We start from the raw sequence: 227890 nt of genomic DNA, 5'->3' as shown, positions 1-227890 counted from the left end.
CGACGGCGGCCGCATCCTTGGACGTGGGATGCGGCCGCCGCCGTATTCCGGGTCATCCGGCGGTCAGCGCCGCCCGGTGGACCGCGGCCGCCAGCCGGTCGTTCTCCGCGGCCGAGCCCCCCGGGAAGGCGAACCGGCGCCTGGTGTAGCCGTAGGCGAGGCCGCTGCGGGGGTCGGCGAAGGCCTGGGAGCCGGCGGCGCCGCTGTGACCGATCGCGCCGGCGCCGAGGAAGGGGTGCCAGGTGTCATCCGTCGCCTGGAAGCCCAGGCCGTAGGACTTGTGGGACCGGGCCACCAGGTCGTACCCGACCGAGTGCGGCTGCCCGAACTCCGCGACCGTGTCCTGCTTCAGCAGCGGGGCCTTGCCCTCGGTCCCGCTGATCGCCGCCGCGTACATCCCGGCCAGGCCGCGCGCCGAGGCCACGCCGCCCACCGACGCCGGGCCCCGGGCGCGGACCGCGCGCTGGTTCGGCAGCGACTCCAGATCGGTCGGCTCGGCCGCGTGCCGGTTGAAGGCGATCGAGGCGAGGGTGTGCGGGCCGCTGGGCAGCGCGTCGAGCAGCGCCCGCTGCTCGGGGGTGGGCAGCATCGGCTGGGTGGCGCGGAAGCGGCCCTCGCGGGAGGCCGGCAGGCCCAGGTGGAAGTCCAGGCCGTGGGGGGCGCGGACGCGGTCCTCGTACACCTCCTGGAGCGTGCGGCCCGTGGCGCGGCGGACGACCTCGCCGGTGAGCGCGCCGATCACCAGCGCGTGGTAGCCGAAGGCCGTGCCCGGCCGCCAGAACGGCCGCTGGTCGGCGAGGCGTTCGGCGAGCGCACGGTCGTCGGCCACCTCGGCCGGGCTGAACCCGGTGTCGCTGCCGATCAGCCCGGCGCGGTGGGCGAGCAGCTCGCGCAGGGTCAGCGCCCCCTTGCCCTCGGCCGCGAATTCCGGCCAGTAGTAGGTGACCCTGCGGTCAAGCTCCAGCGTGCCGTCCTGCACCAGGAGGGCCACGACGAGATGCGCGGCGCCCTTGGTGGACGAGAACACGCCGTACAGCGAGTCGCCGTCGGCGCCCTCGCCCGCCCACAGGTCGACGACCCGCCGGCCGTGCACATGGGCGCACAACTGGCCCTCGTAGTCGTCCCGTTCCTCCGCCACGAAGGCGGCGAACTCCTCGCGCACCGTCTCGTAGCCCTCGGCGACCGTGCCGTGCACGGTGGTTCCCTGCGTCATCCGCTCTCCTCGGCCGAGCCGCTCGCGCGTCGCTCCCTCTTGTGCACATCACCCGCTCCGGCGGCGGGCGTTCCCGTGACCGGTACGGCGAGGTGCACCCGTTCGACTCAACCGTGCCGAGGGCGGGTCAGGTGCACCACCACAGGAACCGGTCGCACTTCTTCGTCGGGGTGGGGGTCGGCTCGGGGTCCGCGGTCGTCGGGTCGGCCGTGGGGGTGGCGGCGGGCGGGGACGACTGCCCGCCCGGCGGGGCCGCGGTCGCCGTGTCCGCGCCCGGGCCGGCGGACTGGTCCGCCGTGTCGCCGGCGGCGGGGGATCCGGAGGGCTCGTCCTTCGGGGACTCGGACGCGGACGCGGAGGCGGACGCCGAGGCCGACGGGTCCGTGGACGGGGAGGCGCTGGACGACGCCGTGCGGGCCGAGGCGCCGTCCGCGGGAGCCGACGTCGGGTCCGGGGACGCGGAGGCGCCGCCGTCGTCGGGGGCGGTGTCCCCGGCCGACGTCGAGGAGTCGCCGGCGAAGGGTGTGAAGGGGGCGTCCGTGCCGAGTTCGGCGAGGCTCAGCCCGCCGGCGGCCAGCACGAACCCCGCGGCGATCAGCACCGTACGCCGCCTGCGGCGCCGGTGCGCGGCGGCCTTGCGGTCCCGGCGGCCGGTGTCGGCGGCGGGTCCGGCGTCCTCGCCGTCCACGGCCGCCCCGCGGCCCCGCCCCCGCGACCGGCGCCGGGCGGCCCGGCCCACGGGCTCGCCGGGCCCGTCGTGGTCCGCACGGCCGTCGTGCTCACGGCCGTCGTGGTCTTCGCGGGGGTCGCGCGCGTCCGTGTCACGCGGCTCGTCGCCGCCGCCGTCGGCAGGGCCTTCGTGGCCGGCCCGGCTCCCGTGGACGGCGCCCTGACCGCCGGTGCCCGGTTGCCCGTCGAGGCCCGGATTGTGCTCGGCCCCGCCCTCGTACGTGTACGCGTCCGGGACCGCCGTCGCACCCGGCTGCTGCGGTACGCGCGCGGCCCGCGGCCCGCCCGGGCCGGCGGGGCCACCGGGGTGCCGGTGCGCATGGGGCGCGGTGTACCCGCCGTGCGCGTGACCCGCCGGGGTTCCGCCGTGGGCCTCCTGGCCGTGCGGACCCGCCACCGTGTGGGCGTACCCGGGCGCGGCGGACCCGTCCGCGTGCGGAGCGTGGGGCCGGGCCGGTGCGCCACACCCGGGGCAGACCAGGGCGCCGTTGAGGTGCCGTTGGCACGGGTGGCAGAAGTCCATGACGCCGGAAGACTAGATTCCCCGCCGGTCACGTAACCAGGCACCTTCGTGAAGGTTTCGTGCGGGACCGAAAAAAGCGCCGGAAGTCATGTCGAAACTGTTACCTGTTCGACCCATTGACACCCCCGCCGCACCCTCCTTACTGTCACGCCAGCATTTCGAACGAGTGACGAAATCTCGAACATCTGAGGGGCAACTGCCGTGCGCATCACCGGAATCAGCACGCACGTGGTCGGGACGCCGTGGCGCAACCTGACCTACGTACAGGTGCACACCGACGAAGGGATCACGGGAGTCGGCGAGACCCGGATGCTCGGCCACACCGACGCGCTGATCGGCTATCTGCGCGAGGCGGAGGCCAATCACATTCTCGGATCGGACCCGTTCGCCGTCGAGGACCTCGTGCGCCGGATGAAGTACGGCGACTACGGGCGGGCCGGCGAGATCGTCATGTCCGGTATCGCGGTCGTCGAGATGGCCTGCTGGGACATCAAGGGCAAGGCGCTCGGCGTGCCGGTGTGGCAGCTCCTGGGCGGCAAGGTCACCGACCGGGTCAAGGCGTACGCCAACGGCTGGTACACGACCGAGCGGACGCCGGAGGCGTACCACAAGGCCGCGCAGGGGGTCGTGGAGCGCGGCTACCGGGCGCTGAAGATCGACCCGTTCGGCACCGGGCACTTCGAGCTGGACCACGAGCAGACCCTGTACGCGGTCTCCCTCATCGAGGCGGTGCGGGACGCCATCGGGCCGGACGCCGAGCTGATGCTGGAGATGCACGGCCGCTTCTCCCCCGCCACCGCCGTCCGGCTGGCGAAGGAGATGGCGCCCTTCAAGCCGGCCTGGCTGGAGGAGCCGTGCCCGCCGGAGAACCTCAAGGCGCTGGAGAAGGTGGCCGCGAAGGTGGACATCCCGGTCGCCACCGGTGAGCGCATCCACGACCGGATCGAGTTCCGCGAGCTCTTCGACAGCCAGTCCGTCGACATCATCCAGCCGGACGTCGGCCACATCGGCGGCATCTGGGAGACCCGGAAGCTGGCCGCCACCGCCGAGACCCACTACATGCTCGTCGCCCCGCACAACGTGGGCGGGTCCGTACTGACCGCCGCCTCGCTCCAGGTCGGCTTCACCTCCCCGAACTTCAAGATCCTGGAGCACTTCAACGACTTCGCCGACGCCGAGATCAAGAAGGTGGTCAGGGGCGCCCCGGAGGTCGTGGACGGCTACTTCCACCTCTCCGACCGGCCCGGCCTCGGCGTCGAGCTGGACACCGACGCGGCCGCCGAGTTCCCGCAGCAGCAGGCCCGGTTCGACCTGTGGGCCGAGGGCTGGGAGCAGCGCAAGCCCAAGGGCACCAAGTGACCTCGCCGGGCTCGCAGGTCGTCGTCGAGGCGCCGGGAGCGCACCGGGTCGAGGAGCACACGCCCCGGCCGCCCGGTCCCGGCGAGGCACTGGTCGCGGTGCACGCGGTGGGCATCTGCGGCAGCGACCGCGAGGTGTACCAGGGCAACCGGCCCTCGGGGTACGTCCGTTACCCGCTCACGCCCGGCCACGAGTGGTCCGGCACGGTGCGGGCGGTGGGCGCCGGGGTGCCGGCGGGTCTGGCCGGCCGCAAGGTCGTCGGCGAGGGCTTCCGCAACTGCCAGGTGTGCGACCGCTGTCACGCGGGCGAGACCACGCTGTGCACGGCCGGGTACGAGGAGACCGGCTTCACCCGGCCGGGCGCGATGGCGTCGACCCTGACCCTGCCGGCCCGGCTGCTGCACCCGCTGCCGGACGACGCCGACCTCACCGCCGCCGCCCTGCTGGAGCCGGCCGCCTGCGTCGCGGCCGCCGCGCTGAAGGCCCGCGCCCTGCCGGGCGAGCGGGTGGCGGTGGTCGGCACGGGCACGCTCGGGATGTTCGCGGTGCAGTTCCTGAAGGCGGTCTCGCCCGCGGAGCTGCTGGTCGTGGGCACCGGATACGCCCGGGAGGCGCTGTCCCGGCGGTTCGGGGCGAGCGACTTCCGGCTCCGGGACGAGGACCTGCCCGGCGACTTCGACGTCGTGATCGAGACCGCCGGGTCCGCGTCCGCCGCGCGCACCGCGGCCGCGCTGCTCAGGCGCGGCGGACGGCTGGTCCTGACGGGCATCCCGGCGCCGGGCGCTGACGGGCTCGACCCGACCGATCTGGTCGTGCGGCAGCTCGAGGTGCACACCGTCTTCGGGGCGCCGCCGGACGCCTGGGCGCACGCCGTACGGGTCTTCGGCGCCGGGCTGCTCGACCCGCTGCCGCTGGTCACCCACGAGCTGCCGCTGACCGACTTCCCGCACGCCATCGAGCTGGTGGGAGCCGGTGATCCCAAGGTGGGCAAGGTGCTGCTCCGGCCCTGACCGTGCGCCGGCCGGGACATGACCCGACCACGCCCCGGCCGGCGTGCCGCGGGGCCTTCTCCGTACCCAGAGCCGCGAACCTCGTCCGAAATACCGAACAAGAAGGACAGCAAGTGACCGACGCTTCCGCTCCGGCAGTCCGCAGGCCCGGCGAGCAGGTGCTCGCCGCACTCGGCCTGGACGCGCCCGCCCTCGACCCCGCCGACGCCTCCGCCCACGGCTTCCCGGGCGGCGGCCGCTGGCGCACCGAGATTCCCTCGTGCGAGGGTCCCGAAGCGCTGGCGGTCGTGCTGAAGGAGGCCTCGCGCCTCGACGTGCCGATCCACCGGATCAGCCAGGGCAGCGGCGTGTGGATGCTCACCGACGCCGAGATCACCGAGATGGTCGAGGCGACCGCCGAACGGGACATCGAACTCTGCCTGTTCACCGGCCCGCGCGGCACCTGGGACATCGGCGGCTCGGTGCGCTCCGACTCACGGGGGGCCGGACTGCGCGCCCGGGGCCACGACGCGGTGGCCGGCTGCGTGGAGGACGCCGTCCGCGCCACCGGACTGGGCGTCAAGTGCCTGCTGGTCGCCGACGAGGGCGTGCTGTGGACGCTGCACCGGGCGCGTACGGCCGGGATCATCCCGGCCGACACCACCCTGAAGGTCTCCGCGCTGATCGGCCCGGTCAACCCGGCCTCGTACGCGGTGTACGAGCGGCTCGGGGCCGACTCGGTCAACGTGCCCAGCGATCTGACGCTGGACCACCTCACCGAGATCCGCCGGGTGTCCGGCGCCCCCATGGACATGTACATCGAGGCCCCCGACGACCTCGGCGGCTACGTGCGGATGTACGAGGTCGCCGAGCTGATCCGGCGCGGCGCACCGCTCTACCTGAAGTTCGGCCTGTCCAAGGCTCCCGGCATCTACCCGTGGGGCGCCCATCTGCGGGACGTGACCCTGGACACCGCCCGGGAGCGGGTGCGGCGCGGCCGGCTCGCCCTGGACCTGCTCGCCCGGCACGGCGCGGACGGCGACATGGCGCCGCTCGGCTCCCGGCTGCCCGGAACGCTGCACCGCTTCCCGACCACCGTGTGACCCCTCTCAACGCCGAGAAGAAAAAGGACGGATCACCATGCTCAACCGCAGAGCCGCATTCGCCGCGATGGCCACGGCCGCCTCGCTCGCCCTCACCCTGACCGCCTGCGGCCAGAACAGCGAGGGCGGCAGCGACGCCAAGGGCGGCGACGCCAAGGGCGGCACGATCGGCATCGCGATGCCGACCAAGTCCTCCGAGCGCTGGATCGCCGACGGCAAGAACGTCGAGAAGAACCTCCAGGCCAAGGGCTACAAGACCAAGCTGGTCTACGGCGAGGACGACCCGGACACCCAGGTCTCGCAGATCGAGAACCTGATCACGCAGGGCGTGAAGGGCCTGATCGTCGCGGCGATCGACAACAAGTCGCTGAACAACGTGCTCCAGGAGGCCGCGGACGCCGACATCCCGGTCATCGCCTACGACCGCCTGATCCTCGGCACCAAGAACGTCGACTACTACGCCTCGTTCGACAACGAGAAGGTCGGCAAGCTGCAGGGGCAGTACATCGTGGACCAGCTCGGGCTGGGCAAGGGCAAGAAGGGCCCGTTCAACATCGAGCTGTTCGCCGGCTCCAACGACGACAACAACACCAAGTACTTCTTCGGCGGCGCGATGAGCGTGCTCCAGCCGTACATCGACAAGAAGCAGCTCGTCGTCAGGTCCGGGCAGACCGCGCTCAACAAGGTCACCACCCTGCGCTGGGACGGCACGACCGCGCAGAAGCGCATGGAGGACATCCTCACCTCGTCCTACAAGAGCGGACGGGTCGACGCGGTCCTCTCGCCCTACGACGGCATCTCCATCGGCATCCTGTCCGCGCTGAAGTCGGACGGCTACGGCTCCGGCAGCAAGGCGCTGCCCGTCATCACCGGCCAGGACGCCGAGCTGGCCTCGGTGAAGTCGATCATCTCCGGCCAGCAGACGCAGACCGTCTACAAGGACACCCGGCAGCTCGCCAAGGTCGCGGCAACCATGGTCGACGACGTGCTGAAGGGCAAGAAGCCGCAGGTCAACGACACCAAGACCTACGACAACGGCAGCAAGGTCGTGCCCGCCTACCTGCTCCAGCCGGTCAGCGTCGACAAGTCCAACTACAAGCAGGTCCTGGTCGACGGCGGCTACTACACCGAGTCCGAGCTGAAGTAACCCGCCCCTACCCACGGATTGGAAGGCACGACCATGGCGGGACCCGTCCTGGAAATGCGCTCGATCGTCAAGACCTTTCCCGGTGTCAAGGCGCTGTCGGACGTCACCCTGACCGTCCGGCAGGGCGAGGTCCACGCCATCTGCGGGGAGAACGGCGCCGGCAAGTCGACCCTGATGAAGGTCCTCTCCGGCGTGCACCCGTACGGCAGTTACGAGGGAGACGTCCTCTTCGAGTCGGAGATCTGCCAGTTCAAGGACATCCGGGCCAGCGAGCAGCACGGCATCGTCATCATCCACCAGGAGCTGGCGCTGGTGCCGTACCTCTCCATCGCGGAGAACCTCTTCCTCGGCAACGAGCACGCCCGGCGCGGGCTCATCGACTGGAACGAGACCCTGCGGCACGCCACCGAGCTGCTGCGCCGGGTGGGTCTGGACGAGCACCCGGAGACCCGCGTCGCCGACATCGGCGTCGGCAAGCAGCAGCTCGTGGAGATCGCCAAGGCGCTGTCGAAGCAGGTGAAGCTGCTCATCCTGGACGAGCCGACGGCCGCGCTCAACGACGAGGACAGCGGCAAGCTCCTCGGACTGATCCTGGAGCTGAAGAAGCAGGGCATCACCTCGATCATCATCTCCCACAAGCTCAACGAGATCCGCCGGGTCGCCGACTCGGTGACGATCATCCGGGACGGCCGGTCCATCGAGACGCTCGACGTGAAGGCGCCGCAGACCACCGAGGAGCGGATCATCGCGGGCATGGTCGGCCGCGACCTCGACCACCGCTTCCCGGAGCGCACCCCGCACCGTCCGGAGGAGGGCGCCGCGCCGGCGCTGGAGATCCGCGGCTGGACCGTGCGCCACCCGATCGACCAGCAGCGCAAGGTCGTTGACGACGTCTCGCTCCAGGTGCGCCGCGGGGAGATCGTGGGCATCGCGGGCCTGATGGGCGCGGGCCGCACCGAACTGGCGATGAGCGTCTTCGGGCGCACCTACGGCCGGTACGTGGGCGGCACGGTCCTGAAGGACGGCGAGGAGATCCGCACCAAGACCGTCGCCGAGGCGGTCCGGCACGGGATCGCGTACGTCACCGAGGACCGCAAGCACTTCGGCCTCAACCTGATCGACACCATCAACCGCAACATCTCGCTGACCGCGCTGAGCAAGGTGGCCCGGCGGGGCATCGTCGACGAGCACGAGGAGCGGCAGGTCTCCGAGGGCTTCCGCAAGACCATGAACATCAAGGCGCCGACCGTGTTCGAGCCGGTGGGCAAGCTGTCGGGCGGCAACCAGCAGAAGGTCGTCCTCAGCAAGTGGATCTTCTCCGGACCCGACGTGCTGATCCTCGACGAACCGACCCGCGGCATCGACGTGGGCGCCAAGTACGAGATCTACACGGTGATCGACCAGCTCGCCGCCCAGGGCAAGGCGGTGGTCTTCATCTCCTCCGAGCTGCCCGAACTGCTCGGCATGTGCGACCGCATCTACACCATGGCCGCCGGGCGGCTGACCGGTGAGGTGCCGCGGGCCGAGGCCACCCAGGAAGTACTGATGCGCCATATGACGAAGGACACGCAGGACCAAGAGGTGACGCGATGAGCACGGATGTGACCGCCAAGAGCCCGGCCCCCGCGCCACCGGGCAGGAGCGGACCGGGCGCCGGGGGGCTGCTCCAGGTGATGCTGGACGGCCTGCGCCGCAACATGCGCCAGTACGGCATGCTGATCGCGCTCGGCCTGATCGTGGTCCTCTTCGCCGTCTGGACGGACGGGGACCTGCTGCTGCCGCGCAACGTCTCCAACCTGGTGCTGCAGAACAGCTACATCCTGATCCTCGCGATCGGCATGATGCTGGTCATCATCGCCGGGCACATCGACCTGTCGGTCGGCTCGCTGACCGCGTTCGTCGGCGCCTTCGCCGCGGTGCTGACCGTCCAGCACGGCGTGTCCTGGCCGATCGCGCTGGTGCTGTGCCTGCTGGTGGGCGCGGCGGCCGGCTCGGTGCAGGGCTTCCTCATCGCCTATCTGGGCATACCGTCCTTCATCGTCACGCTCGCCGGGATGCTGCTCTTCCGCGGTCTGACGGAGATCCTGCTGAAGGGCCAGACCCTCGGCCCGTTCCCCGACGGGCTGCAGAAGCTCGGCAACGGCTTCCTGCCCGAGACCGGCCCGGACACCAACTACCACAACCTCACCCTGCTGCTCGGTCTGGTGCTGATCGCGGCCGTGGTGTGGCAGGAGGTCCGGGACCGTCGCCGCCAGCAGGAGTTCGCGCTGGAGGTGCTGCCCACCCGGCTGTTCCTGCTCAAGCTGACCGCCCTGGTCGCCGCGATCCTCGTGCTCACCCTGCTGCTCGCCAGCTACAAGGGCGCCCCGATCGTGCTGATCATCCTCGGCGCGCTGGTCGTCGGCTACGGCTACGTCATGCGCAACGCGGTCTTCGGCCGCCACATCTACGCCATCGGCGGCAACCTGCCGGCGGCCAAGCTGTCCGGCGTGAAGGACAAGAAGGTCACCTTCTACGTCTTCCTGAACATGGGCGTGCTCGCGGCCCTGGCGGGTCTGGTGGTCGCCGCCCGGCTGAACGCGGCCTCGCCGAAGGCGGGCGTCAACTTCGAACTCGAGGCGATCGCCTCGTCGTTCATCGGCGGCGCGTCCATGAGCGGCGGTGTCGGCACCGTCCTCGGCGCCATCATCGGCGGTCTGGTCCTCGGCGTGCTGAACAACGGCATGAACCTCCTGAGCGTCGGCACCGACTGGCAGCAGGTGATCAAGGGCCTGGCCCTGCTGGTGGCGGTCGGGTTCGACGTGTGGAACAAGCGCAAATCCGGTTCGTAAGTCAGCTCGGGCCCCGCCGGACCGCCGGCGGGGCCCCTCCTATGCCCAGGAGTCCCAAGTGGAACTGAACAGACGTACGGTCATCGCAGGAGCGGCGGCGGGCGTCGCCGCCACCGCCTTCGGGGGCGCCGCTCAGGCGGCCCCCGGCCGCCGGCCGGTGAAGGAGCTCTTCGGCCGGCTGGCGGACGGCACCAAGGTGTACCGCTGGTCGCTGGAGAACGGCGGCATCCGGATGAAGGTGCTGTCGTACGGCGGGGTCGTCCAGACGCTGGAGGTCCCGGACGCCCGCGGCCGGCACGCCAACGTGGTGGCGGGCTTCGACGGCATCGACGACTACGTGGCGAAGAGCCCGTACTTCGGCGCGCTGATCGGCCGCTACGGCAACCGCATCGGCAAGGGGCTGTTCACCCTCGACGGCACGAGCTACCAGCTCTCCGTCAACGACGGCGTGAACAGCCTGCACGGCGGCGCCAAGGGCTTCGACAAGCGCGTGTGGGACGTGGAGCCGTTCACCGACGGCGCCGACGTCGGCCTGCGCCTGTACTACACGAGCGTCGACGGGGAGATGGGCTACCCGGGCACGCTGCGCTCGAAGGTGACCTACACCCTCACCCGGCGCGGCGAGTGGCGGATCGACTACGAGGCCACCACCGACCGGGCCACGGTCGTCAACCTCACCAGCCACGTCTACTGGAACCTGGCCGGCGAGGGCAGCGGCACGATCGAGGACCACGAGCTCACGATCGCCGCCGCCCGGTACACCCCCACCGACGCCGGTCTCATCCCGACCGGTGAGCTGGCGCGGGTCGCGGGCACCCCGTTCGACTTCCGCCGCGCCAAGCCGATCGGCCGGGACATCCGGTCCGGGCACGAACAGCAGGTTCTCGCCAAGGGATACGACCACAACTGGGTGCTGGACAAGGGTGTCACGGCGCGGCCCGAGCACATCGCCACGCTCCGCGACCCGCGCTCCGGGCGCACCCTGCGCATCGCCACCGACCAGCCGGGCCTGCAGTTCTACTCCGGCAACTTCCTCGACGGCACGCTGACCGGGACCGGCGGCCGCACCTACCGCCAGGGCGACGCGCTGTGCCTGGAGACCCAGCACTTCCCGGACTCCCCCAACCACGCCGCCTTCCCGTCGACCGTGCTGCGGCCCGGGCAGACGTACCGGACGACCACGGTGCACACGTTCGGGGCGTGAGGCGCGGCGGGGCGTGAGGCGCGGCGGGGCGTGAACCGGCTCACACCGGCGGCGAGTTGAACGTCACCGGCGCCTCCTGCGTATCCAGGGGCGGCCCGTGCTCCCCCGCACGGGCCACCCTTCGACGGAGGTCCCCTTGCCTGACAACGTCACCTCGTTGTTCCGCAACGCCGCCGCGCACAGCCCCTCGATGGCGGCGCTGACGCGGGAGAGCGACGGGTCGGGCCCGGTGGACTTCTGCATCCCGTGCAACCCGTACTTCCCCACCCCCGCCATGTTCGAGGAGATGGCGGTCCGGCTGCGCGAGATCATCACGTACTACCCGAGCGGCGCCGACACCATCACCGCCGAACTGTGCGGCCTGCTCCAGCTCCCGCCGCAGTGCGTGGCGATGGGCAACGGCTCGACGGAGCTGATCACCTGGATCGACCACCTGCTGGTGCGGGAGTCGCTGGCCGTGCCGGTGCCCACCTTCGGCCGCTGGACCGACCAGCCGATGGAGACCGGCAAGCGGGTGGACATGTTCCCGCTCCAGGAGGCGAACGGCTTCGGCCTGGACCTGGCGCAGTACGCCGAGTTCATCCGGGCCCGGGGCACCCGCGCGGCCGTTGTCTGCAACCCGAACAACCCCGACGGCGGCTATCTGCACAAGCAGCAGCTCGTGCAGTTCATGGACGCGATGGCGCACCTCGACCTGGTGGTGATCGACGAGTCCTTCCTGGAGTTCGCCGACGCGGAGGCCGAACCGAGCGTGGTGCAGGAGGCCATGCTCCGGCCCAACGTGATCGTCCTGCGCAGCCTCGGCAAGAACTTCGGGCTGCACGGCATCCGGTTCGGCTACCTCGTGGCGAACCCGGCCCTGGCCGGCCGGGTCCGTTCGATGCTGCCGAAGTGGAACATCAACTCCTTCGCCGAGCACGTGGTGTTCATGCTGCGCGAGCACGGTCCGGAGTACGCGCAGAGCCTGCTGCAGGTGCGCCGGGACCGCCTCGACATGGCCAGCCACCTCTCCGCGCTGCCCGGCCTCACCGTCTACCCCTCCCAGGGCAACTTCCTCTTCGTGCGCCTGCCCGTCGGCGCGGAGGGCACCGTGGTCCGGGACCGGATGCTCACCGAGCACCGGATCCTGGTCCGCGAGTGCGGCAACAAGATCGGTTCGTCCAGCCGCTTCCTGAGACTCGTGGTGCGCCCCCAGGTCGACGTGCGTCGCCTGGTGTCCGGCCTGGAGCAGGTGCTCTACGGGACCAGGAGGGGAGCCGCCGTACCCGAGCTGAGCACCGGGACCAGCTACAGCTCGGGTACGGCGGCCGTGGACCGGCTGATGAACGAGACCAACGGAGCCGGTGTGCAGGGACTGGCGGCACAGGCCGCCGGCGCCGGCTTGCCGCTTCCCGCCGCCATGCCGATGGGCGGCGGGACGCCGGTGCCGGCGGCGGCCCAGGCGCCGCCGCCGGCACCCGCACCCCAAGCTCCGGCGCCGGTCCCCCTCCCGGCGCCGGTCCCCACGCCCGTGCCCGCGCCCGCAGCCGCACCGATGGCCCCGGCGGCGATGGCCCCGGCGGCGATGGCCCCGCCCCCGGTCGCGGTGCCCGTCCCGCACCCGGCGCCTGCCCCGGTACCCTCCCCGGCCCCGGTGCCCGTCCCCGCCCCGGCCCCGGTGCCCGCGCCTGCCGCCGCCGTGGGGCCCACCCCTCCCGGCGTCCCGGCGCGGGGCGGGCTCACCGCCGCGCAGGTGCGCGGCATGACGGCCCCGCCGGCGCCGGCTCCCGCCGCCGGCCTGACCCCGGCCCCGGCGACCGGCTGGCCCAACGCCCAGAGCTGGCCGAACGCGGCGGGGATGGACCGGACGGGCTGAAAGCGGGCGCCGCGGCGGCGGGGGCGCCGCCGGCTGGTGCGGTGACCGCACAGGTGCACCGGGTTGGCGGTCGTGGCGGTCGGATGTGCGGCGACGTCCGGTCCGATCGCTGGAGGCCCGGTGGCCGGGCCTGTCCGGGTAAGCAGACTGACCGCCCAGGGGCCCGCCGCCCCGACGTACTCATCGCCCGACGCGAGGAACGCGCCCGCGTCCGCAGAGAGAAGGGCGTCCGCTGTGGCGGACGCCCCCTCGAGCGACAGAAGGACGACTCAGGAGGCGGACGGTTCGATCTCCCCCGCGAAGACGATGACCTGGTCGATGAGGCTCCGCCGCAGATGGACGACGTCCGTTCCCGCCAGGCGGGGACCTCCGTCCGGCGTGGTGAAGACCCACTGGTACCGGGCCCACTCGTCAGGCATGTCGACCGCCGAGCAGCGCACCATCGTGCCGGTCCCCGCCGGGTGGCTCCGGATGTCCAGCACGAACCGCTCGACCGCCGCGATTCCCTCACTGCGGCCCAACGGCCCCCAGAAGACCACGTCTGAGGTCAGAGCCTGGGAGAGCAGGGCGGTCACATAGCTGTCGTCCGAGGCGTTGAACGCGGAGATGAACGTGTCGATCGCGGAGCGTGCAATCTCTTCCTGCATGCCCCAGTAATACCAGCCGTTTCGCGTGCGCTCGTCCCGCTTGCCGCCTCCCGGTCACGGTGGGCCGTCCCGGTCGCAGCACTAGCTGTGCGGGCACTCCTTCCAGGCCAGGTGGTACACCGTGCTGATGTCGCCGTCGGTGGAGTCCATCGTCATGAAGCTGACCTTGCCGGGGCTGGTGCTGCCCGCGTTCACCCGCAGTTCGGTGTTGATGTTGAAGTTGCGCAGCACCCCGCAGGGCGCCCAGACCAGCTGGGCCCAGTCGGTCTGGTCGGTGGCCTGCCAGTCGTCGTTGTAGGCGCCGCTGAACGGATGGGTCTTCGCCGCGGTGTTCGAGGAGCCCTGGAAGTAGTACGACGCCTTCTGGGCGGCGGTCGCGCCGGGCTGGAGGGAGAGGAAGCCCCGGTAGTCCGCGCTGGCGATCGCGTAGGTGAAGCCCTGGGGCACGTGCACGACCAGGTTGAGCTGGCAGTTCTTGCGGAAGGCCGTGGGGTCGGAGTTGCCGCCGGCCTGGGCCAGGTAGTCGCTGTAGGTCACCGTGAAGGCGGTGTTGTCCGGGGAGACGGCGACGGCGGCCGTGCCGGCCGGGCAGCCGGAGCCGTTCACCGTGGCCACGTCGATGACGATCTTGTCCGGGGGCGGGTCGTCGAAGACGGAGGAGGGGGACTGGGCGGGTAGCGCGGTGGTGAGCAGAGCGGCTACGGCGCCGCCCAGCAGGAGTCCACCAGCCATGGTTTCTCCAGGTTGTCGAGTGGGGGGTGCGACCTCCGACCCGTCCGTTCACCGTTGAGGAAACCGTGTGGAACCTGTGAAGGGCGGGGAGGCGATGGGCATCGTAGAAAGCCCCGCTCCGGCCCGTCAGGGCGAACTCCGGCCATTCACTTCCGGCTTTTCACGCGCCCGCGCCCCGGCGTCCGCCCGTACCCCGGCGCCCACTCCGCGCCCGGCGTCCACCGCGCTCTCAGGGGTTCTCCCAGGCCGCCGGTTCGGCCGCCAGCGCCTCGACCGGCCCGGGCAGCGATCCGGCCGCGAGGTCGGCGACGGTGACGCCCTCCAGGATGCGGCGCACATTGGCGCGCAGGGCGATCCACAGCGGGAGCAGGGGCTGGGCCGTGCCCGTGTAGGCCAGACCCGTCGGGCGCTCCCCGCGCACCGAGACGATCGGACCGTCCACCGCCCGGATGACATCCGCCACGGTGATGGCGGCCGCCGCCCGGGCCAGCCGGTAGCCACCACCGCCGCCGCGCCTGCTGTCGACGACCCCCGCCCTCCTGAGATCACCGAGGATGCCCTCGAGGAACTTGTGGGGAATGTCCTGCTCGACAGCGATTTCCTCTGCCTTCACCGGGCCGCTACCCTCCCGTACGGCCAGCTCCAGCACCGCCCGTACCGCGTAATCCGCCCGCGCCGAGATCCTCATGGGTCCATTGTGGGGCGTGTCTCCATGGAGAATGGCCGGACCGCGCCCCCGTAAGATCGCCCGGGAGGATCCACCTTGGCGCTCAGCAGACGTACCTTCAGTGCCCTGGCCGGCTCGGCCGCGCTCGGCTTCGCCCTGGGCGGCAGCGGCGGCCCCGGGGCGCCCTCGGCGTTCGCGGCGCGCAGCGTGCCCACCGGTCCGGCGCCGGCCCCGCCGAGCGCCGACGGCGAGCGCCACACGATCGGGTACGACGCCTACTCGCTCCTGGTCGACGGCAAGCGCCTGGTGGTGTGGTCCGGCGAGATGCACCCCTTCCGGCTGCCCAGCCCCTCCCTGTGGCGGGACGTGCTGCAGAAGATGCGGGCGCACGGCTTCAACGCCGTCAGCGTCTACGTGGCGTGGAACTACCACTCCCCCGCCCCCGGCCGTTACGACTTCACCGGCGTCCGGGACCTCGACCTGTTCCTGCGCACGGCCACCGAGACCGGGCTCTACGTCCTGCTGCGGCCCGGCCCGTACATCAACGCGGAGGTCGACGGCGGCGGCTTCCCGGGCTGGCTGACGGCGGCGCAGGGCAAGGCCCGCACCGCCGACCCGGCCTATCTCCGCCACGTCGACGAGTGGCTGACCCAGGTCGACCGGATCGCCCGCCGGCACCTGTTCACCCAGGGCCGGGGCACGGTGCTGCTCTACCAGATCGAGAACGAGTACGACTCCCACGTCGACGACGCGACCGGCCGGGACTACATGTCCCACCTGTACAAGAAGGTCCGCTCCGACGGGATCGACGTACCCCTCTTCCACAACGACAAGGGGCGTAACGGCCACTGGATCCCCGGCACGTTCGACACCGGTGGCGAGAAGGGCGGCTGGCTGTACGGCTTCGACGGGTACCCCTCGCCGGCCCAGGTGCCGCCGGACTGGGGGCACTACGGGCCCGGCGGGCTCACCGGCGGCGCCACCGCCTCGCCGCACACGCCCGGGTTCGTGCCCGAGTTCGGCGGCGGCTGGTTCGACCCGTGGGGCGGAGCCTGGTTCGACGGCAAGGGCTACGCCGAGGCCCGGCGCACCCGGGACGCGGCCTACGAACGCCGCTTCTACCTCACCAACCTCGCCAACGGCCTCACCCTGCACAACGTGTACATGGCCTTCGGCGGCACCTCGTGGGGCTGGCTGCCCGCGCCGGTCGTCTACACCTCGTACGACTACGGGGCGGCCATCGACGAGGGCCGCAACGTCACCGAGAAGATCGCCCCGCTGCACCAGCTCGGGCACCTGCTGCAGCGCGTGCCCGACTTCGCCCGGCTGGACCGGGCGGCCGACGTGAAGGCGGAGGGGCTGAAGGTCTACCACCTGACCAACCCGGACACCGGCAGCCATGTGTACGTGGCCCGCAACGACGGCTCGGCCCCGGTCACCACCGACCTGCCGACCCACGAGGGCAAGCTGCGGATCACCGTGCCCGCGCGTGACGCCCGCATGCTGACCACCGGGCTCTCCCTCGGCAGCCGGACGCTGAAGTACAGCACCGCGCAGCCCGTGATGTGCCTGACCGTCGGGCAGCAGGAGATCGCCGTGTTCGCCGGCCGCCGCGACGACATGGCGGAGCTGGTGCTGAAGTGCCCGGTCGAGCCGCTGGTCATGCGGCTCGACCCGGAGGCGGCCTGGACCTTCGAGAGCGACAAGCTCCATGTGAACGTGCCCCTCGGACAGGGCGGCCTGACCCGGGTGTCGGTCGCACAGGGCGAGAGCGACACCCCGCTGCTGCTGCTCTTCGCCGACGACGCCACCTCGGTGCGCATGTTCCCGTATGACACCCCGTCCGGGACGCTGCTGGTGTACGGCCCGGCGCTGCTGCGCCACGCCGAGGTGCGCGGCTCCGAGGTCCACCTGACCGGTGACGTCACCGGGACGACCAGCGTGGAGGTGTGGGGGCCGCGAGGCGTCACCGGCCTGGTGTGGAACGGGCGCAAGGTGCCGACCCGGGTCACCATGTCCGGCAGCCTGATGACGACCGGGCTGCTGCCCGCCGTGCCGGAGGTGGCGCTGCCCGCGCTGGGCGGCTGGCGGACGCGGACCGAGAACCCGGAGGCGGGCCCCAACTTCGACGACTCGAAGTGGCGGGTCGCCGACCGGACCGCCTCGTTCAGCACGACGCCCGTACCGAAGGGCGGGCCGGTGCTGTTCGCGGACGACTACGGCTTCCACTACGGGGACGTCTGGTACCGGGGCGCCTTCGCGGACGCCTCCGGCCTGGAGGAGGTCTCGCTCGCCTACACCACCGGCACCCAGGGGCTGCTGATGGCCTGGCTGGACGGGGAGCCGCTGGGCACCCACCGGATGCCGGTGCCGGACAAGGACACCACCGTCCGCAAGGGGAGCTGGGACGCCACGGCGGTGTTCCCCGTGCCCGGGCGGCTGCGCCGATCCGGGCAGCACGTGCTGTCGGTGCTGGTCCGGCGGATGCAGCACGACCAGGACGGCAAGGCGCTTGACACCCACAAGGCGGCCCGCGGGCTGACCGCCGCCCTCTTCAAGGGGGCCTCGCCGACGGTGACGTGGCGCATCCAGGGCGAGACGGCGCCGGACCCGGTGCGCGGGCCGCAGAACAACGGCGGTCTGTTCGGCGAGCGGGAGGGCTGGCACCTGCCCGGCTTCCCCGACCGGGACTGGAAGCCGGTCGCCTTCCCGCGGGCCGAGCGGCGGCAGGGCGTCACCTGGTACCGGACCACGTTCCGGCTGTCCGTGCCGGGCGACATCGACGCCTCGATCGGCCTGACGCTGGAGGACGACCCGTACCGGGCCTACCGGACGCAGATCTTCCTCAACGGCTGGAACATGGGCCAGTACATCAACAACGTCGGCCCGCAGCACACCTTCGTGCTGCCGAACGGCATCCTGCGCACCCGTGGCACCAACACCCTGGCGCTGGCGGTGCTGTCGGAGTTCACCACGGAGTCCGGTCCGGGCAAGGTGGGCCTGACCCTGCTGGGCACGGCGGCCGGCGGGACACCGGTGAACCCGGTGCCCTCCCCCGGCCGCTGAGCCCCGGCGCCGGGCCCCGGCCTACGCCAGCCGGATCACGTTCCAGGACAGCGGCTCCAGCACGGCGGTGAGGACGCCGCCCGCGAGGGCGGTCCCGCGGACCGGGTGCGGGGTGACCCGCTCCGGGTCGTCCAGGGTGTTGCGGGCGTCGGGGTCGGCGTCCGCGAGGGCGCTGTGCTCGGTGACGGCGGTCAGGCCGAGGCCGTTCAGGGTCGCCTCCAGCGGCAGCGGCCCGGTGCGGCCGCGGTTGACCGCGAAGACGGTGACCGTGCCGTCCGCCGCGCGCACCGCGGTGGCGTGCAGCAGGTCGGTCTCGCCGTACTTGCGCGTCCGGTACGTCGGCGAGTCCACGCGGACGTCGAGGACCTCGCCGCGCCCGTACCGGGAGGCCTGGGCGAACGGGAAGAACGTGGTCTGCCGCCAGGCCGGGCCGCCTGGCTCGGTCATGATCGGGGCGATCACGTTGACGAGCTGGGCCAGGCAGGCCACGGTGACCCGGTCGGCGTGCCGGAGCAGGGCGATCAGCAGCGAGCCGAGGACGACGGCGTCGGTGACGCTGTAGTTGTCCTCCAGGAGCCTGGGGGCCTCCGGCCAGTCGCCCTGGTCGATGCCCCGCGCGTGCTCCTGCCACTTCGAGAGGTACCAGACGTTCCACTCGTCGAAGGAGAGGTTGATCCTCTTCCCGGACTTCAGGCGGGCGCCCACGTGGTCGGCGGTGGCCACCACGTTCTCGATGAAGGACTCCATGTCGACCGCCGAGGCGAGGAAGGAGTCGAGGTCGCCGTCGACGGGCTCGTAGTAGGCGTGCAGGGAGATGAGGTCGACGAGTTCGTAGGTCTCCCGCAGGACCGTGGCCTCCCATTCGGCGAAGGTGGGCATGGCCTGGCTGGAGGAGCCGCAGGCGACCAGTTCGACCCCGGGGTCGAGCTGGCGCATCGCCCGGGCCGTCTCGGCCGCGATCCGGCCGTACTCCTCGGCCGTCTTGTGGCCGGTCTGCCAGGGGCCGTCCATCTCGTTGCCGAGGCACCACAGCCGGATGCCGAAGGGCTCCTTGTCGCCGTGGGCGGCGCGCAGGTCGGCGAGGGCGGTGCCGGCCGGGTGGTTGGCGTACTCCTGGAGTTCCAGGGCCTCGGCGACGCCCCGGGTGCCGAGGTTGACGGCCATCATCGGCTCGGCCTGCGGCCCGATCTTCCGCAGGAAGGCGATGTACTCGGAGAGGCCGAACCGGTTGGTCTCGGTGGAGTGCCAGGCGAGGTCGAGCCGGCGGGGCCGGTCCTCGACGGGGCCGACGGAGTCCTCCCAGCGGTAGCCGGAGACGAAGTTGCCGCCGGGGTAGCGGATCGCCGTCACCCCGAGTTCGCGGACGAGGTCGAGGACGTCGGTGCGGTGCCCTTCGGCGTCGGCCGCGGGGTGACCGGGCTCGAAGACGCCCGTGTAGACGCAGCGGCCGAGGTGTTCCACGAAGGAGCCGAACAGGCGGGGGTTCACCGCGCCGACGGTGAAGGCGGGGTCGAGGGTGAAGCGGGCGGTGCGGCTGCTCATGCGTGCCTTCCGGGGTCGGTGGCTGGGGCGTGGCGGGCGTCCGCGGGGCGCGTTCCGGCCGGTCGCCCGCCTCGTCCGGCCGGCCGGGCCGCGGTCACTGCTGTTCGATATTTCGGATCAAGCCCGTAACCTCGAACGGGACCGTAGGATCGAAGCGCTTGCGCGTCAATGGGTCGAGCAGACCTCGCAGGCGTGTGCGCCGCCGTGGGCCGCGGGCACGCGGAACACCCCGTGCCGGCGGCCGACGGCGGCGACGTGCCGCCACGGGGTCACGAGCCGGGCCCTACCCGGCGATGAGCGGCCTCACCCCGCGAACGCCGGCTGCGGCGCCCCCCGTCCCGCCCCCGGCACCACCAGCACCGAACCGGAGACGGGATGCGGCGCCGGCAGCCCCACGCGGGCGGTGGTGATGTACAGGTCCGTCAGGTCCGGCCCGCCGAACGCGCACGCGGTGGTCAGCGGCGCCGGCACCTCGACCACGAGATCCAGCTCGCCGCCCGGCGTGTACCGCCGCACCGCGCCCCCGCCCCACAGCGCCACCCACACACACCCGTCCGCGTCGACCGTGAGCCCGTCCGGGAACCCGGCACCCTCCTCGATCTCCACCAGCGGCCGCCGCCCCCGGACCGCGCCCTCCGCGTCGTGGTCGAAGACGTCCACCCGCCGGGTCGGGGTGTCGGCGTAGTACATCAGCCGGCCGTCGGGGCTCCAGCCCAGGCCGTTGCTGACGGTGACGCCGGGCAGGACCGTCCGCACGTCGCCGTCGCCGGTCAGCCGGGAGAGCGTGCCGCCCCCCGTCGCCTCGTCGTACCGCATCGTGCCCGCCCAGAGCGCCCCGTCCGGGGCCACCGCCGCGTCGTTCGCGCGGCGGCCCGCGACCGGCTCGCGGTGCAGCCAGCGGAAGGCGCCGTCCGGGTCCAGCAGGCCGACGCCGTCCCGCAGGTTCAGCACCAGACCGCCGCCCGCCCTCGGCTTGGCCGCGCCGACGTGCTGCTCGGTGGTGCGCACCGTCCGGCGGCCGGAGGAGGGGTCGTAGGTGTGCACGCGCATGCCGAGGACGTCGACCCACAGGAGGCGGCCGGCCGCCGGGTCCCAGGTCGGGCCCTCGCCCAGCTCGGCCTCGGCCCGTACGGCGATCTCGTACCCCGCCGCGGCCCGGGCCCTCACACCGTCCCCCGGTGGCCCAGCCGCTCCGACAGCTCCGCCGCGCCCTTGGCGGCGAGCTGTTCGAGCTCGGCCACGCGCTCGTCGCTCCAGCGGATCATGGGGACCGAGATGGACAGCGCGGCGACCACCTTCCCGGCGCGGTCGCGCACCGGGGCCGCCACGCAGGACACGTCCGGGTTGGACTCGCGGCTCTCCACCGCCAGGCCCCGCTCCCGGATCCGTGCGAGGGCCTCGCGCAGCGCGCCGGGATCGGTGATGCTGTTGGGCGTCATCGCGGTCAGCTCGGCACCGTCCGGTATCCGTGCCGTCAGCTCCTGCTCGGGCAGCGAGGCGAGCAGCATCTTGCCGACGGAGGTGCAGTGGGCGGGCAGCCGGCGGCCGGCGGCCGACACCATGCGCACGGCGTGCGTGGAGTCGACCTTGGCGATGTAGATGACGTCGGTGCCTTCGAGGATGGCCACGTGGACGGTCTCGTCGCAGGTCTCCGCCACCGAGCGGGCCACCTGCTGGCCCTCGGCCGCGAGGTCGAGCTGCTCGGCGTACCGGCTGCCGAGCTGGTACGGGCGCACCCCGAGCCGGTACCTTCCGGGCTGGCCCGGCACGGGCACGATGTACGAGCGTGCGGAGAGCGTGGTGACCAGCTCGTGCACGGTGGTGCGCGGCAGTTGCAGCTTGCGCACGATGTCGGGGGCGGAGAGCGTCCCGTCCCCGTCGAGGAACAGCTCAAGAATGTCGAGAGCCCGGGTCACGGCAGGCACGAGGCGTCCCACGTCCGGCCCCCTCCCTTGGGTCTAAGCGTCTGTGTTCGAGATTTCAACAGACGATCGGCATGACGAACACAGGCTAGCCATGCGGGGTTGCCCGGGCAATGGGCCCGGGCGCCTCCACGGCACCATGGGTGTCATGCGTCTCGACTTCCAGCTCGTGCTGCTGCGCCGCATGGCCGACCACAACCCGGACCTGGTCGACGGGGCCCGGCGCCGGCTCGGGGCGTCCGTCGCGGAGATGCGGGAGGCCAACAAGCGCTGGCAGGCGATGGTCCGCTCCCCCAGGTCCCGCTCCGCCGCCGCGCGTTACCGCTCCGTGCTGGGCGAACCGGAGTCCGTCGTCCCGCGCCGCCTCGGGGACGTCGACTGCGAGGCCCGGCGGTGGGCGCTCCCGCTCTGGCCGGACCTGCGCTTCGAGGTGCTGGTCTCCCCCGACGGCGCGGTGTGGAACGAGTGGCTGGTGCGGGCGCCGGGCGCTCCCGCCCCCGCCCTGCGCACCCTGGACGACCTGACCCCGTGGTCCTGCACGGTCGACGAGGCCGCCCGCGCCTTCGCCCCGGCCCGTCCGCTGGAGGGCACCGCCCCCACACGCTGGGGCCTGGCCTTCTCGGCGCCCGGCCGGGACGGCGTCCGGCACGAGGTGGTCGCCGAGTTCACCTGGGGGCTGCTCCAGCGCACCGCCGTCCGGGACTGAACGCGGGCCGGGACGGCGCGGGCGGGCTCAGCCGGCCGCCGCCAGGATCGCCTCCGTGACCCGGGGCAGGGAGGCGGGGTGCAGGAAGAGGAAGAGGTTCGGCTCCACCAGTTCGAGTTCCATCACCCGGGGCAGGCCGTCCTCCCCGTCGACGAGGTCCACGCGCGCGTACAGCAGCCCGGGTGCTCCGGGCACGGACGCCAGCGCCTTCTCGGCCACGGCGAGTTCGGCGTCCGTGGGCTGCCAGCGCTCCAGGCCCGGGTGGGCCACCTTCTCGGCGTCGTAGGGGGTGCCGGGCGCGAGGACGGCCCCCTTGCGGCTGGCGTGCAGCAGGCGCCCGCCGAAGAACTGCAGCGCCCGCTCCCCGCTGACGTCTATGTTCCGCAGGTACGGCTGCACCATCGCGGTGAAGCCCTCCGCGTGCATCCGGGCGAGCTGCCGTAGGGCCGTCTCGTGCCGGTCCGGGGTGTAGCGGGCGGCGAACCGGGCGCCCGCGCCGGACGTCGGCTTGATCACGTACTCGTGGCCGCCGGGCAGGTCGGCAGGCTCGCCGGGGGCGAGGTACCGGGTCTCCACGGTCGGCACGCCGGCCGCCGCCAGCTCGCCGAGGTAGCGCTTGTCGGAGTTCCAGCGCACCACGGCCGCCGGGTTGGCCAGCCGGGTCAGGCCGCCGACCCGCTCCACCCACGCCCCGAACTCCTCGGCACGCCAGCTGTAGTCCCAGGTCGAACGGATGACGACGAGGTCGTAGCCGCCCCAGTCGGCCGCCGGGTCGTCCCAGTACCGGGCCTGCGCGTCGGCCCCGGCCGCCCGCAGGGCGTCCACCAGCACCGGCAGGTCGCGGTCCTTGCCCGGCCGGTCGCCGGGGTCGTAGGTGGCGAGGGCGATACGGGGCACGGCGGGCTCCCTGTCGTACGGCGGTTCGATCAGCCGCAGGCTAACAACCGTGCCGGGAACCGGGACAGCCCGTTTGACCTTCCCCTTCGGGGAAGCCCCAGCATCGGTGGCGGAAGCGAGGAACGCGCCGTCGCCCTGGACGGTGCTCCTCCGACGACGGGATCCCTGTGGAGCTGAGGACCGTATGGAGCTGCTGACGATCGGCGCCTTCGCCAAGGCGAGCCGGCTGTCGCCGAAGGCGCTGCGGCTGTACGACGAGCTTGAGTTGCTGCGGCCGGCCCGGGTCGACCCGGACACCGGCTACCGCTACTACACCGTGCGGCAGCTCCGGCGGGCCCGGCTCGTGGCCTGGCTGCGGCGGCTGGGCATGCCGCTGGCCGAGATCCGCGCGGTCTGCGACCTGGCCGCGGCGGACGCCGCGCGCGAGGTCCGGGCCTACTGGGCGCGGGTCGAGGCGGAGACGGCCGCACGGCGGGATCTCGCCGCGTTCCTCGTCGACGAACTGACCGCAGAGTCGAGAAGGGACCACACCACCATGCTGGAACTGCGTTATTCCGCCCACTCCGACCGTGGGCACGTCCGCGCGTCCAACCAGGACTGCGTGTACGCGGGCCGCAGGCTGCTCGCCGTCGCCGACGGCTTCGGCCCGGCGGGGGCGCCCGCGAGCAGCGCGGCCGTCGAGGCGCTGAGGTTCCTGGACGAGGGCGAGGCGCCGGGCGCCGGTGACGTGCTGAACCTGCTGGAGGACGCGGTGCGTTCGGCCGGCGAGGCGGTACGGGACCTGGCGGACGGGGGCGAGGAGGCCGGCACCACGCTGACGGCGCTGCTGTGGACGGGCTCGAAGCTGGCGCTCGTGCACATCGGGGACTCGCGGGCGTATCTGCTGCGGGACGGCGAGCTGTTCCGGATCAGCCACGACCACAGCGTCGTGCAGTCGCTGATCGACGAGGGACGGCTGAGCCCCGAGGAGGCGCGGAGCCATCCGCAGCGCGCCCTGCTGCTGCGGGCGCTCGGCGCCGACGGTCCGGCCGTGGCCGCCGACCTGCGGCTGCAGGAGGCCCGCGAGGGCGACCGGTACCTGCTGTGCTCGGACGGTCTGACGGGGGTCGTGGCCGACGCGCGCATAAAGGAGCTGCTCGCCGGCGCGGCGGACCCCGAGGCGGCCGCGGGGGTGCTGATCGACGCGGCCAACACGGCCGGCGGCCCCGACAACGTGAGCTGTGTCGTGGCAGATGTCGTCGTCGCCGCCGCGCCGTCCGCCCCGGTCGGCTAGTGCTGTGGCCGGAAAGGTTCGCCTGAAAGCTCGCGGCGTCCGGTGCGGTGCATCGCAAGGCGGAGCATCACCCGCGTACTTGATGTGCTCGGGTGATGCGACAACGCCGCGAGGTGCCGTGCCGTCCGCCCCGGTCGGCTAGAAAGGCCGGATGGCGACCGACGGCACTGACGCGTACAGCGGTGCGGCCGGGCTTCCCCCGCTCGTGCGGGACGCCCTGGCCGCGGCCCGCGCCCACGGCTTCCCCCACTCGTGCCGGCCCGAACAGGGCCGTCTGCTGCACGCGTTGGCGGGCGCTGCCGGGACCCGGATCGGGGAGACCGGCACCGGCCTGGGCGTGGGCCTGGCCTGGCTGGCCTCCGGGGCGCGGCCGGGGGTGCGGCTGTACAGCGTGGAGCGGGACCCCGAGCGGGCGCGGCTCGCCGCCGCGGTCTTCGCGGACCGGCCCGCGGTCAGCGTGCTCACCGGCGACTGGCGGCGGATCGCCGGGCACGGCCCGTTCGACCTGCTCGTCCTCGACGGGGGCGGGCAGGGCAAGGCGCCGGGGGACGCGCCGGCCGACGTGGCCGAACTTCTCGCGCCCGGCGGGACGGTCGTCGTCGACGACTTCACCCCGGCCACCGGCTGGCCGCCGCTGCACGAGGGCGTGGTGGACCGGGCGCGGCTGCACTGGCTGCGGCATCCCGCGCTGCGCTCGGCCGAGGTGCGGCTCGCGGCGGATCTGAGCGCCGTCGTGGGAACGCGGCGGCTGGTGTAGGAAGGGAGGGCCGAAGCCCCCGAGTCCAAGGAGTGCGCCGCGTGTCCTCCCTCTTCCCCGCCCTGGTGGACGGCCCGGGCGACCGGGTCGCCCTGCGGTTCGGCGAGCGGTCTCTGACTTACGGCGAGCTCGCGGGCGCCGCCGGCGCGCTCGCCGCGCGCCTGGCCGGCGCCGGCCGGGTCGCCGTGTGGGCGACCCCGGAGCTGGAGACCGCCGTCGCGGTCACCGGCACGCTGCTCGCCGGTGCGGCCGCGGTGCCGCTGAACCCGAAGTCGGGCGACAAGGAGCTGGCGCACATCGTCTCCGACAGCGCGCCGGGCCTGGTCCTGGCCGCGCCCGGAGACCGGCTCCCGGCCGCGCTCGCCGGCCTGGCGCGAGTGGACGTCGACGCCGGCCTGCGCGGCCCGCTGCCCGAGTACGCGGCCGGCGACGGCGACCCGGCGCTGGTCGTCTACACCTCCGGCACCACCGGGCCGCCCAAGGGCGCGGTCCTCCCGCGCCGGGCCCTGACCGCGACCCTGGACGCGCTCGCCGACGCCTGGCAGTGGACGGAACGGGACGTGCTGGTGCACGGGCTGCCGCTGTTCCATGTGCACGGGCTGGTGCTGGGCACCCTCGGCCCGCTGCGCCGGGCCGGCTCGGTGCGGCACCTGGGGCGGTTCGGCACCGAGGGCGTGGCGCGCGAGCTGAACGCGGGCGCGACCATGCTCTTCGGGGTGCCGACGATGTACCACCGCATCGCCGAGGCCCTCCCGGGCGACCCGGAGCTGGCCAAGGCGCTCGCCGGGGCCCGGCTGCTGGTCTCCGGCTCCGCCGCGCTGCCCGTGCACGACCACGAGCGGATCGCCGCCGCGACCGGCCGCCGGGTGATCGAGCGGTACGGCATGACGGAGACGCTCATGAACACCAGCGTCCGGGCGGACGGCGAGCCCCGTGCCGGGACGGTCGGGGTGCCGCTGCCGGGGGTGGAGCTGCGGCTGGTGGAGGAGGACGGCACGCCGCTCACGGAGTTCGACGGGGAGAGCGTCGGCGAGATCCAGGTGCGCGGCCCGAACCTGTTCACCGAGTACCTCAACCGGCCCGACGCCACCGCCGCCGCGTTCACCGCGGACGGCTGGTTCCGCACCGGCGACATGGCGGTGCGCGAGCCCGACGGCTACGTCCGCATCGTCGGGCGCAAGGCCACCGACCTGATCAAGAGCGGCGGTTACAAGATCGGGGCGGGTGAGATCGAGAACGCGCTGCTGGAGCATCCAGGGGTGCGGGAGGCGGCGGTCACCGGGGAGCCGGACGCGGACCTGGGCGAGCGGATCGTGGCGTGGATCGTCCCCTCCGACCTGCAGGCGCCGCCGTCCGACGCGGAGCTCGCCGATCACGTGGCCCGGCGGCTCGCCCCGCACAAGCGGCCGCGCGTGGTCCGCCACCTGGACGTCCTCCCCCGCAACGACATGGGGAAGATCATGAAGCGGGCGCTGGTGGCCGATGCCTGAGCGGCGGTCCGCACGGGAGATACTCGCGCTGGTCGCGGACGGGGCGAGCTTCGCCGAACTCCCGCGTCCGGTCAGGGGCTTCGGGGCCGACGGCCCCCTCTCCTGGGAGGGTTACGACGCCGCGCGCGCCGCAGCCGCCGAGCGCACCGGCGAGGACGAGTCCGTGGTGTGCGGCACCGCGAGCGTCGACGGCACCCGGGCGGTGCTGATCGCCTTCGAGTTCGGCTTCCTCGGCGGCTCCCTCGGCGAGCGCACCGGCGACCGCCTGGAGGCCGCGTACCGGCACGCCCGCGCCCACCGGCTGCCGGTCGTGCCGCTGGTCGCCACCGGCGGCAGCCGGATGCAGGAGGGCATGCTCGCGCTGACCCAGCTCCAGCGGGTGGCCCGCGAGTCGGCGCTCACCCGGGAGGCGGGGCTGCCGCAGATCGCGGTACTGCGGGACCCCACGACCGGCGGCGGCTGGGCCACCCTGGGCGCCGGGGCCGACGTGGTCCTGGCGCTCCCCGGCGCCCAGGTGGGCTTCGCCGGTTCCCGGGTGCGGCCGCCGGACGCGGATCCGGCCGCCTACACGGCGGAGGCACAGGTGGCCGCGGGGTCGGCGGACGCGGTGGTACCGCCCGAAGAGCTGCGCCGGACGCTGGGTCTCTGGCTCAGGCTGCTCACCGCCCCGGCGCGGGAGGCCCCGGCGCCGCACGCGCTGGGCGCGCCCGCCCTGCCGGAAACCGGCTGGGCGGCCGTCCTGCGGGCCCGCTCCGCCGAACGGCCTCGCGCCCGGGCCTACTTGGACACCTACTTCACCCGCCGGGTGGCCGTGCACGGCGACCGCTGCGGCGGCAGCGACCCCGAGAGCATGCTGTGCGGGTTCGGCGAGCGGGACGGCCGTACGGTGGCCTACGCCGCGCAGACCGGGACGGCGACCCGGCCCGCCGGGTACCGGACCGCGGCCCGGCTGATCCGGCTGGCGGACCGGCTGGACATCCCCGTGCTGACCCTGGTGGACACGCCGGGGGCGGCCAATGACGCCGAGGCCGAACGGCAGGGGGCCGGCGCCGCGATCGCCGAGGTGTTCGGGGCGGTGGCGGCCGCCCGGGTGCCGATCACCACGCTGGTCATCGGCGAGGGCGGCTCCGGCGGGGCCCTCGCGCTGGCCGCGCCCGGCAACACCTGGGCCACCCCGGACAGTTACTTCTCGGTGATCGCCCCGGAACTGGCGGCGGCCATCCTGAAGCGGGCGCCCGAGGAGGTGGAGGCGACCGCGGGACAGCTGCGCATCCGCCCGCAGGACCTGGTGGAGCTGGGCGTGATCCGGGGCGTCATGTACCACCCCGGGCCCTGAGGCCCCCGACCGGCCCGCGGAGCGGGGGCGGCCCGTGGACCGCCCCCGCTCCCACGGTCACCGCACCCCCACCGCCCGGGTGATCTCCTGGGTGACCGAGCCGCCCCTGTCGTCCCGGGCCGAGGCCCGCAGGGAGACGTGGGTGGCGTCGCGCGGCACGGTCAGGGTGCCGTGCCAGGAGGCGCTCCGGTCCGCGGTGAGCGGGACCGTGCGCCAGGTGGCGCCGTCGTCGTAGGACGCCTCGAGCCGGCCGCCGCCGAGGGTTCCGGTGCCGGAGGCCTTCGCCACGTAGGAGGCGGCGATCCCGACCGGTACGCGGTGCCCGGCGGGCACCGTGCCGGCCAGGTCGGTGTCGACGTCGAAGGCGAGGTTGATCAGCGGCAGGTAGGTCCAGCGGTCCCACGGGGTGGCCTCGGACCGGAACGTCCACTCGCTGTGGCCCTCGGTGCCCGGTTTCCAGAGGCCGGGGTCCAGAGCGGTGTCGGTGACCACCTTGTAGGTGTGCTCGTCGGCGGGCGCGTCCCACACGTAGGCGCCGGAGCTGGTCCGCCGGTCGACCAGCGTGCCGTCGAGGTAGACGGCGGTGGTCTGGCTCATCCCGCTGCCCTCGCTCCACACGTCGCCGAAACCGGTGTGGTCGGGCCCGGAGTCGCCCCAGCCGGGGGTGTTCAGCTGGATCTGGTTCCCGGCGCGCTGCTGCCCCCAGCCGAGGCCGGTGCCCAGCCACGGGTGCCACACCGGACGGAACCAGTTCAGCTCCGGCCGCGAGCCGCCCGCGTAGCGCACCAGTCCGCTGCGTTCCTCGAGCGCCCCGTCGCGGGCGGTGACGGACTCGTGCCAGAGCTGGCCGGGGCCGGCGGAGACGTAGTCGGTGCGCTCGAAAGGCAGGTCGACGCGCTCCTGGAAGCCGAGGCCTATGGGGAAGGTGCCGGTGATCGAGTACCGGAACTCACCGCCGCTCACCGGCCGGGCGGCGTGGAACCGGGTGTGCACGGCGGCCAGTTGGCGTCCGGAGGGCGCGTAGGTGAGGTCCCGGTCCGGGATCGCTCCGGGGTGCCCCTCGGACAGGTCGTACACGTACGGGGAGTTGCGGGTGCCGGTCATGTCGACCTTGCCGGCCGCCCGCAGCCGGGCCGCGTCCGCCCTGCTCACCGTGGCGATCTGCAACGGCCGGTCGGCGTTGTCGTCCGTGCCCCACCAGGCCATCAGCCGGCCGGGGGCGTCGTCCGTGACGAACAGCGCCTTCGCGCCCGCGTCCTGGGCCGCCTGGGCCAGCGCGGCCGGGTCGGCGCCGTCGGCGAGGTGCGCGAGCACCGCCTTGCCCGCGGCCCCGGTGACCGGCCCGTCGCCGACGTCGGTCAGCGGCAGCTTCGTGCGGCCCTCGACGAGCGAGCCGCCCGCCTGCACGGTCGCCTCGCCGACGCCCTTGACCGCGAGCAACGGCTTGGCGAGCCGCCAGACGGTCCGGTACTCGAAGGCGCCCTCGGTGACCTTCGCGGTGGGCGCGGCGAAGACGCTGTCGTAGGTGAGCGGCACCTGGACCGCGCCGAACAGGTCGGCTCCGTTCGCCGTCCGGTCGTACTCCATGAGGAGCTGCCGGGTCTCGGTGCGCCGGCCGACGTCCGCCTTCACCTCGCGCAGCTTCCGCCCGTCCAGGGTGACGTCGCGGTCCCGGTCGAGGGTGATCTCGGGGGCGGCGAGGAAGCCGAGGCCGAGCGAGTCGGCGCCGTGGCCGCCGCGCACGTCGAGGAAGGAGGTCAGGCTGTAGGTGCCCGGCTTCAGCCGCAGCTTCAGCGTGCCGGAGTCGCCGACGTGCGCGGGCTGGGCGTCCTCGCCCTCGGCGAGCCGCTGCACGGCGAGGTCGGCGGCCGTGGCCGCGCCGGCGCGGTCCTTGACGTGGACCGTGAGCGTGTACCGCTCCTCCTCCTTGACCAGGCCGAACACGGTGTGCGCGACCGGGGTGCCGTCCGGCGCGGAGGCCACGATCTGCCCGCCGCTCTCGCCGACCGGGGCCTTCGAGCCGTCGCCGGTGACCGTGGTGGAGGCGCTGCCGTGCGCGGGGACCGTGAGGGCGGAGTCGGCGAGGGTCGCGACGCCCTGCGGTCCGCCCTCGACGGCCAGCGTCAGCCGGATGTCGGCGTCGGAGGAGTTGCGGTAGGTGAGGGTGCGGGTCACCGGCTTGTCGTCGTACGGCCAGGCGTGGAAGCCGAGGTCGGCGCTGCCGGTGGCGGTGACGTCGGCCTTGACGGCGTCCGCCACGCTGACCCGTCCGGCGCCCAGCACGTACGGGGAGGCGTCCAGCCGGGTGGAGCTGGACATCAGCGCGTCCTTCAGCCGGGCGCCGGACCAGTCCGGGTGGGCCTGGGCGAGCAGCGCGGCCACTCCGGCGACGTGCGGCGTCGCCATGGAGGTGCCGCTCATCGTGGTGTACGGCCCGTCGCCCTCGGTGAGTCGGGAGCGGGCGGCGAGGATGTCGACGCCGGGAGCCGAGAGGTCCGGCTTGAGGGCGCTGTCGCCGTACCGGGGTCCGGCGCTGGTGAAGTAGGCCGCCCGGTCACCGGAGTCCACCGCGCCGACGGTGAGGGCGGCGTCGGCGGCGCCCGGCGAGCCTATGGAGGACGGCGCGCCGGTGTTGCCGGCCGCGATGACGAAGAGGGCGCCGGTCTCCGCGGAGAGGGTGTCCACGGCCTGCGCCATCGGGTCGGTGCCGTCGCTGGCCTCGATCGAGCCCAGGCTCATGGAGATCACCTGGGCGTGCACGTCCCGCGCCGCCCACTCCATGCCCGCGATGATCTGCGACTCGCTGCCCGAGCCCTGGTCGCTGAGCACCTTGCCGACCGCGAGCGTGGCATCCGGGGCCACGCCCCGCTCCGCGCCGTCGGAGGCGGCTCCGCTGCCGCCGACGGTGGAGGTGACGTGGGTGCCGTGGCCGTTGCGGTCGGCGACCTCCTGGCCCTCGATGAAGCTGCGGCTGTCGGTGACCCGGTCCTTCAGGTCGGGGTGGGTCAGGTCGGCGCCGGTGTCCAGCACGGCGACCGTGACGCCCTTGCCGGTGAGGCCCGCGTCCCAGGCGGACCGGGTGCCGATCTGGGCGTTGCTCTCGGCCATGTCGGCCTTGACCCGGCCGTCGAGCCAGACCTTGTCCACGCTCGCGCGCCGGGTGAAGGACCGCCAGAAGGTCCGGCCACGGGCGGCCTCGACGGCGGCCCCGCGCAGGCTGGGCAGCGACCGGGTCCGCTCGGCGCCGGCCGGGGTGGCGGCGCGCGCGCCCTTGCCGTAGGTCACGATCAGCGGCAGCGCGTCCGCCTTCGCGTCGGTGAGCCCCTGCCGGATGAGCCCGCTCACGTCGAACAGCCGCCGGTCCAGGCTGCCGTCCCGCAGGTACGGCCGCGCCTCGTCCGGTACGACGGTGATCTCACCGCCGTTCACCTGGGTCCGCACGGCGCCGGCGGCCCCCGGTGGCCGCTGCACGGTGACCGTCCTCCTCCCCCGCCCCAGGTCGGTCACGGTCACCTTGTCCCCGGTGACGAGGGTGACGGTGGTGGCGGTGTCCGGGGTGCGCCGTGCCGCGGTGACGGCCTGCCGCGCGGCCGCCGGGCCGTTCGGCAGCAGGGCGATCACAAGCCCCGCCGACAGCAGGGCCGCCCCACGCCTGACTGGTCCTCTGGTCATCCACGCCTCTTCTCGTGTCGAGCGCGTCGAGTGCTGGGACGAGTGTCATGTGCCGTGTGTGACAGCGGTGTTGACCGTCCGTGGCGGAAAGGCGTCCTGGCGGCTTCCCGCCAGCGGGAGCGCGGACGAGCGGCGGAACCCGGGACACCGAGGGTGACCTTCCGTCACAATGAAGCCGTCCGAGGGGCGAGAGCACGGGGGCGGAACGCTATGGGCAGACTGCTGGAGTTCACCACGGAGGACGGCGCGGTCGTCGTCGTGGAGACCGCGGATCCGGCGACCGGCACCCGGCTGGTCTCGCGCGGCGAGAACCCCGCCGTACAGGCCGCACGCACCTTCGAGGGCACCCTGGACGGTGTGCGCGCCGCCGCCCAGTCCGCCCTGCGCGTCTTCCGCGACGGCTCGCTGCGGCCCGACTCCGTCGAGCTGGAGTTCGGCGTGAAGCTGACCGCGGAGGCCGGAGCGGTCATCGCCAAGGGCGCGGCGGAGGGACAGCTCGTGGTCCGGCTCGGCTGGAAGTCGGACACACCGTCCCCGCAGGCCCGTCCCGCGCCCGCCGCCGTCGTGCCGGAGCCCGCTTCCCGCTCATGAGGGGGCTGGCCCGGCACGCCCGGATCGAGTGCGCGGGCGCGGTGCTCGGCGTGGGTTTCGGTACGCGGGCATGGTCTTCGTCCACGTCGGCGCGGCGCCCCCGGAACGGGTTCACGCCCGCCCTGCCGGCGTGCGGGGAACTCCTCCCCCTGCTGCGCGCCGCGCGGACCCTCTGAACTGCGGCCCGGCGCCCGCCCCCCCGTTCAGCGGCACCCCGCCCGGCCCTCTCCCGCAGGCGCGCCGACGGTGTCCCCCGGAGGATGTGGGGGAAGCCGCCGTCCGGCCTCCAAGGCCCCGCGCACTCGGGAGGATCCGCCGTGACCGTCAGCCTGGAGCAGTTGCGCCGCTGTCACTTCGCCGTCGACCTGGGGGCCGCCCGTACCCGGGTCTATGTCAAGGGCGCCGGTCTCGTCGTCGACCAGCCGTCGGTCGCGGCCGTGAACACCCGGACGGGCGCGCTGATAGCGGTGGGCGAGTTCGCGGAGAAGATGACGGGCCGGACGCCGGGTTACATCAGGGTCGTGCGGCCCATCTCCGGTGGCACGGTCGTCGACATCGAGATGGCGCAGCGCATGCTGCGGCAACTGCTCGGCGAGAAGATGCGCCGTGCCCTGCGCCGCAAGCCCCGGCTGCGGGCGGCGGCCTGCACGCCGCACGACGCGGACCCGCTCGCCCAGCGGGCGACGATCGAGACGCTGGTCGGGCTGGGGGCGCGCCGGGTCGAGCTGGTGGACACGCTGATCGCCGCCGCGGTGGGGTGCGGGCTGCCGGTGGAGCTGCCCGAGGCGAGCATGATCATGGTGTGCGGGGCGGCGGCCACGCAGGTCGCCGTGCTCTCCCTCGGCTCGCTCGTCACCGCCGAGCGGGTCCCGGTCGGCGGTGAGGCCGTCGACCACGCGATCGTGCAGCACCTGCGGCTCGAACACCGGCTGCTGCTGCCCAGCCAGGCGGTACGGCCGCTGCAGCTCGCCCTGTCCGGCGACGGGCTCGGCGCGGACGGGCCGGCTCTGACGGAGATCCACGGGCGGGACGTGGTCACCGGGCTCGCGCGCAGTGTGCGGGTCGAGACGGCGGCCGTCCGCAGCGCCCTCCAGACCCCGCTGACGTCGATCCTGGACGGCATCGGCAAGGTGCTGCGCGAGTGCCCGCCCGACCTGGTGGCCGACCTCACCGACCGCGGGATCGTGATGGTCGGCGGCTCCGCCCTGCTGCCCGGCCTCGACCAGATGCTGCGTCAGGCCACCGGCGTCCCGGTGTACATCGCGGAACGGCCCGAGCTGTGCGCGGTCCAGGGCCTCGGCGCCATGCTGGAGGGCAACGTCGAACCCCTCGTGCTGAACCCGCGCGCCGCCTGAGCGGGAGCGGGCCGACGGGACGGCGGCGGACGCGCTACCGCGCGAGGTAGGCGCGGATCGTCGTGCCGGACTCCGCCGTGTACGTCCGGACCAGGTCCGACAGCAGGTTGACCAGGAGCAGTCCGCGGCCGCCGCTCCGGCCACGGACGGCGGGACGGCGGCCGGCCAGCGGATCGGTCAGCCTGCCCCGGTCCCGGACCTCCAGCAGCACGTGCCCGTCCTCGGCCCACACCGTGAGCACCCCCGTGCCCCCGCCGTGGACGACGCTGTTGGTGGTCAGCTCGGCGGTGATCAGGGACAGGTCCTGTACCCGCAGGCCGGTCAGACCGAGCCGGCGGCCGTGCTCGGTGACGAGGCGCCGGGCCCTGGAGAGGGCGCCGCCGCCGTAGGCGAGGGCGAGGACGGCGGGCCCGGGGACCGGTGGGAACGGCAGCGGCCGGTTGTAGCGGGCGACGACGCCCTCGGGGTCGTAGGCCTCGCTGGGGCGGGGTTCGGTGGCGCCCGGCGGTATGACGAAGGGGTGGTTGGCGTGGGCGTCGGCGAGTGCCCGCTCGCTCAGGCGCGCGCTGTCGTAGGGGCTCAGGACGGTCACCTCGCGGCCCCGGAACGCCGTGTTGACGAGCGCCTTGTGCTGGGCGCAGGCGGGGTACTCGGCGGCGCTGCGGTCCGCCCACACCGACTCGCCGACGATGCGCACGCGCCGGCCGGGCGGACGGCCGTCGGCGAAGGCGTGCAGCACGCCGGGGATGATCCGGCCGGGGTTGCGTCCGGCCTCCCGCATGTCCAGGCACCGCACGGCGCCCGCGTCGGCGCCCAGCGCGTCCCGGATCAGCCGCAGCTTCTCCCCGGGCACGGCGACCGCGACCGGCTCACCGGCGGCCAGGGCGCCGCGTACGAACGGCACGACGCCGCCGAGGTACTGCTCGGTGTCCGCGTAGAGGAGGGCGGGGTTCTCGAAGGGTCCCGGGGCGGCGGTCACGACGCCGCCGCCTCCGGACGCCGCACCGCCGCGGGCGGTGCGGCGGCGGCCGGCAGGGGCCGCGCCGGCTCCGGCACGCTCACGGCGTCCTGCGGCGGGACTGGAAACACGAGCCCAAGTATGCGCCCTGAGGCCGCCGAGCCGGTGTAGGGCCCGCGGCGCTGGGGCAGGCGAGTGGGCGAGCCAGGAGGATCGAAGCGGGGCGGAGACATGACCTCAGCGGCACGAGACCCGTACACCGGATGGCTGGACGCACTGGCCGTCGAGGGACGGACCGAACGTGACCGGGTTTTTCTCCGGGCGCGCGGGGAGCTGGTCCACGGCTGCGCGGCCACGACGGCGAGAGCCCTGGCCGCCCTCCCGGCGGACGTCGGCCGGGTCGAAGTGGACGTGGCGGACGTGTCCTTCATGGACACCTCGGGCCTGGGCTTCCTGGACGTGCTGGGCGAGTACGGGCGCCGGCGCGGCGTACCGGTCTCGGTCACGGGCTGGCGGGGCCAGCCGCGCCGGGTGCTGGAACTGGTGGGCCTGGACGACACCGACCCGCTGCCGCCCGCGCCGTTCGCCGGCTCGCCCGCCCGCAGCGCCTCCGCGGTGGCCCGTGAGCGGGCCGAGCAACTGCGGCTGCTGCGGGCGGAGATAGCGCAGCTGCGGCACGCGATCGACTCCCGCCCGGTGATCGACCAGGCGCGGGGCATCCTGATGGCCGCTCACTCCTGCACCTCGGAACAGGCCTGGGACATCCTGCGGGAGGCGTCCCAGCGCACCAACACCAAGCTGCGCGACGTGGCGGGCGCGCTCACCGCGAGCACGGCGCCCGACGGCCCGGCGCCGCCCGAGTCCCTGCGGGCCGCACTGCGCGCGGCGGTGGCCCGCCACCTGCCGCCGGCCCGCGAGGACCGGTGACGGGCCGGTAGGCGGCGCGGGCCGGTGACGGGCGTAGGCGGCGCGCGGGCCGGTGACGGCGCGCACGGCGGTCAGTACGGGAGGATGCGCCCGGAGGGCGTCCTGCGGTCGATCTCCTGCTCGCGCGGGGCGGCGGGCCGGCGAATGACACGTACCCGGATGCGACGGTCCATGACGCCCTCCTCCTGCCGGCGCGGCCCCCGCGGCGGCTCCCGGTTAGGAGGTCCGTGCCCAGCGCAGGGCATGTCCAAGCCAAAATGACCGCAACTCATGACCGTTCGAGGGCCGTCGGCCGAACGGCTTGACGAACACGGGCGATTCGTCCAGATCCCGGCGGCCCGGCAGGGTGGCGGATCCAGGCCGCGAAAAAAATCGGCGTCCTCGGCGTGGCGCCGGAAGGTGAGACGTTTCTGCGGGAGTAGTACTGAGTGGGGCGGGTGGGACTCGAACCCACGGCCGACGGATTATGAGTCCGCTGCTCTAACCGGCTGAGCTACCGCCCCATAGCGGCGTGTCGCGTACAAGTGTGCGCGCCGTCTGCCGCAGCATAGCCGCTCATACGATCTCCTGCTTCGGATGGTCGGCTTCCGCGCTGCTTCCTGACCTTGAGGACTTCACCAGGTCGGCGGCGGTTCCCAGGGACATGAAAAAGGACCCCGGAGGGTCCTCGTTCAACGCGCTCCCCCGACTGGACTCGAACCAGTAACCTGCCGGTTAACAGCCGGCTGCTCTGCCAATTGAGCTACGGAGGACCGAAGCTCCCCCGACTGGACTCGAACCAGTAACCTGCCGGTTAACAGCCGGCTGCTCTGCCAATTGAGCTACGGAGGATCGCCTCGTTGCATCGAACGCACCTACCTGGGTATTCGCCAGGGGGCGCGCGCTCGCTGCGACACATACATTAGCGCAAGCAGGGGGGTGCTCCGCCAATCGGTTCTCCCCGGCGTCGACGCCGCACCAGAGACCTCAGACACGGGAAGGGTGGCAGCCATGCGCTACCGGCTTACGTTCATCGCCGGAGTGGCCCTCGGTTACGTACTGGGCACCAGGGCCGGACGCGAGCGCTACGAGCAGCTGAAGAAAACGGCTCGCCGGTTCGCGGAGAATCCCGCCGTCCGGAACACCGCGGAGACGGCCGCCCAGCAGGGCCGCCAGTACGCGGGCAAGGCGTTCCACACGGTCAGCGACAAGGTGGGCGACCGCGTCCCGGCCTCGGTGGCCCAGCGCGTGCGCTCCCTGCGCGAGCGCAACGTGAACGGCACTCCCGAGGACGACTGGGGCACCAGCAACACGTGAGGCGCGGCCGCCGGTGACGCGCGCCGGCGGCCCCGCTCCTCCCACGGCCGAAGCAGGCGCCGCGATGCGGCAGAATTTTCGCCATGGGGATAGTCGCCGGCTTGGACAGCTCACCCGATTTCACGCGCATCGTGGTCTGCGACACGGACACCGGAGCCGTGCTCAGGCAGGGGTATGCCCCGCACCCGGTCGAGACGCCGGACGGCGGCGGGCGCCCGAGTGACGTGGACCCGCAGGCCTGGCTGCTCTCCCTGGGCGAGGCCGCGGGGGGCGGGCTGCTGGAGGGCGTGCAGGCCATCGGGGTCTCGGCGCAGCAGAACGCGCTGGTCCCGCTGGACGCCCAGGGCAACACCGTGCGGCCCGCCCTGGTCGGCGGGGACAAGCGGGCACAGGTCGCGGCGGCCGACCTGGCCGACGCGCTGGGCGGCCGGGAGGCCTGGGCCCAGGCCGTCGGATCCGTGCCGCAGGCCGCGCAGCCGGTGACCAAGCTGCGCTGGCTCGCCAGGAACGAGCCCGAGAACGCGCTGCGCACCGCCGTGCTGCTGCAGGCCCACGACTGGCTGGTCTGGCAGCTGCTCGGGCGGCCGGTGCGGCGGACCACCGACCGCGGCGGGGCATCCGGCACCGGGTACTGGTCGGCGGCCACCGGCGGCTACCGGCCCGACCTGGTCGAGCTGTCCCTGGGCCACCAGGCGATGCTGCCCGAGGTGATCGGCCCCTCGGACGCGGCCGGCACCACCCCGGAGGGGCTGCTGATCTCCGCCGGGACCGGGGAGACCATGGCCGCGGCCTTCGGGCTCGGCATCGGACTCGGGGACGCGGTCGTCTCCCTCGGGGCGTCCGGGTCCGTCATGGCCGTGCACCCGGAGGCGCTCGCCGACCAGTCCGGGATGATCACCTCCCTGGCCGACGCCACCGGCATGCACCTGCCGGTCGTCACCACCCTGAACGCCGTGCGCACCCTGCGCGGCACCGCCGAACTGCTCGGCCTGCCCGATCTGGAGAGCCTGTCCGACCTGGCGATGAAGTCGACGCCGGGCTCGCACGGGCTGGTGCTGCTGCCGTATCTGGAGGGTGAGCGGACACCGCACCTGCCGCACACCGCGGGCACGCTGGCCGGACTGCGGCGTGAGTCGATGAAGCCCGAGCACCTGGCGCGGGCCTCCTTCGAGGGGATGCTGTGCGGACTCGCCGACGCGCTGGACGTGCTGCGCGGGCGGGGCGTCGAGGTACGGCGTGTCTTCCTGCTCGGCGCGGCCGCGGAGCTGCCCGCCGTGCAGGCCGCGGCGCCGTCGCTGTTCGGCGCGCAGGTCGTCGTGCCGCAGCCCGCCGACTACGCGGCGATCGGCGCGGCCCGGCAGGCCGCCTGGGCGCTCGGCGTGTCGCAGGGATCGCTCGACCCGCGCACCCCGCCGGCCTGGCACGGCGCGGCGGCGCAGGTGCTGGAGCCGGGTGAGGAACTGGCCGTGGGTCAGGCGGTGCGGCAGCAGTTCGTCTCGGTACGGGAGCAGACGCACCCCGGGGCGTTTCGCCCCTGATCCGCCCGTGAACCCCGCCGAGCGAGAGCACCCCGATGGGTTAATCGGTTGAGGTAACGCGGGTGGAGTGTCCGACGATAGGGGCGAAGGGCACATCGACCAGCCCCTGTCGCCGACTCCGAGAGACGTAGCGTGCTCATACGACTTCTGCGGACCTATCTCAGGCCCTACAAGAAACCCATAGCGTTCCTGGTGCTGCTGCAGTTCCTGCAGACCTGCGCCACCCTCTACCTGCCCACGCTCAACGCCGACATCATCGACAAGGGTGTCGTGAAGGGTGACACGGACTACATCCTGTCCTTCGGCGCCCTGATGATCGGCATCTCCCTGGCCCAGGTCGTGTGCAACATCGGCGCCGTGTACTTCGGCGCCCGCACGGCCTCCGCGCTCGGCCGGGACGTGCGCGGCGCGGTCTTCGACCGGGTCCAGTCGTTCTCCGCGCGTGAGGTGGGTCACTTCGGCGCGCCCTCGCTCATCACCCGTACGACGAACGACGTGCAGCAGGTCCAGATGCTCGTCCTGATGTCGTTCACCCTGATGGTGTCGGCGCCCATCATGTGCGTCGGCGGGATCGTGCTGGCGCTCGGCCTGGACGTGCCGCTGTCCGCGGTGCTCGTCGCCGTCGTCCCCGTGCTCGGCATCTCCGTGACGCTGATCGTGCGCCGGCTGCGGCCGCTGTTCCGGTCCATGCAGACGCGCCTGGACACGGTGAACCGGGTGCTGCGCGAGCAGATCACCGGCAACCGGGTGATCCGCGCCTTCGTCCGGGACGAGTACGAGCAGGGCCGGTTCGGGAAGGCGAACGGGGACCTGACCGAGATGCAGCTCGCCACCGGCCGGATGCTCGCGCTGATGTTCCCCATCGTCATGACGGTGGTGAACGTGTCGTCCATCGCGGTGGTCTGGTTCGGCGCCCACCGCATCGACAGCGGCGGGATGCAGATCGGCGACCTGACGGCGTTCCTCGCCTACCTGATGCAGATCGTCATGTCCGTGATGATGGCCACCTTCATGTTCATGATGGTGCCGCGCGCCGAGGTGTGCGCCGAGCGCATCGAGGAGGTCCTGGGGACCGACTCGAGCGTGGTGCCGCCGGTCGCCTCGGTGACCGAGCTGCGCCGGCACGGGCATCTGGAGATCCGGGGCGCGGGCTTCCGCTATCCGGGTGCCGAGGAGCCGGTGCTGAAGTCCATCGAGGTGACCGCCCGGCCGGGCGAGACGACCGCCGTGATCGGTTCGACCGGCAGCGGCAAGTCGACGCTGCTCGGCCTGGTGCCGCGGCTGTTCGACGCCACCGAGGGCGAGGTCCTCGTGGACGGCGTGGACGTCCGGGACGTCGACCCCCCGCTGCTCGCCCGGACCGTCGGGCTGGTGCCGCAGAAGCCGTACCTGTTCGCCGGGACGGTCGCGACCAACCTGCGCTACGGCAATCCGGACGCCACCGACGAGGAGCTGTGGCACGCGCTGGAGGTCGCGCAGGCCAAGGACTTCGTGAGGGCGCTGGAGGGCGGGCTCGACGCGCCGATCGCGCAGGGCGGCACCAACGTCTCGGGCGGTCAGCGGCAGCGGCTCGCCATCGCCCGCACGCTGGTGCAGCGCCCGGAGATCTACCTCTTCGACGACTCCTTCTCCGCGCTGGACTACGCCACCGACGCGGCGCTGCGCTCCGCGCTCGGCCGCGAGACCGCCGAGGCGACCGTGGTGATCGTCGCCCAGCGGGTGGCCACCATCCGGGACGCGGACCGGATCATCGTGCTGGACGAGGGACGGGTGGTCGGCGCCGGCCGCCACCACGAGCTGATGGCGACCAACGAGACCTACCGGGAGATCGTGCTCTCCCAGCTGACGGAAGCGGAGGCCGCCTGATGGCCGGGCCCATGGGACGCATGATGGCTGGCGGTCCCGACCAGCGCTCGATGGACTTCAAGGGCTCGGGCAAACGGCTGGTCGCCCAGTTCAGGCCCGAACGGGCCACCATATTCACGCTGCTGGTGTGCGTGGTCGTCAGCGTGACCCTGAGCGTGCTCGGCCCGAAGATCCTGGGCCGGGCCACCGACCTGGTCTTCGCCGGCATCGTGGGGCGGCAGATGCCGGCGGGGGCCACCAAGGAGCAGGTGCTCCAGTCGATGCGCGAGCGCGGCCAGGGCCAGATCGCGGACATGCTCAAGGGCACCGACTTCACCCCCGGCCAGGGCATCGACTTCAGCGCCGTCGGGCATGTGCTGCTGCTCGCGCTCGGCACCTTCCTGGCCGCCGGTCTGCTGATGGCGGTCGCCACCCGGCTGGTGAACCGGGCCGTGAACCGCACCATGTACCGGCTGCGCGAGTCCGTGCAGGCGAAGCTGTCGCGGCTGCCGCTGTCGTACTTCGACAAGCGCCAGCGCGGTGAGGTGCTCTCCCGGGCCACCAACGACATCGACAACATCGGGCAGACGCTGCAGCAGTCGATGGGCCAGCTCATCAACGCGGTGCTGACCATCATCGGCGTGCTGGTGATGATGTTCTACGTCTCCTGGCTGCTGGCGCTGGTCGCACTGGTGACCGTTCCGCTGTCGTTCGTGGTCGCCACCCGGGTCGGCAAGCGGTCGCAGCCGCACTTCGTGCAGCAGTGGCGCACCACCGGCAAGCTGAACGCGCACGTCGAGGAGATGTACACCGGGCACACCCTGGTGAAGGTGTTCGGCCGGCAGGAGGAGTCGGCGAAGCAGTTCGCCGAGCAGAACGAGGCGCTGTACGAGGCCGCGTTCCGGGCGCAGTTCAACAGCGGCGTCATGCAGCCGCTGATGATGTTCGTGTCGAACCTGAACTACGTGCTGGTGGCGGTGGTCGGCGGCCTCCGGGTCGCGTCGGGCGCGCTGTCCATCGGTGACGTGCAGGCCTTCATCCAGTACTCGCGGCAGTTCTCGATGCCGCTGACGCAGGTCGCCTCGATGGCGAACCTGGTGCAGTCGGGCGTCGCGTCGGCGGAGCGGGTCTTCGAACTCCTGGACGCGGAGGAGCAGGAGGCGGACCCGGTGCCGGGCGTGCGGCCCGAGGAACTGCGCGGACGGGTGTGCCTGGAGCACGTCTCGTTCCGCTACGACCCGGAGAAGCCGCTGATCGAGGATCTGTCGCTGCCGGTGGAGCCCGGGCAGACGGTGGCGATCGTCGGTCCGACCGGCGCGGGCAAGACCACGCTGGTCAACCTGCTGATGCGGTTCTACGACGTCTCCGCCGGGCACATCACCCTGGACGGGGTGGACGTGCGGCGGATGTCCCGGGACGAACTGCGCGCCGGCATCGGCATGGTGCTGCAGGACACCTGGCTGTTCGGCGGCACCATCGCGGACAACATCGCCTACGGCGCCGCGCGCGACGTCACCCGCGGCGAGATCGAGGAGGCGGCCAGGGCGGCCCACGCGGACCGGTTCATCCGCACCCTGCCCGACGGCTACGACACCGTGATCGACGACGAGGGATCCGGGGTCAGCGCCGGTGAGAAGCAGCTCATCACCATCGCGCGGGCGTTCCTGTCCGACCCGGTGATCCTGGTGCTGGACGAGGCCACGAGTTCCGTGGACACCCGTACCGAGGTGCTGATCCAGAAGGCGATGGCCAAACTCGCGCACGGGCGGACGTCGTTCGTCATCGCGCACCGGCTGTCGACGATCCGGGACGCCGACACCATCCTGGTGATGGAGAACGGCTCGATCGTCGAACAGGGCGCGCACACCGAGCTGCTGGCGGCGGGCGGGGCGTACGCCCGGCTGTACCAGGCGCAGTTCGCGCAGGCCGTGGCCGAGGTGGACTGATCCCGGCGGGGGCCGCCCGCACCGGTGGGCGGCCCCGGTCAGTCCAGGTAGCCCCGCAGCTGGTCCGCGAAGGTGTGGTCGCGGAGCTTGTTGAGGGTCTTGGACTCGATCTGCCGTATCCGCTCCCGGGTCACGCCGAACAGGCGCCCGATCTCCTCCAGGGTGCGGGGGCGGCCGTCGGCCAGGCCGTAGCGGAGCTGGACGACCTTGCGCTCGCGTTCGCCGAGGGTGGAGAGCACGGCCTCCAGATGCTCCCGGAGCAGCAGGAAGGCGGCCGATTCCACGGGGCTCGCGGCGTCGCCGTCCTCGATGAGGTCGCCGAGGGCCACCTCGTCCTCCTCGCCGACCGGGGCGTGCAGGGACACCGGCTCCTGGGCGAGCCGCAGCACCTCGCGGACCCGCTCGGGCGGCAGGTCGAGCTGGGCGGCGACCTCTTCGGGGGCCGGCTCGTAGCCGCGTTCCTGCAGCATCCGGCGCTGGACGCGGACGACCCGGTTGATCAGTTCCACCACGTGCACGGGCACCCGGATGGTGCGGGCCTGGTCGGCCAGGGCGCGGGACATGGCCTGCCGGATCCACCAGGTGGCGTAGGTGGAGAACTTGTAGCCGCGGGCGTAGTCGAACTTCTCCACGGCCCGGATCAGTCCGAGGTTGCCCTCCTGCACCAGGTCGAGCATGGTCAGGCCGCGGCCGACGTACCGCTTCGCCACGGACACCACGAGCCGCAGGTTGGCCTCGATGAGGCGGCGCTTGGCCATCCGGCCCATGACGACCAGCCGGTCCAGGTCGTGCGCGAGCCGGCTGTCCAGGTCGGGGGTGCTGCTCAGCTTCTCCTCGGCGAACAGCCCGGCCTCCACCTTCCGGGCGAGGTCGACCTCCTCGGCGGCGGTGAGCAGCGGGATGCGGCCGATCTCGCGCAGGTACTGGCGGAACAGGTCCGCCGACGGTCCGCCGGTCTCGGCCCGCGCGGCGAACGCCGGCACGGGCCCGACGGGCTCGGGCGCCTCCTCCGGCTCCTCGGCCAGCGCTTCGGCGGGCGGTTCCACCGGCTCACCGGTGTCCTGGCCCGTCCCGGGGTGGCCGGAAGCGCGGCTCTGCGGGGGGACGGCCACGAGGACTCCGGACTCCGCGCCGGGCTCGTCGGCCGTCGCGCCGGCGCTGCTGTCGGTCTGGGTGAGGGTCTGGGTCTGCACGGGGGCGACCTCCAGGATGATCGCTGCGCGGAGGGTGCGGCAGCGGTACTTCGGGAGCGGAGAGTCGACGGCATGCGCTCCTGGGGCTGGCACCGCCGGACGCGGGCGCCGCACCCAGTGTGGGGTACGACACATCGCTGTCACGAGGGTCGTGCGGTGACTTTTTGCGTCCGGTCCGTGACGCGGTGGTGACCCGGCCCGCCGGACTATGCGCCCGGCAACCGCGGACGGTGGCGCCGGTGATGCCGCGGGAGGCCGCGTGGAGAGGGCAGGTCCCTCACAGCGCCTGCGCGCCCCGTTCCCGCAGGTTCCGGTCGTACTGCTGGAGGACCCACATCTCGTTCTGCACGGCGGCCAGTTGGGCCGGGTCGCCACCGGTGGACAGACGGGTGAGCTGTGACTGGATGTCACGGATGCGGCGCTCCACGGCCCGGCGGCGGATCTGCACCAGCACCGTGCCGGCGTACGCCTCGTCCACCGTGCGGCGCAGGATCGGCTCCACGGCCAGTTCGGTGACCGTCGCGCGGACGGTGTCGTCGGGCGCGGCGTCCCGGACCCGGACCAGGTACTCCTGTCCGTCCTCGACGCCGTACTCGGCGCCGCCAGCCTCCGCGATGGTCCGGCGTACGGCGGCGTAGGGCGGTGCGGTGAACTCGTCGACGCCGTACGCGTCGAAGGCCGGGGAGACCAGGTCGGGCCGCTGGAGGGCGAGTTTGAGCAGTTCGCGCTCGGCGGCGTAGACCGGGTTGCGCAGGGTGAGGGCCGGGCCGGACGGGGCCGCGGTGCGGGGTCCGGACTCCCACTGCTGCCGCGGGCCGCGGGACTGCTGCTGCGGGGCCCCCTTGCCGCCGCGTTCGCGGGCCCAGCGGGCGAGCTGGGCGACCCGCTTGACCACGAACTGGGTGTCGAGGATGCCGAGCATCCCGGCCAGTTCGACGGCCACCTCGTGCTGGGCGCCGCTGTTCTTGATGCGGGCGACGACCGGGGCGGCCTCGTCCAGGGCGGCGGCCCGGCCGGCCGGGGTGTCCAGGTCGTAGCGGGCGACGATCTGGCGCAGCGCGAACTCGAACAGCGGTGTGCGCGGTTCGGCCAGGTCGGCGACGGCCTCGTCGCCCTTGGCCAGGCGCAGCTCGCAGGGGTCCATGCCGTCGGGGGCGATGGCGATGTAGGTCTCGGCGGCGAACTTCTGGTCGTCCTCGAAGGCGCGCAGGGCCGCCTTCTGGCCGGCCGCGTCGCCGTCGAAGGTGAAGATCACCCGGGCCGAGCCGTTGTCCATCAGGAGTCGGCGGAGGATCTTGATGTGGTCGCCGCCGAACGCGGTGCCGCAGGTGGCGATGGCCGTGGTGACCCCGGCCAGGTGGCAGGCCATGACGTCGGTGTAGCCCTCGACCACGACGGCCCGGCTGGTCTTGGCGATGTGCTGCTTGGCCAGGTCGATGCCGTACAGGACCTGGGACTTCTTGTAGATCGCCGTATCGGGGGTGTTCAGGTACTTCGGCCCGTTGTCCGCCTCGTACAGCTTGCGGGCGCCGAAGCCGACGACCTCGCCGCCGATGTCCCGGATGGGCCACATCAGACGGCCCCGGAACCGGTCGATGGGGCCGCGGCGGCCCTCCTGGGAGAGGCCGGACAGGATCAGTTCCTTGTCGGTGAAGCCCTTGCCGCGCAGATAGCGGGTGAGGTGGTCCCAGCCCTGGGGGCTGTAGCCCACGCCGAAGTGGACGGCGGCGGCCTGGTCGAAGCCGCGCTCGGCGAGGAAGACCCGGCCGGCCTCGGCCTCGGCGCCGCCGGCGAGCTGCTCGGCGTACCACTGGGCGGCGATCTTGTGCGCCTCGACCAGGCGGATGCGCTCGCCGCGCTGGTGGGCGGGGTTGTATCCGCCCTCCTCGTAGCGCAGGGTGATGCCGGCCTGGGCGGCGAGCCGCTCCACCGCCTCGGAGAAGGAGAGGTGGTCCACCTTCATGACGAAGGTGATGGTGTCGCCGCCCTCCTGGCAGCCGAAGCAGTGGAAGAGGCCCTTGCTCGGGCTGACCTGGAAGGACGGCGACTTCTCGTCGTGGAAGGGGCAGAGTCCCTTGAGGTTGCCGCCACCGGCGTTGCGCAGCTGGAGGTACTCGGAGACCACGGCGTCGATCGGGACCGCGTCCCGTACCGCCTTCACGTCCTCGTCGTTGATCCGTCCTGCCACGATGCGATTCTACGGGGCCCGTACGACAGTCCCGGTGGCCGCGGAGATCAGGAACCCAGGCGGTCCAGGGGCACGTGGGGGTCGGCGAGCGCGTCCGTGTCCACCCGGGCCCGGGAACGGATGAGGTTCTGGACGGGTTCTGTGACATCCCACACGTTCACGTTCATCCCGGCCAGCACCCGGCCCTCCCGGACCCAGAACGCGATGAACTCCCGCTTACCCGCGTCGCCCCGGATGACCACCTCGTCGTACGACCCGGGCGGCGCCCAGCCGCTGTACTCCATGCCCAGGTCGTACTGGTCGGTGAAGAAGTAGGGCACGCGGTCGTAGCCGACGTCCTTGCCGAGCATCGCGCGGGCGGCGACCGGGCCGCCGTTCAGGGCGTTGGCCCAGTGCTCGACGCGGAGCCGGGTACCGAACAGGGCGTGCGGGAAGGAGGCGACGTCCCCGGCCGCGTGGATGTCGGGGTCGGACGTGCGCAGCCGTTCGTCCACCGCGATCCCGCCCCCGTGCGCCCGGTCGGCCAGCTCCAGCCCGGCCGCCTCGGCGAGGGCGGTGCGCGGGGCGGCGCCGATCGCCGCGAGCACGGCGTGCGCGGGGTGCTCCTCGCCGTCGTCGGTGCGGGCGGCGAGGACCACGCCGTCCTGGCCGACGATCTCGGTGAGCCGCACCCCGAAGCGGAAGCGGACGCCGTGGGCGCGGTGCAGCTCCGCGAAGACGTTGCCCAGCTCGGGGCCGAGGACGCCGTGCAGCGGTGTCGGCTCGGGCTCGATCACGGTGACCTCGGCGCCGTACTCGCGGGCCGCCGCCGCGACCTCCAGGCCGATCCAGCCGGCGCCGGCGATCACCAGGTGGCCGTTGTCCCGGCCGAGCGCGGTCAGGACGCCCTTGAGCCGCTCGGCGTGGGCGAGGCGGCGCAGGTGGTGCACACCGGCCAGGCCGGTGCCGGGGATGTCCAGGCGGCGGGGTTCCGCGCCGGTGGCGAGCAGCAGCTTGTCGTAGTGGACCAGGGTGCCGTCGTCGCCGAAGCGCACGGTCTTCGCGGCGCGGTCGATCCGGTCCACGGTCTGGCCGAGGTGCAGTTCGACGTCGTTGCGCGCGTACCAGGCGGGCTCGTGCACGAAGACGCTGTCCCGCTCCTCCTTGCCGAGCAGGTAGCCCTTGGACAGCGGGGGACGCTCGTACGGGTGGTCGCGCTCGTCGCAGATCAGTATCACCCGGCCGGTGAAGCCCTCCGCACGGAGCGTCTCGGCCGCCTTCGCGCCGGCGAGGCCGCCTCCGACGATGACGAATGTCTGATCCGCGTCGACCACTTGATGCCTCCTCGTAAGGGTGCCGCCACATGCGAGCCTCCCGCACCGGGCGTGCTGCGGGAAGAGGGGATGCCCCGATCAGGCCACCGGGGGGGCACTTTCCCACTGGATATGCCCCGTCAGTCTCGCGTGCAGCGAGCGGGCCGAGGCGTCGGTCAGGGAGGCGATCTGGTCGACGATCACCCGTTTGCGCGCGAGGTCGTCGGACGCCTCGTCGAACAGTGCCCGGAACTGGGGCTCGAGGCCGTCCGGCGCGCGGTCGGTGAGCGCCTCGGCCAGTTCGGCCACGACCACCCGCTGGTCGGCGCGCAGCCGCTCCTGCTCGGCGCGCTGCATGACGTACCGGTCGGCGACCGCCTTGAGGACCGCGCACTCCATGCGGGTGGCGCGGGGCACGACGAGTTCGGCGCCGTAGCGGGTGAGCCGGCCGCCGCCGTACGCGGCCCGGGTGGCGGTCTCGGCGGCCAGGCAGAACCGGCCGATGAGCTGGCTGGTGGCGTCCTTGAGGCGGGCCTGGGCGGCGGCCGTACCGTCGTAGCCGTGCGGCCACCACTGCTCGGCCTGGAGCCGGTCGAGGGCCTCGGCCAGCTCGGCGGGGTCGGTGTCCGCCGGGACGTACCGGCCGACGGCGACCTCGAACACCGCCTGCCGTTCGGCTCCGGCGCGCAGGAGGTCCGGGTCGATGTGGCCGGCGTGCAGGCCGTCCTCGACGTCGTGCACCGAGTAGGCCACGTCGTCCGACCAGTCCATGACCTGCGCCTCGAAGCAGGTGCGGGTGCCGGGGGCGGCCCTGCGGACCCAGTCGAACACCGGGCGGTCGTCCTCGTACACGCCGAACTTCACGGAGGCCGGGTCGGTGGGGTGGGCGCCGCGGGGCCAGGGGTACTTGGTGGCGGCGTCGAGGGCGGCCCGGGTGAGGTTGAGGCCGACGGAGCCCTCGGGGGTGAACCGCTTGGGCTCGATGCGGGTGAGCAGTCTGAGGGACTGTGCGTTGCCCTCGAAACCGCCGCAGTCGTCGGCGAACTCGTTCAGGGCCTGTTCGCCGTTGTGGCCGAAGGGCGGGTGGCCGAGGTCGTGGGAGAGGCAGGCCGCCTCGACCAGGTCGGGGTCGCAGCCGAGGGCGGCGCCCAGCTCACGGCCGACCTGGGCGCACTCCAGGGAGTGGGTCAGGCGCGTGCGGGGACTGGCGTCCCAGGCCGGGCTGCGGGTCCCCGGTGTGACCACCTGGGTCTTGCCGGCCAGGCGGCGCAGGGCGGCGGAGTGCAGGACGCGGGCGCGGTCGCGCTGGAAGGCGGTGCGGCCCGGCCGTTTGTCGGGTTCGGGCGCCCAGCGTTCGGCCGACGCCGGGTCGTAGGCCGAGGTGGGTGCGGTGCTGGTGCCTGCGGTGCCTTCCATGACTCGACAGTACGGGGCGGCGGTGACAATCGCGGGGCGCGGGGCGCCCGTCCCGCCGCCGGGGCGTGTCGGGTCGCCGGTTCCGCCGCCCCCGGTCTCAGGCCGACGCCAGGTCCGCCCCGGTCCGTGCCCGCGCCTGGTCGTAGCGGTGCAGGACGAGGCGGGCCATCGCCTCGTGGGCGCCCAGGGGCTCCGCGGCGATCCACGGCGCCTCCTGTGCGCACTGGGCCGCGAACCGCCCCGGCGCGGTGAAGCAGGAGGCGACCGCCACCCGGTCGCGGCCGCGTGCGGCCAGTGCCCGTACCGCGGTGCCGACCGTCGGGCTCGCAGCCGAGGCGTAGGCGGGGACGACCGGGACGCCCAGGCGTTCGGCGAGCAGGCGGGCCGTGCGGCGGGTGTCGGCGGCCGAGTCGGGGTCGCGGGAGCCCGCCGCCGCGAGGACGACCCCGCCCGCGCGGCGCACGGCGGAGTCCTCGGCCGGGGGCCAGCCCGCCTCCAGCAGGCGGGTGTGCAGGACGTCCACCAGGAGCGGGTGCGGGCCCAGCGGGGCGGCCACGCGCGTGCGCGCGGGTGAGGCGGCGGCCGTCTCGGGGATGTCCCGCTTGACGTGGTGGCCCCGGCCGAGGAGCAGCGGTACGAGGATCGCGGGGGCCGCTCCCAGTGCGGCCAGGGTGTCCGGGAGCAGCGGCTCGTTCAGCTCGATGTGGCCCAGGTGGACGGGGAGGCCGGGGCGCTGCTCCTGCACCCGGTCCCGCAGGGCCCGTACGGTGCGCAGCGCTCCCGGGTCGCGGCTGCCGTGCGCGACCAGGACCAGGGCGGGCGGTGCGGGGGCCGGGGCGGGGCGGCGGCGTCCGCCCGGCGGGACGAGCCGGAGCCGGTCGGCCGGTCGGCCGCTGATGCTGTTCATGAGGTGGGCTGTGCTGTCGAAGTGGGTGAGGTCGTCGCTGTGCGGTCTGACCCGGTCATGGCAGGATCCTGACGGGGGTTCGTTGCGCCGCCGTTGCCGGACGGTCACGGGTTTTTTCCGCCGGTTCACCGCGTACGGATGCGCGACGTGAGGACGAACCGGGCGGGCGGACCGAACCGGAAGCCGCCGGCCCGCGTCCTTCCGGTCGGAACCGATCTCGGGGGTACAGCATGAAGATCCGCCGGCCGCGGCTGCCGCGCACCCGCAAGGGGTGGCGACGCCTGGTGCAGACCGTGATGACCGGGTGCGTGCTGGCGCTGCTGCCGGTGACCTGGCTGTACGTGTCGACGGCGGACCGGCTGCGGACCACGGAGGACGCCCCGCGCACCGAGGTCGCCGTGGTGTTCGGGGCCGGCCTCCGGGACGGGGAGCCGTCGCTCTACCTCGCGCACCGGCTGGACGCGGCGGCCAGGCTGTACCGGGAGGGGCGGATCGAGGCCGTCCTCGTCACCGGGGACAACAGCCGCGAGGACTACGACGAGCCCGACGCCATGCGCGCCTACCTGACCCGGCACGGGGTGCCGGGCGCGCGGATCGTCGGCGACTACGCGGGCTTCGACACCTGGGACTCCTGCGTACGGGCGAAGAAGATCTTCGGGGTGGACCGGGCGGTGCTGATCAGCCAGGGCTTCCACATCCGGCGGGCGGTGGCGCTGTGCGAGGCGGCGGGGGTGGACTCGTACGGCGTCGGGGTCGACGCCAAGCACGACGTGACCTGGTACTACGGCGGCACCCGCGAGGTGTTCGCGGCGGGCAAGGCGGTGCTGGACGCGGTGTTCCGGCCGGATCCGCGGTTCCTCGGGCCGAAGGAGCCCGGCGTGGCGCGGGCGCTCGCGTCGGGGCGGTGATCCCGCGGGACGCTCCTCGCGGGGCGCTCGCGTCGGGCCGGTGACCGGGGCCTCACGGCGGGTGGACGGGCACGGGGAGGCCGGCTTCCCGGCCGCGTAACAGGGGGCCGCCGCGGGCCGTAACACGCCGGAAGCACACTGGTCGGCATGGAGACCACCGCGACGCCCACCCACTGCCCGTACTGCGCCCTGCAGTGCGGGATGAACGTCACGCCCCTGCCCCAGGGGGGCGTCGAGGTGACCGAGCGGCCGGACTTCCCGGTGAACCGGGGCGCGCTGTGCGGCAAGGGCCGTACGGCCGCCCAGGTGCTGTCGCCGGCGGCCCGGCTGACCTCGCCGCTGGTCCGGTCCGGCGGGCGGCTGGTGGCGGCGGGCTGGGACGAGGCGCTGGACCGGATCGCCGGCGGGCTGTCGTCGGCGCGTGCGCGCGGCGGGCCCGACGCGGTGGGGGTGTTCGGCGGGGGCGGGCTGACGAACGAGAAGGCGTACGGGCTCGGCAAGTTCGCGCGGGTGGTGCTCGGCACCTCGCAGATCGACTACAACGGGCGGTTCTGCATGTCCTCGGCGGCGGCCGCCGGCACGAAGGCGTTCGGCCTCGACCGGGGTCTGCCGTTCCCGCTGGAGGACATCCCGCGCACCGGCTGCGTCATCCTGGTCGGCTCCAACCTCGCCGAGACGATGCCGCCGTCGCTGCGCTTCTTCGGCGAACTGCGCGACAACGGCGGCACGCTGATCGTCGTCGACCCGCGCCGCACCCGGACGGCCGAGCAGGCGGACCTGCACCTGGCGCCCCGCCCGGGCACCGATCTCGCCCTGGCGCTGGGCCTGTTGCACCTGGTGGTGGCCGAGGGCCGCACGGACGAGGAGTACATCCGGGAGCGCACGGCCGGCTGGGAGGAGGCCCGGGCGGCGGCGATGGCGCACTGGCCGGAGCACGTGGAGCGGATCACGGGGGTGCCCGTCCCGCAACTGCGGCAGGCGGTGAGGATGTTCTGCGAGCCCCGGGCCGCGATGGTGCTCACGGCGCGCGGGCCCGAGCAGCAGTCCAAGGGCACCGACACGGTGGGCGCGTGGATCGACCTGTGCCTGGCGACCGGCCGGGCGGGCCGGCCGCTGTCCGGGTACGGCTGCCTGACCGGGCAGGGCAACGGGCAGGGCGGGCGCGAACACGGCCAGAAGGCGGACCAGTTGCCCGGCTACCGCAAGCTGGACGACCCGGCGGCGCGGCGGCACGTGGCCGGGGTGTGGGGCGTGGACCCGGACCGCCTGCCCGGCCCCGGACGCAGCGCGTACGAGCTGCTGGACGCGCTGGGCACGGACATCCGGGCGCTGCTGCTGATGGGGTCCAACCCGGTGGTGTCGGCGCCGCGCGCGGCGCACGTGGAGGAGCGGCTGCGCTCGCTGGACTTCCTGGCGGTGTGCGACGTCGTCCGGTCGGAGACGGCGGAACTGGCGGACGTGGTCCTGCCGGTCACGCAGTGGGCCGAGGAGACGGGCACGACGACCAGTCTGGAGGGCAGGGTGCTGCTGCGCCGGCGGGCCGTGGCCCCGCCCCCCGGGATCCGCAGCGACCTGGAGGTGCTGCGCGCACTGGCCGCCCGCCTGGGCGTGGAGAAGGGTTTCCCGGCCGACCCGGAGGAGGTCTTCGAGGAACTGCGCCGCGCCAGCGCGGGCGGTCCCGCCGACTACTCGGGGATCACCTACCGCCGCCTGGCGGAGGAGAACGGCGTGTTCTGGCCCTGCCCCGAGCCCCCGGCGGACTCCGCACCCGTACCGCAACCGGCGCGCACCGACGCCGACGCGGACGGCAAGCACGGCGAGCACGGCATGCACGGCGCGAACGACGCGCACGGCACGAACAGCGCGCACGACGCGGACCGCACGCACACCGCCGACAGCACGCACGGCATGGACAGCACACACAGCGCGGACCGCACGCACGACGCGGACCGCACGCACGGCGCCGGCGGAGCCTCCGCGTCGCCGCCCGCCCCGGCCGGCGGGCCGCCCCGGGCCCCGGGCGCCGTCCACCCCGGCACCCCCCGCCTGTTCCTCGACCGCTTCGCCACCGACGACGGCCGGGCGCGGTTCGCCGCCGTGTCGCACCGGGCCAGTGCGGAGGAGCCGGACGCGGAGTACCCGCTGCTGCTGACCACCGGCCGGGTGGTGTCCCAGTACCAGTCGGGGGCGCAGACCCGCAGGGTGGCGGAGCTGAACGCGGCCGCGCCCGGCCCGTTCGTCGAGCTCCACCCGCGCCTCGCGGCCCGCCTCGGCGCGGCCGAGGGCGACCCGCTGGCGGTGGTCTCCCGGCGCGGCCGGGCCGTGGCCCCCGCCCGCATCACCGCCGCCATCCGCCCCGACACGGTCTTCATGCCCTTCCACTGGCCGGGCGAGGGCCGGGCCAACACCCTCACGAACCCCGCCCTCGACCCGACGTCGAAGATGCCGGAGTTCAAGACGTGCGCGGTGCGGGTGGAGCCCCTCGGCGCACAGGAGTAGGCGACACCGGGGGGCTCCGGGCCGGCCGGCCGGTTCCCTCAGCCGCGTTCCAGCCAGTCACCGCCGGCTATGCGCCGTCCCCTGCTCCGCAGTCGGGCGGCGACGGCGGGGGCCGCCAGGTAGACCCAGGCCGGCGCCCGCGTGCCGTCGGGGAGTTCGACGGCCCGGGAGACCCGTTCGTAGAGGTTGTGGGGGTCGCCCGGGGTGTACTCCTCCAGGCGGTCGAGTTCGGTCAGGAGTCCGGCGTAGGACCGCGGTGACGCGGTGACCAGTTCGCCGGTGACGGCCGCGCCGGGTTCGTCGACGGCGTAGGGGTAGCCGGGGCCGTCGTACAGCGCCGCACCCGGGAGCCGTCCCGGTTCCTCCCGGTCGGTGCGGCCGCGCAGGAACAGGTCGTGGTTGCGCTCACCGGGGCGAAGGGTGCCGTAGACGAAGAACGGCCGGGGGCCCAGGGCGTCCGAAGTGATCACGGAAACGATTCTCCACCTACGCCGCCTCCTCACACATCTCCATGGAGGCGCTATGGACATGACATGTCATGGCCCCTTAAATCTCAGTCAGCGCAGCGCCCACGCCCGCACGCCTCGAAGGCGCCTCCCCAAGGAGACAGATGAGTCGGATACGTCAGCACATCCGGGGTTCCCGTCGTCTCGCCACCGCCGGCGTCGCCGCGACCACGGCGGCCCTGCTGGCCGCCGCCCTCTCCCCCGCCGCCCACGCCGACGGCCGCCCGACCCGGGCCACCGCCGTCGAGAACGCGGCCGCGGCCCTCGTGGCCCAGGCGGAGAACCTCGGCCTGACCTCCGCCCAGGACACCAGCGTCCGGGACGTGATCGTCGACGGCAACGGCACCCAGCACGTCCGGTACGACCGCACGTACCACCAACTTCCGGTTCTGGGCGGCGACTTCGTCGTCCACCTGGCGCCGGGCGGCGCCTACCGCGGCGCCGACCGCGCGACCAGAACCAGGATCTCCGTGCCGTCCACCACCCCGAAGCTGTCCGCCTCCAGGGCCGCCGGCCTCGCGGTGAACGCCCTGCGGGCCGCCAACCTAGGCGAGAAGCTGCGGCAGGTGAAGGCCAAGCCCGAGCTGGTCGTCGACGCCCTGCACGGCGCCCCCAGGCTCGCCTGGCGCACCAATGCCGTCGGCCAGGACTCGCTCGGCAACCCGGTCGCCCGGACCGTGCTGACCGACGCCCGCACCGGCGCCCAGATCGACGCCTGGGACAGCATCGAGACGGTCACCGGCGACGGCAAGTCGCTGTACAGCGGGACCGTTCCGGTGGAGACCACGCAGTCCGGCTCCGCGTACCAGCTCAAGGACCCGACCCGCGGCAACACCTACACCGGTGACGCGGAGGGCAAGACCGACCTGTGCTTCTTCGGCATCTGCTTCAGCCGGGCCCCCGCGACCCTGTTCACGGACGCCGACAACCACTGGGGCTCGGGCGCCACCGCCGACCGCGCCTCGGCCGCCGTCGACGCCCAGTACGGCACCAACGAGACCTGGGACTACTACAAGAACGTCCACGGCCGCAACGGCATCGCGGGCGACGGCAAGGGCTCGTACAACCGCGTCCACTACGGAAGCAACTACAACAACGCCTTCTGGGACGACAGTTGCTTCTGCATGACGTACGGCGACGGTGACGGCACCACCTTCGGGCCGCTGGTGGCGCTGGACGTGGCCGGGCACGAGATGAGCCACGGCGTGACGTCGAAGACGGCCGCGCTGACCTACTCCGGCGAGTCCGGCGGCCTGAACGAGGCCACCTCGGACATCCTCGGCACGATGGTCGAGTGGTACGCGAACAACTCCTCCGACCAGGGCGACTACCTCATCGGCGAGAAGATCGTGAAGCCGGGCTTCGGCAAGGCGGCCCTGCGCTTCATGGACAAGCCGTCCAAGGACGGCAGCTCCGCGGACTACTGGAGCTCGTCGGTCGGCAACCTCGACGTGCACTACTCCTCGGGAGTCGCCAACCACTTCGCCTACCTGCTGGCGGAGGGCAGCGGCGCGAAGACCATCAACGGCGTCGACTACAACTCGCCGACGTCCAACGGCTCGACGGTCACCGGCATCGGCCGGGACAAGGTCGGCAAGATCTGGTACCGGGCGCTGACGGTCTACATGACGTCCTCCACCAACTACGCGGGCGCCCGCACGGCCACCCTGAACGCGGCCAAGGACCTCTACGGCGCGGGCAGCGCGGAGTACAACGCGGTGGCCGCCGCCTGGAGCGCGGTCAACGTCAACTAGGCCGCCGTGAGTGACGCGTTGGGCGGCCGTCCCGGTCCAGTGGGCACCGGGGCGGCCGCCCTCTTCGCGCGCCCTCGTTCCGCGCGCCGGCTCACGCGGGCGCCGGTCACCCGTTCACCGCCGCCCGGCGCGCCATTCGTGTGCATTTGCCCAGGCCCCCCTCACACGTCTCTGACCAGCCACGACTCCCCACCGCTAGCCCGTGCGGGGGTCCCCGGCGCCACCCGTTCAGCTCGTTCCTGACCGATCGTCAGGGAGCGCGGCGGCCCGACTGCGCTTTTCCTCGGAAGGGCAGGGGCGTGCCCCTGGACGACTCGGAGGAACGAGACGGACAAGCCCAGGGGAGCACCATGCGACGCACCGCCCGTCTGCTGACCGGTACCGCGCTCGCCGTGGCCACGGCGGGACTCGCCACGGCGCCGGCGAACGGCAGCGCGGCCCCGGCGCCGGACCGTCCGCGGGAGGCTCCGGCCGCGGCCGGCAGCCTGCTGGTGGACCCGTCCACCGCGGCGCCGGGCAGCCGGGTCACCGTGAACACGGCGGCGTGCGGGAAGACGGGCACCGCGCTCGCCGACGCGGGCGCGGTCGGCGCCGGGACCTTCATGCTGGCGCCCGGCACGAACGAGGGCGAGTCGGCCGGCGAGTTCCGGGTGCCGCCGGGCGCGCAGCCGGGCACGTACGAGATCGTCGCGAAGTGCGCGGAGGGCGACCGGCAGGTCACAGGCGACCTGGTGGTGGCGCCGAGCACGGCGCGAATGGGCGCGGCGCACGAGCAGGTGCGGCCGCGGGGAAGTGTGAAGACGGGGGTCGGTGGCGCGTTCGGCTCCGACCCCGTGCAGACCGCGGCGGGTGTGACGGCCCTGGCCGTCGCCGCCGCGGGCGGTACCTGGCTCCTGCATCGCCGGGCGAGAGGCGACGGGATCTGACGGACACCCTCCGCCGTCCGTCCGCCGGTACCGCACATCCCGCCCCCTCCGGGTCCGACGCCCCTCGCGGCCCGGAGGGGGAGGGGGTCCGCCCAGTGGCGGGCCGATCCGTTCCGGGGGCCTGTCCGGGGCGCCCCGGGGAGAGGGGTCTCAGTGCCCAGAATCGGAGACACCGCGATAGCCGCCGTCACCGTGGTCGCCCTCGGCGCGGGGGTGTGGCTGCTCGCCGGCCCGGGCGTGACGCACGCGCCGCCGCAGCCGGCCGCCGCCGAGGGCAGGCCCGACCCGGGCGAGGAACGGCTCCGGGCCACCGCGCTGGCGCCCTCCCCGCCGATCCGCATCCGCATCCCGGCGATCCGGGTGAACGCCCCGCTCACCGGCCTGGGGCTCACCCGCGCGGGCAGCCTGGACGTGCCGCCCGCCGGGAACAAGAACCTCGCCGGCTGGTACGAGGCCGGCACCACCCCCGGCGAGACGGGCACCGCGATCGTCGCGGGCCACGTGGACAACACCGAGGGGCCGGCCGTCTTCTACGACCTGGGCGCCCTGAAGCGGGGAGCCGTGATCGAGATCGACCGGCGCGACGGCGGTGTGGCGGTCTTCACCGTGGACGCGGTGGAGGTGTACGCGGCCAGCGACTTCCCCGACGACAAGGTCTACGGCGCGGCCGCTCGCCCCGAACTGCGGGTCATCACCTGCGGCGGCGGCTACACGAAGGCCACCGGCTACCAGGGCAACGTGGTGGTCTTCGCCCACCTGACCGGCAGCCGCTGAGCCCCCGCCCGCGGGGCCGGCCGGATGGGGCCCGTCCCCGCATCGGCGCACCTCACAACCCCGCCCGGGCGCCCCGGGGGACCCTCACACGCCCCGCCCGGCACCGCTGAGGGCAGCGTTCCCGGCGGGAAACAGGGGGGATGCGGCCGGGTAACGTCGAAGCCGCACGCTGCGGTGCATGACCTCGGATACGCGTGTGGTGGTGATCGGCGCCGGCCTCGCGGGCGTACGGCTCGCCCGGCGGCTCGGTGAGCTGGGCACGCCCGCGCTGCTCGTCGGCGAGGAGGAGCACCGGCCGTACAACCGGGTGCTGCTCGCGGAGGTGCTGGCCGGGCGGTACGCCCCGGAGGTGACCGCCCTCCCCGCGCCCGCCGGCCACCGGCGCGCCCGGGTCACCGGCATCGACCGCGCGGCCCGGCGGCTGCGGTGCGCCGACGGCTCGCTGATCGCGTACGGCACCCTGGTGCTGGCCACCGGCTCCAACCCGGTGCTGCCGCCGCTGCGCGGCCTGTTCGGCCCCGGCCACCGGCTCCCCGAGGGCGTCCACGCGTTCCGCACGATGGACGACTGCCTTGGCCTCTCCGGGGCGGTGCGGCCGGGTGTCCGGGCCGTCGTCGTCGGCGGCGGGCTGCTCGGCGTGTCCGCGGCCCGGGCGCTGGCCGTGCGCGGCGCGCAGGTGGTCCTCGCCCAGCAGGCCGAGCGGCTCATGGAACGCCAGCTCGACCCGGACGCCTCCCGCCTGGTGCTGCGGCACCTGACGGACCTGGGCGTCGAGGTGCACACCGAGTGCCGGGTGCGGGACGTGACCTGCGCCGGCGGCGCGGTCCGCTCGGTGGAGCTGGCCGACGGGTACGCCCTCGACGCCGATCTCGTGGTGCTCGCCTGCGGGGTCCGCCCGCGCACCGGTCTGGCGGAGCGGGCCGGCCTCGCCGTCCGCGGGGGCGTCCTGGTCGACGACGAGCTGCGCACCTCCGACCCGCACATCCACGCCGTCGGCGACTGCGCCCGGCACGACGGCACGGTCTACGGCCTCGCCACCCCGGCCCTGGAACAGGCCGAGGCCCTGGCCGCCCTGCTCGCCGGCGACGCCGGCGCCCGCTACACCGGGACCCGCTCGCTGACCCGGCTCACCCTGACCGGAACGGGATCCCCCTTCGACCTGGCCGCGTTCGGCGAGCCCGAGGCCCGCCCCGGTGACGACGTGGTCCGGCTCGCCGACGCCACCCGGGGCACCTACCGCAAGGTCGTCGTCCGCGACGACCGGCTGGTCGGCGGGGTCCTGGTCGGCGAACTCGGCACCGTCGGCGCACTCGCCCGCGCCTGGGAGGGAGCGGAGCCGCTCCCCTCCTCCGGACCCCTGCTCCACCTGCTCACCAACGACGGAGGCTCCTGATGACCGCCACCCCGGGGGCCACCCCCACGATCGTGCTCGTCGGCCACGGCATGGTCGGCCAGCGTTTCCTCGAAGCGCTGGCCGAGCGCGGCCTGACCGCCACGCACCGCGTGGTCGTGCTGTGCGAGGAACCGCGTCCGGCGTACGACCGGGTGCGGCTCACCTCGTACTTCTCGGGCCTCACGGCCGAGGAACTGTCCGTGACCGACATGGGGTTCATCGCCGCCCACGGCATCGAACTGCGCGTCGGCGACCCGGCGGTGACGGTCGACCGCGAGGCGCGGAAGGTGACGGCCCGCTCGGGTCTGGTGGTCGGCTACGACGTCCTCGTCCTGGCCACCGGCTCCTACCCGTTCGTGCCCCCCGTGCCGAACCGGGACGCCGCCGGCTGCTTCGTCTACCGGACCATCGAGGACCTCCTCGCGATCGAGGAGTACGCGAGGACCAGGGCGGCCACCGGCGCGGTGGTCGGCGGCGGCCTGCTCGGCCTGGAGGCGGCGGGCGCCCTCAGGGGCCTCGGACTCGCCTCGCACATCGTGGAGTTCGCCCCGCGGCTGATGCCGGTGCAGGTGGACGAGGGCGGTGGCGCGGCGCTGCTGCGCACCGTCGAGGAGATGGGCCTGAGCGTGCACACCGGTGTGGGCACGCAGGAGATCGTCGCCGGCGAGGACGGCGCGGTCACCGGCATGAGGCTGTCGGACGGCTCCGAACTCGCCACCGACATGGTGGTGTTCTCCGCCGGTGTCCGCCCCCGCGACCAACTGGCCAGGGACTGCGGCCTGACGGTCGGCGAGCGCGGCGGCGTCACCGTCGACGAGCAGTGCCGTACCGTCTCGGACCCGCGCGTGTTCGCGATCGGCGAGTGCGCGCAGGCCTCGGACGGCCGGGTGTACGGCCTGGTGGCCCCGGGCTACGAGCAGGCGGAGACGGCGGCGGCGGCCATCGCCGAGGACGAGGCGGCCTTCACCGGCGCCGATCTGTCGACGAAGCTGAAGCTGCTCGGCGTGGACGTGGCCTCCTTCGGCGACGCGCACGGCACCGCCGAGGGCTGCCTCGACGTCGTCTACTCCGACTCCCGCGCGGGGCTGTACAAGAAGCTGGTCATCGGCCGGGACGGCACGCTGCTCGGCGGCATCCTGGTCGGCGACGCGGAGGCGTACGGCACCCTGCGCGCGCTCACCGGATCGGTGCCCCCCGTCTCCCCCGAGTCGCTCGTCCTGCCCGCCGGAGCCGGCCAGGGGGCCCGGCTCGGGCCGTCCGCGCTCCCGGACGAGGCGGTCATCTGCTCCTGCCACAACGTCAGCAAGGCGGCCGTCCGCGGCGCGGTCACCGAGCACCGGTGCACCACCGTGCCCGAGGTGAAGAAGTGCACCAGGGCCGGTACCGGCTGCGGCAGTTGCGTGAAGGTGCTCGGGCAGCTCGTCGCGGCCGAGCTGGAGGCGTCCGGCGTCGAGGTGGACAAGGGCCTGTGCGGCTGCTTCGCCCAGAGTCGCGAGGAGCTGTACGAGATCGTCCTCGCGCTGCGCCTCACCTCGTACCGGGAGCTGCTGGACCGGCACGGCCGCGAGGGCGCCCGGGGCGGCGACGGCTGCGAGGTGTGCAAGCCGGCGGTGGCCTCGATCATCGCCTCGCTCGCCCCGGTGATCGGCGCCAGCGGCTATGTGCTGGACGGCGAGCAGGCGGCCCTGCAGGACAGCAACGACCACTTCCTGGCCAACCTGCAGAAGAACGGCTCCTACTCGGTCGTGCCGCGCATACCCGGCGGCGAGATCGCACCGGAGAAGCTGATCGTGATCGGCGAGGTCGCCCGGGACTTCGGCCTCTACACCAAGATCACCGGCGGCCAGCGGATCGACATGTTCGGCGCCCGGGTGGAGCAGCTCCCGCTGATCTGGGCCCGCCTGGTGGACGCGGGCTTCGAGTCGGGGCACGCGTACGGCAAGTCGCTGCGCACGGTGAAGTCCTGCGTGGGGCGGACCTGGTGCCGCTACGGCGTGCAGGACTCGGTCCGGATGGCGATCGACCTGGAGCTGCGCTACCGGGGCCTGCGTTCCCCGCACAAGCTCAAGTCGGCCGTCTCGGGGTGCGCCCGGGAGTGCGCCGAGGCCCAGTCCAAGGACTTCGGCGTCATCGCCACGTCCAACGGCTGGAACCTGTACGTCGGCGGCAACGGCGGCGCCACCCCGCGCCACGCCGACCTGCTCGCGCAGGACCTTTCCGACGCCGAACTGGTGCGGCTCATCGACCGGTTCCTGATGTTCTACATCCGCACCGCCGACCGCCTCGAGCGCACCGCCACCTGGCTGGAGCGGATCCCGGGCGGCCTGGACCACGTGCGGGACGTGGTGGTGCACGACTCGCTCGGCATCTGCGACGAGCTCGAGGCCCTGATGCGTGCCCATGTCGCGCACTACCGGGACGAGTGGGCCGAGACCGTCGACGACCCCGAGAAGCTGGCCCGGTTCGTGTCCTTCGTGAACGCCCCGGACACCCCGGACCCGGTGGTCGCCTTCGTCCCCGAACGCGATCAGATCAAGCCCGACCTGCCGCTGCTGTCCATCGGCCTGCGCCCGGCCGACGACGTCCTGGAAGGAAGCGCCCAGCGATGACCCTGGCACCCGAGACGACCGACCTGCTGGTCCAGCTCCGCCTGGCGGACGGCTGGTTCACCGTCTGCGGCCTGCACCGGCTGGTACCCGGCCGCGGCATCGCCGCCCTGCTGCCGGACGGCCGCCAGGTGGCCGTGTTCCGGGACCGCGCGGACCGGCTGTACGCCATCGACAACCGCGACCCGTTCGGCGGCGCCGCCGTCCTCTCCCGCGGCCTGACCGGCACCCACCGCGGCCGCCCGTTCGTGGCCTCCCCGCTCCTGAAGCAGCGCTTCGACCTGGAGACCGGGCAGTGCCTGGACGACGAGTCGGTCCGGGTGACGGCCTACCGGGTGCGCGGCGTCTGAGGCGGACGGCGGGCGGCGCCGGCCGCCGGCCGGCGGCGGGCCCGGCCGGCGCCGCCCCGGCACTCCGGGCCGCTCAGGTCCGCAGCGCGTCGTACGGCACGCCCGTCAGCCGCTCGGTTCCGCGCACCCCGGTCCCGCGGGCCCGACCTACGAAGGGGGGTCTGCCGGCGGGCGGTGTCCGCGCTGTGCCCCGCGCCCGCGCCGGCGGCCGGATCGCGGCCTACGGCCCGAGCACCAGGTCGCGCTGGTACCAGGTGCCGGTCTTCCCGCCCAGGTCAGCCGGGCCGGCCGGGCCGACGGGCACGAACCCGGCCTTGGCGAGCACCCGCCGGGACGCGGCGTTGCCGTGGGCAGCGGCCGCCCGCAGCGTGCGCAGCCCGTACCGAGCCGCCGCCAGCCGGCACAGCTCCCGGACGTTCGCGGTCGCCACACCGCGGCCGGCGACGTGCTGCGCGACCCGGTAGCCGAGCTCGGCGGCGCCGTCGTCCAAGTCGTACAGGTTGAACCGGCCCAGTACCGAGCCGTCCTCGGCGACGAGCACGTGGAAGGCGCAGACGCCCGCCTCCTGCTCGGCCAGCAGGGCGCCGTACCGGTCGGCGAACCGCTCGAAGAACTCGTCACCGCGGTCGGAGACCGAGGCGGCGAAGTAGGCGCGGTTCGCCAGCTCGAAGGCCAGGACCGCCGGGGCGTCACCGGCGCGCAACCGCCTCAGCTCGGACACCGCCCGACTGTACCCGGACGGGTCGCCCGGGCGGGCGGAGTTGTCACGCTCGATGGGCGACGGGGCGGCGCCCCGGTGGCGGCGGACGCCGCCCCGGTTGCCGGCGAGCACCTCGTCAACGCCTCCAGCAAGAAGGGGGATTCACTGCTGGCAGCGTCCGAACGTCACGACGTAGGTGCCGGCGCTGGACGACGAGGCCCCGGCCCGGTCCGCCGAGCCGGGCTGGGCCCACGGGCCCATCTCGCGCAGCGACGGCTTGAGGATGAGGTCGCGGTGACCGGGGCTGTTCATCCACCAGTTGACGGCGGCCTGCGGAGTTCCCGATCCGCCCCACCCGGTGTACGTGATCTCGCCGAACTCCCACGAGCGGGGGTTGGGACAGTATCCGGCCGCCTGGATGCGGCTCTGCGGTGTCGAGCCGGTCTGGGGGTTGCGGTGCGGGTCCTTACCCGGTCCCCACCACTTGAGCTGGACTGCCGCGACGGCGTGCTGCTGGGCGGCGTTCGTCAGGGCCTGGTTGACGGTGAGGGAAGGCAGCCCGCGCTGTGTGCGCTGCGCGTTGATCAGGCAGATCACGGCATCCCTCGCCTGGGCGGCCGTACCGGCGGTCGGGGCCCGGTTGGCGGCGGCCTGGTCGCAGGTCGCGGCCGCCGCGGGCGAGGCCGTGACGACAGGGAAGAGCGTGGCCGACAGGGCGGCGACCGCGACGGTGCTCAGCAGTCTTCCGGTGCGCGATATGTGGATTCGCACGGACACTCCACCTCCTGTGAAAACGAAAGGTGTTGTAATCCAGGCTGCCACCGGCCCTGACCCGTCGCCATCCGGGGCCGGAGGGCACACCGAGGGCACAACGGCTTCGGGCCGGTTCGACGGCAGTCGGCGCCGGCACCCAGCATGTTTCGCGGTCAGCGACGTGACTTGGCAGCCTCGCAGGCGACGCACGATGGGGCGGCACCCCGCGCAGGGTGCAAGACCACCCTCACCTGCCTGCGTACACCCCGACAAGCCGAAACGGCCCGGCGGCCCCGAACCGCCGGGCCGCCGGACCGCCATGAGGGATCAAGATTTGAAGGTGACGATGTACACGGGGCTGTTGGAGCTGCCCTCGTTGTGCACTACCGGACAGGACGTCTCCTGCTCGGTGTCGTTGGTCTTGACCTGAACCCCGCAGAAGGGGGAATCGTCCCAGTTCAGCGTGTTGATGTTGCTGAGTACGGGGATGTTGTCCCCGCCGTTGTCCTGGGGGTCAGCGCTGGCCACCCCGACCCCGGCGAAGAGAATTCCGCAGGTGGCCGCGGCCACCGCTGCAATCTTCTGGACGGTCCTCATGTGTTCTCCTCCGCTGCTGTGCCCCGGATCGGGCATATACCTGGAGAACGATGCGCAAAAAGGATCAGAGCGTAACGTCGTTCACCTTCCGATCACTCCTACGGCCGTACAAATCACAAAAGATGCTGGACGAAGCGAGCGGGCAAAAGGCCTCGTTGCCCGTCGCGCCTAGCGTGACGCTGCTGAAGCCCGGGGTTATCCCTGGGGCCTTCTGTGGGCCGTCGGAGGGCGCTCAACGACGACCAACGCTGACAACCGTCAGCGCGTCTTTGTGGCGATCACCTGTACAGATCGCCGTCAACACCGCCGGGTCCGACTGACAACCGCTCGGCTTCACGGCAGTGACCGGGGTATGAGCTTCGCACTTCAGCACTTCGCGCCTCCAATGCGAGATGCCGAACCTAGGTCCATGGTGAGCCGAGAGTCGTACACGTTCCTATGCCAGAAGTGTGGACGCAGCCCACAGGTCAAGGCTGACAAGTGTTGGTCAGTGCTCGAAGTGGTAGCCGAGGCAGGGCAGGACGAGCTTGACATCTCCCTGCTGCCATGAACACGCCGTGACGTGTTGCGGCGCCTGTGCGTGGACGGGGTTACTTTCCAGCCGATCAATGATCGGCCAACGTCGCCTAAGCCCGCTCATCCGGTGGGTAGCTTCGAACTGCCAATGGAGAGTTATGCAGGGCTTCTTCTTCGATCTGATCACCAATGCGACGAGTTCGCTTCTGATCGTGTCGATCAACTACGCGGCGCGTCGAGCTGCGACGTGGGCCGCTGCCCGACGCTGGCTACCTCCTGAGCTGGGAAGTCAGCCATTCCCTCAGGCCTGAGGGGCACTCTCAGGGCACTTGAGACGTCCGCCGCGGGCCCGGGCGCTCCGATGACCGTGAACCATCACCACGTTGAAATCGAGACCAACTCGATGCCCGACCCCTTGGACAGGCTGATGCACAAGCCCACTCCGATTCCACAAGTTCCAGAGGGTGCCGGAACTTGTGGAAAGCGTGTTTGCATGCATGTCTCCGCCGGCCGGCGGAGACATGTTCCTGGTTGCGATCCCCGTTCATCGGTCATAGGTTTGTATGGGCTCTCATGACCGCAAAAGAACAGACGGATCAATTGCCCCGAAATTCTCGTTCCTAATTTCGGAACAGGAGCAGGACGTGACTGGGAGAAAGATACCGAGCCGCGGCGTCGTCGCACTGCTGGCGACCCTCTGTATCGGGGGCAGCGCTACCCAGACATCCCTGGTGAGCTCGCAGGTCGATTCGAGGGAACCTCCCGGCGCACCCGCGCAGAACAAGCAACGCCTGCAGCCTGTCGCGGAATTCAACGGGGCTATGCCCACAGGAGTGAGCGTCTCACGCACCGGCCGGGTGTTCGTGAACTTCCCCCACTGGGGCGACAAGGTGCAGTACTCGGTCGCCGAAGTGCGCAATGGGAAAACCGTCCCCTACCCGAACCGCGAGATCAACACCGCCGACACACGCGACCCCGCGCATCACTTCCTGGGGGTGCAGAGCGTCGTCGTCGACGCCGCCGACCGGCTGTGGGTCGTGGACACCGGGCGCATCCAGTTCGGCAACGCACCAGTGGGCGGGCCCAAACTCGTCGCCATAGACCTGCGCACCAACAAGGTCATCCGGACCATCCTGCTGCCCCGTCAGGTCGCCGGCCCCCGTAGTTTCGTGAATGATGTGCGACTCGACCTCACCCGAGGCAAGGCGGGCACCGCCTACCTCACGGACGCCTCCTCGGACGGCCCCAACGGGCTGATCGTCGTGGACCTGGCGTCCGGGACATCCTGGCGCCGACTGAACAACGTGCCCTCGGTACGCCCGGTGCCCGACTTCGTTCCCGTCATCGACGGGAAGCGAATGCTCAACCGGCCGGCACACGGTCCCACCAGCCCCATCAACATCGGGTCGGACGGCATCGCCCTGAGCCCGGATGGCAAGACCCTCTACTACTGCCCCCTGTCCAGCCGCACCTTGTACTCCGTGCCGACGAGCGGTCTGACCGACCGCCGGGTAGCGGATTCCAAGATCGCGAAGACCGTTCGCAATCTCGGCACGAAAGGGATGTCCGACGGGCTGGAGACGGACAACGCGGGCCGCGTGTACGGAGGCGACATCGAGCACAACGCGCTCGTCTTCCGCGACACCGACGGGCGATTCCGCACCCTGGTCCACGACAACCGGCTGATCTGGCCGGACACCTTGTCGATCGGCTACGACCGGAACCTGTACGTGATGGCCAATCAGCTGAACCGGCAGGCCGCATACAACGCCGGCGTCGATCTTCGGCGCAAGCCCTACGTGCTCTACCGGATCCCGGTCGACGGCGGCCCCGCCCGTCGGTAGACCTCGGGGCGGCCCTTCCTCCGGCTTCCGCGAGCGCGCCGAGTCCGTGATCAACGACGAACCGGCCGTCGCAGGCGCCTGAGCACACGCCTTCCTGGCGCGAACCCCGCTGCCGCCCCCCGCGTCACGGTGCCGACTAACACCATTTGCCCTGGTCAGCGGCGTAGCTTGACAGTCTCCGCAAATGACGTATGGAAGGGGCGGCACCCCCGCACAGGGTGCCGCCCCTTCCGGGTGCGCCGGAGCCGCCGTCGATCGGTCTTGAGGGTCGGGGACCGACGACGGCTCCGGGGCCGGTGCGGTCAGCGGTGGTCGCTGCCCGCCGACTGGGTGGCCGCCCGGCCCGCCTCGAGGCGGGCGACCGGGATGCGGAACGGGGAGCAGGAGACGTAGTCCAGGCCGGCCTCGTGGAAGAAGTGGACCGACTCGGGGTCGCCGCCGTGCTCGCCGCAGACGCCGAGCTTGAGGTCGGGGCGGGTGGCGCGGCCGGCCTGGGCGGCCGCCTTCACCAGGGAGCCGACGCCGTCCTTGTCGATCGTCTCGAACGGGCTGACGCCGAAGATGCCCTTCTCCAGGTAGGCCGTGAAGAAGCTCGCCTCCACGTCGTCGCGGGAGAAGCCCCAGACCGTCTGGGTCAGGTCGTTGGTGCCGAAGGAGAAGAACTCCGCGGCCTCGGCGATCTGACCCGCCGTCAGCGCGGCGCGCGGCAGCTCGATCATGGTGCCGATGGCCAGCTTGAGCTTCGTGCCGGTCGCCGCTTCCACGTCCGAGATGACCTGGTCGGCCTCCTCGCGGACGATCTCCAGCTCCTGCACCGTGCCGACCAGGGGGATCATGATCTCGGCGCGCGGGTCGCCCTTGGCCGCCTTGCGCTCCGCGGCGGCCTCGGCGATCGCCCGGACCTGCATGGTGAACAGGCCGGGGATGACGAGGCCGAGGCGCACGCCGCGCAGACCCAGCATCGGGTTCTGCTCGTGCAGCCGGTGCACCGCCTGCAGCAGGCGCAGCTCGTTCTCGTGCGGCTCCTGGCGGGACTCGGCGAGGGCCACGCGCACGGAGAGTTCCGTGATGTCGGGCAGGAACTCGTGCAGCGGCGGGTCGAGCAGGCGGACGGTGACCGGGAGACCGTCCATCGCCTCGAACAGCTCGACGAAGTCCTTCTTCTGCAGCGGCAGCAGCTCCCGCAGGGCCGCCTCGCGCTCCTCCCCGGTGTCGGCGAGGATCAGCTTCTCGACCATCTCGCGGCGCTCGCCGAGGAACATGTGCTCGGTGCGGCACAGGCCGATGCCCTGGGCGCCGAAGCGGCGGGCGCGCAGCGCGTCCTCGGCGTTGTCGGCGTTGGCGCGCACCCGCAGCCGGCGCTTGCGGTCGGCGAAGGCCATCATCCGGTGCACGGCCTCGACCAGTTCGTCGGCGTCGTCGGCGCCCGGGTGCATCCGGCCCTCGAAGTACTCCACGACCGGGGACGGGACCACCGGGACCTCGCCCAGGTAGACCTTGCCGGAGGAGCCGTCGATGGAGATGACGTCGCCCTCCTCGACGATGTGGCCGCCCGGCACCGTCATCCGGCGGCGCTTGGTGTCGACCTCCAGCTCCTCGGCGCCGCAGACACAGGTCTTGCCCATGCCGCGGGCGACCACGGCCGCGTGGGAGGTCTTGCCGCCGCGCGAGGTGAGGATGCCCTCGGCGGCGATCATGCCGTCCAGGTCGTCGGGGTTGGTCTCCCGGCGGACCAGGATGACCTTCTCGCCCGAGCGGGACCACTTGACGGCGGTGTAGGAGTCGAAGACCGCCTTGCCGACGGCGGCGCCCGGCGAGGCGGCGATGCCCCGGCCGACCTTCTCGACCTTGGCGGACTCGTCGAAGCGCGGGAACATCAGCTGGGCGAGCTGGGCGCCGCTGACCCGCTGGAGCGCCTCGGTCTCGTCGATCAGGCCCTGGTCCACGAGCTGGGTCGCGATCCGGAAGGCGGCGCCGGCGGTGCGCTTGCCGACGCGGGTCTGCAGCATCCAGAGCTGGCCGCGCTCGATGGTGAACTCGATGTCGCAGAGATCCTTGTAGTGGTTCTCCAGGGTCTCCATGATCTGCATGAGCTGGTCGTACGACTTCTTGTCGATGTTCTCCAGCTCGGCGAGCGCGACCGTGTTGCGGATGCCCGCCACGACGTCCTCGCCCTGTGCGTTCTGCAGGTAGTCGCCGTAGACGCCCTGGTGGCCGGAGGCGGGGTCGCGGGTGAAGGCGACGCCGGTGCCGGAGTCGGGGCCGAGGTTGCCGAAGACCATCGAGCAGACGTTGACGGCGGTGCCCAGGTCGTGCGGGATGCGCTCCTGGCGGCGGTAGAGCTTGGCGCGGTCGCCGTTCCAGGAGTCGAAGACCGCCTTGATGGCGAGGTCCATCTGCTCGCGCGGGTCCTGCGGGAAGTCCCGGCCGGCCTCGGCCTTGACGATCTTCTTGAAGCTGGTGACGAGCTTCTTGAGGTCGGCCGCCTCGAGGTCGGTGTCGACGGTGACCTTCTTGGCCGCCTTGGCCGCGTCGAGCGCCTCCTCGAACAGCTCGCCGTCCACGCCGAGGACGGTCTTGCCGAACATCTGGATGAGGCGGCGGTAGGAGTCCCACGCGAAGCGGTCGTCGCCGGCCTGCTTGGCCAGGCCCTGCACCGACTTGTCGGAGAGGCCGATGTTCAGGACGGTGTCCATCATGCCCGGCATGGAGAACTTGGCGCCGGAGCGGACGGAGACCAGCAGCGGGTCGTCGGCCTGGCCGAGCTTCTTGCCCATCTTCTGCTCGAGGGCGTCGAGGTGGGCACTCACCTCGTCACGCAGTGCCACGGGCTCCGAGCCGCTGTCGAGGTAGACCCTGCAGGCCTCGGTGGTGATGGTGAACCCGGGAGGGACCGGCAGACCGAGGTTGGTCATCTCGGCGAGGTTGGCGCCCTTGCCGCCGAGGAGATCCTTGAGGTCCTTGTTGCCCTCGGTGAAGTCGTAAACGAACTTCGCTACGTGGGGTTCTTTGTTTTCCGACACGGGTCTCGACTCCTTGAGGCCGCGGTGGCTGCCCTGACGGCGAGGAACATACCCAGATCGAAGGCCCCTGGGTACGTCCACTTGTGCGTCATGCGCCTGTAACCAGGCGTCCGCCAGTGGATTGAAAGTCAAGGCTTGGCAAGCGGAGTCCGCTCTATGTTTTCACTTCTTGAACACAGCCATGCCCACAGGGGCGGTTACCCGCTCAAGTGAGCGGATCGCGCCACGCCTGATTTCGATCGATGAACGATCAAGCCGTGGCACCCAGTGCCACCCTTTGAGGAAGTGCAGTCGCTCAAGATCCGCTCATCTGAGCGCAGCCCTTATCAGGGGTGGCGAGAATCACGCTGTCACACAGAGCCGGATTTCACCATGCGGACGCCGGAAGGTCCCGTTCACACGCCGAGCGCGGCGAGCCGTTCCTCCACCCGCTGCGGCGCGTACAGGTGCTCGACGACAAGTGCACCCGCTCCGGCCAGCGCGGCCCGCTCGCCCAGCCGGGACGTCACGACCTCCAGGCGGGCGGTGGAGCGGGGCAGCGCCCGCTGGTACAGCAGCTCGCGCACACCGGTGAGGAAGGGGGTTCCGGCCAGATCCCCGGCGATCATCAGCACGCCCGGGTTGAGCAGGGTCACGACCGTCGCCAGCACGTCGCCCACCCGGCGCCCCGCCTCCCGGGCCAGCGCGGCCGCCTCCGGGTGCCCGGCGGCCAGCAGGTCCCGCACGTCCGAGCCGGAGGCAGCCGGCACCCCGGCCTCCGTCAGCCGCCGGGCCACGGCGCCGCCGCTGGCGACGGCGGCGAGGCAGCCGTGCGAACCGCACCGGCACAGCGCCTCGGCGCCCACCCGGATGTGCCCGATGTCGCCCGCGCCGCCGTCCACGCCCCGGTAGATCGAGCCGTCGACCACGACTCCGGCGCCGATGCCGGTGGACACCTTGACCAGCGCGAAGGCCGCGCAGTCCGGATATCCGGCGCGCTGCTCGCCGTACGCCATGAGGTTGGCGTCGTTGTCCACCAGGACCGGGACCGCGGGGGCGCCGGTGTGTTCGGTGAAGGCGCGGGAGAGACGGCCCCTTATGTCGTAGCCGTCCCAGCCGGGCATGATCGGCGGCTGCACCACCCGGCCGCTCTCGCGGTCCACCGGCCCCGGGACCGCGAGAGCGATGCCGCAGACCTCCGCCGCCCGGTGCCCGGCCTCGGCGAGCGCCCCGGCGAACCAGCGGCCGAGTTCGCCGAGCACAGCCTCCGGCCCGTCCTCGATCACCAGGGCGCCGGAACGCTCGGCGAGGATCTCGCCGGTCAGGGTGAGGACCGCGGCCCGGGCGTGCCGGGTGTCCAGGTCGGCGGCGAGGACCACGGCGTGGGAGTCGTCGAACTCCAGGGTGATGGAGGGGCGTCCGCCGAGCGGCGAGCCGACCGGGCCGCCGGCGCCCTCACGCAGCCAGCCGGCCCGGAACAGCCGGTCCAGGCGCTGGCCGACGGTGGCCCGGGACAGTCCGGTGGCCTGCTGGAGCGCGCCGCGCGTCACCGCCCGCCCGCTGCGCACCAGTTCGAGCAGATCGCCGGCGCTCGCCTGACTTCCGCTCTTCCCGGTCCTGCCCGGCCGTCCGGTCATGCGCACCCCCTTGTGTTTCTCAAGCCTGCATTACATATTGGGTTCTGCGTGTTAAATAGACGTAACCCTGCGGTAGCCACAGCCAAACCCGGTCGGCCGGACGTCTTCGGGGAGCCCCGAGTGGATCGCACTGCCCAGCTCACTGCACGTCTCCCGCAGCGGGAGCCCGCATACGATCCGCCGGCGTCGGCGTCGTCCCTGCACGCCGGGGCCGCCCGGGTGCTGGCGGAGAACTGGACGGGCACCTCGACGGTCCCCTCCCGGAGCCTGTACCCGCACCAGTGGTCGTGGGACTCCGCGTTCGTCGCGATCGGACTGCGCCACCTGTCGCCGTTACGGGCCCAGACGGAGCTGGAGACGCTGCTTGCGGCCCAGTGGGGCGACGGACGGGTCCCGCACATCGTCTTCAACCCCTCCGTCCCGCTCGACGCGTACTTCCCGAGCCCCGACTTCTGGCGCTCCTCGGCCGCGGGGCGCGCGGCGGGCGCCCCGCGCACCGTACAGACGTCCGGCGTGGTGCAGCCACCGGTGCACGCGCTGGCGGCCTGGCTGGTGCACCGGGCCGACCCGGGCCTGTCGCGGGCGCGCGGCTTCCTGGCCCGGGTGTACCCCCGGCTGGCCGCCTGGCACCGGTACCTGATGCACCGGCGGGACCTGGGCGGGGGCGGGCTGGTCTGCGTCGTGCACCCCTGGGAACAGGGCATGGACAACAGCCCCTGCTGGGACGCCCCGCTCGCCCGGGTCGCCCCGGCGCCGGCCCGCTCCTTCCGCCGCGCCGACCTCGACCACGGCGCGCCGGAGGACCGGCCGACGGATCTGGACTACGGGCGGTACGTGCGGCTTGCGGCGGACTACCGGGACGGCGGGTACGCCGACGGCGGCGGCGAGTTCGCCGTCGAGGACCCGGCGTTCAACGCGCTGCTGATCGCCTCCGAGCAGGCGCTGGCGCGGATCGCGGGGGAACTGGGGGCGGCCGGCACCGCCCGGTACGCGCGCGCCGAGCGGCTGACGGCGGCCCTGGTGGAGCGGCTGTGGGACCCGGCGAGCGGCCTGTTCCGCTGCCTGGACCTGCGGGGCGGGGGCCTGATCCCCGAGCGGAGCGTCTCCGGACTCGTGCCGCTGCTGCTGCCGGGGCTGCCCCGGGGGATCTCCGGCGCGCTCGTGCGCACGCTGTGCGGACCGCACTTCGGGCTCGGCACGAGCACCGAGCTGGTCCCGAGCTACGACCTGCTCGGCGAGGCCTTCGACCCGCACCGGTACTGGCGCGGCCCGGCGTGGTTCAACACGAGCTGGCTGCTGGAGCGGGGCCTGCGGGCGCACGGCCACCGGGAGCGGGCGGACGCGCTGCGCGCGGCGGTGCTGCGGCTGGCCCGGGCCGGGGACTTCGCCGAGTACGTCGATCCGCGCACCGGCGAGGCGTGCGGCGCGACCGGCTTCTCCTGGACGGCCGCGCTCGCACTGGACCTGCTGCACCGCGGCCCGGCCGGCGACGGTGCGGGCGGCGCCGGGGACACCGCCGGCGGCGGTCACGAGGGAGGGGACCGGGGATGACGGATCGGCGGCATCTGCTCGTGCACGGGGCGACGTTCGCCGCCGTGGGCGACCGGGGGGACATCAGCGGGGTGCGGGGCGGCGGCTCCCCGGACGGATTGTTCGTGCGCGACGCCCGGCACCTGAGCCGGTGGCAGCTCACCGTCGACGGCGCGGTGCCCGAGGTGCTCGCCCCGGTCGCGGACGGCGACACGGCCCGCTGCGTGCTGGTGCCGCGCGGCGGCCGGCAGGAGCCGCCCGCCTGCACCCTGTTCCGTGAACAGGCAGTCGGCGACTCCTCGTTCGTGGAGTCGCTGCGGGTGACCGGCAACCGCCCGGTGCCCACCGTGGTGCGCCTCGCCCTCACCGTCGACGCCGACTTCACCGACCAGTTCGAGCTGCGCTCCGACCACCGCACCTACGTCAAGGCCGGCGCCGTGCGCTCCCGCGAGGTGCTGGACGACGGGGTGGAGTTCACCTACCGGCGGGCCGACTGGCACTCCGTCACGACCATCACGGCCGACCCCGCGCCGGACGCCGTGGAGGAGACCGGCACCGGCGCCCGCCGCCTGGTGTGGACCCTCGGCCTTGAACCCCAGGGCACCGCCGAACTGGTGCTGCGGGTGATGGCCCGCCCGCACGGCGACCGGCGCGCGCTGCGCGTGCCCCGCTCCCCCGCCTCGGTGAACGAGCGGCTCGTGGCGGCGGAGGGCGGGTTCATGGAGGGCGTGGCCTTCCCGACCGGGTGGCCGGAGCTGGCGGCCGCCTGCGCCCGGGGGCTCGCCGACCTTGCCGCGCTGCAGGTCCCGGCGACCGGTCCGGACGGGGAGGAGCTGCGGGTGCCGGCGGCGGGCGCCCCCTGGTTCCTCACCCTGCTCGGCCGGGACGCCCTGCTCACCTCCCTGTTCACGCTGCCGTACCACCCGCGGCCGGCCGCCGCCACGCTGCTCGCGCTGGCCGCGGCCCAGGCGACCGGCGCCGGCGGGTCCCCGCTCGCCCAGCCCGGCAAGATCGTGCACGAGGTGCGGCACGGGGAGCTGGCACACTTCGGGCAGGTGCCGTTCGGCCGGTACTACGGCTCGGTCGACGCCACCCCGCTGTTCCTCGTGCTGCTCGGGGCGTACACCGAGGTGACCGGCGACACGGGCCTGGCCCGGCGCCTGGAGCCGCACGCCCGTGCGGCGACCGGCTGGATGCTGGACCACGGCGGCCTGACCACGCGCGGCTACCTCGTGTACCGCGCGGACGAGGGCGGCCTCGCCAACCAGAACTGGAAGGACTCCCCCGGCGCGATCTGCTGGGCCGACGGCACCCGGCCCACCGGCGCGGTGATGGCTGCGGGCGCCCAGGGCTACGCGTACGACGCGCTGCGCCGCACCGCGTACGTGGCGCGCGCGGTGTGGGGCGACGACACGTACGCCGCCCTGCTGGAGCAGGCGGCGGCCGATCTGCGGGACCGCTTCCAGCGGGACTTCTGGATGCGCGAGCACTCCTTCCCGGCGCTGGCGCTGGACGGGACGGGCCGCCAGGTCGACGCGCTGGCCTCGGACGCCGGGCACCTGCTGTGGTCGGGGCTGCTGGACAAGGAGTACGGGGAGGCCGTCGGCCGGCGGCTGCTGGAGCCGGACTTCTTCTCCGGCTGGGGCGTCCGCACGCTCGCCTCGGGCCAGCCGGCCTACCACCCGCTCTCGTACCACCGCGGCTCGGTCTGGCCGCACGACAACGCCCTGATCACCCTCGGACTGGCCCGCTACGGCCTGCACGACGAGGCGCGCACGGTGGCGCACGCGCTGGTCGAGGCGGCGACGGCCACCGGGCACCGGCTTCCGGAGGTGCTGGCGGGCTACGGCCGCGACACCCATCCCGAGCCGGTCCCCTACCCCCACGCCTGCGTCCGCGAATCCCGCTCGGCGGCGGCCCCGCTCGCCCTGCTCACGGCGGTCGGCGGGGCCTGAGCCCAAGCGCCTTGACCGGGGGTTTGCCCGGTGTTTGCCCGGCGCCGTGAACAGGGGCGGACGACCGCCCGTACGACATGGGCGGCGGGCCGGGCGGGCCGGGGCCGCTCCGGCCCGCCGCCTCCTCCCGGCTCGGCCCGCCGCCTCCGTCACGGGTCTCGCACGGAAGGACCTCCGGGTTGCCTCAGCACACGAGTACGCGCCAGTCACCGGACACGGCCGGAGGTACCGAGGCCGTCCTCGGCGAACAGGAAGAACGGGAGGCGCCGGAGGGGCGGGCGGAACCGGCGGAGACGGCGCTGTCCGAGCGGGCCGGCGACGACGGGTCGGACACCGGGGACCCGTCCCGCGACGGCGCCGAGGCCGCTGACGACTCCGCCGCCCCCGCCGAGCCCCCCACGCCCCCCACGCCTTCCGCGGCACCCACGGCACCCACGGCACCCACGGCACCCACGGCACCCACGGCACCCACGGCCGGGGACGCGAAACCCGTACGGCGGTTCCGGGCCGCCTGGTCCGCCCGTGCCGGGCGCTGGCGGCGGGCGCATCCGGCGGCGGCTCAGGGGCTGTCCGTGACCGTCACCGTGCTCGCCGCCGCTCTCGTCGTCGCCGCGCTGGTGCTGCCGGACACCGTGGTCGGACTCGGGCCGGCCAAGTTCACCCGCATACCGGCCGAGGCGGTCATCGGGGCCGCCGTGCTGCTCGCCCTGCCGCGCCGGCCGCGGGTGGCGCTGGCCGCGGTGTCCGGCGTCGCGCTGGCCGCCATGACCGTGCTGAACCTGCTCGACATGGGGTTCAACCAGTACCTGGGCCGCCCCTTCAACCCGGTGCTGGACTGGAGCCTGCTCGGGGACGCGCAGTCGTACCTGGAGGACTCGCTCGGCCGCACGGCCACCCTCGCCGCCACCGCGGGCGTGATCGTCCTCGTGCTGCTGCTGGCCGTCCTGCTGGCCCTGGCCACGGTCCGGCTGGGCGAGCTGCTCGCCCGGCACAGCAGGGCCGCGACCCGGGGCACCATGATCGCGGGCGTCGTCTGGATCACCTGCTCCGCCCTGGGCCTGCAGATAGCCGGTGTGCCGGTCGCCTCCGACCGCACCACCACCGCGCTGAGGACCGAGTCCCGCCGGGTCTCGGACACCCTCAGGGACGAAGCGGAGTTCCGGAAGATCGCAGGTCAGGACCGGTTCGGCAACACCCCGGGCAGCCAGCTCGTCCCCGACCTGCGCGGCAAGGACATGGTCTTCACCTTCATCGAGAGCTACGGCCGCAGCGCCATCGAGGACCCGGTCATCGCCCCCGGCGTCGACGCCACCCTGGACGCCCGCACGAAGGCCCTGGCCAAGGCCGGGTTCCACGCCAGGAGCGGCTGGCTGACCTCCGCGACCTACGGCGGCAGCAGCTGGCTCGGCCACTCCACCACCATGTCGGGCCTGTGGATCAGCAACCAGCAGCGCTACCGCACGGTCATGGCCAGCGACCACCTCAGCCTGACCGGGGCCTTCGCGAAGACCGGCGCCTTCGACACGGTCGGCGTCATGCCGGGCGTGCAGAAGGGCTGGCCGGAGCAGAAGTGGTACGGCCTCGACAAGGTCTACAACGCCTTCCAGCTGGGCTACCGGGGACCGAAGTTCAGCTGGTCGACCATGCCCGACCAGTACGCGCTGCAGCAGTACGAGGAGCGGGTGCACAGCAAGCGGCCGGCCGGCGGCAGGTCGCGCATGTCGCTGCTGATCCTGACCTCGAGCCACCAGCCCTGGGCGCCGTTGCCGAAGATGGTCGGCTGGGACGAGCTGGGCGACGGCTCGGTGTTCAAGGACGTCGAGGCCGCGGGCGAGAGGCCGGCCGACGTCATCGCCGACACCACCAGGTCCCGCGCGGCCTACGGCAGGTCGGTCCAGTACTCGGTGACCGCGCTGACCGAGTGGCTGGAGCGCTACGGCACCAAGGACACCGTGCTCGTCTTCCTCGGCGACCACCAGCCGATCGCCCGGGTCAGCGGCAACCACGCCAGCCGGGACGTGCCCGTCTCGATCGTGGCGAAGGACCCGAAGGTGCTGGACCGGATCGCCGACTGGCACTGGACGGACGGCCTGCGCCCCGCCCACGACGCCCCGGTGTGGCGGATGAGCTCCTTCCGGGACCGCTTCCTGACGGCGTACGGCTCGGTCCCGCACCCGAAGACGGGCTGATCAGCCGCCGGAGGTGTCCAGCTCCGCGTCCTCGCCGACGCCCGCGCAGTCGTAGGGGTCCTTCAGCCAGCCGTCCGGCAGCACCACACGGTTGTTGCCGGACGTACGGCCGCGGGGCCCGTCGGCGCCGGCGGGCCAGGGCTGGTCGAGGTCCAGCTCGTCGAGGCCGGCCCGCAGTTCCTCCAGCGAGGAGGTGATCGCCAGCCGCTTGCGCATCTCGGAGCCGACCGCGAAGCCCTTCAGGTACCAGGCGACGTGCTTGCGGAAGTCGACGACGCCCTTGGACTCGTCGCCGATCCACTCGCCGAGCAGGGTGGCGTGCCGGACCATCACGTCGGCGACCTCGCGCAGCGAGGGCCGCGCGATCTCGTCGGGCCGGCCCTCGAAGGCGGCCACCAGGTCGGCGAACAGCCACGGCCGGCCCAGGCAGCCGCGGCCCACGACCACTCCGTCGCAGCCGGTCTCGCGCACCATGCGCAGCGCGTCCCCGGCCGACCAGATGTCGCCGTTGCCGAGCACCGGGATCTCCGGCACGTGCTCCTTCAGCCGGGCGATGGCCTCCCAGTCGGCGGTGCCGCCGTAGTGCTGGGCGGCGGTGCGGCCGTGCAGCGCGATCGCCGTGACGCCCTCCTCGACGGCGATGCGGCCGGCGTCGAGGTAGGTGATGTGGTCGTCGTCGATGCCCTTGCGCATCTTCATCGTGACGGGCAGGTCCCCGGCGCCGGAGACCGCCTCGCGCAGGATGGCCCGCAGCAGGTTGCGCTTGTAGGGCAGCGCCGATCCGCCGCCCTTCCGGGTCACCTTGGGGACCGGGCAGCCGAAGTTCAGGTCGATGTGGTCGGCCAGGTCCTCCTCCGCGATCATGCGGACGGCCTTGCCGACGGTCGCCGGGTCCACCCCGTAGAGCTGGATCGAGCGCGGCTTCTCGGTCGCGTCGAAGTGGATCAGCTGCATGGTCTTCTCGTTGCGCTCGACCAGCGCCCGGGTCGTGATCATCTCGCTCACGAACAGGCCCTTGCCACCGCTGAACTCTCGGCACAGGGTGCGGAAGGGAGCGTTGGTGATACCGGCCATGGGGGCCAGGACGACCGGCGGCCGGACGGTGTGCGGGCCGATCTGGAGGGGGGACTCGGGCGTGGGCATTCCCCCATTGTCACGTATCGGCGGAGATCATGTAACAGTCATTAGTTAACCGCACTATCGAAATCCCGTACCATGAGCCGCATGCCCGAGCTCAGCCACCGCCGACGTCTGCTGGTGCTCGCGATCTGCTGCATGAGTCTGCTGATCGTGAGCCTCGACAACACCGCCCTGAACGTCGCGCTGCCCTCGATGCAGCGCGAGCTGCACGCCACCACCTCCGGCCTGCAGTGGTCGATCGACGCCTACACGCTCGTCCTCGCCTCGCTGCTGATGCTCGCGGGCTCCACGGCCGACCGGATCGGCCGCAAGCGTGTCTTCATGACGGGCCTGGTCCTCTTCTCCATCGGCTCGCTGCTCTGCTCCCTCGCCCCCAACCTGGAACTGCTGGTCGTCTTCCGCATGGTCCAGGCGGTCGGCGGCTCCATGCTCAACCCGGTCGCCATGTCGATCATCACCAACACCTTCACCGACTCCCGCGAGCGGGCCCGCGCGATCGGCGTGTGGGGCGCGGTGGTCGGCATATCCATGGCGGCGGGCCCGCTGGCCGGCGGCCTGCTGGTGGAGTCGGTGGGCTGGCGCTCGATCTTCTGGGTCAACCTCCCGGTCGGCCTCGCGGCCCTGCTGCTCACCCTGCGGTTCGTCCCCGAGTCCCGCGCGCCCCGGGCCCGCCGGCCCGACCCGGTCGGCCAGCTCCTGGTGATCGCGCTGTTCGGCTCGCTGACGTACGCGATCATCGAGGCGCCGGACTCGGGCATCGGCACGGTGGCCCCCTTCGGCGCGGTGGCGCTGGCGGCCCTGCTCGGCCTGCTCGGCTATGAGCCCCGGCGCGAGGAACCCCTCATCGACCTGCGCTTCTTCCGCTCCGCTCCGTTCAGTGGGGCGACCGTGATAGCCATCAGCGCGTTCGCCGCACTGGGTGGCTTCCTGTTCCTGTCGACGCTGTACCTGCAGAACGTGCGCGGTCTCGACGCCCTGCACGCGGGCCTGTGGATGCTGCCGATGGCCGTGCCGACGTTCCTGTGCGCGCCGCTGTCCGGGCGGCTGGTGGGCAGCCGGGGACCGCGGCTGCCGCTGCTGGTGGCGGGCGCCGCCATGACCGTGAGCGGCGTGTTGTTCGCGGCCTTCGAGGCGGAGACGTCGAACACCACCCTGTTCGCCGGGTACGTGCTGTTCGGCATCGGCTTCGGCTTCGTGAACGCGCCGATCACCAACACGGCGGTGTCGGGCATGCCCCGGACCCAGGCCGGGGTCGCCGCCGCCGTCGCCTCCACCAGCAGGCAGCTCGGGCAGACGCTCGGTGTCGCCGTGATCGGCGCGGTGCTCGCGGCCGGGGTGGGCGCCTCGCCGTACCGGGGCGCCTTCGTCACGGCGGCCCGGCCCGGGTGGTGGATCCTCGCCGGGTGCGGTCTGGCCGTGCTGGTCCTCGGCTGGGTCACCAGCGGCCGCTGGGCCCGGCGCACCGCCGAGCGGACCGCGGACGAGCTGGAGTCGGCCGACCTGAAGGACGCCGTGGGGGTCACGGCGGGGTCCTGAGGCGCTCGGGCCCCGCGGGTCGGCTGCGGGACCCTGAAGCCGCCCGAAGGCCCCGCGGCCCGGCTGCGGGGCCTACAAGGCCGCCCGAAGACCCCGCGGCCCGGCTGCGGGGCCTACAAGGCCGTCCGAAGGCCCCGCGCGGGCCGGCTGCGGGGCCCTGAAGCCGCTCGAAGGTCCGCGGCGCGGCTGGGAGGGGAGCCCGGAGCGCCGCTGCTGCCGGGCCCTCAGAGTCCCTGGGGCTGCACGGGCCGCCGCGGCCCGACCGCCAGTTCCAGCAGCTTCTCCAGGCGGTCCCGCGTCTCCTCGTTCTTCGGGGTGTACGTGACCAGCCGGGGCCCCGCCTGCGGGCCCAGCCACAGGTCCGTGTGCTCCAGGGTCAGGTGGCCGACGTAGGGGTTGAGGAACTCCTTGGTCTTGGAGCGGTTGCCCACGACCTCGTAGCGCTCCCAGTTCTCGCGGAACTCCGGGGACTCCCGCTCAAGGCGCTTGAGCAGCGTCTTCCAGGCGGGCTCGCCGAGGTGGCCGGCCATCGAGGCGCGCAGCCTGGCGGCCATCAGGCGCATGGTCTCCTCCAGGTGCACGATCGACGCCCGCCAGTCGCTGTTGGTGTACACGAGGAGCATGCAGTTGCGGTCCTCCGGCGGGACCGCGTCCAGGTCGCCCATGAGGCGGGCGTAGGTGCGGTTGTAGGCGAGGATGTCGTACCGGCTGTTCTGGACGCAGGCCGGGAACGGCTCCAGCGCGCGCAGCGTCTCGCGCAGGGCCGGGGTCACGCTGGGGCAGCTCGCGCCCGGCGCCGGGTCGGTGGCGGCGGCGAGTTTGAAGAGGTGGGCGCGCTCGCTGGCGTCCAGCAGCAGGGTGCGGGCAAGGGCGTCCAGGACCTGCACGGAGACCTGGATGTCCCGGGCCTGTTCGAGCCAGGTGTACCAGGTGACGCCGACCGCGGAGAGCTGGGCGACCTCCTCGCGGCGCAGGCCGGGCGTGCGGCGCCGGGCGCCGCGCGGCAGCCCCACCTGTTCGGGTGCGATCCGCTCGCGCCGGCTGCGCAGGAACGCGGCCAGCTCGTGCCGCCGGATCTCCGCGCCGCGCGGGGGCCGCTCGGCGGTGGTCGGCTGTGCCGTCGTCGTCATGCCTCCAGGGTGCCGCCCGTCGGATCCTGTTGCCAGTTACTTCTTCTACCAGGATCAGGACACTCTGGTACCAGTCTGCGGGTGGGCGCAGGCTCGGTGCCATGACAGAGACCGTCACCACTCCCGCCGTCCGTGTCCGGGCGGCCGCGCCGCCCGCGCTCAGCGGGCCGGGGCTGTTCACCGTTCTGCTGGCGGCGGCGCTGCCGCTGGTCGACTTCTTCATCGTCAACGTCGCGCTGCCGGCCATCGGCGCCGATCTCGCCGCGGGCGAGGCCGTGCTGGAACTGGTCGTGGCCGGGTACGGGGTCGCCTACGCCGTGCTGCTCGTGCTCGGCGGGCGGCTCGGGGACCTGTTCGGGCGGCGGCGGCTGTTCCTCGGCGGCATGGCCGCGTTCGGGCTGACCTCGCTGGCCTGCGGGCTCGCCCCGGGGGCCTGGGGCCTGGTCGCGGCGCGGGTCGCGCAGGGCGCGTCGGCCGCCGCGATGCTGCCGCAGGTGCTCGCCACCATCCAGGCCGCCACCAGCGGCACCCGCCGGGCGAAGGCCATGAGCCTGTACGGCGCCACGGCCGGGCTGTCCATGGTGGCGGGGCAGATCCTGGGCGGCGTGCTGGTCGCGGCCGACATCGCCGGGAGCGGCTGGCGGGCGATCTTCCTCGTCAACGTCCCGGTCGTCCTGCTGGGGCTGGTGCTGGCCGTGCGGCACGTGCCGGAGACCCGTTCGAAGCGCCCGGAGCCCGTCGACGGGCCCGGCACCGTCCTGCTCGCCGTGTCGCTGCTGACGCTGCTCGTCCCGCTCACCGAGGGCCGCGCGGCGGGCTGGCCGCTGTGGACCTGGCTGTCGCTGGCCGCGTTCCCGTTCGCCGCGGCCGCGTTCTACGCCGTGGAGCGGCGGGCGGACCGCCGGGGGCGGACCCCGCTGGTGCCGCCGAGCCTGTTCGCGCTGGCGTCGCTGCGGCGGGGGCTGGTGCTGATGCTGCCGTTCTCGGTCGGCTTCAGCGGGTTCATGTTCGTCATCGCGCTGGCGCTGCAGCGGGGGGCCGGGCTGGGTCCGGTGCCGGCGGGGCTCGCGCTCGCGCCGATGGCCGTGTCCTTCCTGTTCGTCTCGCTGGCCGGCCCGCGTCTGATCGCCCGGTACGGCACCCGGGTGGTCACCGCGGGCTCCGTCCTGCAGGGCGTGGGCGTGCTGCTGATCGTGCTCGCCGTCCGGCGGGACTGGCCGCACCTGGACGTCGGCACGCTGCTGCCGGGCGCGGCCGTCGCCGGCGCCGGGCAGGCGCTGCAGCTGCCCAACCTGCTGCGGATCGTGATGTCCGAGGTGCCGGCGGCCCGGGCCGGAGTGGGCAGCGGTGTGATGGTCACCACCCAGCAGTCGGCGTTCGCGCTCGGCGTGGCCACCCTCGGCACCCTGTTCCTCACCCTGGTCCCGCATCAGGGCATGCGGGACGCGCTGGTCATCACGCTGCTGGTGCAGCTCGCGGGGATCGTCCTGACCGGGCTGCTGAGCCTGCGGCTGCCCCGCCGGGTCGGCTGAGGCCCGGCGGCGGCGGCCCGCCGCCGGGGAGTTCCCGTTGATCCAGGACTTGCCGCACACTCCTCGCAGGCGGTCGGGCCGGACGCGGGGAGGCGTCATGTCAGGGGGCAGCGGCACGAGCAAGGTCAGCCGGTGGGACCGGCACGGCCGGGAGCACGTGGTCCGGATACGGCGCAGGGGGGCGCGGCGCACGATCGGGTGCGACACCTGCGGCTGGTCCCGGAGCGCCCAGTTCCTGCCCTGGCTGAAGGCCGAGGAGCACCTAGCCGAGGCCCACCAGGCGACGGTGGACCCGGCGGGACCCCGGCGCTCCCCGCGCTGACGGCCGACGCGTCCCACCGCCTCAGCGGCTCGTGTCCCACCGGGCCACCGGCTCAATGCCTCACCGGCCCGGCGGCTCGTCACTCACCCGCCCGGGGGCTCGTCCCTCACCGGCCCGGCGCGGGCGCGCCGAGGCCGCGTATCAGCAGGTCCACGACGGCCGTGAACTCCTCCTCGATGCCGGGCTCCCGCCACTCGCGGGCGTAACACGGGTCGTGGAAGCGGCCGGTGGCCTGGAAGACGGCGCGGGCCGTGGTGGTCGGGTCGGCGGCGGCGAAGGAGCCCGCGGCCATGCCCGCCTCGATGACGCGGGTGAGCTGGCCGGTCAGGTCGGCGAGGTGCTCGCCGACCACCGTGCCGTTCTCGTCGGTGAGCACGGTGTAGGTGGCGAACAGTTCCGGATCGTCGCCGGCCTTGTGCCGCTTGGCCTCGAACAGGGCCGCCAGCCAGTCCCGGAGCCGGTCCTCGGGGGCGCCGGCCCCGGCGGCGATGCCGGACAGCCGCTGGGAGGTGCGGTCCAGCCACCGCTTGGTCACCGCCTCGCGCAGCGCCGCCTTGGTGCGGAAGTGCCGGTAGACGCTGCCGTGGCTGACGCCGAGCGCGCGGGCCACGTCGACCACGGTGGCCTTGGCCGGGCCGTGGCGGCGCAGCACCTCCTCGGTCGCCTCGAGGATGCGCTCGGCGGTCAGGGTCTCGCTGGTCGGTGCCATGCCTCAGACCGTACCGGGGAGCGGGATCAGCGCTCGCTGTCGAGGTGTGCCATCTGCGCGCTCGGGTAGCGGTCGCCCGCCGCCGCGTCCGCCGGGACGGCCTCCTCGACCGCCGCGAGGTCGGCCTCGTCCAGGGTCACGTCCAGCGCGCCCAGGGACTCGGTGAGCCGCTCGCGGGTGCGGGCGCCGACGAGCGGCACGATGTCCTCGCCGCGCGAGAGCACCCAGGCGATGGCGATCTGCGCGACGGTGACGCCCTTCTGCTCGGCGATCTTGCGCAGCGCCTCGACCAGGTTCAGGTTGTGCTGGAGGTTCTCGCCCTGGAAGCGGGGCGAGAAGGAGCGGAAGTCGCCCGGGGCGAGCTGCCGGTCACGGGTGAAGTGGCCGGAGATCAGGCCGCGGGAGAGCACGCCGTAGGCGGTGACGGCGATGCCGAGCTCCCGGGTGACCGGCAGGATCTCCCGCTCGATGCCCCGCGAGATCAGCGAGTACTCGATCTGGAGGTCCGCCACGGGCGCGGTGGCGGCGGCCCGGCGGATCGTCTCGGCGCCGACCTCGCTCAGGCCGACGTGCCGGACGTACCCCTTCTCGATCAGCTCGGCGATGGCGCCGACTGTCTCCTCGATCGGGACGTCCGGGTCGAGCCGGGCGAGCCGGTAGACGTCGATGTGGTCCACGCCGAGGCGCTGCAGGGAGTAGGCGGCGAAGTTCTTCACGGCGGCGGGCCGGCCGTCGTAGCCGGTCCAGTTGCCCTCCGGGTCGCGCAGGGCGCCGAACTTCACGCTGACCAGCGCCTTCTCCCGGGCGGCCGGCGAGGCGGCGCGCAGGGCCTCGCCGACCAGCATCTCGTTGTGGCCCATGGCGTAGAAGTCGCCGGTGTCCAGCAGGGTCACGCCCGCGTCCAGGGCGGCGTGGACGGTCGCGATGGACTCGGCCCGGTCGGTGTCGCCGTACAGCGCGGACATGCCCATGCAGCCGAGGCCGAGGGCGGAGACCTGGGGGCCGGTGGTGCCGAGGTTTCGGGTTCGCATCGTCATGTCTCCACCTTGCCATGACGAATGACAGATTTCAATATCTGTCATTCCATAGTTGTCACCCACCGCACACCTCCCCCGCATCCCCATCTCACGGACCCCTCCCCGGATTGGTCCAGACCTATTGACGAAAAGTCTGGACCAGAGGACTGTCATGGCTACGACACCTCACCGCACCCCCACCGGGAGGCTCCGGATGCTCCGCCGCACGCTGCGACTGCTCACCGCCGCGCTCACCACCGCCGTCCTCGCCCCGCTCGCCATCGCCACCGCCCCGACCGCCTCCGCAGCCGACACCTGCGCGGTGAAGTCACGGCCGGCCGGAAAGGTGCTCCAGGGCTACTGGGAGAACTGGGACGGCTCCGCCAACGGCGTCCACCCGCCCTTCGGCTGGACCCCGATCAACGACTCCCGCATACCCGCGCACGGCTACAACGTGGTCAACGCGGCCTTCCCGGTCATCCGCGCGGACGGCACGGCGCTGTGGGAGGACGGCATGGACAGCGGCGTGAAGGTGGCCACGCCCGCCGAGATGTGCGCCGCCAAGGCCTCCGGGCAGACGATCCTGCTCTCCATCGGGGGCGCCGCCGCCGGCATCGACCTCTCCTCCAGCGCGGTCGCCGACCGGTTCGTCGCGACCATCGTGCCGATCCTGCAGAAGTACAACTTCGACGGCATCGACATCGACATCGAGACCGGCCTGGTGGGCGGCGGGAACATCAACCAGCTCTCCACGTCCCAGGCCAACCTGATCCGCATCATCGACGGGGTGCTGGCCCGGATGCCGTCCAACTTCGGTCTGACGATGGCCCCGGAGACCGCGTACGTCACGGGAGGCAGCGTCACCTACGGCTCGATCTGGGGCGCGTACCTGCCGATCGTCAAGAAGTACGCGGACAACGGCCGGCTGTGGTGGCTGAACATGCAGTACTACAACGGCAGCATGTACGGCTGTTCCGGCGACTCCTACTCGGCGGGCACGGTGGCGGGCTTCACCGCGCAGACCGACTGCCTGGACAAGGGCCTGGTGGTGCAGGGCACGACGATCAGGGTGCCGTACGACAAGCAGGTCCCCGGCCTGCCGGCCCAGCCGGGCGCGGGCGGCGGCTACATGTCCCCGTCCCTGGTCTCCCAGGCCTGGCGGCACTACGGCACCTCGCTCAAGGGCCTGATGACCTGGTCGCTCAACTGGGACGGCGCGAAGAACTGGACGTTCGGCGACAACGTCCGTTCGCTGCAGGGGCGTTGAGCCCCTGGTCGCCCTGAACGGCGCGACGCCCGCGCCCCGGCCGGTGGAACCGGCCGGGGCGCGGGCGTCGAGGTGCGTGCGCCGCGGGCGTCAGCAGCCCACGAGACGCTGGGCCAGGTAGCCCTCGATCTGGTCCAGGGACACGCGCTCCTGCTTCATGGTGTCGCGCTCGCGCACGGTCACCGCGTTGTCGTCGAGCGTGTCGAAGTCGACCGTCACGCAGAACGGCGTGCCGATCTCGTCCTGACGGCGGTAGCGGCGGCCGATGGCGCCCGCGTCGTCGAACTCGATGTTCCAGTTCTGCCGCAGCGCCTGGGCGAGACCCTTGGCCTTCGGCGACAGCTCCGGGTTGCGGGACAGCGGGAGCACGGCGACCTTCACCGGCGCGAGGCGGTGGTCGAGGCGCAGCACCGTGCGCTTCTCCATCTTGCCCTTGGCGTTGGGCGCCTCGTCCTCGACGTAGGCGTCGAGCAGGAAGGCCAGCATGGCGCGGCCGACGCCCGCCGCGGGCTCGATGACGTACGGCGTCCAGCGCTCCCCGGCCTCCTGGTCGAAGTAGGAGAGGTCCTGGCCGGAGGCCTTGGAGTGGGCGCCGAGGTCGTAGTCGGTGCGGTTGGCGACGCCCTCGAGCTCACCCCACTCGCTGCCGCCGAACTGGAAGCGGTACTCGATGTCGGCTGTGCGCTTGGAGTAGTGGGAGAGCTTCTCCTTCGGGTGCTCGTACCAGCGCATGTTCTCGGTACGCAGGCCGAGGCCCGTGTACCAGTTCCAGCGCTGCTCCATCCAGTACTCCTGCCACTTCTCGTCCTCGCCCGGCTTGACGAAGAACTCCATCTCCATCTGCTCGAACTCGCGGGTGCGGAAGATGAAGTTGCCCGGCGTGATCTCGTTGCGGAACGACTTGCCCATCTGGGCGATGCCGAACGGCGGCTTGCGGCGCGAGGTGGTCTGCACCTGGGCGAAGTTGGTGAAGATGCCCTGGGCGGTCTCGGGGCGCAGGTAGGCGACGGACCCGGAGTCCTGGGTCGGGCCGAGGTGCGTCGACAGCAGGCCCGAGAACTGCTTGGGCTCGGTGAACTGGCCCTTGTTGCCGCAGTTCGGGCAGTTGATGTCGGCGAGGCCGTTCGCCGGGGCGTGGCCCTTCTTCTCCTCGTACGCCTCCTCGAGGTGGTCGGCGCGGAACCGCTTGTGACACGAGGTGCACTCGGTCAGCGGGTCCGTGAACGTGGCGACGTGGCCGGAGGCGACCCAGACCTCGGGGGCCAGGATGACGGACGAGTCGATACCGACCACGTCCTCGCGCGACGTCACCATGTAGCGCCACCACTGACGCTTGATGTTCTCCTTGAGCTCGACACCCAGCGGTCCGTAGTCCCAGGCGGCACGCTGTCCGCCGTAGATCTCACTGCAGGGGAAAACGAAGCCACGGCGCTTGCTCAGGCTGACGATGGTGTCGATCTTGTCGGCGGCCACGGTGCTCTCTTCATTACGACGACGGGCGTTGAAGCGAGATGCTTCCAGCGAATGATTCAGGTTACCGGCGCAGGCTCCCCATCGGCCAAATCGGCCCCCTGTCCGCGGCATCTGCGGGACCTTGTTGACAACGGTTTCCATGTTTGTTGAAAATGACTGTCATGAACGAACGTCGACGCCGCGCGTCCTCCCGAACAGGCACGTCCGCACCCGCGCTCGCGGTCGCCGCCGCGCTGGGCCTGACGGCCCTCACCGCCTGCTCCACCGGCAGTGCCGCCGCGGGCGGCACGGACAGGTTCGACGTCGTCGCGTCGTTCTACCCGATGACCTTCCTGGCCGAGCGGATAGGCGGCGGCCACGTCCACGTCACCACGCTCACCTCGCCCGGCCAGGAGCCGCACGACCTGGAGATCAGCCCGAGGCAGATCGGCGGGCTCGAACAGTCCGACGCCGTGCTGTACCTGAAGGGCCTGCAGCCGAGCGTGGACGACGCGGTGGCCCAGTCCCCGGTGCGCACCAAGATCGACGCGGCCTCGCTGACCACCCTGGAACAGCACGGCGACGAGGTCGGCGGCCACGCGGCCGGGCACGACACGCACGAGGGCGAGGAGCCCGGCGGCAAGGACCCGCACATCTGGCTCGACCCGGTGCGCTACGCCCAGGTCGCCGAGGGCGTCGGCCGGGCCTTCGAGAAGGCCGACCCGGACCACGCGGCCGACTACCGGAAGAACACCGCGGCCCTGGTGAAGAAGCTGGACGCCCTGGACACGCGGTTCGAGGAAGGCCTGGCGAACACGCAGACCCGGACCTTCATCACCACCCACGCCGCCTTCGGCTACCTCGCCGAGCGCTACCGGCTCACCGAAGAGGCCATCAGCGGCCTGGACCCCGAGTCCGAGCCCAGCGCCGCGCGGATCAGGGACCTGCAGCGGATGGCCGGGGCCGACGGCGTCTCCACCGTCTTCTACGAGACGCTCGTCAGCGACCGGACCGCGAAGACCGTCGCGCACGACGCGGGCCTGCGGACCGACGTCCTGGACCCGCTGGAGGGCATCACCTCCAAGTCCCGCGGCACCGACTACTTCTCGGTCCAGGAGGCCAACCTCAAGGCGCTCCAGCGGGCCCTGGGCGCCAAGTGACCGGCACGGAGGACCAGATCATGGGCGAACCCGTCATAGCGCTGCGCAAGGTGACCGCCGAACTCGGCGCACGTCCCGTGCTGCGCGGCATCGACCTCACCGTGCACCGCGGCGAGGTGGTCGCGCTGCTCGGCGCCAACGGCTCCGGCAAGTCCACGGCGATCCGCACGATCATCGGCCAGGTACCGGCCGCCAGCGGCACGATCGAGCTGTTCGGCACCCCCCGCCGCGCCTTCCGCGACTGGGCGCGCGTGGGCTACGTACCGCAGCGCACCACGGCCGCCGGCGGAGTGCCGGCGACGGTGACCGAGGTCGTCTCCTCGGGCCGGCTCTCCCGCACCCGCTTCGGCCTGTTCCGCAGGGCCGACCGGGAGGCCGTGCGCCACGCCCTGGAGCTGGTCGGCATGGCGGACCGCGCCGGGGACCCGGTGGACGCCCTCTCCGGCGGCCAGCACCAGCGGGTGCTGATCGCCCGCGCCCTGGTCGCCGAGCCCGAGCTGCTGATCATGGACGAGCCGATGGCCGGCGTCGACCTGGCCAGCCAGGAGGTGCTGGCCGCGACCCTGCGCGAGCAGGTCGCCCAGGGCACCACGGTGCTGCTCGTGCTGCACGAACTGGGCCCGCTGGAGCCCCTGATCGACCGGGCGGTCGTCCTGCGCGACGGCTGCGTGCTGCACGACGGCCCGCCGCCCGAGGCCGTGGGACAGCACGCCCTGCCCGGCCACGACCACGTACACCCGCACGCGCCCGCGGGCGCCGGACCGACCCGCACAGGACTGCTGAGCTGATGGAATTCCTGAACTACGCCTTCATGCAGCGGGCGCTCCTCGCGGCCGTCCTGGTCGGCGTCACCGCCCCCGCGATCGGCATCTTCCTCGTCCAGCGCCGCCAGCCCCTGATGGGCGACGGCATCGGCCACGTGGCGATGACCGGTGTCGGCCTCGGCTTCCTGCTGAACGCCTCCCCGGTGTGGATGGCCACGGCCGTCTCGGTGCTCGGCTCGGTCCTGATGGAGCTGATCCGCTGGTACGGCAGGACACGCGGCGACATCGCGCTCGCCATGCTCTTCTACGGCGGCATGGCGGGCGGCGTGATGTTCGTCAACATCGCGCCGGGCGGCTCCAACGCCAACCTGACCTCGTACCTGTTCGGCTCGCTGTCGACGGTCTCCCCCTCGGACGTCACCACGATCATGGTGCTGGCCGCCTTCGTGGTCCTGGTCACCCTGGGCCTGCGCCGCCAGCTCTTCGCGGTCAGCCAGGACGAGGAGTTCGCCCGGGTCACCGGGCTGCCGGTGCGCGCGCTGAACCTGCTCACCGCGGTCACCGCGGCGGTCACGGTGACGGTCGCCATGCGGGTGGTCGGACTGATCCTGGTCTCCGCGCTCATGGTGGTGCCGGTCGCCGCCGCCCAGCAGCTCACCCGCAGCTTCGCGGCGACCTTCGCGATCGCCGTCGCGCTCGGCGTCACGGTCACGATCGGCGGCACGATCACGTCGTTCTACCAGGACGTGCCGCCCGGCGCGACGATCGTGCTGCTGACCATCGCCGCGTTCGTCGCGCTGACCGCGGCCGCCGCTCCGCTGGCCCGCCGGCGCGCCCGCGCGGCGGCCGCGGCGAGGCCGGCCGGGGATCCCGCGGAGTGCTCGATTCCGGCCGGACGGGCGGCCGGGGACGGCGTCGGCGTCTGACCGCGGGCGACCCGGGCTGGCACAATGGCCCGGGCAGACGCGAGACGAGGAGGCAACCGGTGACGACCGCTGGACCGCCCGTGAAGGGCCGGGCCACCCGGCAGCGTGCCGCCGTGGCGGCGGCCCTGGACGAGGTCGACGAGTTCCGCAGCGCGCAGGACCTGCACGACATGCTCAAGCACAAGGGCGACTCCGTCGGGCTCACCACCGTCTACCGCACGCTGCAGTCCCTCGCCGAGGCCGGCGAGGTCGACGTCCTGCGCACCTCCGAGGGCGAGTCCGTCTACCGCCGCTGCTCCACCGGCGAACACCACCACCACCTGGTCTGCCGCACCTGCGGCAGGGCGGTCGAGGTCGAGGGCCCGGCGGTGGAGAAGTGGGCCGAGGCCATCGCGGCCGAGCACGGCTTCGTGAACGTGGCCCACACGGTGGAGATCTTCGGCACCTGCGCGGACTGCGCGACGGTCTCCGGCGGCTGACCGGGAGCCGTACGGGCGTACGGCGGGCAGGCGGGGCGGGCGGCCCGGGGATCCCCGCCCCGCCGCGCTTGCCGCCGCCGCCCGGTGCGACGGCGGCCGCCGTCAGTCCTCCTCGGTACGGCCTTCCATGGCCAGCAGCTCCTCGTTCGGGATCGCGCCGCCGAAGCGGCGGTCGCGGGAGGCGAACTCGACGCAGGCCCGCCACAGGTCACGGCGGTCGAAGTCGGGCCACAGCACGTCCTGGAAGACCATCTCCGCGTAGGCGCTCTGCCAGAGCAGGTAGTTGGAGGTGCGCTGCTCGCCGCTGGGGCGCAGGAAGAGGTCGACGTCCGGCATGTCCGGGTAGTACATGTACTTCTGGACGGTCTTCTCGTTGACCTTGGACGGGTCGAGCCGGCCCGCCTTCACGTCCTCGGCGAGCCGCTTCGCGGCGTCGGCGATCTCCGCCCGGCCGCCGTAGTTCATGCAGAAGTACAGGGTGAGCAGGTCGTTGTCCTTGGTCTGCTCCTGGGCGACCTGGAGCTCCTTGGCCACCGACTTCCACAGCCTGGGCATACGGCCCACCCAGCGCACCCGGATGCCCAGCGCGTCGAGCTGGTCGCGGGTCCTGCGGATGAAGTCGCGGTTGAAGTTCATCAGGAAGCGGACCTCTTCGGGCGAGCGCTTCCAGTTCTCGGTGGAGAAGGCGTACAGGGAGATGTTGCGGACGCCGATCTCGACCGAGCCCTGCAGCACGTCTAGCACCCGCTCGGCGCCGACCTTGTGCCCCTCGGTGCGGGGCAGCCCCCGCTCCTTGGCCCAGCGGCCGTTGCCGTCCATGACGATCGCCACGTGGTTCGGTACCAGCTCGCCCGGGAGCTTCGGCGCGCGGGCACCGGACGGGTGCGGCTCCGGCGCCCTGTACTCGCGGCGCCGGCTTCCCAGGATCCCGCGTACGACCATGTGCTCCTCGACTCCCTCTAGCTCTTCTCGCGCTTACTTCTCGACGTACCTGAGCGAGCGCAGCCCGCGCTCCAGGTGCCAGTGCAGATACGCGGACACCAGCCCGCTGCCCTCCCGGACGTGGCGCGGCTCGCACGCGTCCGCCGTCTCCCAGTCTCCCGTAAGCAGCGCGCCGAGCAGCACCAGGGTCTGCGGGGAGGGCACGACGCTGCCCGGCACCCGGCAGTCGGCGCAGACCGAACCGCCGGAGGCCACCGAAAAGAACCGGTTCGGGCCGGGCATCCCGCACTTCGCGCAGTCGCCGAAGCTGGGGGCGTAGCCGTTGACGGCGAGCGAGCGCAGCAGGAAGGCGTCCAGGACGAGGTGCGGGGCGTGCTCGCCGCGGGCCAGGGTGCGCAGCCCGCCGACCAGCAGCAGGTACTGCTGGACGGCCGGTTCGCCCTCGTGGTCGGTGAACCGCTCGGCCGTCTCCAGCATGGCGGTGCCCGCGGTGTACCGAGCGTAGTCGGTGACGATCCCTCCGCCGTAGGGCGCGATGGTCTCGCTCTGCGTGCACAGCGGCAGCCCGCGTCCGACCAGCTCGCTGCCGCGTGCGAAGAACTGCACGTCGACATGGGAGAAGGGCTCCAGCCGGGCCCCGAACTTCGACTTCGTCCGACGCACACCCCTGGCCACGGCCCGTACCCGGCCGTGCCCGCGGGTGAGCAGCGTGATGATGCGATCCGCTTCGCCGAGCTTCTGGGTCCGCAGGACGATGCCGTCGTCGCGGAACAGACTCATGGCTCCATTCTGCCCGCCCGCACGGGCCGCCGGGCCCGCGGGCGGCGGTTCAGGCCACCGGCCCCCGCGTCCTCCGCCCGCGCGCGTCGGCGTGGGCCGCCACGGCGTGGAGCTGCTCGCCGGGGGTGGCCTCGCGGACGGCCCGCGGATCGCAGTCCCACTCCCGGCCGCCGCCGTAGGGCCGCAGCTGTACGTACGGCCCCTCGTGCCCCATGACGATGCCGAGACGTCCGGTACGGGTGTCGACGGCGCAGGAGCCGACCGGGAGATTCATCGCGTCCACTTCCGGTGGTTCCCCTGCCACCGGCAATTTCACTCATCGCATGCCACTGGTGGCCCAGCGTGTCTACACTCGGCCGGAGTCTGCCCTCGGCGCCGCCCGCCGTACGCGTCGAGGCCGTGCCGCCCGCCGCCGGTCCGGCCGCCTCCGGCGGAGCGGTGCCGCGCCCGCCGGTGCCGCTCGGGGCGGCTCCGGCGGGGCCGGTTCCGTGCCCGCCGGTGCCGCTGCGGGGTCCGACTCGCTCTCGACGCCGGATCGCGCGGCCGCGTCGCGGCACGGACACCGCCGCCGCTGCCACCATCCTGTGCAGGTGGACCGGCCGGTCCGCGACCCAGCCCGCCAGGAGCCGTGAATGACCTTCCCCGCCCCGCTCACCGGTGTCGTCCCGCCCGTCTGCACCCCGCTGACACCGGAGCGCGAGGTGGACGTGCCCTCGCTGCTGAGACTGGTGGACCACCTGATGGCGGGCGGGGTGCACGGGCTCTTCGTGCTCGGTTCGACCTCGGAGGCGGCCTTCCTGACGGACCGCCAGCGCCGGCAGGTGGTGGAGGCGGTCGCGGGCCATGCCGGAGGCCGGCTCCCCGTCATCGCCGGGGCCATCGACATGACCACTCCGCGGGTCCTGGAGCACGTCCGGGAGGTCTGTGCGGCGGGGGCGCAGGCCGTCGTCGTCACCGCCCCCTTCTACGCCCGCACCCACCCCGCCGAGATCGTCCACCACTACCGCCGGATCGCCGCCGCCAGCCCGGTCCCGGTGATCGCCTACGACATCCCGGTCGCCGTGCACACCAGACTCCCCGCCGAGCTGGTGCTGGGTCTGGCCGCCGACGGGGTGCTGGCCGGCCTGAAGGACTCCAGCGGGGATCTGGCCGCGTTCCGGGAGGTCGTCACCGGGGCCCGCGCCCACGCCGGGTTCGGCGTGCTGACCGGCTCCGAGCTGATCGCGGACGCCGCGCTGGCGCTGGGCGCCGACGGGGTGGTGCCGGGGCTGGCCAACGTGGACCCGCACGGGTACGTCCGGCTCTACCGGCTGTGCCGGGCGGGCGACTGGGAGGGCGCCCGGGCCGAACAGGAGCGGCTGTGCGCGCTGTTCGGCATCGTCGGGGCCGGCGACCCGGCACGGATGGGCGCGAGCTCCTCGGCCCTGGGCGCCTTCAAGGCTGCCCTGCACCTGCGCGGAGTCATCGACTGCCCGGCGACGGCCGAACCCCAGGTGCAGCTGTCGGGCGACGAGGTGGCCCGGGTGAGCAAGCTGCTGACGGGGGCGGGGCTGCTGTAGGGGCGGGGCCCCCATGTGCGGGAGTCCCAAGGAAGATGAGAACAGCGCTCCTCACCTCCGGGGACCTGACCGTTCCGAGTGTCCAGCCTGCAGTCCCCGGGTGGTCCGGGGCGATCCAGGACACGGCCGGCGTGCCGGGTGCCGCCGAGGAGCGGGACGACTTCGGCGCCGGCGTCTCGCTCGGCGACGTCAACGGCGACGGGCGCCTCGACCTCGCGGTGGGCGCGCCCGGGGAGGGAGTCGGGAGCGTGGCCGACGCCGGTTCGGTGACCGTGCTGCTGGGCGGCGCCAAGGGCCTCAGCGCGACGGGCGGGAGGACCTTCACCCAGAACTCCGCGTCGGTGCCGGGCACCGCCGAGAAGGGCGACCGGTACGGCCGGGCCGTGCGGACGGCCGACACCGACGGCGACGGCCGGGCGGAGCTGTACGCCGGGGCCCCGGGGGGAGAACGCGGGCGCCGGCTCGGTGTGGGCGCTCCCGGGCACCGCCACCCAGGTGACCGGCGAGGGCTCGGTCTCCTTCGGCGCGGGCACGCTGGGCGCGGTCGCGGCGAAGGCCGCCCTGGGCGCGGCCCTCGACCGCCGCTGACACCCCCGCGGCCGCCGGCCGGTCAGCGCGTCGTCCGCGCCGGCAGCCGCCGGAACTCGATCCTCTCGTACGGCCCGTTCGTCCCGGTCTCGTACAGCAGCCCGGCCGTTTCCGCGCCGAGCGGGACGAGGTCGGAGTAGGCGGCGGGCCGGCCGGACAGGGTGAGCGCCCTGCTGAAGGTCCGTCCGCCGTCGGTGCTGCGCCACAGGGCCATCGCCCGGCGGGCGGTGGGCACGGAGGGCGCGGAGAACAGCAACGGGGCGTGCGCGCCGGGCGGTTGCAGGACGCTGCCCTGGACCACCGGGACGTCGTTCAGCGTGCTCTGCACGGCGAACGGGGCGTCCAGGGTCGCGCCCGCGTCGCTGGAGAAGGCGTCGAGGCGGTGGCCGGGCCCGCTGCCGTGCTGGTCGCGCGAGGAGAAGTACAGCCGTCCGTCCGGGAGTTGGGCGGCGCCGGTCTCGTTGGCGTTGGTCACGCCGTCGTGGCCGTCGTCCGCGAAACCGAGCCGCCAGGTGCGGCCCCCGTCGTCGCTGTAGAGGGCGTGGGCGCCGTAGTACCGGGGCTCCTGGCCGGTGCCGGGTGAGCCGGGCGGCGGCGCGGTGGAGTGGTCGGCGGGCACGAGCAGGCGGCCGGCGTGCGGGCCGCGGGTCAGGGCAAGGGCGTGGCCGGGACCGGTCGCGTACCAGCGCCAGTGCGGCGGCTTCACCGCGGCCGTGATGTCCCGCGGGGTCGTGAAGCGGCGGCCGTCGTCCCGGCTGCGCTGCACGAACACCCGGCGGCCCTGTCCGGGGGCGGCCTCGCCGCGCATGATCCGCGCCTCGTTGACCGAGCCGGCGTTGAACGAGGTGACGAGGACGACCGCGCCGGTGCGCGGGTCGACGACGGGGGCCGGGTTGCCCCGGGTGTCGCCCTGCCCGGCGGCCACCACGGTGAGCTTCCCCCAGGTGCAGCCGCCGTCGGCGGAGCGGCGCAGCACGACGTCGATGTCGCCGCTGTCGCCCGCGCCGTCGTGCCGGCCCTCGGCGAAGGCCAGCACGGTTCCGCGCCGGGTGACGACGGCGGCCGGGATGCGGTAGGCGTCGTAGCCGCCCTCCCCCGCGGTGTACGGCACCGAGGACAGGCAGCCGGACGCGGGCCGGGCGGGCTGCACGGCGGCGAGCGGGGCGAGGAGCGCGGTGGCTACGGCGAGGGCGCGGCTCAGCGGGGTCACGCCCCCATGCTCCCCGCGATCACCGGCCGGGGCGCGGTGGCGGGACCGGGCGGGTCAGGACGGCGTCCGGGCGGCGGCCAGCAGCCTGCCGACGTCGTCGGCGCAGATGGTGAGGGCCGCGCCGACGGTGGTGAGCGCGTCGCGTTCGGCGGGGGTGTAGGGGCCGTCGGCCAGGGCGATGCGGGCGGCGTCGAGGAACAGGGACTCGCGGCCGGCTGGGGCGAGGTGCGGGGCGAGCGGGTCCAGGGCCTCGTGCAGCTCTATGGCGAGGCCCGCGCCGCACGGTCCGCCGAGGACCCGGCCGGTGTCGGCGGCGAGCGCCTCGACCAGGGCGGCCAGCCGGTCCTCGGTGCAGTCCTGGAAGCCGGCGGCGCGGACGGTGCCGGCGGCCGTCTCCAGGACGGTGCGGGAGGAGGTGCCGCCCGCGGCGAGGACGGCGAGGGCGACGGTGTGCACGGCGTCGCGGAGCATCGCGGAGAAGCGGCGGGTGGTGGGGTGGTCGAGGACATCGGTGCCGTAGTGGTGGCCGCAGGCGGCGCACTCCACGACCGGTCCGGCGGCGCCGCGCGGCAGCAGCGGCACACCGAGCAGGGTGAGGCGGCGGCGGCCGGAGAGCCGCTGGTAGTTGCGGTCGCCCCCGCAGCCCGGGCAGTAGAACTCGCCGTCGCCGACGGGTGTCCACGCGGTGCGGGTGCCCAGGATGCGCGCAGCCCTGGCGGCACGGCCGTCTCGTCCCCGTACTGGCAGCACGTCGCACCTCCGTAACCGCGCGGCAACATCGCAGCGCTGGCGTGATGTTAGCCACATCCCGGAGGCTGAGTCAGTACCCCGTACGAGACCTTTCCGTGACCTGGTGCGCGCGATGGCCGGGAAACGACGGTGGCCCCGGCCGCCCGGTACGGCGGCCGGGGCCCCGAAAGACCCGGTCAGAGCGGTCAGCGGGCCGAGCGGTTCACCGCGGAGACGACGGCCTTCAGCGACGCACGCGTCGTGTTCGCGTCGATGCCGATGCCCCACAGGACCTTGTCGCCGATCGCGCACTCGATGTAGGAGGCGGCCTGCGCGGAGGCGCCCTCGCTCATCGTGTGCTCCTGGTAGTCCAGCAGGCGTACGTCGACGCCGATGGACTGCAGGGCGTCGAAGAAGGCGGAGATCGGGCCGTTGCCCGAGCCGGTCAGGACGGTGTCCTCGCCGTCGACGGTCGCCTCCACGGTCAGCGTGTCCACGCCGTCGGTGTCCGTGGTCGACTGGCCCGTGCGGACCTGGATGCGGCCCCACGGGTTCTGCGGGTTCGGCAGGTACTCGTCCTGGAAGACGGCCCAGATGTCCCTCGGCGTGATCTCGCCGCCCTCGGCGTCCGTCTTGGCCTGGATGAGCCGGGAGAACTCGATCTGCATGCGGCGCGGCAGGTCCAGCTTGTGGTCGTTCTTCAGGACGTAGGAGATGCCGCCCTTGCCGGACTGCGAGTTGACCCGGATGACGGCCTCGTAGGAGCGGCCGACGTCCTTGGGGTCGATCGGCAGGTACGGCACCGCCCACTCGATGTCGTCGACGCTGACGCCCTTGGCCTTCGCGTCGGCCTCCATGGCGTCGAAGCCCTTCTTGATGGCGTCCTGGTGGGAGCCGGAGAAGGACGTGTAGACCAGGTCGCCCACGTACGGGTGGCGCGGGTGGACCTCCATCTGGTTGCAGTACTCCCACGTGCGACGGATCTCGTCGATGTCGGAGAAGTCGATCTGCGGGTCGACGCCCTGCGAGAACAGGTTCATGCCCAGGGTGACCAGGTCGACGTTGCCGGTGCGCTCGCCCTGGCCGAAGAGGCAGCCCTCGACGCGGTCGGCGCCGGCCATCACGGCCAGTTCGGCGGCCGCCACGGCCGTGCCGCGGTCGTTGTGCGGGTGGACGGACAGGCAGACGTACTCGCGCCTGGACAGGTTGCGGTGCATCCACTCGAACCGGTCGGCGTGCGTGGACGGGGTCGAACGCTCCACGGTGGCGGGCAGGTTGAGGATGATCTCGCGGCCCGGGCCGGGCTGGTAGACGTCCATCACCGCCTCGCAGACCTCCAGCGCGAAGTCCAGTTCGGTGTCGGTGAAGATCTCCGGGGAGTACTGGTAGCCGAACTCGGTCTCGGGGCCCAGCAGTTTCTCGGCGTACTCCATCACCAGGCGGGTGCCGTCGACGGCGATCTGCTTGATGTCGTCCTTGGAGCCGCGGAAGACGACCCGGCGGAAGACCGGGGCGGTCGCGTTGTACAGGTGGACGGTGGCCCGCCGTGCGCCCTTCAGGGACTCCACGGTCCGCTCGATCAGGTCCTCGCGGGCCTGGGTCAGGACGGAGATCGTCACGTCCTCGGGGATCGCGCCCTCTTCCTCGATGATCGAGCGCACGAAGTCGAAGTCGGTCTGGCCGGAGGCGGGGAAGCCGACCTCGATCTCCTTGTAGCCCATCGCCACCAGCTGGTCGAACATGCGGCGCTTGCGCTCGGGGGACATGGGGTCGATCAGGGCCTGGTTGCCGTCGCGCAGGTCGGTGGAGAGCCAGCGGGGGGCGACGGTGACTCGCTTGTCCGGCCAGGTGCGGTCCGGGATGTCGACCTGCTCGTACCGGCCGTACTTGTGGATCGGCATGGAACTGGGCTGCTGGCGGTTGGCCATGATGCGTGGGCTCCTCAGGGTGTCCGGATGTCCGAGTGGACGGCCGACGACGCAACGCCAGAGCTCCGCGGGGAGGGAGTCGGCCTCTACAGGCCCTCGCCGCGGCAGCTAAGGAGAAGCAGCCCGAAACGCATGATGCTCCGCAGCCTAGCCGAGCCGCACCGGATGCGCGGGCCTGTCCCAGTATGCGGGACCGCCGGGATCAATCGGACGAAAAGCGTGCGATCTCACTCGGCGGTCCCGATCGCTTACCACTCCGTGACGCAGCGCGACGACGGATGTCCGGGTATTTCACCAATCATGGTCGCGAGTAGTGACAGTGCTGTCACACAGTGCGATGGTGCCGGGTATGACCACCAACGGGGGCTTCGAGCCCGTCTTCTGCACGATCGTCCCGCCGCACGTCCTCGACCGGCTCGCGCGGTCCGGCGACTCCGCGCTCTCCGGTCCCGCCCGCCGGTCCCTGGAGCACGACGCCTACCAGCGCACCAAGCGCCGCCTGACCACGGTGCTCGGCGCACCCGCCGTCGCCCCGCCGGCCGGCGCCGCCGCCGGCCGGCCGCACCGCACCGTCTACGACGCCCGCCACCGGCAGGACCTGCCCGGCGCCAAGGTCCGCGAGGAGGGCTCCGAGCCGGGCGCGGACGCCTCGGTGAACCGCGCCTACGCGGGTCTCGGCGCCACCTTCGACCTGTACCGGAAGGCGTACGGCCGCGACTCCATCGACGGCGCGGGCATGCCGCTGGACGCCAGCGTGCACTTCGGCACCGACTACGACAACGCCTTCTGGAACGGCGAGCAGATGGTGTTCGGCGACGGGGACGGCGAGATCTTCCTGGACTTCACCATCCCGGTCGACGTCATCGGCCACGAGCTGACCCACGGCGTCACCCAGCACACCGCCAACCTCACCTACTTCGGCCAGCCCGGCGCGCTCAACGAGTCGCTGTCCGACGTCTTCGGGTCGCTGATCAAGCAGTACGGCCTCGGCCAGACCGCCGCCGAGGCCGACTGGCTGATCGGCGCCGGCCTGCTCGCCCCGGGCGTGCACGGCACGGCCCTGCGCTCGATGAAGGCGCCGGGCACGGCGTACGACGACCCGAACCTCGGCAAGGACCCGCAGCCGGCGACCATGGAGCACTACGTCCGCACCGGCCGCGACAACGGCGGCGTGCACATCAACTCCGGCATCCCCAACCACGCGTTCTACCTGGTCGCCACCGCCATGGGCGGCCACTCGTGGGAGAAGGCCGGGCAGGTCTGGTACGACGTGCTGACCGGCGGGGAGCTCCAGCAGCAGGCCCAGTTCGCGGACTTCGCCAGGCTGACCGTGAAGGCGGCGCGCGAGCGGTACGGCGCCGGCGACGAGCTGGAGGCCGTGCAGAAGGCCTGGGAGCAGGTCGGGGTGCGGACGCTGTAGTTCCGTACTAGACAGGCTCCCATGCGTATTCAGGTACGGCGCACAGGCGGATTCGCGGGCATCGAGCGCCGGGCCGAGGTGGACACCTCGGCCCGGCCGGACGCCCAGGAGTGGCAGGCCCTGGCCGAACGCGTCCTGGCCTCCGGCGGCTCGACGCCGCCGGCGGGGGTCCCGGACGGCTTCGCCTACGAGATCACGGTCGACGGCCGCACGGTCCACGTGGCCGACCCCCGACTCACCGAGGAGCAAAGGGAGTTGATCACGAGGGTGCTGAAGGAGGGGGCCTAGGACCGCGCGCGCCGGCTCCCGCAGGGGCGTTGACTTCCGTTACCGCCGGTACGGATGATCCGGGCCATGGCGACTGACGCAGGCAAGGCGATCCCCCGTTTCCCGGCCGGCTTCCTGTGGGGCGTGTCCACCTCGGCCCACCAGATCGAGGGGGCGGCCGACACGCGGGAGCCGTCCGTGTGGGACGTGTTCACGGCCGCCCCGGGACGGGTGAAGGACGGTTCGACGGCGGCGGTGGCCTGTGACCACTACCACCGCTACCGGGAGGACGTGGCGCTGCTCGCCGGTCTCGGCGTGGACGCGTACCGCTTCTCCGTGTCGTGGCCCCGGGTGAACTCCCCTGGTGGCCTCGACTTCTACGACCGCCTGGTGGACGAGCTGTGCGCGGCGGGCGTGCGGCCCGTGCCCACCCTCTTCCACTGGGACCTGCCCGCCGGCCTGGACTGGCTGGAACGGGACACGGCGTCCCGGTTCGCCGAGTACGTGTCCACGGTCGCCGGACGGCTCGGCGACCGGGTCGGCAAGTGGATCACGCTCAACGAGCCGGCCGAGCACACCCTGCTGGGCCACGCCCTCGGCGTGCACGCCCCCGGCCGGCAGCTGATGTTCGACGCGCTCCCCGCGGCCCACCACCAACTGCTCGCCCACGGACTCGCGGTGGGGGCCCTGCGCGCGGCCGGCGCCGCGGACATCGGGATCGCCAACTCCCACGGCCCCACCTGGCCCGCCTCCGGCGATCCGGCCGACCAGGAGGCGGCGGGCTTCTACGACCTGCTGCTGAACCGGCTGTTCGCCGAGCCGGTCCTGCTGGGCGCGTACCCGGAGGGCGTCGGCGAGCTGATGCCGGGAGACGTGGCGTCCGACCTGTCGGTCATCTCCGCGCCGCTCGACTGGTACGGCGTCAACTACTACGCCCCGTCCAGGGTGGGCGCCCCGCAGGGCGCCGCCACAGAGTTCGGCGGGGTCGGCCTGCCCGCCGAACTCCCCTTCTCGGTAAGGCCGATCGAGGGCCGCCCGGTGACGGACTTCGGCTGGCCGGTCGTCCCCGAGGGGCTGACCGAGCTGCTGACCGGTTTCCGCGACCGGTACGGCGACCGGCTCCCGCCGGTCGTCATCACCGAGAACGGCTGCTCCTACGAGGGCATCGACGACCAGGAGCGGATCGCCTACCTGGACGCCCACATCCGTGCCCTGCACACGGCACTCGAGGCGGGCGTCGACGTGCGCGGCTACTTCGTCTGGTCCCTGATGGACAACTTCGAGTGGGCGGAGGGGTACGCGCGCCGCTTCGGCCTGGTGCACGTCGACCACGCGACGCTGGAGCGCACCCCCAAGGCGTCCTACCGCTGGTTCAGGGACGTGCTGCGGGCCCAGAGATGACCGCCGCCGCCCTGGCCGAGCCCGTCGAGCCGGTCAGCCGGGGCTGGACGGCGGCGCTGGCGCTGGCCAACGGGGCGATCTGGGTGGGCTGGTTCGGCCCGCTGCAGATCCTGCTGGCCTCCCAGGCGAAGGACTTCGCGGCCGCCGCCGGGATGCCGAAGGAGACGGTCCTGGCCCGGGTCACCGGAGCCGGCGCGGTCGTCTCGCTGCTCGCCAACCCGCTCTTCGGCGCCCTGTCCGACCGCACCACCGCCCGCTGGGGCCGCCGCACCCCGTGGATCGTGGCCGGTGCGGCGGGCGGGGCGCTGTCCCTGCTGCTGCTCGCGGCCGCGGACGGGGTGGGGACGATGGCGCTGGGCTGGTGCCTGGCCCAGCTCACCCTGAACGCGGCCTTCGCGGCGGTGACGGCGGCCGTCCCGGACCGGGTGCCGCGCGGCCGGCGGGGCGCGGTGGGCGGCTGGCTGGGCGCGGCCCAGATCCTGGGGGTGGTCGGGGGCACGGGCCTGGCCACGGCGGCGGGCGGCACCGCGGCCGGGTACACGGCGTGCGCGGTGTTCACGCTGGTGGGCGTGGGACCGTACGTGCTGCGGTACCGGGATCTGCGGCTGGCCCGGGCGGACCGGCCGGCCTGGTCCTGGCGGGCCTTCCTGGCGGGCTTCTGGCTGAGCCCGCGCCGCCACCCCGACCTTGGCTGGGCCTGGCTGACCCGCTTCCTGATCAACCTCAGCAACGCGCTGGTCCTGCTGTACCTGCTGTACTACCTGCGCGACCGCCTCCACTACGCCGATCCCGGCCGGGGCGTGCTGATCCTGACGGCCGTGAACGGGCTGACCCTGCTCGCCACGGTCGTGGTGGGCGGCGTGTGGTCGGACCGCTCGGGACGCCGCAAACCGTTCGTGATCTGGTCGGGCGTGCTGATGGCGGTGGCGACGGCGGCCCTCGCCGCCTGGCAGACCTGGCCGGGCGCGGTCGTCGCGGCGGCGCTCCTCGGGGTCGGCTTCGGGGTGTTCACCTCGGTCGACTTCGCGCTGATGACGGACGTGCTGCCGAGGGCGCTGGACCGCGGAAAGGACCTGGGCGTGATCAACGTGGCCAACGCCCTGCCGCAGGTCGCGGCACCCGCCCTCGCAGCGCCGATCGTGACGTACCTGGGCGGCTACCGGGTGCTGTACCTGGTGGCGGCCGTGATCGGGCTGGCGGGGGCGGTGCTGGTGGGGCGGATCAGGGGCGTGGAGTGAGCGGCGCCCGCCGGTCGGCGGCGACGGGGCCTGCGGACCGCCTCAGAACCCCAGCCGGCGAAGCTGCTTCGGATCCCGCTGCCAGTCCTTGGCCACCTTGACGTGCAGGTCCAGGAAGACCGGCGTGCCGAGCAGCGCCTCGATCTGCTTGCGGGACTTGATGCCGACGTCCTTCAGCCGCTTGCCCTTGGGGCCGATGATGATGCCCTTCTGGCTCGGGCGCTCGATGTAGAGGTTGGCGTGGATATCCAGCAGCGGCCGGTCCGCCGGGCGGTCCTCGCGCGGCAGCATCTCCTCCACGACCACGGCGATGGAGTGCGGCAGCTCGTCGCGGACGCCCTCCAGGGCCGCCTCGCGGATGAGTTCCGCGATCATGACCTGCTCGGGCTCGTCGGTGAGGTCGCCCTCGGGGTAGAGGGCCGGGCCCTCCGGCAGCAGCGGGACCAGCAGGTCGGCCAGGAGGCCCACCTGCGTGGCGCCGACGGCCGACACCGGCACGATCTCCGCCCACTCGATGCCCAGGTCCTTGCCGAGCTGGTCGATCGCGATGAGCTGCTCGGCCAGGGTCTTGGAGTCCACCAGGTCGGTCTTGGTGACGATGGCGACCTTCGGGGTCTTGCGGATCCCGGCCAGCTCCTTGGCGATGAAGCGGTCGCCGGGACCGATCTTCTCGTTCGCCGGCAGGCAGAAGCCGATCACGTCGACCTCGGCCCACGTCGTGCGCACGACGTCGTTGAGCCGCTCGCCGAGCAGGGTGCGCGGCTTGTGCAGGCCCGGGGTGTCCACCAGGATGAGCTGGGCGTCGGGGCGGTGCACGATCCCGCGCACCGTGTGCCGCGTGGTCTGCGGCTGGTTGGCGGTGATCGCCACCTTCTGCCCGACCAGAGCGTTCGTGAGGGTGGACTTGCCCGCGTTGGGGCGGCCCACGAAGCAGGCGAAGCCGGCGCGGTGGGCGGCCTCGCCCGACGGCTCGGATGACTGGGTACGAACGCTCATGGCGTTCATTGTCCCTGATCCACGGGACCGCGCCGTACCAACGGCCGCCACGGGCTCTCGATGTGAGCTGGACGAAACCGCCACGCAACGAAACGTCACGGAAACACACCCGTACGCAACCGGAAATCCCGGCCGGTGACCCTCTGACGAGCCCCCACACCGCTGGAGACGCCCGTGACCCTCGCCGCAGCCCACGTCGACACCGGCGACACCGCCTGGCTCCTCGCCGCCACCGCCCTCGTCCTGCTGATGACCCCGGGCCTGGCCCTCTTCTACGGCGGCATGGTGCGCACGAAGAGCGTCCTCAACATGCTGATGATGAGCTTCGTGTCGATCGCCCTGGTGACGGTGGTCTGGCTGGCCGCCGGGTACTCCCTCGCCTTCGGGGACGACGTCTTCGGCGGGCTGATCGGCGGCCTGGGCCACTCGGGCATGAGCGGGATCGGCCCGGGCAGCGTCCACGGCACCGTTCCCACCCTGCTCTTCGCCACCTTCCAGCTCACCTTCGCGATCATCACCGCGGCCCTGATCAGCGGCGCGGTCGCGGACCGCACGAAGTTCTCGGCCTGGCTGGTGTTCGTCCCGGTCTGGGCGCTGCTCGTGTACGTGCCCGTGGCCCACTGGGTGTGGGGCCCGGGCGGCTGGATCGCGGACCGGCTCGGGGCGCTCGACTTCGCCGGCGGCATGCCCGTGGAGATCACCTCCGGCGCCTCCGGCCTCGCCCTGTGCCTGGTGCTCGGGCCCCGGCTCGGCTTCAGGAAGGACGCCATGCGCCCGCACAACCTGCCCATGGTGGTCCTCGGCGCCGGACTGCTCTGGTTCGGCTGGTTCGGCTTCAACGCCGGCTCCGCGCTCGGCGCGAACGGCCTGGCCGCGGCGGCCTTCCTCAACACGCTCGCGGCCGGCTGCACCGGCCTGCTCGGCTGGCTCTTCGTCGAGCAGCGGCGCGACGGCCACCCGACCACGCTGGGCGCGGCCTCCGGCGCGGTGGCCGGTCTGGTCGCGATCACCCCGTCCTGCGGCACGGTCTCCCTGCTGGGCGCGCTGGTGGTGGGCCTGGCCGCCGGCGTCGTCTGCTCCTACGCGGTGAGCTGGAAGTTCCGCCTGAACTACGACGACTCGCTGGACGTCGTCGGCGTCCACCTGGTCGGCGGTGTCATCGGCACCCTGCTGATCGGCCTGTTCGCCGAGCGGGCGATGACCGGCGGCGCCGAGGGGCTGTTCTACGGCGGCGGGCTGGTCCCGCTGGGCAGGCAGTCGCTGGCCGTGGCCGTCGTCGGCGCGTACGCCTTCGCGGTGACGTACGGCCTCGGCAAGGTGATCGACCGGGTGCTGGGCTTCCGGGCCGGCGAGGAACAGGAGCACACCGGGCTCGACCTCACGGTGCACGCCGAGACGGCTTACGATCACGGGGTCCTGGGCCACGGCGCCCCGGTCGCCCACTCCCTCGTCGCCGCCCAGCAGGACCCCACCCGGAAGGTCGAGAGCCAGGCATGAAGCTCATCACCGCGATCGTCAAGCCGTACCGTCTGGACGAGGTCAAGACCGCCCTGCAGGAGCTGGGAGTGCACGGTCTGACGGTCAGCGAGGCGAGCGGGTACGGCCGGCAGCACGGCCACACCGAGGTCTACCGGGGCGCCGAGTACCGGGTCGACCTGGTGCCGAAGGTGCGTATCGAGGTCGTGGTGGAGGACGCCGTCGCCGACGCCGTGATCGACGCGGTCGTCACGGCCGCGCGCACCGGAAGGATCGGGGACGGCAAGGTCTGGGCGCTGCCCGTGGAGACCGTGGTACGGGTGCGCACCGGCGAACGCGGCCCCGACGCCCTCTGACGGGCAGCCTCCCGGCCCGCTACCGGCCGGTGCCCGCCGGGGCCGTCCGCCGCACTTCCCCGTCGGGCCCGGCGAGCAGCACCGGCGTCGCGGCGCCGCCGAGGTCGGCCACGGCGGCCCGGTCCTGCGGCGCGACCTCCTCGGCCTCGCTCACCACGGCCGCCGCCTCCAGCGACCGCGCGCCCGAGGCGACCGCCATGGCGACGGCGGTCTGCAGGGCGCTCAGCCGCAGCGAGGGGAGGTGCACCGACCCGGCGGCGTAGGTGCGCCCGGTCTCGTCCCGTACGGCGGCCCCCTCGGGCACACCGTTGCGGGCGCGCACGGAACGGGCCAGCGTGACGATCTTGCGGTCCTCGGGGTCAAGCGCGTTGCTGTCGGTCATGCCCAGAGCATACGAAGCCACCGCGGGCTCACCCCGCCACGGGGTGCATGGCGTCCCGCCGTCCCTCGGGGGACGCCAGCCATTCCAGCTTCGCCGCGGTGTCCTCCTCGTCCAGCGGGGTGTGCAGCACGATCATCAGGTCGGGCCGGGCCGGAACCTTCAACACCGTCGACTCCACGACCAGCAGCCCGGCCAGCGGGTGGGTCAGCTCCTTGCGCACCTGTCCCTGGTCCTCGATGTCCCGCTCGGCCCACAGCGCCACGAACTCGGGGCTGCGCGCGGACGCCTCGGCGAGCACCGCCTGGAACCCCTCGTCGTCCGGCCGGGCCGCGCAGGCGGCCCGGAACTGGGCCACGACCGTCCGCGCGTTGCGCTCCCAGCTCCTGCTGCGCGACCGGTACAGCGGATCGACGAAGAAGTCGACGAGGCAGTTCTGGGTGATGTCCGGCCGCATGCCGAGGACCAGCGCCGCCGCGTCGTTGTACATCACGCAGTTGTAGTACGTGTCCATGATGTGCGCCGGGTAGGGCATCCAGGTGTCGATCAGCCGGCGCAGCACCTCGCACATGTCCCGTTTCTCCGGCGCCACTTGGGGCGCCGGCGGGTTCATCCCGGCCAGCAGGTACAGGTGCCGGCGTTCGGCGTCGCTGAGCCGCAGCACCCGCGCCACGGCGTCGAGGACCTGCGGCGAGACGGAGATGTCCCGGCCCTGTTCGAGCCACTGGTACCAGGACGCGCCCACCCCGGCCAGCACGGCGACCTCCTCCCGGCGCAGTCCGGGCGTCCGGCGCCGGCCGCCGCCGCCCGGCAGCCCGGCCTCCTCCGGGCTCACCCGGGCCCGCCGGCTCATCAGGAACTCCCGCAGCTCGTCCCGCCGTTGACTGCGCGTCGCCTCCGCAGCGGCCACGTACCGCCCCTCCCCCGTCGTGTCTGGTGGTGCCACCACCACCATAAGTTCCGACTCCCCACGCGTATTCCGCTCGCCACAAGCTCTGTCCATGGCGTTCGACACCACCACTCAGACCACCACCCCGGCCCCCGCCCCCGGCGAGCCGCTCGGCACGCCCCGGCTGTCGACGCGGGACAAGCTGGTCCTCTTCGTGCTGTGCGCGGCCCAGTTCATGGTCGCGCTGGACTTCTCCGTGCTGAACGTGGCCCTGCCCGAGCTGGGCGCGGACCTCGGCATGAGCCGCTCCGCGCTGCAGTGGGCGGTCACCGCGTTCGCGCTGCCCTCCGGCGGCTTCCTGCTGCTGTTCGGCCGCGTCGGAGACCTGTACGGCCGCCGGAAGCTGTTCCTCGCCGGCCTGGCCCTGTTCGGCGCGGCCTCCCTGCTGGCGACCCTGGCCTGGGACCCGGTGTCCTTCCTCACCGGGCGGGCGCTGCAGGGCCTCGGCGCGGCGGCGATCGTGCCCACGGGCATGTCCCTGCTCACCACCACCTTCCCGGAGGGCCCGGCCCGCGACCGCGCCCTCGGCATCTCCGGCACGCTGCTGTCGCTGGGCTTCACGGTCGGCATGGTGGCGGGCGGCGTCCTGACCGACGCGCTGGGCTGGCGCTCCACCATGGCCCTGCTCACCGTGTTCGCGCTGACCGTGCTGCCGCTGGCGCCGGGTCTGCTGCCCGAGTCCCGCACCCCGCAGCGTCCGCGCCTCGACGTGCCCGGCGCGGTCACCGTCACCGCCGGCCTGCTGTCGCTGATCTACGCCCTGTCCACGGCCGCCGACCGCGGCTTCGGCCGCGCCGACGTCATCGCCTCGCTGGTCGCCGGCCTGCTCCTGCTGGCGGTGTTCACGGCGGTGGAGTCCCGCTCGGCCTCCCCGCTGGTCTCCCTGCCCATGCTGCGCCGCCGCACGGTGGCGTGGGGCAACGTGGGCGGCCTGGTCACCTTCTCGATGATGTCGACGGTGGTCTTCGTGCTGACCCTGTACCTGCAGGAGACGCTGCGTCTGTCGGCCTTCGAGACGGGCCTGGTCTTCGGCTTCCAGGGCGCGCTGTCCGCCGTCGCCGGCACGCTGGCCCCCCGGGTCATCGGCCGCTTCGGCGCCCGCCGCACGCTGGTCGGCTCGCTGGCCGGGCAGGGCGCGCTGGTCGCCGCCCTGCTGCCGCTGAACGCCCACACCTGGTCGGTGTGGCCGGCCGCCGCGGCCGTGTCCCTGGCGAGCATGTGCCACCTGGGCGCGATCATCTCGTACGGCCTCACGGTCACCTCGGGCGTCCCGGACGGGGAACAGGGTCTGGCCACCGGCCTGGTGACCTCCACCCAGCAGGTGGGCATCACCGTCGGCATCCCCCTGCTGGGTGTGCTGGCCACCACCTCCGGCGACCTGCTGTCCGGCGTCCACACGGTGCTCGCGCTGGACGCGGCGATCGTGCTGAGCGCCGCCGTCCTCGTCGGACTCGGCCTGCGCCGGGGTCAGTCCAGGATCTGAACGATCTCGCTCCGCGCGGCCGTGTGCACCACACGGCCGCGCGCGCCGTTCACCAGCGCCAGGTAGGGCGGCACGTGCCCGCACTCGACGTCGGCGACGATCGGCACCCCGAGCGGGCCGAGGGCGTCGAGGACCGCCTCGGCCTGGGTGAGGGTGGGGGCGTCGGGGGCCTTGGTGCGGCCGACGATTACGGCGGCGGCACGGTCGAAGAACCCGGCGAGCCGCATGCCGTGCAGGTTGCGGCAGATGGTGAAGGCGTTGTCCTCGCACGCCTCGACGTAGACGAGCAGGTCGTCGCCGTCCGCGAAGGACCGCGTGTCCAGCAGGCGCGTGCCCGCGACGTTGACCAGGGTCTCGATGCAGCCGCCGATCAGCCGGCCCTCGACGTCCACGTCGCCGGTGCCGTCGAGCCGGGTCCAGCCGCCGGCCGTGTCCAGGGTGAGGTCGCGGACCTCCGGGTGGAGCGCGTAGTCGTCCCAGCCGGTGCCGCGGTGGCGGCCGGGCGGGGTCTGCACGAGCGGCTCGCCCGGCGCGGCGGTCACGACGTCCAGCCAGGACAGCAGGCCCTCGGGCGTCCGGTACGGGGTGTCCATGAGGTTGTTGCCGTGCACGGTGGCGACGCCGGTGAGCAGGGTCAGCGGGGTGATGACCGTGGAGATGTCCGACCAGCCGGCGACCCAGGTCGGCTCGGCCCGCCCGATGGCCTCGAAGTCGAGCAGGTGCAGCAGGTCGACGGCGGTCTCACCGCCCCACGGAGGCACCACGGCCCGGATCGTGGGGTCGGTCAGCATCCCGGTCAGCTCGGCGGCGCGTTCGGCGGCCGGGGCGCTGATGTGGGTCGTGCCGTCCATGCAGCGGCCGACGACGACCTCGTACCCGCGCGCCTCCAGGTCGCGTACCGCCACGTCGAGCCGGCCGCGCAGCAGCTCGGGCACCCCGCTGGACGGGGAGGTCACACCGATACGGTCACCGGGGCGCAGCGGGCGCGGGTATCGAACGTCCATGCGCCGGATTCTGACACGGCCTCGGCCGGCGCCGACACACGTTTACGGCCGGTCCAGCCGCAGCCGCTCCGCCCTCGGCAGCCCCGCGACGACGAGGTCGTAGGAGTCCTCGATCAGCTCCCGGACCTGCCGGTCCGGGAGGCCGGCGTCGACGGTCACGGTGTTCCAGTGGCGCTTGTTCATGTGCCAGCCGGGGACGATCAGCCCCTCGTGCTCCGCGCGCAGCCGGACCGCGTCCTCCGGGTCGCACTTGAGGTTCACCGTCAGGGGCCGCGCGCCCAGGTTCGTCAGGGCGAACATCTTGCCGAGGACCTTGAAGACGGAGGTCTCCGGGTTGAAGGGGAAGTCCTCCACGACCGCGTCGAAGGACAGGCAGAAGGCGCGCAGCTCCTTCGGTGTCACTCGGGCGTCTCCTCCTCGGCGGCCTTGCCGGCCGGCTCCACCAGCACCGTCACGATCTTGTTCCGGCGTCCGGCCGCCGCTTCGGCGGTCAGCCGCAGCCTGCGCTCGTCGGGCAGTTCGACCACGGCGGACGCGCCGGCGATGGGGACCCGGCCGAGCGCCTTGGCGAGCAGCCCGCCGACGGTCTCCACGTCCTCGTCGTCGTACTCCTCCAGGCCGTACAGCTCGCCGAGGTCGGTGATGTCCAGGCGCGCGGTGACCCGGTGGCGGTCGTCGCCGAGGTACTCCACGGGCGGGATCTCCCGGTCGTACTCGTCGGTGATCTCACCGACGATCTCCTCGAGGATGTCCTCGATGGTGACGATCCCGGCGGTGCCGCCGTACTCGTCGATGACCACGGCGACGTGGTTGCGCTCCTTCTGCATCTCGCGCAGCAGGTCGCCCGCGTTCTTGGTGTCGGGGACGAAGACGGCCGGGCGCATCGCGGTGGACACCAGGTCGTTCTCGGCGTCGCGGCTGATGTGCGTCTTGCGGACCAGGTCCTTCAGGTACACGATCCCGACGATGTCGTCCTCGCTCTCACCGGTGACCGGGATGCGCGAGAAGCCGGAGCGCAGGGCGAGGGTGAGCGCCTGCCGGATGGTCTTGTAGCGCTCGATGACCACCAGGTCGGTGCGCGGCACCATCACCTCGCGCGCCAGGGTGTCGCCGAGTTCGAAGACCGAGTGCACCATTCGGCGCTCCTCGTCCTCGATCAGCGACTCCTGCTCGGCGAGGTCCACCATCGCGCGCAGCTCGGCCTCGGAGGCGAAGGGGCCGCGGCGGAAGCCCTTGCCGGGGGTGAGCGCGTTGCCGATGAGGATCAGCAGCGACGGCACGGGGCCCATGACACGGGCCAGCGGCAGCAGCACGTAGGCGGCCGCCGTCGCCGTGTTCAGCGGGTGCTGGCGGCCGATGGTGCGCGGGGAGACGCCGACGGCGACGTACGACACCAGCACCATGACGCCGATGGCGATCAGCAGGGCCTGCCAGGTGGCGGTGAACTCCTGCAGGCAGGCGTAGGTCACCAGGGCCGCGGCCGCCATCTCGCAGGCGACGCGGACCAGCAGGGCCACGTTCAGGTAGCGGGTGGGGTCGGCGGCGACCTGGGCCAGCCGGGCGCTGCCGCGCCGGCCGGACTTCACGGCCTCCTCGGCCCGGAAGCTGGAGACGCGCGCGATGCCCGCCTCGGCGCAGGCGGCCAGCCAGGCGACGACGACCAGCGCGATCGCGCCGATCACGATCTGCGGATTCATGCGTTGCCCGGCCCGCCTACGAAACCGTCGGCGCCGGGGACGGCCCGGTCAGACCCCGCTCGGACCGCCACCCGTCGACGATGGCGGCCTGCAGCCCGAACATCTCGGCCTTCTCGTCGGGCTCCTCGTGGTCGTACCCGAGCAGGTGCAGCACGCCGTGGACGGTGAGCAACTGGAGCTCCTCGTCCATGGAGTGCTGCGTCGGCGCTTCCTCGCCCTGCTTCTTGGCGACCTCCGGGCACAGCACGATGTCGCCGAGCAGCCCCTGCGGCGGCTCGTCGTCGTCCTTCGACGGCGGCCGCAGCTCGTCCATCGGGAACGACATGACATCGGTGGGCCCGGGCAGGTCCATCCACTGGATGTGCAGCTGCTCCATGGCGTCGGCGTCCACGACGATCACCGAGAGCTCGGAGAGCGGGTGGATGCGCATCCGCGCGAGGGCGTAGCGGGCGATGTCGAGGATCGCCTGCTCGTCGACCTCGGTTCCGGACTCGTTGTTGACGTCGATCGACATGGGCGTGCTGGTCTACTTCCCCTTGGGACCCTTGGCGCCGGTCCTGCCATGGCCGCCCTTGTGGGTGCCGTTCTCGGTGCCGTGCTTGCTGTCGTACATCTCGTACGCGTCGACGATACGGCCCACCAGCTTGTGCCGTACGACATCCTGGGACGACAGCCGGGAGAAGTGGACGTCCTCGACGCCCTCCAGGATCTCCTGCACCTGCCGCAGACCGCTCTTGGTCCCGTTCGGCAGGTCGACCTGGGTGACGTCACCCGTGATCACGATCTTCGAGTCGAAGCCGAGCCGGGTGAGGAACATCTTCATCTGCTCGGGCGAGGTGTTCTGGGCCTCGTCCAGGATGATGAAGGCGTCGTTGAGCGTACGGCCGCGCATGTACGCCAGCGGAGCCACCTCGATGGTCCCGGCGGCCATCAGGCGCGGGATCGAGTCCGGGTCGAGCATGTCGTGCAGCGCGTCGTACAGCGGGCGCAGGTAGGGGTCGATCTTCTCGTACAGCGTGCCGGGCAGGAAGCCGAGCCGCTCGCCCGCCTCCACCGCCGGGCGGGTCAGGATGATCCGGTTGACCTGCTTGGACTGCAGGGCCTGGACCGCCTTGGCCATGGCCAGGTAGGTCTTGCCGGTACCGGCGGGGCCGATGCCGAAGACGATCGTGTGCTTGTCGATCGCGTCGACGTACCGCTTCTGGTTGAGCGTCTTGGGCCGGATCGTGCGGCCCCGCGAGGACAGGATGTTCTGCGTCAGCACCTCGGCCGGGGTCTCCGGGCCGTCGCTCGTCCCGTTCTCGCTCGCCTTGAGCATGGCGATCGAGCGTTCCACTGCGTCCTCCGTCATCGGCTGCCCGGTGCGGAGCACCAGCATCATCTCGTCGAACACGCGTGAGATCAGGGCGACGTCCGCGGGATCGCCGACCGCGCTGATCTCATTGCCCCGGACGTGTATGTCGGCCGCCGGGAAGGCCTTCTCGATCACGCGCAGGAGGGAGTCGCCGGAACCCAGCACGGTCACCATGGGGTGCTGGGCGGGGACGGTGAGCTGCGCTCTCGCCTGCTCCCGCGCGGGGGTGTGAGCATGGGGTGTCTGAGTCATGGGCCGGCGCTTAAGGCCTGCGGTTCCTCCTCGTCACGGCCGCGTAGCTGAGGGCGGCCTCGCACTGTCAAGAGTACGACGGGCCACCGACAACGCCGTAGGGCTTTTCCGTGAGCGGGCGGCGCCTTCGGCGGGCCCGGAGCGGAAGCGGATGCGCGGCGGCAGGGCGGTCGTCGCGGCTGCGCCGCCCGCACCGGCCTGTGCCGACCGCGGCCGGGCCGGGGGCGGAGTGCGGGCCGGGGCGGGGCGCGGGCCCGGGGCGGAGTGCGGGCCGGAGTCCCGCGCCGTCACGCCGAACGGCCGAACCCGATCGTGGGCACCGCCCGCCGCAGCGGCCACGGCCGGTCCAGTTCCTCGGGCACCAGCCCCTCGAGGAAGCCGTAGCGGCGCAGCGCCTCCGGGTCCTGGCCCGGCACCGACTGGACACGGCGCCACCAGGCCCCGATCTCGGACCACCCGGGCGCCGACAGCGAGCCCCCGAACTCCTGCACGGACAGCGCGGCGGTGAGCCCGGCGAGCGCGAGCCGGTCGGCGAGCGGCCAGCCCGCCAGGGTCCCCGTGACGAACCCGGCCACGAACACGTCCCCGGCCCCGGTGGGGTCGAGCGCCTCCACGGCGATCGCCGGCACCTCCGCCGACTCCCCCGTGCGGCGGTCCACGGCGTACGCCCCGTCCGCGCCGAGGGTGACGACGGCCACGGGGACGTACTCGGTCAGCGCGTGCGCGGCGGCGCGCGGGCAGTCGGCCCCGGTGTACCGCATCGCCTCCGCCGCGTTGGGCAGGAACGCCTCGCAGTGCCCGAGGTCGGGGAGTTCGGCCAGGTCCCAGGCCCCGGTCTCGTCCCAGCCGACGTCGGCGAAGATCCGGGTGCCCGCGCGGGCGGCCTCCGCGATCCAGGGGGCCCGCTTGCCCGGTGCCAGCGAGGCGACGGCGGCCCGCGCGCGCGGCGGGAAGTCCGGGGCCGGTTCCTCGGGGGGCGGCTCGTGGCCGTGGGAGACCATCGTCCGCTCGCCCTCGTACGCCATGGAGACGGTGACCGGCGAGTGCCAGCCGGGCACGCTCCGGGAGGGCGCGAGGTCGATGCCCTCGCCCTGGGCGAGGGCGTCCCAGCAGTACTCGCCGTAGTGGTCGTCCCCGAACGCGGCGGCCAGCGAGGTCCGCAGGCCGAGCCGGGCGAGCGCGGTGGCCATGTTGGCGACCCCGCCGGGGCTGGAGCCCATTCCCCTGGCCCAGGACTCGGTGCCGCGCACGGGCGCCGAGTCCAGGCCGGTGAAGACGATGTCGAGGAAGACGGTGCCCGTGAGGTACACGTCCCAGGGCGGGTCGCCCGGGGCACGGAGCGCGGCGAGCGGGTCGACCTGGGCCTGGCGGCGCGCTGCCTGTGTGAGGTGTTCGGGTTCCTCTCCGGCGATCGTGCTGGACGGGGTCACGGTGCGCTCCCTGAGCTGGTGCGGATCTGGCCAGTGTGCACCACTTCCCGCCAGGGCCACGGTCACTCCGTACCGGCTGCGGCGTCAGCGCCGGCGCCTCACCGGCGGGGCCCGCCGACGTCCACGGCGCCCCGCGTCCGGCTCTCGCCCACGGCGGTGTCCAGGGCGAGGCGGGCGTTCACATACCCGACCAGGCACCCGGTGGTCACTCGACCGGCGGCCGGGCCGGGTCCGGGCAGTCGGCGCCGCCGCCCGTCCCGCCGAGGGTCACAGGGAGGCTCCCACCAGGGCGAGTCCGGCGGCGAGCAGGGCCCTCAGCTCGGCGAGGTCGGCGGGCGCGGGGTCGGTGAGCGGGGCCCGGACCGGGCCGACCCGCTCCCCGCGCAGCCGGGCCGCCGCCTTCACCAGGGACACCGGGTAACCGGGGACGCGGTCGCGGAGTTCGACCAGCGGGACGTAGAAGTCGCGCAGCAGCTTCCCGGTCGTGCCGTGGTCCTCGTCCCGCAGTGCGGCGAAGAACGCGCCGGCGATCTCGGGGGCGAAGGCGTGCACCGCCGAGGAGTATGCCGGGACGCCGACGGTGGCGTAGGCGCGGGCCTGGATCTCGGCCGTGGCGGCGCCGTTGAAGAACAGGAAGTCCTCCGGGGCTGCGAGGGTCAGGCGCTGGAGGCGGTCGAGGTCGCTGTGGCCGTCCTTCAGGCCGATGACGTTCGGGACGCGCGCGATGCGGCGCAGCGTGGCCGCGGTGTAGGCGACCTGGCCGCGCTGGTAGGCGACGACCGGCAGCCGGGTGCGGGCCGCGAGCTGCTCGATCTGGGCGGCGAGGCCCTCCTGCGGCGCGGCGACGAGATAGTGCGGCAGCACGAGCAGGGCGTCGGCGCCGGCCTCCTCGGCGATCCGCGCGAACCGGGCGGCCTGCGCCCAGCCGTACCCCGTGCCGGCGACCACGGGCACCCGGCCCTGCGCCTCCTCGACGGCGATGGTGACGACCTGCCGGTACTCCTCCTCGTCGAGGGAGAAGAACTCCCCGGTGCCGCAGGCCGGGAAGACGGCTCCCGGCCCGGCGGCGAGCCGGGCCGCCACGTGCGCGCGGCAGCCGTCCGGGTCGAGGGTGCCGTCGTCGTGGAAGGCGGTGAGCGGGAACGACAGCACGCCGCGCGCCATGCCCTCCCGCAGTCGCCGTGCCACGTGCCGCGGGCCTCGGTCGCCACTCACAGACATCTCCCCCTGTGAACGTCATCCACGTATGAGAACAGAGGCTAGATACACGAACCGAGAGCCGTCAATGGCGCCCCGGAGAGTCGGGGGGTGCGGCCGGGCGGCGGCACGGCCGCTCGAAGCAGGCAAAGTTCACGCTGTTACCCGCTCTCATCCTGACCAAACGCAGTAGTGATCCGGATCACACCGGCCGATCTTCATCTGGAACCGCGTGCTTGATACAACTTGCTCGCGCGTTCCCGTCCTTCGACGGCCGTCGCCCTCCCCTCTCCCCCGGCTCTCGAGCCGCACCTCCGCCTGCCCTGGGAACGCCCGTGTCCGCCCCCCGCTCCATGCCCTGGCCCCTCGTCGCCCTTTTCACGGCCGGGTACCTCGCCCCGTATCTGCTGCCGACCACGGTCGGCCGGCTGGACACCGGGCTTCCGCTCACCACCACCGAGGCCGGGGCCCTCGGCAGTGCCCTGCTGCTGAGTTCGGCGGCCGCCGGCTTCCTGCTGGCCTCCCGGGTCGAACGGGCCGGCGCCCGCACCCTGGCCCGGCTCGGGCTCACGCTCGCCGCCCTCGGCTACGGCGGGGCCGCGCTCAGCGATGCTGTGCCGGCCGTCGTCGTGGGCGCGCTCCTCGGCGGGTTCGGCTCCGGCACGGTCACGGCGGTCGCCGCCAGCGGCATCGCCGCCCAGCGTGATCCGCACCGGACCACCACGTTCGGCCTGCTCGGCGTCTCCGCGCTCGCCGGCGCGCTCTATCTGACGCTCCCTCACCTCGGCCCCGGCCACGGCCTGCCGCTCGCCGCGATCGCGCTGACCGCGCTCGCGGTGTGGCCGCTCACCGGGCGGCTGCCCGGCGCCACGGCCCCGGCCCGCCGCCCGGCGGGAGGCGGCGCCCGGCTGCCCCACCGCCGGGCCGGGCTGCTGCTCGCGGCGGCCATGCCCTGCTGGTCGCTGGCGCAGAACGCGCTCTGGGGCGTCAGCGGACGCATCGGGCTCGGCCAGGCCCACCTGACCGAGGTCACCGTCGGCGCGGTGTTCGCCGTCGCGCTCGGCGCCGGGCTGGTCGGCGTGCTGGGCGCCGGGGCGCTCGGACCGCGCCTCGGCCGGGCGGTGCCGATCGGCGCGGGCACGGCCCTCATCGCGGGCTGCATCGTGCTCAGCGCCTCGGCGACCGGCCTGCCGGCCTTCGCGGCGGGCGAGATCTCCTGGAACCTGCTCTACCCGGTCGTGCTGTCGTACGTCATCGGCCTGGCCGCCTCCCTGGACCCGCGGGGCCGCTGGGCGGTGCTGGTCGGCTCGGCGGCGTCGCTGGGCACCGCGGCGGGCCCGCTGACCGGGAGCGTGCTGGCGGCCGGGGCGGGTTTCCCGGTGATGGGCCGGGTCCTGGCCGCCGGCCTGCTGGCGATCGCGGTGCCGATGACGGCGGTGGCCGTGCGCGCGGGCCGGCGGCCGCTGCCGGTGGCGGAGATCCCCGTGGTGGAGATTGCCGTGGCGGAGATCCCGGTCGTGGAGATCCCCGTGGTGGAGATCCCCGTGGAGGCTCCTGCCCCGGCCGCGCAGGGGGCGTACGGCACCGCCTATCCGAACTCGTACGCCTCCACCTCGGCCAGGTAACGGGCCCGGCGCTCCTCGTCGTCCTCCAGGAAGGAGGCGAGGAAGGAGTTGCGGGCAAGTTCCCGGAGCCGTTCGTCGCCGAGGCCCAGCGCCGAGCGCACCGCGTCGAAGTTGTCGCCCGCGTAACCGCCGAAGTAGGCCGGGTCGTCGGAGTTGACCGTGCACCGCAGCCCGGCGTCCAGCATCGCGGGCAGCGGGTGCTCGGCGAGCACGTCCACCGCGCGCAGCCGGACGTTGGACAGCGGGCACAGGGTCAGCGGAATCCGGTCCCTGACCAGCCGCTCGACCAGCGCGGGGTCCTCCAGGCAGCGCAGGCCGTGGTCGACGCGCTCCACGCCTAGGACGTCCAGGGCCTCGGTGATGTACTCCGGCGGCCCCTCCTCACCGGCGTGCGCCACCCGGCGCAGCCCGAGCGCGGCGGCGGCCTCGTACACCTCGCGGAACTTCACCGGCGGGTGACCGACCTCGGCGGAGTCGAGGCCGACGCCGGTGATCCGGTCCAGGTAGGGCCTGGCCGCATCCAGGGTCCTGAGCGCCGACTCGGCGGACTCGTCGCGCAGGAAGCACAGGATCAGCCTGGTGGAGACGCCGTGGTTCTCCTCGCTGCGGCCGAGCGCCCGCCACAGCCCCTCCACGACGGTGCCCATGCTCAGCCCCCGCGCGAGGTGGGCCTGCGGGTCGAAGAAGATCTCCGCGTGGCGGACGCCCTGCGCGGCGGCGCGGGCGAGGTAGGCGTCGGCCAGGTCCGCGAAGTCCTGCTCGGTGCGCAGCACGGCCATCAGCTCGTAGTACAGGTTCAGGAAGGACTGCAGATCCTTGAACCGGTATGCCTCGCGGAGCTGTTCGGTGTCGGCGTAGGGCAGTTCGACACCGTTGCGGGCGGCCAGCTCGAACGCCAGCTCGGGCTCCAGGGTGCCTTCGATATGCAGGTGCAGTTCTGCTTTGGGGAGGGGCATCGCAGCATCGTACGGGGGTTTCATCTCCGTTTCGGAACCGGCACCCGCAGCAGGTCGTAGGCCACGGTCAGCTCGCCCTCGAACCCGGCGGCCCGTGCCTGCCGTTCGAACTCCGCCGGGTCGGAGTAGCGCTGGCTGAAGTGGGTGAGGACGAGGTGCCGCACCCCGGCGTCGCGCGCCGCGGCCGCCGCCTGGCCCGCGGTCAGATGGCCGTGGTCCGCCGCCAGCGCCGCGTCCTCGTCGAGGAACGTGGACTCGATGACGAGCAGGTCGCAGCCCTCGGCGAGGGCGTGCACCCCGTCGCACAGCCGGGTGTCCATGACGAACGCGAACCGCTGCCCGCGCCGCACCTCGCTGACGTCCGCCAGCGTCACGTCCCCGAGCCGGCCCTCGCGCTGGAGCCGGCCGACGTCCGGGCCCTCGATGCCGTGCGCGGCGAGGGCGGCGGGCAGCATCCGGCGGCCGTCGGGCTCGGTCAGCCGGTAGCCGTAGGACTCGACCGGGTGCGACAGCCTCCGGGCCTCCAGCGTGTACGACGGCGTCGCGGCGAGTACGCCGTCGGCGGCGACCGGGGCCTCGGTGAGGCGGACCGTCTCCCGGTAGGCGGTCGCGTACCGCAGCCGGTCGAAGAAGCGCTGACCGGAGCGCGGGTAGTGCGCGGTCACCTCGTGCGGCACCTGGTCGAGGTTGATCCGCTGGATCACTCCGGCCAGGCCGAGGGAGTGGTCGCCGTGGAAGTGCGTGACGCAGATCCGGTCGAGGTCGTGGGCGGCGACCCCGGCGCGCAGCATCTGCCGCTGGGTGCCCTCGCCGGGGTCGAACAGGATGCCCTCGCCGTCCCAGCGCAGCAGGTAGCCGTTGTGGTTGCGGTGCCGGGTCGGGACCTGGCTCGCGGTGCCGAGGACGACGAACTCACGGACGGACATGGTCGTCTATCCGGGAGGCCATTCCAGGCCACGGCCGCCGAGGACGTGCGCGTGGGCGTGCCAGACGGTCTGGCCGGCGCCGCTGCCGGTGTTGAAGACGACGCGGTAGCTGTCCAGCTTCTCCTCGTCGGCGACGGCCTGCGTCTCGGCGAGCACGTCGGCGGCGAGCCCCGGGGCGCCGGCGGCGAGTTCGGCCGCGTTCTTGTAGTGGGCCTTGGGGATCACCAGGACGTGGGTGGGTGCCTGCGGGTTTATGTCCCGGAAGGCGACGGTGGTCTCGGTCTCGCGGACGACCGTCGCCGGGATGGCCCCCGCGACGATCTTGCAGAACAGGCAGTCGTCCTGCGGTTCCCCTGCCATGCGTGTGCCTCCTCACGCCGGTGATCGGTACCGGGGCATCGTATCGGGGGCGCCGGGGAACCGGTCACGGCAGTTCCGGGGGCGTCCTGGCCGGTGTGGCCTCCAGCGCCTGGAGCGCCAGCCTGATCGCCTCGTCGAGCTGGGGGTCGCGGCCCGCCGCGTGGTCCTGCGGACGCTGGACGACCTCGACGTCCGGGTCGACGCCGTGGTTCTCCACGCCCCAGCCGGCGCCCTCCAGCCAGAACGCGTACTTCGGCTGGGTGATCAGGGTGCCGTCGACCAGACGGTAGCGGCTGTCGATGCCGATGACACCGCCCCAGGTGCGGGTGCCGACCACGGGGCCGATCCCGAGGGCGCGGATCGCCGCGTTGACGATGTCCCCGTCGGAGCCGGAGAACTCGTTGGCGACGGCGACGACCGGTCCGCGCGGGGCGTCCCTCGGGTAGCTCTCGGGCCGCATCCCGCGCGGCAGGTCCCAGCCGACGACCCGCCGGGCCAGCTTCTCCACGACGAGCTGCGAGGTGTGGCCGCCGCGGTTCTCCCGGACGTCGACGACCAGCCCCTCGCGGGCCACCTCGACGCGCAGGTCGCGGTGGATCTGGGCCCAGCCGGGCGCCTGCATGTCGGGCACGTGCAGATAGCCGAGCCGGCCGCCGGACCGCTCGTGGACGTGGGCGCGGCGGCCGGCCACCCAGTCGTGGTAGCGCAGCGGTTCCTCGTCCGCGAGCGGGACCACGACCACGTGCCGCAGTTCGCCGCCGCCGGCCGGCGAGACGGTCAGCTCCACGGGCTTGGCGGCCGTGCCGACCAGCAGCGGGCCGGGGCCGGTGACCGGGTCGACCGGCTGCCCGGCGACCGCGACGATCGCGTCGCCCGGACGCACGGCGACCCCGGGCGCGGCCAGCGGGGAGCGGGCGTCCGGGTCCGAGGTCTCCGAGGGCAGGACCCGGTCGACCCGCCAGGCGCCGTCCTCGTGGCGGGAGACGTCGGCGCCGAGCAGTCCCTGCCGGGCGCCGTCGCCGTAGCCGCCGCGCGGGGTGACGTAGGCGTGCGAGGTGCCGAGTTCGCCCTGCACCTCCCACAGCAGGTCCACCAGGTCGTCGTGGGCGCCGAGGCGGTCGAGGACGGGCCGGTAGCGGTCGAGGACGCCGTCCCAGTCGACGCCGCCCATGTCGGGCCGCCAGAAGTTGTCCCGCATGATCCGGCCCGTCTCGTCGTACATCTGCCGCCATTCGGCGACCGGGTCGACGGTCTGCCGGATCCGGGTCAGGTCGACGGCGATGTTCGACTCGCCGTCCTCGTCGTCGGAGGCGTGCCGGTCGGAGGGCACGACCCGCAGCCGGCCGTCGCTCCACAGCAGCACCCGCCTGCCGTCGCCGCTGACCTCGAAGTGGTCGGCGTCGGCGGCGAGATGCTCCAGGCGCTGCTGGGCGAGGTCGTAGCGCTCCAGCCGGGTCTTCGGGTCGGGGGCGTCGGGCGTGGCGCGGCCCGCGCCGAGGACGCCGCGCACCGGGTGGCGCAGCCAGAGCACCCCGTCCCTGGCCGCGCGCAGGTTGGAGTAGCGGGCGGCCTCGACCGGGAAGGGCACGATGCGGTCGGCGAGACCGTCCAGGTCGATCCGGGTCGCGGGGGTGCCCTCGCTGTCCGGTGTCTCGTCCTTGTCGGGGGCGCCGAAGGGCCGGCCGTGGCGCTGCGGCCCGAACGGGGACGGGGTGGTCGCGGAGAGGGTGATCAGGTACGGACGGGTGCCCTCCACGAAGGCCAGGTCGAAGACGTGCTCGTCGTAGACCGGGTCGAAGGAGCGGCTGGAGAGGAAGGCGAGGTGCCTGCCGTCCAGCGTGAAGGCGGGGGCGTGGTCCTGGAAGCGCAGCGGGGTCGCCTCGGTGACCGACAGGTCGGTGGTGTTGGCGAGGCGGAGCTGGGAGAGCGGGCGGGGGCCGGGGTGGGCCCAGGCCAGCCAGCCGGAGTCGGGCGAGAAGGCCAGGTCGTGGACGTCGCCGTGCTCGCTGCGGGTGACCTCGCGGACCTCGCCGGTCTCCCGTTCGACCAGCAGCAGCCGCCCGTCGTGCGAGGCGACGGCGGCCCGGCTGCCGTCGGGCGCCATGGCCAGCTCCAGGACGCGGCCGAGCTGCCCTGCGGCGAGCCGGCGCGGGGGCGTGCCGAGGGCGGCGCCGGTGGCGGCCGCGAACTCCAGGGCGTCCTCGCCCTCGGCGTCCGTCACCCACACCGCCCACTCCTCGCCCTCGGAGCGGAAGGCGCGCGGCAGCCGGGTCCGCACGCCCGGCTGGGCGGCGAGCGCGCGGGCGGGCCCGGAGCGGTGGGTCACCCAGTGGACGGCGCCGCGCACGGCGACGACGCTGCCGCGCGCGGTGTGGTCGGGGGCGCCGGAGCCGAACCAGTGCGAGGCGTTCACCGGGAACGGCTGGAGGTCCACGCGCGGCCCGCCGAGCCGGATGTCCAGCCGGCGCGGTTCGGCGCCGTCGAGGTCGTCCAGCAGCCAGAGTTCACCGGCGCTCGAGTAGACGACCCGGGTGCCGTCGGTGGCGGCGTGCCGGGCGTAGAAGCCCTCCAGCGGGGTGTGCCGGCGCAGGTCGGAGCCGTCGGCGAGGGAGGAGTAGAGCGCGCCGGTGCCTTCGTGGTCGGAGAGGAACGCGATCCGGTCGCCGGCCCACAGCGGGTACTCGACGTTGCCGTCCAGCTCCTCGTGCAGCCGGGTGAACTCGCCGTCGCCCTCCAGGTCGATCCACAGCTTGCCCGCCGTGCCGCCCCGGTACCGCTTCCACCAGGCGGCCTCGCGGCCCATCGGGGCGGACAGCAGCACGGTGTGCGGGCCGTGGGCGACGGCGCCGACCGGCCCGTACGGCAGGGTGGCGGCCGGTCCCCCGTCGAGCGGGACGGCCCGGGCCCAGCTGCGGCGCAGGCTCGCCTGACCCTGGGTGCTGAGCGCGAGCACCTCGCCGTCCGGGGTCCAGCCGCGCACCTGGGTCCGCCAGCTGCCCCAGTGCGTCAGCCGCCTGGCGGGGCCCCCGGCCACCGGGGCGAGGTGCACCTCGGGGGCGCCGTCGCGGGTGGAGGTCCAGGCTACGGCGGTGCCGTCGGGCGAGATGCGGGGGTGGTTGACGGGCACGTTGTCGGCGCTGACCCGCCAGGCGCGGCCGCCGTCGAGGGGGGCCAGCCAGACGTCGTCCTCGGCGACGAACGTCACCAGGTCGCCGTGCGGGTGCGGGAATCGGAGGTAGCCGGAGGATGCCGTCGGAGCTCCCTGAGTCACCCCGTCACTGTACGCAGCGACCGGCTTCCTCCGGGCCGGTTCGGATCACTTGCCCCGCACTCGCCCGTCCTGACCTCACTTGCCCTCCACCGGCCAGCAACTGGGGTCCTTCCTGCACCAGATGGTGCGCGTCACGGTCACCGTCACCGTCGGCTGCCCGCCCCACTGGGTGGGCGGCCGGTACGTCGGCCCCGGTGTGGCGTCGCAGTCGCCGAGCCCGCTGACCCGGAAGACCTGCCGGCCGCCGACCGTGCCCGTGAGGTCCCCGCGCACACAGGCCCCGTCGACGGCCCGGGTCACCTTCCCCTTGACGGTGATCTTCCGCCCGTCCTTGGTCTGTCCCTGGCAGTCGACGGAGACGACGGTGCTCTCCGTGGGCGAGGGCGAACTGCGGGACGCCCCGCCGCCCTTGCCGCCGTAGTCACCGGTGCAGGTGAGCCAGCTCACGTCCACGTGCCGCCGCTTCAGCTCGGCGGTCGCGGTGCTGTCGGTGGTGTACGCGGCCGAGGCCGAACTCAGGTCGCCCGGCTGACACGCCACCACCGTGCCCGCGCCCAGCAGCACGAGCCCCGCCACGCTCACGCGGCGCGCGGCCCGCGGCCGGCGCCGGATCCGCCTCGATACCCCCATGAAGGGCAGCGTGCCACCACCGTCCCCGGTGCGGAAGGGCGCTTACGGCCACTCACCCGTTCGGGCAGCGGCGGCCCCGCTCCCGTGCCGTCAGCCGCGCAGCAGGAGCCACTCCTGGAGTTCCACCAGGTTGCCCTCGGGGTCCTTGAGATGGGCCACCCGCATGCGGTCGGTCATCGGGGCCGGGCCGTGCAGCACGGTCGCGCCCCGTGCGGTGATCTCCGCGCAGTACGCGTCGAGGTCGTCCACGCGCAGCACGACCAGGGAGCGGTGGCCGGTGGCGGTCTCACCCGTCTCCGCGAGGACGCCGGCCATCATGGCGCGGTCCTGCAGCGCGATCCCGGCGGAGCCGGCGTGCGGCCTGAACTTCTCGTACGGTCCCTCGCCGGTGCCGGACTGCGGCCTGAGACCGAGGACTTCGCCGTAGAAGCGGTAACAGGCGGCGAAGTCGGTGACGAGGAGCCGGACTTGAGCGAGTTCCACGGTGTTCCCCCAGCGGTCAGGACCAGCGGCCGGTGCGGCCCAGCAGCAGGGCCGCGGCGGCGGTGCCGGCGGTGGACGTGCGCATCACCGTGGGCCCCAGCACGTACGGCTTGGCGCCCGCCTCCTCGAAGAGGGCCAGCTCGTCGCGGGCCACGCCTCCTTCGGGTCCCACGACCAGCACGATCTCGCCCCGCGCGGGGAGTTCGGCGGTGGCGAGGGGGGCGCTGTCGTGCTCGAAGTCGGAGTGGAGCACGGCGGCGAAGTCGGCCGCGGCGAGGAGGGCGGCGACCTGTCTGGTCGTCGCCGTGTCCGCGACCTCGGGGAAGCGCAGGCGGCGGGACTGCTTGCCGGCCTCGCGGGCGGTGGCCCGCCACTTGCCGAGGGCCTTCAGCCCGCGGTCGCCCCGCCACTGGGTGATGCAGCGGGCGGCCTGCCAGGGCACGATCGCGTCGACGCCGACCTCGGTCATGGTCTCGACGGCGAGTTCGCCCCGGTCGCCCTTGGGCAGGGCCTGGACGACGGTGATGCGCGGGGCCGGTTCGGGTTCCTCGGCCACCGTGCCCATGCGGACGATCAGCCGGTCCTTGCCCTCGGTGCCGGTCACCTCGCACACCGCGTACCGGCCGGCGCCGTCGGTGAGCACGACCTCCTCGCCGGCCTGGAGCCGCTTCACGGAGACGGCATGGCGTCCCTCGGGGCCGTCCAGGACGTAGTGACCGCCGTCCCCGGCCTCGAAGTGCCCGACGACGAACACGGGGGCGGTCATCGCGCGTCACCTCCGGCCGACAACGCTGTCCGGGCCTCGGCGAGTTCGGCGGCCAGCACCTCCACGAGCTGCCCGGCCGGCAGCTCCCGGGCCAGCCGGTGGCCCTGGCCCGCCCACAGCGCCATGCCCTGCGCGTCGCCGGCCTTGGCGGCGGCCCTGCGCAGCGGCGCCGTCACATGGTGGACCTCGGGGTAGGCGGCGGGGGCGTAGGGGCCGTGCTCGCGCAGGAAGCGGTTGACCAGGCCGCGCGCCGGGCGGCCGGAGAAGGCGCGGGTCAGTTCGGTGCGCGCGAACAGGGGGTTGGTCAGGGCCTGCTTGTACAGGTCGGGGGCGCCGGACTCCGGGGTGGCGAGGAACGCGGTGCCGAGCTGGGCGGCGCTCGCGCCCGCGGCGAGGACGGCGGCGATCTGGCCGCCGCGCATGATGCCGCCGGCGGCGACGACCGGTATGCGCACCGCCTCGCGGACCAGCGCGAGCAGTGACAGCAGTCCGAGCCCGGAGCCGTCGTTCTCGGGGACGTCCCGGTGGGTGCCCTGGTGTCCGCCTGCCTCCACGCCCTGCGCGATCACCGCGTCCGCCCCGGCCCGCTCGACCGCGCGCGCCTCCTCCGGGGTGGTGGCGGCGACCAGCGTGAACGTGCCGGCGCGGCGCAGGGAGTCGATGACCTCGCGGTCGGGGACCCCGAAGTGGAACGAGACCACCGGCACCGGGTTGTCGAGCAGTACGGCGAGCTTGGCGTCGTAGCCGTCGTCCCGGCCGCTGTCCGGGTCGCCCAGCTCGGTCTCGTACCAGGCGGCCTCACCGGCGAGCTGGTGGGTGTAGATCTCGACGGCGCCCGCGTCGAGGGGCGCGGCGCCGGCCGCTGCGGCGGAGCCGTTGCCCGCACCGGGGTACTCGGACTGCGGCACGAAGAGGTTCACGCCGAAGGGCCGTCCGGTGAGCCCGCGGAGCTGCTTGATCTCCTGGTACATGCCGTCGGCGGTCTTGTACCCGGCGGCGAGGAACCCGAGCCCGCCCGCCTCGGACACGGCCGCCGCGAGCTCGGGCACGGAAACCCCGCCCGCCATCGGAGCCTGCACGATCGGCCGGGGGAAGAGATCGGTCAGCGCGGAGGACATGCCCGCATGTTGTCACGTCCTGGGGGGAGCTCCGAATCGGGTCTTCCTCCCTGGCACATGCCACTTTCCACCGGCCCCCGAGCCGGGTGGCGGGTGCGCGAAGGGCAGGGTCCGGGGCGGAGCTCCCTGGCGGGGTCCGAGCGGCGGGGCCCCTTGCCCTCAGCGCGAGGGGCGGAGCCCTCGGCACCCGGACAAGGGGCGGAGCCCTCAGCGCCCGTTGAACGCGTCCTTCAGCCGTGAGAAGAGGCCTTGCTGACCCGGCTGGAACTGCCCCTGGGGCCGCTCCTCGCCGCGCAGCTTCGCCAGCTCGCGCAGCACCCTCTCCTGCTCGGGGTCCAGCTTGGTCGGGGTGGTGACCTCGACGTGGACGATCAGGTCGCCCCGGCCGCCGCCGCGCAGATGCGTGACGCCCCGGTTGTGCAGCGGGATCGACTGGCCGGACTGGGTGCCCGGGCGGATGTCGACCTCCTCCATGCCGTCCAGCGTCTCCAGCGGGACCTTGGTGCCGAGGGCCGCCGCGGTCATCGGGATGGTGACCGTGCAGTGCAGGTCGTCGCCGCGCCGCTGGAAGGTCTGGTGCGGCAGCTCGTGGATCTCGACGTAGAGGTCGCCGGCCGGACCGCCGCCGGGGCCGACCTCGCCCTCGCCGGCGAGCTGGATCCGGGTGCCGTTGTCGACACCGGCCGGGATCTTGACGGTGAGGGTGCGGCGCGAGCGCACCCGGCCGTCGCCCGCGCACTCCGGGCACGGGGTCGGCACGACCGTGCCGAAGCCCTGGCACTGGGGGCAGGGGCGGGAGGTCATGACCTGGCCCAGGAAGGACCGGGTGACCTGCGACACCTCGCCGCGGCCGCGGCACATGTCACACGTCTGGGCGGTCGTGCCCGGGGCCGCGCCCTCGCCGTTGCAGGTGTTGCAGACGACCGCGGTGTCGACCTGGATGTCCTTGGTCGTGCCGAAGGCCGCCTCGTCCAGCTCGACGTCGATCCGGATCATCGCGTCCTGGCCGCGCCGGGTGCGCGAGCGGGGCCCGCGCTGCGACGCCGTGCCGAAGAACGCGTCCATGATGTCGGAGAAGTTGCCGAAGCCGCCGGCGCCGAAGCCGCCCGCGCCGCCGCCGCCCGCCTGCGAGAGCGGATCGCCGCCGAGGTCGTAGACCTGCTTCTTCTGCGGGTCCGACAGCACCTCGTAAGCGGCGTTGATCTCCTTGAACCGCTCCTGGGTCTTCGGGTCGGGGTTGACGTCCGGGTGCAGCTCGCGCGCGAGCCGCCGGAACGCCTTCTTGATCTCATCCTGCGACGCGTCGCGGCGCACGCCGAGAACGGCGTAGTAGTCCGTGGCCACTTACGACTCCGCCAGGATCTGTCCGACGTACCGTGCCACTGCGCGTACCGCTCCCATCGTTCCCGGGTAGTCCATGCGGGTCGGTCCGACCACGCCGAGCTTGGCAACCGCCTCGCCGCCCGAACCGTAGCCGACCGACACGACGGACGTGGAGTTGAGTCCCTCGTGGGCGTTCTCGTGCCCGATGCGCACCATCACGCCCGGATCCTTCGCCTCGCCGAGGAGCTTGAGAAGCACGACCTGCTCCTCGAGGGCCTCCAGGACGGGCCGGATCATGAGGGGAAAGTCATGTCCGAAGCGGGTGAGATTGGCGGTGCCGCCGATCATCAGCCGCTCCTCGTTCTCCTCGACCAGTGTCTCCAGCAGTGTGGAGAGCACTGTGGAGACCGTACCGCGATCCTCGGGCTCGAAGGCCTCCGGAAGGTCCTCGACCAGGCGCGGCACGTCGGTGAACCGGCGGCCCGCGACCCGGCTGTTGAGCCTTGCCCTGAGGTCCGCGAGGGCCGTCTCCCCGAACGGCGCCGGGCAGTCCACCATCCGCTGCTCGACCCGGCCGGTGTCCGTGATCAGCACGAGCATCACGCGCGCGGGGGCGAGCGAGAGGAGTTCCACGTGCCGCACGGTGGAGCGGGTCAGGGACGGGTACTGCACGACGGCGACCTGCCGGGTGAGCTGCGCGAGCAGCCGCACCGTGCGCGCGACGACGTCGTCGAGGTCGACGGCGCCCTCCAGGAAGTTCTGGATCGCCCGCCGCTCGGGCCCGCTCATCGGCTTGACGCCCGCGAGCTTGTCCACGAACAGCCGGTACCCCTTGTCGGTGGGGATACGGCCGGCGCTGGTGTGCGGCTGGGCGATGTAGCCCTCTTCCTCGAGGGCGGCCATGTCGTTGCGCACGGTCGCCGGGGACACACCGAGGCTGTGCCGTTCGGTGAGCGCCTTGGAGCCGACCGGCTCCTCGGTGCCCACGTAGTCCTGGACGATGGCGCGCAGCACCTGAAGTCTGCGTTCACTCAGCATCCGCGCGCACCTCCAGCATGTCTTCCGCGGCCTTTCGGGTCGTCCCCCTGGCACTCTGCGTGTCCGAGTGCCAGCGTTCCCCGGCCAGTGTACGGCCGTGGGGTACTCACTGGGCAAGGTCGGTCCCGCCGCACCCCGTCCTGCCGTTAGCGTCGCGTCATGACCGTGACTTGGGAAGAGCTGGGATGGGAGCGGCTGGCCGACGGGGTCGGCCGGTGCCGGCTGCCCGGCTGGGACTGCACCTCGGGCCTGGTGCTCGGGGCGGGTACGGCGCTGATGGTGGACGCCGGGTCGAGCCTCGCCGAGGGCACGCGGCTGCGGGAGCAAGCCCAGCGGCTCGCGGGCCACCGTGTGACCCATCTCGCGCTCACCCACCCCCATTTCGACCACGTCTTCGGCGCGGCCGCCCTGGCCGGGGCCGAGGTGTACGCGGCGGTGGGCGCGGACGCGGCGCTGACGCACGAGCGCGAGGAGCTGCGCCTGGACGCGGTCAGGAACGGCCTGCCGCCCGCGGACGCCGACGAGGCGGTGGACGCGCTGGCGCCGCCCCGGCACCTGGTCTCCGGGGAGTGGACGCTCGACCTCGGCGACGGGCGGCAGGCGCTGCTGGCCAACGTGGGTCCCGGCCACACGGCCCACGATCTGGCGGTGCTGGTGCCGGGCGCCCCGGAGGTCGTCTTCTGCGGCGACCTGGTGGAGGAGTCGGGCGAACCGCAGGCGGGCCCGGACGCGGTGCCGGGCCGCTGGCCGGACGCGCTCGACCGTCTGCTGTCCCTGGGCGGCGAGGACGCGCTGTACGTACCCGGTCACGGAGCGGTGGTGGACGCGGACTTCGTGCGGCGCCAGCGAGACGTGCTGGCGGCGCGTTTCGGCGTGTCATGAGCACAGAGCCGCCGGTTCTCCTATCGTCATCCGAATGCGCCAGTACTCCGCCGATCTGACCCCGTCCTGGAAGAAGCCCCGGCCCGTGCCGGAGGTCGCGGCGGAGCCGGGCCTGGTGGTGGAGGAGCCCGGCACCGGGTTCTGCGGGGCGGTGATCCGCTGCGAGGCGGGCACCGTGACGCTGGAGGACCGCTTCGGCAAGCACCGGGTGTTCCCGCTGGAGCCGCGCGGATTCCTGTTGGAGGGCAGGGCGGTGACCCTGGTCCGGCCGCCGTCGGGGCCGGCGCGGCCCACCCGCACGGCGTCCGGTTCGGTGGCCGTTCCCGGCGCACGCGCGCGCGTGGCCCGCGCCGGCCGCATCTACGTCGAGGGCCGTCACGACGCCGAGCTGGTCGAGAAGGTGTGGGGCGACGACCTGCGCATCGAGGGCGTGGTGGTGGAGTACCTGGAGGGCGTGGACGACCTGCCGTCGATCGTCGCGGAGTTCGCGCCGGGCCCGGACGCGCGCCTCGGCGTCCTGGTGGACCACCTGGTGCCGGGCAGCAAGGAGTGGCGCATCGCCGAGTCGGTGACGAGCGAGCACGCGCTGGTCGTCGGCCACCCGTACATCGACGTCTGGGAGGCGGTGAAACCGGCCTCGCTGGGCATCCGGGCCTGGCCCCGCGTCCCGCGCGGCCAGGACTGGAAGACGGGCGTCTGCCGGGCCCTGGGCTGGCCGGAGAACACGGGCGCGGCCTGGCAGCGGATCCTGTCCCGGGTGCGGTCCTACAGGGACCTGGAGCCGGAGCTGCTGGGGCGGGTCGAGGAGCTGATCGACTTCGTCACCGCGTAGCGGGGCAGGGACCGTCCCCGCGTAACGGGGCCGGGGGCCGTCCCCGCGTAGCCGGGCCGGGGACCGTCAGTCCACCAGGTCCCGTACCACCGCGTCCGCCAGCAGGCGCCCGCGCAGCGTCAGCACGGCCCGGCCTTCCCCGTACGGCTCGTCCTGCAGGAGTCCGTCCGCCAACGCCCGACGCGAAGCCGCCAGCCCCTCCTCCTTCAGGAGCGACAGCGGAACGCCCTCCCGCAGCCGCAGCTCCAGCAGGATGCGCTCCACCCGCCGGTCCTCGTCCGACAGCAGCTCCCGCCCGGCCCCCGGCGACCGGCCCGCCGCCAGCGCCGCCGCGTACGCTCCCGGGTGCTTGACGTTCCACCAGCGCACCCCGCCCACGTGCGAGTGGGCCCCGGGTCCCGCGCCCCACCAGTCGGCGCCCCGCCAGTACAGCTCGTTGTGCAGGCAGCGCCCGGACTCGGAGGTGGCCCAGTTGGAGACCTCGTACCAGTCGAAGCCGGCGGCCGTCAGCGTCTCCTCCGCGATCAGGTAGCGGTCCGCGTGGACGTCGTCGTCGGTCATCGGGACCTCGCCGCGGCGGATGCGGCGGGCGAGCTGGGTGCCCTCCTCGACGATCAGGGCGTACGCGCTGACGTGGTCGGGGCCCGCGCCGATCGCCGCGTCCAGCGAGGCCCGCCAGTCGTCGTCGCTCTCCCCCGGGGTGCCGTAGATCAGGTCCAGGTTGACGTGCTCGAACCCCGCCGCCCGCGCCTCCGCCACGCAGGCCTCCGGGCGGCCGGGGGTGTGCGTGCGGTCCAGGACCCGCAGCACGTGCTGCCGCGCGCTCTGCATGCCGAAGGAGATCCGGTTGAAGCCGCCCTCCCGGAGGGCGGCGAGGTACGCCGGGTCGACCGAGTCCGGGTTGGCCTCCGTGGTGATCTCCGCGTCCGGCGCCAGACCGAACTCGTCGCGGATCGCCGCCAGCATGGCCACGAGGTCGGCGGCGGCCAGCAGCGTGGGCGTGCCGCCGCCCACGAAGACCGTACGGACCTGGCGGGGGTCGTCGCCCAGGACCTTCCGCGCCAGCCGGACCTCGTCGGTCAGGGTGCCGGCGTAGTTGTCCCGGGAGGCGAGCACGCCGCCGGTGCCGCGCAGCTCGGTGGCGGTGTAGGTGTTGAAGTCGCAGTAGCCGCAGCGGGTCGCGCAGTACGGGACGTGCAGGTAGAACCCGAGGGGGCGGCCGGCGGCCCCGGCGAGCGCGGAGGCGGGCAGCGCGCCGTCGTCGGGGACGGGCTCGCCGTCGGGGAGTGCGGAAGGCATGTCCTCCATTGTCCCGTACGGCGGGACTCACCCGGCCTGGAGCACCAGCAGGGCCAGGTCGTCCTCGGGCAGACCGCCCCCGAAGCCGTGCACGAGGCCGCGGATCCGCTCGGCGATCTCCTCGGCGCTCAGGCCCGCGCAGCCGGACAGGGCGCGTGCGAGCCCGTCGCCGTCGTCGAACTGGCGGGAGCCCGAGCGCCGCTCGGTGACGCCGTCGGTGACGCACAGCAGGCTGTCGCCGGGCCGAAGCTCGACGGTCTCGCTGGTGTAGGTCTCGTCCTCCACGACGCCGAGCAGGGTCTGCGGGCGGGCGGCGGTGCGCACCTCGCCGTCGGGGCGCAGGAGCAGCGGCAGGGGGTGCCCGGCGGAGGCGAGGGTGCAGCGGACGCCGCCGTCCGCGTGGGGCGTCAGCTCGCCGTAGAGCAGGGACAGGAAGCGGGTCTGCGGCCCGTCCCCCGCCGCCACGGGCCGGCCGCCGGCCGCGACCAGCGCGCGGGCGGCGGCGTCGGCCGCCTCGGTGGCGTCGTCCAGGAGCAGCTGGTTGAGCCGGTCGAGGACGTCGGCGACCCGGTAGCCCTCGCGGGCGAGCAGGCGCAGCCAGGGCCGGGCGAGCCCGATCACGACGGCCGCCTCCGGGCCCTTGCCCTGGACGTCGCCCACCGCGAAGCACCAGCGGCCGTCGCCCGCCGGGAACAGGTCGTAGAAGTCGCCGCTCGGGCCGCCCTTGTCGCAGGGCTCGTAGACGAGGGCGCTGCTCACCCCGGGGATCTCGGCGACCGCTCCGGGCAGCAGTCCGCGCTGCAGGACGGCGCTGATGGTGGCCTGCCGGGCGTACTGGCGGGCCGCGCCGATGGCGAGGGCCACCCGGCGGCTCAGGTCCTCCACGAGGCCGGTGACCTCCTCGGGGAAGGCGGCCTGCCCGCAGCGCCCGAGGACCAGGGTGCCGAGGGGGCGGCCGCCGGCGGTGAGCCGGAAGGCGAGGGCCGTGCCGTGGGTGCCGAGCACCTCGCCGGGCCAGGGGTAGGGCTCCGGGCCGGACCGCAGGCCCGCCGGCGCCTGCGGCGGGTCCTTCTCCAGGGCGCGGTGCAGTTCCTCGGCGCGCTCCTCGCCGGCCGCCCAGACCCGGGCCGGCCCGCCGCCGTCGCCGCCGCGCGCGGTCGCCTCGTCCTCCAGCCAGACCGCGCACCAGTCGGCGAGCCGGGGCACGATGAGCTGGCCGGTGAGAGCGGCGACCAGGTTCTCGTCGAGCTGTCCGGCGAGCAGGTCGGAGGCCTCGGCGAGGAAGGACAGCGCGCCCCGGCCGAGCCAGTCCCGGTCGCGTCCCTCGCCCCGCGGCCGCGGGGCGAGGACCTCGGCGACGTCCAGGTCGTGTTCGGTCGCGGGGTCGTCCGGGGGCTCGCCGCCGGGCCGCAGCCGCGCCCACACGGTCTTCCCGCCCCGCCGGTAGGTGACGCCCCAGGACTCGGCGAGGTTGGCGACCAGGCGCAGCCCGCGCCCGTACTCGGAGGTGTCGTGCGACGTCTCGCCGGTGTCGCGCGGGGCGCGGGAGGGGTGGCGGTCGCCGACCTCGACCACGAAGGCGCCGGTCGCCTCCAGGCGCCAGTCCACGTCCACGTCGGTGCCCGCGTGCACGACGGCGTTGGTGACGAGTTCGCTGACGACGGCCATGGCGTCGTCCACGAACCGCCGGGGCGTCCCGGGTACGTCGGCGAGCGCGGCGCGCACCAGGGCGCGGGCGGAGCCCGGGGCGAGGGGGCTGCCGGGCAGGCCGGCGTGCCCGCGCACCTCAGGGGCGTCGGTGTCGTTCTCCCGCTGCGTCGGTATGGCCGCCATGTCCATGCGGCCAGGGTGACAGACCGGACGCGAACCTAAGCGGTGAGTCACCGAAGCGGGCGGCAACGCGTGAGAAGTGTGCTACTGAGACGTGGGAAGACGGACAGTTCCGGACGAGATGCGCTGCGAGTCGTAAGGGGGCGGGGGCCGCACCGGGGCGCGGCCCCCGCCGTCCTCACACGACGGCGTCAGGACTCGCGGGTCCCCGCGTACATCTCGTCGATGAGGTGCCTGTACTCCCGCTCCACGACGGGCCGCTTCAGCTTCAGGCTGGGCGTGATCTCGCCGTGCTCGACGTCGAGGTCGCGGGGCAGCAGCCGGAACTTCTTGATGGTCTGCCAGCGCTGCAGGCCCTCGTTGAGCTGCTTGACGTAGCCGTCGACCATCTCGACGGTCTGCGGCGCGGCCACCACCTCGGCGTACGGCTTGCCGTCGAGGCCGTTGTCGGTGGCCCACTGCAGGATCGCCGCCTCGTCGAGGGCGATGAGGGCGGTGCAGTAGTTCCGGTCGGCGCCGTGCACCAGGATGTTGGAGACGTACGGGCACACCGCCTTGAACTGGCCCTCGACCTCGGCCGGGGCGACGTACTTGCCGCCCGAGGTCTTGATGAGGTCCTTCTTGCGGTCGGTGATGCGCAGGTAGCCGTCGGCGGACAGCTCGCCGATGTCGCCGGTGTGGAACCAGCCGTCGGACTCCAGCACCTCGGCGGTCTTCTCGGGCTGCTGGTGGTAGCCGTCCATGATGCCGGGGCCGCGCAGCAGGATCTCGCCGTCGTCGGCGATGCGGACCTCGGTGCCGGGCAGCGGCTTGCCGACGGTGCCGGTGCGGTAGGCCTCGCCGGGGTTGACGAAGGAGGCCGCGGAGGACTCGGTGAGGCCGTAGCCCTCCAGGATGTGGATGCCGGCGCCGGCGAAGAAGTAGCCGATCTCGGGGGCGAGCGCGGAGGCGCCCGAGACGCAGGCGCGCAGCCGGCCGCCGAAGGCCTCGCGGAGCTTGCCGTAGACCAGGGTGTCGGCGACCTTGTGCCTGGCGGCCAGGCCGAACGGCACCGAGTGGGCGCCGGTGCGGCGGAAGTTGTCCTGCGAGACCTTGGCGTACTCGCGGGCGACCTCGGCGGCCCACTGGAAGATCCTGTACTTGGCCGCGCCGCCCTCACGGGCCTTGGCCGCGACGCCGTTGTAGACCTTCTCGAAGATGCGCGGCACGGCCGCCATGTACGTCGGCTGCACCACCGGGAGATTCTCGATGATCTTGTCGACCCGGCCGTCGACGGCGGTGACGTGCCCGACCTCGATCTGCCCGGAGGTGAGCACCTTGCCGAAGACGTGCGCGAGGGGCAGCCACAGGTACTGCACGTCGTCACCGCTGACCAGGCCGGTCGCCGCGATCGCCTTGGCCATGTACGCCCAGTTGTCGTGCGGCAGGCGCACGCCCTTGGGACGGCCGGTGGTGCCGGAGGTGTAGATCAGGGTGGCGAGCTGGTCCCTGGAGATCGCGCCGACCCGCTCCTTGATCAGCTCGGGGTGCTTCTCGAGGTGGGCGGCGCCGCGCTGCTCCAGCTCGGTGAGGGTGGTCACCCAGTCACCGGTCTCCACGCCGGCCGGGTCGATGACGACGACCTTGGTCAGCGCGGGCAGCTCGGCGCGCTTCTCCACGGCCTTGGCGAGCTGGGCCGCGTCCTCGGCGATCAGGATCCGGCTGTCGGAGTCGGAGAGGATGAACGCCGACTCGTCGGCGTTGGTCTGCGGGTAGATCGTGGTGGTGGCGCCGCCCGCGCACATGATGCCGAGGTCGGCGAGGATCCACTCGACCCGGGTGGAGGCGGCGAGGGCGACCCGCTGCTCGGGCTCGAGTCCCAGCTCGATGAGACCGGCGGCGATGGCGTAGACCCGTTCGGCCGCCTCGCCCCAGCTCAGCGACTTCCAGTCGTCGGGGCCCTCCCCGGAGGCCGGGGGCACGGGATGGCGGTAGGCCTCGGCGTCCGGTGTGGCCGCCACGCGCTCCAGGAAGAGGGCCGCCACGGACGGCGGACGGTTCTCGATCAGGGTCTGTGTGTCGCTCACGACATCCTCCGGGGCCCGCGACGGTGCGGCTGGCTCAGGTGCGGCTGGGTTGACTCACTGTGGGGATCGGACTCGTTGTTTAACTCACGAGTAACTACCGAGCAGGGATCAGGGTAAGCGGCGACCGGCCGCTGCGTAAGGGGCATCGGCCTGTCACTTTCCACGCAGAGCGACGCTACGCACGCGTAGGGGCCCGCCGCACTTTCGCACGACGAGCCCCCCGGTGTCCGTTTTGCGGATGTAACCGGGCGTAACCCCCGGTTACTTCTTGCCCTTGGCCGACCCCGCGCTGTCATCACTGGACAGGACGGCGATGAAGGCCTCCTGCGGAACCTCCACGGAACCCACCATCTTCATCCGCTTCTTGCCTTCCTTCTGCTTCTCCAGCAGCTTCCGCTTGCGGGAGATGTCACCGCCGTAGCACTTGGCGAGAACGTCCTTGCGGATGGCGCGGATGGTCTCGCGGGCGATGACCCGGGAGCCGATGGCGGCCTGGATGGGCACCTCGAAGGCCTGCCGCGGGATGAGCTCGCGCAGCTTGGCGACGAGCCGCACGCCGTACGCGTAGGCCGCGTCCTTGTGGGTGATCGCGGAGAACGCGTCCACCTTGTCGCCGTGCAGCAGGATGTCGACCTTGACCAGGCTCGACGTCTGCTCGCCGGTGGGCTCGTAGTCGAGGGAGGCGTAGCCGCGGGTCTTGGACTTGAGCTGGTCGAAGAAGTCGAAGACGATCTCCGCGAGCGGCAGCGTGTAGCGGATCTCGACCCGGTCCTCCGAGAGGTAGTCCATGCCGAGCAGGGTGCCGCGCCGGGTCTGGCACAGCTCCATGATCGAGCCGATGAACTCGGTGGGCGCGAGGATGGTGGCCCGCACCACCGGCTCGTAGACCTCGTTGATCTTGCCCTCGGGGAACTCGCTCGGGTTGGTGACCGTGTGCTCGCTGCCGTCCTCCATGACCACGCGGTAGACCACGTTGGGGGCGGTGGCGATCAGGTCGAGCCCGAACTCGCGCTCCAGCCGCTCCCGGATGACGTCCAGGTGCAGCAGGCCGAGGAAACCGACGCGGAAGCCGAAGCCGAGGGCGGCGGACGTCTCCGGCTCGTAGACCAGCGCGGCGTCGTTGAGCTGCAGCTTGTCCAGGGCCTCGCGCAGCTCCGGGTAGTCGGAGCCGTCCAGCGGGTACAGGCCCGAGAACACCATGGGCTTGGGGTCCTTGTAGCCGCCGAGCGCCTCCGTGGCGCCCTTGGTCTGGCTGGTGACGGTGTCGCCGACCTTGGACTGGCGGACGTCCTTCACACCGGTGATCAGGTAGCCCACCTCGCCCACGCCGAGGCCGTCGGCAGGCAGCATCTCGGGCGAGTTGGTCCCGATCTCCAGCAGCTCGTGGGTGGCGCCCGTCGACATCATCCGGATGCGCTCGCGCTTGTTGAGCTGGCCGTCGATGACACGGACGTACGTCACGACACCGCGGTAGGAGTCGTAGACCGAGTCGAAGATCATCGCGCGGGCGGGGGCGTCGGCGACCCCGACCGGCGCCGGGATCTCCTTGACGACCTTGTCCAGCAGGGCGTCGACGCCCAGGCCGGTCTTCGCGGAGACCTTGAGCACGTCGTCCGGGTCGCAGCCGACCAGGTTCGCCAGCTCCTCGGCGAACTTCTCCGGCTGCGCGGCCGGCAGGTCGATCTTGTTGAGCACGGGGATGATCGTGAGGTCGTTCTCCATCGCCAGGTAGAGGTTGGCGAGGGTCTGCGCCTCGATGCCCTGGGCGGCGTCGACGAGGAGGACGGTTCCCTCGCAGGCGGCCAGCGACCGCGACACCTCGTAGGTGAAGTCGACGTGCCCCGGGGTGTCGATCATGTTGAGGATGTGCGTCGTGCCCTGGTCGGGGCCCTCGGTCGGGGCCCAGGGCAGACGCACCGCCTGGGACTTGATCGTGATGCCGCGCTCGCGCTCGATGTCCATCCGGTCGAGGTACTGAGCACGCATCTGCCGCTGCTCGACCACACCGGTCAGCTGGAGCATCCGGTCGGCGAGCGTGGACTTGCCGTGGTCGATGTGCGCGATGATGCAGAAGTTGCGGATCAGAGCCGGGTCGGTACGGCTCGGCTCGGGCACATGGTTAGGGGTCGCGGGCACGCAGGGTCCTGTCTCTTGAGGCGCCTTATGCCTCGGGTCGGATCGATACGTAGTCTCCATGGTCCCACGCGGAGGGACCGAGGACCGTTTTGGGCCGCTCGCAGGGCCACTGGTACTGTAGGCGGCTGTGCCTCATGCCCTCTCGGCGCGAGGCACGACCCGGATAATTTTGGATCACCGGTACGGGACCCGAGCGGCCCCGCACCAGAACCTGAAAAGGCTCCTTCGTGGCGAACATCAAGTCCCAGATCAAGCGGATCAAGACCAACGAGAAGGCCCGGCTGCGCAACAAGGCCGTCAAGTCCTCCCTGAAGACCGCGATCCGCAAGGCCCGCGAGGCCGCTGCCGCGGGTGACGTCCAGAAGGCCACCGAGCTGCAGCGCGCTGCCGCGCGTGCGCTCGACAAGGCCGTCTCCAAGGGCGTCATCCACAAGAACCAGGCCGCCAACAAGAAGTCGGCGCTCGCTTCCAAGGTCACGTCCCTCCAGGGCTGAAACACCTTCCTGATCTGACGCCGGAAGGACCCAGAGCGGGCCCTCTCTCATCCGCTCCCGTCCGGCACCCCGGATTCGTACGCGGCCTGCGTTCGCCACGCGGGTACGAATCCTCAGGATCCGTCCGAAGGCCCCGTCACCCTCCCTTCCCCAGGGCGGGTGACGGGGCCTTCGGCATGCCGGCCGCCCACGGTGCCCGGGGCGTCTCCCGGGGTCGAGGTCGCCGCCCTGGGGTCCGGGACGTCCCCCAAGGCTCGCGAGGTCGCCGGGAGCGGGTGATCGCCGGGAGCAGGTGATCGCGGGGCTTCCGGCCGCTGGACGCGTGGCCGCGGGGCGCGTGGCGGATGCCGTCGAGACCGGCCGGACGCGGTCCGGCCGCCGGCGCCGGGGCGGCTGTCTCAGCCCCGGCCTCTGGACCGCGCGGCCCGGGCGACGGTCACGACCGCCTTCTCCAGCGCGTACTCGGGGTCGTCGCCGCCGCCCTTCACGCCCGCGTCGGCCTCGGCGACCGCGCGCAGCGCCACCGACACCCCGTCCGGTGTCCAGCCCCGCATCTGCTGGCGCACGCGGTCGATCTTCCAGGGCGGCATGCCCAGCTCCCGCGCGAGGTCCGCGGGCCTGCCGCCGCGCGCCGAGGACAGCTTGCCGATCGCGCGCACCCCCTGGGCGAGCGCGCTGGTGATGAGCACCGGGGCCACTCCGGTCGCCAGCGACCACCGCAGCGCCTCCAGCGCCTCCGCCGTCCGGCCCTCCACGGCCCGGTCGGCGACCGTGAAGCTGGAGGCCTCGGCCCGCCCGGTGTAGTACCGGCCGACGACCGCCTCGTCGATGGTCCCCTCGACGTCGGCGACGAGCTGGGACACGGCGGAGGCCAGCTCCCGCAGGTCGCTGCCGATGGCGTCGCAGAGCACCTGGCAGGCCTCCGGCGTGGCCGACCGGCCGGTCGAGCGGAACTCACCCCGCACGAAGGCCAGCCGGTCCGCCGGCTTGGTCATCTTCGGACAGGCCACCTCGCGCGCGCCCACCTTGCGCGCGGCGTCGAGCAGCCCCTTGCCCTTCGCGCCACCCGCGTGCAGCAGCACGAGGGTGATCTCCTCCGCGGGCGATGTGAGATACGCCTTCACGTCCTTGACCGTGTCGGCCGAGAGATCCTGCGCGTTGCGCACGACCACGACCTTGCGCTCGGCGAAGAGCGAGGGACTCGTCAGCTCGGCGAGCGTGCCGGGCTGCAGCTGGTCCGGCGTCAGGTCCCGTACGTCGGTGTCGGCGTCGGCGGCCCGGGCGGCGGCCACCACCTCCCGCACCGCACGGTCGAGCAGCAGGTCCTCCTGGCCCACGGCGAGCGTCACCGGGGCGAGAGGGTCGTCATTCGCAGTCTTCCTGGCCATCGCCTACAGCATCCCACGCGGCACTGACAGCGACCCGGCCCGCGCATCCCGGCCGGCCCGGGTCACGGCTCCTCGCGCCAGCCGTCCCACCGGCCCGCGAAGGCGTCCAGCTCGGCGGGGTCGAGCCTGCCTGCCTCGTCGCGCAGCGCCAGCAGCCACTGCGCGTCCTCGGCGTCGTCCTCGCCGGCCAGGGCGTCCCGTACCGGCCGCGGCTGCTCGTCGATGCCGAAGTGCTCCCCGAGCGCCTCGGCCACCTCCTCGGCGGCGTCGCGGTCGGGCAGCACCAGCACGTGTCTCACATCGCTCACGGACACATTCTCCGGCACCGGGCCCTGGCGGGGAGCGGCGGGCGTCCGCCCCGGCGGCTCCACCGGACCCGGGTGCGGGCCCGGGCTCGGGTGTCGGCCTGGGCTCGGGTGTCGGCCTGGGCTCGGGTGTCGGCCTGGGCTCGGGTGTCGGCCCTGGTGCGGGCCCGGACCCTGGTGCGGGCCCGGTTCCGGTGACGGGCCGATTCAGGCCGTCCGGCTCAGCGGCCGCACCGCCGGCACGGCCGCCAGCTCGATCCCGAACCGCTCCCGGTACACCGCCAGCACCTCCCCGTCCGTCGCCAGCTCCCGTGTCTCCTTCTTCCCGTCGGGTGTCGTGGTGGTCAGCGCGCGTCCGCTGAGGGTGATCCGGCCCGCGTCGTCGTTCACCCGTGAGCACACCAGGGAGCGGGTGAAGTGCGAGCGCGGCGAGGTGCTGTGCCACCAGGCCCCGCCGGTGAAGTCCGCCAGCGCCCGCGGCCGCGTCTCCAGCCGGTACTGCGGTCTGCCGTCCCGCAGCACGTCCAGGTCGGCGCCGCCGGCCGGACCCGACACGGCGCCGGTCGCCGCGGCCCGGTCCGCGGCCGCCCCGGTCACCCCGGCCGGGTCCCGGCCGGCCTCCGTCACCCGGTAGGTCCCGCTGAGGTCGGCCTGACCACCGCGTTCGGCGAGCGCCAGCGGGAAGTGGCTGTGCGCACCGAACCCGACGTCGGCGAGCCAGTCGGCGCCGTCCGCCGTGCGCACCCGCAGCGCGAGATGGTCATACGGGATGCCGAGGCGCGCCTCGTTCCCGTACACCCGCCCCGCCAGCAGCGCGACCTCGTAGCCGAGGGCGGCGAGCAACGCCCCGAAGGCGCCGTTCAGTTCGTAGCAGAAACCGCCCCGCCGCCGTCCGACGACCTTGTCCAGCAGCCGCTCCTCCTCCAGGGCGATCTCCTCGCCGAGGTGGATGGAGAGGTTCTCGAAGGGGACGGTCCGCAGATGGCGCAGGTGCAGATCGCGCAGTGCCTCGGCGGTGGGCTGCCGCGGGCGCGTGGCCTCGATGCGGCGGAGATAGGCGTCTGCCTGGGCTGAGTTCATGCGCCCAGTGTGGGCGAACGACCACCGCTCAGTCCTTCGTAACCCGCAGCCGCCCGTCCGTCCCGCCGTCGCCGCCGACCGCGAGCGCCCCGTCCCGGTCGGTGCGCAGCACCATCGCCCCGCCCGCCCGCAGCGCGGCGACCGTCGCCGGCGCCGGATGGCCGTAGGGGTTGTCCGCGCCCGTGGAGACGAGCGCCACCCGCGGGGCGGCCAGCCGTATCAGGTCCGGGTCCTGGTACGCCGAGCCGTGGTGGGCCACCTTCAGCACGTCCACCCGCGCGAGGCCGGCCGCGGCCGGGGACCGCGCCAGCGCCTGCTGGGCCGGGGGTTCGAGGTCGCCGAGGAGCAGCAGCCGCAGTCCGCCGGACCGCACGAGCAGGACGACGCTGGCGTCGTTCGGGCCGTCGGGCTCCGGTGCCGGCGGCCGGCCGGGGGCGGGTGGCGCGGGCGGCCACAGCACCCGCCAGGTCAGCGTCCCGCTGCGCCGCTCCTCCCCCGCCACGGCGGTGGTGAGCGGGATGTGCCGTCGGGCCGCCTCCCTTCTGACGAACTCGGCCTGGTCGGCCGGTTCCCCGTAGTCCGTGGTCTCGATCGCGGCCACCGAGCGGCCCCGCAGCACACCGGGCAGCCCCGTGACGTGGTCGGCGTGGAAATGGGTCAGCACGAGCAGCGGGATCCGGGTGACGCCGAGTGCCCGCAGGCAGTGGTCCACCAGTTCCGGATCGGGTCCGGCGTCCACCACCACCCCGGCTCCGCCACCGGCTGCCAGCACGGTGGCGTCGCCCTGTCCGACGTCGCACATCGCGTACCGCCAGCCCGGGGGCGGCCAGCCCGTGATCACCCGGGTCAGCGGCGCCGGCCGGACCACCGCCAGCAGGAGCAGCACGGCCAGCGCGGCACACCACCAGGGGTGCCGCGTCAGCCGCCGCCCGGCCAGGACGACGGCCAGGGTGACGGCGGCGAGCAGCAGCGCCCCGGGCCAGGTCGCCGGCCAGTCGACTCCCGCGCCGGGCAGCGCCGCGCCGGTCCGGGCGACCGATCCACCCGGCGGGCCAGCCGGCGCACCACGCCAGCGCCTCGGCCGCGGGCATCGCCACCGGTGCCGCGGCCAGGGCCGCGAACCCCAGCACCGTGGCCGGTGCGACCGCCATCTCGGCGAGCAGATTGCAGGGCACCGCCACCAGGCTGACCCGGGCCGACAGCACCGCGACGACCGGTGCGCACACCGCCTGTGCGGCGGCGGCCGCGGCCAGCGCCTCGGCGAGCCGGGCCGGCACCCGGCGCCGCCGCAGCGCCTCGCTCCAGCCGGGCGCCAGCACCAGCAGCGCGCCGGTGGCCAGGACGGAGAGCAGGAACCCGGGGCTGCGGGCCAGCCACGGGTCGTACAGCACCAGCAGCAGCACGGCCGTGGCCAGGGCCGGGAGCAGGGATCTGCGGCGCCCGGTCGCCAGCGCGAGCAGGGCGACCGATCCGCAGGCCGCGGCGCGCAGCACGCTGGGGTCCGGACGGCACACGATCACGAAGCCGAGCGTGAGCGCCCCCGCCAGCAGTGCGGTCGCCCGCAGTGGGAGGCCCAGGCGCGGGGCGAGTCCGCGACGCTCGGCGCGCTGGGCCAGGCCGGGCGGCCCGAGGAGCAGGGCGAGCAGGATCGTGAGGTTGCTGCCCGACACGGCGAGCGTGTGCGTGAGGTCGGTCTCCCTGAAGGCCTCGTCGAGTTCGGGCGTGATCCGGGAGGTGTCGCCGACGACGAGACCGGGCAGCAGCGCCCGGGCGTCCGCCGGCAGTCCCTCGGTCGCCTCCCGCAGCCCGGCCCTGAGCCGGCCCGCCAGCCGCTGCGGACCGTTGGGTCCCGCCACCGTCTCCGGCTCCGGATCACCGCGGACGCGCAGCACGGCCGCGGTGCGGTCCCCGCCGGTCAGGGCGGGCGCCAGCCGGGCGGTCACCCGCAGCCGGGTGGACGGCAGCAGCCCGAGCCAGGCCGCCCGCCCCTCGACCGGGCTCCGCGCGACGGACGGGGGCCCGCCGGGAGGCGCCCTCGGCGCCGGGACCTCCCGGTCCACGACCAGCAGTACCGGGCTCCGCGTCCGCAGGGCCCGCCCGCCGGCCTGCTCGACCTGCCGCACCTCCGCCCGGGCCAGCACCGCGACCGGTGCCGCGTGGTCGCCCCGCACCCGCGGTCTGCTGAGCCAGGGGTCGCCGCTCAGCTCGACTTCGGCGGTCACGGTGGCGAACCGCCGCGCCGCCTCCGGCACCGGGCCGCGCCGCACGTCCGCCCCGTGCAGCCCGGCGGAGGCGGCGGCCGCGGCCACGCACAGGAGCACGGCGGCGACCGGGGCGAGGGGCCTGCCGTACCGGCCGGGTCCGCCCCGGCGCCGCACCGAGAGCAGGACGGCACCGGCGATGCCGCAGCCGACCGCGAGGGCGGCGCTCCAGGCCGGCGATGCGCCGAGGACCACGGCAGCCGTCCCCCAGGCCGCGAGGGCGGGCGGTACGAGCCGCAGGTCGGCCGGGACCGTGGACCCGTCCGGCCCGCCCTTACCGTCCTTCCCGGGCCGACCTTCCGGGGTCCTGGTCGCGGGCCGCCGCCGCCCCGACCCTGCCCCCGGCCCGCTCACGGCCGCACCATCTCGCGCAGGTCGGCGAAACGGCGGTCGCCGATGCCGTTGACCTGGCGCAGCTCGTCCACCGAGCGGAAACCGCCGTGCCGGGTGCGGTAGTCGATGATGTGCTGGGCCAGCACCGGCCCGACCCCGGGCAGGGTGTCGAGCTGGTCCGCGGTCGCCGCGCTGAGGGAGACCGGAGCCGCCGGGCCGCCGCCTGCCGCCGTCACGCCCGCGCCGCCGCCGGGCCCGGGCGGGGCGGGTACCGCCCCGCCCGCCACGCCGACCAGCACCTGTTCGCCGTCCACGAGGAAGCGGGCCCGGTTGAGTCCCTCGGTGTTCGCCCCGGGCCGGACCCCGCCCGCCGCGCGCAGCGCGTCGGCCACCCGGGCACCGGCCGGAAGCCGCTGGACGCCGGGCCTGCGGACCTTGCCGCCGACGTCCACGACGATCTGCGCGGCGGATGTCGCCGGGGTGTTCGGGGAAGGGGCGTCCACGGCGGAGGCTTCGCCGGAGCGGCCGGCCTTCGCGCGCTCGTCCTTGCCGGTGAACGGGGCCTCGGCGCGCATGACCTGAGGAGCGCTCACCGTCTGCGTGCGGCCCGCCCAGAAGTGCTGGACGGCGAACACGGCGGCCGCCACGAGCACCACGGCCAGCGCGACCACGCCCCGCCGCTCCACCCCGCACCGTGTCTGCAGCCAGACCGGCAGCCGCTCGCGCACGGCCAGTCCGGTCCGCTCCCGCAGCGTGGGCCCGAGCCGCCCCGCCGGCTCCAAACGGCCCGCGGCGTCCCCCTGTTGCGTCTCGCGGGCACCGGACGGATCCGCGCCTCGGGCCGGGGCGGCAGGCACCGCCTCGCCGGTAGTCTCGCGCGCCCCGCCCGGTGCGGGTGGCGCCGTGCTGGGAAAGCTCAGCCCCGGCGCCGGTCCCGTCACGCTCGCCGTCTCCGCCGTGGTCGCCATGTCAGCCGTGGTCGCCATGTCAGCCTGACGCCCGCCGTCCGGCGGGGCGTTGCCCGACTCGGGCCAGTGCACGGCGCGTTCACCGAAGAGGAGTTCCGCGCGGCGGCGCAGTTCCTCGGCGGGCGCGGGCGTGCGGTGCCGGGCGCGCGGCCGGTCGGCGGAGCGGCGCTGGACACGGCCGTCGGAAGCGGGGCCGCGGCCCGGTCCACTGGTCGGGGTGGCGGTGCGTGAACGTGATCGAAGTGCCATGCGACGAGGATCGGGCATCTCGCCGCTTCTCGATGATCTTGGTCGAATTCCGTGGATCACGGACTTTTTGTGGACAACTCCACCACCCGCACGAGTGATCGCACCTGCACGAGTGATCGCACCCGGCGCTGTCGCGCCACGGAGCGGGAAGTCACTCCACGGCCGACCGCACCTCCGGGCGGCGCGTTCTCAGCGCGGCGAGACGACCGCGCCCAGCAGCCCGGGCCCGGTGTGCGCCCCGATCACCGCGCCGACCTCGCTGACGTGCAGGTCGGCCAGCCCGGGCACACGCGCCCGCAACCGGTCGGCGAGGGCGCCGGCCCGGTCGGGGGCGGCGAGGTGGTGGACGGCGATGTCCACATCGTCGCCGCCCGCACGGTCGGCGACGATCTCCTCGAGGCGGGCGATCGCCCGGGACGCCGTGCGCACCTTCTCCAGGGGTTCGATGCGGCCGCCGTCGAGCTGGAGCAGCGGTTTGACGGCCAGCGCGGAGCCGAACAGGGCCTGTGCGGCGCCGATGCGCCCGCCGCGGCGCAGATAGTCGAGCGTGTCGACGTAGAAGTAGGCGGAGGTGCCGGCGGCCCGCTTCTCGGCGGCGGTGACGGCCTCGTCCGCCGTACCGCCCGCCTCCGCCGTCTCGGCCGCGGCCAGCGCGCAGAAGCCCAGGGCCATCGCGATCATCCCGGTGTCCACCACCCGCACCGGAATCGGCGCCTCGCGCGCCGCGAGGACCGCGGCGTCGTAGGTGCCGGACAGCTCGGCGGACAGGTGCAGGGAGACGATGGCGTCCGCGCCGGTCTGGGCGACCCTGCGGTAGGTCTCAGCGAACATCTGGGGGCTGGGCCGGGAGGTGGTGACCGGGCGCCGCTTCTGCAGGGCCTGGGCGAGGGAGCGGGTCGAGATCTCGGTGCCCTCTTCGAGCGCCTGGTCGCCGAGGACCACGGTCAGGGGCACCGCGGTGATGCCGTGGCGCTCCATCGTCCGCGGCGGCAGGTAGGCCGTTGAATCGGTGACGATCGCGACATGGCGGGACATGAGCTGGAGGTTACCTGCCGTGGTGCCCGCGCGGCAGACCGACCCCTGCGCACCGGTGCCGGAGCGGTCCGGTCAAGTGGTGCTCTCGGGGCGCGGTTTCTTCTGCCAGGGGTAGGCCGGGCGCGGCGAGGGCGGGGTGAGGGCGGGCGAGGCCCGTGTCTCGTCGGCGCCGGGTGCTCGCGGGCCCGGTGCGGGCTGCGGGCCGTCGGCCGCGGCGTCCGGCCACGGCGCCTGCCGGGGTTCGGTGCGCGTCCAGTGCCGCAGGGCGCCCGTCTCGACGTCGATCTGCGCGCTGAGCGCGTCGAGGTCGTCCTCGGCGAAGCGGTGGGCCCGGTCGCGGGCGGCCCAGCGGAGCGAGTCCGCGGACTGGGTGATCCGCTCCGTGCGGCGGCGCAGTCCGGGAAGGTGCGCGGCGAGCGTCGTGCGGTCCGGCTCGGACTCAAGGCGCTTGAGGTCGGCGTCCAGTTCCTGTCCGTGCGCGCTGAGCCGCTGGAAGAGGCCGAGGGACTCCCTGAGCGACTCGTCCTCGGCCACGCCCGCGTGCAGCGCGTCCTGGGTGGCGCGCATGGAGCTGCGCAGCGCGAGCCGCAGGTGGGCGATCTCACCGGCGGGCCCGGTCTGGGCGAGGGACTTGGCGCGCAGGGTGTGGTCCTCGACCGTGCGGCGGGCCTGCGCGATCGTGCGGTCCACGCCGCGCTTGGCGGCGCCGACCGCCTTGACGGTCACATACGCGCCGAGCCCGAGGAAGACCAGGAACAACAGGGCGAACACGGTGATCACTGTTTCCATGCCGCTCCTCCTCAGCCCGGTGCGGCGTTCGCCGCTGTGCTCTCCACGGTAAACGCAGCGGGCAGGTCCGGGGTTCCGACAAAACCCCGAACCTGCCCGTAGGGGACTACCCCGAGGTGCCGGGCACCGCGGTCCCCGGCACGCTCACGCGGGCCGGGCGGTCACGCCGTGACGATGTTCACCAGCTTGGGAGCGCGCACGATCACCTTGCGGACGGCCGCGCCGTCCAGTGCGGCGACGACCTTCTCGTCGGACAGCGCCGCCTTCTCCAGCTCCTCCGCCGAGACGGACGGCGACACCTCCAGCCGGGCCTTGACCTTGCCCTTGATCTGCACGACGCAGGTCACGGTCTCGTCCATCACGTACCGCGGGTCGGCGACCGGGAAGTCCCGGTGGACGACCGAGTCGGTGTGGCCCAGCTTGCGCCACAGTTCCTCGGCGACGTGCGGGGCCAGCGGGGCGATCAGCAGCACCAGCGGCTCGGCGACCGAGCGCGGCACCTGGCCGCCGGTCTTGGTCAGGTGGTTGTTCAGCTCCGTCACCTTGGCGATGGCGGTGTTGAAGCGCAGGCCCTCCAGGTCCTGGCGCACGCCGTCGATCGCCTTGTGCAGGGCGCGCAGCGTCTCCTCGCCGGGCTCGGCGTCGGTGACGGTGACCTCGCCGGTGTTCTCGTCGACGACGTTGCGCCACAGCCGCTGCAGCAGCCGGAACTGACCGACCACCGCGCGGGTGTCCCAGGGCCGGGAGACGTCCAGGGGGCCCATCGCCATCTCGTACAGGCGCAGGGTGTCGGCGCCGTACTCGGCGGCGATCTCGTCCGGGGTCACCGCGTTCTTCAGGGACTTGCCCATCTTGCCCAGCAGGCGGGTGACCTTCTCGCCCTGGTGGTAGTACGCGCCGTCCCGCTCCTCGACCTCGGCGGCCGGGACCGCGATGCCGCGGCTGTCGCGGTAGACGTAGGCCTGGATCATGCCCTGGTTGAACAGCTTGTGGAACGGCTCGGAGGAGGAGACGTGCCCCAGGTCGAACAGGACCTTGGACCAGAAGCGCGCGTACAGCAGGTGCAGCACGGCGTGCTCGGCGCCGCCGACGTACAGGTCGACACCGCCGTGCGGCAGGCCCTCGCGCGGTCCCATCCAATAACGCTCGATCTCCGGGTCGACCAGCTCGCGGTCGTTGTGCGGGTCCAGGTAGCGGAACTCGTACCAGCAGGAACCGGCCCAGTTGGGCATGGTGTTGGTCTCGCGGCGGTACTTCTTCGGCCCGTCGCCCAGGTCCAGGGTGACGTTCACCCAGTCCTCGTTGCGCGACAGCGGCGTCTCGGGCTGGGTGTCGGCGTCGTCCGGGTCGAAGGTGCGCGGGCTGTAGTCCTCGACCTCGGGCAGCTCCAGCGGCAGCATGGACTCGGGCAGCGCGTGGGCGACGCCGTCCTCGTCGTAGACGATCGGGAAGGGCTCGCCCCAGTAGCGCTGGCGGCTGAACAGCCAGTCGCGCAGGCGGAAGTTGACGGTGCCCTCGCCGATGCCCCGGCTCTGCAGCCACTCGGTGACGCGGGCCTTGGCCTCGGCGACGCCCAGGCCGTCCAGCGAGATCTCGTCGTTGGCCGAGTTGATGATCTTCGCGTCATAGGAGGCGAAGGCGTTCTCCCACGTCGAGGTGTCGGTGCCGCGGCCGTCGGTCGGCTCGACGATGCAGTGGATCGGCAGCTCGAAGGCGCGCGCGAACTCGAAGTCACGCTGGTCGCCGGCCGGCACGGCCATGATCGCGCCGGTGCCGTAGCCCATCAGGACGTAGTCGGCGATGAAGACGGGGACCTGCTCGCCGTTGACCGGGTTGGTGGCGTACGCGCCGATGAAGACGCCGGTCTTGTCCTTGGCCTCGGCCTGCCGCTCGACGTCCGACTTGGAGGCGGCCTGCGCGCGGTAGGCGGCGACGGCCTCGGCGGGCGTGGCGTGGCCGCCGGTCCACACCTCGTGGGTGCCCTCGGGCCAGGCCTGCGGGGTGAACTTCTCGACCAGCGGGTGCTCGGGCGCCAGCACCATGTAGGTCGCGCCGAACAGGGTGTCGGGGCGGGTGGTGAAGACGGTGATGCGCTCGCCGTCGATCGGGAAGTCGACGCGGGCGCCCTCGGAGCGTCCGATCCAGTTGCGCTGCTGCAGCTTGATGGCCTCGGGCCAGTCCAGCGCCTCCAGGTCGTCCAGCAGCCGGTCGGCGTAGGCGGTGATGCGCATGTTCCACTGGCGCAGCTTGGCCTTGAAGACCGGGTAGTTGCCGCGCTCGGAGCGCCCGTCGGCGGTGACCTCCTCGTTGGCCAGCACGGTGCCGAGACCAGGGCACCAGTTGACCGGGGCGTCGGAGGCGTAGGCCAGGCGGTACTCGCCCAGGACCTCGGCGCGCTCGACGGCGCTCAGCTCGTGCCAGGAGCGGCCGCCGGGCACCGTGCGCTCACCGGACTCGAACCGGGCGACCAGCTCGGAGACGGGGCGGGCCCGGCCGGCCTCGTCGTCGTACCAGGAGTTGAAGATCTGCAGGAAGATCCACTGGGTCCACTTGTAGTACTCCGGGTCGATCGTGGCGAACGACCGGCGCTTGTCGTGGCCCAGGCCCAGCCGGCGCAGCTGGGCCTTCATGTTCTCGATGTTGGCCTCGGTGGACACGCGCGGGTGCGTGCCGGTCTGCACGGCGTACTGCTCGGCGGGCAGGCCGAAGGCGTCGAAGCCGAGGGTGTGCAGGACGTTGTGGCCGGTCATCCGCTGGAACCGGGCGTAGACGTCGGTGGCGATGTAACCCAGGGGGTGGCCGACGTGCAGGCCCGCACCGGAGGGGTACGGGAACATGTCCATGATGAACTTCTTGGGCCGCGCGACCAGCTCGGGGTCGCCCGCCAGGTCGCCCTTGGGGTTCGGCGCCGCGTAGGTGCCGTCGGCGTCCCAGAAGTCCTGCCAGCGTGCCTCGATCTCGGCCGCCATGGCGGCCGTGTAGCGGTGCGGCGCGGCCACCTCGGCGGTGGCAGCGGGGTTCGTCTCGCTCATGATCCTCAAAGCTCCATCGATCGTCTCTGCCTGCGGCTGCCTGCGGCTGTGACACTCAGGAAACGAAAAATCCCCTCGCACAGGAGGGGACGCCGCGCCGATGCCGACCACACGGTTCGACCGGTGGGTCGGTACTGATCAGCGCGGCCCGCTAAGCAGAAGGCGTACGGCACGCATAGCGCTAGGGTACCGCAGGCCTTGAGCAAGCCGCGACGCGCTTCCGTATGTCTGGTGGACATGACACGACGCCCCGTCCACCACTGAACCAAGGTCAGAGATTACTTCGCGTAACAGCCGCTAAGGGACACCACCCCAGGCACATCGTCCTTTGATAACAACGCAATAACTCAAAGCTCCTACTGATCGGTATGGCGCCACTTAGAGTTCGGCAGCGGGACCGCTTTCCCGAAACTGCTCGGAGTTGCCCCCATGAACCCTCGTCGTAGTAACAGCTCGCTCCCCAAACCGGGCCGGTCGGCCTACGGGGTGGCGTCCGCCGTCGTCCTGCTGCTCATACCGGTGGTCGTGCTGGTCGGAGGCAGCCAGTTCCGCGAGTTCCTCAACTTCGGCGCGGGCGTGCTGTCACTGGTCTCGCTCAGCTGCTCGGTGATCTGGGGACTGTTCGCCCAGGACCGGATCTTCCTGAACACTCGCCAGCGGATCGTCGGCCAGGCGGTGCACCGGACGACCGCGGTCGCCTCCATCGCGTTCCTGCTGCTGCACATCACCACCAAGATCGCGCTCGACCACACCAAGCTGATCGCCGCGGTCATCCCGTTCTCGCTCGGCGTCACCGGAAGCGCCGGGCTGATCGGCCTGGGCTCGCTGGCGGGCCTGCTGATGATCTTCGTAGGGGTCACCGGCGCCCTGCGCAGCAACTTCGCCACCCCGGCGCCCGTCGCCGCCCGCTGGCGCGCGATGCACATGCTGGCCTACCCGGCGTGGTGCGCGGCCCTCGTGCACGGGCTCTACGCGGGTCGCCAGGCGAAGCCGGTCTTCGTGATCCTCTACAGCCTGTCGCTGCTCGGCGTGATGGGCGCGCTGGCGCTGCGCTCGGCCCCGCGCCCCGTCAAGCGCAAGGTCGCCGACCGGCTCGTCGCGGTGCTGGGCAGCTCGGAGCGGCGGGGCCTGGACGAGCTGGACGCCAGCCGCTCGCGGGCCGCCGAGTCCGCCCTGCCGGGCTTCGGGCGCGAGCCGAGGCCGTCGTTCGCCGGCACGCAGGCCGGGCCCGCGTCCGCGCCGCTGTACCAGACCCCCGTCGCCCCGGCCGCCGAGCCCGCGTCCGGGTTCGCGGCCGCCTACCGGGCGGTGTCCACGCCGGCCGGCTCCCGGCAGCCGTTCACGGCCGACGGGACCGCGCGCATGGACCTGCCCACGGACCTGCGTGCCACGGAGGCGATGCCGCGCGTCGACGGCCCCTCCAGCACCTCGGGGAGCTGGCCGGTCCCGTCCCCGCCGCCGGTCGGCGAGGCCCCGCCGTCGGCGTACGACCCGCTGCAGGACACCGGATACAACATCCCGGCCTACGGCGATCCGGGCGCCGGCGGGTACGGCGGACGTGATGTGTACGACACCGGTGAGACAAACGCCTCCTACGGGACGTACAACTCGGGTGACACGTTCAACAGCGGTCCCGCCACCGAAACAAACCCCGGCGCGTACGACACGCCGGGTTCGGGCGAACCTTGGAACACGCCTTCCGGAGGCTATAGGTGAACGAGGCCCTGCCCGACGTCCCGGAAGTCCGCGTGGTCGGCCTTCCCCAGCTGACCTCGGGCTTCGACCTTGTGGAGCGGCTAGACCTGCCCATGCACCTGAAGGTGCACGGGCCGCTCGACCCGCTGGGCGGCGAACAGCTGGCCCAGCTCGCCGAGCGCATCGGCCTCAAGGGCCGCGGCGGCGCGGGCTTCCCCTTCCACAGGAAGCTGCGCTCGGTCGCCGAGTCGGCGATCAAGCGCGGGGTGCGGCCGGTCGTCGTCGTCAACGGCAGTGAGGACGAACCGGCCTGCCGCAAGGACACGGTGCTCATCAACCGCGCCCCGCACCTCATCCTGGACGGCGCCCTGCTGTGCGCCGAGGCGCTCGGCGCCCGCACGCTCGTGATCGGGGTCACCCGGGAGTCCACCCAGCGCTCCATGGAGGCGGCGCTGGCCGAGCGCGGCCTGAGCAACAGCCGCAGGTCGGCGCTGCGCGCGTGGGTGCAGCGCAACCCGGTCCGCATGGTCACCGGCGCCGCCGCCTCGCTGATCCGCTCGGTCGACGGCGGTCCGGCGATCCCGCCCGGCCGCAAGATCAGCGCCTCGCAGAGCGGCGTCGGCGGGGCGCCCACGCTGCTGTCGAACGCCGAGACCTTCGCGCAGCTCGCCATCGCCGCCCGGATCGGCCCCGAGCGCTACGGCAACACCGGCCTGTACGACGAGCCGGGCACCGTCATGCTCACCGTCTCCGGGGCGGTCGCCCGGCCGATGGTGATCGAGGTCCCCACCGGCGTGCCGCTGCGCTACGTCCTGCAGCTCGCGGGCGCCCCGCCGGTGCCGCAGGGCGTGCTGACCGGCGGCTACCACGGCAAGTGGATCGACGCGGCGACCGTCGACGAGGCGATCGTCTCCCGCAACTCCCTGGACGCGGTGGGCGGTTCGCTGGGCGCGGGCGCGATCCTGCCGATCAGCCAGGAGACCTGCCCGCTGGGCGAGTCGCTGCGGGTGGCCCAGTGGCTGGCCGAGGAGAGCGCCGGCCAGTGCGGCCCCTGCTACCTGGGACTGCCCGCCGCCGCGCGCGGCATGGAGGACATCCTGAACGGCGGCGGACCGGCCGCGCTGGAGGCGCTGAAGCAGGTCGCGAAGAACGTGAAGCGGCGCGGGGCGTGTTCGCACCCGGACGGCTCCGCGATGTTCCTGGAGTCGACCATCAAGGCGTTCACCGACGACCTGGCCGCGCACGTCCTCGGCAACGGCTGCGGACGGCCCGTGGAGGGCGTGCTGCCGCTCTTCGAGGGGGGCAGGGCGCCGACGGGCATCCCGGGCGGCGCGGGGCCGGAGGAGACCGGCGCCAGCCGCCAGAAGATCCACGTCGACTGGACGCTGTGCCGGGGCCACGGCCTGTGCGCCGACATCCTCCCCGAGGTCTTCGAACTCGGCGCGGACGGCTTCCCGACGGTGGCGCAGGCTCAGGTGCCGCGCTACGCCGAGGCGAAGGCGCTGCGCGCGGTGCGCCGCTGCCCCGCGCTGGCGCTGCGCATCGAGGAGGACACCCGCGGCCAGGCGCCGTCGCGCAACCTGCCCGTCCTCTCCCAGGGCCGTGGCCGGCGGGCCCTCGGCCGCTGACGGCACGGCGGCGGGCCGCGCGCCGCGCGCCGGCGGGTCACCCGCACTGGGTGGCCCGCCGGCGTCGTGCGGGTGGGTCCGGCGCACGCGCGCGTGCGCGTCCGGAGGACAATGGGGAACACATCGAAGGCGGATCATCCGTTCGGATGATCCGCCTTCGATTTCTGTGGAGCTAAGGAGAATTGAACTCCTGACCTCCTGCATGCCATGCAGGCGCTCTACCAACTGAGCTATAGCCCCTTGTTTTGTTCCGCCCGGTTTCCCCGGCGGCGACGCCAACATTACACGGTCCCCGGGGTGCAGTACCAAATCGGTTACCGCTTGGCTCCGGTTCGGGGGCTAATGTCTGCTTTCGTGACCCTGCACGCGTTCCCCGCGTTCCCCGCGGCCCGGCGCCGCTTGCCCGTGGCGGCGGGCGCGTGCCTGGTGTCGTTCACGGCGTTCTGGCTGGCCCAGCGGGCCGCGCACGTGTCGATGATCGACCTGATGGTGTACCGGGCCGAGGGTGCCGCCGTCCGCGCGGGCGGCGACCTGTACGCGCTGCGGGCGACCGCCGCGCACCTGCAGCCCACCTACCCCCCGTTCGCGGCCCTGCTGTTCACGCCATTGACGCTGCCGGGCACCGCGACCCTGCGCACGCTGGCCACGGCCGGCAACCTGGTCCTGCTGCTGGTGTTCGTACGGCTGTCCCTGCGGCTCGCCGGCCACACGCGCGCGGAGGACGTCTGGTGGGTGGCGGCGGCGGCCGTCTGGTGCGAGCCGGTGTGGACGACCCTGCGCTACGGGCAGGTCGACCTGCTGCTGGCCACGGCGGTGCTGTGGGACCTGACCCGCCGCGCCGCGGGCGGCCGGGACCGGTGGGCCGGTACGGGGCTCGGCCTGGCCGCCGCGGTGAAGCTGACGCCGGCGCTGTTCGCGGTGTTCCTGCTGATCACGGGGGTGGTGGCCCGACTGCGGGGCGGCGACGGGGAGCCGTGGCTGCGTCACGCGCGCGGGGCGGCCGTCGCGTTCGCCGGGGCCACGTTGCTGGCCGCGGCCGTCCTGCCGCACGACTCGTGGCGGTTCTGGACGGACGCGGTGTTCCGCTCGGACCGCGTCGGGTACGCCGAGGAAGCCGCCAACCAGGCCCTGCGCGGCGTTCTGGCGCGCCTGCTGCACACTCCGGATCCGGAGACCTCCTGGGCGGCCCTGGCGGCCCTGACGGCCGCCGCGGGGCTCGCGGTGGCGGTGGCGGCTGAGCTGCGCGGGATGCGGGCCTGGGCGGTGTCCTGCTGCGCCGTCACCGCACTGCTGGTCAGCCCGGTGTCGTGGACGCATCACTTCGTGTGGTGCGTGCCCGTGGTGCTGGTGCTGTGGACGCGCGGGCGCCGGGCGGCGGCCCTGGGCACGGCCCTGGTGTTCTGCTCGTACGTCCCCTGGTGGGTGCCGCACGGCGCGGCGCGGCCCGAACTGCACCAGAGCGGCGCGCAGATGACGCTCTCGGCCCTCTACGCGGCCGTGGCCGCGCTGTTCCTGGCACTGGCCCGGGCCTCGGCATCGCTGCCGGGACGACGGCCGGGGCCAGGGGCGCGTCAAGCGGTGACGAAGGAGTAGAACCTCTTGAGCGTGCAGTGCTCCTCGAGCAGACGGCCGTAGATCGGCTCGCCCTCCAGCTCGCGGTAGGTCTCGATCGGGTCGCCTTTTATGATCAGCGCCCGCGCGCATTCCTCGCACCAGTACTGGTAGTCGGGATTGATCGGCTCCATGTCACGGACGATCGGCGTACCACTGCCGCACCAGTCGCACTTTCGCCTGTGTGCACCCATCGATCAGCTCCAGCTGTGGCCGCAGGCCGTGCACACGTAGGAGATTCCGCCGTTGTCGCCGAGCACTTGCGCCACATGCCCGGAACCGCAGGAAGGGCAGCTGAGCCGGGTGGTCGTGTCCCGTATCAACGCAGCACCGGGGAGGTGGCCGACCTCCCCAAGGATGCTCGCAGGCATCGCTACTCCTCCCGTCGGGCCGCGCCATCCTTCCGGCCGTTTGATTCTGCCACGGCCGGGCCAATACGGTCAGCGACGCCTCCGTACCGGTCCGGACACGGCGGCCGTCGCGGCCGGGCCGGCCGGTGTCCGCACGCCCACCGAGAACGCCTCCGCGGAGGTATACGCCCGCGGGACCCCGTGTGACTCAAGCCGGCACCGGACCAGTGTGCCCAACACCGCCCCGCCCGGTCAGCCGGACAGGCCGGGACGAGGACGCACCGCCCGGAACAGCCGCAGTAACACAGAGGATCCCGCCCCCTGAGGGGGACGGGATCCTCATCACCGATCTCTGACAACTCGACAGAGTGTCGATCCGTGGAGCTAAGGAGAATTGAACTCCTGACCTCCTGCATGCCATGCAGGCGCTCTACCAACTGAGCTATAGCCCCTTGTCCCACGCGGCGAGCCGCATGGTGTTTCGCCCCGCTCGGCGGGGCGAACAAGAAGAACTTTAGCCTGTGACCTGCCGGAAAGTGAAATCCGGGTCCCCGGGGCGGGAACGGCGGGCCCGAGGGCCGCTCAGTCGTCGTCTCCCAGGACGGGCTCCGGGAGGGTGCCCGCGTTGTGCTCCAGCAGGCGCCAGCCCCGGGCGCCCTCGCCGAGCACGGACCAGCAGCAGTTGGAGAGGCCGCCGAGGCTCTCCCAGTGGGGGGCCTCGATGCCGAGGAGCCGGCCGATGGTGGTGCGGATGGTGCCGCCGTGGCTGACCACCACGAGGGTGCCGTCCTCGGGCAGCTTCTCGGTGTGCCGCAGCACGACGGGGGCGGCCCGGTCGGCGACCTCGGTCTCCAGCTCGCCGCCGCCCCGGCGGATCGCCTCGCCCCGCTTCCAGGCGGCGTACTCCTGGCCGTAACGGCTGATGATCTCGTCGTGCGTGAGCCCCTGCCAGACGCCCGCGTAGGTCTCGCGCAGGCCTTCCTCGCGGATGACCTCCAGGCCGGTGAGGGCGGCCAGCTCGGCGGCCGTGTCGGCGGCCCGCTGCAGGTCGCTGGAGACGATCGCGTCGGGCCGCAGGGAGGCGAGCAGCCGGGCGGCGCGGCGGGCCTGCTCGACACCCGTCTCGGTCAGCGGGACGTCCGTGCTGCCCTGAAAGCGGCGCTCGACGTTCCACGAGGTCTGGCCGTGCCGCCACAGGATGACGCGGCGGCCCCTGCCCGTGCGGTCGGTCACCTCGGCGGTGGCGCTCATCGCCAGTCCCCGTCCGGCTCCTCGGCGGCCTCGGCGGCCTGCAGCTTGGCGTGCTCCTCGGCCTTGCCGCGGGTGGCCTTGGCGTCGGCGGGCAGCTCGAGCTCGGGGCAGTCCTTCCACAGCCGCTCCAGGGCGTAGAAGACGCGCTCCTCGCTGTGCTGGACGTGGACGACGATGTCGACGTAGTCGAGCAGGATCCAGCGGGACTCGCGGTCGCCCTCGCGGCGTACGGGCTTGGCGCCCAGTTCCTTCAGCAGGCGCTCCTCGATCTCGTCGACGATCGCCCGGACCTGGCGGTCGTTCGGCGCGGAGGCCAGCAGGAATGCGTCCGTGATCGACAGCACGTCGCTGACGTCGTAGGCGATGACGTCGTGCGCGAGCTTGTCGGCCGCCGCCTGGGCGGCGGTGTTGATGAGGTCGAGGGAACGGTCGGTGGCGGTCACTACGCGGCTTTCGGTCGGCGGTCTGTTGACCTCAAGGGTCTCACGGACCGCCTGGCGCACCCCACGTGATTACGGCATCACGTGGGGTGCCCCGGCCGCGGTCAGGACGACGCGGGCCGGTAGTCGCCGCCGAGGACGACCGAGACGTCGGCGCCGGAGGACACGGCGCCCTTGGCCACGGAGCCCGCGGGCAGCCCCAGGGTCTTGGCGACCTCGGCGGCGTTCGCCTTGTCGGCGGCGTCGGCGTAGAGCACCTGGGAGGTGGTCCGGGCGCCGGCGGCGGTGCCGCCCTCGAGGAAGGTGAAGCCGCCGTTGAGCAGCACCACGCGGGCCTTCTCCGTGGTGTCCTTGGCGCCGGTGGCGTTCTGGACGGAGACCCGGACCGCGGACCCCGCGTCGGGGCTCTTGGCGGTGCCGCCCAGGACGTTCTTGACCACGCTGTCGCTGGTGGCTGCGCTCAGGGTGCCGTCGGGCTGCACGGGCAGCAGGGCCGTCCGGTAGTCGCCGCCCTTGGCGAGTTCGGCGAGGGCGGCCAGGAAGGCGCCGAGGTCCTTGTCGGTCAGCGGCGGGTCGAGGATCTGCGCCAGGGTCTGCACGGTGGTGGTGGCGGCCGCGGGCTCGGAGGAGAGCTTGCGCAGCACGCCCGTCATGACCTGCCCGAACCGCTCGAGCTGGGCGTTCTGGGACTCGCCGGACGCGCGGTAGGTGGCGTAGGCGACGGCCATCTTGCCGCTGAGGGTCTGCGCCTTGCCCTGGTGGACGAGGACGGCGGAGCCCTTCTTCTTGGCGTCCGGGTCGGGCACGTCGGTGTCCGTGTCGATGTCGATGTTGCCGACCAGGTCGACGAGGTTCTGCAGGTAGGGGGTGTCCAGGCGCCAGGTGCCCTGGATGCTGGTCCCGAGGACGGTGTCGAGCTGGTCGCGGGTGCCGGAGGAGCCGTCGTCGTCCACGGACTTGGCGAGCGTCGTGGTGGAGCCGTCGTCGCCGCTCAGCGCGAGCGAGTTGGGCAGCAGCACGGTGGTGCCCTGCTTGGTGGTGGTGTTGTCGACCAGCAGTGCCGTGGAGGTGCCGGACCCGCCGGTGTTGTGCAGGTGGACGACGATCACGTCGCGCTTCTGGGCGCCCGCCGGCGTGGCGGCGCCCGTCTTCGGACCGGAGGAGGACAGGCCGGGCAGTTTCCCGGCGAACCACAGGTAGCCGACGCCGCCCACGGCGACGAGGGCGAGGACGACGACGAGGGCGATGATCCGGCTGCGGGCGCGGCGGCGGGCCTCCTCGCGGCGCTCGGTGCGGTTCTCCGTGAACTTCAGCCAGTCGATGACGTCCTCGGAGTCGCCGTCGGGCTCCTCGACGAAGGCGAACTGCTCGGCGCCGTCGTCCGGTTCCCCGGCGGCCGCGGGCGGCTCGTGGGCCCCGGGCCCGCGCGGGGTGGCGGGGCCGGCCTGCTGGGGGATGTGGGCGGTCTGCTCGGCGACCCGGGGCTGCTGCCCGCTCCTCGCGGCCTGCCCGTAGGGGTCGTACCCGGCGCCGGCGCCCTGGCCGCCGGCGCCGTAGGCGTCGTACGGGGCCTGCGGGCCGTAGGGGTCGTAGGAGGGCGCGGCGTGCTGCTGCCCGCCGGTGTCGTACGCGTCGTAGGACTGCGGCTGCCGGGGCGCCTCGTACGACTGCGGCTGCCGGGGGCCGGTGGCGTACGGGTCGTAGCCGTAGCCCTGCTGGGCGTACGGGTCGTAGGACTGCTGCTGTGGCGCCTGCTGTGCCGGGATCTGCCGGTACACGGGCTGCCCGTACTCGTCGTAGCCGACGAGTTCGTACGGGGCGGCGCCGTGGGCGGCGTCGTCCGCGTCGTATCGGTCGTTCACCGGTGCCCCTCTCGGCTCACTCGCCGCGGTACAGCTCGCGCTTGTCGATGTAACGCACGACTCCGTCCGGCACCATGTACCAGATGGGGTCGCCCTTGGCGACTCTCGCACGGCAGTCCGTCGAGGAGATGGCGAGCGCGGGAACCTCGACGAGCGAGACGCCGCCCTCGGGGAGCCCAGGGTCCGTCAGGTGGTGGCCGGGGCGGGTGACGCCGATGAAGTGCGCGAGGGAGAACAGTTCCTCGGAGTCCCGCCAGGTGAGGATCTGGCCGAGGGCGTCGGCACCGGTGATGAAGAACAGGTCGGTGTCCGGGTTGAGGGCCCGCAGGTCGCGCAGGGTGTCCACGGTGTAGGTGGGGCCGCCGCGGTCGAGGTCGATGCGGCTGACGGAGAACTGCGGGTTCTCGGCGGTGGCGATGACCGTCATCAGGTAGCGGTCCTCGGCCGGCGAGACGTTGCGGTGGGACTTCTGCCACGGCTGACCGGTGGGCACGAACACCACCTCGTCCAGCTGGAACTGGGCGGCGACCTCGCTGGCCGCCACGAGGTGCCCGTGGTGGATCGGGTCGAACGTTCCGCCCATGACGCCGAGGCGGCGCTTGCCCGTGCGGGCGGGGCCGTTGCCCGGGCGGGGCACCGGGGGGTGCGCCGGGCCGGTGGGCATGTCCTGCTCTTCCATGCGTGCAGACCCTACCGGCCCGGTCCGTGGGCCCTGGCCGGGGACGGGTTCCCGGGTCAGCGGTCGCGGTTGAAGCGGGTGGTGATCCAGAGCAGGAGCAGCAGGATGATCAGGGCGCCGCCGCCGGTGACCGCCGGGTTCAGGCTGTTGTGGTTGCCGCCGTGCTCCTCACCCTCGGCGGCGAGGGTGACCAGCTGGGCGGCGGCGAGGTGGAGGCTCATCGGCAGGACCTATCGCGTGTGGGCGGGATGAAGATGTCGGCTCATCGTAAGCGGGCGGCCCGGCGGCGATCACCCCGACTCCGCCGTCACGGCGGGCGCCGGGCGCCGGACGGGCCGCCGCGGGGAACTTCCGCGGCCCCTCAGTCGTCCTTCTGCTTGTAGCCGCGCAGCAGGAACCATGCGGTCAGCGCGCAGCCGAGGAACATCACGATCAGGACGATGCGGAGCAGGTTGCCCGATCCGTGCTGCTGGACTGCGGTGCCGGCGGCCTCGGTCAGCCAGGTGGCCGGGGGGCGGTACTCCATGACGTGGTCTCCTTCGCTGTACTGCCCGTCCACGGTATCTCCGCCTAGGCTGGCCCTCGCCTCGGGGGCGACGGTGGCACTGACACGCACATGGGGGAAGACATGTCCGACGACGGCCGTGAGCAGACCGGGCGCGAGCGCGTGCCCAGCAGGCAGCGCAGGCGCTTCCCGGGGATCTCCTCGCGCGCGTACGAGCATCCGGCCGACCGGTCGGCCCTGGTGGCGCTGCGCAAGCTGAGCGGCTTCGACACCGTGTTCAAGGCGCTCAGCGGGCTGCTGCCGGAGCGGAGCCTGCGGCTGCTGTTCCTGTCCGACTCGGTGCGCGTCTCGGAGCGGCAGTTCGCGCACCTGCACGACATGCTGCTGGACGCCTGCTACATCCTGGACCTGGAGAAGGTCCCGCCGATGTACGTCACGCAGGACCCGCAGCCGAACGCGATGTGCATCGGCCTCGACGAACCGGTCATCGTGCTCACCACCGGCCTGGTCGAGCTGCTGGACGAGGAGGAGATGCGGGCGGTCGTCGGGCACGAGGTGGGGCACGCCCTGTCCGGCCACTCGGTGTACCGCACGATCCTGCTGTTCCTGACGACGCTGGCCCTGAAGGTCGCCTGGATACCGCTGGGCAACCTCGCGGTCATGGCGCTGGTGACGGCGCTCAGGGAGTGGTTCCGCAAGTCGGAGCTGTCGGCGGACCGGGCCGGGCTGCTGGTGGGCCAGGATCTGCGGGCCTCCATGCGCGGCCTGATGAAGATGGCGGGCGGCAACCACCTGCACGAGATGAACGTGGACGCGTTCCTGGAGCAGGCCGAGGAATACGACGCCGGCGGCGACCTGCGCGACTCGGTGCTGAAGATTTTGAACGTGCTGCCCCGCTCGCACCCCTTCGCCACCATCCGGGCCGCGGAGCTGAAGAGGTGGGCCGAGTCGCGGGACCACCAGCGGCTGATGGACGGCCACTACCCGCGGCGCGGCGAGGACAAGGACGCCTCGGTCTCCGACTCCTTCCGCGAGTCCGCCGCGAGCTACAAGAGCGATGTGAAGGGCTCCAAGGACCCGCTGATGAAGCTGGTCACGGACCTCGCGGGCGGTGCCGGCGACTTCGGCGGCCGGGTCCGCCGCGGCTTCGACGGCTTCCGCAGCCCGGCCCCGCCGAAGGACGACCCGAAGGACGACCCGAAGGACGACCCGAAGGACGGGCCGCAGGACGGGCCGCGGGGCGCGTCCGCGCAGGACGGGGAGTAGCGCGGACCCCACGGGACGGGGCCCGGCCGGGACGCGCGACGGGGCCCGGCCGGGACGTCGGTCCCGGCGTCAGGGCTCCGGCGTCAGGGCTCCGGCGTCAGGGCTCCGGCTGGGCCGCTGCCGCCAGCGTGCCGCACAGGGCCGTGGCGCTGTCGGCGGCGTACGGGTCGGTGCCCGCCGGGCCGCCGCCGCGTGCGGTCTGGCCGGCCAGCAGGGGGCGCAGGTAGGAGGTGGCGTCCTCGGCGCAGGACAGCGGGCCCGCCTGGGTGCGGGAGCTGCCCAGCCGGATCTGGCCGACGCGCAGGTCGTCGCGGGTGAACCGGAAGGCCAGCTCACGGCGGACGGTGAAGAGGGAGACCGCGGCGCCGGCGGCGGCGCCTGCCGGGCGCAGGGCGTAGACGAAGACCGCGTCGGCGCTGATCTCCAGCACGGACGCGTCGGTCTCGGCGGCCCGCAGGGTGCCCTGGGCGCGGATCCGGTCGTCGGCCAGGCGCGCTCGGGAGGGGTCGATGCGGACCAGCCAGCCGGTCGGGGCGTGGCGGCCGTCCGCCGCCGGGTGGTCGAAGCCGCGGTCGAACTGGTCGAGCTGGTCGGAGTCGACCAGGGACCTCACCGGCCGGACCTGGCGGCCGGTGAGTACCTCGGGGTCGAGGGAGGAGCGGACCAGGTAGTTCCTGGCGATGCTCAGCGCGGCGGTGACCTGGCTGTCCGAGAAGTGCGCGGTGCCGCGGGAAGCGGGCAGCGGGATTCCCTCGGCGCCGGCCTCGAAGTGGGCGGCCGGGCTGTGCGCGTACAGGTGCTCGGCGTCGGCGGCGCCCGGCACCTTGCCCGGCGGGACCAGCGGGATGACGGTCATCCGCAGCGGTTCGGCGGGACGCCGGGCCTGCGGGGCGCCGTAGGGGTGGCGGACGCTCATGTAGACCGCGGTGCAGAAGGCGACGGCGATCAGCAGCAGGAGGATCAGGGCCTGCCGGGTCAGTCCCCGGCGCAGTCCCGGACGGCGGCGCACGGCGGGCGCGTGGTCGCTCATGCGCTCCTGCGCGGAGTACTCCTGGAGCCGGGCAGCGCGGACGAACGATTCGTCGAAGACGACGGATCGGTACTCGTCCTCACCGCCTGCGGGGCCGCCCTCGGGTGTCCCCTCCGGTGGGTCTCCAGGCCCGCCCATACTTTCAGGGTGGGTTCCGGCGGCCTCCGGTAAACGCGCCGCCGTACGACAAGTTCTGACAGGTTCTCACCAGGAACGCGGGGTGGCCGTCAGCGGGACGGCGGGACCGCCGAGACCGCCGGCCGGACGGTGCCGGCGGAGGGGCGCGCCGCCGCTCCCTGCTCCAGGCCGGTGGAGGCCGGTGACGGCATCCGGTCGCGGGTACCGGAGGAGGCGCCCCGGTAGACGGCGGCGAAGGCCAGCGCGACCATGCCGATGCCCATCACCAGCGCGAGCACCCAGGCGACGGGCCGGTGCCAGCGGACCTGCTTGCCGTAGGGCCAGAAGGCGCCGTGCTGATCGCCGGGGGCCTCGTCGTCGTCGTACTCGCCGTCGTCCCGGTCATGACCGGGTCCGGCGCCCTCGCGGCCGTAGCCGTCGTCGTAGCGGTCGGCTCCGGCGTGGGCGCGGCGGGCTTCCGCCTCGGAGGCCTCGGCTCTGGCCTGGGCTGCGGCCAGGAGGCGTTCGACGGCGGTCGGCTCGTGCACCACGGCCGCCCGCACGAAGGCCTCGTCGAAGACCACGGAGGCGAACTCTTCGTCCGACACCCCGCGGTCGTGGTCGTCATCGGGCTCCCAGCCGTCAGAGAACGGCGTGCCCCCCACGTCCTCCGGCACGCGTCCAGAGTAGTCCTGGGGGGTCAATTTGGGCAGACGGTACGGAAATTCATCCGCCTGCTGAGACGCCTTCCCGCCGGGCCCGCTCGCCGGCGGGCGCGCGTCCCCGTCAGCGGCGCACGTGCCCGTCGCCGGTGACGATGTACTTCGTGCTGGTCAGCTCCGGCAGCCCCATCGGACCGCGGGCGTGCAGCTTCTGGGTGGAGATGCCGATCTCGGCGCCGAAGCCGAACTGGCCGCCGTCGGTGAACCGGGTGGAGGCGTTCACGGCGACGGTGGTCGAGTCGACGAGCTGGGTGAAGCGGCGGGCCGCCTGCTGGGAGGTGGTGACGATCGCCTCGGTGTGCCCGGAGGTCCACAGCCGGATGTGCTCGACCGCCTTGTCGAGGGAGTCCACGACGGCGGCGGCGATGTCGTACGACAGGTACTCGGTCTCCCAGTCCTCCGGGGTCGCCTCGACCACGGTGGCCCTGGAGTCCTTGGCGTGGGCCAGCACACGCTCGTCGCCGTGCACGGTGACGCCTGCCTCGGCCAGGGCGTCCAGGGCCCGCGGCAGGAACTCGGCGGCGATGTCCTGGTGCACCAGGAGGGTCTCGGCGGCGTTGCAGACGCTGACCCGCTGGGCCTTGGAGTTGACCAGGATCTCGATCGCCATGTCGATGTCGGCCTGCGCGTCGACGTAGACGTGGCAGTTGCCGGTGCCGGTCTCGATGACGGGCACCACGGACTCGCTGACCACCGTCCGGATCAGTGAGGCGCCGCCGCGCGGGATGAGCACGTCGACGAGGCCGCGGGCGCGCATCAGCTCGCGGACGGAGTCACGGCTCTCGCCGGGCACGAGCTGGACGGCGTCCGCGGGCAGCCCGGCGCCGCCGACCGCGTCCCGGATCACCCGGACGAGGGCGGTGTTGGACTCGTAGGCGGAGGCCGAGCCGCGCAGCAGGACGGCGTTGCCCGACTTCAGGCACAGCGCGGCGGCGTCCACGGTGACGTTCGGGCGGGCCTCGTAGACGATGCCGACCACGCCGAGCGGGACGCGGACCTGGCGCAGGTCGATGCCGTTGGGGAGGGTCGAGCCGCGCACCACCTCGCCGACCGGGTCGGGCAGCTTCGCGACGTCGCGGACGTCGGAGGCGATGGCGCGGACGCGCTCGGGGGTGAGGGTGAGCCGGTCGACCACGGACTCGCTGGTGCCGTTCTCGCGGGCCTTGGCCACGTCCCTGGCGTTGGCCTCGACGATCTCGCCGGTCCGGACCTCCAGCGCGTCGGCGATGGCGAGCAGCGCGTCGTCCTTCACGGCGCGCGGGAGCGGCGCGAGATCGGCGGCGGCGGCCTTGGCCCGGTAGGCGGCCTGGGTGACCGGGGACATGGAGTCGTACGGCGAGAGCGTGGTCATGGGGGGAAGGGTAGTGCGCGGCGCCGGGCCGTTCAGCTGTCGTCCCACACCGCGAGACGGGTCAAAAGGGGGTGAAGCCGCCGCGGAACCGGGCCGTGGCACCGGGCCGTTAGAACGGGTGCACCCCTACCGGAGTCGCGGGCGCGGGGCCGTACCCCTCGGCGATGCGCTGGTGGTACGTCTCGCGGTCGATGACCTCGAGGCCGACGATCTCCCAGGCCGGCAGCCCGGCGGTCTGCCGGTGCTCGCCCCACAGCCGCAGCGCGACGGCGGCCGCGTCGTGCAGGTCGCGGGCCTCCTCCCAGTACCGGATCTCCGCGTGGTCGCCGGCGTATCTGCTGGTCAGCAGGAAGGGGTGGTCGTGGGCGAGCTGCTCGAGGGCGCGCCGCAGGTCGGGCAGCGGCACCTGCTGCCCGGAGACGCTGAGGGTGACGTGCCACAGCCGGGGCAGGTCCCTGGGTGCCTCGCGCTGTTCACAGGCCTCTCCGGCCGCGACGCTCGTCAGAGCACCGCGGGACGCCGTCCCGGGGCGCACTCGTCTCACGACGGCCTCCTTCACGTGGCCCTTGACGGAACGTGTCCCAGCAACATGTCCCCGAGAGAAAGTTGAGCAGGCCGCCGGGCTCCGCGGGGCGGTTTTACGGAACGTCCCCCACCGGGGGCGTTCCCTACGCCCTGTTCCACGAGGTTGCGCGAGTGGCCCTACGGGTGGGCGGGCTGCAGCAGCACCAGGTCGTCCCTGTGCACGACCTCGCGTTCGTATGCCGGGCCCAGCTCGCGCGCCAGCTCCCGGGTCGAACGCCCGATCAGCAGGGGGATCTCCTTGGCGTCGAAGTTGACGAGCCCCCGGCCCACCGCGCGCCCCGCGCCGTCGCGCAGTTCGACCGGGTCGCCGGCGCTGAACTCGCCCTCCACGGCGGCGATGCCGGCGGGCAGCAGCGAGGTGCGGCGTTCGACGACCGCCCGGACGGCGCCGTCGTCGAGGGTGAGCGCGCCCTGCGGCGTGGAGGCGTGCTGGAGCCACAGCAGCCGGTCGGCGGAGCGCCTGCCGGTGGGGTGGAAGTACGTGCCGGTGTCGCCGCCGTTCAGCGCGTCCGCCGCGTGCACGGCGCTGGTCAGCACCACCGGGATGCCCGCGGCGGCGGCGATCCGGGCGGCCTCGACCTTGGTGACCATGCCGCCGGTGCCGACCCCGGCCTTGCCGGCACTGCCGATCTCGACCTCGGCGAGGTCCCCGGGGCCGCGCACCTCGGCTATCCGCGAGGTGCCCGGCTTGCTCGGGTCGCCGTCGTAGACGCCGTCGACGTCGGAGAGCAGCACCAGCAGGTCGGCGTGGACCAGGTGGGCGACCAGGGCGGCGAGGCGGTCGTTGTCGCCGAAGCGGATCTCGTCGGTGGCGACGGTGTCGTTCTCGTTGACGACCGGCAGGGCGCCCATCGCCAGCAGCTCGTCCAGTGTGCGCGAGGCGTTGCGGTGGTGCGCGCGGCGGCTCATGTCGTCGCTGGTCAGCAGCACCTGGCCGACCCGGACGCCGTAGCGGGCGAGGGAGGCGGTGTAGCGGGCGACGAGCAGGCCCTGGCCGACGCTGGCGGCGGCCTGCTGGCGGGCCAGGTCCCTGGGGCGGCGGCGCAGGCCGAGCGGCGCGAGGCCGGCCGCGATGGCTCCCGAGGAGACCAGGACGATCTCCCGCTCCCCTCCACTGCGCACCTTGGCGAGGACGTCGACGAGGGCGTCGACGCGGTCCGCGTCCAGGCCGCCCGCGGCGGTGGTCAGCGACGAGGAACCCACCTTGACTACGATCCTGCGGGCCGTGCCCACGGCCTGCCTTGCCTCGGTCACCTTGCCTGCTGTCCCCTCGCCCCGTGCCGGCCGCCTGAGCGACAAACGCTGTCTGTGCGGCAATCTACGCGAAGGGGGCCGGACGGTGCGCGTCGGTCCAGTCCCCGGACAGGCGGACGGTAACCGTGCACTCACGTTTCGCTTACGGCAAAAAGGTTGTACCCGTTCCCTATAGAAATTAAACGCTTCACCAACTTAAATTGACTGTCGTGTCACCTACCGTTCGCCACCCCAAGCGCATCCTCCTCCGATCGGGCAAGAGTCCGTATGACGTCTTCTCCGTGGAGCAAGCCCTCCACCAGGACGTCATCGCCACCAACTCCGGCAACCTGATCTTCCAGGACGCCGCCCACAAGATCCTCGAGACACCGGACACCGAGGTGTTCTCGAACGGCGGGCGTACCGAGGTGGCCGCGGCGGCGCGCATCAACGCGGAGTACGACGCGTTCGTGGTGCCGCTCGCCAACGCCTTCCGCCCGTCCTTCGAGGTCGCCCTGCAGCGGCTGACCCGGCTGATATCCAAGCTGCGCATCCCCGTGGTGGTGCTCGGCGTCGGCGCGCAGACCGGTGTGGGCTACGACGCGGCCCGGCTGAAGCGCATCGAGCCGACCGTGCGCGACTTCTGCTCGGCGGTGCTGGAGCGCAGCGCCTCGATCGGCGTGCGCGGCGAGTTCACCGAGCAGTACCTGCGGGACATGGGCTTCAAGGACGTCGAGGTCATCGGCTGCCCGTCCCTGTTCATGAACGGCCGCGAACTCGACGTGCGCAAGGGGGCCGCCGGTCTGACGGCCGAATCGCGCATCGCGATCAACGGCTCGCACAGCGCGGTGGGCAAGCAGGGGCTGGGGCGGGTCATCGACCGCACCCACGAGCGCTACCCCAATCTGCGTTTCATCGGGCAGAACCTCAGCGACGCCCGGCAACTGCACTGGCGCGATCTGTCCGACCCGGTCGCCGCCCGGGTGACCGCGATGCCCACGCACCCCGACCACCCGATGTACCGGGAGGACAAGGTGCGGGTGTACGTCGACCCGATCACCTGGATCGACGAGCTGCGCCCCTTCGACTTCTCCTTCGGCTCCCGCATCCACGGCAACATCGCGGCGCTGCTCGCCGGCACGCCCGCGACGGTGCTGTGCGGGGACTCGCGCACGCTTGAGCTGTGCCGCTACTTCGAGATCCCGCACCAGCTGCTGGAGAAGGTCGGCAAGGACCTGGAGGCGACGGACCCGGCCCGCCTGTACGAGCAGGCCGATTTCAGCGGTCTCGTCGGCAACCACGCGGAGCGGTTCGACCGGTTCACCGCCTTCCTGGACAAGAACGGGCTGCAGAACACCTTCACGCACGGCGACGGCGGCGCCGCCTTCGAGAAGCGGATGCGGTCACTGTCGTTCCCGCCGGGCGTACGCCCCTGGAACGACACCGACCTCGCCTCGCTCACCACCCGGTTCGGCTGGCTGCACACCCAGGTCGGCGAGTTGTCCAAGGACAACGAGCGGCTGCGGCGGGAGGTGGCACGGGCCAAGCGGGCCAAGGACGCCGTCCCCGCGCCCGCGGCCTCCGTCTACCGGCGCGCCCGCCGGGTGGTCGGCCGGGCTCTGCACTCGGGCAAGTAGCGCGGTCCCGGCGCGGCGCCGGCCGGTGTCAGGCCGCCGCCGCGCCGATCCGGGCGCTCGGCAGCAGCCGCCTGATCCTGCGCAGCGCCCGGCGCGGGAGGGAGTGGGCGGCCGGCTCGCGGTATCCGGGGAAGGCGCGGGCCTCCCGGGGTCCGGCGAGGTAGACGGCGTCGGGGACGCCGGCTGCCGCGGACCGGAAGTACGGGTAGGCGAGGTACACGCGGGTGCCGCGCCGCTCCAGCAGAGCCGCGGCCTGCTTCCCCGACCGTATGAACTCGATCACCTCCAGCAGCGGTTCCATCCGCTGCTCGGCCACCAGGTGCAGCCGCAGCCGCTCGTGGACCTTGAGACGGCGGGCCACCCCCGGGGTCCAGTAGGCCTCCATCAGCGGCCGGGCCAGCTCGAGCTTGTCGCGGCGGGCCGCCTCGCCGTCCTTGAGGAACCTGGGCCCGAACTGCGGCAGCAGGGTGATGAGGAAGGGCCTGACCATCAGGTCGTCGCGCCGGGCGCCGGGCGGGACCATGTCGGCGATGAGCTTCATCAGTGCGCGCGCGGAGTCGAACCGCAGCGTGTAGCCGCCGGTCTTCGTCACGTGCTTGCCGTCCTCGCGGCCCACCAGGTAGTAGCAGGTGTAGTCGGCGAGCACGGAGACGCCGTCCGCCCGCAGGTAGGCCTCAAGGGTGAACAGCGCGTCCTCGCCGGTCCACAGCGATTCGTCGAACCGCATGCCGTGCCGCTCCAGCATCGCGCGGCGGAACAGCTTCTGCGCGCTCAGCGTGAACTTGATGTTGGAGGAGAAGACGTCGGTCCGGTCGAGGGTCCGGCCGAACATGGACTTCGGCGGGGTGCGGTTGACGCCTTCGACCCGGCCGAGTACGACGTCGGTGCCGTTGCGGTCGGCCATGGCGACCATGCGTTCCAGCGCCTCGGCGCCGAGCCGGTCGTCGGCGTCGAGGAAGAAGACGTAGCGTCCGGCCGCCTTGCCGAGGCCGACGTTGCGCGGGCCGCTGGGGCTGCCGGAGTTCTCCTGGCGGACGACGGTCACCGGCATCTCGGCACGGGCCGCGAACTGCTCCAGGTACTCCCCCGTGCCGTCCGTCGAGCCGTCGTCGACCGCGATGACCTCCATGCGCGCCGGCCCGATGGTCTGCGCCTCGACCGACGCCAGGCAGTCGACCAGGTAGGGCATCGCTTCGTACGCCCCGATGACGACGGTCACATCAGGCTGCGTCACGGCTCTCCCTTGTTCGTGGGACTTTTCCCCCGAATCGCATCATTAGCAACGTGTAAGACGGGTTCCCGTCCAAGGCGGTTGCCTGACATCGAGTGATGAGTGAGGCACGCCACACGGAGTGGGACGGCCGCAACCGAAAGTACGCAAGGCCGGTAAGAGCCGCTCATCGGTGGGGCAGGGGGCCGGTAAGGAGACGTGAAAAAGGGCCGGCCCCCGGAGGAATCCGGGGGCCGGCCCTTGGCCGTGGAGCCGTCAGACCGCGTTCACGCCGTCCGTGTCACCGGCGGAGGCGTTCCGCTGGCCCGGCAGCGCGGTGGTCAGCTCGGCCGTCTCGGCGGGGTCGACGTTGGCCGCGCCGACCCGCGACTCCTGACCGACGTTGCGGATGTCGGCCTTGCGGGCGAGGTCCGCGACCGCGGCGTTGAACTGGTCGATGGACTTCGGCTCGTCCGGGCCCAGCAGGTACTGCTTGAGCTCCTTGCGGTCCCCGGCCAGCGGGTCGGCGGACGGGTGGCGGACCGCGTCCAGCAGGCCGCCCAGCTCGGCCGCGCTGTTGGACAGGATCGTCGCGGCCCGCACGGCCGTGTTCTGCCGCTTGAACTCCTCCGCGCCCAGCTCGCCGGAGTCCGTGACCGCGTACGGCTTGCCGCTCGCGATGAAGTCGGAGACCACCGAGGAGATGTCGGAGACCATCGCGTCGGAGACGTTGAAGCAGTCGTAAAGGCGCGGCTCGGCGCCGGTGATGACCTTGTGCTCGTACTCCGGGAAGGAACGCCAGTAGGCGTCGTTCCACTCGGCACGCAGCCGGGCGATCTCCTCGTGCCGCCTGACGTCCACGATCCCGTCCCGAGTGGCCTCGGCCTCGTCGACGTTGTCACCGGTGGCGCCGGCCAGCTCGGCCAGGCGGGCCTCGATGCGGGTCAGCTCGCCCCGGGCCCGCTCCTGCGCGGCGGTGTCGGCGCTGAAGCGGGAGTCGGCGGCGCGCTCGGCGGCGGCCTTCTCGACCAGGGCGGTGATGCGCCGGTGGGCGGCGCCGGCCCGGGAGCTGACGGTCCCCGTGAAGGGGTGCGGCTTGTACAGGACGCGCACCGGCGGGTCGGCCTTGACCAGCTTCTTCACGATGTTCTCGCCGGCCAGCACGATCGAGGTGTTGCCCGGGTTGCCGTCCCAGCCCTCCCAGGTGGGGGCGTACAGCACGGTCGGTATGCGGCCCTCGGGTACGCCCCGCCAGGTGGTGATCGGCGCGAGCTGCGGGCGGCCCACCTCGACGATGTCCTCGTCGCGGACGCCGACGTCGGCGATGGCGTAGCGGTCCCGGCCGGCCCGGCCGGCGGTCCACACCTCGTCGTACACCTTGCTGTACGGGTTGACGCTGGCCAGCTTGTCGCTGTCCCCGTGGCCGATGAAGACGTGCTTCATCGTGGGCACGCGCAGCAGGTGGATGTTCTTGCCCACGTTGGCCGCGTAGAGCGCGACACGCACCGTCGACAGGTCCATGTTCATCAGGTGCACCCCTCCGGGCACGCAGATGACGGGGACGGTGGTGGGGGCGAGGCTGTTCAGGATGACGCGCTCGCGGAGGATGATCAGCGGCCGGGTGTCCAGCTGCTCCATCGTCTCCAGCCACATGTTGACCTGGTACGCGGAGTCCTTGGAGCCGGAGAAGTACAGGACCGTCTCCGGCCGGTAGGCGGTCAGCCAGTCGTCCAGGGCGGCCAGCACTGCCTCGGCCTTCGGCGGTGTCCGCCGGCCGCGCACGTACGGCAGCAGCACCCCGACGTACAGGCAGCCGAGGACCAGGGTGACGCCGACGCCGACGAAGCCGACGAAGGCGTCGTCCAGCGCGGCGGAGACCAGGAGCCCGGCGACCGCGAACAGGTCGAGGTGGAGCATCTTCTCCGCGGAGCGGTGCAGCAGGGGGTGCGGCGGGGCGTCCGGGATGCGGAGGCGGGACTTCAGGTCGACGTTGCGGGTGGCGACCGGCATCCGGCGGCGGTTGCGGATCAGCGTCACGAGGGCGCCGTGGGGGGCCTGCAGGCCGTAGAAGGCGATGAAGCAGGCGACCGCGGTGTAGAAGACCAGGTTGTCCCCGAGGGACATCCGGGCCAGCAGCAGGATGAGCAGCAGCTGCCGGATCAGGAACCGGATCGACAGACCGGCCCGGACCTTGCTCAGGCGGCTGATCAGATAGCTGCCCTTGCGGTGCAGAAAGTGGTCCGCCAGGTACGTCACGGCGGCCGCGACCACGAAGGCGTAAACGCTGGGGATGAGCGCGGCCAGCATGAGGCAGGGGAAGCCCAGCATCATGAGGGCCGCCGCGGCCAGCTCGGCCGCGCTGCCCACCCGGGCGACGCGAATAGCGGTGGATATCACGGAGAAACCTGCTCTGGGAGGGGGGAGTGCCGGTTTTGTTCGGTATTGCCGGAATTGAGCGATGATTCGCGGGCTGTACCTGTTTTTTGAGGGGTACGGACTCAGGCCTCTGCAAACGCCCAGTGAATGAGCGAGCACAGAGGCCTGAATTCCCAAAAGCTATTTACCGCGATTATTACACGTCGTCCTGACGGTCCAGCACCGTGGCCAGAGCCTGCTCGAAACCGGAGGCCTTGGCGGCGCCCGCGGTCGGGTCCTGCTGGCGGACGTCGATGACGTGACCGGTCAGTTCCGAGAGCAGCACGTCCAGGGAGGTGCGGGCCACGGCCTCGGAGGAGAGCAGCGAGCCGGCCGGCTCCTGGCCGAACGCCTTGGTGCGCATCGGGGTGGCGGTGCGCTCGGGGTTGACGCAGTTGACGCGGATGTCCTCGGAGGCCCACTCGTCGGACAGCGCCTGGGTGAGGTTCACCATGGCGGCCTTGGTGGAGGAGTAGAGGCTGTACTCGGCGCGGCCGCGGGTGTAGCTGCTGGAGGTGTACAGCAGCAGCTGGCCCTTGGTCTCCGACAGGTACTTGTAGGAGGAGCGCGCGATCTGCACCGGGGCCAGGTAGTTGACCTTCAGCGCCTCCTCGATGGTGGCGTTGTCGGTCTCGGCGAGCCTGCCGATGCGCAGCACGCCCGCGGTGTTGACGACGTAGTCGATCCGGCCGGTCTCCGCGTACGCCTTGGACAGCGCGTCGTCGACCTCCTCCGGGTTCTCCACGTGGGTGCCGGTGGTGGAGCGGCCCAGCGCGTAGACGGAGGCGCCGTAGGACTCGGCGAGTTCGGCGATGTCCTTGCCGATGCCGTAGGAGCCGCCGAAGATGACGACCGTCTTGCCGGTCAGCAGCTCGCGGTAGTCCTCCTCGCCGTTCTGCTCCGGGGCGGCCGTCGAGGCGAGCTGGAACAGCTTGTCGGCGATGAAGACGTCGACCGGCTGGGTCACCTTCATGTTGTACTCGTCACCCGCGACGACGTGGATCGGCACGTCCGGCAGGTACTTGAGCACGACGGAGCAGTCGTCCGTGGCCTGGAAGTTGGGGTCTCCGGAGGCGACCTCGTAGGCGCGGCGGATCGTGGACAGCTTGAAGGCCTGCGGGGTCTGGCCGCGGCGCAGCCGGGAGCGGTCCGGGATCTCGGTGATGAACTCGCCGTCCTCGCCGTGCGTGCGCGTGACGATGATGGTGTCCGCGGACGGGATGGCCACGTCCACGGCCTGGAAGCGCTCCAGCGCGGTCACGCAGTCGTCGATGACGCGCTGCGAGAGCAGGGGGCGCACGGCGTCGTGGAAGAGGACGTTGAGGTCCTCGCCCTCGGCCAGGCCCTCGCCGAGGGCGGAAATCGCGCGCTCGGTGGTCTCGTTGCGGGTCGAGCCGCCCTCGATGACCTTCTTGACCTTGGTGAAGCCGGCCTTGGCCACGATCTTCTCGATGTCCGGCACATAACCCGGCGCCATCAGCACGATGATGTCGTCGATCGAGTCGGCCTTCTCGAAAGTGGTCAGCGTGTGCTCGATGACTGCCTTGCCGGCGATCTTCAGCAGCTGCTTGGGGATCGACAGACCCACCCGCTGACCGGTGCCACCGGCCAGGACGACTGCGGTGGTTCGGGGCTTGGCTATGTGCTGTGACACAGGCTGACCTACCTTGGGGCGACAGGGAACGTTCGAAATGGTCCCACTTCGGGTAACCGCTGTGCAAGGTGAGTGACGTCCTACGCATATGTGCGCGCCACCTGTCATTCACCTGCCGCCCCCGGTCATTGGGCGACGGCCGCCGTGAACCTCCGTGGAATTGCTGTGAGTAAGTCCACAGGTCCCTCACGGGCCCGGCCGGCGCCGGTGTTCAGCCGCGCCGCAGCCGTTTCAGGCAGCGGTGGCCGAGGACCCGGACGCCGAACGCGCCGGTCCGCTCCGCCGCCGCGGCGCCGATCCCGGCCGCCGCCTCGGCCGCCCAGCGGCGGGTTGCGATCCTCACGTCCGCCGGCGTCGGGCTGCACGAGTTCTTCATATGCATGACGGCGCCGTTGCGGATCAGCCGCGAATACAGCTCTTCGGGCAGCCCATTGCCCCGGAATTCGACATCGAGGTTCCGCAGCATTTCGGTCTCGGCCAGGGTAAGGGATCGATTCGCGGTGTCCGGAACCGGCCGCAGGAGATTTTCAGTCCCGGGCCCCGCCCGCCCGGACCGGCACCCCCGCCCGAACCGGCACCCCCCCTTGTCACACGGGCCTCTCGGGCCTCACTCGCGGACCTCCGGAAGCACCCACGGCCGGGCGGCCCGGGCGTCGAACGGCGTCTCGCGTGTGCGTGACGAGAAGGCGGACAACAGGAAACCCGTCGCGACACCGGGACCGCACCGAGGACGTGGCCGGGGAGCGACGGGTTGCGAAGCGTCAGCAACCGTGCCGGCGGGAGCCGCTGGGCAGGCGGACCGGGCGCCCGGGGACCGGATGCCGGGGTGGGGCGGGAAAGCGCGCGACCCGGGGGGACCGATGTCCCTCCCGGGTCGCGCGGTTCGGCTCACCCGGATGCGGCGGATCCGCCGCACCGGCCAGGTCCTACTCGAACGGGTCGAACTCGTCGTACTCGCGCAGCGCCTCGTCCCGCTCGGCCTGCTTGTCGCGCCGCCGCTGGGCGGCCGGCCGGGCCACGTCGAAACGGTGGTCCTCGCCGCGCCGGCCCAGCATCTCCGCGCCCGCCATGGTGGTCGGCTCCCAGTCGAAGACGACCGCGTTCTCCTCGGGGCCGATGGCCACGCCGTCGCCGGACCTGGCGCCCGCCTTCATCAGCTGGTCCTCGACACCGAGGCGGTTCAGCCGGTCGGCGAGGTAGCCGACGGCCTCGTCGTTGTTGAAGTCGGTCTGCCGCACCCAGCGCTCGGGCTTCTCGCCGCGCACCCGGAACAGCGGCTCGCCGCCGATCTCCTCGCGGGTGACCGTGAAGCCCGCGTCGTCCACGGCCTTCGGCCGGATGACGATCCGGGTCGCCTCCTCCTTCGGCCTTGCGGCCCGCGCCTGCCCGACCAGCTCGCCGAGGGCGAAGGTCAGCTCGCGCAGCCCGATGTGGGCCACCGCCGACACCTCGAAGACGCGGTAGCCGCGCTGCTCCAGGTCGGGGCGGACCATCTCGGCGAGGTCCTTGCCGTCCGGCACGTCGACCTTGTTCAGAACGACGATCCGGGGCCGGTTGTCCAGGCCGCCGTACTGCCGCAGCTCCTCCTCGATGATGTCGAGGTCGGAGACCGGGTCGCGGTCGGACTCGAGGGTGGCGGTGTCCAGCACGTGCACCAGCACGCTGCAGCGCTCCACGTGGCGCAGGAACTCCAGGCCCAGTCCCCTGCCCTGGCTGGCGCCGGGGATCAGGCCCGGCACGTCGGCGATGGTGTAGACGGTCGAACCGGCCGTGACGACACCGAGGTTGGGCACCAGGGTGGTGAACGGGTAGTCGGCGATCTTCGGCTTGGCCGCGCTGAGCACCGAGATCAGCGAGGACTTGCCGGCGCTCGGGTAGCCCACCAGGGCCACGTCAGCGACCGTCTTCAGCTCCAGGACGATGTCCTGCAGGTCCCCCGGCTCGCCGAGCAGCGCGAAGCCGGGCGCCTTGCGGCGGGCGGAGGCCAGCGCCGCGTTGCCGAGGCCGCCCCGGCCGCCCTGTGCGGCGACGTACGAGGTGCCGTGGCCGACCAGGTCGGCGAGCACGTTGCCGGCCCGGTCCAGGACGACGGTGCCGTCCGGCACGGGCAGGACCAGGTCCTGGCCGTCCTTGCCGGAGCGGTTGCCGCCCTCGCCGGGCTTGCCGTTGGTGGCCTTGCGGTGCGGGGAGTGGTGGTAGTCGAGCAGCGTGGTGACCGACTGGTCGACGGTCAGGATCACGTCGCCGCCGCGGCCGCCGTTGCCGCCGTCCGGGCCGCCGAGCGGCTTGAACTTCTCACGGTGGACGGAGGCACAGCCGTGGCCTCCGTTACCCGCGGCGACATGCAGCTCGACGCGGTCCACGAAGGTGGTCATGGTTCATGCCTCCAGAACTACGGTGATGTCTCTTGCGTAACACGCGAGAGGCGGACCCGCCTTCCCGACCGGGAAGTGAGGTCCGCCTCGCGAAAGGTTCGAACGGAACGCTCGGGTCAGGCGACCGGAACGACGTTCACGACCTTGCGGCCACGGTGGGTACCGAACTCCACCGCACCGGGCTGCAGCGCGAACAGCGTGTCGTCGCCGCCACGGCCGACGCCGGCGCCCGGGTGGAAGTGGGTGCCGCGCTGGCGGACCAGGATCTCACCAGCGTTGACGACCTGACCGCCGAAGCGCTTCACGCCGAGCCGCTGGGCATTGGAGTCGCGACCGTTCCGGGTGGACGATGCGCCCTTCTTGTGTGCCATTTCTCCTCAGTCCCTTACTTCGCAGCCGTGGGGATCTCAGTGACCTTGATCGCCGTGTACTGCTGGCGGTGGCCCTGGCGACGGCGGTAGCCCGTCTTGTTCTTGTAGCGCAGAATGTCGATCTTCTGGCCCTTGTGGTGGTCCACGACCTCGGCCTGGACCTTGATGCCGGCCAGCACCCACGGGTCGCTGGTCACAGCGTCGCCGTCGACAACGAGCAGGGTCGAGAGCTCGACCGTGTCGCCAACCTTGGCGGTGGAAATCTTGTCAACCTCAACGATGTCGCCGACAGCAACCTTGTGCTGGCGACCACCGCTGCGCACGATGGCGTACACGCGGATCTCACTCTCTCGCTCGGGAACGGCACCCCCGCAGTCCAGCCGCCCGGGCATGAACACGGACAGCCTCTCCCGGCCGCCGAGGCACCCGGGAGGAAGAGGTTTACGGGGATGTGGCGTGTCACTCGACACGCCGACGGTCAAGGTTACGGGGCACGGCCGAAGGGGTCAAACCGGGTGGTTCGCCGGTGAGGCGTCAGGCAGGCAGTTCCACCAGTTCGGTGGTACCTGCGGCGCCGTCGGCCGGGCGCTCGGCGTAGCGGGCACCGGTCTGCGGGCACTCCCACACGCCCGGCTCGCCCTGCCGCTCGACGAGCCTCACGCCGGCCCGGCCGACCCATCCGACACGGCGGGCGGGGACACCCGCCACCAGCGCGAAGTCCGGTACGTCCCGGGTGACGACGGCGCCCGCGGCCACCAGCGCCCAGCGGCCGACACGGACCGGGGCGACACACACGGAACGGGCGCCGAGCGATGCGCCCTCGGCCACCTTGACCCCGACGGCCTCCCAGTCACCGCCGCGCTTGAGCTTGCCCTCGGGGTCGACCGACCGGGGGTAGTGGTCGTTGGTGAGGACGACGGCGGGACCGACGAAGACCCCGTCTCCCAGTTCGGCGGGCTCGTACACCAGGGCGTAGTTCTGCAGCTTGACGTTGTCGCCGATCCGGACGCCCGTGCCGACGTAGGCGCCTCGGCCGATCACGCAGCCCGACCCGAGGCGGGCCTTCTCGCGGACCTGCGCGAGTTCCCACACGGTGGTCCCGTCACCCAGCTCGGCGGACTCGTCGACCTGGGCGGTGGGCTTGACGGTGTAGCTCACTTTTGCACCTTCCTGTGGCCGCCGGACGGGCGGCTCTTCGACATCTTCTCAAGGGGGGTCCGGCGCATCGCCACGCCCTCGCACCGGCTGCCGCACCGGGCGCGCGGAGCAGTGGCGGTCGACGACGAGCGGAAGCCCCAGCACGACCGGCATCCACATCAGGCATCCGAGCCGGGCGGCCTCGTTGGTCAGCGGATGGGCCGTGACCTGGAGGGCCCCGGTGACGCCGATCGCGAAGGCGAGCCGGCCGAGCCCGTCCCCGTACCGGGCGAGCGCCCACGCCGCCAGGGCCGTGAGGAGCAGGAAGTACGGCAGTGCGGCCTGCTGCGCGGACCAGTCCGCCCAGAACCGCTCCGCGAGCCCGGCGAGCGACCCCCAGGGGTCGGGGACCTCAGGGGCCTCGAAGTGATGGGTGAAGGTGTCCTGCAGCGTCTCCTGCGAGGACGGCAGACCGAGCGTACGCATCGCCACGGCCACGCCGCCCAGCGCCGCCGCGGACAGCCCGGCGAACGCGGCGGTCCCCCTGTGCCGGGCCCGTCCGGACAGGCACAGGGCGCCCACCGTGACGGCGGCCAGCAGGGCGGCGAGCACCAGGGCCGACGAATAGCGGGTGATCGACGCGACGCCGTACGAGAAGGCGGTGAGCGACGCCCCCGCTGCCGACCACCGCCGGGACAGCAGGAGACCTCCCCACAGCGTCCCGAGCGTGCAGAGTGTGAACAGCCCCTCGGACAGCGCCTGGGCGCTCCACCAGCCGAGCGGGGTGACCAGGAAGGTCACCTGGCCGACGAGGGCGGCCCGCCCGGTCAGCCCCGCGGAACGCAGCAGACCGAGGACGAGCAGCGAGCCCGCCGCCGCGGTGAGCACCCCCAGCGCCTGCATGCCGCGCAGCACCCCGAACGCCGCGACGAAGGGCGCCGCGAGCAGGGGGTAGCCGGGGCGGCCGGCGAAGATGCCCTGGTAGCGCGGGTCGCCGGTGGTGATGTCCGGGGCGTCGGCCCAGCGGTCGAGGCAGGCGCGCTCCGCGTCCGCCCTTATCGCGTCGTCGCTCTGCCGGACCATCGGATCGAGCCGGCGGTCGTGCGCGGTGCGGTCCGCCCGGCTCGCGCAGTAGGCGGCGAGCGCCGTACCGTGCGCCTCCGCGGGCGGAGCGCCCAGATAGCGCTCCGCCGCCCGTGCGTAGCGGTACGAGTCGGGGAAGAGCGTGAACTGCGGCCCCGCCACGAGCTGGAGGACCGCGTAGAGCACGCAGATCAGCAGCGGCAGGGCAGCCCGCCGGCGCCCCGTGCCCCGGGCGGTGGCCCGGGCCGCGGCCGGGGCGGCGGGAGCGGTACGGGCTGTGTCCAAGTGAAGTCCTGCGCGGTGGGGGCGGCGCCTGCCGGGTGGCAGGGCCGCGTCGTACGGCGGGCGGCGGGTTCAGCCGCCGATGACCACCCGCCGGACGCCCTTCCAGGCCTCCGGGTCGGTCGTCCGCCGCCCGTCGACCAGGACCTTCACGTCCGGGAGGTCGGCGGGGGCCAGCTCACGATACTCGGCGTGGTCGGCCTGCAGGACGGCCGCGGTGACCTTTTCGCCGCGGTGCGGGGTGAGACCGAGCTCCGACAGTTCCTCCGCCGTGTACATCGGGTCGGAGACGTAGGGGACGGCGCCGCGCGACCTGAGCGCCTCCACGGTCGGGAAGACGCCCGAGAACGCGGTCTCCTTCACGCCGCCCCGGTAGGCCGCACCGAGGACGAGGACGCCCGCCCCGGTCAGGTCGCCGTAGGCCGCCGCGAGCAGGTCCACCGCGTACTCGGGCATCGCGGCGTTCGCCTCGCGCGCGGAGCGCACCACGGTCGCCTGCGGGTCGTTCCACAGGTACATGCGCGGGTAGATCGGGATGCAGTGGCCCCCGACCGCGATGCCCGGCTGGTGGATGTGGCTGTACGGCTGCGAGTTGCAGGCTTCGATGACCTTCTTGACGTCGATGCCGTTGCTGTCGGCGAAGCGCGCGAACTGGTTGGCCAGCCCGATGTTGACGTCGCGGTAGGTGGTCTCGGCGAGCTTGGCCAGTTCGGAGGCCTCCGCGGTGCCCAGGTCCCACACGCCGTTCGGCCGGGGCAGGTCGTCGCGAGCGTCGAAGTCCAGGACGGCCTCGTAGAACTCGACACCGCGGGCGGTGGAGGCCTCGTCGATGCCGCCGACCAGTTTCGGGTAGCGGCGCAGGTCGGCGAAGACCCGGCCGGTGAGGACCCGTTCCGGTGAGAAGACCAGGTGGAAGTCCTCACCCGGGACCAGCCCCGAGCCTTCGGCCAGCATCGGCGCCCACCGGGTCCGGGTGGTGCCGACGGGCAGCGTGGTCTCGTACGAGACGAGCGTGCCGGGCCTGAGCCCCTCGGCGATCGCCTTGGTGGCGGCGTCCATCCAGCCGAAGTCGGGCACTCCGTCGGCGTCGACGAACAGCGGGACGACCACGACGACCGCCTCCGCCCCGGCGACCGCGGCCGCGGTGTCCGTCGTGGCGCTCAGCAGTCCGGCGTCGACGGCCTGCTTGAGCCTGACGTCGAGGTCGTGCTCACCCGGGAAGGGCTCGGTACCGGCGTTGACCAGCTCGACGACCTTCGGGTTGACGTCCGCGCCGACGACCCGGTGGCCCTTGGCGGCGAACTGCACGGCCAGCGGGAGGCCGATCTTGCCGAGCGCTACTACACAGATGTTCATGGACGGTCGCTACTACTTCCTCTTGGAACCGCGGACGAGTGTGGCCCTCAGCCGGGAGGGCAGGGACCGCTTCGGCGGGAACATCGGGGCCGTGTCGATCACCACACGGCCCTTGGGGTTCACGAGGGCGGACACCCGGTAGGGGTCCTCGTAGGCACCCCACTGGCGGGCCAGCGGCATGGGCTTGCCCTTGCCGCGCACGGGGATCTCGTAGGTCGATCCCGCGACGTCCAGGTACACGCGGACGCCCAGCTTGGCGGTGCGCCCGTCCAGGGGCACCCGGGCGTGCAGCACGGTGGCGTCGCCGTCGTCCGCGAGTGCCGTCGTGAACGTTCCCCGTGGCGCCGGCAGGCCGGTGCCGGCAGGCAGCTTCCTGGCGCCCGCCTTGTCGGCGGTGGCCGGCATGGCGCCCTGGACGAGCCGCAGCACCGCGCCGTCCACGTCACCGAGCACGGGCACCCGGACGGAGGCGGTGTAGCTGATCCGGTCGTCCTCCTGCTCCCACCCGGAGGCGAGGAGTTCGGTGCCCTTGGCCAGCCGGCCGGGCACCGCCTCCTTGACCAGCTCGAAGCACCGGTCGGCCAGGCCGATCCGCGGGTCGCGGAAACCCGGGTAGCGGGCGTAGGCGCGTTCGCCCTCGAGGACGAACGGGGGCGCCCCGTTCGCCTTCTCGGAGGTGATCGCCTCGCACAGTTCCTCGATGGCGCCGGCCCGGGCCAGGCAGATCCGTACCCGGCGCTTCACGTCCATGGCGTCACGGATGCCGTCCGTGAAGTAGGCGTCCGCGAGCCGCGCGATGCCCTCGCAGATCTCCCGCTGCAACGGCCGGTCCAGAGCGGGGAAGTCGTGCTGGACGAGCTTGGCCAGCTCCCAGGTGAAGTGCCGGCGCAGGACGGCGTCGCGTTCGGGGCCGGGCTCGATGAGCCCGGCGGTGAAGTCCATGATCTCCGCCGTGCACCGCAGCCGCGCCAGGTGGTCGGCGCGATAGGTGATGTTGCCGGCATCGCCCCGCTTCACCGCGTAGTAGCAGGTGTAGTCGGCCACCACCGAGATCTTGCGGGCGCGCACGCACGCCTCGATGGTGAACGGCTGATCGCTGCCCACCGGCAGGTGCTCGGGGAAGCGCATCTTGTGCCGCTCGACCAGTTCCCGCCGGAACAGCTTGGTGTTGGCGAGGGTCCAGGGCAGCGCGGAGCCGACGAGACGGACGTCCGGGTCGTTCTTCTTGTAGAGCGCCTGGTGCACGTACCGGCCGTTCGTGCCCACCATCTTGCCGACGACGACGTCCGACCCCTGCTCGTCGGCGCACGCCACCATGCGCTCCAGGGCCTGCGGACCGAGGTGGTCGTCGGAGCCGACGAAGTAGACGTACCGGCCGGTGGCCACGTCCAGCGCCCGGTTGCTGGGAGCCGCCGGTCCGCCGGAGTTGGCCTGGTGGATCACCTTCACGGTGCCGGGGTACCGCTCTGCGAAGCGGTCGAGTTCCCGGCCGCTGTCGTCGGTGGACCCGTCGTCCACGGCGACGATCTCCAGCCGGTCCAGGCCGATGCTCTGGCCGACCAGCGACTCCAGGCACTCGGTCAGGTACGGCATGGTGTTGTACACGGCGACGACGACGCTGACGTCGGGTGTCCCACTCATGCTCTGGCCTCCTCCGCCGCTCGGACCGCGGCCCGGCGGGTGCCTCCGCCCGGCAGCAGACGGGTGTAGACCTCGTCCAGCCGGACGGCCTGGGCCTCCCAGGTCCACTGGTCGAGGAGTCCCGGCGCGTCGTAAGCGCCGCGGTAACGCCCGGCGTCGCCGAGCACCGACTTCACCGCGCGGACGAAGTCCTCCAGGTCCTCCGCCCGGAACACCTCTCCCTGCCCGGTCCGCTCGACCGTCTCGCTCATGGTCTTGACATCGCTGACGACCAGGGGCAGCCGGGCGTGGGAGTACTCGAAGAACTTGGTGATGAGCGCGATCTCGTGGTTCGGCCAGTGGTGGATCGGGATGACCCCGAGGTCCGCCGCCGACAGGAACCGCACCACCTGGTAATGCGGCACGTACGGCAGGATGTGCAGCCGCTCGCCGACCGCCAGCTCCTCCGCCCGCGCCCGCAGCGTCCGCATGTAGTCGGACGTGGTGTTGGGCACGACGAAGGCGACGTGCAGCTCCGGCAGCCGCGGCAGGGACTCGACCATGATGTCCAGGCCGCGCTGCGGGGCGGCGGCCCCGCTGTACACGGCGAGCGGGGTGTCCGTCCCGATCCCGCACAGTTCACGCAGGTCCGGGACGGGCTCGGCGGCCTGCTCCGGGGAGACCTGCGCGTCCGGGGCGTTGAGCACGACCGTGGGGCGCTCGGCCAGGTGGTGTCGCTCGGTGAGCATTCCCGCGAGGGTGTCCGACACCGTCGTCACCGCGTCGGCGTGCCGGGCGTACTCCCGTTCGTGCGCGCACTGGGCGACGTGCCAGCGCGGGTGCGGGTTCCAGGGCTTGATGCCCGGCAGGAACTCGTGGGCGTCCCAGACGAGCTTGACGTCCCGCCCCCTGGCCCGGGCGCGCATCACGGCACGGGCGCCGACGCCGAGCATGCGGAAGTCGTTGGCGTGGATGAGGTCGGGTTCGAGGTCGTCGACGACCCTGGCGTACGCCAGCTCGAAGTCCCACAGGTGGGGGTCGAGCCTGCGCCAGCTGCGGTCGCCCATCGTCCGGCGCCAGAACGCCGTCGTGAAACGGTCCAGGGGCGAGGTCATGGCCTTGCGCCGCTCTTCGAGCGCCTTGGTCCGGCGGTAGCGCAGTTCCACCCAGGAGGACAGCAGCCGGGCGGCGATCCGTGGCACCGCCAGCCCCAGCCGGGCCAGCGGCGATCCTTCCTGCCGGGCGAGGATCAGCCGCACGTTGAGGTCGGCGCGGCGCGCCTTGATCTTCTGCCGGCGGTAGGCGGCCAGCGGGCCGGGGCGGTAGGCCAGCGGCGACCGGAGCACGGCACGGCGGTACTCGTGCCGACGGCGGAAGAGCGGGCCGGGCACGGGCAGCAGGCGTACCTCGGCGTCGCCGATCTGCCAGGTCTGCCCCTTCTTGCCCTTGGCCTTGCCCAGCAGGACCACGTCCCAGCCGGCCTCGGCGGCCGACCGGGCCTCCTTCTGCACGCGCGAGTCGCCGTTGACCGCGTTGTCGACGAGCATGACGATCCGGCCTCGCGTCGCCCGGTTGCGGGGCGCGGGGTTCTCAGCTGACATGAGTGGCCAGTTCCTCCGGCTCGAGGGAAACACTGCGCTTGGTCCTCGCCGATTCCAGCACCGCCGCCGCGACCTCGACCGTGCGCATGCCCTGGCGCAGGGTGCAGATGTCGGCAGGCTCGCCGAGCACGGCGTCGCGGAACAGTTCGTGTTCGACGAGGAGGGGTTCTCGTTTGGGGATGGCATAGCGGATCATGTCGCCCTCGGCGACGCCCCGGAACGCCTGGAGCGCCTCCCACTCCGTCGCCACGGCGGCGTTGGAGTGGAACGTCAGGTCCGCGGTGAGGGTGTCGGCGATGAAGCAGCCGCGCTCGCCGGTGACCGAGGTGAAGCGCTCCTTGAGCGGGCTCAGCCAGTTGACCAGGTGGTTGACCATGGTGCCGTCGTCGAGCCTGCCCACCGCGGAGACCATGTCCTCGTGTTCCCGGCCGCTCTTGCTGACGGTGTGCGCGGAGATCGAGGCGTAGGCGCGCCCGGTCACCCAGCCGGTGAGGTCGATGTCGTGGGTGGCCAGGTCCTTGACCACGCCGACGTCCGCTATGCGGTGCGGGAACGGGCCCTGGCGGCGGGTGACCACCTGGTAGACGTCGCCGAGTTCGCCGGCCTCCAGGCGGGCTCGCAGCGAGCGCAGCGCCGGGTTGCAGCGTTCGATGTGGCCGACGCCGGCCACCAGACCGCGGGTCTCGAAGGCGTCGACGAGGCGGCGGGCGCCGGCCACGGTCTCGGCGAGCGGCTTCTCGATCAGCGCGCACACGTCTGCCTCGGCCAGACGCAGGCCGACCTCCTCGTGCAGACCTGTGGGACAGGCGACGACCACGTAGTCGACGCCCAGGTCGACGAGTTCGTCGACCGTGTCGAGGACGGGCACGTTCGGCGCGGCCCCGTACTTGTCGCCCATCGGGTCGACGACGCCGACGAAGTCGACGCCCTCGAGCCCGGAAAGGACCCGTGCGTGATGGCGCCCCATGGAACCGAGGCCGACGAGCCCGGCCCGCAGCGGTCGCGCGGTCACGACTGCTCCCCCAGATCGTTGACGGTGGAGACGATGCGCTCCAGGTCGTGCGCCGACAGGTTCGGGTGGACCGGCAGCGAGACCACCTCGGCGGCGGCGCGCTCCGTCTCCGGCAGCTCCCATGTGCGGCCGGCCTTCTGGTCCGGTTCCCAGTACGGCCTGAGCCGGTGGATCGGGGTCGGGTAGTACACCGCGTTGCCGATGCCGGACTCGCTCAGGCCCGCCATGAAGGCGTCGCGGTCGCCGCGGACGCGCACGGTGTACTGGTGGAAGACGTGCCGCGCACCCTGCGAGGTGCTCGGCGTCACCACGTTCGGCGCGGTGATGTGCTCGCTCAGGTACGCGGCGTTGGCGATGCGCCGCTCGGTCCAGCCCGCCAGTTTCGCGCGCTGCACCCGGCCGACCGCCGCGGCGACGTCCGTCATGCGCATGTTGGCGCCGACGATCTCGTTGGCGTACCGCTGCTCCATGCCCTGGTTGCGCAGCAGGCGGAGTGTGCGGGCGATGTCCGCGTCGGCGGTGCTGACCATGCCGCCCTCGAGGCTGTGCATGTTCTTGGTGGGGTAGAAGCTGAACGTTCCGGCGGCGCCGAAGGCGCCCACCGGAGTGCCGTGCAGTGCGGCGGCGTGGGCCTGGCAGGCGTCCTCCACGACGGCCAGGCCGTGGCGCCCTGCGACGGACATGATCCGGTCCATGGCGGCCGGGTGGCCGTACAGGTGCACCGGCATGACGGCCGCGGTACGAGGCGTGACGGCCGCCTCGACGGCCGCCGGGTCCAGGCAGAAGCTGTCGGGCTCGATGTCGGCGAAGACCACGTCGGCGCCGACGAGCCGTACGGCGTTGGCCGATGCCGCGAAGGAGAACGACGGCACGATGACCTCGTCACCCGGGCCGAGACCGAGAGCGAGCAGTGTCAGGTGCAGCGCGGACGTGCCGGAATTCACCGCGACACAGTGCCGTCCGGCCACCAGCTCCGAGAACTCCGCCTCGAAGGCGGCCACCTCGGGCCCCTGCACGACGCGGCCGCTGCGCAGGACCCGCACCGCGGCCTCGATCTCCTCCTCGTCGATCACCGGACTGGCAGCGGGTATCGGCTCATGGACATCGGTCATCGACATCCCCACCCCTCTTCTTCGGCGGCCTCTCGGACGCACCACGTCGTGCTTGGCCGGGGACGGCGACCGGTGACTGGCACAGAGGTCCGCGTCCCCTCATCCACCGTGGGCTGCCCCTACCTGGCCCAGCGGGATGTCAGCCGCCGTACGGTCCGGGCGCACGCTCGCGGCTCGGCGTCCTGTTGGTCAGCGGCTGGAACGGCGTCACATTAGCAGCACGGTTAACGGACTTTTCCCACAGGGTTTGTACGAGCGATGCACAGGCTTGACCAGGACCGCACCCAGCGGGCGCAGAGCGTGCCATTTCGGTACGGAACGACAGCGAGAGCGCGGGACACCGGATCCCGGTGTCCCGCGCTCTCGTCGGCACGACGGCCCGCTAGGGGCGGTCAGTCCTCCGCGACGGCCGAGACGGACGGCGCCGTCTTCTTCGCCGTCGTCTTCTTGGCGGCAGTCTTGGCGGTCTTGGCGGCCTTCTTGGCCGTCGTCTTCTTGGCGGCCGTCTTCTTGGCCGCGGTCTTCTTGGTGGCCGCCTTCTTCGCCGTGGCCTTCTTGGCGGTCTTGCGGGCCGCCTTCTTGGCCGGAGCCGCCTCCTCGACGGTCTCCTCGGGCGCCTCGGCCGCCGGAACGTCGGCCTCCGCAGCCGCCCCGGCCGGGGCCTCCTCCGCCGCGGCCGACGGGACGACCACCACGGCCGCCTCCTCGGACGCGGTCGGCGCGGTGGCCTTGCGCACGGCGCGCCGGCGGGGGCGGGCCGGGGCCGCGCTCTCCGCCTCGGCGGCCGGAGCCGGGGCCTCGGCCGCGGGCTCCTCCACCGGGGCGGCGGGAGCGGTCTCGGACACCGTCACCACGGCCGCCTCGGCTCCCGCGGGGGAACCGGCGGGCGCCGACACCTTGCGGGTCGCCCGGCGGCGCGTACGGCCCTTGGGCGCGGCCTCCTCGGCGGCGGCCTCGGGCAGCGGCTCCGGGACCACCTGGTCCTCGGCGGCCTGCGGCTCGGCCAGCGCCTCGGCGGCGGCCTCGGACCGCACCGGGCGCGCCGCCGCCTCCTCGGCGGTGACGTCCTGGGCGGTCGGCGCGGCGGCGGCCACGGCCGTCTCCGCGGCCGGTGCCTCCTCGGCCTCCGGAGCCCGAGCGGCCCTGGCCCTCGGAGCCTTCTCCGCCTTCGGCGCTCCGGCGGGCGCCGAGGCCCGGCGGCTCGCGCGGCGACGGGAACGGCCGCGGCCGGCGGCCGCCTCCGCCTCGGCGACGCTGCTGTACAGCTCCTCGTCCGGCTCGAAGTCCGGCGCGGGCAGCGCGACGGGCTCGGCGAACTCGGCCGCCACCTCGACCGCGGTCTCCACCTCGGGCTCGACGGCCTCGCCGGCCTCCACCGCCACGGCGGCGGTCTCGTGCACGTGCTCCTGCGCGTCACCGCCCCGGCCGCGCTTCTTGCGCTTGCCGCCACCGCCGCCGCCACCGGCCGCGGCCACCTGCTCCATGTGGACGATGACACCGCGGCCGTTGCAGTGGACGCAGGTCTCGGAGAACGACTCCAGCAGGCCCTGGCCGACCCGCTTGCGGGTCATCTGCACCAGGCCGAGCGAGGTCACCTCGGCCACCTGGTGCTTGGTCCGGTCCCGGCCCAGGCACTCCAGCAGGCGCCGCAGCACCAGGTCCCGGTTGGACTCCAGCACCATGTCGATGAAGTCGATGACGATGATGCCGCCGAGGTCGCGCAGCCGGAGCTGGCGCACGATCTCCTCGGCCGCCTCCAGGTTGTTCCTGGTGACCGTCTCCTCGAGGTTGCCGCCCTGGCCGGTGAACTTGCCGGTGTTGACGTCGACGACGACCATCGCCTCGGTCCGGTCGATCACCAGCGAACCGCCGCTCGGCAGCCAGACCTTGCGGTCCAGCGCCTTGGCGAGCTGCTCGTCGATCCGGTAGGTGGCGAAGACGTCGACCTCGCTGGTCCACTTCGACAGCCGCTCGGCGAGGTCGGGCGCCACGTGCGAGACGTAGCCGTGGATGGTCTGCCACGCCTCGTCGCCGCTGACGACGACCTTGGAGAAGTCCTCGTTGAAGATGTCGCGAACGACCCGGACGGTCATGTCCGGCTCGCCGTAGAGCAGCGTCGGGGCGTTGCCGCTCTTGGCCTTCTTCTGGATCTCCTCCCACTGCGCCTGCAGCCGCTCGACGTCACGGCGCAGCTCGTCCTCGCTCGCGCCCTCGGCGGCGGTGCGCACGATGACGCCCGCGTCCTCGGGGACGATCTTCTTGAGGATGGTCTTCAGCCGGGCCCGCTCGGTGTCGGGCAGCTTGCGGCTGATGCCGGTCATCGAGCCCTCGGGCACGTACACGAGGTAGCGGCCGGGAAGGGAGACCTGGCTGGTCAGACGTGCGCCCTTGTGGCCGATCGGGTCCTTCGTCACCTGGACGAGGACGGACTGGCCGGACTTCAGGGCGGCTTCGATACGGCGCGGCCCGTTGGCCATGCCGAGCGCCTCGAAGTTGACCTCACCGGCGTACAGGACGGCGTTGCGGCCCTTGCCGATGTCGATGAAGGCGGCCTCCATCGACGGCAGGACGTTCTGCACCTTGCCCAGGTAGACGTTGCCGACGTACGAGGTCGACTGCTCCTTGTTGACGTAGTGCTCGACCAGCACGCCGTCCTCGAGCACGCCGATCTGGGTGCGCTCGCCGTGCTGGCGCACGACCATCACGCGCTCGACGGCCTCGCGCCGGGCCAGGAACTCGGCCTCGGTGATGATCGGGACGCGGCGGCGGCCCTGCTCACGGCCCTCGCGGCGGCGCTGCTTCTTGGCCTCCAGACGGGTCGAGCCCTTGATGGACTGCACCTCGTCGGACGGCTCGGCGGGCTTGCGGGGTTCGCGGACCTTGACGACCGTGCGCTCGGGGTCGTCGGACGACGCCTCGCCGTCGCCGCCGCTCTCACCGGCACGACGACGGCGGCGCCGGCGGCGGCGGCTGGAGCTGGAGCCTCCGAAGTCCTCGTCGCGCGCGTCCTCGGCGTCCTCCTCCTCCTGCTCGGCGGTGTCCTCGGTGTCCTGCGCGGCCTGCTCGGCGGCCAGTTCGTCGGACTCGGCGTCCGCGCCCTCGCCGTCGGCGGCGTCACCACGGCGGCGGCGACGGCCGCCCCGGCGGCGACGGCGGCGCGAACCGGACTCCTCGGACTCCTCGGAGCCCTCGGCCTCCTCGCCCTCGTCTCCGTCGGCCAGGTCCTCGGCGGACTCCTCGGCCTCCTCCGGCTCCTCGGCCTCGGCGGGCCGCGTCTCCTCGGCGGCGGCACGGCGACGGCGGCGGCGGCGCGAGCCGGCCTCGGCGCGCTCCTCCGGGTAGGCCTCCGTCTCCTCCTCGGGCTCCTCCGCCCCGGCGGCCTCGGCCGCGGCCTGGGCGGCGGCCCGCTGCGGGGTCTGGAACTGCGGCTCGGTGAACACCGGCGCCTGGAACACGGCCACGGCGGGCCGGGCCGGACGGCGCGGCGATCCGCCCTCGTCGGCCTCGGAGTGCGCGGGCGCGGCGAACCCGGTCGCGGCCTGCCGGACGACCCGGCGGCGGCGGCGCGGGGCGGCGCCCTCCTCGGCGGGCGCCTCGGCGGCAGGGGCCTGCGGCGTCTGCGGGGCCTTGGCCTCCTCGGCGGGCCGGGCGGCGGCCGCGGGGGCCTCCTCGGCCGCGGGAGCGGCTGCACCGCGAGTGGCGCGGCGGCGGGTACGGCGGGGGGCGGCCTCTTCGGCGGCTTCGGCCGCTTCGGCGGCCGGGGCGGTCGCGGGCTCCTCCACCGGGGCCTGGGCCTCGGGGGCGGGCGCGGCGGCGGTCTCGGCGGACTCGGCGGTCTCGGCGGCGGCCGGCGCGGACGCGCGGCGGGTCGCCCGGCGGCGGGTACGGCCGGCGGGCGCGCTCTCCTCCGCCGCGGCGGGGGCCTCGGCGGGGGCCGGAACCTCGGCGGCGGGGGCCGCCTCGACGGCGGCCGGAGCGGCCTCGGGAACCTCGGTGGCCTCGGCACCCGTCGGCGCGCCGACGGGCGCGGAGGCGCGCCGGGTGGCACGGCGACGCGGGCGGGCGGCCGGGGCGGCGGCCTCGGCCTCCGGCTCCACGGTCTCCGCCTTCGCCTCGGTCTCCCCGGCGCCGGCTGCGGGCACCACGGCCTCCGCCTCGGCCGGGGCGCCGGCCGGCGCGGACGCGCGGCGGGTCGCCCGACGGCGGGTACGGGGCGGTGCGGGTTCCTCGGCGGCCTGGGCGGCCTGGGCGGCCTCCACGGCCTGGGCCGGCTCGGCGGACCCGGCGGTCTCGACGGCCGGTACGACCGTCTCGGCGGTCTCGGCGGCGTTCGGCGCGCCGGCGGGCGCGGAGGCGCGCCGGGTGGCCCGGCGTCGGCGGGCGGGGGCAGCGGGCTCCTCGGCCGCGGCGGGTGCCTCGACGGCCTCCGTCCCGGCTTGCGCCTCGTCCTCCGCCTCGGCGATCTCATCCGCTTCCGCGGCCGGTATGGCCGGCACGGTGACCTCGGCGGGGGCCTCGGCCGCGGTGGGCGGGCCCGCCGGGCGGGAAGCGGCACGGCGACGCCTGCGCGGGGGCAGCGTGTCGCTCGGCGTGTTCAGTTCGGAACCCTCGGTGGGTTCGGTCGGTTCGAGCATGCGGGCGTTTCTCCCGTCAGGCTCCCGGGCGCCGCGCCTGGTCCGGCGCCGGTCCCGAGGGACCGTTCACCGTTGACGTCCGCGGCCCGCGCGATACGCGGTGGCCGCCGTCCGGGGCGCGGGCGCCGCACGGGAGCACTCTGTGTCCTGTCTCGCCGGTTCCGTACGCCTTGTCGGTACGGCCTGGCGAAAGTCTTCTGGTCGGTGCGCTGCCCGACCCAGGTGGCTCCCGAGTACGAGGGCGGCGCTACGACGTCCGTCCCTACGCGGAACCTTCCGGCGTCGGCGCCGTCGCGGCGGCGGCCGATGCGGCCGTCAGGGCCTCGGCTGCCTCGCGGTCGGGCGCGAGCGGGTCGGTCACCGTGCCGGTCTCTTCATCGAACAGCCCCTGCGCCAGCCTGGTCACCGCTGCGGGGACCGGCGGCGCCAGGTCGGCCACGGCGCGGAGACCGGACAGGACGTCGTCGGGTCGTACGGCAGGCGTCACGTGCCGAACAACCAGCCGCAGTATCGCACAGGGCTGGTCGGTCGGCCCATCTGGCCGCGAACTGTGCGTTTCCAGTTCCGCGACCGCCGGGCGGGCGTCGAAGGTGCGGACGCCGTTCTTGGTCATGCGCTGCACCTCGACGGTGCCGGCCGCGGTGAAGGCCTCCACCGCGCGCCGGGCGTCGAGCGGGTCGACGCCGTCCAGCCGCAGCTCCCACACGGAGGCCGTGAGCCGGTCGGCGAGTCCCGGGGTCCGTGCCTCGACCGCGTCGACGATGTCGAGCCCGGTGGGCAGCGACTCGTCGAGCAGGGCGCGCAGGGTCCCGGGGTCCCGCGCCTCGGTCAGCGCGATCTCCAGGTACTCCGCCTCACTGCCCGTGCCGGTGGGTGCGGCATTGGCATACGACACCTTCGGATGCGGCGTGAACCCCGCCGAGTACGCCATGGGCACCTCGGCGCGGCGCAGCGCACGCTCGAAGGCGCGCTGGAAGTCACGGTGGCTGGTGAACCGGAGGCGGCCGCGCTTGGTGTAGCGCAGTCGGATGCGCTGCACCGCGGGTGCGGGCGGCGGGCCTTCGGGCTGTCGCTTGCCCAGTGTCCTAGTCCTTCGTGAGAGCGGTGGTACTCCTCTCAAGAGTACGTGTCCCGCGGCCCACGGGTTCCCGTCGGTCCACCGGAGGCGGCGGCCCGGGCTCGCCGAGCAGCGTCCGCCGGAGGTCGGCGCGGGCCTGCCGTACGGTGTCGCGGGCGCCGGCCAGCGCCTGCCGTACGCTCCGCCCCACCGCGTGCGCCGTCTCGGCGGCGGGCCTCAGCACATGGTCCCGGACCGCGTGCCCGGCGGGGACGAGGACAGTGCGGTGCACCCAGCGCACCGGGTCCACGAGGATCCACCGCAGGAGAGTCCCGAGCACCCGCCCCGCGGCCCGCGAGATACGCCCGGCGATCCGCCAGGCGTGCCGGAGGGCCTCCCCGGTCTCCCGCGCGACGACGGCGAGGACCCGGCCCACGGGCACCAGCACCCACCGCCACAGGGCGAGGGCGGGCAGCACGAGCAAGAGGCGGGCCGTCCGGTACAGGGCGGCGCCGACGCCCGTGACGAGGGCTGTCACCAGCCACGCCAGCGCCCGCCCCACGGGCGCGAGCACCCACGCGTACAGCCACCGCGCCGGGACGACCAGGAGGTACCGCCCCAGCCAGGCCGCCGCGGCGCACGCCCCCGCCCCGGCCGCCGCCAGCAGCAGCCCCGCGCCCCTGAGCAGCCGGGCGGTCCGCCGCCCGGCGGGTGCCAGCACGCGCGCGTACAGCCACCCGAGCGCGGCGCCGACCGCCCGCGCGACCCGGGCGAGCCCATGCCCGAGGGGCGTCAGCACGTATCGGTAGAGCCATCGCGCCGGTACGGCGACGAGCGCCTTCCCGAGCCACCCCAGCGCCTTCCCGGCGGGCGCCACGACCCACCGCCACAGCGCGACGAACGGCAGGACGAACAGGGCCCGTCCGAGCCACCGCAGCGCCCGGCCGAGCGGGCGCAGCACCGTGCGGGACAGCAGCCGGCCGGCGGCGGTCAGCGCGTCCCACGCCATCCGCACCGGCACCACCAGTACGAGCACGACGATCCGCACGGGAACACGGATCGCCACGGTCAGGCACCCTTCGGGGTGCGGCGGCCGGGCGGGCGGCTTCTCGAGGTCCATACCCGGACAGACGCGGCCGGCGCCGGTACGGATGCACCCCAGGAAGTCCTGACGGCAGGGGTGCCGGGACCGTCGGCTCCCCCGTCGTCCCGCCCGCGGGACGACGCCGCACACCGCCTGTCGCGCCCTCCCTGTCACCGGACGACCACAGGCGGGTAACACATTGACCCGGCCACGCCAAAAGGCATGGTTTCCGGTCACCGTGACTGGTTCGATGAGAGGCCAACTGAGCATGAGCACCTGGGGGGACAACCATGCACTGGTACATCGACGTCCTGAAGAAGTACGCCGTGTTCAGCGGCCGCGCGCGGCGGCAGGAATACTGGATGTTCTTCCTGTTCAACATCATCATCAGCATCGTGCTGGCGATCGTCGACGCCGCCATCGGCTCGAACGTCCTCGGCATCATCTACGCGCTCGCCACCCTGCTGCCCGGCCTCGGCGTCGCGGTCCGCCGGCTGCACGACACGGGCCGGTCGGGCTGGTGGATCCTGATCGGCGTGATCCCGCTGGTCGGCGCGATCATCCTGATCGTCTTCCTCGCCACCGAGGGCAAGCCGGAGACCAACCAGTACGGCCCGAACCCGAAGTACGCCCAGGCCGCCTGAGCGGACGCCGCCCGGGAAAAGGCCCGCCGGAACTGCTCCGGCGGGCCTTTCGCGTGCCTCCCGGGCGGGCCGCGCGGTCAGCGCGGATTCCACCGGTGGGCAAGCCGGATACGGCCATCGGACGCACGGCGCAGGACCATCGGATGGAGACCGTCCGGTAACCGGCCAACAGGACGGACCCGACGGGGAGTTCTGTTCCGACCCCCCTGCCCGAGACGGTCCAGGGCCTCTTCGTACGGCCGGACGCTCGCGGCGGGCACGACTCGGAAGGGACCCCCATGCTCACTCGGAAGTCACTCGCCCGGACCACCCAGGTGCTGTGCATAGGCGCCGCCGCCGCCCTCGCCCAGACCGCGCTGGCCCCCGCCGCGTCGGCCGCCGTCCTGCCGGTGGCGTGCAGCCAGACCGCCCTGGTCAACGCGATCAACACGGCGAACAGCACCCCCGGGAGCGACACCCTGAACCTGGCTTCCGGCTGCAGGTACGCGCTGACCAACGCCCTGCCCGCCGGGGTGGGTCTGCCCGCCATCACCACGCCGATCGTCATCAACGGCAACGGCGCCACGCTCGTCCGCACCTCGGGCACCTTCCGCATCCTCACCGTCAACGGCGGCGACCTCACCCTGCGCGCTGTGACCATCGCCAACGGCAACGCCACGGGCAGCTCGGTCGCGAGCGGGGCCGGCGGCGGCATCGTCGTCACCGGCGGCGGCAGCCTGGACGCCAACGCCGTCGTGATCACGGGCAACCGGGCCGACTTCGGCGGCGGCGTCAGCAACTTCAACGGCTCCACCTCGACGGTCAACGCCGCCGTGGTCTCGGGCAACACAGCCAACGTCAACGGCGGCGGCCTCGTCAGCGACGGCACCCTGAACGTCGCCGCCTCGACGATCTCCGGGAACCGGGCCGGCGGCGCCGGCGGCGGCATCGCCAACATCGGAACGCTGACGGTGCGCGCCAGCAACATCAGGAGCAACCAGGCGACCACGGGCGGCGGCCTCGCCAACGGCGTGCCCACCGTCTCCGGCGGCACCTCCACGGTGAGCATCAGCAACATCAGCAACAACACCGCCTCGGGCAACAACCCCGGCGGTATCTACAACAACCACGGCACCGTGAACCTGACCCTCACCACGGTCATCAACAACACCCCCAACAACTGCGCGACCAGCCCGACCCCGGTACCCGGCTGCCGCAACTGACCGGCCCCCGCTGACCCGAGGCGCCCCCGCCGGTGGAGAAACCGGCCGGCCGGGGCGCCTAGACCTGTCCGTCCCGCGGGGCTACCAGGTCCCGGCCGTCCGGCGGCGGCAGGTCCTGCTCGGTCCAGAGGGTCTTGCCGGTGGCGGTGTACCGGGTGCCCCAGTGGTGGGTCATCTGGGCGATGATGAACAGGCCCCGGCCCCCCTCGTCGTCGCTCGCGGCGTGCCGCAGGTTGGGCGCGGTGTGGCCGGTGTCGGAGACCTCGCAGATCAGCGTCCGGTCGCGGATCAGGCGCACCTGGATCGGGCCGCCGACGTAGCGGATGGCGTTGGTGACCAGTTCGCTGACGATGAGCTCGCTGGTGAACACCAGGTCCTCCAGCCCCCAGTCGCGGAGCTGCTTGGCGACGGCGGTGCGGATGACGGCCACCTCCGCCGGGTCCGGGGGCAGCTCCCACTGGGTGAACTGGCTCCGGTCGAGCAACCGGGTGCGGACCACCAGCAGAGTGGCGTCCACATCCACCGGCCCGGGCAGCAGGGTGTTCACCGCCCGCTCGCACAGCTCGTCCAGGGACTCCCGGTCGTCGGCGAGGATCCGGGAGAGCTGGGCGAGCCCGTCGTCCCGGCCGTTCGCGGCCTGCAGCATGCCGTCCGTGCACAGCGCGACGACACTGCCCGGCGCCAGCCGCAGCTCCGTGCTCTGGTAGGGCGTGCCGCCGACGCCCAGCGGTGGTCCGGGGGGCAGCTCCGGACAGCCGACGGCGCCCGTGTCCGGTTCGGCGACCGCCAGCACCGGATCCCCGGCCCGCGCCAGGGTGCACTGTCCCGAGACCGGGTCGTACACCGCGTACAGGCAGGTCACTCCCCTGGCCTCGTCGTCCGGCGGTCTCCGGCGGCCGGGGCCGCCGTGGCCGTCGCCGCGCTCGTGCACGGTCTGCTCGACCAAATCGTCCAGGCGGGACAGCAGTTCGTCCGGGGTCAGATCGAGCCGGGCCAGGACGCGCACCCCGGTACGCAGGCGGCCCATCGTGGCCACGGCGCGCAGGCCGTGTCCGAGCACGTCACCGACGACCAGGCCGACCCTGGTGCCCGACAGGGGGATCACGTCGTACCAGTCGCCGCCCACCCCGGAGCCGTTGTCGGCGGGCAGGTAGCGGCTGGCCGAGTCCAGGGCGGTGTGCGGCGGCAGGCGGCGCGGCAGCAGGCTCCGCTGGAGCTTGAGGGCGACCCCGTGACCGCGGGTGACCACCGGCATCAGCAGGAGCCCGAGCAGCAGGGCACCCAGGCCGATGACGGTGACCCCGCCGGTCGGCCCGAAGACCGGCAGGTCGACGCTGGTCGCGCCGTACCCGGGGGCGGCGTACACGAAGGTGGCGTAGAGGAACAGGGCGAGCATGAACAGTCCGCCCAGGCCCGGCAGCACGCCCTTGAAGACGAGGTCCTTGGTGCTGCGGTCGAGGATCCCGCGGTAGTACCAGAGGCAGGCGAAGCCGGTCAGGCCGTAGTGGAACGCGATCGCGAGGCCGACCGAGTCGACCGAGTCGGCGAGCACGTTCCCGCTGAAGGAGGTCAGCAGCACCAGGAAGGCGATCGAGACCGCGCCCATCCCGACGGTCGACCAGGTCGGGGTGAGGAACCTGCGGTGCACCCGGGCGAACCGGGCGGGGACGGCCTTGTGGACCGCCATGGAGAACACCGTCCGGGCCAGCGGCAGGATGGTGGTCTGGGTGGACGCCAGCGCCGAGGTCAGCACCATGAGGATCAGCAGTCTCGACAGCACCAGGCCCGTGTCGTGGCTGCCGAAGACGGCCTCGCCCAGGCCGGAGAAGACGTCGTCCGAGTGCTTGGCGTTCCCCAGTCCGACGCCCGAGCCCCCCGTTCCCGCGAAGGCCTGCGCCGAGGTGGACACCAGCGCGTACAGGACCAGCAGCAGCACGGTGGACAAGACCGCCGCGCGGCCCGGGATGCGGGTGCTGTCGGCCGTCTCCTCGTTGATCGAGACGGCGGTGTCCCAGCCCCAGTAGATGAAGACCCCGGCCAGCAGGCCCGAGGTGAGGGCCTTCACCGAGGACACCTCGAAGGGGTTGAACCAGGAGGCGGAGACGTGGATCGCGGCCGGCGTGGTGCCGCTGTAGACACGGACCAGCGCGGCGACGGAGAAGACGAGCAGCATCCCCACCTCGAGGCAGAGCAGCCAGCGCTGCAGGGCGGCCGAGAACTCGATGCCGACGTAGCAGACCGTGGTCATCACCGCGATCCACAGGACGCCGGCGACGGTGGTCCACAACCGGTCGTCCGCCAGCCCGTCCATGCCCACCAGCCGGAAGCTGTACGCACCCGCGATCTCGGCGAGACTCGCCATGACGATGACGTTGGCGACGACGATGCCCCAGCCGCCCATCCAGCCGGTGCGCGGGCCGAAGGCGCGGGTCGCCCAGGTGAAGGTGGTCCCGCAGTCGGCGTTGCTCGCGTTGAGCTCCCGGAAGGCGTACGCGATCAGCAGCATCGGGACGAACGACAGCATGATGACGATCGGCGCCTGCAGGCCGACCGCCGCGACGATCAGGCCCAGTGTGGCGGCGAGGCTGTAGGCGGGGGCGGTGGAGGCAAGCCCGATGACCACCGAGGAGAACATGCCCAGCGCGTCGTTCCTGAGCCCTTTGCGGCCGGCGCCCGTCCCGGGAGCGGGGCGGCCCGCGGACCCTGCGCCGCCAAAATTCCACACACTCGATTCCAACGCCGGGCCACTGACCCCGCAACAGCGCGGGGCGCCCGCGGATGCGTGATCCGCGGGCGCCCGCCGGCCGGTCCGGGCCGGTCCGCCACTGCTCGGGTCGGGTCAGAACGCCTGGTTGTTGCAGCCCATGTCGGAGCCGAGGTGGCTCTGCTGCGCCCCGGGGCTGCCCTCGCCGTTCAGCAGGTTGGCCGCGGCGCCGGTGAGGGCGCCTACGCTGCCGAGCACCTCGATGTTCATGTCGTGCGAGCGGCACTCGACGCCCTGCGTGACGTCGATGTCGTGGCCGGGCTCGCCGTGGGCGAAGGCGGTGCCGGCGCCGAGCGAGCCGACGGTGCCGAGCATGGCGCTCAGGAGGACGGCCCGGTGGAACTTGCGCATGGGTTCTCCGTTGTTCGGAAAGCTGGAATCTGCGACGGGTACGGACGGGACACGGGCATCCGCGCCCCAGGGGACACGGGCGCCCCGCCCGGGCGGGGTCAGCCGATCCGGGGAAGCCCGAGCTGGCCGACGGGCGGCGCCGCGACCTGGCCGAGGCCGACCGGGGACAGCCCCGGCCCGCTCCCGGGCGCGATGATCGGATTGACCAGCGGGTTCACCTGGGGGTTGACCTGCGGGTTCACCTGCGGTGCGACATGCGCCGGGGGCTCCTGCATGGCCTGGGGCATGGCCACCTGCGGTGCGACCTGCGGGGTGACCTGGGGCATCACCTGCGGGACGACCTGCGCCGCCGGCTGCGCGGGGGCGGCCTGCTGGTACGGCGCGGGCTGCTGGTAGGGCTGCTGCGGGTACGGCGCGGGCTGCGCGTACTGCTGCTGCGGGGCGTACGGCGACACGGTGGCCTGGGCCGAGCCCTGCGACACGGCCGACGCCGTGGCGTAACCGGTCTGCTGGGGCGCCTGCGGGGCCGGGGCGTAGACCTGGGGGGCGGGCTGCGGAGCCGGGGCCGGGGCGTAGGCCTGCGGCGCCGGCTGTGGAGCCGGCTGTGGAGCCAGGGCCGGGGCGTAGGCCTGCGGCGCCGGCTGCGGAGCCGGGGCCGGGGCGTAGACCTGCGGCGCCGGCTGTGGAGCCGGGGCCGGGGCGTAGGCCTGCGGCGCCGGCTGGTCGGGGGCCGGCGCCGGAACGGCGCTGCCCTGTCCGACTGGGGAATCGGCATGGCTGACGCCCACACCGATGACGGACAGACCGCCGGCCGCCGCTACAACGAGCGCGGCCCTGTGAAGCTTGCGCATGAAACCCTCGGCCCTTCGATACCTGAAAAGGGAAAGCAATTGCGTTCGTGCCGTCACGCGCCCAGCCGGTGCGGTGTTCACACCGCACCGCCGGCAGCGTTACCGCTGACTGGCACGCGGACGCGGCTGGCACGCGGACGTCGCGTGGGAGCGGGCAGCGAGATTCCTCGCCCTCATTGAGTCCACGGTCGCTGCCTTCTCCCGTCGGAACGAGGACTTCCGCGCCGTGGTCACGGCACGGGGAGGCGCGTCACCCGTTTGCCGCAGTCCGGGGGCCGGCACCACGGCATCTCGCCTGCCCGCGCCCTTGCGTCGAATGGGTGACCCCCAAAGCGGCGGCCGTGTCCGCGGCCGCTTCCCGCTCGTTCCCCACGGGCCAGGCTCGGCTGCCCATCGCGGCCGCCGGCCGCGATGGGCAGCGGGACAGCGGAGGCTGTGCCGCCCCCTTTCCACCAGGTTCCGCGCACAGGTCAACGAAGGGCCGAGGATTCCATGCGCAAGCTTCACCACGTCGCGCTCGTCATCGCAGCTGCGGGCGGTCTGTCCGCCGTCGGTGCCGGCCCGAGCTCCGCCGCCCCCGCCGCCTACAACGGGACCGTTCCGCCGCCCGCCTCGCAGCCGGACGCCCAGGCCGCCTCGGCCACCTCGTCCCAGGCGACGGCGCAGACCTACGGTTCACCGGCCCCGCAGCAGGCGGCCCGGCAGGCGGCCCCGGAGCGGGGCGCCGAGGTCGCCCCCCAGCTCAACCCCCAGCTGAATCCACAGATCAGCCCCCAGATCACCCCCCAGGCCACACAGCCGACGAACAACACGAACCACACGAACAACCAGGGCGGTGCGGTGGGCCAGAACAACCTGTTCCGTCCGTACCAGGAGTGCAGCCCGCAGAACCTGCTCGACGCGAACGTCCCGGTCGCCCTGCTCGCCGCCGCCCAGACCCGGGGCGTCGACTGCACCCAGGCCAACAGCCAGTCGAACTCCCTGGCCAGCGCCCAGCAGTTCTGACGGCCGGGGCCGCCGCCCGGCGTCCGCCTGCCGCGTGCCGCCATCCGACGACCCGTCATCTCCAGTGCCGGGCAGGGACCTTCCAGTGCGGGCGGAAGATCGGCGCGCCGCCGCCCAATTCGTGACATTCCGCACTAATCTCCCGTAACTGTAAAACGTCGATCTGCCACAGATCGCACCCCCTCACTCCACCGGAGATGACATGCGCAAGCTTCGCAACGTCGCCGTCCTGGTCGCCGCTCTCGGCAGCATCGGACTCGTCGGCGGCACGGCCCACGCCGCGGGCGGCAAGGGCGGCGACCACGGCGACAGGTTCAACATCCAGCAGAGCACCAACTGCAAGTCGCACGACCTGAACCTGGACCTCCTCGGCAACGTCGGCCTGCTCGACGGCGTGCTGGGCAACGCCGCGAACGGTGAGGGCAACCCGGGCGCCAAGAACACCCACAACGGCTCGACCATGGGCTGCAACAACAGCGCCTTCTGAGCCCCGGTCCGGCACACCGGCGCCGGAGTGTGAATGGTCCCGGCACCGCGGCCGCGCCCGGCGCCGGGACCATCGACGTCCTTCACGTTCTTCCCCCCTCACTCCACCGGGAGATCACATGCACAAGCTCCGTACGACCGCCGTCCTCCTCGCCACCCTCGCCAGCGTCGGGTTCCTCGGGGCCGGCGCCGCCCAGGCCGGCGAAGGCTGGGGCAAGGGCGGCGACGAGTTCAACATCGAGCAGAGCGCCAACTGCAAGTCGCACGACCTGAACCTCGACCTCCTCGGCAACGTCGGCGTCGGCAGCGGCCTGGGCGGCAACCTGCTGAACGGCGAGGGCAACCCGGGCGCGCACAAGACGTCCAACGGCTCGAACATGGGCTGCAACAACAGCGCGTTCAGCGGCTAGCAGGACGGACACCGAGCCCCGGCGCCCCGACCACTGGTCGGGGCGCCGGGGCTTCCCGCTGCCCGGGAGCGGACTGCCCCGCGCCGGCGGCGGTCAGAAGTCGACGTGCGGCTTCTTGAAACCCTTGGGCAGCTCCGCCGTGTTGGAGCAGTCGATGACCTGCCCGGTACGGGCGGGGGTCTCGTCCGCGGCCTCGTCCGCGGAGAACATGACGTTCGGACGGTCGGCCGGTGAGCAGTTCTGGCTCTGCCGGACGATGCGCGTGCCGTCCTTGTCGACGTGGGAGTCGTTCTTCTGAACGCACGCGGCGCCACCGTGCGCGGTGCCGCCGCAGCCGCCCTGAGGCCCGCCGGCGTACGCCTGGCCGGCGCCGAGGCAGAGCGCGGCGAGGCTCCCCACGAGTCCCGAAACAGCGGCGGTCTTCTGCGCGTTGAACATGTGCTGTGTTCCCTTTCTCAAAGCGGAGGCCCGGGCGCCGTCACCGCTGACCGGCGTGCGCCCGGGCCGATATCCCTGAACCCCGCCTACGACGGCCGGACTTGACGTCCGAGCCACCCCGGCGGTGGAATCACGGCAGCCCGGACGCGTGCCGTTACGGCCGGCGCGCGCCCGGGCTGCCTTCGCCACCGGTGTCATCCGGACACCGGTGGACGGATCACTTCCTTACTGCTCCCCGCCGTGCTCGCCGTAGCCCTGCTCGGGCTCGTCGTTCTTCTGCTCCTCCTGCGGCTGGCCCTGGGGCTCCTCCTGCGGCTGACCCTCGGGCTGAGCCTCCGGGTGCTCCTCCTGCCCCTCCTGGGGCTGGACGAAGTTGCCACCGACGGCGACAGCGTTGGCCGAGGAGTTGGCCACGGCGCTGATCGACGGAGGCGCGTCGTTCTCGCCGGCGAAGCTGGCCCCGGCACCGAAGAAGGAGAGCCCGGCCACCGCCGCCGCTACGAGCGCAGCGCGCTGAAACTTACGCATGTATAGACCCTTTCGTACCCGGGCAGGGCGCCCGGCTCGACTACGTACCGTGAGCTTATACACACGCGACGTAGTTGCCGGGGATCTACACCGCTCATGTCGCGTCAGCAACTCGAGCAGCATGCGGCGGACGGCGCGACCGGAACGCTCCGGATCCGGCGCTCAGGAGAACTGGTCGAGCGACCCCTCTTCCACGTCGCCCTTCCCGGGCGGCACCCCCACCGTCGTGGGAGAACAGGTGATCTCGGGGCCGATCCGGGTGACTCCGCCCCCCAGGGAGGGCAGCCTCAGGGGCTGCACCGGCACGCAGGTCTCCTGATGGGGCATGACGCCGCCCTCGGGCACCTCGCCCTTGATCCGCTGCGAGCAGCTGACGTTGCCCTGGAGGTCGGGGGCGCAGGGCGTGGGCCCTCCGGCGGCGAACGCCTGGGTGATACCGGCGCAGACCACGGTGAGGCCGCCGACGAGCCCGGCGACGGCCGCGAACTTCATCCTGCTGAACATGTCGATGCGTCTTCCTGTGCAGGGGCGCCCGGGAACCGGTCGCACCGAGCCGGACTCAGCCGTTGAAAGCGGTGTTGTACTGGCCGCAGGTGGTGTCCACGGTGCCCGCGATGCCGAGCACGCCGACCGGGATGTTGTTCTCCGCCACCGTCTGCGGGCTGCACTCCTGGTAGGGGCGGTAGGAGTCGGTCACCTTCGGCCCGTGGTCGGCGGGGGCGGCGACCGCCGTGCCGACACCGATGGCGGACAGACCACCGGCCGCCATCGCCGCGATCACAACCTGCTGGAACTTGCGCATGGAACCCTCAGTCCTTTGCCTGAACAACGAATTTGATTGCCTAGCGTGACCGTTCAGACACTAGCAGTAGCGAGATGGGACATGCCACATTCCTGGTCCGGCCGGGGGCGGTACAGCCCCAACGAGGTCACCGCGGGACGCCGATTGACCGCGCACCGCGCCGAGTTGACGAACTCGTGCACGGACGACCGGAGTTCGTCAGAGGAAGGCCGGCTCCACGACTCGCCGGCAATCGCGTGCGGAGCGGTCGTGCGCGGGTACGGAGCGGATGAAGTCCCGCAGTTTCTCCACGTACAGCCGTACGTTCTTGTACGCGACCTCGGTGTCCGGGTAGCGGCAGGCGAACCACAGGCCCTCGTCAAGCCGGTTGACCCAGGCGCACACCTGGTCGCCGTACGAGACCCGGATCAGCCCGTACGCCTTCTGCTCGGCCCAGCGGGCCGAACCGGGGGTGGGGCGGGCGTCCACGTACGAGACGATCGAGTACATGTCGGGCGAGGTCGGCCGGAAGTCCGCGCCGAGCAGGCGCAGTACGCGGGCCAGCGGGATCCGCGCCAGCGACCGGTTGGCCTTCAGCTCGGAGCGGACCGTGGCGAGCGCGCCGTCGAAGCTCCGCGCCGCGGGCACCTCGATGGGCGCGCCGCCGACGTACCAGCCGACGGAGTCGGACCACGCCGACTTCAGCCGGGTGTGGAACGGCACGACCGTGCGGTAGACCGGCTGCCCGCCCAACTCGTGGACGATCAGGCTCGTCGCGCCCAGGACGCCCACCAGGCTGCCGCCGTAGGGCCTGCAGTACGCCTCGAACGCGGCGGCGGCGTCCGCGTCGACGAGCGGCTCGCACAGCAGCTTCTGGGCCGGCAGCGCGTCGCCGGGCCGCAGACCGAGGTCGACGGGGAACTCCGGGAGCCTGCCGTCGCACCGGCCGATGAACTCCCGCCAGCGGGCCACGATCGCGTGGGTGTCGTCGATCCCGTCCGCGCTGGTCCGCTCCTGCTCGCAGAAGTCGACGTAACTGCCCGGCGGCGGCCCGGCGGCGGGCCGGCCCGCGACGTCCGCGGTGTACAACTCGTGGATCTCGTCGGGGATGCGCTGCAGCGAGTAGGCGTCGACGTTGGTGTGGTCGAAGGCCATGTACACGCTGGTGGAGTCCTCGCGTACGACCGCCGCGTAGATGAGGTTCGGCCAGCCGAGCGCGTCCGCCGCCACGTCGAACCGATCCTGCAGGTAACGGACAAGGGCGTTGGTGTCGGCGAAGTCGCCGACCACCTCGCGGTGCAGGGACACGTCCCGCTCGTCGAGGGTGAACCGGTGCATGTCGTCGTCGGCCCACCGGAAACCGCTGCGCAGCGTCTCGTGACGCAACGTCCAGCGCCGCAGGGCCCGTTCCAGGGCGTCGAGGTCGGCCGGTCCCGGCAGGTCGAACGCGGTGCCCAGCCAGGTCGGTACGAACAGTCCGTCCTCCCGCACCGAACGGGCCGTCCGGATGTGCGACTCCTGGATGTACGCCGGCGGCCGCGGGTCCGGCGGCAGCACCGCCGCGGCCTCCACGGTCGCAGGGCTGAACGTCCACTCGACGAGTCGTCCGGGCCGGACCTCGCAGCGCTGGATGTCAGAAATTCGCACGGTGGCGTCTCCTTCGCAGAAGACACCAGCTTGATGAAGGGTGCGCCGTGCGCGAGCGGCGGCCGCCGTGTCGCCGCCGTTTCAGCGGGACGTGTGACGCGTCGAACGACGAAGCGATCTTGTGGAGTTGACGTGGGGCGCGGATACCGCGGAGTCGACGCGCGGGTGCCGGTCAGGAACTCAGCACCCCGATGCCGTCCCCCAGCAGCTTCAGCCCGAACACGAAGAACAGGACGGCCATGACGGCGACGTTGTGCCGCGCGGCCCACTCCTTCCAGTCGCCCAGAGTTCCCCTCGCCCGCTCCCGCATGGCCAGGTAGACCGCCAGCGGGATCAGCAGACCGAGGGAGGCGACCACGACGAAGAGCGCCAGGGCGCCGATCCGCTGCCCGTCCGGCAGTCCCGACGCGCTGATGGAGGCGGCCGCGGCGATGGTCAGCGGGGCGTTCTTCAGGTTTCCGGCCGACAGCAGGAGGGCGAGCAGAAAGATCTTCACGGCGGGGAAGCCGTCGATCGCGGCCATCCACTTGGGCAGCCGGGCCTGTGTGACGTCGGTGGGGCGACGGCGCCACATCCGCACCGCGAACAGGAGCAGCGCCACGCCCAGCACGAGCTTGAGGGCCCCCACCCGGTCGGCCGGCTGCCCGTGACCGCCGGCGCTCCCCTGGCCGCCGATCACCAGCATCACCGCGCCCAGACCCGACAGGCCCAACCAGCCAGCCCGCGGTGAACACCAGACCGTTCACGAGGCCGCGCGGCGTCGCCAGCACGATGATGAGCGCGATGACCGGAAGAGGGCTGACGGCGACACCGGCCGCCAGGCCCAGTACATCACCCAGCACTTTTCCCAGGCGTGCCTCCGGCACATCGAAACCGCGCTGATCACCGCGCGGCCACCCGCCACCCACCACCCGTAAAGAGTCGTCGAAGCGCGCCCGGCCCGCACGGGCAGGCGGCCCGCGGGTGGAGCGCGCCGTGCCCGGTGTGCGCGGCATATGCACCAGGGCTAGGCTTTTTTCACAACAGGGTCGGCTTCTCCGGGCGGCTTCACAGGTGACGTTCGCCCCGCTGGCGACGGCCAATTCTGCTGCATACACCCGACGAGCACGGTGCGCCCTTTCGCATGTCCGCAGGAGCGGGCGGCTGCCGGATTCTCCTCATCGAACGACTTCTCGCGCGCCGTGCGTGCCACGGTGACACCGGCTCCCGGGGTCCGCAGTTCCGTAGTCCCTGTGGAGGTCGGGATGAGAGTTGTCGTTGATCTTTCCAGGTGCCAGGGGTACGCCCAGTGCGCGTTCCTGGCTCCGGACGCGTTCCGGATGCACGGCGAGGAAGCCCTGATGTACCACCCCGGACCCGACGACGCCCACCGCGTGCGGGTACTGCGCGCCGCGGCCGCCTGCCCGGTCCAGGCGATCCTCGTCGACCGACTGGAGGGACGGCCCACGGACGAGGACACACCGATCGCGGCGCCGGCGTCATGACCAGCGCCGAGAACCTCCGGGCTTTCAGGCGCGACGGCCGCATCGTGGTCGTCGGGGCGTCACTGGCGGGACTGCGGGCCGCGGAGACCCTGCGCGACGAGGGTTTCACCGGATCGCTGACCATGATCGGTGACGAGCTGGGCGAGCCCTACGACCGCCCGCCCCTGTCCAAGCAGGTACTGACCGGCTGGGTACCGGCCGGCGACACCACGCTGCCGCGCCGCCGTGACGTCGACGCGGAGTGGCTGCTGGGCGTGCCCGCCGGCGGGCTGGACATGGCGGCCAACCACGTGTGCCTCGCCGACGGACGGGAGATCCCCTTCGACCGGGTGCTGATCTCCACCGGGGTACGGGCCCGGCCCTGGTTCGTCGAGAGCGAGGCGGCCCTGGACGGCGTCTTCGTACTGCGCACCCGAGAACACGCCGAGGGCCTGCAGCAGGCCCTGGCCGCCGGCCCCTCCCGGGTGCTGGTCATCGGCGCCGGATTCACCGGCTGCGAGATCGCCTCCGTCTGCCGGGAACGGGACATCCCGGTCACCGTCGCCGAGCTCGCGCCGTTCCCGCTGGTCGGAGCGCTCGGCGCGATGATCGGCGAGGTCGCCGCGGGCATGCAGCGCGCGCACGGCGTGGACCTGCGCTGCGGCGTCAAGGTCACCCGGCTGGAGGGCGACGCCCAGGGGCACTTCCGCCGCGCCCACTTCGACGACGGCAGCACGGTCGACGCCGACGTGGCCGTGGTGGCACTCGGGGGCATCCGCAACACCGAGTGGCTGCGGGGCTCGGGACTGGCGGCCGGCGTCTGGGGGATCGCCTGCGACACGGGCTGCCGTGCCCTCACCCTCGACGGCCTGATCACCGACGACGTCTTCGCCGCCGGGGACGTGGCCCGCTGCCCCAACCCCGTCTACGAGTACCGGCTCATCTCGCTGGAGCACTGGGCCAACGCCGTGGAACAGGCCGAGGTCGCGGCGCACAACATGGTCAGCGGCCAGGCGGACCGCTGGCCCCACCTGACCCTGCCGCTGTTCTGGTCGATCCAGTTCGGCGTCAACATCAAGTCCGTCGGCGTGCCGACCTTCGCCGACGAGGTGGCCGTCACCCAGGGATCGGTGTCCGAGCAGCGCTTCGTGGCCGCGTACGGCTACCGGGGCCGGGTCACCGCGGCGGTGAGCTTCAACAACGCGAAGTGGCTCGACCACTACCGGCGGCTGATCGAGACGGCCGCGCCCTTCCCGCCGCCCTGTCCCACGCCGGACCAGCCCGCCGACATGAAGCCCGTGCCGGTCGACTTCCCCGGTCCCGCTCTGCTCGCCCAGGGCGCCACCGTGGTCGTCACCGGTCACGACCCCGGCGAACGGCGGGTCACGGCCGCGCAGCAGCACTACCGCTAGCAGGGGAAGCGAGATGACCACGACCCAGACGCCCGACACCCTCCACCGGATCCTCGACTACTCCTCCCGGCCCGACCCGTACCCGCTGTACGCCGAACTGCGCCGGACCCCGGTGGCCCGGCAGGAGGACGGCAGCTACGTCGTCAGCACCTATCGCGAGATCGCGGACCTGCTGCACGACCCGCACCTGAGCTCCGACGTCCGCAATCTGTCCCACCCGATGCCCTCGGCCGAGGGCACGACCACGCCGGCGTTCATCAACATGGACCCGCCCGAGCACGACCGCCTGCGGCGCATGGCGATGCGCCACTTCGGCCCGCCGCACACCCCCGGGCTGGTGGCCGGCCTGGACCCCGACCTGACCGCCGTCGTCAGCCGTCTGATCGACGACTTCACGGGCAGGGAACGGATCGACATCGTCGACGACTTCGCCTACCCGTTCCCCGTCACGGTGATCTGCCACCTGCTCGGCGTGCCGCGCGAGGACGAGCCCAGGTTCCGCCTGTGGGTGAACGACATCATCGACGCGATCGCCTACGACCCGAAGACCGACCCGAAGGAGAAACTGGACAACGGGATACAGGCCAGGCAGGCCCTGCGCCAGTACCTGGGCGGACTGCTCGAACAGCGCCACGGCAAGCCGGGAGACGACCTGTTGTCCCGGCTGGCCAACGACGACGGGCCGGACGGACGGATGACCGACGAGGAGATCGTCGCCACCGCCAACCTGCTGCTGATCGCCGGCCACGAGACCACCGTCAACCTCATCACCAACGGCATGCTCACCCTGCTGCGCCGGCCCGAGGTGCTCCAGCGGCTGCGCGTCGAACCGGACCTGGTCGTGCCGCTGGTCGAGGAACTGCTGCGCTACGAGCCGCCCGTGCACATCATTCCCTGGCGGGCGGCGTACAGCGACATCAGCGTGGCGGACACCGTCATCCCGAAGGGCTCGCAGATCATGCTCATGCTGGCCTCGGGCAGCCGCGACCCGGACCGCTTCCGCGATCCCGACCGCTTCGACCCCGACCGGCGGGACAACCAGCACCTGGGCTTCGGCAGCGGCATCCACCTGTGCTTCGGCGGCCCACTGGCCCGGCGGGAGACCCAGATCGCGCTGACCGAGCTGGCACGCCGCCTGGACGGTCCCCGGCTGGTCGCCGATCCCCCGCCGTACCGCCGCAGCCCCATCCTGCGCGGGCCGATCCACCTGCCCGTCGACCAGGGCGGCGGCTGAGAGAGACACCGGCCTCACGCCTTCGGGCCCCCTCCCGCTCCGGGAGGGGGCCCACGGCTCGTCCCGCTCCAGGAGGGGGCCCGAGGCTCGTCCCGCTCCGGGAGGGGGCCCGAGGCCCGATCGTCGGACTCACCGGACCGGGTCGTCAGACTCACCGGACCGGGTCCTAGGACTCACCGAACCGGGAGTCAGATCCGCCGGACCACGTCCGTGATGCCTCCGGGGCACGCGAGCGTCGCGATGTCCCATCCGGCGCGTCCTGCCCCGGCCCGGTAGGCGCTGTCGTAGAAGGCGAGGACGGCGGCACGGGGATCGGTCTCGGCGCGGGCCGCGTCGTAGCGCAGCACGGCCAGGTGGCTGTCGCCGCGCGCCGCCCACCGGGCGGACGCGGGGCTGAGCGGCTCCCCGGCCAGGCCGGCGGGCTCCGGGGCGGTGTAGGAGTAGAAGGCGGGCTCGGTGAAGGTGTCGTCGCCGAACCAGAAGCCGAAGCTGATCACTTCCCTGGAGTACGCCTCCCGGGTCACCGGGTCGACCTGCCGGGGATGGTCGATCTGCCGCCCCGAGAACCGGCTGTGGGCGATGTCGAAGGTGTGCCAGAAGTGGTGGACCGGGCTGCTCTTTCCCGAGTAGCCCGCCGCGAACTCCTCCAGCACGGACGCCACCTGGCTCAGGATCCGCCAGTAGCGGTTGGCGGCCGGCGGGTCGTAGGTCGCGTGCTCGGTGTCCTGGGCGAACGGCCGGCCGGCGTCGGGCAGGTCGAAGGGCCTGGGAATGGCGATGTCCACCCGGACGCCCAGCGCGGTCAGCGCGGCCAGGGTCGCGTCGTGGAAGGACGCGACGGACTGGCCCGGAAGCGGGAAGGACCGCTCTTCGCCGTCCAGCGTCGCGACGACGAGCCGGTGGTCGACGAAGTCGAAGTCGATCGTGAAGATCGGATTCCCGTCGACCTGGCCCATCGGACGCGTGGTGATGCCCCGCCCCGTGACATGGAACGGGACGTTCCACCAGTGGTTGCGCCGGGCGCTCGCCGCCAGGCGGATCTTGCCGACGATCTGTTCGAAGCGGTGCAGGGTCTCCTTGGTGTCCCGCCACTCCGTCAAGGGCATCGGTGGGAAAAGCTCCGTCACGGTCCCATGATGACCTCGCGGGCGGCATTCGGCACCACCGGCCTCCCGAGAGCGGAAGGGCCCCGGCGCTTTCTGCCGCGCACGAGGCCCGACCGGCTACTTGTTGACCACGGTCAGGGGCAGCAGCTTCTTGCCCGTCGGGCCGATCTGGATGCTGGTGTCCATCTGCGGTCGGATCGCCCAGACAATGCGTAGGCGGTGCATTGGCTGGATACGTTCCGTCACCGTTGTGTCACATTGCTGAGGACCGTTACCAGAGCGGCGGCCAGGGTGAGCGTGGTGGTGAAGGCAACTGCTGCCCGGGTGAGTGCCGCTGGATACGAGGCGTGGTCGCGGCGGGCAACGTAGCCGGCTGCTGCTGCGATGAGGGCCCCAGTCAGAGTCACCAGGGCACAGGCAAGAAGAATCACGGCGCAGTGGTCGGACATTGTCGAACACCCCTACAGGTCGGCATGGTCGCTGTGGTGTGACCGACTTTCGGCGTTGCCACGTTCATCGCGGTTCGCTGGTCGAAGATGAACATGGACGAACAACTGAGCACGGCAAGGGGTGGGGACTCCGCGTGGGGATGGAAGATGTACGCGATCCTGCGGCGCTGGCGGAGTTACGGTCTCGCCTCGAGACGGGTCGGATTGCTCGGGGACTCAACCAGACCGAACTCTCGCGTGCGGCCGGGCTGGGGCGCACAACGGTCAGCCGAGCCTTGAGCTCCGGTGCGCCGGGGCCATCTGCGGACACGGTCGGAGCGTTGGGCAGGGCCCTGCGTCTTGACGTGAACGGGCTGCTGGCTCTCCTCGACACCGCGTACGGGCGCGGTCCGTCCGCCACTGCCGATACCGGAGCACTGGGTCGCCTCATCCGGATGTGGGATCCCCACGATCTGGAGGTCCACTTTGCCGTCGAGGCACCAGTCTTGGGCTCCAGCCCCAGCGGGCGCAGAGACCGGAGCTGGCAGGGCCGAGCTGGGACACTACCTGCCTATGTGCGCCGCCCGCATGATGAGCATCTTGCAGCAGTCATCGAGGCCGCCAACGAGGGGCATAGCGAGATGGCTGTTCTTGTGGGCTCATCCTCCACGGGCAAGACACGCGCCTGCTGGGAGGCCGTACAGCCGCTGGCTGCTCTCGGATGGCGCCTGTGGCATCCCTTCGATCCCACACGGGCCGATGCCGCGCTCGCTGATCTGCACCGAGTCGAGCAGCGAACAATAGTCTGGCTGAACGACGCCCAGCAGTACCTCGGTGGTGAGAGCGGGGAACAAATCGCCGCTGCAGTCCACAGGCTGCTCACCGACGTATCGCGCAGCCCCGTGTTGGTCTTGGGAACCTTGTGGCCCGAGTACCAGAACGACTACATGGCCCTCCCTCGTCCTGGGAACCCTGACCCGCATCCGCAGGCTCGTGCGCTGCTGGCCGGACGCCTCATAAACCTGCCGGACTGTTTCGACCACATCGCCTTGAACAAGGCCAGAGCTCTTGCCGTCGCTGGTGACCGTCAACTGGCCCATGCCTTGCAGCACACCGACAACGGTCGGCTGACTCAGTTCCTTGCGGGAGCACCGGAGCTTTTACGTCGCTATGAGACAGCTGACCCACCTGTTCGTGCCCTGCTCGAAGTCGCAATGGACGCACGACGTCTCGGAGCCGGACTGCACTTGCCGGTCAGCTTTCTCGAACAAGCCGTGGACGACTATCTCAGCGACGACGAATACGACGATCTCGCGGACAACTGGCTAGACCAGGCCTTCGCCGATGTCACATCGCCTGTCCACGGACGCCTTGCTCCCCTGCGCCGAGTTCGGCCTCGTCCGGCCCGAAGATCCTCTGCAATGGAGACTGCCCCCTCCCACTCCTACCGACTCGTCGACTACCTGGAGCAACACGGACGTCGCAGCCGCGCACGCCTGTGCCCTCCGGAGTCGTTTTGGCAGGCAGCGCACGACCATCTCGCCGCCGAGGGTCTCATCAATCTTGCTGACGCCGCCCGGATCCGCCACCGCTTCCACTGGGCCGAGCGTCTCGCCCAACAGGCCGCCGATTCGGGTAACGCCGACGCCATCGCACGGCTTGCCGAGATCCGACGGGCAAAGGGCGCCTGGAAGGAAGCCGACCAGCTCCTTCAGCAAGCGGCCGATGCAGGCAGTACAGCTGCGCTCATCCGGCTCGCCGGCATACGGCACAAGGCCGGCCTCAGCGAGGAAGCAGAGACGCTCGCCCAACAAGCAGCCGACGCGGGTGACACCAGGGGATTGGGCCAGCTCGCCGAAATCCACGAAGTGTATGGAAATAGAAAAAAAGCCGAAGAACTCGCAATACGGTGCGCCTCGGCAGGCAACACCGGCCCGCTCGTTCGCCTCGCAGAGATGCGGGAGCTCGCAGGAGCCACTCAAGGAGCGGAAAGACTAGGACAGTTGGCCGCCAAGGCTGGCGACACAACAGCCCTCGTCAGACTGGCAACCATCCGAGAAACTGGCGGACCGACAGCCCGCAACGAAGCCCGGCGCCTCTACCAACGTGCCGGCCGCGTGGGCAACGCAAGCGCGCTTGCCAGGCTAGCCGCCGAGCGTGAGGCAGCCGGCCGCCGAGAAGAAGCCGAACAACTCGCACGGCGAGCAGCGCGCGCCGGCCAGTCCTTCGCCCTGGTCCGGCTCGCCGAGATGCGTGAAGCAGCCGGCGCACACGAGGAAGCCGAGAAACTCGCGCAACAAGCTATCGAGGCCGGTCACCGTTTCGCCTTGATCCGCATCGCCGCCATCCGCGAAGTGGCCGGGGACCTGGCAGGGGCCGAACGCCTGTACCAGCAGGCCGCAGCAGCGGGCAATCCCACCGCCGTAGCCCGACTCGTCGAAATGAAAGTGGCCGTCGGAGACCCGGAGGAAGCAGAGCGCCTCGCCCGGCAGGCTGCTGAGACTGGTAACCCGAGCGCCGCGGGCCGCCTGGCCGACCTAAAGGAAGCAGCTGGAGACCCAGAGGGAGCGGAGAAGCTAGCGCGGCTGGCGGCTGACGCCGGCGACATCGGTGCCCTCGCTCGACTCGCCGAAATGCGTGAACTCGGAAAGAACCCAGAAGGAGCAGTACGGGTTGCCAAGCAGGCTGCTCAGAGGGGAAGCACCACTGCCCTAATGCGGCTGGCCGACATGCGGAGAGCTGCGGGAGACCAGGAAGGGGGCGAGGAACTTGCCCGGCTTGCGGCTGATGCAGGGGATACACATGCCATGGCACGGGTGGCGATTATGCGTGAAATGGCTGGCGACAGGCGACAAGCCGACCAACTCGCCCAAATCGCTGCTGACGCAGGCAACCCCAGTGCCCTCACCCGCCTCGCGGAACTGAGAGCAGGCCTGACCGTCGGCTAGAACGAGACCTAGTCAGACACCAGCCTGAAACTGGACATCAGCTCCACTCCACCTCGGAGACGATCTGTGAAGCGCTTCTACGCCCTGGCAGTGGCGTCCGAGAGGCAGTAGAAGGCGCTGGCGAGCACAGCCAGCGCAGCCGCCACCTCCTCCGCGCTCACCCCCGCCAGCGCCCCCATCACCCGATCGAGTGCCTCGCTCACCTCAGTGGGTGTGAGCGCTTGAAGCCGGCGCCGGTCCCGCGTTCTTGACCGTCAGAGGCAGCAGCTTCTTGCCCGTCGGGCCGATCTGGATGCTGGTGTCCATCTGCGGCCATTCACCAACGGGCCCACAACCATTGTCGTACTGGTCATCGTGAAACGAACTAGGACGCGCTCTAACCCGACGACGCCCTACAAGCCCGGCCCGATGAGCAGGTCGGCGACACGTGCGAGCCAGGCGTCCGGTGAGTATGGGGCCGGGGGATCGACCTCCATGCCCAACTCGGCCACGGCGACGGCGTAGTCCGACCCATCGAGATCGAGCGCGAGGAGTTCGTGCAGTTCCCCGATCAGTCGGGCGACGAGATGCGGGTCCGTCGAGTCGCGGTAGTCCTCGACGGCCGTGGCGTGGTCGGCGAACTCGCCGGGCATGTCCTGCGAGAACCAGCCGCCGAGGAACTGGCCCAGCTCGAAAGGGGCTCCTGCCCCGCCAGCATCATCGCCTGCAGGAGGACGCGTCCGGCCGGCTCGGATCGGGATGGCCAGGATGCCTCGATGGTCAGGCGCGAGCGCGTCGACTGGGCGAGCCAGCGGTGGACCAGCTGCTCGTTGGCGGTGACGACCTGCTGGGTAGCCCACTGGGCGGTCTCGCGGTCGGGGTAGGTGGCGGAACGGGTGCGCACCTTCGGTCCTCTCCCTTGTGCTGTGACGGCGGCGCTCGGATGATCGCCAGCAGCTAGTCGTCTTCGAAACGCCAGAGAACCAGGACGTTCTCGTCCGACACCCCGACCAGGCAGATGTCGATGGTCGTCCCGGCGAGGACGTTGGCGTGAAAGGACGAGGCCAAGAAGTCGCTCTCTTCTCCGTCTTCCGCGTGCCCATGATTGGTGAAGAAACGTGCGCCATTCCCCACAGCCCTCAAAAGTTCCCGCAGACAGGCGTCGCGTTCCTCATCCGGTGCGCGAAGGGATGCGCAAGGGCCGTACAGAAGAGATCCAACCGAAATCAGCCCGGCTAGCTCCATGGCCTGGCTGGGTGAGACCTCCCGGAGACTGTCCCGCAGCTCCTGGCGGTCGACCTGCCGGAGCACGGGATTCCCCTGGATCGCTTCCATCACCGTGTCGTGCCAGTCCGCGCCGTCGCGAGCTACGAGCGCGGCGAAGGACTGACCGTCATCGAAACGTCCCCGTGCGCACGCCGGCAGATCTGCCTTCCTTTTCGTCACAGATTTTCCCCTGGTGTTCTCACGGAAGCCTCGGCATGGACGTGTAGACCACATAGGGCGGGTGAAGACCGTTCTTGTACTCGAGCACGATCTCCACCACGGCGCCCCTGCCCCGGACGAGTTCTACGGCAAGCTCGTGGACGATCTCCTGAGGATCCGGGGTGACAAGCAGGTCATGACACGCGAGTACCGGCAGGGCGCTGAGGCCCACGAGGAGCCGCAGCGGCCGGAACAGTCCATCAGCTGCTACATGTCGGGCTTGGAGGCCGGAGGCCGATTCACGGAGACTCGCTTCACCCGGGAGAAGGCTGAGAAGACGCTGGACGATCTCATCAAGCAGTTGGAGGCCATCGACCCGGAGTCCACCAAGGACCGATGGGTAGCCGTGCACAACGGCAAGACGTTCCGGCAGCACTGGGAAGAGGGCGATACAGAGGCCATGGCCGCCGACCTACTCAGGGTCGGCGTCAAGTGCGTGATCAAGCGGAGCAAGGGGAAGTTCGCGCCCCGCACATCCACATGAAGCTGCTGATCCCGAAGGACGTGCGTGACGCTGATCATGAAAGAGGACGACTTCGCCGAGGCGTTCTGATTCCTGCTGGTCGGTACTGAGCAGAGCCGCCCGCCCATGTGGCTGGGCGGGCGGCTCCGCGTCCGTGTGGACGCCCATTCCTCACGCCCACTCCACCCCGGAGACGATCTGCGAGACGCTCCCCGTGCTCGGCAGCGGCGTCCGGGAGGGTGCCGAGGGCGCGGGCGGGCGAGGACACGATGCGCCAACCTTCGTCAGCGCAGCCAAGACATCCTCACCCCGCCAGCGCCTCCACCACCCGATCGAGTGGCTCGCCCACCTCAGTGGGTGTGAGCGCTTGAAGCCGGCGCCGGTCCCGCGTTCTTGACCGTCAGAGGCAGCAGCTTCTTGCCCGTCGGGCCGATCTGGATGCTGGTGTCCATCTGCGGGCAGACGCCGCAGTCGAAGCACGGGGTCCAGCGGCAGTCCTCGACCTCGGTCTCGTCGAGGGCGTCCTGCCAGTCCTCCCAGAGCCAGTCCTTGTCCAGGCCGGAGTCGAGGTGGTCCCAGGGCAGGACCTCCTCGTAGGTGCGCTCACGGGTGGTGTACCAGTCGACGTCCACGCCGAAGGGGGCGAGCGCCTTGTCCGCGCACGCCATCCAACGGTCGTAGGAGAAGTGCTCGCGCCAGCCGTCGAAGCGGCCGCCGTCGTCGTAGACCGCGCGGATGACGGCGCCGATGCGGCGGTCGCCGCGGGAGAGCAGGCCCTCGACGATGCCGGGCTTGCCGTCGTGGTAGCGGAAGCCGATCGAGCGGCCGTACTTCTTGTCGCCGCGGATCTTGTCCCGGAGCTTCTCCAGGCGGGCGTCGGTCTCCTCGACGGAGAGCTGGGGCGCCCACTGGAACGGGGTGTGGGGCTTCGGCACGAAGCCGCCGATCGAGACCGTGCAGCGGATGTCGTTCGACCGGGAGACCTCGCGGCCCTTCTGGATCACGTGGGTCGCCATGTCGGCGATCTGCAGGACGTCGTCGTCCGTCTCGGTCGGCAGGCCGCACATGAAGTACAGCTTCACCTGGCGCCAGCCGTTGCCGTACGCCGTGGCGACGGTCCTGATCAGGTCCTCTTCCGAGACCATCTTGTTGATGACCTTGCGGATGCGCTCCGAGCCGCCTTCCGGGGCGAAGGTGAGGCCGGAGCGGCGGCCGTTGCGGGTCAGCTCGTTCGCAAGGTCGATGTTGAAGGCGTCGACCCGGGTGGACGGCAGGGACAGCCCGATCTTGTCGTCCTCGTAGCGGTCGGCCAGGCCCTGGGCGATGTCACCGATCTCCGAGTGGTCCGCGGAGGACAGGGAGAGAAGGCCGACCTCCTCGAAGCCCGTCGCCTTGAGGCCCCTGTCGACCATGTCGCCGATGCCGGTGATCGAGCGCTCGCGCACCGGGCGGGTGATCATGCCGGCCTGGCAGAAGCGGCAGCCGCGGGTGCAGCCGCGGAAGATCTCGACCGACATGCGCTCGTGGACCGTCTCGGCGAGCGGGACCAGGGGCTGCTTGGGGTAGGGCCACTCGTCGAGGTCCATGACGGTGTGCTTGGACACGCGCCACGGGACGCCGGACCGGTTGGGGACGACACGCCCGATACGGCCGTCGGGCAGGTACTCGACGTCGTAGAACGCGGGGATGTAGACGCCGCCCGTCTTCGCCAGGCGGAGCAGGACCTCCTCGCGGCCGCCGGGGCGGCCCTCCGCCTTCCACTCGCGGACGATGCGGGTCATGTCGAGGACGGCCTGCTCGCCGTCGCCGATGACCGCCGCGTCGATGAAGTCCGCGATCGGCTCCGGGTTGAAGGCGGCGTGGCCGCCGGCCAGGACGATCGGGTCGTCCAGTCCGCGGTCCTTCGACTCCAGGGGGATTCCGGCGAGGTCGAGCGCCGTGAGCATGTTCGTGTAGCCCAGCTCCGTGGAGAAGCTGAGGCCGAACACGTCGAACGACTTCACCGGGCGGTGGGTGTCCACGGTGAACTGCGGGACGCCGTGCTCTCGCATCAGCGCCTCCAGGTCCGGCCACACGCTGTAGGTGCGCTCGGCGAGGACGCCCTCCTGCTCGTTGAGTACCTCGTAGAGGATCATGACGCCCTGGTTGGGCAGTCCGACCTCGTAGGCGTCCGGGTACATGAGCGCCCAGCGGACGTCGCACTCGTCCCAGTTCTTGACGGTGGAGTTGAGTTCACCGCCGACGTACTGGATCGGCTTCTGCACGTGGGGGAGCAGAGCTTCGAGCTGCGGGAAAACCGACTCGACAGGCATCTCGCGAACCTTCATGAGCTGACAGGGGTGACCATTCAGCCTAACCCGCCCGGAGGGCTCCCCCGCACGCTCAGACCGACGCCCCCGATTTGATCTCCGCCCACAGGCCCGGCAGCTCGGCCTCCGCAGCCGCCGCGCGCTGCTCCTCCCTGCCGAAGAGCAGGCCGTAGGTGAAGGTGCTCTCCCCTGCCGCGTGGGCGACCGCGGCCAGCTCGCGCAGGGTGTGGCGGGCCATGACGCTGTCCTGGTGTTCGCCCAGCAGGGAGGTGAGGGACTTCATCGACTTGGCCAGTGACTTGGCCGGGGAGCCGAGCGCGGGGATGGCTGCCTCGGCGGCGTAGCGGGTGCGCTTGGCCTTCTTGCGCGCCTCGTGCAGGGCGACGTCGCGGTCCCGGCCGGGCGGCAGGTCCAGCGCGTGGGTGATCAGGCGGGCGACCTTGTCGAGGTCCTTGCGTACGGCCTTGGCGAGCACCTTCCCGGGTTTCCCGGCGGCCTTCGGGCGCAGCGGCGGGTCGGCGAGGAGGGCGTCGATGCTGTCGAGCAGGGCCTGCTGGCGGGCGGAGTCGAGGACGGCGATGAGGTGGCCGCGGGTGCTGCCGTGCCGGGCCTCGGCCCAGCCGGTGAGCCGCTGGAGTACGGGGCCGAGGACCAGGTCGGGCGGGAGCTCGCCGAGGGCGGCGGTGAGGCGTTGCGCCAGGACCTCCTGGTCGCGGTCGGCGCCCAGTTCGCCGGCGAGCCATTTCAGCTCGGCGGCCACCGGGGCGGTGGCGGCGCGGTCGAGGACGGTGCGGAAGGTCTGGCAGGTGCTGCGCATCCGGCGGGTCGCGACGCGCATCTTGTGCACGGAGTCCGGGATGTCGCGGCGTACGGCCGGGTCGCGGTCGAGGATCTCGTCTCGCTGTTCGCGCAGGTAGGCGAGGACGTGGTCGCCGGCGGTCGCGGGCGGCGCGGGCCTGGCGGGCCGGGTGCGGGTGCCGCCGGTCTGCTCCAGGGCCCGGGCCAGTTTGGACGGGGCGGTGGACGGCCGCAGCCCCGCCTTGCGCAGGCGCTTGTCGATCTTGTCGAGGAGGGCCGGGTCGACGTCGTCGGCGAGTTCGACCTCGATCTCGGTCCAGTGGGTTGTGCCGCCGGCCCGGTTGAGGCGTTCGGCGGTGACGGTGTCGACGCTGGCCTCGGCCAGCAGGGCGCCGCCGGCGTCGACCAGGTGGCGTACGTCGCGGGCGGAGCGGAGCCGGACGACGGGGACCAGTTCGGCGCCCCGGACCCGGGAGCGGACCAGGGCCGCGAGTTCGCCTGGGACGGTGTCGGACAGGGGTGCCCTGATCTCGTCGCGGACGCCGGGGGCGACCGGGAACTTCAGGTGCCAGCCGTCGTCCGAGCCTCCGGTGCGGCGGCGCAGGGTGAGGGAGGCGGCGGCCAGGCGTTCGTCGGCGGTGTCGTAGTAGGTGGCGTCGAGCTCGACGAGGCCCCTGTCGAGGACGTCCGCCACCTCGCCGACGCCGGTCAGGTCGGGCAGCCCACCGTCATCGGATTCGTACTTGCGCTCGATCTCGCGTTTCGTGTCCGCCATGAAGAGAATCTAGCCCCGAACGGCCTGCTCAGTCCCCCTTCCCTGGGGCCGGGTTCAGGCGGACATCGGGCGTTGCACCTTGATGGACTGCAGGAGACCGACGGCCACCCACACCGCGAACATCGACGAGCCGCCGTAGGACACGAAGGGCAGGGGCAGGCCGGTGACCGGCATGATGCCGAGGGTCATGCCGATGTTCTCGAAGGCCTGGAAGGCGAACCAGGCGATGATGCCGGCGGCGACGACCGTGCCGTACAGCTCGGTGGAGTCGCGGGCGATGCGGCAGGCCCGCCACAGGACGATGCCGAGGAGGAGGATTATCAGGCCGGCGCCGACGAAGCCGAGTTCCTCGCCGGCGACCGTGAAGACGAAGTCCGTCTGCTGCTCGGGGACGAACTGGCCGGTGGTCTGCGAGCCGTGGAAGAGGCCGGCGCCGGTGAGACCGCCGGAGCCGATGGCGATGCGGGCCTGGTTGGTGTTGTAGCCGACGCCGGCGGGGTCGAGGTCGGGGTTGGCGAAGGCGGCGAAGCGGGCGATCTGGTACTCGTCCAGGATGTGCAGCTGCCAGACGGCGATCGCGCCGACGGTGCCGGCGGTGATCAGGCCGAAGACCCAGCGGTTGGAGGCGCCGGAGGCGAGCAGCACGCCGAGGATGATGACCACCATGACCATGACCGATCCGAGGTCGGGCATGAGCAGCACGATCAGGATCGGCACGGCGGCCAGGCCGAGGGACTGCAGGACCGTGCGGTGGTCGGGGTACTCCTTGTCGCCGGCGTCCACGCGGGCCGAGAGCAGCATGGCCATGCCCAGGATGATCGTGATCTTCACGAACTCCGAGGGCTGCAGCGAGAAGCCGCCGCCGAGCACGATCCAGGAGTGGGCGCCGTTGACGGTGGAGCCCAGCGGGGTGAGCACGGCCAGGATGCCGAAGACGGACAGGCCGTAGAGGATCGGCACGGCGTTGCGCAGGGCGCGGTGGCCGAGCCAGAGCGTGCCGATCATCAGGGCGAGCCCGATGCCGGTGTTCATCAGGTGCCGGAGCAGGAAGTAGTACGGGTCGCCCTGGTTGATCTCGGTGCGGTTGCGGGTGGCCGAGTAGACCAGCAGGGAGCCGATCCCGGACAGGGCGAGTGCGGACAGCAGTATCGGCCAGTCGAGCCGGCGGGCCACTGAGTCGCGGGCGAAGAGCCTGGTCCAGCCGGCCCGCTCGGGTCCGTAGCCGGAGACGGAGAAGCTGTTGGCGCTGGTCATGTGGGCATCCTCCGGCTTCCCCTCCTGCGCTGGCGCCTGCGGGTGTCGCGGTTGCCCGTGGTGGGCGGGGGCGTGGTGGCCGGGGTCTGCTGGCCGTCGTCGTTGCTGGGGTTGTTCTGCTGGGAGGCCTCGACGTCCTTGGCGGGGTCGTCGGCGACCTTCGGGGAGGCGATGGTGCCGTCGGGTCGGACCTTGGGCAGGCTCTTCTGCGGTTCGGGCAGCAGGGCCTTCTTGTTGTCGATGGAACCGTCGCCCTGGACGCCGTAGAGCGCGCTGTAGATGTTGCGGACGGCCTCACCGGAGGCTCCGGAACCCGTACCGGCCTGGGCGATCGTCATGATCACCGTGTAGTCCTTGGAGTAGGTGGCGAGCCAGGACGTGGTCTGCTTGCCGTAGACCTCGGCGGTACCGGTCTTGGCGTGCAGCGGGATCTTGTTCTGCGGCCAGCCGCCGAACTTCCACGCGGCGGTACCGCGGGTGACGACGCCGGCGAAGGCGTCGTCCATGCCCTTGAGGGTGGCCTGGGTGACCGGCAGGCGGCCGCTCTTCCTCGGCTTGATCTCCGTGACCTTCTTGCCGTCCGCGCTGATGACCGCCTTGCCGATGGTCGGCCGGTACATGGTGCCGCCGTTGGCGACGGCGCCGTAGATCACGGCCTCCTGGATCGGGGTGACGAGGGTGTCGCCCTGCCCGATGGAGTAGTTGATTGAGTCGCCCTCGCGCATCTTGTTGCCTTCGAGGCAGTTCTCGTACGCGATCTTCTCGACGTAGGTGCCGTCCTTCTTGCCGGACTTGCACCAGGCGTCCTTGTTGGCCTTCCAGTAGTCCAGCTTCCACTGGCGGTCGGGGACGCGTCCGGTGACCTCGTTGGGGAGGTCGACGCCGGTCTCCTTGCCGAGGCCGAACTGGTGGGCGGCCTTGTAGAAGTAGTCCTTGGGCTTGCCCTTCTTGGGATTGATGCCGCCGTCGCGCTTCCACTCCTTGTCGGCGAGGCCGTAGAAGACGGTGTCGCAGGAGACCTCGAGGGCGCGGCCGAGGGAGATGGGGCCGAAGTTCTCGCCCTCGAAGTTCTTGAAGACCTGGCTGCCCACGGAGTAGGAGCTGGTGCAGGGGTAGTTGCCGTCGAAGGGGTAGCCCGCCTCGACCGCGGCGGCCGTGGAGACCACCTTGAAGGTCGAGCCGGGCGCGGCCTGGCCCTGGATGGCCCGGTTGAGCAGCGGGTAGTCCGAGTTCTTGCCGGTGAGGGCCTTGTAGTCCTTGGCGGAGATGCCGCCGACCCAGACGTTCGGGTCGTAGGTCGGGGCCGAGGCCATGGCGACTATCCGGCCGGTCTTCGCCTCCATGACCACGACGGCTCCGGAGTCCGCCTTGTAGTTCTCACCGGTGATCTTGTCGAACTGCTGGCGGGCGACCTTCATCGCCTTGTCCAGCTCGTACTCGGCGACGCGCTGCACCCGGGAGTCGATGCTGGTGACCAGGTTGGAGCCGGACTGGGCGGCGTCGGACTCGGCCTTGCCGATGACCCGGCCGAGGTTGTCCACCTCGTAGCGGGTGACGCCGGCCTTGCCGCGCAGCACCTTGTCGTACTGGCGCTCGAGGCCGGAGCGGCCGACCATGTCGGAGCGCAGGTAGGGCGAGTCGGTGTTCTTGGCCTTCTGGATCTCATCGTCAGTGACCGGCGAGAGATAGCCGAGGACCTGGGAGGTGTTGGACTTGCCCGGGCCCGGGTAGCGGCGCACGGCCTCCGGCTCGGCGGTGATGCCGGGGAAGTCCTCGGCGCGCTCGCGGATCTGCAGGGCCTGCTTGGCGGTGGCCTCGTCGGTGATCGGGATCGGCTGGTAGGGCGAGCCGTTCCAGCAGGGCTGCGGGGTCGTGGCGTCGCACAGCCGGACCTTGCGCATGACGTCGGCGGTCTTCATGCCGAGGACGCCGGCCAGCTTGGTGAGGACGGCCTTGCCGTCGTCCTTCTGCTTCAGCAGGTCGGTGCGGGAGGCGGAGACCACCAGGCGGGTCTCGTTGTCGGCGAGCGGCACGCCCCGGGCGTCGAGGATGTCGCCGCGCACGGCGGGATCGACGACCTGCTGGACGTGGTTGCCGGAGGCTTCCTTCTGGTACGCGGCGCCCTCGCGGATCTGCAGGTACCACAGGCGGCCGCCGAGCGTGCCGAGGAGGGAGAGGACGAGGATCTGGATGACGACGAGCCGGATCTGGACCCGTGGGGTCCGCCCGGTCTCGGGAATGTTGGTCACTGCGGCTGTCTCCCCCTCTCAGTGCGCTGACGTGTGCGGGCGGACGGATGGTGAACGATCCGCCGGTGCGGCGCCGTTCCGCCGCGATTGCCTCGTTTGGGTGAACTCTGGTGGGTTCACAGCCGCTTGACCCCCTTGATGCGGCCGACCCTGGTGGAGCGGGTGCGGGCCTTCGCCTTCAGGGTGCCGAGCCCGCGCTGACCGCCGACGCGCAGTCCGGTGCCGGAGGAGAGCCAGCCGGAGGAGATGTCGCCTGCCTTGACGGCGGGGCCGGTCTCGGCGAGCGGGTCGTTGTCGGAGCGGCGGGCCAGCCACATGATCGCGGGGACCACGAAGGGGGCCAGCAGCAGGTCGTACAGGGCGGCCGAGAACAGCAGCCCGGGCAGGCCGACATGACGGGCGGCGGTGTCGCCGACCAGGGCGCCGACGCCCGCGTACAGCAGGGTGGAGCCGACGGCGGCGGCGACCACGACGGCCATCGGGCCGGTGGCGGACTTCAGCCGGCCGTTCTCCGGCTTGATGAGCCCGGCGAAGTAGCCGATGACGCACAGCACCAGGGCGTAGCGGCCGGCCGCGTGGTCGGCGGGCGGGGCGAGGTCGGCGAGCAGTCCGGCGCCGAAGCCGACGAGGGCGCCGCCGACGTGGCCGTACACCATGGCGAGGCCGAGGACGGTGAGCAGCAGCAGGTCGGGGACGGCGCCCGGCAGGTGCAGGCGGGCGAGGACGCTCACCTGGATCACCAGGGCCACGACGACCAGCGCGGTCGAGAGCAGGATCCGGTTGAGGCGCATGGGGATTCAGCTCCTACTGCTGCTGCTCGTTGGTGCCGGACGTGCCGGACGAGGGGGAGACCGTGACGGTCACCGTCGGCGTCGGCGTCGGCTTGGGCTTGCTCGGCAGGACCTCGTCGCGCGGGTCACGCTTGGGGCCCTGGACGACCACGCCGACGACGTCGAGCTTGCTGAAGCCGACGTACGGCGTGACGTAGAGCGTGCGGGTCAGGCCGCCGCCGGAGGGGTCGATCCGGGAGACCACGCCGACCGGGACGCCGGGCACGAAGGGCTTGTCGGCCTGGGAGCCGAAGGTGACGAGCCGGTCGCCCTTCTTCACCTCGGCCTTGCTGTTGAGCAGTTCCACCCGCAGCGGGCGGTCGCCCTGACCGGAGGCGAAGCCGAGTTCGTCGCTGTTTTCCATGCGGGTGCCGACGGTGAAGTCGGGGTCGTTGGCGAGCAGCACGGTGGCGGTGTGCGGGCCGACGGTGGTGACCCGGCCGACGAGTCCGTCGCCGTTCAGCACGGTCATGTCCCGCTGGATGCCGTCGGCGGCGCCGGCGTCGATGGTGATGGTCCAGGAGAAGCCCTGCGCCGACCCTATGGCGATGACCTGGGCGCCCTTGATTCCGTACTGGCCCTCGCCGGCGATCTTCAGCATCTTGTCGAGCTGGGTGAGGCGGCTGCGGTTGCGGTCGTCGCTGCCGAGCTTCGCCTTGAGGGCCGCGTTCTCCTTCTCCAGCGCGGCGAGCCGGTCGTGGCGGGTCCCGGAGTCGCGGACCGCGGAGACGGCCTCACCGACCGGGTCGACCGCCGAGGACAGCCCGTTCTCGATCGGGCCGAAGGCCGCGGCGGCGGCCTGCCGCGCGCCGTCGACAGGGGAGTTCCGGCCCCCTCGGATGTCCACCGTGATCAGCGCGAACGCGATGGCGATCAGCAGGACCAGGAGCAGCCGGCTCTCTTTCGTGTCCCTCACGTGCGGCGGCCGTGCCCTTCCTCGAGTGGAATTCGGGGACCCCCGGCGGTGTGCGAAAGTCGGGCGCACACCCTGGGGGTCCGTTTGCGGGAGCTTGTGCCTCTAAGTCAACGACCCGCCGCACGAGCGGAGTGGTCTCGTACGGCGGATCCGGGGAGCCGCCAGGCCGGCAGGTCCGGGGAGCGGCCTCATCGGCGGGGCTGGGCGTCCAGTACCTGCTGGAGCGCCTCGAACTCCTCGACGCACTTGCCGGAGCCGAGCGCCACGCTGTCCAGCGGGTCCTCGGCGATGTGGATCGGCATGCCGGTCTCGCGCCGCAGCCGTTCGTCCAGCCCGCGCAGCAGGGCGCCGCCGCCGGTCAGCACGATGCCCCGGTCCATGATGTCGCCGGACAGCTCCGGCGGGCACTTGTCGAGGGTGGTCTTGACGGCGTCGACGATGGCGTTGACCGGTTCCTCGATGGCCTTGCGGACCTCGGCGGCGGAGATGACCACGGTCTTCGGCAGTCCGGAGACCAGGTCGCGGCCGCGCACCTCGGTGTGTTCGTCGGCGTCGAGTTCGTACGCGGAACCGATCGTGATCTTGATCTGCTCGGCCGTGCGCTCGCCCAGCAGCAGGCTGTACTCCTTCTTGATGTACTGGATGATCGCGTTGTCCAGTTCGTCGCCCGCCACCCGGATGGACTGCGCGGTGACGATGCCGCCGAGCGAGATGACCGCGACCTCCGTGGTGCCGCCGCCGATGTCCACGACCATGTTGCCGGTGGCCTCGTGGACCGGCAGACCGGAGCCGATGGCGGCCGCCATGGGCTCCTCGATGATGTGCACCTGGCGGGCGCCGGCCTGGGAGGACGCCTCGATGACGGCGCGGCGCTCGACGCCCGTGATGCCCGAGGGCACACAGACCACGACGCGCGGCCGGGCGAGGTAGCGGCGCTTGTGGATCTTCAGGATGAAGTAGCGCAGCATACGCTCGGTGATCTCGAAGTCGGCGATCACACCGTCCTTCAGCGGACGCACGGCGACGATGTTGCCCGGGGTGCGGCCGATCATCTTCTTCGCTTCGGCGCCGACCGCGAGGATGCCACCGGTGTTCGTGTTGATGGCGACGACGGACGGCTCGTTGAGCACGATGCCGCGGCCCCTGACGTACACCAGCGTGTTGGCGGTCCCGAGGTCGACAGCCATGTCACGGCCGATGAACGACATTGAGTTCCCCATCCGGATTAATCTGGCCTTCCCTGGCTTTTGAGGGCGTATCAGGTCGGCGAGGCGGGTGCTGTGACGCGAAGGCTTCCATCGTAAACGCGCCTGCGCGAACACTGCGCGAGGGTCTCCGCCATTGTCACCAGATGGCGCGCCGCCCCGCTTGTGGAGACGGCCCATCGGGGGCACACGTTCCCCCGATCGGCGACGCATATGCCAAAGGGCGGCCGAAAAGGTACGGCCGCCCCGGGTCGGCGATCGAGCGGAGCTGACGCCCAGTCAGAAAAATTCGCGGAAATTCCGCCAGGTGGGGGGCTCAGGCGCGGCCCGGGAAGAAGATCTTCACCTCGCGCTCGGCGGACTCCTCCGAGTCGGACGCGTGGATCAGGTTCTCCCGGACGACGACGCCGTAGTCGCCCCGGATGGAGCCGGGCGCGGCGGCGATCGGGTCGGTCGGGCCGGCCAGCGCGCGCAGCCCCTCGATGACCCGCTCGCCCTCGACGATCAGCGCCACGACCGGGCCGGAGGCCATGAACTCCACCAGCGGCTCGTAGAAGGGCTTGCCCTTGTGCTCGCCGTAGTGCTGCTCCAGCGTGTCCTGGTCGAGGGTGCGCAGCTCCAGCGCGGTGATCTGCCAGCCGGCCTTGCGCTCGATACGGCTGATGATCTCGCCGGTCAGGCCGCGACGGACGGCGTCGGGCTTGAGGAGGACGAGGGTGCGCTGGCTCACGAGGGGCTCCTTACGACTGGCATGTGCGGTGGCACGAGGTTACAGGGCGTGTCCTCGCCGCCGTCACGCAGCGTCAGGTGTAGAGGGGCCGGGGTCCGCGGACTCCGCCCGGGCGGCGAACCTGGCCTTCGCCGCGTCCACCTTCCGTCCGTAGTGGACCGACGCCCACCACAGGGCGGCGAACACCGCGCCCATGAAGTACATGGTCGGGACGAAGACGCCGGAGGCGATCAGGGCGAGCTGCAGCGCCCAGCCGAGGGCGACGCCGCCCGGCCGGGTCACCATGCCGCACAGCAGCACGCACAGGACCATGGCGATGCCGCTGACCAGCCAGACCGTCGACGTGGACAGGTCCGGGTCCTTCATGGCCACGAGGCCTGCGAACCCGATGACGAAGAACTCGCCGATCAGCGTCGATGAACAGAGCGTGCGCACGACGGACTCCTCAGCCCTTTCCCAGGAGCAGGCGGGCCTCGCCCACCGTGATGACCGAGCCGGTGACCAGCACCCCGCCGCCCGCGAACTCGCCCTCCTCCTCGGCCAGCGTGATCGCGGCCTCCAGGGCCTCGGGCAGCCGCGGTTCGACCTGGACGCGGTCCTCGCCGAACACCTCGACGGCGATGGCGGCCAGCTCGTCCGCGTCCATGGCGCGGTGGCTGGAGTTCTGGGTGACGACGACCTCGGCGAAGATCGGCTCGAAGGCCTCCAGCAGACCGCGCACGTTCTTGTCGCCGCTCGCCCCGACCACGCCGATCAGCCGGCTGAAGTCGAACGCCTCCCGCACCGCCTCGGCGGTGGCCTCCGCGCCCGGCGGGTTGTGGGCGGCGTCCAGGACGACGGTGGGCGAGCGCCGTACGACCTCCAGGCGCCCCGGCGAGGAGACGGCCGCGAAGGCCTTGCGCACGGTGTCGATGTCCAGCGGCTGCGCGCGCTGCGCGCCGACGCCGAAGAACGCCTCCACGGCGGCGAGCGCGACGGCGGCGTTGTGCGCCTGGTGGGCGCCGTGCAGCGGGAGGTAGACCTCCTCGTACTCGCCGCCCAGGCCGCGCAGGGTGAGCATCTGCCCGCCGACGGCGATCTGCCGGGCGGTCACGCCGAACTCCAGGCCCTCCCGGGCCACGGTGGCGTCGACATCGACGGCCTTCTTCAGCAGCACCTGGGCCGCGTCCACCGGCTGCTGCGCCAGGATGACGGTCGCGCCCTGCTTGATGACGCCGCCCTTCTCCCCCGCGATCTCCCCCGTGGTGTTCCCGAGCCGGTCGGTGTGGTCGAGGCCGATGGGGGTGATCACCGCGACGTCGCCGTCGATCACGTTGGTGGCGTCCCAGGAGCCGCCCATGCCCACTTCCACCACGGCCACGTCGACCGGGGCGTCCGCGAAGGCGGCGTAGGCCATGCCGGTGAGCACCTCGAAGAAGGACAGCCGGTACTCCTGCGAGGCGTCGACCATCTCGATGTACGGCTTGATGTCCTGGTACGTCTCGATGAACCGCTCGGCGGAGATGGGCGCGCCGTCCAGGCTGATCCGCTCGGTGACGGACTGCACGTGCGGGCTGGTGTAGCGGCCGGTGCGCAGCTCGAAGGCGCCGAGCAGGGCCTCGATCATGCGGGCCGTGGAGGTCTTGCCGTTCGTCCCGGTGATGTGGATCGAGGGGTATGAGCGCTGCGGTTCGCCGAGCAGGTCCATCAGCGCGGCGATCCGGCTGACGGAGGGCTCCAGCTTGGTCTCGCCCCAGCGGGTGGCCAGCTCCGCCTCGACCTCGCGCAGGGCCCTGTCGACCTCGGGGTCCTCCGGCCGGGCCGGTACGTCGGCCTGCGGCGGGCCGCCCTGGGTGCGCAGGGTGCGGCTGCCGGCCTCGATCACGGCGAGGTCGGGGTCGCGGGTGGTCTCGGCGTCGATGATCTCGTCGAAACCGTCGAGGGGGTCGGGGGTGTCGCTGGTGCCGGGGTGGTCGCTCACGGTGCCAGTCTACGGAGCCGGGCCGGCGTGGGCGGGCGAAGGCCCCCGGAGCCGTGCGGTTCCGGGGGCCTTCGGCCGTCGTCCGCGCCTGCGGGCGCGCCGGTGCGGCTACGCCTGCGGGAGCCTGTCGAGCTGGGCCTGGATGCGGGCGATGTCCTCGTCGGCCTTGGTGAGGCGGGTGCGGATCTTGCCGACCACGTTCTCCGGGGCCTTCGCCAGGAACGCCTCGTTGCCGAGCTTCGCCGTGGCCTGGGCCTTCTCCTTCTCCGCCGCGGCCAGGTCCTTCGCCAGGCGCTTGCGCTCGGCGGCCACGTCGATGGTGCCGGAGAGGTCGAGGGCGACCTCGGCGCCGGCGACCGGCAGGGTGGCCGTGGCCGTGAAGGACTCGCCCTCCGGCTGCAGGCGCAGCAACTGGCGGATGGCGGCCTCGTGCGGGGCCAGCGCCGTACCGTCCAGGGTCAGCCGGGCCGGGACCCGCTGGCCCGGCTGCAGGCCCTGGTCGGCGCGGAAGCGGCGGACCTCGGTGATGACGGACTGCAGGGTCTCGATCTCCTGCTCGGCCGCCGGGTCGCGGAAGCCGCCCGGGGCGTCGGCGCCGGGAACCAGCACGGCGGCCGGCCACTCGGCGATGACGACCGACTCGCCGCCCGTGAGGGTGGTCCACAGGGTCTCCGTGACGAACGGGACGATCGGGTGCAGCAGCCTGAGGGTGACGTCGAGGACCTCGCCCAGGACGCGCTTGGAGACCTCGGCCGCCTCGCCGCCCGCCTGGAACGTCGTCTTGGACAGCTCGACGTACCAGTCGAAGACCTCGTCCCAGGCGAAGTGGAAGAGGGCGTCGGAGAGCTTGGCGAACTGGAAGTCGTCGTAGAACGCGTCGACCTCGGCGACGACCGAGTCGAGCCGGGAGAGGATCCAGCGGTCCGTGGCGGACATCCTCGCCGCGTCCGGCAGCGGGCCGTCCACGGTCGCGCCGTTCATCAGCGCGAAGCGGGTGGCGTTCCAGATCTTGTTGGCGAAGTTGCGGGAGCCCTGGACCCAGTCCTCGCCGATGGGCACGTCGACGCCGGGGTTGGCGCCCCGGGCGAGGGTGAACCGGAGGGCGTCGGAGCCGTACTTGTCCATCCAGTCCAGCGGGTTGACCGCGTTGCCGAAGGACTTCGACATCTTCTTGCCGAACTGGTCGCGGACCATGCCGTGCAGGGCGATGGTGTGGAACGGCGGGGCGCCGTCCATCGCGTAGAGGCCGAACATCATCATCCGGGCGACCCAGAAGAAGAGGATGTCGTAGCCGGTGACCAGGACGGAGTTCGGGTAGAACTTCGCGAGGCTCTCGGTCTGTTCGGGCCAGCCGAGGGTGGAGAACGGCCACAGGCCGGAGGAGAACCAGGTGTCGAGGACGTCGGTGTCCTGCTTCCAGCCCTCCGCCTCGGTGCCGGGCGGCCGCTCGTCGGGGCCGACGCAGACGACCTCGCCGTTGGGGCCGTACCAGACCGGGATGCGGTGGCCCCACCAGAGCTGCCGCGAGATGCACCAGTCGTGGAGGTTGTCGACCCAGTCGAAGTACCGCTTCTCCATCTCCTGCGGGTGGATCTTGACCTTGCCGTCGCGGACGGCGTCGCCGGCGGCCTTGGCGAGCGGGCCGACCTTGACCCACCACTGCATGGACAGGCGCGGCTCGATGGTGGTCTTGCAGCGCGAGCAGTGGCCGACGGAGTGGACGTAGGGGCGCTTCTCGGCGACGATCCGGCCCTCGGCGCGCAACGCGGCGACGATGGCGGAGCGGGCCTCGAGGCGGTCCAGGCCCTGGAAGGGGCCGTGGGCGGTGATGACGGCGTGCTCGTCCATCACGGTGAGGGACGGCAGGTCGTGCCGCTGGCCGATCTCGAAGTCGTTCGGGTCGTGGGCCGGGGTGACCTTGACGGCGCCGGTGCCGAACTCGGGGTCGACGTGCTCGTCCGCGACGACCGGGATGGAGCGGTCGGTCAGCGGGAGCCGGATGAGCTTGCCGACCAGGTGCCGGTAGCGCTCGTCGTCGGGGTGGACGGCGACCGCGGTGTCGCCGAGCATGGTCTCGGCACGGGTGGTGGCGACGACGATGGTGTCGTCCCCCTCCCCGTACTTCATGGAGACCAGCTCGCCGTCGTCGTCCTGGTACTCGACCTCGATGTCGGAGATGGCCGTAAGGCACCGCGGGCACCAGTTGATGATGCGCTCGGCGCGGTAGATCAGCTCGTCGTCGTAGAGCCGCTTGAAGATGGTCTGGACGGCCTGGGACAGGCCCTCGTCCATGGTGAAGCGCTCACGCGACCAGGCGACGCCGTCACCGAGGCGGCGCATCTGGCCGGAGATCTGGCCGCCGGACTCGGCCTTCCACTGCCAGACGCGCTCGACGAACGCCTCGCGGCCGAGGTCGTGGCGGGACTTGCCCTCCTTGCCGAGCTCGCGCTCGACGACGTTCTGGGTGGCGATGCCGGCGTGGTCCATACCCGGCTGCCACAGCGTCTCGAAGCCCTGCATGCGCTTGCGGCGGGTCAGGGCGTCGATGAGCGTGTGCTCGAAGGCGTGGCCCAGGTGGAGGCTGCCGGTGACGTTGGGCGGCGGGATGACGATGGTGTACGGCGGCTTGTCGCTCTTCTCGTCCGCCTCGAAGTAACCCCGCTCCACCCAGCGCTCGTACAGCGGCCCCTCTACATCGGCCGGCGCGTACTGGGTCGGCAGTTCGTTGTCGGGCGCGGGTGGCTGCTGCTGAGCGTTCTCGGTCACGGGGGTCAGTTTAGAGGTGTCACGGGGTGGTCCCGAAACGCGTTTGTTCTGTAACGGTGCGGCCCCCGGCGCCGTGCGCCCCCCGCTGCTGCGCCAGGATGTCAGGAACACATAAGCATCTGAGGGGGAACCCAGGAATGAGCAACAACCAGCCGGGCCCGTACGGCCAGCAGCCGCCCTACGGCCAGCCGGGGCAGCCTGGTCCCTACGGCCAGCCGGGCCCCTACGGCCAGCAGCCGCAGGCACCGCAGCCCGGCTACGGCTACCCCCAGCAGACTCCCCCGGCCCCGCCGCAGCCCGGTTACGGCTACCCGCAGCAGGGCGGCGTGCCCCAGCAGCAGGGCCCGTACGGCCAGCAGCCCGGCGCGTACGGCCAGCAGCCCTACGGCGCCCCGCAGCCGCCGGCCCCGGGCGGGGGCAAGAAGAAGACGGGCCTGATCATCGGCGCGGTGGCGGTCGTAGCGGCGATCGCGGTGGGCGCGTACTTCGTGCTGGGCGGCAGCAGCGGCTCGGACGTCGCGGACGACGGCCCCCACAAGCTGACGACGCCGGCGACGGTGCTCGGCGAGTACGAGAAGTCCAAGGGCGACAGCGGCACCATGACCGACAAGGACATGAAGGACGCGCAGAAGTGGGGCGTCAGGGACCCCCACGACGTCAGCGCCGGGTACAAGTCCGGGGACGACGGCGATCCGCTGAGCCAGAAGATGATCCAGTTCGGCGGCGTGTACGGCACGATCGACGACCCCGAGAAGACCGTCGACGCGATGTTCGCCTACCTGAAGAGCGAGTCGCAGAAGGACAGCGGCAACAAGGACGTCGCCCTCCAGGGTGAGCCGAAGGCGTACGAGCCGGCCGGTCTCGACGGCGCGGTCCTGAAGTGCCAGCAGGCGAAGGCTCCCACCGACTCGACCAGCGGCGGTCCGAAGGACGTCACGATGACGTTCTGCGTCTGGGGCGACCACAGCACCATCGGATTCGTCATGCCGATGGACATCGCGAACCTCGCCGCGGGCCGCAGCAGCGACCCGGCGGCCGACGCGGAGCTGACCGCCAAGTTCCGCAAGGAGATCCGCGTCAAGGCCTGACGGGGCTGGACGTGCGAGAAGGGCCCGGCCGGGTGGCCGGGCCCTTCTCGTGCGTGCGGTGCGGCGCCTACGCCGTCTTCTGCTCGCCGGTCCCCCGGCCCCGGGCGTCCCGGGGGATCAGGGTGGGGTTGACGTTGGAGTGGACGACGTCGGCCGTGATGACGACGCGGGCGACGTCCTTGCGGGACGGGACCTCGTACATGACCGACATGAGGACCTCCTCCATGATGGCGCGCAGGCCGCGTGCGCCGGTCTGGCGGAGGATGGCCTGGTCGGCGATGGCCTCCAGGGCCTCGCGCTCGAAGTCCAGCTCCACGCCGTCGAGT

Annotated in this window: 187 protein-coding genes, 5 tRNA genes and 3 pseudogenes (1 of these 195 running past the window's edge); 71 read left to right on the top strand and 124 right to left on the bottom strand. The window is 72.5% G+C overall.

Translation table 11 applies throughout. The features are described 5' to 3' along the window. Nucleotides 1–52 precede the first annotated feature (52 nt). Both ACFQ9Z_RS05205 and ACFQ9Z_RS05200 read right to left on the bottom strand, forming a co-directional pair. Nucleotides 53–1213, bottom strand: a complete 1161-nt coding sequence (locus ACFQ9Z_RS05205) for a serine hydrolase domain-containing protein (protein WP_383010899.1) — start codon at nt 1211–1213, stop codon at nt 53–55. A 127-nt stretch (nt 1214–1340) separates the two neighbouring features. Beyond that, nucleotides 1341–2465, bottom strand: coding sequence for a hypothetical protein (locus ACFQ9Z_RS05200; protein ID WP_383010896.1), 1125 nt, complete (start codon nt 2463–2465; stop codon nt 1341–1343). Nucleotides 2466–2666: 201 nt separating this feature from the next. On the opposite strand from ACFQ9Z_RS05200, the gene ACFQ9Z_RS05195 reads away from it, so the two are divergent. The 8 genes from ACFQ9Z_RS05195 (at nt 2667) to ACFQ9Z_RS05160 (ending at nt 12953) form a co-directional block, all read left to right on the top strand. After that, entirely contained in the window at nt 2667–3824 is a 1158-nt protein-coding gene (locus ACFQ9Z_RS05195) for a mandelate racemase/muconate lactonizing enzyme family protein (protein WP_383010892.1), read from the top strand. Next, nucleotides 3821–4834, top strand: coding sequence for a zinc-binding dehydrogenase (locus ACFQ9Z_RS05190; protein WP_383010889.1), 1014 nt, complete (start codon nt 3821–3823; stop codon nt 4832–4834). Before ACFQ9Z_RS05195 ends, ACFQ9Z_RS05190 begins: the two co-directional genes overlap by 4 nt. Nucleotides 4835–4947: 113 nt before the next feature. Beyond that, nucleotides 4948–5916: a hypothetical protein gene (locus ACFQ9Z_RS05185; RefSeq protein WP_383010886.1), complete on the top strand. Its 969-nt coding sequence runs from the start codon at nt 4948–4950 to the stop codon at nt 5914–5916. A 37-nt stretch (nt 5917–5953) separates the two neighbouring features. Then, nucleotides 5954–7063, top strand: a complete 1110-nt coding sequence (gene chvE / locus ACFQ9Z_RS05180) for a multiple monosaccharide ABC transporter substrate-binding protein (RefSeq protein ID WP_383010882.1) — start codon at nt 5954–5956, stop codon at nt 7061–7063. A 33-nt stretch (nt 7064–7096) separates the two neighbouring features. Further along, complete coding sequence (mmsA, locus tag ACFQ9Z_RS05175; protein WP_383010879.1) at nt 7097–8656, top strand: multiple monosaccharide ABC transporter ATP-binding protein; 1560 nt, start codon at nt 7097–7099, stop codon at nt 8654–8656. Continuing rightward, a complete protein-coding gene (gene mmsB / locus ACFQ9Z_RS05170; RefSeq protein WP_383010876.1) occupies nt 8653–9894 on the top strand; it encodes a multiple monosaccharide ABC transporter permease in 1242 nt (413 codons plus the stop codon). The genes mmsA and mmsB overlap by 4 nt, the downstream gene beginning before the upstream one ends. A gap of 58 nt (nt 9895–9952) precedes the next feature. Then, a complete protein-coding gene (locus ACFQ9Z_RS05165) occupies nt 9953–11098 on the top strand; it encodes an aldose epimerase family protein (protein WP_383010873.1) in 1146 nt (381 codons plus the stop codon). A 136-nt stretch (nt 11099–11234) separates the two neighbouring features. Beyond that, nucleotides 11235–12953 carry a pyridoxal phosphate-dependent aminotransferase gene (locus ACFQ9Z_RS05160; RefSeq protein ID WP_383010870.1) on the top strand — a complete coding sequence of 573 codons (1719 nt, stop codon included), beginning with the start codon at nt 11235–11237 and terminating at the stop codon, nt 12951–12953. A 269-nt stretch (nt 12954–13222) separates the two neighbouring features. Here the strand turns inward: ACFQ9Z_RS05160 and ACFQ9Z_RS05155 are convergent, their stop codons facing one another. The 3 genes from ACFQ9Z_RS05155 to ACFQ9Z_RS05145 all read right to left on the bottom strand — a co-directional run bounded on the left by ACFQ9Z_RS05155 (nt 13223) and on the right by ACFQ9Z_RS05145 (nt 15020). Then, the gene (locus ACFQ9Z_RS05155) at nt 13223–13600 is read right to left on the bottom strand and encodes a nuclear transport factor 2 family protein (protein ID WP_383010867.1); all 378 of its coding nucleotides are present in this window, start codon (nt 13598–13600) and stop codon (nt 13223–13225) included. An 81-nt stretch (nt 13601–13681) separates the two neighbouring features. Further along, complete coding sequence (locus ACFQ9Z_RS05150; protein ID WP_383010864.1) at nt 13682–14332, bottom strand: DUF4360 domain-containing protein; 651 nt, start codon at nt 14330–14332, stop codon at nt 13682–13684. 229 nt (nt 14333–14561) lie between these two features. Continuing rightward, nucleotides 14562–15020, bottom strand: coding sequence for an RrF2 family transcriptional regulator (locus ACFQ9Z_RS05145; RefSeq protein WP_383010861.1), 459 nt, complete (start codon nt 15018–15020; stop codon nt 14562–14564). Nucleotides 15021–15095: 75 nt separating this feature from the next. Between ACFQ9Z_RS05145 and ACFQ9Z_RS05140 the strand changes: the two genes are divergently transcribed. Continuing rightward, on the top strand, nt 15096–18065 hold the full coding sequence (locus ACFQ9Z_RS05140) for a beta-galactosidase (RefSeq protein WP_383010858.1): 2970 nt from the start codon (nt 15096–15098) through the stop codon (nt 18063–18065). Nucleotides 18066–18086: 21 nt separating this feature from the next. Here ACFQ9Z_RS05140 and ACFQ9Z_RS05135 read toward each other — a convergent pair whose 3' ends face one another. The 3 genes from ACFQ9Z_RS05135 to ACFQ9Z_RS05125 all read right to left on the bottom strand — a co-directional run bounded on the left by ACFQ9Z_RS05135 (nt 18087) and on the right by ACFQ9Z_RS05125 (nt 21544). Continuing rightward, a complete protein-coding gene (locus ACFQ9Z_RS05135; protein WP_383010855.1) occupies nt 18087–19607 on the bottom strand; it encodes an alpha-N-arabinofuranosidase in 1521 nt (506 codons plus the stop codon). Nucleotides 19608–19910: 303 nt separating this feature from the next. Continuing rightward, nucleotides 19911–20774 (bottom strand): SMP-30/gluconolactonase/LRE family protein, encoded by an 864-nt coding sequence (locus tag ACFQ9Z_RS05130; protein WP_383010852.1) that lies wholly within the window; start codon nt 20772–20774, stop codon nt 19911–19913. Further along, complete coding sequence (locus ACFQ9Z_RS05125) at nt 20771–21544, bottom strand: IclR family transcriptional regulator (protein WP_143631981.1); 774 nt, start codon at nt 21542–21544, stop codon at nt 20771–20773. Before ACFQ9Z_RS05125 ends, ACFQ9Z_RS05130 begins: the two co-directional genes overlap by 4 nt. 133 nt (nt 21545–21677) lie before the next feature. Between ACFQ9Z_RS05125 and ACFQ9Z_RS05120 the strand changes: the two genes are divergently transcribed. After that, a complete protein-coding gene (locus tag ACFQ9Z_RS05120) occupies nt 21678–22235 on the top strand; it encodes a hypothetical protein (RefSeq protein ID WP_235902598.1) in 558 nt (185 codons plus the stop codon). 27 nt (nt 22236–22262) lie between these two features. Here the strand turns inward: ACFQ9Z_RS05120 and ACFQ9Z_RS05115 are convergent, their stop codons facing one another. Then, complete coding sequence (locus ACFQ9Z_RS05115; RefSeq protein WP_383010847.1) at nt 22263–23132, bottom strand: RimK family alpha-L-glutamate ligase; 870 nt, start codon at nt 23130–23132, stop codon at nt 22263–22265. Nucleotides 23133–23316: 184 nt separating this feature from the next. On the opposite strand from ACFQ9Z_RS05115, the gene ACFQ9Z_RS05110 reads away from it, so the two are divergent. The 4 genes from ACFQ9Z_RS05110 to ACFQ9Z_RS05095 all read left to right on the top strand — a co-directional run bounded on the left by ACFQ9Z_RS05110 (nt 23317) and on the right by ACFQ9Z_RS05095 (nt 27988). Continuing rightward, on the top strand, nt 23317–24405 hold the full coding sequence (locus tag ACFQ9Z_RS05110) for a MerR family transcriptional regulator (RefSeq protein ID WP_383010844.1): 1089 nt from the start codon (nt 23317–23319) through the stop codon (nt 24403–24405). A 151-nt stretch (nt 24406–24556) separates the two neighbouring features. Continuing rightward, complete coding sequence (locus ACFQ9Z_RS05105) at nt 24557–25162, top strand: O-methyltransferase (protein ID WP_383010841.1); 606 nt, start codon at nt 24557–24559, stop codon at nt 25160–25162. A 41-nt stretch (nt 25163–25203) separates the two neighbouring features. Further along, complete coding sequence (locus tag ACFQ9Z_RS05100; RefSeq protein WP_383010838.1) at nt 25204–26652, top strand: acyl-CoA synthetase; 1449 nt, start codon at nt 25204–25206, stop codon at nt 26650–26652. Next, nucleotides 26645–27988 carry a carboxyl transferase domain-containing protein gene (locus ACFQ9Z_RS05095; RefSeq protein ID WP_383010835.1) on the top strand — a complete coding sequence of 448 codons (1344 nt, stop codon included), beginning with the start codon at nt 26645–26647 and terminating at the stop codon, nt 27986–27988. The genes ACFQ9Z_RS05100 and ACFQ9Z_RS05095 overlap by 8 nt, the downstream gene beginning before the upstream one ends. A gap of 57 nt (nt 27989–28045) precedes the next feature. Here the strand turns inward: ACFQ9Z_RS05095 and ACFQ9Z_RS05090 are convergent, their stop codons facing one another. Then, on the bottom strand, nt 28046–31660 hold the full coding sequence (locus tag ACFQ9Z_RS05090; RefSeq protein ID WP_383010832.1) for a S8 family serine peptidase: 3615 nt from the start codon (nt 31658–31660) through the stop codon (nt 28046–28048). Nucleotides 31661–31870: 210 nt separating this feature from the next. Between ACFQ9Z_RS05090 and ACFQ9Z_RS05085 the strand changes: the two genes are divergently transcribed. Together ACFQ9Z_RS05085 and ACFQ9Z_RS05080 are read left to right on the top strand one after the other, a co-directional pair. Beyond that, nucleotides 31871–32251: a CU044_2847 family protein gene (locus ACFQ9Z_RS05085; RefSeq protein WP_383010829.1), complete on the top strand. Its 381-nt coding sequence runs from the start codon at nt 31871–31873 to the stop codon at nt 32249–32251. A gap of 317 nt (nt 32252–32568) precedes the next feature. Then, nucleotides 32569–33606 (top strand): rod shape-determining protein, encoded by a 1038-nt coding sequence (locus tag ACFQ9Z_RS05080; RefSeq protein WP_383010826.1) that lies wholly within the window; start codon nt 32569–32571, stop codon nt 33604–33606. 34 nt (nt 33607–33640) lie between these two features. Here ACFQ9Z_RS05080 and ACFQ9Z_RS05075 read toward each other — a convergent pair whose 3' ends face one another. Next, nucleotides 33641–34585 carry an anti-sigma factor RsbA family regulatory protein gene (locus tag ACFQ9Z_RS05075; protein ID WP_383010823.1) on the bottom strand — a complete coding sequence of 315 codons (945 nt, stop codon included), beginning with the start codon at nt 34583–34585 and terminating at the stop codon, nt 33641–33643. Nucleotides 34586–34795: 210 nt separating this feature from the next. On the opposite strand from ACFQ9Z_RS05075, the gene ACFQ9Z_RS05070 reads away from it, so the two are divergent. After that, complete coding sequence (locus tag ACFQ9Z_RS05070; RefSeq protein WP_383010820.1) at nt 34796–35491, top strand: ANTAR domain-containing protein; 696 nt, start codon at nt 34796–34798, stop codon at nt 35489–35491. A 429-nt stretch (nt 35492–35920) separates the two neighbouring features. Here ACFQ9Z_RS05070 and ACFQ9Z_RS05065 read toward each other — a convergent pair. From ACFQ9Z_RS05065 to ACFQ9Z_RS05055, 3 genes are all read right to left on the bottom strand, one after another. Then, nucleotides 35921–35994: transfer RNA gene (locus tag ACFQ9Z_RS05065), tRNA-Ile, on the bottom strand. 176 nt (nt 35995–36170) lie between these two features. Further along, nucleotides 36171–36243: transfer RNA gene (locus ACFQ9Z_RS05060), tRNA-Asn, on the bottom strand. Between the two features lie 6 nt (nt 36244–36249). Then, nucleotides 36250–36322, bottom strand: a tRNA-Asn gene (locus ACFQ9Z_RS05055). A 159-nt stretch (nt 36323–36481) separates the two neighbouring features. Here ACFQ9Z_RS05055 and ACFQ9Z_RS05050 point away from each other — a divergent pair. From ACFQ9Z_RS05050 to ACFQ9Z_RS05035, 4 genes are all read left to right on the top strand, one after another. Further along, nucleotides 36482–36787 (top strand): YtxH domain-containing protein, encoded by a 306-nt coding sequence (locus ACFQ9Z_RS05050; RefSeq protein ID WP_383010817.1) that lies wholly within the window; start codon nt 36482–36484, stop codon nt 36785–36787. Between the two features lie 83 nt (nt 36788–36870). Then, complete coding sequence (locus tag ACFQ9Z_RS05045; RefSeq protein WP_383010813.1) at nt 36871–38325, top strand: FGGY-family carbohydrate kinase; 1455 nt, start codon at nt 36871–36873, stop codon at nt 38323–38325. Between the two features lie 132 nt (nt 38326–38457). Then, nucleotides 38458–40191, top strand: coding sequence for an ABC transporter ATP-binding protein (locus tag ACFQ9Z_RS05040; RefSeq protein WP_383010810.1), 1734 nt, complete (start codon nt 38458–38460; stop codon nt 40189–40191). Next, the gene (locus ACFQ9Z_RS05035) at nt 40191–42116 is read left to right on the top strand and encodes an ABC transporter ATP-binding protein (RefSeq protein ID WP_383010807.1); all 1926 of its coding nucleotides are present in this window, start codon (nt 40191–40193) and stop codon (nt 42114–42116) included. Before ACFQ9Z_RS05040 ends, ACFQ9Z_RS05035 begins: the two co-directional genes overlap by 1 nt. 38 nt (nt 42117–42154) lie before the next feature. Here ACFQ9Z_RS05035 and ACFQ9Z_RS05030 read toward each other — a convergent pair. The 5 genes and pseudogenes from ACFQ9Z_RS05030 to ACFQ9Z_RS05010 all read right to left on the bottom strand — a co-directional run bounded on the left by ACFQ9Z_RS05030 (nt 42155) and on the right by ACFQ9Z_RS05010 (nt 49112). Beyond that, nucleotides 42155–43352: pseudogene (locus ACFQ9Z_RS05030) on the bottom strand (RNA polymerase sigma factor). Between the two features lie 234 nt (nt 43353–43586). Beyond that, on the bottom strand, nt 43587–45497 hold the full coding sequence (gene dnaG, locus ACFQ9Z_RS05025) for a DNA primase (protein ID WP_383010804.1): 1911 nt from the start codon (nt 45495–45497) through the stop codon (nt 43587–43589). Between the two features lie 47 nt (nt 45498–45544). Next, on the bottom strand, nt 45545–46810 hold the full coding sequence (locus ACFQ9Z_RS05020; RefSeq protein WP_383010801.1) for an NAD(P)/FAD-dependent oxidoreductase: 1266 nt from the start codon (nt 46808–46810) through the stop codon (nt 45545–45547). A 78-nt stretch (nt 46811–46888) separates the two neighbouring features. Next, complete coding sequence (locus tag ACFQ9Z_RS05015; protein WP_383010798.1) at nt 46889–48205, bottom strand: deoxyguanosinetriphosphate triphosphohydrolase; 1317 nt, start codon at nt 48203–48205, stop codon at nt 46889–46891. A gap of 97 nt (nt 48206–48302) precedes the next feature. Further along, the gene (locus ACFQ9Z_RS05010) at nt 48303–49112 is read right to left on the bottom strand and encodes a sirohydrochlorin chelatase (RefSeq protein ID WP_383010795.1); all 810 of its coding nucleotides are present in this window, start codon (nt 49110–49112) and stop codon (nt 48303–48305) included. A 230-nt stretch (nt 49113–49342) separates the two neighbouring features. Between ACFQ9Z_RS05010 and ACFQ9Z_RS05005 the strand changes: the two genes are divergently transcribed. Together ACFQ9Z_RS05005 and ACFQ9Z_RS05000 are read left to right on the top strand one after the other, a co-directional pair. After that, nucleotides 49343–50020: a vancomycin high temperature exclusion protein gene (locus tag ACFQ9Z_RS05005; protein WP_383010792.1), complete on the top strand. Its 678-nt coding sequence runs from the start codon at nt 49343–49345 to the stop codon at nt 50018–50020. Nucleotides 50021–50167: 147 nt separating this feature from the next. Then, on the top strand, nt 50168–52519 hold the full coding sequence (locus tag ACFQ9Z_RS05000; RefSeq protein ID WP_383010789.1) for a molybdopterin oxidoreductase family protein: 2352 nt from the start codon (nt 50168–50170) through the stop codon (nt 52517–52519). Between the two features lie 38 nt (nt 52520–52557). Here ACFQ9Z_RS05000 and ACFQ9Z_RS04995 read toward each other — a convergent pair whose 3' ends face one another. Further along, nucleotides 52558–52989 carry a gamma-glutamylcyclotransferase family protein gene (locus ACFQ9Z_RS04995; protein WP_383010786.1) on the bottom strand — a complete coding sequence of 144 codons (432 nt, stop codon included), beginning with the start codon at nt 52987–52989 and terminating at the stop codon, nt 52558–52560. 140 nt (nt 52990–53129) lie between these two features. On the opposite strand from ACFQ9Z_RS04995, the gene ACFQ9Z_RS04990 reads away from it, so the two are divergent. The 6 genes from ACFQ9Z_RS04990 to nirD all read left to right on the top strand — a co-directional run bounded on the left by ACFQ9Z_RS04990 (nt 53130) and on the right by nirD (nt 60828). Beyond that, nucleotides 53130–54779 carry a M4 family metallopeptidase gene (locus ACFQ9Z_RS04990; protein ID WP_383010783.1) on the top strand — a complete coding sequence of 550 codons (1650 nt, stop codon included), beginning with the start codon at nt 53130–53132 and terminating at the stop codon, nt 54777–54779. Nucleotides 54780–55129: 350 nt separating this feature from the next. Next, complete coding sequence (locus ACFQ9Z_RS04985) at nt 55130–55705, top strand: hypothetical protein (RefSeq protein WP_383010780.1); 576 nt, start codon at nt 55130–55132, stop codon at nt 55703–55705. Nucleotides 55706–55858: 153 nt separating this feature from the next. Further along, nucleotides 55859–56479, top strand: a complete 621-nt coding sequence (locus tag ACFQ9Z_RS04980; protein WP_383010778.1) for a class F sortase — start codon at nt 55859–55861, stop codon at nt 56477–56479. Nucleotides 56480–56657: 178 nt separating this feature from the next. Next, a complete protein-coding gene (locus ACFQ9Z_RS04975; RefSeq protein ID WP_383010776.1) occupies nt 56658–57872 on the top strand; it encodes an NAD(P)/FAD-dependent oxidoreductase in 1215 nt (404 codons plus the stop codon). After that, the gene (nirB, locus tag ACFQ9Z_RS04970) at nt 57872–60481 is read left to right on the top strand and encodes a nitrite reductase large subunit NirB (RefSeq protein WP_383010774.1); all 2610 of its coding nucleotides are present in this window, start codon (nt 57872–57874) and stop codon (nt 60479–60481) included. The genes ACFQ9Z_RS04975 and nirB overlap by 1 nt, the downstream gene beginning before the upstream one ends. Beyond that, nucleotides 60478–60828: a nitrite reductase small subunit NirD gene (gene nirD, locus ACFQ9Z_RS04965; protein ID WP_360663292.1), complete on the top strand. Its 351-nt coding sequence runs from the start codon at nt 60478–60480 to the stop codon at nt 60826–60828. The genes nirB and nirD overlap by 4 nt, the downstream gene beginning before the upstream one ends. A 220-nt stretch (nt 60829–61048) precedes the next feature. Here nirD and ACFQ9Z_RS04960 read toward each other — a convergent pair whose 3' ends face one another. The 3 genes from ACFQ9Z_RS04960 to ACFQ9Z_RS04950 all read right to left on the bottom strand — a co-directional run bounded on the left by ACFQ9Z_RS04960 (nt 61049) and on the right by ACFQ9Z_RS04950 (nt 62878). Continuing rightward, the gene (locus ACFQ9Z_RS04960; RefSeq protein ID WP_383010771.1) at nt 61049–61549 is read right to left on the bottom strand and encodes a GNAT family N-acetyltransferase; all 501 of its coding nucleotides are present in this window, start codon (nt 61547–61549) and stop codon (nt 61049–61051) included. 141 nt (nt 61550–61690) lie between these two features. Then, the gene (locus tag ACFQ9Z_RS04955) at nt 61691–62299 is read right to left on the bottom strand and encodes a CAP domain-containing protein (protein WP_383010769.1); all 609 of its coding nucleotides are present in this window, start codon (nt 62297–62299) and stop codon (nt 61691–61693) included. Between the two features lie 309 nt (nt 62300–62608). Beyond that, nucleotides 62609–62878 (bottom strand): hypothetical protein, encoded by a 270-nt coding sequence (locus tag ACFQ9Z_RS04950; RefSeq protein ID WP_383010767.1) that lies wholly within the window; start codon nt 62876–62878, stop codon nt 62609–62611. A gap of 1160 nt (nt 62879–64038) precedes the next feature. Between ACFQ9Z_RS04950 and ACFQ9Z_RS04945 the strand changes: the two genes are divergently transcribed. After that, on the top strand, nt 64039–65238 hold the full coding sequence (locus tag ACFQ9Z_RS04945) for an L-dopachrome tautomerase-related protein (protein ID WP_383010765.1): 1200 nt from the start codon (nt 64039–64041) through the stop codon (nt 65236–65238). Between the two features lie 302 nt (nt 65239–65540). On the opposite strand, the gene ppdK is transcribed toward ACFQ9Z_RS04945, so the two are convergent. Together ppdK and ACFQ9Z_RS04935 are read right to left on the bottom strand one after the other, a co-directional pair. After that, nucleotides 65541–68261 (bottom strand): pyruvate, phosphate dikinase, encoded by a 2721-nt coding sequence (gene ppdK / locus ACFQ9Z_RS04940; RefSeq protein WP_383010763.1) that lies wholly within the window; start codon nt 68259–68261, stop codon nt 65541–65543. Between the two features lie 395 nt (nt 68262–68656). Further along, entirely contained in the window at nt 68657–69877 is a 1221-nt protein-coding gene (locus tag ACFQ9Z_RS04935; protein WP_383010761.1) for an ROK family protein, read from the bottom strand. 120 nt (nt 69878–69997) lie between these two features. Here ACFQ9Z_RS04935 and ACFQ9Z_RS04930 point away from each other — a divergent pair, with 120 nt between their 5' ends. From ACFQ9Z_RS04930 to ACFQ9Z_RS04920, 3 genes are all read left to right on the top strand, one after another. Beyond that, nucleotides 69998–71428, top strand: a complete 1431-nt coding sequence (locus tag ACFQ9Z_RS04930) for a hypothetical protein (protein ID WP_383010759.1) — start codon at nt 69998–70000, stop codon at nt 71426–71428. After that, nucleotides 71425–73362 (top strand): glycogen debranching N-terminal domain-containing protein, encoded by a 1938-nt coding sequence (locus tag ACFQ9Z_RS04925; RefSeq protein ID WP_383010757.1) that lies wholly within the window; start codon nt 71425–71427, stop codon nt 73360–73362. Before ACFQ9Z_RS04930 ends, ACFQ9Z_RS04925 begins: the two co-directional genes overlap by 4 nt. A 572-nt stretch (nt 73363–73934) precedes the next feature. After that, nucleotides 73935–75551 carry a CDP-alcohol phosphatidyltransferase gene (locus tag ACFQ9Z_RS04920; protein ID WP_383011818.1) on the top strand — a complete coding sequence of 539 codons (1617 nt, stop codon included), beginning with the start codon at nt 73935–73937 and terminating at the stop codon, nt 75549–75551. On the opposite strand, the gene dusB is transcribed toward ACFQ9Z_RS04920, so the two are convergent. Then, nucleotides 75552–76694: a tRNA dihydrouridine synthase DusB gene (gene dusB, locus ACFQ9Z_RS04915; RefSeq protein WP_383010755.1), complete on the bottom strand. Its 1143-nt coding sequence runs from the start codon at nt 76692–76694 to the stop codon at nt 75552–75554. It abuts the gene before it with no gap. Nucleotides 76695–76775: 81 nt separating this feature from the next. Between dusB and ACFQ9Z_RS04910 the strand changes: the two genes are divergently transcribed. Continuing rightward, nucleotides 76776–78227 carry an MFS transporter gene (locus ACFQ9Z_RS04910; protein WP_383010753.1) on the top strand — a complete coding sequence of 484 codons (1452 nt, stop codon included), beginning with the start codon at nt 76776–76778 and terminating at the stop codon, nt 78225–78227. A gap of 224 nt (nt 78228–78451) precedes the next feature. Here the strand turns inward: ACFQ9Z_RS04910 and ACFQ9Z_RS04905 are convergent, their stop codons facing one another. Continuing rightward, on the bottom strand, nt 78452–79357 hold the full coding sequence (locus ACFQ9Z_RS04905) for a helix-turn-helix transcriptional regulator (protein ID WP_383010751.1): 906 nt from the start codon (nt 79355–79357) through the stop codon (nt 78452–78454). A gap of 101 nt (nt 79358–79458) precedes the next feature. On the opposite strand from ACFQ9Z_RS04905, the gene ACFQ9Z_RS04900 reads away from it, so the two are divergent. Together ACFQ9Z_RS04900 and ACFQ9Z_RS04895 are read left to right on the top strand one after the other, a co-directional pair. Beyond that, entirely contained in the window at nt 79459–80889 is a 1431-nt protein-coding gene (locus tag ACFQ9Z_RS04900; RefSeq protein ID WP_383010749.1) for an MFS transporter, read from the top strand. A 97-nt stretch (nt 80890–80986) separates the two neighbouring features. After that, entirely contained in the window at nt 80987–81211 is a 225-nt protein-coding gene (locus tag ACFQ9Z_RS04895; RefSeq protein ID WP_383010747.1) for a hypothetical protein, read from the top strand. Nucleotides 81212–81317: 106 nt separating this feature from the next. Here ACFQ9Z_RS04895 and ACFQ9Z_RS04890 read toward each other — a convergent pair whose 3' ends face one another. Next, entirely contained in the window at nt 81318–81920 is a 603-nt protein-coding gene (locus ACFQ9Z_RS04890; protein ID WP_383010745.1) for a TetR family transcriptional regulator, read from the bottom strand. Between the two features lie 26 nt (nt 81921–81946). Further along, nucleotides 81947–82957 (bottom strand): aldo/keto reductase, encoded by a 1011-nt coding sequence (locus ACFQ9Z_RS04885; protein WP_383010743.1) that lies wholly within the window; start codon nt 82955–82957, stop codon nt 81947–81949. A gap of 193 nt (nt 82958–83150) precedes the next feature. Here ACFQ9Z_RS04885 and ACFQ9Z_RS04880 point away from each other — a divergent pair, with 193 nt between their 5' ends. After that, a complete protein-coding gene (locus ACFQ9Z_RS04880) occupies nt 83151–84203 on the top strand; it encodes a chitinase (RefSeq protein WP_383011815.1) in 1053 nt (350 codons plus the stop codon). Between the two features lie 90 nt (nt 84204–84293). Here the strand turns inward: ACFQ9Z_RS04880 and ACFQ9Z_RS04875 are convergent, their stop codons facing one another. Continuing rightward, nucleotides 84294–85676, bottom strand: coding sequence for a glycine--tRNA ligase (locus tag ACFQ9Z_RS04875; RefSeq protein WP_383010741.1), 1383 nt, complete (start codon nt 85674–85676; stop codon nt 84294–84296). A gap of 161 nt (nt 85677–85837) precedes the next feature. Between ACFQ9Z_RS04875 and ACFQ9Z_RS04870 the strand changes: the two genes are divergently transcribed. From ACFQ9Z_RS04870 to ACFQ9Z_RS04855, 4 genes are read left to right on the top strand one after another with little or no spacing between them, the layout of a single operon-like run. Then, nucleotides 85838–86815 (top strand): metal ABC transporter substrate-binding protein, encoded by a 978-nt coding sequence (locus tag ACFQ9Z_RS04870; protein WP_383010739.1) that lies wholly within the window; start codon nt 85838–85840, stop codon nt 86813–86815. Between the two features lie 20 nt (nt 86816–86835). Continuing rightward, on the top strand, nt 86836–87603 hold the full coding sequence (locus ACFQ9Z_RS04865) for a metal ABC transporter ATP-binding protein (RefSeq protein ID WP_383010737.1): 768 nt from the start codon (nt 86836–86838) through the stop codon (nt 87601–87603). Then, the gene (locus tag ACFQ9Z_RS04860) at nt 87603–88505 is read left to right on the top strand and encodes a metal ABC transporter permease (protein ID WP_383010735.1); all 903 of its coding nucleotides are present in this window, start codon (nt 87603–87605) and stop codon (nt 88503–88505) included. Before ACFQ9Z_RS04865 ends, ACFQ9Z_RS04860 begins: the two co-directional genes overlap by 1 nt. A gap of 59 nt (nt 88506–88564) precedes the next feature. After that, nucleotides 88565–88984, top strand: a complete 420-nt coding sequence (locus tag ACFQ9Z_RS04855) for a Fur family transcriptional regulator (protein WP_383010733.1) — start codon at nt 88565–88567, stop codon at nt 88982–88984. Between the two features lie 102 nt (nt 88985–89086). Here the strand turns inward: ACFQ9Z_RS04855 and ACFQ9Z_RS04850 are convergent, their stop codons facing one another. The 3 genes from ACFQ9Z_RS04850 to ACFQ9Z_RS04840 are packed head-to-tail and all read right to left on the bottom strand — an operon-like array spanning nt 89087 to nt 90980. After that, nucleotides 89087–89926: an isoprenyl transferase gene (locus ACFQ9Z_RS04850; protein WP_383010730.1), complete on the bottom strand. Its 840-nt coding sequence runs from the start codon at nt 89924–89926 to the stop codon at nt 89087–89089. Nucleotides 89927–89959: 33 nt separating this feature from the next. Next, nucleotides 89960–90706 carry a DNA repair protein RecO gene (gene recO / locus ACFQ9Z_RS04845; RefSeq protein WP_143632103.1) on the bottom strand — a complete coding sequence of 249 codons (747 nt, stop codon included), beginning with the start codon at nt 90704–90706 and terminating at the stop codon, nt 89960–89962. A 49-nt stretch (nt 90707–90755) separates the two neighbouring features. Then, nucleotides 90756–90980 carry a hypothetical protein gene (locus ACFQ9Z_RS04840; protein WP_383010727.1) on the bottom strand — a complete coding sequence of 75 codons (225 nt, stop codon included), beginning with the start codon at nt 90978–90980 and terminating at the stop codon, nt 90756–90758. Nucleotides 90981–91338: 358 nt separating this feature from the next. On the opposite strand from ACFQ9Z_RS04840, the gene ACFQ9Z_RS04835 reads away from it, so the two are divergent. From ACFQ9Z_RS04835 to ACFQ9Z_RS04825, 3 genes and pseudogenes are all read left to right on the top strand, one after another. After that, nucleotides 91339–92265 (top strand): dihydrodipicolinate synthase family protein, encoded by a 927-nt coding sequence (locus tag ACFQ9Z_RS04835; protein WP_383010725.1) that lies wholly within the window; start codon nt 91339–91341, stop codon nt 92263–92265. A 35-nt stretch (nt 92266–92300) separates the two neighbouring features. Further along, nucleotides 92301–92678, top strand: a pseudogene (locus ACFQ9Z_RS04830) (FG-GAP repeat protein); the annotation flags it as partial. Between the two features lie 52 nt (nt 92679–92730). Continuing rightward, nucleotides 92731–92853, top strand: coding sequence for a hypothetical protein (locus tag ACFQ9Z_RS04825; RefSeq protein WP_383011873.1), 123 nt, complete (start codon nt 92731–92733; stop codon nt 92851–92853). 22 nt (nt 92854–92875) lie between these two features. On the opposite strand, the gene ACFQ9Z_RS04820 is transcribed toward ACFQ9Z_RS04825, so the two are convergent. The 3 genes from ACFQ9Z_RS04820 to leuA form a co-directional block, all read right to left on the bottom strand. Beyond that, a complete protein-coding gene (locus tag ACFQ9Z_RS04820) occupies nt 92876–94063 on the bottom strand; it encodes an exo-alpha-sialidase (protein ID WP_383010723.1) in 1188 nt (395 codons plus the stop codon). Nucleotides 94064–94117: 54 nt separating this feature from the next. Continuing rightward, nucleotides 94118–94813 carry a TerB family tellurite resistance protein gene (locus ACFQ9Z_RS04815; protein ID WP_383010720.1) on the bottom strand — a complete coding sequence of 232 codons (696 nt, stop codon included), beginning with the start codon at nt 94811–94813 and terminating at the stop codon, nt 94118–94120. A 185-nt stretch (nt 94814–94998) separates the two neighbouring features. After that, a complete protein-coding gene (leuA, locus tag ACFQ9Z_RS04810) occupies nt 94999–96720 on the bottom strand; it encodes a 2-isopropylmalate synthase (RefSeq protein ID WP_383010718.1) in 1722 nt (573 codons plus the stop codon). Nucleotides 96721–97069: 349 nt separating this feature from the next. On the opposite strand from leuA, the gene ACFQ9Z_RS04805 reads away from it, so the two are divergent. The 4 genes from ACFQ9Z_RS04805 to ACFQ9Z_RS04790 all read left to right on the top strand — a co-directional run bounded on the left by ACFQ9Z_RS04805 (nt 97070) and on the right by ACFQ9Z_RS04790 (nt 101046). Then, complete coding sequence (locus tag ACFQ9Z_RS04805; RefSeq protein WP_383010716.1) at nt 97070–98140, top strand: M4 family metallopeptidase; 1071 nt, start codon at nt 97070–97072, stop codon at nt 98138–98140. Nucleotides 98141–98161: 21 nt separating this feature from the next. Next, entirely contained in the window at nt 98162–98428 is a 267-nt protein-coding gene (locus tag ACFQ9Z_RS04800; RefSeq protein WP_383010713.1) for a protealysin inhibitor emfourin, read from the top strand. 66 nt (nt 98429–98494) lie between these two features. Beyond that, entirely contained in the window at nt 98495–99808 is a 1314-nt protein-coding gene (locus ACFQ9Z_RS04795) for a GH1 family beta-glucosidase (RefSeq protein WP_383010711.1), read from the top strand. Beyond that, the gene (locus tag ACFQ9Z_RS04790; RefSeq protein ID WP_383010709.1) at nt 99805–101046 is read left to right on the top strand and encodes an MFS transporter; all 1242 of its coding nucleotides are present in this window, start codon (nt 99805–99807) and stop codon (nt 101044–101046) included. Before ACFQ9Z_RS04795 ends, ACFQ9Z_RS04790 begins: the two co-directional genes overlap by 4 nt. Before the next feature lie 42 nt (nt 101047–101088). Here the strand turns inward: ACFQ9Z_RS04790 and era are convergent, their stop codons facing one another. Further along, complete coding sequence (gene era, locus ACFQ9Z_RS04785) at nt 101089–102042, bottom strand: GTPase Era (RefSeq protein WP_383010707.1); 954 nt, start codon at nt 102040–102042, stop codon at nt 101089–101091. Between the two features lie 174 nt (nt 102043–102216). Between era and ACFQ9Z_RS04780 the strand changes: the two genes are divergently transcribed. Then, nucleotides 102217–103539, top strand: a complete 1323-nt coding sequence (locus ACFQ9Z_RS04780) for an ammonium transporter (RefSeq protein ID WP_383010705.1) — start codon at nt 102217–102219, stop codon at nt 103537–103539. Continuing rightward, entirely contained in the window at nt 103536–103874 is a 339-nt protein-coding gene (locus tag ACFQ9Z_RS04775) for a P-II family nitrogen regulator (protein WP_383010703.1), read from the top strand. The genes ACFQ9Z_RS04780 and ACFQ9Z_RS04775 overlap by 4 nt, the downstream gene beginning before the upstream one ends. 19 nt (nt 103875–103893) lie before the next feature. On the opposite strand, the gene ACFQ9Z_RS04770 is transcribed toward ACFQ9Z_RS04775, so the two are convergent. Continuing rightward, nucleotides 103894–104256 carry a cytidine deaminase gene (locus tag ACFQ9Z_RS04770; RefSeq protein ID WP_383010701.1) on the bottom strand — a complete coding sequence of 121 codons (363 nt, stop codon included), beginning with the start codon at nt 104254–104256 and terminating at the stop codon, nt 103894–103896. 28 nt (nt 104257–104284) lie between these two features. Beyond that, nucleotides 104285–105106 carry a helix-turn-helix transcriptional regulator gene (locus ACFQ9Z_RS04765; RefSeq protein WP_383011812.1) on the bottom strand — a complete coding sequence of 274 codons (822 nt, stop codon included), beginning with the start codon at nt 105104–105106 and terminating at the stop codon, nt 104285–104287. A 148-nt stretch (nt 105107–105254) separates the two neighbouring features. Here ACFQ9Z_RS04765 and ACFQ9Z_RS04760 point away from each other — a divergent pair, with 148 nt between their 5' ends. Continuing rightward, nucleotides 105255–106685: an MFS transporter gene (locus tag ACFQ9Z_RS04760; RefSeq protein ID WP_383010699.1), complete on the top strand. Its 1431-nt coding sequence runs from the start codon at nt 105255–105257 to the stop codon at nt 106683–106685. Here the strand turns inward: ACFQ9Z_RS04760 and ACFQ9Z_RS04755 are convergent. The 7 genes from ACFQ9Z_RS04755 to ACFQ9Z_RS04725 all read right to left on the bottom strand — a co-directional run bounded on the left by ACFQ9Z_RS04755 (nt 106670) and on the right by ACFQ9Z_RS04725 (nt 113643). Continuing rightward, a complete protein-coding gene (locus tag ACFQ9Z_RS04755; RefSeq protein WP_383010696.1) occupies nt 106670–107689 on the bottom strand; it encodes a S66 peptidase family protein in 1020 nt (339 codons plus the stop codon). The two genes, ACFQ9Z_RS04760 and ACFQ9Z_RS04755, sit on opposite strands and share 16 nt — an antisense overlap. Nucleotides 107690–107731: 42 nt before the next feature. Then, nucleotides 107732–108091, bottom strand: a complete 360-nt coding sequence (locus ACFQ9Z_RS04750; RefSeq protein ID WP_360663239.1) for an MmcQ/YjbR family DNA-binding protein — start codon at nt 108089–108091, stop codon at nt 107732–107734. Then, nucleotides 108088–109386, bottom strand: coding sequence for a hemolysin family protein (locus ACFQ9Z_RS04745; RefSeq protein ID WP_383010694.1), 1299 nt, complete (start codon nt 109384–109386; stop codon nt 108088–108090). The genes ACFQ9Z_RS04750 and ACFQ9Z_RS04745 overlap by 4 nt, the downstream gene beginning before the upstream one ends. Before the next feature lie 16 nt (nt 109387–109402). Beyond that, nucleotides 109403–109900, bottom strand: coding sequence for an rRNA maturation RNase YbeY (ybeY, locus tag ACFQ9Z_RS04740; protein WP_281293817.1), 498 nt, complete (start codon nt 109898–109900; stop codon nt 109403–109405). 12 nt (nt 109901–109912) lie between these two features. Continuing rightward, nucleotides 109913–110992: a PhoH family protein gene (locus ACFQ9Z_RS04735; protein WP_383010691.1), complete on the bottom strand. Its 1080-nt coding sequence runs from the start codon at nt 110990–110992 to the stop codon at nt 109913–109915. A gap of 287 nt (nt 110993–111279) precedes the next feature. Further along, entirely contained in the window at nt 111280–112422 is a 1143-nt protein-coding gene (locus ACFQ9Z_RS04730; RefSeq protein WP_383010689.1) for a carbohydrate kinase family protein, read from the bottom strand. A gap of 267 nt (nt 112423–112689) precedes the next feature. Beyond that, nucleotides 112690–113643, bottom strand: a complete 954-nt coding sequence (locus ACFQ9Z_RS04725; protein WP_383010687.1) for a 5-dehydro-4-deoxyglucarate dehydratase — start codon at nt 113641–113643, stop codon at nt 112690–112692. A gap of 311 nt (nt 113644–113954) precedes the next feature. On the opposite strand from ACFQ9Z_RS04725, the gene ACFQ9Z_RS04720 reads away from it, so the two are divergent. Continuing rightward, nucleotides 113955–115244 carry an MFS transporter gene (locus ACFQ9Z_RS04720; RefSeq protein ID WP_383010685.1) on the top strand — a complete coding sequence of 430 codons (1290 nt, stop codon included), beginning with the start codon at nt 113955–113957 and terminating at the stop codon, nt 115242–115244. Here ACFQ9Z_RS04720 and ACFQ9Z_RS04715 read toward each other — a convergent pair. The 10 genes from ACFQ9Z_RS04715 to hrcA all read right to left on the bottom strand — a co-directional run bounded on the left by ACFQ9Z_RS04715 (nt 115208) and on the right by hrcA (nt 126115). Continuing rightward, nucleotides 115208–116200: an adenosine deaminase gene (locus tag ACFQ9Z_RS04715; protein WP_383010683.1), complete on the bottom strand. Its 993-nt coding sequence runs from the start codon at nt 116198–116200 to the stop codon at nt 115208–115210. The two genes, ACFQ9Z_RS04720 and ACFQ9Z_RS04715, sit on opposite strands and share 37 nt — an antisense overlap. 20 nt (nt 116201–116220) lie before the next feature. Next, nucleotides 116221–117126 carry a ribonuclease Z gene (locus tag ACFQ9Z_RS04710; protein WP_383010681.1) on the bottom strand — a complete coding sequence of 302 codons (906 nt, stop codon included), beginning with the start codon at nt 117124–117126 and terminating at the stop codon, nt 116221–116223. Nucleotides 117127–117132: 6 nt separating this feature from the next. Beyond that, on the bottom strand, nt 117133–117486 hold the full coding sequence (locus ACFQ9Z_RS04705) for a histidine triad nucleotide-binding protein (RefSeq protein ID WP_143632165.1): 354 nt from the start codon (nt 117484–117486) through the stop codon (nt 117133–117135). 64 nt (nt 117487–117550) lie between these two features. Beyond that, nucleotides 117551–120757 carry a S41 family peptidase gene (locus ACFQ9Z_RS04700; protein WP_383010678.1) on the bottom strand — a complete coding sequence of 1069 codons (3207 nt, stop codon included), beginning with the start codon at nt 120755–120757 and terminating at the stop codon, nt 117551–117553. A 75-nt stretch (nt 120758–120832) separates the two neighbouring features. After that, nucleotides 120833–121387 carry a hypothetical protein gene (locus ACFQ9Z_RS04695; RefSeq protein WP_383010676.1) on the bottom strand — a complete coding sequence of 185 codons (555 nt, stop codon included), beginning with the start codon at nt 121385–121387 and terminating at the stop codon, nt 120833–120835. 90 nt (nt 121388–121477) lie between these two features. After that, nucleotides 121478–121870, bottom strand: a complete 393-nt coding sequence (locus ACFQ9Z_RS04690) for a VOC family protein (RefSeq protein ID WP_383010674.1) — start codon at nt 121868–121870, stop codon at nt 121478–121480. Between the two features lie 16 nt (nt 121871–121886). Further along, complete coding sequence (locus ACFQ9Z_RS04685; protein WP_383010672.1) at nt 121887–122636, bottom strand: 16S rRNA (uracil(1498)-N(3))-methyltransferase; 750 nt, start codon at nt 122634–122636, stop codon at nt 121887–121889. Continuing rightward, nucleotides 122633–123754, bottom strand: a complete 1122-nt coding sequence (locus ACFQ9Z_RS04680) for a nitronate monooxygenase (RefSeq protein WP_383010670.1) — start codon at nt 123752–123754, stop codon at nt 122633–122635. The genes ACFQ9Z_RS04685 and ACFQ9Z_RS04680 overlap by 4 nt, the downstream gene beginning before the upstream one ends. A 207-nt stretch (nt 123755–123961) precedes the next feature. Further along, complete coding sequence (gene dnaJ, locus ACFQ9Z_RS04675; RefSeq protein WP_383010668.1) at nt 123962–125098, bottom strand: molecular chaperone DnaJ; 1137 nt, start codon at nt 125096–125098, stop codon at nt 123962–123964. After that, complete coding sequence (gene hrcA, locus ACFQ9Z_RS04670; protein ID WP_383010666.1) at nt 125099–126115, bottom strand: heat-inducible transcriptional repressor HrcA; 1017 nt, start codon at nt 126113–126115, stop codon at nt 125099–125101. A 159-nt stretch (nt 126116–126274) separates the two neighbouring features. Between hrcA and ACFQ9Z_RS04665 the strand changes: the two genes are divergently transcribed. Further along, a complete protein-coding gene (locus ACFQ9Z_RS04665) occupies nt 126275–126997 on the top strand; it encodes an MBL fold metallo-hydrolase (protein ID WP_383010664.1) in 723 nt (240 codons plus the stop codon). A 34-nt stretch (nt 126998–127031) separates the two neighbouring features. Next, entirely contained in the window at nt 127032–127829 is a 798-nt protein-coding gene (locus ACFQ9Z_RS04660; RefSeq protein WP_383010662.1) for a DUF3097 domain-containing protein, read from the top strand. Between the two features lie 66 nt (nt 127830–127895). On the opposite strand, the gene hemW is transcribed toward ACFQ9Z_RS04660, so the two are convergent. The 4 genes from hemW to lepA form a co-directional block, all read right to left on the bottom strand. Continuing rightward, on the bottom strand, nt 127896–129128 hold the full coding sequence (hemW, locus tag ACFQ9Z_RS04655) for a radical SAM family heme chaperone HemW (RefSeq protein ID WP_383010660.1): 1233 nt from the start codon (nt 129126–129128) through the stop codon (nt 127896–127898). A gap of 27 nt (nt 129129–129155) precedes the next feature. After that, nucleotides 129156–130961 carry a SpoIIE family protein phosphatase gene (locus ACFQ9Z_RS04650; protein ID WP_383011810.1) on the bottom strand — a complete coding sequence of 602 codons (1806 nt, stop codon included), beginning with the start codon at nt 130959–130961 and terminating at the stop codon, nt 129156–129158. A gap of 188 nt (nt 130962–131149) precedes the next feature. Then, entirely contained in the window at nt 131150–133024 is a 1875-nt protein-coding gene (locus ACFQ9Z_RS04645; RefSeq protein WP_383010658.1) for an AMP-dependent synthetase/ligase, read from the bottom strand. Nucleotides 133025–133285: 261 nt separating this feature from the next. Further along, a complete protein-coding gene (gene lepA, locus ACFQ9Z_RS04640; protein ID WP_383010656.1) occupies nt 133286–135160 on the bottom strand; it encodes a translation elongation factor 4 in 1875 nt (624 codons plus the stop codon). 227 nt (nt 135161–135387) lie between these two features. Here lepA and rpsT point away from each other — a divergent pair, with 227 nt between their 5' ends. After that, nucleotides 135388–135654, top strand: coding sequence for a 30S ribosomal protein S20 (gene rpsT / locus ACFQ9Z_RS04635; protein ID WP_383010653.1), 267 nt, complete (start codon nt 135388–135390; stop codon nt 135652–135654). 398 nt (nt 135655–136052) lie between these two features. Here rpsT and holA read toward each other — a convergent pair whose 3' ends face one another. From holA to leuS, 8 genes and pseudogenes are all read right to left on the bottom strand, one after another. Further along, entirely contained in the window at nt 136053–137042 is a 990-nt protein-coding gene (gene holA / locus ACFQ9Z_RS04630; protein WP_383010651.1) for a DNA polymerase III subunit delta, read from the bottom strand. A gap of 62 nt (nt 137043–137104) precedes the next feature. Next, nucleotides 137105–137350, bottom strand: a complete 246-nt coding sequence (locus tag ACFQ9Z_RS04625) for a hypothetical protein (RefSeq protein WP_143632199.1) — start codon at nt 137348–137350, stop codon at nt 137105–137107. 204 nt (nt 137351–137554) lie between these two features. Then, nucleotides 137555–138427: an arylamine N-acetyltransferase gene (locus ACFQ9Z_RS04620; protein WP_383010649.1), complete on the bottom strand. Its 873-nt coding sequence runs from the start codon at nt 138425–138427 to the stop codon at nt 137555–137557. 28 nt (nt 138428–138455) lie between these two features. Further along, nucleotides 138456–141042: pseudogene (locus ACFQ9Z_RS04615) on the bottom strand (ComEC/Rec2 family competence protein). Continuing rightward, nucleotides 141039–142238 (bottom strand): helix-hairpin-helix domain-containing protein, encoded by a 1200-nt coding sequence (locus ACFQ9Z_RS04610; RefSeq protein WP_383010647.1) that lies wholly within the window; start codon nt 142236–142238, stop codon nt 141039–141041. The pseudogene ACFQ9Z_RS04615 and the gene ACFQ9Z_RS04610 overlap by 4 nt, the downstream one beginning before the upstream one ends. Nucleotides 142239–142427: 189 nt before the next feature. Continuing rightward, entirely contained in the window at nt 142428–143273 is an 846-nt protein-coding gene (locus ACFQ9Z_RS04605) for a DegV family protein (protein WP_383010645.1), read from the bottom strand. Between the two features lie 72 nt (nt 143274–143345). Then, nucleotides 143346–144062 (bottom strand): hypothetical protein, encoded by a 717-nt coding sequence (locus ACFQ9Z_RS04600; RefSeq protein ID WP_383010643.1) that lies wholly within the window; start codon nt 144060–144062, stop codon nt 143346–143348. 161 nt (nt 144063–144223) lie between these two features. After that, nucleotides 144224–147094, bottom strand: coding sequence for a leucine--tRNA ligase (gene leuS, locus ACFQ9Z_RS04595; protein WP_383010641.1), 2871 nt, complete (start codon nt 147092–147094; stop codon nt 144224–144226). Nucleotides 147095–147523: 429 nt separating this feature from the next. On the opposite strand from leuS, the gene ACFQ9Z_RS04590 reads away from it, so the two are divergent. Beyond that, nucleotides 147524–148810, top strand: coding sequence for a cytochrome b/b6 domain-containing protein (locus ACFQ9Z_RS04590; RefSeq protein ID WP_383010639.1), 1287 nt, complete (start codon nt 147524–147526; stop codon nt 148808–148810). After that, the gene (locus ACFQ9Z_RS04585; RefSeq protein ID WP_383010637.1) at nt 148807–150417 is read left to right on the top strand and encodes an NADH-ubiquinone oxidoreductase-F iron-sulfur binding region domain-containing protein; all 1611 of its coding nucleotides are present in this window, start codon (nt 148807–148809) and stop codon (nt 150415–150417) included. Before ACFQ9Z_RS04590 ends, ACFQ9Z_RS04585 begins: the two co-directional genes overlap by 4 nt. Before the next feature lie 167 nt (nt 150418–150584). Here the strand turns inward: ACFQ9Z_RS04585 and ACFQ9Z_RS04580 are convergent. Next, nucleotides 150585–150657 (bottom strand) — tRNA-Ala (locus ACFQ9Z_RS04580). 102 nt (nt 150658–150759) lie between these two features. Here ACFQ9Z_RS04580 and ACFQ9Z_RS04575 point away from each other — a divergent pair. After that, complete coding sequence (locus ACFQ9Z_RS04575) at nt 150760–152010, top strand: glycosyltransferase 87 family protein (RefSeq protein ID WP_383010635.1); 1251 nt, start codon at nt 150760–150762, stop codon at nt 152008–152010. On the opposite strand, the gene ACFQ9Z_RS04570 is transcribed toward ACFQ9Z_RS04575, so the two are convergent. From ACFQ9Z_RS04570 to ACFQ9Z_RS04535, 8 genes are all read right to left on the bottom strand, one after another. Then, nucleotides 151989–152222: a hypothetical protein gene (locus ACFQ9Z_RS04570; RefSeq protein ID WP_006136074.1), complete on the bottom strand. Its 234-nt coding sequence runs from the start codon at nt 152220–152222 to the stop codon at nt 151989–151991. The genes ACFQ9Z_RS04575 and ACFQ9Z_RS04570 overlap by 22 nt on opposite strands. 535 nt (nt 152223–152757) lie before the next feature. After that, nucleotides 152758–152830 (bottom strand) — tRNA-Ala (locus ACFQ9Z_RS04565). A 130-nt stretch (nt 152831–152960) separates the two neighbouring features. Further along, nucleotides 152961–153629, bottom strand: a complete 669-nt coding sequence (locus tag ACFQ9Z_RS04560; RefSeq protein ID WP_383010633.1) for a histidine phosphatase family protein — start codon at nt 153627–153629, stop codon at nt 152961–152963. Further along, the gene (gene rsfS / locus ACFQ9Z_RS04555) at nt 153626–154072 is read right to left on the bottom strand and encodes a ribosome silencing factor (RefSeq protein ID WP_143632222.1); all 447 of its coding nucleotides are present in this window, start codon (nt 154070–154072) and stop codon (nt 153626–153628) included. The genes ACFQ9Z_RS04560 and rsfS overlap by 4 nt, the downstream gene beginning before the upstream one ends. A 101-nt stretch (nt 154073–154173) precedes the next feature. Beyond that, nucleotides 154174–155931 carry an LCP family protein gene (locus ACFQ9Z_RS04550; protein ID WP_383010630.1) on the bottom strand — a complete coding sequence of 586 codons (1758 nt, stop codon included), beginning with the start codon at nt 155929–155931 and terminating at the stop codon, nt 154174–154176. Nucleotides 155932–155947: 16 nt separating this feature from the next. Continuing rightward, entirely contained in the window at nt 155948–156610 is a 663-nt protein-coding gene (nadD, locus tag ACFQ9Z_RS04545) for a nicotinate-nucleotide adenylyltransferase (RefSeq protein ID WP_383010628.1), read from the bottom strand. Nucleotides 156611–156666: 56 nt separating this feature from the next. Beyond that, complete coding sequence (locus ACFQ9Z_RS04540; protein ID WP_351659421.1) at nt 156667–156831, bottom strand: hypothetical protein; 165 nt, start codon at nt 156829–156831, stop codon at nt 156667–156669. Between the two features lie 140 nt (nt 156832–156971). Next, the gene (locus ACFQ9Z_RS04535; RefSeq protein ID WP_174266309.1) at nt 156972–157136 is read right to left on the bottom strand and encodes a hypothetical protein; all 165 of its coding nucleotides are present in this window, start codon (nt 157134–157136) and stop codon (nt 156972–156974) included. Nucleotides 157137–157238: 102 nt separating this feature from the next. Between ACFQ9Z_RS04535 and ACFQ9Z_RS04530 the strand changes: the two genes are divergently transcribed. Further along, nucleotides 157239–158381: a M48 family metallopeptidase gene (locus ACFQ9Z_RS04530; protein WP_383010625.1), complete on the top strand. Its 1143-nt coding sequence runs from the start codon at nt 157239–157241 to the stop codon at nt 158379–158381. Nucleotides 158382–158478: 97 nt separating this feature from the next. On the opposite strand, the gene ACFQ9Z_RS04525 is transcribed toward ACFQ9Z_RS04530, so the two are convergent. The 5 genes from ACFQ9Z_RS04525 to proB form a co-directional block, all read right to left on the bottom strand. Continuing rightward, nucleotides 158479–159549 (bottom strand): hypothetical protein, encoded by a 1071-nt coding sequence (locus ACFQ9Z_RS04525; protein WP_383010623.1) that lies wholly within the window; start codon nt 159547–159549, stop codon nt 158479–158481. Nucleotides 159550–159638: 89 nt separating this feature from the next. Next, nucleotides 159639–160232 carry a hypothetical protein gene (locus ACFQ9Z_RS04520; RefSeq protein ID WP_383010621.1) on the bottom strand — a complete coding sequence of 198 codons (594 nt, stop codon included), beginning with the start codon at nt 160230–160232 and terminating at the stop codon, nt 159639–159641. 82 nt (nt 160233–160314) lie between these two features. Continuing rightward, nucleotides 160315–161601 carry a glutamate-5-semialdehyde dehydrogenase gene (locus ACFQ9Z_RS04515; protein WP_383010619.1) on the bottom strand — a complete coding sequence of 429 codons (1287 nt, stop codon included), beginning with the start codon at nt 161599–161601 and terminating at the stop codon, nt 160315–160317. Between the two features lie 109 nt (nt 161602–161710). After that, on the bottom strand, nt 161711–162145 hold the full coding sequence (locus ACFQ9Z_RS04510; RefSeq protein WP_360672811.1) for a hypothetical protein: 435 nt from the start codon (nt 162143–162145) through the stop codon (nt 161711–161713). A 158-nt stretch (nt 162146–162303) separates the two neighbouring features. Further along, the gene (gene proB, locus ACFQ9Z_RS04505) at nt 162304–163440 is read right to left on the bottom strand and encodes a glutamate 5-kinase (protein WP_383010616.1); all 1137 of its coding nucleotides are present in this window, start codon (nt 163438–163440) and stop codon (nt 162304–162306) included. A 209-nt stretch (nt 163441–163649) separates the two neighbouring features. Between proB and ACFQ9Z_RS04500 the strand changes: the two genes are divergently transcribed. Beyond that, a complete protein-coding gene (locus tag ACFQ9Z_RS04500) occupies nt 163650–165056 on the top strand; it encodes a polysaccharide pyruvyl transferase family protein (protein WP_383010614.1) in 1407 nt (468 codons plus the stop codon). Between the two features lie 28 nt (nt 165057–165084). On the opposite strand, the gene ACFQ9Z_RS04495 is transcribed toward ACFQ9Z_RS04500, so the two are convergent. The 17 genes from ACFQ9Z_RS04495 to ACFQ9Z_RS04415 all read right to left on the bottom strand — a co-directional run bounded on the left by ACFQ9Z_RS04495 (nt 165085) and on the right by ACFQ9Z_RS04415 (nt 189095). Next, nucleotides 165085–166245, bottom strand: a complete 1161-nt coding sequence (locus ACFQ9Z_RS04495; protein ID WP_383011807.1) for a glycosyltransferase family 2 protein — start codon at nt 166243–166245, stop codon at nt 165085–165087. Between the two features lie 297 nt (nt 166246–166542). Next, the gene (locus tag ACFQ9Z_RS04490) at nt 166543–168663 is read right to left on the bottom strand and encodes a hypothetical protein (protein WP_383010612.1); all 2121 of its coding nucleotides are present in this window, start codon (nt 168661–168663) and stop codon (nt 166543–166545) included. A 175-nt stretch (nt 168664–168838) separates the two neighbouring features. Continuing rightward, nucleotides 168839–170335, bottom strand: coding sequence for a D-ribitol-5-phosphate cytidylyltransferase (locus tag ACFQ9Z_RS04485; protein WP_383010610.1), 1497 nt, complete (start codon nt 170333–170335; stop codon nt 168839–168841). A gap of 211 nt (nt 170336–170546) precedes the next feature. Beyond that, a complete protein-coding gene (locus ACFQ9Z_RS04480) occupies nt 170547–170801 on the bottom strand; it encodes a hypothetical protein (protein ID WP_383010608.1) in 255 nt (84 codons plus the stop codon). Nucleotides 170802–171261: 460 nt separating this feature from the next. After that, on the bottom strand, nt 171262–172710 hold the full coding sequence (gene obgE, locus ACFQ9Z_RS04475) for a GTPase ObgE (protein WP_383010606.1): 1449 nt from the start codon (nt 172708–172710) through the stop codon (nt 171262–171264). Between the two features lie 116 nt (nt 172711–172826). Further along, nucleotides 172827–173081, bottom strand: coding sequence for a 50S ribosomal protein L27 (gene rpmA / locus ACFQ9Z_RS04470; protein WP_018846648.1), 255 nt, complete (start codon nt 173079–173081; stop codon nt 172827–172829). 14 nt (nt 173082–173095) lie between these two features. Beyond that, the gene (gene rplU / locus ACFQ9Z_RS04465; protein WP_003990208.1) at nt 173096–173416 is read right to left on the bottom strand and encodes a 50S ribosomal protein L21; all 321 of its coding nucleotides are present in this window, start codon (nt 173414–173416) and stop codon (nt 173096–173098) included. A gap of 199 nt (nt 173417–173615) precedes the next feature. Continuing rightward, the gene (locus ACFQ9Z_RS04460) at nt 173616–174239 is read right to left on the bottom strand and encodes an acyltransferase (protein WP_383010603.1); all 624 of its coding nucleotides are present in this window, start codon (nt 174237–174239) and stop codon (nt 173616–173618) included. A gap of 48 nt (nt 174240–174287) precedes the next feature. Next, a complete protein-coding gene (locus ACFQ9Z_RS04455) occupies nt 174288–175586 on the bottom strand; it encodes a hypothetical protein (RefSeq protein WP_383010601.1) in 1299 nt (432 codons plus the stop codon). A gap of 69 nt (nt 175587–175655) precedes the next feature. After that, on the bottom strand, nt 175656–176939 hold the full coding sequence (locus tag ACFQ9Z_RS04450) for a nucleotide sugar dehydrogenase (protein ID WP_383010599.1): 1284 nt from the start codon (nt 176937–176939) through the stop codon (nt 175656–175658). 12 nt (nt 176940–176951) lie between these two features. Further along, complete coding sequence (locus ACFQ9Z_RS04445; protein WP_383010597.1) at nt 176952–178580, bottom strand: glycosyltransferase family 2 protein; 1629 nt, start codon at nt 178578–178580, stop codon at nt 176952–176954. Continuing rightward, entirely contained in the window at nt 178577–180160 is a 1584-nt protein-coding gene (locus ACFQ9Z_RS04440; RefSeq protein WP_383010595.1) for a glycosyltransferase family 4 protein, read from the bottom strand. Before ACFQ9Z_RS04440 ends, ACFQ9Z_RS04445 begins: the two co-directional genes overlap by 4 nt. Continuing rightward, on the bottom strand, nt 180150–181127 hold the full coding sequence (locus ACFQ9Z_RS04435; protein WP_383011804.1) for a Gfo/Idh/MocA family protein: 978 nt from the start codon (nt 181125–181127) through the stop codon (nt 180150–180152). Before ACFQ9Z_RS04435 ends, ACFQ9Z_RS04440 begins: the two co-directional genes overlap by 11 nt. A 41-nt stretch (nt 181128–181168) precedes the next feature. Beyond that, nucleotides 181169–182284 carry a DegT/DnrJ/EryC1/StrS family aminotransferase gene (locus ACFQ9Z_RS04430; protein ID WP_383010593.1) on the bottom strand — a complete coding sequence of 372 codons (1116 nt, stop codon included), beginning with the start codon at nt 182282–182284 and terminating at the stop codon, nt 181169–181171. 392 nt (nt 182285–182676) lie between these two features. Then, nucleotides 182677–186918, bottom strand: coding sequence for a ribonuclease E/G (locus ACFQ9Z_RS04425; protein ID WP_383010591.1), 4242 nt, complete (start codon nt 186916–186918; stop codon nt 182677–182679). Nucleotides 186919–187180: 262 nt separating this feature from the next. Beyond that, nucleotides 187181–187957 (bottom strand): TIGR03936 family radical SAM-associated protein, encoded by a 777-nt coding sequence (locus ACFQ9Z_RS04420; RefSeq protein ID WP_383010588.1) that lies wholly within the window; start codon nt 187955–187957, stop codon nt 187181–187183. A 46-nt stretch (nt 187958–188003) separates the two neighbouring features. After that, nucleotides 188004–189095: a hypothetical protein gene (locus ACFQ9Z_RS04415; RefSeq protein WP_383010586.1), complete on the bottom strand. Its 1092-nt coding sequence runs from the start codon at nt 189093–189095 to the stop codon at nt 188004–188006. Between the two features lie 254 nt (nt 189096–189349). On the opposite strand from ACFQ9Z_RS04415, the gene ACFQ9Z_RS04410 reads away from it, so the two are divergent. Next, nucleotides 189350–189703 carry a DUF805 domain-containing protein gene (locus ACFQ9Z_RS04410; RefSeq protein WP_383010584.1) on the top strand — a complete coding sequence of 118 codons (354 nt, stop codon included), beginning with the start codon at nt 189350–189352 and terminating at the stop codon, nt 189701–189703. Between the two features lie 278 nt (nt 189704–189981). Further along, entirely contained in the window at nt 189982–190905 is a 924-nt protein-coding gene (locus tag ACFQ9Z_RS04405) for a hypothetical protein (RefSeq protein WP_383010582.1), read from the top strand. Nucleotides 190906–190963: 58 nt separating this feature from the next. Here ACFQ9Z_RS04405 and ACFQ9Z_RS04400 read toward each other — a convergent pair whose 3' ends face one another. The 3 genes from ACFQ9Z_RS04400 to ACFQ9Z_RS04390 form a co-directional block, all read right to left on the bottom strand. After that, the gene (locus tag ACFQ9Z_RS04400) at nt 190964–193540 is read right to left on the bottom strand and encodes an amino acid permease (RefSeq protein WP_383010580.1); all 2577 of its coding nucleotides are present in this window, start codon (nt 193538–193540) and stop codon (nt 190964–190966) included. A 204-nt stretch (nt 193541–193744) separates the two neighbouring features. Then, entirely contained in the window at nt 193745–194020 is a 276-nt protein-coding gene (locus tag ACFQ9Z_RS04395; protein WP_383010578.1) for a hypothetical protein, read from the bottom strand. Nucleotides 194021–194118: 98 nt separating this feature from the next. Further along, complete coding sequence (locus ACFQ9Z_RS04390; RefSeq protein ID WP_383010576.1) at nt 194119–194871, bottom strand: hypothetical protein; 753 nt, start codon at nt 194869–194871, stop codon at nt 194119–194121. A gap of 492 nt (nt 194872–195363) precedes the next feature. Here ACFQ9Z_RS04390 and ACFQ9Z_RS04385 point away from each other — a divergent pair, with 492 nt between their 5' ends. The 3 genes from ACFQ9Z_RS04385 (at nt 195364) to ACFQ9Z_RS04375 (ending at nt 196772) form a co-directional block, all read left to right on the top strand. Continuing rightward, nucleotides 195364–195876 carry a hypothetical protein gene (locus ACFQ9Z_RS04385; RefSeq protein ID WP_383010574.1) on the top strand — a complete coding sequence of 171 codons (513 nt, stop codon included), beginning with the start codon at nt 195364–195366 and terminating at the stop codon, nt 195874–195876. A 202-nt stretch (nt 195877–196078) separates the two neighbouring features. Then, on the top strand, nt 196079–196363 hold the full coding sequence (locus tag ACFQ9Z_RS04380) for a hypothetical protein (RefSeq protein WP_383010572.1): 285 nt from the start codon (nt 196079–196081) through the stop codon (nt 196361–196363). Nucleotides 196364–196481: 118 nt separating this feature from the next. After that, nucleotides 196482–196772, top strand: coding sequence for a hypothetical protein (locus ACFQ9Z_RS04375; RefSeq protein ID WP_383010570.1), 291 nt, complete (start codon nt 196482–196484; stop codon nt 196770–196772). Nucleotides 196773–196865: 93 nt separating this feature from the next. Here the strand turns inward: ACFQ9Z_RS04375 and ACFQ9Z_RS04370 are convergent, their stop codons facing one another. From ACFQ9Z_RS04370 to ACFQ9Z_RS04345, 6 genes are all read right to left on the bottom strand, one after another. Next, on the bottom strand, nt 196866–197210 hold the full coding sequence (locus tag ACFQ9Z_RS04370) for a hypothetical protein (RefSeq protein WP_383010568.1): 345 nt from the start codon (nt 197208–197210) through the stop codon (nt 196866–196868). Between the two features lie 225 nt (nt 197211–197435). Further along, nucleotides 197436–197738 (bottom strand): hypothetical protein, encoded by a 303-nt coding sequence (locus ACFQ9Z_RS04365; protein WP_383010566.1) that lies wholly within the window; start codon nt 197736–197738, stop codon nt 197436–197438. A 162-nt stretch (nt 197739–197900) separates the two neighbouring features. Then, a complete protein-coding gene (locus ACFQ9Z_RS04360; protein WP_383010564.1) occupies nt 197901–198242 on the bottom strand; it encodes a hypothetical protein in 342 nt (113 codons plus the stop codon). Nucleotides 198243–198297: 55 nt separating this feature from the next. Further along, the gene (locus tag ACFQ9Z_RS04355; RefSeq protein WP_383010562.1) at nt 198298–198540 is read right to left on the bottom strand and encodes a hypothetical protein; all 243 of its coding nucleotides are present in this window, start codon (nt 198538–198540) and stop codon (nt 198298–198300) included. Nucleotides 198541–198738: 198 nt separating this feature from the next. Further along, nucleotides 198739–200166, bottom strand: coding sequence for a condensation domain-containing protein (locus tag ACFQ9Z_RS04350; RefSeq protein WP_383010560.1), 1428 nt, complete (start codon nt 200164–200166; stop codon nt 198739–198741). A 172-nt stretch (nt 200167–200338) separates the two neighbouring features. After that, on the bottom strand, nt 200339–200878 hold the full coding sequence (locus ACFQ9Z_RS04345) for a GAP family protein (protein WP_383010558.1): 540 nt from the start codon (nt 200876–200878) through the stop codon (nt 200339–200341). Nucleotides 200879–201410: 532 nt separating this feature from the next. On the opposite strand from ACFQ9Z_RS04345, the gene ACFQ9Z_RS04340 reads away from it, so the two are divergent. The 3 genes from ACFQ9Z_RS04340 to ACFQ9Z_RS04330 are packed head-to-tail and all read left to right on the top strand — an operon-like array spanning nt 201411 to nt 204275. Continuing rightward, the gene (locus ACFQ9Z_RS04340; protein WP_383010556.1) at nt 201411–201650 is read left to right on the top strand and encodes a ferredoxin; all 240 of its coding nucleotides are present in this window, start codon (nt 201411–201413) and stop codon (nt 201648–201650) included. Then, nucleotides 201647–203041, top strand: coding sequence for an NAD(P)/FAD-dependent oxidoreductase (locus tag ACFQ9Z_RS04335; protein WP_383010554.1), 1395 nt, complete (start codon nt 201647–201649; stop codon nt 203039–203041). Before ACFQ9Z_RS04340 ends, ACFQ9Z_RS04335 begins: the two co-directional genes overlap by 4 nt. Nucleotides 203042–203054: 13 nt before the next feature. Beyond that, nucleotides 203055–204275 (top strand): cytochrome P450, encoded by a 1221-nt coding sequence (locus ACFQ9Z_RS04330; protein WP_383010552.1) that lies wholly within the window; start codon nt 203055–203057, stop codon nt 204273–204275. A gap of 188 nt (nt 204276–204463) precedes the next feature. On the opposite strand, the gene ACFQ9Z_RS04325 is transcribed toward ACFQ9Z_RS04330, so the two are convergent. Continuing rightward, complete coding sequence (locus ACFQ9Z_RS04325; RefSeq protein ID WP_383011801.1) at nt 204464–205381, bottom strand: DUF5996 family protein; 918 nt, start codon at nt 205379–205381, stop codon at nt 204464–204466. 1003 nt (nt 205382–206384) lie between these two features. Here ACFQ9Z_RS04325 and ACFQ9Z_RS04320 point away from each other — a divergent pair. Next, entirely contained in the window at nt 206385–208757 is a 2373-nt protein-coding gene (locus ACFQ9Z_RS04320) for a transcriptional regulator (protein WP_383010550.1), read from the top strand. Between the two features lie 392 nt (nt 208758–209149). Here ACFQ9Z_RS04320 and ACFQ9Z_RS04315 read toward each other — a convergent pair whose 3' ends face one another. From ACFQ9Z_RS04315 to ACFQ9Z_RS04305, 3 genes are read right to left on the bottom strand one after another with little or no spacing between them, the layout of a single operon-like run. Continuing rightward, nucleotides 209150–209389 (bottom strand): contact-dependent growth inhibition system immunity protein, encoded by a 240-nt coding sequence (locus ACFQ9Z_RS04315; RefSeq protein WP_383010548.1) that lies wholly within the window; start codon nt 209387–209389, stop codon nt 209150–209152. Then, nucleotides 209308–209640, bottom strand: a complete 333-nt coding sequence (locus tag ACFQ9Z_RS04310; RefSeq protein ID WP_383010546.1) for a hypothetical protein — start codon at nt 209638–209640, stop codon at nt 209308–209310. Before ACFQ9Z_RS04310 ends, ACFQ9Z_RS04315 begins: the two co-directional genes overlap by 82 nt. Before the next feature lie 53 nt (nt 209641–209693). Next, nucleotides 209694–210182 carry a hypothetical protein gene (locus tag ACFQ9Z_RS04305; protein ID WP_383010544.1) on the bottom strand — a complete coding sequence of 163 codons (489 nt, stop codon included), beginning with the start codon at nt 210180–210182 and terminating at the stop codon, nt 209694–209696. Nucleotides 210183–210243: 61 nt separating this feature from the next. Between ACFQ9Z_RS04305 and ACFQ9Z_RS04300 the strand changes: the two genes are divergently transcribed. Beyond that, nucleotides 210244–210705 carry a hypothetical protein gene (locus ACFQ9Z_RS04300; RefSeq protein WP_383010542.1) on the top strand — a complete coding sequence of 154 codons (462 nt, stop codon included), beginning with the start codon at nt 210244–210246 and terminating at the stop codon, nt 210703–210705. 329 nt (nt 210706–211034) lie between these two features. Here ACFQ9Z_RS04300 and ACFQ9Z_RS04295 read toward each other — a convergent pair whose 3' ends face one another. The 11 genes from ACFQ9Z_RS04295 to ACFQ9Z_RS04245 all read right to left on the bottom strand — a co-directional run bounded on the left by ACFQ9Z_RS04295 (nt 211035) and on the right by ACFQ9Z_RS04245 (nt 226476). After that, nucleotides 211035–212996: a TIGR03960 family B12-binding radical SAM protein gene (locus tag ACFQ9Z_RS04295; protein WP_383010540.1), complete on the bottom strand. Its 1962-nt coding sequence runs from the start codon at nt 212994–212996 to the stop codon at nt 211035–211037. Between the two features lie 70 nt (nt 212997–213066). Further along, nucleotides 213067–214566 (bottom strand): CHAD domain-containing protein, encoded by a 1500-nt coding sequence (locus ACFQ9Z_RS04290; RefSeq protein WP_383010538.1) that lies wholly within the window; start codon nt 214564–214566, stop codon nt 213067–213069. A gap of 54 nt (nt 214567–214620) precedes the next feature. After that, nucleotides 214621–215820, bottom strand: coding sequence for a rod shape-determining protein RodA (gene rodA / locus ACFQ9Z_RS04285; RefSeq protein WP_383010536.1), 1200 nt, complete (start codon nt 215818–215820; stop codon nt 214621–214623). Next, nucleotides 215817–218069 (bottom strand): penicillin-binding protein 2, encoded by a 2253-nt coding sequence (gene mrdA, locus ACFQ9Z_RS04280; RefSeq protein ID WP_383010534.1) that lies wholly within the window; start codon nt 218067–218069, stop codon nt 215817–215819. The genes rodA and mrdA overlap by 4 nt, the downstream gene beginning before the upstream one ends. Before the next feature lie 116 nt (nt 218070–218185). Further along, on the bottom strand, nt 218186–218860 hold the full coding sequence (gene mreD / locus ACFQ9Z_RS04275; RefSeq protein ID WP_383010532.1) for a rod shape-determining protein MreD: 675 nt from the start codon (nt 218858–218860) through the stop codon (nt 218186–218188). Between the two features lie 13 nt (nt 218861–218873). Then, entirely contained in the window at nt 218874–219815 is a 942-nt protein-coding gene (gene mreC, locus ACFQ9Z_RS04270; RefSeq protein WP_383010530.1) for a rod shape-determining protein MreC, read from the bottom strand. Between the two features lie 188 nt (nt 219816–220003). Next, nucleotides 220004–221023, bottom strand: coding sequence for a rod shape-determining protein (locus ACFQ9Z_RS04265; protein ID WP_116151120.1), 1020 nt, complete (start codon nt 221021–221023; stop codon nt 220004–220006). A gap of 313 nt (nt 221024–221336) precedes the next feature. After that, nucleotides 221337–221750, bottom strand: coding sequence for a nucleoside-diphosphate kinase (gene ndk / locus ACFQ9Z_RS04260; protein WP_383010528.1), 414 nt, complete (start codon nt 221748–221750; stop codon nt 221337–221339). Between the two features lie 63 nt (nt 221751–221813). Next, nucleotides 221814–222185: a DUF4233 domain-containing protein gene (locus ACFQ9Z_RS04255; protein WP_383010526.1), complete on the bottom strand. Its 372-nt coding sequence runs from the start codon at nt 222183–222185 to the stop codon at nt 221814–221816. Between the two features lie 10 nt (nt 222186–222195). Beyond that, the gene (locus ACFQ9Z_RS04250) at nt 222196–223710 is read right to left on the bottom strand and encodes a bifunctional folylpolyglutamate synthase/dihydrofolate synthase (protein WP_383010524.1); all 1515 of its coding nucleotides are present in this window, start codon (nt 223708–223710) and stop codon (nt 222196–222198) included. A 108-nt stretch (nt 223711–223818) separates the two neighbouring features. Next, complete coding sequence (locus ACFQ9Z_RS04245) at nt 223819–226476, bottom strand: valine--tRNA ligase (protein ID WP_383010522.1); 2658 nt, start codon at nt 226474–226476, stop codon at nt 223819–223821. A 137-nt stretch (nt 226477–226613) separates the two neighbouring features. Between ACFQ9Z_RS04245 and ACFQ9Z_RS04240 the strand changes: the two genes are divergently transcribed. Further along, entirely contained in the window at nt 226614–227564 is a 951-nt protein-coding gene (locus tag ACFQ9Z_RS04240) for a hypothetical protein (protein WP_383010520.1), read from the top strand. Nucleotides 227565–227631: 67 nt separating this feature from the next. Here ACFQ9Z_RS04240 and clpX read toward each other — a convergent pair whose 3' ends face one another. Next, a protein-coding gene (gene clpX, locus ACFQ9Z_RS04235; protein ID WP_199210539.1) for an ATP-dependent Clp protease ATP-binding subunit ClpX crosses the window boundary here: on the bottom strand, nt 227632–227890 show its 3' portion. It continues 1028 nt past the right edge of the window; the window shows 259 of its 1287 coding nt (coding positions 1029–1287); its start codon lies off the right edge, out of view — the gene reads right to left on this strand; the stop codon is at nt 227632–227634.

It is taken from the genome of Streptomyces sp. NPDC056580 (genome assembly GCF_042793175.1).
Lineage (GTDB): Bacteria > Actinomycetota > Actinomycetes > Streptomycetales > Streptomycetaceae > Streptomyces.
This window is presented reverse-complemented; position numbering and strand designations above follow the sequence as displayed.

What these genes read in the sequence shown, in the direction of transcription:
- ACFQ9Z_RS05010 (WP_383010795.1), bottom strand. Translation starts at nt 49,112, where the DNA reads ATGAACAGCATCAGCGGCCGACCGGCCGACCGGCTCCGGCTCGTCCCG.
- hrcA (WP_383010666.1), bottom strand. Translation starts at nt 126,115, where the DNA reads ATGCTGAGTGAACGCAGACTTCAGGTGCTGCGCGCCATCGTCCAGGAC.
- ACFQ9Z_RS04395 (WP_383010578.1), bottom strand. Translation starts at nt 194,020, where the DNA reads ATGCGCAAGTTCCACCGGGCCGTCCTCCTGAGCGCCATGCTCGGCACC.
- ACFQ9Z_RS04710 (WP_383010681.1), bottom strand. Translation starts at nt 117,126, where the DNA reads ATGTCCGTCCGTGAGTTCGTCGTCCTCGGCACCGCGAGCCAGGTCCCG.
- era (WP_383010707.1), bottom strand. Translation starts at nt 102,042, where the DNA reads ATGAGCGTTCGTACCCAGTCATCCGAGCCGTCGGGCGAGGCCGCCCAC.
- rpmA (WP_018846648.1), bottom strand. Translation starts at nt 173,081, where the DNA reads ATGGCACACAAGAAGGGCGCATCGTCCACCCGGAACGGTCGCGACTCC.
- ACFQ9Z_RS04370 (WP_383010568.1), bottom strand. Translation starts at nt 197,210, where the DNA reads ATGTTCAACGCGCAGAAGACCGCCGCTGTTTCGGGACTCGTGGGGAGC.
- ACFQ9Z_RS04360 (WP_383010564.1), bottom strand. Translation starts at nt 198,242, where the DNA reads ATGTTCAGCAGGATGAAGTTCGCGGCCGTCGCCGGGCTCGTCGGCGGC.
- ACFQ9Z_RS04600 (WP_383010643.1), bottom strand. Translation starts at nt 144,062, where the DNA reads ATGGAAACAGTGATCACCGTGTTCGCCCTGTTGTTCCTGGTCTTCCTC.
- ACFQ9Z_RS04525 (WP_383010623.1), bottom strand. Translation starts at nt 159,549, where the DNA reads ATGGGCGGGCCTGGAGACCCACCGGAGGGGACACCCGAGGGCGGCCCC.
- ACFQ9Z_RS04745 (WP_383010694.1), bottom strand. Translation starts at nt 109,386, where the DNA reads ATGAATCCGCAGATCGTGATCGGCGCGATCGCGCTGGTCGTCGTCGCC.
- ACFQ9Z_RS04755 (WP_383010696.1), bottom strand. Translation starts at nt 107,689, where the DNA reads ATGGACGTTCGATACCCGCGCCCGCTGCGCCCCGGTGACCGTATCGGT.
- ACFQ9Z_RS05110 (WP_383010844.1), top strand. Translation starts at nt 23,317, where the DNA reads ATGGAGCTGCTGACGATCGGCGCCTTCGCCAAGGCGAGCCGGCTGTCG.
- mmsB (WP_383010876.1), top strand. Translation starts at nt 8,653, where the DNA reads ATGAGCACGGATGTGACCGCCAAGAGCCCGGCCCCCGCGCCACCGGGC.
- chvE (WP_383010882.1), top strand. Translation starts at nt 5,954, where the DNA reads ATGCTCAACCGCAGAGCCGCATTCGCCGCGATGGCCACGGCCGCCTCG.
- obgE (WP_383010606.1), bottom strand. Translation starts at nt 172,710, where the DNA reads ATGACCACCTTCGTGGACCGCGTCGAGCTGCATGTCGCCGCGGGTAAC.
- ACFQ9Z_RS04905 (WP_383010751.1), bottom strand. Translation starts at nt 79,357, where the DNA reads ATGACGACGACGGCACAGCCGACCACCGCCGAGCGGCCCCCGCGCGGC.
- ACFQ9Z_RS05015 (WP_383010798.1), bottom strand. Translation starts at nt 48,205, where the DNA reads ATGGAAGGCACCGCAGGCACCAGCACCGCACCCACCTCGGCCTACGAC.
- ACFQ9Z_RS04385 (WP_383010574.1), top strand. Translation starts at nt 195,364, where the DNA reads ATGCGCAAGCTTCACCACGTCGCGCTCGTCATCGCAGCTGCGGGCGGT.
- ACFQ9Z_RS04695 (WP_383010676.1), bottom strand. Translation starts at nt 121,387, where the DNA reads ATGGGGGTATCGAGGCGGATCCGGCGCCGGCCGCGGGCCGCGCGCCGC.
- ACFQ9Z_RS04880 (WP_383011815.1), top strand. Translation starts at nt 83,151, where the DNA reads ATGCTCCGCCGCACGCTGCGACTGCTCACCGCCGCGCTCACCACCGCC.
- ACFQ9Z_RS04450 (WP_383010599.1), bottom strand. Translation starts at nt 176,939, where the DNA reads ATGAACATCTGTGTAGTAGCGCTCGGCAAGATCGGCCTCCCGCTGGCC.
- ACFQ9Z_RS04330 (WP_383010552.1), top strand. Translation starts at nt 203,055, where the DNA reads ATGACCACGACCCAGACGCCCGACACCCTCCACCGGATCCTCGACTAC.
- ACFQ9Z_RS04570 (WP_006136074.1), bottom strand. Translation starts at nt 152,222, where the DNA reads ATGGGTGCACACAGGCGAAAGTGCGACTGGTGCGGCAGTGGTACGCCG.
- ACFQ9Z_RS04340 (WP_383010556.1), top strand. Translation starts at nt 201,411, where the DNA reads ATGAGAGTTGTCGTTGATCTTTCCAGGTGCCAGGGGTACGCCCAGTGC.
- ACFQ9Z_RS04415 (WP_383010586.1), bottom strand. Translation starts at nt 189,095, where the DNA reads ATGGACCTCGAGAAGCCGCCCGCCCGGCCGCCGCACCCCGAAGGGTGC.
- ACFQ9Z_RS04790 (WP_383010709.1), top strand. Translation starts at nt 99,805, where the DNA reads ATGACCGCCGCCGCCCTGGCCGAGCCCGTCGAGCCGGTCAGCCGGGGC.
- ACFQ9Z_RS04865 (WP_383010737.1), top strand. Translation starts at nt 86,836, where the DNA reads ATGGGCGAACCCGTCATAGCGCTGCGCAAGGTGACCGCCGAACTCGGC.
- ACFQ9Z_RS04315 (WP_383010548.1), bottom strand. Translation starts at nt 209,389, where the DNA reads ATGCCCGGCGAGTTCGCCGACCACGCCACGGCCGTCGAGGACTACCGC.
- mreD (WP_383010532.1), bottom strand. Translation starts at nt 218,860, where the DNA reads ATGCGCCTCAACCGGATCCTGCTCTCGACCGCGCTGGTCGTCGTGGCC.
- ACFQ9Z_RS04365 (WP_383010566.1), bottom strand. Translation starts at nt 197,738, where the DNA reads ATGCGTAAGTTTCAGCGCGCTGCGCTCGTAGCGGCGGCGGTGGCCGGG.
- ACFQ9Z_RS05050 (WP_383010817.1), top strand. Translation starts at nt 36,482, where the DNA reads ATGCGCTACCGGCTTACGTTCATCGCCGGAGTGGCCCTCGGTTACGTA.
- ACFQ9Z_RS04540 (WP_351659421.1), bottom strand. Translation starts at nt 156,831, where the DNA reads ATGAGCCTCCACCTCGCCGCCGCCCAGCTGGTCACCCTCGCCGCCGAG.
- ACFQ9Z_RS04575 (WP_383010635.1), top strand. Translation starts at nt 150,760, where the DNA reads ATGTCTGCTTTCGTGACCCTGCACGCGTTCCCCGCGTTCCCCGCGGCC.
- ACFQ9Z_RS04295 (WP_383010540.1), bottom strand. Translation starts at nt 212,996, where the DNA reads ATGCCTGTCGAGTCGGTTTTCCCGCAGCTCGAAGCTCTGCTCCCCCAC.
- ACFQ9Z_RS04515 (WP_383010619.1), bottom strand. Translation starts at nt 161,601, where the DNA reads ATGACCACGCTCTCGCCGTACGACTCCATGTCCCCGGTCACCCAGGCC.
- ACFQ9Z_RS04240 (WP_383010520.1), top strand. Translation starts at nt 226,614, where the DNA reads ATGAGCAACAACCAGCCGGGCCCGTACGGCCAGCAGCCGCCCTACGGC.
- ACFQ9Z_RS04840 (WP_383010727.1), bottom strand. Translation starts at nt 90,980, where the DNA reads ATGAATCTCCCGGTCGGCTCCTGCGCCGTCGACACCCGTACCGGACGT.
- rodA (WP_383010536.1), bottom strand. Translation starts at nt 215,820, where the DNA reads ATGACCAGCGCCAACAGCTTCTCCGTCTCCGGCTACGGACCCGAGCGG.
- ACFQ9Z_RS04770 (WP_383010701.1), bottom strand. Translation starts at nt 104,256, where the DNA reads ATGACCGACAGCAACGCGCTTGACCCCGAGGACCGCAAGATCGTCACG.
- ACFQ9Z_RS04850 (WP_383010730.1), bottom strand. Translation starts at nt 89,926, where the DNA reads ATGGTCGTACGCGGGATCCTGGGAAGCCGGCGCCGCGAGTACAGGGCG.
- nadD (WP_383010628.1), bottom strand. Translation starts at nt 156,610, where the DNA reads ATGGAAGAGCAGGACATGCCCACCGGCCCGGCGCACCCCCCGGTGCCC.
- ACFQ9Z_RS04860 (WP_383010735.1), top strand. Translation starts at nt 87,603, where the DNA reads ATGGAATTCCTGAACTACGCCTTCATGCAGCGGGCGCTCCTCGCGGCC.
- ACFQ9Z_RS04325 (WP_383011801.1), bottom strand. Translation starts at nt 205,381, where the DNA reads ATGCCCTTGACGGAGTGGCGGGACACCAAGGAGACCCTGCACCGCTTC.
- ACFQ9Z_RS05200 (WP_383010896.1), bottom strand. Translation starts at nt 2,465, where the DNA reads ATGGACTTCTGCCACCCGTGCCAACGGCACCTCAACGGCGCCCTGGTC.
- ACFQ9Z_RS05005 (WP_383010792.1), top strand. Translation starts at nt 49,343, where the DNA reads ATGAAGATCCGCCGGCCGCGGCTGCCGCGCACCCGCAAGGGGTGGCGA.
- ACFQ9Z_RS05135 (WP_383010855.1), bottom strand. Translation starts at nt 19,607, where the DNA reads ATGAGCAGCCGCACCGCCCGCTTCACCCTCGACCCCGCCTTCACCGTC.
- ybeY (WP_281293817.1), bottom strand. Translation starts at nt 109,900, where the DNA reads ATGTCGATCGACGTCAACAACGAGTCCGGAACCGAGGTCGACGAGCAG.
- ACFQ9Z_RS04935 (WP_383010761.1), bottom strand. Translation starts at nt 69,877, where the DNA reads ATGACCGGACGGCCGGGCAGGACCGGGAAGAGCGGAAGTCAGGCGAGC.
- ACFQ9Z_RS04405 (WP_383010582.1), top strand. Translation starts at nt 189,982, where the DNA reads ATGCTCACTCGGAAGTCACTCGCCCGGACCACCCAGGTGCTGTGCATA.
- ACFQ9Z_RS04680 (WP_383010670.1), bottom strand. Translation starts at nt 123,754, where the DNA reads ATGTCCTCCGCGCTGACCGATCTCTTCCCCCGGCCGATCGTGCAGGCT.
- ACFQ9Z_RS04410 (WP_383010584.1), top strand. Translation starts at nt 189,350, where the DNA reads ATGCACTGGTACATCGACGTCCTGAAGAAGTACGCCGTGTTCAGCGGC.
- ACFQ9Z_RS04950 (WP_383010767.1), bottom strand. Translation starts at nt 62,878, where the DNA reads ATGAGGACCGTCCAGAAGATTGCAGCGGTGGCCGCGGCCACCTGCGGA.
- ACFQ9Z_RS04725 (WP_383010687.1), bottom strand. Translation starts at nt 113,643, where the DNA reads ATGTCTGTGAGTGGCGACCGAGGCCCGCGGCACGTGGCACGGCGACTG.
- ACFQ9Z_RS04910 (WP_383010753.1), top strand. Translation starts at nt 76,776, where the DNA reads ATGCCCGAGCTCAGCCACCGCCGACGTCTGCTGGTGCTCGCGATCTGC.
- ACFQ9Z_RS05105 (WP_383010841.1), top strand. Translation starts at nt 24,557, where the DNA reads ATGGCGACCGACGGCACTGACGCGTACAGCGGTGCGGCCGGGCTTCCC.
- ACFQ9Z_RS04375 (WP_383010570.1), top strand. Translation starts at nt 196,482, where the DNA reads ATGCACAAGCTCCGTACGACCGCCGTCCTCCTCGCCACCCTCGCCAGC.
- ACFQ9Z_RS04335 (WP_383010554.1), top strand. Translation starts at nt 201,647, where the DNA reads ATGACCAGCGCCGAGAACCTCCGGGCTTTCAGGCGCGACGGCCGCATC.
- nirD (WP_360663292.1), top strand. Translation starts at nt 60,478, where the DNA reads ATGACCCTGGCACCCGAGACGACCGACCTGCTGGTCCAGCTCCGCCTG.
- ACFQ9Z_RS04610 (WP_383010647.1), bottom strand. Translation starts at nt 142,238, where the DNA reads ATGGCACTTCGATCACGTTCACGCACCGCCACCCCGACCAGTGGACCG.
- ACFQ9Z_RS04835 (WP_383010725.1), top strand. Translation starts at nt 91,339, where the DNA reads ATGACCTTCCCCGCCCCGCTCACCGGTGTCGTCCCGCCCGTCTGCACC.
- ACFQ9Z_RS04885 (WP_383010743.1), bottom strand. Translation starts at nt 82,957, where the DNA reads ATGACGATGCGAACCCGAAACCTCGGCACCACCGGCCCCCAGGTCTCC.
- ACFQ9Z_RS05155 (WP_383010867.1), bottom strand. Translation starts at nt 13,600, where the DNA reads ATGCAGGAAGAGATTGCACGCTCCGCGATCGACACGTTCATCTCCGCG.
- ACFQ9Z_RS04735 (WP_383010691.1), bottom strand. Translation starts at nt 110,992, where the DNA reads ATGACTCAGACACCCCATGCTCACACCCCCGCGCGGGAGCAGGCGAGA.
- ACFQ9Z_RS04480 (WP_383010608.1), bottom strand. Translation starts at nt 170,801, where the DNA reads ATGCTGCGGAACCTCGATGTCGAATTCCGGGGCAATGGGCTGCCCGAA.
- ACFQ9Z_RS04715 (WP_383010683.1), bottom strand. Translation starts at nt 116,200, where the DNA reads ATGCCCCTCCCCAAAGCAGAACTGCACCTGCATATCGAAGGCACCCTG.
- hemW (WP_383010660.1), bottom strand. Translation starts at nt 129,128, where the DNA reads ATGCCTTCCGCACTCCCCGACGGCGAGCCCGTCCCCGACGACGGCGCG.
- leuS (WP_383010641.1), bottom strand. Translation starts at nt 147,094, where the DNA reads ATGAGCGAGACGAACCCCGCTGCCACCGCCGAGGTGGCCGCGCCGCAC.
- ACFQ9Z_RS04660 (WP_383010662.1), top strand. Translation starts at nt 127,032, where the DNA reads ATGCGCCAGTACTCCGCCGATCTGACCCCGTCCTGGAAGAAGCCCCGG.
- mmsA (WP_383010879.1), top strand. Translation starts at nt 7,097, where the DNA reads ATGGCGGGACCCGTCCTGGAAATGCGCTCGATCGTCAAGACCTTTCCC.
- recO (WP_143632103.1), bottom strand. Translation starts at nt 90,706, where the DNA reads ATGAGTCTGTTCCGCGACGACGGCATCGTCCTGCGGACCCAGAAGCTC.
- ACFQ9Z_RS04605 (WP_383010645.1), bottom strand. Translation starts at nt 143,273, where the DNA reads ATGTCCCGCCATGTCGCGATCGTCACCGATTCAACGGCCTACCTGCCG.
- ACFQ9Z_RS04665 (WP_383010664.1), top strand. Translation starts at nt 126,275, where the DNA reads ATGACCGTGACTTGGGAAGAGCTGGGATGGGAGCGGCTGGCCGACGGG.
- holA (WP_383010651.1), bottom strand. Translation starts at nt 137,042, where the DNA reads ATGGCCAGGAAGACTGCGAATGACGACCCTCTCGCCCCGGTGACGCTC.
- ACFQ9Z_RS04765 (WP_383011812.1), bottom strand. Translation starts at nt 105,106, where the DNA reads ATGAGCCGGCGGGCCCGGGTGAGCCCGGAGGAGGCCGGGCTGCCGGGC.
- ACFQ9Z_RS04265 (WP_116151120.1), bottom strand. Translation starts at nt 221,023, where the DNA reads ATGTCGTTCATCGGCCGTGACATGGCTGTCGACCTCGGGACCGCCAAC.
- ACFQ9Z_RS05205 (WP_383010899.1), bottom strand. Translation starts at nt 1,213, where the DNA reads ATGACGCAGGGAACCACCGTGCACGGCACGGTCGCCGAGGGCTACGAG.
- ACFQ9Z_RS04985 (WP_383010780.1), top strand. Translation starts at nt 55,130, where the DNA reads ATGCGACGCACCGCCCGTCTGCTGACCGGTACCGCGCTCGCCGTGGCC.
- ACFQ9Z_RS04895 (WP_383010747.1), top strand. Translation starts at nt 80,987, where the DNA reads ATGTCAGGGGGCAGCGGCACGAGCAAGGTCAGCCGGTGGGACCGGCAC.
- ACFQ9Z_RS04430 (WP_383010593.1), bottom strand. Translation starts at nt 182,284, where the DNA reads ATGACCGATGTCCATGAGCCGATACCCGCTGCCAGTCCGGTGATCGAC.
- ACFQ9Z_RS04535 (WP_174266309.1), bottom strand. Translation starts at nt 157,136, where the DNA reads ATGGAGTACCGCCCCCCGGCCACCTGGCTGACCGAGGCCGCCGGCACC.
- ACFQ9Z_RS05000 (WP_383010789.1), top strand. Translation starts at nt 50,168, where the DNA reads ATGGAGACCACCGCGACGCCCACCCACTGCCCGTACTGCGCCCTGCAG.
- ACFQ9Z_RS04390 (WP_383010576.1), bottom strand. Translation starts at nt 194,871, where the DNA reads ATGCGCAAGCTTCACAGGGCCGCGCTCGTTGTAGCGGCGGCCGGCGGT.
- ACFQ9Z_RS04890 (WP_383010745.1), bottom strand. Translation starts at nt 81,920, where the DNA reads ATGGCACCGACCAGCGAGACCCTGACCGCCGAGCGCATCCTCGAGGCG.
- ACFQ9Z_RS04925 (WP_383010757.1), top strand. Translation starts at nt 71,425, where the DNA reads ATGACGGATCGGCGGCATCTGCTCGTGCACGGGGCGACGTTCGCCGCC.
- ACFQ9Z_RS04975 (WP_383010776.1), top strand. Translation starts at nt 56,658, where the DNA reads ATGACCTCGGATACGCGTGTGGTGGTGATCGGCGCCGGCCTCGCGGGC.
- ACFQ9Z_RS05145 (WP_383010861.1), bottom strand. Translation starts at nt 15,020, where the DNA reads ATGAGGATCTCGGCGCGGGCGGATTACGCGGTACGGGCGGTGCTGGAG.
- nirB (WP_383010774.1), top strand. Translation starts at nt 57,872, where the DNA reads ATGACCGCCACCCCGGGGGCCACCCCCACGATCGTGCTCGTCGGCCAC.
- ACFQ9Z_RS04440 (WP_383010595.1), bottom strand. Translation starts at nt 180,160, where the DNA reads ATGTCAGCTGAGAACCCCGCGCCCCGCAACCGGGCGACGCGAGGCCGG.
- ACFQ9Z_RS04435 (WP_383011804.1), bottom strand. Translation starts at nt 181,127, where the DNA reads ATGGGGCGCCATCACGCACGGGTCCTTTCCGGGCTCGAGGGCGTCGAC.
- leuA (WP_383010718.1), bottom strand. Translation starts at nt 96,720, where the DNA reads ATGGCCAACCGCCAGCAGCCCAGTTCCATGCCGATCCACAAGTACGGC.
- ACFQ9Z_RS04900 (WP_383010749.1), top strand. Translation starts at nt 79,459, where the DNA reads ATGACAGAGACCGTCACCACTCCCGCCGTCCGTGTCCGGGCGGCCGCG.
- ACFQ9Z_RS04990 (WP_383010783.1), top strand. Translation starts at nt 53,130, where the DNA reads ATGAGTCGGATACGTCAGCACATCCGGGGTTCCCGTCGTCTCGCCACC.
- ACFQ9Z_RS05095 (WP_383010835.1), top strand. Translation starts at nt 26,645, where the DNA reads ATGCCTGAGCGGCGGTCCGCACGGGAGATACTCGCGCTGGTCGCGGAC.
- ACFQ9Z_RS04805 (WP_383010716.1), top strand. Translation starts at nt 97,070, where the DNA reads ATGACCACCAACGGGGGCTTCGAGCCCGTCTTCTGCACGATCGTCCCG.
- ACFQ9Z_RS05035 (WP_383010807.1), top strand. Translation starts at nt 40,191, where the DNA reads ATGGCCGGGCCCATGGGACGCATGATGGCTGGCGGTCCCGACCAGCGC.
- ACFQ9Z_RS04705 (WP_143632165.1), bottom strand. Translation starts at nt 117,486, where the DNA reads ATGGCAGGGGAACCGCAGGACGACTGCCTGTTCTGCAAGATCGTCGCG.
- dusB (WP_383010755.1), bottom strand. Translation starts at nt 76,694, where the DNA reads ATGCCCACGCCCGAGTCCCCCCTCCAGATCGGCCCGCACACCGTCCGG.
- ACFQ9Z_RS04760 (WP_383010699.1), top strand. Translation starts at nt 105,255, where the DNA reads ATGGCGTTCGACACCACCACTCAGACCACCACCCCGGCCCCCGCCCCC.
- ACFQ9Z_RS04620 (WP_383010649.1), bottom strand. Translation starts at nt 138,427, where the DNA reads ATGAACTCAGCCCAGGCAGACGCCTATCTCCGCCGCATCGAGGCCACG.
- ACFQ9Z_RS05090 (WP_383010832.1), bottom strand. Translation starts at nt 31,660, where the DNA reads ATGACCAGAGGACCAGTCAGGCGTGGGGCGGCCCTGCTGTCGGCGGGG.
- ACFQ9Z_RS04530 (WP_383010625.1), top strand. Translation starts at nt 157,239, where the DNA reads ATGTCCGACGACGGCCGTGAGCAGACCGGGCGCGAGCGCGTGCCCAGC.
- ACFQ9Z_RS04290 (WP_383010538.1), bottom strand. Translation starts at nt 214,566, where the DNA reads ATGGCGGACACGAAACGCGAGATCGAGCGCAAGTACGAATCCGATGAC.
- ACFQ9Z_RS05070 (WP_383010820.1), top strand. Translation starts at nt 34,796, where the DNA reads ATGACCTCAGCGGCACGAGACCCGTACACCGGATGGCTGGACGCACTG.
- ACFQ9Z_RS04355 (WP_383010562.1), bottom strand. Translation starts at nt 198,540, where the DNA reads ATGCGCAAGTTCCAGCAGGTTGTGATCGCGGCGATGGCGGCCGGTGGT.
- ACFQ9Z_RS05120 (WP_235902598.1), top strand. Translation starts at nt 21,678, where the DNA reads ATGCGTCTCGACTTCCAGCTCGTGCTGCTGCGCCGCATGGCCGACCAC.
- ACFQ9Z_RS05085 (WP_383010829.1), top strand. Translation starts at nt 31,871, where the DNA reads ATGGGCAGACTGCTGGAGTTCACCACGGAGGACGGCGCGGTCGTCGTC.
- ACFQ9Z_RS04560 (WP_383010633.1), bottom strand. Translation starts at nt 153,629, where the DNA reads ATGAGCGCCACCGCCGAGGTGACCGACCGCACGGGCAGGGGCCGCCGC.
- ACFQ9Z_RS04590 (WP_383010639.1), top strand. Translation starts at nt 147,524, where the DNA reads ATGAACCCTCGTCGTAGTAACAGCTCGCTCCCCAAACCGGGCCGGTCG.
- ACFQ9Z_RS04380 (WP_383010572.1), top strand. Translation starts at nt 196,079, where the DNA reads ATGCGCAAGCTTCGCAACGTCGCCGTCCTGGTCGCCGCTCTCGGCAGC.
- ACFQ9Z_RS04685 (WP_383010672.1), bottom strand. Translation starts at nt 122,636, where the DNA reads ATGACCGCCCCCGTGTTCGTCGTCGGGCACTTCGAGGCCGGGGACGGC.
- ACFQ9Z_RS04800 (WP_383010713.1), top strand. Translation starts at nt 98,162, where the DNA reads ATGCGTATTCAGGTACGGCGCACAGGCGGATTCGCGGGCATCGAGCGC.
- ACFQ9Z_RS04870 (WP_383010739.1), top strand. Translation starts at nt 85,838, where the DNA reads ATGAACGAACGTCGACGCCGCGCGTCCTCCCGAACAGGCACGTCCGCA.
- ACFQ9Z_RS05150 (WP_383010864.1), bottom strand. Translation starts at nt 14,332, where the DNA reads ATGGCTGGTGGACTCCTGCTGGGCGGCGCCGTAGCCGCTCTGCTCACC.
- ACFQ9Z_RS05045 (WP_383010813.1), top strand. Translation starts at nt 36,871, where the DNA reads ATGGGGATAGTCGCCGGCTTGGACAGCTCACCCGATTTCACGCGCATC.
- ACFQ9Z_RS04495 (WP_383011807.1), bottom strand. Translation starts at nt 166,245, where the DNA reads ATGCCCTACCTGGTCGACTGCCTGGCGTCGGTCGAGGCGCAGACCATC.
- ACFQ9Z_RS04795 (WP_383010711.1), top strand. Translation starts at nt 98,495, where the DNA reads ATGGCGACTGACGCAGGCAAGGCGATCCCCCGTTTCCCGGCCGGCTTC.
- ACFQ9Z_RS04425 (WP_383010591.1), bottom strand. Translation starts at nt 186,918, where the DNA reads ATGCTCGAACCGACCGAACCCACCGAGGGTTCCGAACTGAACACGCCG.
- ACFQ9Z_RS04400 (WP_383010580.1), bottom strand. Translation starts at nt 193,540, where the DNA reads ATGTTCTCCTCGGTGGTCATCGGGCTTGCCTCCACCGCCCCCGCCTAC.
- ACFQ9Z_RS04775 (WP_383010703.1), top strand. Translation starts at nt 103,536, where the DNA reads ATGAAGCTCATCACCGCGATCGTCAAGCCGTACCGTCTGGACGAGGTC.
- ACFQ9Z_RS04650 (WP_383011810.1), bottom strand. Translation starts at nt 130,961, where the DNA reads ATGGCGGCCATACCGACGCAGCGGGAGAACGACACCGACGCCCCTGAG.
- ACFQ9Z_RS04445 (WP_383010597.1), bottom strand. Translation starts at nt 178,580, where the DNA reads ATGAGTGGGACACCCGACGTCAGCGTCGTCGTCGCCGTGTACAACACC.